Here is a 230,686-nt window from a genome sequence, read left to right as displayed (position 1 = left end):
CATCAGTCGCCTGTTAACCTTCTATCAATATTTGATTCGATCGCGGCAAACCATCATCGATGACATTGAAAACACCAGAAAAAATCGGACTCAAACCCAGGAAACCCTGCAAAAGGAATTCGCGGCACAACAGATATTGCAAGACCAGCTTCATGATCACCAGCAAAAACTGGAACAGGATAAACAGTATCATACCGCTGTGATCCGAACCTTGAATCAGGACATTCAGAGCAAGCAAAACAAGCTCGCCGAATATGAAAAAAACAAGGAAAATCTGGCAACGCTGTTAAAGACTCTGGCCGCTCAAAGCATTGCCCGCCCCAAAAAGCCCATGTCACAAATGCGACATAAATTGCCTCCTCCGGTGCAAGTGGCACGTAACGCCGTACAGCGTATGCACCAGGGTGTGACATTTTTTGCCGGCGAAGGCACCCCCGTACACGCCGTCTACCCCGGCAAGGTGGTTTTCAGTGATTGGCTCAAGGGATACGGATTATTACTGATTATTGATCATGGTCAGGGCTTTATGACACTCTATGCCCATAACCAATCCCTGTTTAAAAACAAGGGGAATCCTGTCATCCAGGGAGAAACTATCGCATCCGTCGGACATAGCGGTGGAATCAAACAAAACGGACTATACTTTGAGGTAAGGCAACACGGTAAAGCTGTTTCTCCACTTGATTGGCTCTCTTGATTGCTCACTGGCATTTAAATTGCTTGTTATTTGATTAAAGAGTGGACGAAGTGGGCGGTGAATGGGTGCCAAAACTATTCTTAGGAGAACAAAAAATGTTCAGAAAACAGTTATTTTCCAGCGTATTAATCGTTTTGTTCACAACAGCTTACATGATACCTCCCCAGGTTGTTGCCGCGGAAGAAACAACCAGTCGGATTCCGATGGAAGATGTTCAGCGTTTTTCCAATGCAATCAGTGAAATCAAGAAGTATTACGTCAAGCCCATTGAAGACAAGGAACTGTTTGATAATGCGATACGCGGCATGCTAAGCGGTCTTGATCCTCACTCCACTTATCTTGACGAAAATGCTTTCAAGGAATTACAAACCTCTACCAGCGGTGAATTCGGCGGTTTGGGTATTGAAGTCACCATGGAAGAAGGCGTCGTTAAAGTCGTGACTCCGCTTGTAGATACCCCTGCTTTTAAAGCAGGCATCAAAGCCGGTGATTACATCATCAAACTGGGTCCTAAATCCGTACAGGGATTAAGTTTGCAAAACGCCGTTCATTTAATGCGCGGCAAGGAAGGTACGACCATCAATTTGACCATTTTACGCAAAGGCGTCAATAAACCTTTGGAGTTTTCCCTGATCAGGGAAAAGATCGTCATCAAAAGTGTGAAAAGCAAACTGCTGGATAATAACTACGGGTATGTCCGTTTAACTCAGTTTCAGGCCATGACCGCCAAAGACATGCGCAAGGCCATAGAACAACTCAAACAACAGGCCGGTGGAAAATTAAACGGACTCATTCTGGATTTACGCAACAATCCCGGGGGATTGCTTGACTCGGCCATTCAGGTTGCGGATTCCTTTATCAACAATGACAAGAAAGGCAACGAGGAAATGATTGTTTACACCCAGGGCCGGCTGCCCGGTTCCAAATTCACCGCGCTGGCCAACCCGGGGGATATTCTGCATAACGCTCCCCTTGTTGTCTTAATCAATAATGGCTCGGCCTCTGCCTCGGAAATTGTAGCCGGTGCCCTGAAAGACAATAAGCGTGCGATTATCATCGGTACGAGGAGTTTTGGTAAAGGTTCCGTCCAGACCGTATTACCACTGGATGAAAAACGAGGTATAAAATTGACCACCGCGCTTTATTACACGCCGGCCGGTATTTCCATACAGGCAAAAGGAATTATACCGGATATCGTCGTTGAGGAAATGGAAATACCTAAAAACGCCAAAGCCAAAGCCGGTTTTGATTTTAGCGAAGCGGAACTGAACGGCCATTTACTTAATAAAAGCGAGGGCGAGGACGCTGCAAAACAAAGTGAAGAAATATCTTCCAAAAACGACAATACCTTGCTGCACGAGGACTATCAGTTATATACCGCCCTGACCATCCTGAAGGGACTGGCCATAGCGAAACGTTAGGTTCTGGGCACAAAATTTTATTTGCATCATTTTTTTGCAAATAACAATAACCCGCAAGGAGGCCAGCAGCCTTATTGCGGGTTTCATGTTCCAATACGGCACCACAAGAACAGGCGTGTACGCAGGAACGTTACCCCGCTTTTCGGCTTCACCTTCATGACGGGCTACAGGAAACCGGATACTGCGAACAAGTCGCGGTACGTTGGCGAAGAGGAGCAATGACCCCTCAAAATAAGGTTAAAAATGGTGATCCCCGACATTTTCTGGAATCCTGATACTCTTTATGCGATAATTGCACATTCAAAAAACTATATGGCATCAATTTAAGCATATGATTCGTAATGTTCTGCTTCTGGTACTACTCTTGCAGCAATCCTTGTGTATTGCCGATGTCAATCAATATTTCAATCGGATCAAACAGGATCCGAACGAACTCTACACATTTCTAAAAAACATGCCTAAAGGCGGCGAGCTCCATTTTCACCTCGCTGGAAGCGCCTATCCGGAATCCATGTTACAAATAGCCGCCCAACACCAGTACTGCCTCAATACGAACAATTGGTCCATGACACCAATCACCGAGCATTGTGACGGCATACCGGCTAAAAAACTGGAGCAATATCCCGATCTGTATGCCCAAACTATCAAAGCGTGGTCTATGAAAGATTTCATGCCGGGGCTGGAGTCCGGGCACGATCATTTTTTTGCTTCCTTTGAAAAATTCTTGCCTATTGTAGTCAATCAGGACGTGGAACTACTGGCTGAAGTGATGCAACGAGCGGCCAATCAACAGGAACAATATATGGAAATTATGATATTGCCTGATAACGCCAACTCCATGAACTTTCAAGTGCCAGAATTTACCATGAACCATTTGGCGCAAGCCCAAAAACAACTTTTGGCCGATCCCGCCTTCAGGAAGAATATTAATGACACAGCGAACAAAGTTGATCATACCCTTGAAAACGTACATCAATTTCTTGGCTGTAAAAAATCGCCACAGAAAGCCGCCTGTCAACTGACCGTGACATTTCAATTCTACGTACTAAGGGAGCAACCTTTAGAGAAAGTCTTTGCCCAGGCGTTAACCGCCTTCGAGACAGCAGCAAAATCCAGGGATTTGGTGGGCGTTAATCTCGTACAGCCGGAAGACGGCATCATCTCGTTACGGGATTATCATCAGCAAATGAAAATATTTGCATTTTTACATCAATCCTACCCGGACGTCGCCATTGCCCTGCACGCCGGAGAGCTGGCGCCGCAAGCGGTGTTGCCCGATGATCTTCGTTTCCATATCAGAGACGCCGTTATGACGGGGCATGCACAACGCATCGGCCACGGAGTGGATATCGCGCATGAAGAGGATGCCGAAAAATTGCTGCGCCTGATGAAAGACAAACACATCGCCGTTGAAATCAATTTAATCAGCAACAAGCACATCCTGAATATTACAGGCAAAAATCATCCGCTTCGTTATTATTTAAACCATAATGTACCGGTTGTTCTCTCCACCGATGATGAAGGTGTGTTGCGTACCGATCTGACCACACAATACGTCACTGCGGTAACGGAACATGATGTGGATTACCCGGCATTGAAACAGATAAACCGTAATGCCCTGACCTTCAGTTTTCTCCCGGGTAAAAGCATCTGGGCCGATGCCGGACAAGCCGTTTTAACAGACGCCTGCAAGGATTTAAACAGTAAACGTTGCCAGCGTTTTGCGGCTAGCAATGACAAGGCACGGCTGCAACGACAACTGGAAATCAAACTTGCATCGTTTGAAAATCAGTACAAAAATTCCCGATAAAGCGCGGTCAGTTCCGATTTCCTATCCTCCATAAGGTACCCTGTATTTTGCTATACTGACATGACGACAAGTCATTTATTCTATAACGTTGAAGACTATAAATTATGGCAAGAGCTCCAGCTACTGCAATCAAACTAGACTCCAGTACAGCATTAGGCCAAGCCTTTTCTGTTGTTAAAGACAGCTTACCTAACCCCGTTAGCCCTGATTATTTACATATCAGTACGACATTTGTTGAAAAACTGGCAGGAAACCAGGCTAATATGAGTCCTCAGCAAGAGGCTATTTACAAAAGCATTATCAATGAAGCGGCCCAGAAGATGAGAGATATCAAGTCCTTTAAAACCGGTAAAATAAATGTAACGGCTAATGGTTATGTGACATTAGAGATTGATTCTCCCGAGATGAAAAAAATTATTGAAACCATGCAATCAAAATTAAACAGCCATGGCTTTGTTACAAAAGACAAAGCCAATCCGATACACGTTACTCTCCAAAAAGGGACTTTTCCAGCCCCCAAACCAGAAGAGATTGCGGCACTGAAAAAAGCAATACAATCCCCTGAAATACAAGCACTTTCGCACCGTGACTATTCCGTATCAAATGCTAAATTTGGTGCTGTAGAATATAGCGGAAACAGAGTGGATATGAAGTCCGGATGGAACAAATAGTTACGGATGATGCAGCAAGCGAACTATATGTTAAAGCCGGACTTCTGGACAAGTGCACAAACCTGCAAAAAATATCCTAAATAAGCTCTCATCATAACAGGTGTTGACCATTCATCTTTGCGCGTTTTTTGATTAAAAAAACGTACAAATCTGAACGAAATTCAGGTGCCAACCCGTAAATTCAATCTTGACGAGGCACTAGAACTTTCTGAAATACCTAGATATATCCAGAAATTCGTATTTTTTTTAACCATATCTTAATGCTGGTTTGCTAGCATTGTTCAATCCTGACTATTTGTACGAGATATCTATTATGTCTGTTGAGAAATTTGAATTTTTTTCTAAGCTGCCAAAGGAACTGCAAATTAAAATCTTTATTGATGCCGGTATTTTAAAAAAACCCGTTCATGAAGTCTCACTTTTAGAAAAAAAATATCCGCAAGTGCTGGATAAAACGTTTTGGAAGCATTATTTTTATAATCTATTCCCATACATTCGAGTTAATTCGGTAGCTCCTGAAGACGCGAACGAAGAAAAAAAATTCTGGAAAAAAATCATTCAGGAGGTCGGGAAGACGTTGCTCGACTCCATTAAAAATGCTCCCCTGAAACAACTTTTTAGCGCGATTTTTCGAAATGATGTCGAGAAAGTGAAAGCGCTTTTAAACGACGTCCGGCATGAGAACAACAATTTGATTAACTTTGTTGACCACATTCGCACAGATGATTTTTTTCTCCCCGAATTATCCCCGACTTCCTTGGCAGGGTTTCTTGGCAGGCAGGAAATACTTGCCCTGTTTTTCGAGAAAACCAGGAATAAGTATAAAAATGAGAACTACTTTTGGGCGTGCGTATTCAATCAGGTCAATGAGTTAGAATTATACCATTCTAGCCACAGAAAATTGTCTTATCATGGATCATTCCTTAAAACAGCCTGTCAACAAGGTCATTTTGATACTGCCGAATGGCTCATTAACCATGGGGCGGGTGTCAATAATGAAAACGAAATTAATGGCTCAACCGCGATTTATATGGCCTGCCAGCATGGTCATATTGATATTGTCAGGCTGCTTATTAATAACGGGGCAAGTATCGATAAGGCAATCTATCGTACGGGAGTAACGCCATTTTATGCCGCTTGCCAACAAGGCCATCTTGATATCGCCAGGCTACTTATTATTCAAGGGGCAGATCCCAACCTTCATATAGGTAACAATGATGGCTTAACACCGTTTTACATCGCCTGCGAGCAAGGTCATTTTGATATCGTTAAGTTACTTATTGAAAACGGGGCGGATATCCATAAGGCAATCCATCGTACGGGAACAACGCCGTTTTACACCGCCTGCGAGCATGGCCATCTTGCTATTGTCAAGCTGCTTATTGGTTTAGGGGTGGATGTCCACCAGGCACGCACAGATGGCAAAACTCCGCTTGATATTGCCAAAAAGACAGGCCATTCCCAAATAGCACACCTGATAAAAGCTCGAGGCAAGCTGGCGGGCGAACTTACCGAAGAAAATCTCATCAAAGCGTTCAGGATGTACAGTAAGGAAATTATTTTACCTCAACAGACCAGTCAGGCTGCCCGTTTTTTTCACTTTCCCAAGGGGAACCATTACGCGGACATTGTGGCTCTTGCATTCAAGCGACTTGATAATGATACCAGTCTTTTACAATTTCTGGGTGTTGTAAAAGCTATTGCCCAGGAAAAAAATATTGATTTAAAAGAGTATAAAAATGATGAATTTTACAGCCTGGTTACCCTTTCTGAAATATTGTCAGAGCGTCCCATCAAAGATATCCCTGAAGTGCAAGCCATAAGTCACGGCGTTGCAAAAAAATGAGGGCTTTTTTATTTGGGATGATTATCCCAATACTCATAAGAAATCATGAATACAAGAATAATTTTATTTGCTCTATTATTATTTAATTCCTTGTCATCGGCTTTTCCTGCATATTGTAATATCACAGCTATGGAAGAAGAAAAACTCTTATCTATGGACTATGACCGTTTCGATCAATGCGAAAATGGGCTCAGTCAGGTTGTTATTTTGAAATGGGAGCTTTGATTGATAAATATCTCGATAAAAATAGAAATATCCTTTCAAATTGGCAAATGATTGGCGTAACCTGGCATGCAGGACAAATGTATACTTTTGATAATCGGTATGAAATGGCAAAAAGCCGGTTTATTCATTGCATAAATCCGAATGAACCAGAAAACGCGCCAATCCTCTGGAATGATTATGTTTATGCGACTCTTGCATTTCTGAATAATGATATGGCTAAATTAAAATTCCATCGTGATAAAATTGCTGATGGCCCCATTTTAAAGCGCCTCGGCAAAGCCGAGGCATGCTTTACAGATTTGGTAAATTCTTCCGTATCAAAGCCAGTGTTTGTGGATCTAAGCGTCCTGAAGATAACACATTGGAATGATTAATCGTTTCTGACTCTCTTGGTAAGGGCGTGTTTCCGGTTACGATCCAATCGCCTATCCAGTTTAGTGCTAAAGACAAATGCTCTACGTATGTGATGAGGTCATCTAAGTTTGAAATATCTGTATCTAATTTTAATGAGGCTAAGTCAACTTTTGGAAAAAAATATTCATGAACTTTTCCTGCCATTTGAAAATTTAGAGTAACATCATTGAATACATTAATCTTTCCAATAGAAATATGGTCCGGGTTAAAAAGAGTATTGAACATAAATGAACTAACTTGATAACCAAATGCATCGTGTAATTTATCCATCTCTTCATTACTATGCTTGCCGGAGGCTGCAATTTTTGCAAGATTAAGCATGGTATTTAAAGAATCAATTACATCGCCTTTTAATTCAACAAGTGATGTAAGAATGGTTTGACTATCTTCTGTATGGGTCATTGTTAAGCGACTAAAATCATTTGAGTCAATTTGTGGCGTAGCCTCTGGGTTGGTAAATTTAACCAGTGCTTCATAGGACGTATCAGAAGGTAACACCCCATCAATCTTAGTAATAAGATCGGTTAATACAGAGATAGTTGCATTGGCATTTTCTACAGTATCGATCTGACTCATAAACAAATCATCAAATTTTATTGTAGGTAAATGGAACATCAGATGATTACCATGACCATCATTAAGGATGTCAATTGTGATCTCTGTGAGAAAAAGCAATCCAATATTAAGTTTAGATTTCTGAAGTATTTTTTCCAACTTATACTTTTTGGCTTGAAATTTAGAATTACTTTCATGCAAACCAGCAGGAAACTCTCCTTTAGACAAGCATTCAAATATTGCCTCTTGTATCCCGATAATCGGTTTATCTATTCGGGTAATTAACTTATAAGCATTATGAGCAGCTGATTTTGCAAGGCTAGTATCACCGCTGCTTATAATTACCACAGGCATTGCATGATTATTATTTGAAGCAAAAGATGGTGCAAACAAGACAAGAAAAACACCCGTACTTATGTATTTTACTATTTTTGAGCATAACATTGGTTAATTTCCATATAAAAGTGAATAGAATGCTAACAAGCCTTAGATTTTTATCAATTGTATCCTTGCCGCCCATATAATAAGATAATTGATGTGGTCAAGCAAATTGCGACACACCAGTTGTCAGAGGGTCCAATCAAAGACATCCCTGCAGTGCAAGCCATAAGTCACGTCGTTGCAAAAAGGTGAGAGCTTTTTTATAAAAAATCATGGATACAGGAATGAAAAAATTTACTTATCCACAATCCGTGGAGTGACAGAGTGTGCTGGGTTGCTATTGGCAACCCAACTTGTAAAAAAATAAACTAATAATAATGAAATGGAAAAAGCCGTGCTTCGCTCAGGCAAAAGGATCTCGAAAAATAATTGTCGAATCCCTTTCCGGACCGGTAGACAAGATATCAATCGGCACCCCCAGCAACGATTCGATGCGTTGCATATAGGCTTTCGCATTGGCAGGCAACTGATCAACGGAGGTCACATCCACTGTTGATTCCTGCCAACCCGGCATGTCTTCATACACCGGTTCCAACCCCTCAAAATCATCAGCCGATTGCGGCGGTCTGGAAAGCATATTCCCATGACGATCCCGATATGCCACAGCGATACGCAATGTATCGAGTCCATCCAGAACATCCAGCTTGGTCAGGCATAAACCGCTGATGCTGTTCAATTCGATGGATCGACGCAGCAATACCGCGTCAAACCAGCCACAACGCCGGGGACGTCCGGTAACCGCACCAAACTCATTACCCCGCTCAGCAAGGCGATAACCCACCTCGTCATCCAGCTCGGTTGGGAAAGGACCACCCCCGACACGAGTGGTATAGGCTTTTGTAATACCGAGAATATAATCGAGATACCGGGGGCCGAATCCCGCGCCGTTAATCACACTGCCCACGCAGGTATTGGATGAGGTCACAAACGGATAAGTACCGTGATCAATATCAAGATAAACGCCCTGTGCTCCTTCAAACAGAATGGCATGCCCTTTCTCACGATGTTCATGCAGACAGGTTGTCACATCACACACCATATTTCGGAGTTGCTCCGCCCAAACTGCGGCGTCCTCAAGCAAGGGCTCCAATGCGACCTCCGGCTGCTGATAATAATGTTTTAATACAAAATTATGGTATTGCAGCAGTTCCGTCAGTTTGCTCGCGAAACGCTGGGGATGAAACAGATCGCTGACTTTCAAAGCCCGCCTGGCCACTTTGTCTTCATAGGCCGGCCCGATACCGCGACCGGTTGTTCCTATGGCCGTACTTCCGAGATGGGTTTCTCGCGCCTTATCCAGCGCGATATGGCAAGGCAGCAGCAATGGGCACGCCTGACTGATGTGCAACCGCTCCCGAACCTGTACGCCTTTTTTTTCCAGCTCCTCGATTTCCGCGAGCAATGCCGTGGGCGACAACACCACGCCATTACCGATATAACATTGCACATGCGGCCTCAGCATCCCGGACGGAATCAAGCGCAATACGGTTTTATCACCCTTGATTTTCAGGGTATGGCCCGCATTATGTCCGCCCTGATAACGAACAACCACCTCCGCGTTATGAGTTAACAGGTCAACAATTTTACCCTTGCCTTCGTCACCCCATTGCGTACCAACAACTACAACATTTTTACCCATAACCGACTCTTACCCTGCAAATTGATGAATAATAATGAGAAGTATCCAACGCTTAAGTGAAGCGCATGACATGATACCCTCAAACACACGTAACCTGACACTTTTTCCATGTCATTTTGGCAGATGGTATCCCTGATTTATTTTCAAATACACCCGCCAAAATAACATGGAAAAAGTACCGGGTTTTGTCAACAAAAAAGGGTTAAGCGCACTTAACCCGATTTCAGCAAAATTTGTAATTATAATCAGTTTTTCTTAACTGCACCATTACCTTTTAACAATGGATGTTTAAAATAATCAAAAAAACTGCTGCTCTGATCAAGTACCAGCAGATCACTTTTCTTGTTAAAACTGGCTTCATAAGCCTTTAAGCTGCGATAAAAATCAAAAAACACCTTGTTCTTGTCAAAGGCTTTGGCATATATACCCGCTGCTTCGGCTTCACCGCCGGCCCGAATTTCCTGACCCTTGCTTCGCGCTGTGGCCAGAAGAACCGTCACCTCCGCGTCGGCGCCGGCCTTGATAGCTTCTGCGATCGCATGCCCATCCGCGCGATGACGGTTGGCAATTTTCTGCATTTCAGCCCGCATCAACTGATACACGGAGTTACTGGTACTGGGCGGCAATTCAATCCCTTTGATGCGCACATCCACCACTGTGACACCCAGTTTACCGGCTTGCTGCTGCGCTTTGTTTATCATGATGTCCATGACTTCGTCTCGTTCATCTGAAACCAGATCGACAATTTGCCGTTTACCGAATTCGGCACGGATGGACGTGTTTAATTGCTGTTCCAGCAAGGTTTCAGCCGTTAGCTCGTTGCCGCCGGTCGCCTGAAAATAGCGAGGGATATTGACAATCCGCCATTTAACAAAGTAGTCGACGATCACGTCTTTCTTTTCCTTGGTGACGATAGGGGACGATTTGATATCCAGAGTCTGCAAACGAGTATCGAAAATGCGGACACTCTCAATAAACGGCGTTTTAACATGCAGCCCCGGACCGAGTATCCTCGCCTCACCGTTCTTGCTGTTTTCCACCAGTTTTCCCAGTCGCAACAAGAGCGCATGCTCACCCTGGGTCACGGTAAACACACTGGACAGAACAACTATTAATACGAAAAAAAATACGGCGCCAAGGGCCATTTTCACTGCGTTCATTTAGCCATTCCTCTCTTGTCGGTAAGTTGGGCGGGTAAGTGCTCTGTCCCTCAACAATTTATTGACCGCCGAGTTATTCCCCGAACCGATATCTTCATTGTCCCCGGAGTCGTCTTGTTGTGGCAAGGGAGTCGGCCTGGAAACACCCATTTTATCAAGCGGCAGATAAAGAAGATTACCAGCCTTGCTATCGACAATGATTTTAGTGCTTGCACTCAAGACCCGCTGCATGGTTTCGAGATACATGCGTTGCACCGTCACTTCCGGCGATTGAGTATAAAAGGGTAACAAGGCCAGAAACTCGGAAATATCACCTTTCGCACGTAAAACAACCTGTTTGGCATACGCCTGCGCTTCCTCGATAATACGTTTGGCGTTACCTTCCGCCGTAGGTACAACCTTGGCTTTATAAGCCAGGGCCTGCTCCTGAAAACGCTTCTCGTCCTCGCGAGCCTTTATAGCGTCGTCAAAGGCCGCCTGTACCACTTCCGGCGCTCGGGCAGGCTGGGGAGATACGTTAACAATATATATTCCCGTTTTATAACGGCTGAGCGTTTTTTCCAGGGTATCGTACACATTTCTGCCCCAGGTTTCCCGTCCTTCGGTGATAATCTGGTTCAAGGTTGTTGTACCTATAATCTGGCGCAGCGCACTGGAAGTGGTCTGCTGCAGCGATTCCGTAGGATCCGCCACATTAAACAAATAATCTTCCAAATTGCCGATTCGATACTGTACCACCACCGATACGTATACCAGATTTTCATCCTTGGTTAACATCTGGGCGGAATAGGAATAGTGAGAGATTCGTTCCACATTCTGAACAATCTTGCTGGAAATGATCCGCGGTATCCAGTGAGGCCCGGGACCTACGGTTTCCGTGTATTTACCAAACCTGAGGATAGCCGCCTGTTCGCCCTGGTTGACGATAAAAATTCCCGACAGCGCCCACAGAATAAAAATAATGAGTAGAATGACGATACCCAGAACCATACCGCCGCCGTTATTGTTCGATGAAGAACCGTCGTCCCGGCCTGAGCCGCCCAGCAAGGTTTTTTTCAATCGTGCCTGAAAACGCTTCAGGGCTTCGTCCAAATCCGGCGGCTGATCTTTACCGCCCCACGGGTCCTTACCCTTGTCCGGCTCATTCCATCCCATTGATCAATTCTCCCAGGCATTACACAGAAAGTAGGATTTTAGGGTTAATAAGCGGATTAGGCAAGCAATGAAAAAACAGGCATTGAGGTAATAAAGGAATTTTCGCTGGTTCACAGGCTGCGAAGAGCAGCCTGTTGTCGTATAGGGTACCGCTATCCAGAACAATCCGTCATTGTGGTATCATGGATGGGCTTTCATCTTCATGGAACTCCAGATCCGTATGGACAGGTTCAACAGGACGAAACATTTCCCCGACAATCCGGCCGGTGCGTGTGTTTTCACGTCGATGTTCATGCTGATAGTTTTCAACATCTCCCCAGTTTGTATATTCGCCCGCGCTGATTTTCCAACGCATAGCACTCCAGCGGTTGGCAAAAAACGCGCTTTTATAAGCAGTATCGTATCTGCTGGCAAAATCAGCAAACCGCAGTTCTTCTTCTGTAAATTCAGCACCGTTTTCATGTGCGTGAATAACCAGTTTTTCCAGTTCAAAGGCGATACCATCCGGTTTGCCAACAAAATGGCGTGCGGATTGGGAAACGGTATGGGCGTTATAAACAATGTTATGCAATGGATTATTTTTATCGTGGGCGGCGCGAATAAAATTCGGCGTTAACTGAGGAAATTTTTCAACATAAGCCGATACTTGCGAAACAAGCTCGCGTCGATGATCCCGTAGTAAATGACACCATTTTTCATCACGGGGAGGCATTGCGCCATGACACAATAACATGGCAATGCCGCGTATCATCTCCCTGGTATCTTTATTTTCCTGCAAGCGCTGGCAAAAATTATCAATCGGGCGATGTCCCTTCCTGTCTTCCTTGTCAAGGAGAGCAAACAACTCCTCCCCTCCAACCTCCAGTAACGTGTCCAAAGCATCCACACACCCCATTGCCGCGGCAATGTGTAAAACGGATTTTCTGCTTGTTCCAAACAGATTATCAACCTGCGCCCCGTTTTCAACCAAAACTCGAACACCCGGGCCAAAGTTCTCCAAAACCGCCAGATGCAAGGGTTGTGCGTCTCTTTTTGTATCACCCAGACTGACCGGACTTGCCAGATGAATATTCGCACCGATCTCTATAAACCTGTTCAAACAATCGATATCACCGGCCATAATGGCTCCGGCGAGAAGCGTCTGATTTTCCCTTCGACCATTCACACTGGGAAAAAGCACGTTGGCGGAAGGATGATAATGAACGGAGCTTTCGTCCCTGCGGGGCTGTACTCGCAGCAGCCACGCATCCAGGATTGCGTGCACCAGGACCAGCTTGTTCTCTTTTAAAGCCAGATGCAGCGGTTCGTCCAAACCCACATTTGCCCCTTTTGTAATGAGATAGGAAATGTGGGTAGTTAAATCCATATCCTGCACAGGATCATGTTTTAAAATAAGAAAATTCAGTAAAGTGCTATAGCTGCCGTTTTTCAGGCGGAATGACTTATGAAGCACATCCTCATCTTGATCCATCTGTTGCTCTATAAACCGGATAAATGCGGCATTACCTCCGGCAACGGCTTGTTCTACTTTCTTATAATATTCCATGCTACAACTTCCTTTATTAGATTTATATCGTCAGGCAATAAGCCTGCGAGCCATATTACACATTGGACAAATGAAGATCAAAATTTATTTGAATCCCGTTCATCCCTGCCGGATTTGATTGGCAACGTCCTGGTTAAAATGACTCGCGATCAAGGTCAGCAGCCGTACGGCATGATTGTAATCACGCTTGTCAAAAATACCGGCATGCTGATGAGCGTAACGAACCGGAACACCGATATTGATGGCAGGCACCCCTGGACCCGACGTCTGTACTTTAGAGCCGTCCTCGCCATAGCCAGGCTCCGCTTCCAGCTGAATGGGAATATGATGTTTCTCAGCCAGGGCGCGAACCCAGGCCACCAAAGCCTGATTCGGGATCATGCTCCTGTCGTAGACAAACACGGTCGGTCCCTTGCCGAGAAAAATGGTATTTTTTCGCTCCGCCGCCAGGGAGGGGTAGTCATCAGCTATGCCTATCTCCACATTGATCACCACATCAGGGTGCGTGGAATGATAAACCGTAGAGGCTCCGCGCATTCCGAGTTCTTCCTGCACCGTGGCCGCGGCAAACAGCTGGTAAGCCGGCTGATTCCGCTTGACGGTTTCCAGCACCTCACTGATGATCGCAAGGCCGATGCGATCATCCAGAGCCTTGGCCAGAAAACGGGTGTCACTCAATTGCGTGAATTTGCTGACGGGCGTCACCGCAAGACCGGGACGCATGCCAAAACGTTTTATCGCGTCGTCCTGATCTTCGGCACCGATATCCAGAAACAACGCCTTGATATCCGGTGATCCCTGCGTTTTTTTCTCACCCAGAAGATGGGGAGTATCCATGCCGGAATATCCGATGACCATGCTCTTCTCCGCGGCTATTTGCCAGCGTTGCGCGTAGATGACCGCATTGGCGATGCCTCCCAGAGGCACTACCTTGATAAAACCGTCCGGGGTCACGGACTCCACCATAAAACCGGTTTCATCCATATGTGCCATCAATAACAATTTCGGACCGCCGCCCTTGCCTTTATAATGGCTGATTAAATTACCCATCCCGTCGACGTGATTGACGCTCGTCTCCGATGTCCATAACGTCTCCAGCAATGTTCTGACCGGTTTTTCATAACCGGAAGCCGCCGGTGTATCGGTTAGTTTGGCTAATAAAGGCAACTGGGCCGCGGCTTGTGCCGTGACAGAAACCAGAACGCCCAGACATACCACAGCACTACGATATAACAATCCCTTGCTCATGCAATCCGCTCCCTAACGTTTTAAAAAAATCAAATCCCGCACACCATGGCCGAGACGAGTACCCCGTTGCTCAAATTTGGTAAGAGGCCTGGTTTCAGGCCGCGGTACAAAACAGCCTTCTCCGGCCTTGTTCACCAGACCTGTCTCATCGGAAAGCACAGCCATCATATGCTCCGCATAATCCTCCCAGTCCGTGGCACAATGTAAAAAACCGCCGACTTTAAGTTTTTGCACCAGCAAGCGGACTAACCCGGGCTGAATCAGACGACGTTTATGATGTTTTTTCTTGGGCCAGGGATCGGGGAAAAAAATCTGGATGCCGGCAAGGCTGTTGTCTGTCAAATGATGGTTAAACACCTCCACCGCATCATGCGCGGCGATACGCACATTCTGAATAGCATGATCATGCAAATCGGCCGCCAGACTTCCTATTCCCGCACGATGCACTTCAATCCCGATAAAATTGCATTGCGGATGCTCACTGGCCATAGCCAGCAGGGAGGCGCCCATGCCAAAACCGATTTCGACCACCGTGTCCGCGTTGCGGCCAAACACGCTGTCGAAATCCCAGACCGTCTCGGCCATGGGCATCTCGTAATCCTTAAGCCACTGCAATAGGCCTTGCTGTTGGCGAGTGCTGATACGCCCACCGCGCAGCACAAAACTTCTGATCGTTCGCTTCATGATATAGACATCTTTTTTGGAATGGGGCAAATTATACCTGTAACATTATGTTTTGTGATCATAACAGGAAAAAACAGATTATTTTTGGTAGAATAGACAAGAAATATTGCAACTATTCCCGTTTTTTGCTATAAAATCGCACTTGTATTTCACACCCGGATAATTCGAATAAAGAATTTCACAGGATGAGTCATCAGGGTATGTCGGTAATTCGCGGGTTCCAGTCGGTCAGATCGGTGTTACGGGATTATCTGCATATCCGGATAAATTCATTCCGCCGAACCAAACATTTTGGAGTAACAATAATGTCAAGAGTATGTCAGGTCACTGGCAAGCGGCCTACAACAGGTAATAACGTGTCGCACGCCAATAACAAAACCCGAAGACGCTTTCTGCCTAACATCAAACAACATCGCTTCTGGGTTGAAGAGGAAAATCGTTTCGTCAGTCTGAAAGTCAGCACCAAGGGTATGCGTATTATCGATAAACTGGGCATTAAAACCGTTCTCGACAAACTTCGCGCCCAAGGCGAAAAAATTTAATTAAAGAGGATTAACCATGGCAGCCGTCACAATCAAAATTAAACTGGAATCCACCGCGGGTACCGGCTATTTTTACACAACGACTAAAAATCCACGGAATCATCCCGATAAAAAAGAATTGAAAAAATATGATCCTGTGGCACGTAAGCACGTCATTTTTAAAGAGAAAAAAATCAAGTAATGCGCAGAGCCTGATGAAGGCCTCATAAAACGAGATTTTCATCAGGTTCCAGTTCTCAGGCTCCGCACACGTCTTTTTGACTGATAAATTTACAGCCAGTCTGCATTAAAAAACCTGCAACCTGTTATAAAACAAACAATACGGTCATTTTTATCTGGTACCTCATCCTGTAACTATCCTAATCGTTAGGCTAGGCGATATTGGTGTCTGACAAGGCGCGAGGAAGGCGAATATTGAGCATATTCAACGGACGAGCAACGCCGTTCAGATTCCTATAGCGTCAGGATAACGATTAGGATAGTTACAGGATCAGGTACCAAGGCATGTCTTCATTGCGTTCCTGCCGCTTGCTATTTATTCCATTAACCTACTGGATAATCCTTCCGGATCAGTTAAACTTATATTAAATGCAAAATGAATAATGAGGATTTGCATGAAACCAACGTTGCAACTCAGTATATCGCAACAGCTAACCCTTACACCGCAGCTTCAGCAAGCAATACGATTGTTACAACTTTCGACTCTTGACTTACAACAGGAAATTCAGCAGGCTGTCGAATCCAATCCCATGCTGGAGGCAACTCCCCAGGAACCCAAAGAGGAGACTTTGGAAAATACCCGGCCATCGGATGAGCCGGCTGATTTTCAATGGTCTGAACTGTATTCCGGATCAGGCAAACGAAGCAATTTTGAAGAACCGGATTTCAATTACGACAATCTTTATTGTACAACGACAAACCTGCAGGATCATTTGCATTGGCAACTGGGCCTGACGCCCATGAGCGATGTGGATAGAGCCATTGCCACTGCTATCATTGACGCGACTAACGACGATGGATTTCTCACGGTTCCACTAGACGAGCTGCACAGCAGCCTTGACAGCGAGACACACCCGATTGATCTGGATGAAATAGAGGCCGTGCGTCACCGCCTGCAGCAATTTGATCCGGTAGGATGCGCCTGTGCGTCCCTGGCTGAAACCTTGCTGGTGCAATTGCGTCAATTAACAACAGGTGAGGAACAATCCATAGAGCTCGCCAGACAAATCCTCGATTCGGATATTGAATTGCTGGCGCAACATAACTACAGACAATTGATGAAAAACTATCAGGTTAACGAAACCCGGCTGGATAAAGCGCTGCAGATTATTCAAGGACTGAATCCCAAACCCGGCAGCCTGATTCACCAGACGGTCACGGAATACATTATTCCGGATATCATCGTTAAAAAAATAAATGGTATCTGGCAAGCGAATCTGAATAATAATGTGCTACCTAAGCTAAGTATTAATCATCATTATGCGTCACTTGTCCAGCGAGCCGACAACAGCGCCGACAATCAATTCCTGAAAAACAACCTGCAGGAAGCCCGCTGGTTTTTAAAAAGCATACAAAGCCGCCAGGAAACACTGTTGAAAGTCGCGCGTTGCATCGTTGATTATCAACAGGATTTTCTTGAGTACGGTGAAGAAGCCATGAAGCCTTTGATACTTAACAACATCGCTCTCGCTCTGGATTTGCATGAATCAACCATTTCACGGGTCACGACACAGAAATTCATGCACACGCCAAGAGGTGTGTTTGAATTAAAATATTTCTTTTCCAGCCATGTTGCAACAGCCAGCGGAGGTGAATGTTCTTCAACCGCAATACGGGCTGTCATAAAAAAATTAATTGCTGCTGAAAACCGGAAAAAACCACTTAGCGACAGTAAAATTGCCCTGCTTATAGGAGAGCAAGGGATCCGGGTCGCACGACGTACTGTTGCAAAATACAGGGAAGCGATGGGTATCGCCCCCTCAAACGAACGTAAAACAATTGGTAGTTAGTATTAAATGATTGAAGGAGGATGTTATGGAAATTAACTTCACCGGCCGCAATGTCGAAGTCACACCCGCACTCAAAGCCCTGACACAGGATAAATTTGATAAGCTCGAACGCCACTATGATCAAATCACCGCAATCAAGGTCATTTTTGATATAGAAAAACTGCAGCAAATTGCAGAAGCCTCCATTCTGGTAGCCAAAGGTGAATTGTATGCCCGAGCCGAATCACAGGATATGTACGCTGCGATTGATGATTTGGTGGATAAGCTTGACAGGCAACTGATTAAGCACAAAGAGAAAACACGCGGCCATAGAGATTAGGTTCCGTGTGCTTCTCGCATCCAAAAATTGGTAGGTTGATCCCCTGACCCAACAAAAATGGTTGGTCAGCATAACGCGCCAACTTATTTCCTGACGTTGTTGGGTCAGGGGCTATGGCCTACACTGTGATCAATAGTTATACTAATAATCCTGTGAATCTCTTTGATTTTAAAACTTATTTGATCGAAACAGGATTTTGCCCGGAACCATTGAAAAGCATGCACTGAAAGGAGTAAAATCGTCTTAATTTTATTCATCATTTCAATCATGCATCTTCGAGATTATCTTTCCAGAAATTGTGTGCGTATTGATCGTACCTCTCACAGCAAAACAGGTGTACTCCTTAAAATCAGCCAGATGCTGGCTGAAGATAACGACGGTTTAAATGTTGATGAATTGTTTGAGGCTTACTGGCGGCGTGAAACGCTTGGAAGCACATCTATCGGTTGTGGCGTGATCCTTCCCCATGTGCGTTGTAGTAAAACAAAAACTGCCAAAACCTGTGTCATTCGTCTCATACATCCTGTTGATTTTGGCGCCGAGGATAAACAACCCGCCGATCTGGTTGTAGGCTTGCTCATTCCAGAAACTGCGCCGGAACAACACTTAAAAATTCTCTCGGCTATTCTCAAGCAGGTCAGTTGCCCTGTTTTCCGAAACGCCTGTCGTCAAGCCACCAGCCATGACGAGCTATACAGAATTCTGACCGAAGATATTACAGAACCTTCCGCGGCATGAATCACTGGCAGTGGACGTGGTGCCTGATTGCCTGAACTCCGCTTTTTTTGCATAACCGGATTGTGACAATGGAGTACACATGATACATTGTCGGCGCTATGATAAAAACTACATTAACAATTATTAACAAACTCGGTTTACATGCCAGAGCGTCTGCAAAGTTTGTGTCCACCGCCTCTAAATTTCAAAGCCATATTGATGTTACCAGGGACGGACAGACAGTAAACGGCAAGAGTATTATGGGAGTCATGATGCTTGCGGCCAGCAAGGGAAGCGAACTAACCTTGCAAATTGACGGACCCGACGAAGAGCCCATGGAAAAAGCCCTGGTTGAACTCATCAATAACCGCTTTGGAGAGCCGGAATAACGCCTTTTTCCATAACGGATCAAGCGGGTTATTGATCATTTTTGTAAAACCCTGATAAATTGCAAACGTTTGAAACTGTCCATCCGGGAAGCGTTTACGGTGATGATTTCTCCCTTGTCAGGCACTTAAATCCAACCGTTTTGCCGGAAGTCCGAACAATCTATCCGGCCTGTCAGCGTTTACGCAATTTACGCATACGATATAGCGCAAACGCCGTTTGCAGTGGTCCGGACAAAGCATAAACGACAAACCCGATAAATAATACCACCGACGGATTGGCCGCGATGGCGACAAACAAGACAATCATCAATAACAAATATAAAAAAGGTACCTTGCCTTTAAAATCAATCTCTTTAAAGCTGTAATAACGAATATTACTGACCATAAGAACGGCAGCCACAACTGCAATAACCGCGGTAATAATGGAAATAAAAAGATTATTCAGGTGGTTTTGATGACACAACCAGGTAAAGGAAGTGACTATTGCCGCGGCCGGAGGACAGGCCAGCCCCTGGAAATACCGTTTATCGGCAATGCCTATCTGGGTATTAAAGCGAGCCAGGCGCAAGGCGACGGCCGCCGTGTAGACAAACGCAACCAACCATCCTATTTTCCCCAGATGCTGCAAATTCCAGCTATAGAGCAGAAGCGAGGGAGCTACCCCGAAAGTGACCATATCCGATAAACTGTCATATTCCGCGCCAAAAGCCGTTTGGGTATTGGTCAAGCGTGCAATGCGTCCGTCCAGACCATCCGCCAGCATCCCGATGAATATCGCAATAATCGCAGTTTCATGCTGACCTTTCAGGGAGGCGACAATAGCATAAAACGCTGCAAACAGACTGGCTGTTGTAAACAGGTTAGGTAATAAATAAATTCCGGAATGACTTTCTTTCTGGTTCACAGCGCCCACTCTCGTGATATAAAAACGGTTATCATGCTAGCACAACAGCAAGCATGCCCGCCATAACTTCGTTGTTTGTTATTGATGATGCTATAATAGCCATACTGTACTTAAAATAATTCGCCGATGTCTAACTCCAAAGACAAAAAAATAGTTATCGAGGGCATTACCTCCCAGGGAAAACGGTTTCGGCCAAGCGACTGGGCCGAACGAATGAGCGGCGCCATGGCCAGCTTTAAAAACAGTCGAATACAATATTCCCCTCTTTTACAGCCCAGCGTAAACGTCGATGGCTACAAATGCGTGGTTCTTGACCCCAAATTGAAAGAATCCAGCCCCCAGATTTATCAGTCCATATTAGATTTTGCCAAAACCAATAATCTCAGAATTTGTAACGAAGACAATGAAGACACGGCCTAGTACTACAGTGGTAAGTTCTGTCATTCCCGAGAAATCGGGAATCCATTCACCTTAAAATAGATCTCCGCCTGCGCAGAGATAACAATCAATGAGCAAAAATGAGTACATAAATAGGGATCCTTTTCAAAATACCACTGTAGTACCAGGCTCTGTGCATTTATCTTTTATCGAAGCGAAAATTGAGGTAATTTACAGCCGATAAAAGATAAGTGCACAGAGCCTAAAATCCCTGAGAACTCTTGACTGTCAACGTAACGGCAATCATTTTCTCAATAATCGAGTTGGCTGTAGACAACGTCACCTTGAAATTCATAGCCAGTACACCGGCGCATAAAAAGGCCATACCTTTAGGCCCATGCTGAACCCCGGGCTCACTGGCGTGAACCAGCAACACGCATCCGCGAAAAAACCAAATCAAACCGACGGTCTGGATGATAAGCCCCATTGAATTGGTAATGTCATAGGGATTAAAGGACGTGTATTGCAGTATATTTCCCACTCCAAACGTCGTGTTGGATAAAACACCTACGGCTGACGGCAAAAAAAGCAGCGCGGCACCGCCCAGAAAATAGGCCAGGGGAACAAACATTTTCTCTTGCGAGGATGAGCGCGCTCGGGCATCCCCTATTTTACGCAATTTGGAGATTGCCGTTATAAAAAAAAGAATACCTACCAGATAAGCAGCCCCTGAAATAAGATGCTGCACCGGAAAAAGCGATCGGCTTAAATTGCCGATCATCATTACTAAATCGTCACTGGTCATATTAATAATTATACACTCATTTCCTTTACCGGGGTTTGTTGATAGTTTGCCTTACACGGGGAAAATAGTACCTATTCAAATGCCATTACAACTATAAAACGAAATATCAGCGGCCCATACCCTTGCAATGCTTGATTTTTCCCCTATATTAGATGTTTTTAAAGCCAGGCTGTAAAATTATGCAAGTCAAAACCTTTCCCATCGTACTGGAAGAAGCGTTCATGCTTTCTCCAAATGTGAAACATTTTATTTTTAAGCGCGAGTTATCCCCCGCTTTTAATTATACTCCGGGACAATTTATCACGATTCATTTTGAACGGGATAATAAAATACTGCGACGCAGCTACAGTATTGCCAATACCCCCCAACAAAACAATCGCATAGAGTTTGCAGCCGGCTATGTGGAAGGCGGCCCCGGCACCGACTTGCTGTTTCATTTATCCCCCGGCGATACCATCAACATTAATGGACCTTTCGGTCGGTTGATACTAAAAGACGATATGCCCAAACGCTACATTCTGGCTGCTACCAGCACCGGGATCACCCCTTACAGATCCATGATAACCGAACTGAAAACCCGCCTTGAGCGCAATCCTTCCTTACAGATTGTCATTTTACAAGGTGTCCAGAAACGGGAAGACCTTCTTTACCCCGAGGAATTCCGAGCCTTGGCCAAAGAGCACCCGCAAGTGACGTTTCGTGCTCATTTAAGCCGGGAAAACAAGGAAACCCTGCAGGAAAATGAATACACAGGCTATGTACAACACGCGTTTGCGGAACTGGAACCAAACCCCGAAAACGATGTGGTTTATTTGTGTGGAAATCCCGGTATGATCGATGACGCGTTTCGTGCGTTGCAAGAGAGAGGATTTGCCATGCAACAAATTATCCGGGAAAAATATATTTCAAAATAACTTTAGGGATACGCCCTAGTAATGACCAGGAGACAATAAATTATGTATTACGATGAATTATCAGCAACCATGGAGCATCTTCTCCAGGATGGCAAAGGCATTTTAGCCGCCGATGAAAGTACCGGGACTATTGGCAAACGTTTCGCCGGAATCGGCATTGAGAATACCGAAGACAATCGCCGTGATTACCGCCTCCTTCTGGCCAATACCGAGGGACTGGAGCAATACATTAACGGCGTTATTTTATTTGAAGAAACCTTCCACCATAATGATGAGAAAGGCACCCCCATCACCCAGATATTTGCCGAAAAAGGTATCTTGCCCGGTATCAAAGTGGATAAAGGACTGGTTGATCTGACCAATACCGACAATGAAAAGATCACCCAGGGTCTTGACGGATTAACGGAGCGTCTTCTGCAATTTAAGGAACAGGGCGCCAAATTCGCCAAATGGCGTAACGTATACAGCATAGGCGAATACACGCCAAGCATTACCGCCATCAAGGCAGGGGCCGAAGTTCTGGCCCGTTATGCGGCCGCCTGCCAATCCGTCGGGATTATACCTATTGTAGAACCGGAAGTATTAATGGATGGCGAACATACCATTGAACATTGTGCGGAAGCCTGTGAAATGGTGTTGCACGAATTGTTTCGCGCTCTTTTTATCCACCAGGTTGAATTGGAACATATTGTGTTAAAACCCAGCATGATCACATCCGGTAAAAGTTTTAATCCATTCAGTAGCCCGGAAGAAATAGCCGATTATACTATTGACGTGTTTCGTAATAATGTTCCGGCCGCCGTACCAACCATTAATTTCCTGTCAGGGGGTCAAACACCACAACAGGCTACAGCCAACCTTAATGCCATCAACAGTAGCGGCTATCAACCCTGGACATTGAGCTTTTCCTATGGACGCGCACTCCAGGAAGACTGCCTGAATACGTGGGGAGGTCATTCTTCCAAGGTTGAAGCAGCGCAACAAGCACTGTTAAAACGAGCTCGTCTCAACAGCGCCGCCTGTTTTGGCGAATATCAGCCCGATATGGAATAATCAGGGATTCCACTTTAATTACTTTCACGATTGCCGGAAGCAAGCTTTTGGCAATCGCCTGTTGTTCAACAAATTTCAATCCGGGCAAAAAGTGGAACATGATCAGATAATAACCGCCAGGGCTTGCCTTGCAGGCATTGAACCTCAACCACGTTTACGCCGCGAAAATAAATCCTGTCCACACACAATGCCGGTTTGATCGCCGGATAGGATCGTGCATACTGACCCTCCTTGCTATAAAACGCTTCCCTTATACCCAAATGATCCGCCAGAGGTTTTGATAAAACACGGCGCCAATCATTAAAATCTCCAGCCATAAGCAAGGGTTCATGGGCTGGAATTGTCTCGGAAATTCTCCGCATCAATTCTTCGCATTGCGAGGCACGCTCCGCTTTAAATAACCCTAAATGAACACATAACAAATGCAGTGTTGTCGGCAGAGAGCCTGCTATCTTGATTTGCCCATGTAAAATGCTGCGGGAAGCCCTGCGGCTTGAAGAAAGATTGGTATTCTCAAACGCGGCAAACGGATATTTGCTTAAAATGGCATTGCCATGATGTCCGGATTGATAGATAGCGTTTTTGGCATAAAGATAGTGAGGCCAGATTTTTTCCGCAATGTATTCAAATTGGGGGGAAATCGGCCAATCATCGATCCGTTTTTCTCGACGTGAATGCTGACCCTGCACTTCCTGTAAAAATACAAAATCGGGATTTAACTCGGAAATCGCCTCCCGCATTTCCGGTAACAGAAAACGACGTCGCCCCACTCCAAATCCTTTATGGATATTGTATGTCATCAAGGACAGGCTGTGGGACGACGATTGATACATATCTCATGAAATAAAATGAATAACCTATCTAAAGCATATCATCAACTCTTCATTTTGTATTCTTTGTATCCATCATCGCAGCTTATCAGCATTGTCCAGGCTAGTATCTCGTCAACATCCTGTCTTCCCGCCTGTTCATATCCTTAGTGTGTTAAGCTATTATTAATAAAACAATAACCTGTACCAAACCTATGAATGCCAAAACACTCATGCTTTCCATACCCGGTTTTACTATTGGGTATAAAATCTGGGGACACAAACAAAACCCCGCAATCCTTGCTTTACATGGCTGGCTCGATAACGCGAATTCCTTTGAACTGCTGGCACCTTGCCTGGAACAGGATTTTTACGTCATTGCCGTGGATTTACCGGGCCATGGATACTCGTCTCATCTGCCGGCAGGTTGTAATTATCATTTTATTGACGGTATTTTCATTCTGATTAACATTCTTAATGCCCTGCAATTGAAAAAAACTCATTTACTTGGCCATTCCATGGGCGCCTGCCTGGCCAGTCTGGCCGCAGGTGTTGCGCCTGAACGATTTCATTCCCTGGCTCTGATAGAAGCCATTGGACCCTTTTCTCATCCGGAACGCACCTGCCGAAGCCAGTTATCCAATTATCTCCTGCAACAATTAAATGAAATTACCAAACAGGAAAAACACTACGCTTCACGGGAAGATGCTGCCAAAGCAAGAGCAAAAACAGGCTATCTGTCTCTTGAACACGCCAGAATTTTATGCGAACGCGGTGTGCGTAAAGAAGGTGATGTCTATTATTGGCAGCATGATCGGAGATTATTAACTCCTAATCCATTACGCCTGACTGAAACCCAGATTATTTCCTGTCTGGAAAATATTGATGTAAAAACTTGTTTGCTACTGGCAGAGCAAGGCTTTAATTTTGATGAAGAGGATATGCAACGAAGAATTAATGCCGTAAGAGATATAGAAGTGGTTCAATATCGTGGCGGCCACCATTTACATATGGAGCAACCAGATACTGTTGGACAGTATCTGGTTGATTTTTTCAGGAATGCTTAGGTTCCGGAATATGTATAAAACAACCCTCATAATCAATCGCTACTTCATCCAGCGATTTTTTGACGTCCTCCGCGGAATATCCGAGGTCAAGAGCGGCGTTCAGTACGCCACAACCACCTTCCCTGAAGGTTGAATAAGGCGTCCAGTAGTCCATATTAGCCTTGACCATCACATCAAACGCCTTGCGTGCATCCCAGCCGGGTTGATTGGCAATCAGGTAATAGAGATGATTAAAGACACCACTGGAGTAATGGACGTCCAATCCTCCGTAGTATTGATCCGCACGATCAATGGAAATACCGTCACGGCTGGGCATGTCCATATATCGAAGCGCGTCATAACCACTGTCTTCCTTCATGATTTCAGGTCCAATCTGCCAACTGTTCACGCCGGTAGAATAAAATTCGGCAGCCTGGGCAGCCATATCGGAAAACGCTTCGTTCATACCACCGGATTGACCAAAATACTCCAGCTCAGAGTGCTGTTCCGTGAAACCATGACTGATTTCATGCGCACCAACACCCAAAGACACCAGAGGATACATCATGTCTTCGCCATCGCCGAAGGTCATTTGCTTGCCGTCCCAGTAGGCGTTTTCATAACCATAACCGTAATGAACCCGCATAACCAGTTGCATCGGGGAACCATCACTTTTCACTAACGCTTCCACACCATACCAGTCATGATACATATGCTTGATGACGTAACCGGCGTATAAGGCATCGTTTGTTGGAGAAAAGGCACCATTGTCTCTGTCGTATCCATCACTCTGATAACCTGTCCAGAACGTATCCTGTTCAGGCTCATCCTGTACGCATGCAAATTGCATGGGCTTGTTGCTGGAATAATAACGGTGTTCCATATCCACCACTTTTACATGGTCGTTTTCCATAAAACACATGTCTTCATCGGCTTCGCGAGTCAATTCAAGATAAGGGTAGTTACCACTGCCAAACTCATACTCCCCCATTTTTTGATTGCCACCGAATCCCCTTCCTTTTACCGGGGCTTTTTCCGTTTTTAAATCATTCCACTGGATGAACGGCTTGAAAGATTCTGCGTCAATAATGGCTGTGGGCCTCTCGGGAATTTTATCGTCGTGACGGACGAACACACTGACTTTATAGGCCCAGTGCGCCTGATGATTGTCATCGATATATACCATGGGCGTGACTTGCTGTTCGCTGATATCCTTGGATTTGTAGAGATCAATGAACTGCTCCAGGGCCTTGTTCCCGCGGCTGACAAAATCTGCGGCCGGTTTGCCTAATTCATTCTGTAAACCGGTGTATACAACGCCATTCATGCTCACATCGTTATGATTCTGCAATAAGGCTTGTCCGGAATGAGTACTGTGTACTATGGCATAGCCGCCAAAAACCTTAAATCCGGCATATTGCTGCTGTAAACGGGTATGGGTTACCAGATTCCTGTCAGAATGCTTTTTAACAAACTGCAGGCTATCCGCCGAGACACCTGTTACCTGCTTTACTCCCGGTACCGCAACATGAAATTGCTGCTTCAGACGTTGGAATGTCGTCGCTTGCAAATTGACCGGATCAGCAGCCTGAACACTGGAACTCATGGCAATAAGTACGCAGGCGGCAAGTGGTGATAAATGTAATTTTGAGTGCATTAATCATAACTCCTTTAAGACTAATCGATTTGAGGCAATCCTGATGAACAATATGCCCATTCTGTAAGCTATGCCGAACTTCGCGGTAACAAGACATCCCACTGTTACAAAAAAATACGGTCATAACCAGTTGGTGGTATAACCTGTCATAATGTCATTTCTGAAAATCGGATCCGATTGCTGCTTACAACACAAATCAGATCAAAAAATTCACAACAACGCATTACAGGCAAAGACCAAACTAACACAAATTTTTCATTTTTAAAATTATCAATTTTTAAACAAATTAATATCCTGAAACACTGACATTAAACAAGTTAACAAAATAGTTTAATACCCCAAAACAGAGGGACTGCGGGTTTTTATAGCGCCAAACCATGAAAATAAATTGCACAACTCATGTGGATTATTTACATTACGTGCTACCATACCCGTTCAGAAAAAAGAATCGGACGGTATTCCGGCAAATTCTTGTCGACGGCGTTTTGTCAGCAGACCACAGATATGGCTTGAAGGATATCCGTTTTATTTTAAGAACAGCCCCTATGAGTACTATTACCACCAACGTCGAATTAGCCGCAGACCGCTTGCGCGCGGGAGAAATCGTCGCAATCCCCACAGAAACGGTATACGGGCTGGCGGGAAATGCCGAAAATGAGTCCGCCATAAAAAAAATCTATGCCTTGAAAAACAGACCGCTTAACCATCCCCTGATTATGCACGTGGCCCATGGATGGGATATCTCGCAATGGGCGCGAGACATACCAGACTATGCGTCGGTTTTGATGGAACGTTTCTGGCCCGGGGCATTAACGCTGGTCATGAATTGCCGTACGAGTGTCAATCCTCTGGTAACGGGCGGTCAGACAACCGTGGCACTACGATGCCCAAGCCATCCCGTTGCCCAAGCGTTGCTCTCGCAACTGGGCAAACCTCTGGTTGCACCGTCAGCCAACCCATTTGGAAAAATCAGTCCCACCACCGCCGAGCATGTCCGTCAAAGTTTCGCCGGCAGCTCCCTGCTCATCCTGGATGGGGGACGATGTGACATAGGCATTGAATCAACTATTATTGCCGCAACCCACCCCGAGGAGTATCAGGTGTTACGCCCCGGTATGATTGACGAAGAGCAAATTCAGGCCGCAATCCCGATCAAGGAACAACAGGTACGCCAGACAATACGTGCCCCCGGCATGCTGGCAAATCATTACCAGCCGGAAAAACCTCTTTACTGTTTCAATGATCGCAAAGCAATGAAGCGTTTTTGTCAACAGAGCAAGCAAGCGTGTTATGTGCTGTCTTTTGTCAAAGACGCGGAGTTCAGCCGACACCAGGGTTACCAGTTGCCCTTAAATCCCCGGGATGCGGCTTTTGAACTTTATTTTCAACTACGCCGGGCTGATCAATCCTCAGCTACGATTATTGTTCTGGAATTACCGCCCGAGACTGCTGCCTGGCATGGAATACGAGAACGCGCCATCAAGGCGGGACAGATTCGCTAGATTCTGTGAACCTAATACTACAGTGGTATTTTGGAAAGGATCCCTATTTATGTACTCTTTTTTGCTCATTGATTGTCATCTTCGCGCAGGCGGAGATCTATTTTAACGTGAATGGATTCCCGATTTCTCGGGAATGACAGAACTTACCACTGTAGTACTAGGTTCTGCCCGCCAACTGCATCAATACCTGCTCCGGCGTCACTTTATCACCCTTGCTGCAATATACCTCTGTCACTTTGCCGTCAAACGGCGCCTGTATTTCCGTTTCCATTTTCATGGCTTCCAGCACAAATAAAACCTGCCCGATCTTGACCTTGTCTCCCGTCTTGACGAACACGTTCACAATCGTTCCCGGCATGGCGACCTTGATGTCCCCCGGCCCGGAAGTTTTTGTCACCGGTCTGGAATCCGTGAGTCCTTTATCCTGCTGCGGCAATTCGATAATGACTTCCTCAGGCACTTCATCCACCCATAAAAAACACGCTTGCCGCCCCCGCTCACGATCTCCGAAACCAGCGACCTTCACATGATAGCTTTCTCCATGCAAGGTAATGTCAAACTCCGATAATTTACTGCGCTCATCAGACAGTTGTTTGCCTAGCAAGGGCTCCGGAGCCAGTGTGTTACTCTGTCTTTCCCGTAAAAATTGCCGGGCTATTTCCGGAAACATGGCATAAGACAGCACATCTTCCTCGCTTTCAGCCAGATCACCGATTTCCTTGCGCAGCCTGTTTAATTCATTAGGCAGCAAATCAGCAGGCCGGACATCAATGACTTCGGTACGTCCAATCGCTTTCTTGCGCAGCCTTGCGTTTATTTTTCCCGGTGTCGCACCGTATTTGCCCTGACAGTACAATTTCACTTCGTTGGTAATGGTTTTATACCGCTCTCCCGTCAAGACATTCATAACAGCCTGGGTGCCAACCACCTGCGACGTGGGCGTCACTAGCGGCGGATAGCCCAAATCTTTACGAACATTCGGTATTTCCTCATGCACGGCGGCCATTTTATCAAGAGCCTGTTGCTCTTTCAGTTGATTATAGAGATTGGAGATCATGCCGCCCGGCACCTGATAGAGTTGCACACGAGGATCAATATCCCGTGCCTCGCTTTCAAATTGCTGGTATTTTTTGCGAATTTCGTGAAAATAATCACCAATTTCCAACAATAAATTCAAATCAAGACCTGTATCAAACTCGCTGCCGGCCAATGCGGCAACCAACGGTTCCGTGGCCGGATGAGACGCGCCGCCTGAAAATGACGAAATAGCCGTATCAATGTGCCGGCATCCTGCCAGTACGGCCTGATAGTGACAAATAGCAGCCAATCCCGAGGTAGCGTGGGTATGCAGATGAATCGGTAATTGCGTCGCCCTGGCGAGAGCCTGGTACAAGTTCACAGTATCCGAAGGGGTCAGCAAGCCAGCCATGTCTTTAATGGCGATGCTGTCGCAGCCCAGATCAGTGAGCGCTTTGCCCATGTCGACGAAATTTTCTATCGTATGGACAGGACTGGTTGTATAACAGATAGTACCCTGCGCGTGTTTCTTACAGGCTTTGACGCTTTCAATAGCAACCCGTAAATTACGCACATCATTCAAGGCATCGAACACACGAAACACATCGACACCATTATTGGCAGCCAGTTTGACAAATGCCTTGACAACATCATCGGCATAATGTCGATACCCCAGTAAATTCTGACCCCTTAACAGCATCGATAATCGGGTATTGGGTAGCGCTTGCCGTAACAAATGTAAACGCTGCCACGGATCTTCCTTTAAAAACCGCAGGCAGGAATCAAAAGTGGCACCTCCCCATACTTCCATAGCCCAGAAACCGACTTGATCCATTTTTTTACAAGCAGGCAGCATATCTTCCGTACGCAATCGGGTTGCAATCAGACATTGATGAGCGTCTCGCAGCGTCACATCAGTGATATGGGTAGCAGCCATTGCACAATTCCTTTTTGTTAACCATTCCTATAACCATATCATATATCCATAATCCATAAGACCTAAAGAGGAGGAGATGTTCTCCGTGTTATCCTGGTTTAATATTGGATCATGAAACCCGCAATACGGCCGCAGGCCTCCTTACGGGCTACTGCCCTTTCGCAAAAAAATGGTACCGGGAAAATTTTTGGCACAGAACCTGCTGACTATTTAGAAGGCATCATGCCGGTATCATGCCGATATCATCGTATATCTGGACATTATCGCCAAGATCAGGCAGAATCCTCCCATTTCGTCAGGACAGGCTCCAAATGAAAAAAATTCAGGTTCTTCACGGCCCAAATTTAAATCGCTTAGGTATGCGGGAACCGTCTATCTATGGCTTTTTAACTCTGGAAGAATTGGACAAGTCACTAAAAAAGCAAGCCCGGGAAGCAAGCGTTGAATTAATCTGTCTGCAAACCAACAGCGAATCGCGGTTTATTGACTATATTCATAAAGCCGCCGATGACAAAACGGATTACCTGATCGTGAACGCGGCGGCCTTCACCCACACCAGCATCGCCATTCGCGATGCCCTGGTAACGGCTGCCGTTCCCTTTATTGAAGTCCACATCAGTAACATCCACGCCCGTGAGAGTTTCAGGCGTTTCTCCTATCTCTCGGAAATCGCGCAAGGTGTGATATGCGGACTGGGCGTTCGAGGCTATAATCTGGCACTACAAGCCATTATAGAAGAATTAAGTTAATCAATAGAGAGTTAATGTTAATGGATATTCGAAAAATTAAAAAACTGATTGAATTGCTGGATGAAACCGGTATTTCAGAAATTGAAATCAAGGAAGGAGAAGAATCCGTCCGTCTGAGCCGACATGCCTCCTACACCATGGACGCACATTCTCCGATGCGCCACGCTCCTGCTCCGGTCTACCACCACACACCAAATACCCCGGCCGCACCGCCTGCCGCGGCTGAAAAGCCGGCCGAAGAGGCAAACACGGGACACAAAGTCCGTTCACCGATGGTGGGTACCATGTACACGTCCCCGTCTCCGGAAGCACCTCCTTTTGTAACAGTCGGCCAGTCCGTCAAGGTCGGCGATACGTTGTGTATTGTGGAAGCCATGAAAATGTTTAATGAAATTGAGGCCGATAAAGCCGGTAAAATCGTTGAGATTCTGGTTGCCAACGGGGATCCCGTTGAATACGACCAACCTCTCTTTGTCATAGCATGAGGGGTTTAGGATGCTCAGTAAAATTGTTATCGCAAACCGGGGCGAAATAGCCCTTCGTATTTTGCGTGCCTGCAAGGAATTGGGAATTCAAACGGTAGCCGTTCATTCCGATGTGGATAAAGACCTGCTGCACGTACGCCTTGCCGATGAAACGGTCTGTATTGGCCCGGCCAGTTCGCAGAAAAGCTACTTGAATATCCCGGCCATTATTTCCGCCGCTGAAATCACCGACGCGGTCGCCATTCATCCCGGCTATGGATTTCTGTCTGAAAATGCGGATTTTTCCGATATCGTGGAGCAAAGCGGTTTTCGTTTTATCGGGCCAAGGGGAGATACCATCCGCCTGATGGGCGATAAAGTATCAGCCATTGCCGCCATGAAAAAGGCGGGGGTTCCCTGCGTACCCGGTTCAGACGGGCCTTTGTCGGAGGATGAAGCGCGTAATATGGAGCTCGGGCGACAGATTGGCTATCCCGTTATTATCAAGGCGGCAGGTGGCGGCGGCGGACGCGGCATGCGTGTTGTACATAGCGAAGCCAATCTTTTAAACGCCATCGCCCTAACCCGCAGCGAAGCCAAGGCGGCCTTTAACAACGCAACCGTCTATATGGAAAAATTCCTGGAAAATCCGCGTCATATCGAATTTCAGGTACTGGGTGACGGCAAAGGTAACGCGGTTTACCTCGGTGAACGCGATTGCTCCATGCAGAGGCGTCACCAGAAAGTCGTCGAGGAAGCGCCTGCCCCCGGCATTTCACCCGAGTTACGCGCTGAAATTGGCGAACGCGTTGTCAAAGCCTGCCGTGATCTGGAATATCGCGGCGCGGGAACCTTTGAATTCCTGTATCAGGACGGCTGTTTTTATTTCATTGAAATGAATACCCGTATCCAGGTGGAACATCCCGTCACTGAAATGATTACCGGCATCGATCTGATTAAAGAGCAGATAAAAATTGCCAGTGATTTGCCTTTTACCTTGAAGCAGGAAGACATTCATTTGCATGGTCACGCCATTGAGTGCCGAATTAACGCGGAAGATCCGAGGACGTTTATGCCTTCTCCCGGAACCATCCGGCTGCTTCATCAGCCCGGCGGCCCTGGTATTCGTTTTGATTCCCATATCTACAGCAGCTACGTGGTGCCGCCCCATTACGATTCGATGATTGGCAAACTGATAAGCTATGGCGAAACCAGAGCGGAAGCCATTGCCAGAATGAGAAACGCGCTTGATGAAATTATCATAGACGGCATCAAGACCAATATTGAATTGCATCAGCGTATTATGAAAGACAAGGCGTTTGTGGCGGGGGGCGCCAATATCCATTATCTGGAAAAGATGTTGAAGGAATAAAGTCGTGTGGTATCAGTTGCAAATCGAAATCTGTCACGGTGATGACGTTGAACGTCTGAGTGACTATCTGGAAGAGGCCGGCGCGTTATCTGTCACTCTTACCGACAAAAACGATGATCCGGTTCTGGAACCGGAGCCCGGCACGACGCCACTGTGGCCTGACGTTATTATCCATGCGCTTTATACGGAAAAAGAAGCGGCTGATCAGTGCCTGCAAGCCCTGTCGCCGCAATATCCCCATCTGCACTTTACCGTCCACGCCTTACCGGATCAGGATTGGGAAAGGGCGTGGATGGATGATTTCAAACCCAGGCGTTTCGGCGAACGCTTCTGGATTTGTCCTTCCTGGATAGAGCCACCGGAGCCAAAAGCCGTCTATTTAATCCTTGATCCGGGATTGGCATTCGGCACCGGAACCCACCCTACTACCGCATTGTGTTTACAATGGCTTGATCAGGCGGATCTGGCGCATCGCACCATGATTGACTATGGCTGCGGCTCCGGCATCCTCGCATTAGCCGCCTTGAAGCTGGGGGCGAAACACCTGCAAGCCGTTGACATTGACGAACAGGCCTTGACCGCCACCAAAAACAACGCCGATATGAATGACCTGTCAACCGGGCAATTGCATATCGGTTTTCCCGATTCCTTGCAGGCCGGCGTCGATATCCTGATCGCCAATATTTTGCTCGCCCCGCTACTGACCTTGCAAAAACGGTTTAAAACCTTGCTCAATCCGGAGGGAACCCTGGTCGTATCCGGCCTCCTTTCCGAACAGGCAGCCACTTTGATAGAAACATACCGCGATGATTTCGAGCACCGGCAAACCCTTCATCAGGATGGCTGGGCTTTATTGATTTTTAACCGACGATAATCATCCCTTGATTTGTCAACCATGGAGTACGTATGATGACTGACCTTCCGGAAATTGCCTTTTCCCCTCGCCGGGCTTTGTTAAGTGTTTCCGACAAACGAGGCATCGTTGAACTGGGTCAGGTTCTCACGGATCTTGGGGTGGAAATCATTGCCACCGGCAACACGGCCGTTGTCTTGCGTGACAATGGGTTGACTGTCACCGAGGTCAGTGACTGTACCGGATTTCCGGAAATGATGGATGGGCGAGTCAAAACCCTGCATCCGGCTATTCACGGCGGATTACTGGCGCGCGGAAAACAGGATAAAAAGGCGCTTGCTGAACAAGGGATCCGGCCCATCGATTTACTGGTGGTCAACCTTTATCCGTTTCAACAGACCATTAGCCATCCGGACTGTGATTTTGACAAAGCCATTGCCAATATCGACATCGGCGGGCCGGCCATGGTGCGCGCCGCCGCTAAAAATCATGCCCACGTTACCGTTGTGGTTTCACCCAACGATTATGATAATCTGACGACACACCTAAAAAAACAGTCCATGCCGGCCAGCTGGCCATTCGAGATGGCCAAAAAAGCCTTTGCCCATACAGCGGCCTACGATACGGCCATCACCAATTATCTAGGCACACTCAATGACGAGAAAATACCAAGCGGTTTTCCCGATACCTTCGGTTGTCAGTTTCACAAGGGTTATGATTTACGCTATGGAGAAAATCCACATCAGCAAGCGGTTTTTTACGTTGAAAAAAATCCTGCCACCGATTCGCTGGCCAACACCAGGCTTCTGCAAGGCAAACAACTCTCCTATAACAACCTTCTCGATGCCGACGCAGCCCTGGATTGTGTCAAATCCTTTGCCCTGGACAAACCAGCCTGCGTGATTGTCAAACATGGCAATCCTTGCGGCATTGCAGTGTCTGATACCCCGGTCCAGGCTTATTTACGCGCCTATCAGACGGATCCCGCATCCAGCTTCGGCGGCATACTCGCCTTTAATCAAACGGTAGATGACGATCTTGCCACCACAATTATTGAGAAGCAATTTGCCGAAGTCATCATCGCTCCGGCCTTCAGCGAGGCTGCAAAAACCGCTTTCGCCGCCAAGCCTAACTTACGAATTCTGCAAACCGGACCATTGAACCGGGAAACGGAATTCGAGTTGAACATGCGCCATGTCAGCGGCGGCTTGCTGGTTCAGGAACACGATCGTTTTCCGGCCAATATCGAGGAATTTCAGGTCGTCACGGAACAACAACCCGACGACAGGCAATTTCGGGATTTGTTGTTTGCCTGGGCTGCCGTCAAACATGTGAAATCCAACGCCATCGTGTTTGCCAAAAATCAGGCCACCATCGGCATAGGCGCCGGCCAGACCAGCCGGGTGATGAGTACACGAATAGGCTTATGGCAAGCGGAGCAGGCCGGTTTTAAAACGGAAGGCGCCGTCATGGCTTCGGACGCTTTTTTTCCCTTTGCCGACAGCATCGAACTGGCGGTCAAAGCCGGCATCACCGCCATCATTCAACCGGGCGGCTCCCTGCGAGACCAGCTGGTCATCGACGCCGCCAATACCGCCGGCCTGGCTATGGTTTTTACCGGCATACGCCATTTCAGACATTAATTTTTGGGCAATTTGCAAGCGGTCAGGAAAATTTTTTTCAAAATAGGGCACAAAATGCTGCTAATTAATCCATTTTTTGGTATTAATGGGATGGCCTAGTTCAATACGGAGATTATTATGGGATTCAAGTTACCAAATTTAACAACTTTTCTTAAAGAGATTTGCTCATTAAATGAGCAATATACGACGGAGAGAGCCAAGAAGGACGAGCAGCGTTATTTCAGCTTTTTACGTGGTCCTACTGATAACCAGGAAAGGCAAGGTGATTCGAAATGTATTGCCGGCATTGCCGAATGGATTAAAAATAATAAATTTGGCTACGATAAAATAGATACGTTCTTTAAAGGAAAAAATTATGCAACCGAGACAGCGCCATTCCTGAAAGAAGCGCTTGCCGGTGTACTAATTGTGGAATTGTTCAAAATATATGGTGTAAAGGATAACTATCGCACCGACAGTGCCCTGGGGCAGATCATACTGAAAGAATTAAATGTAAGTCGTTTAAGCGAGATTCCTTCAGAAGACATCACAAAATGTCTGCAAGCCGGTCAGCACCTCCTCCTAGTTATGAAGCAACATATGAGTTCATCAGAATCGTTGACATGGTTCGAAGAAGACAAATTTAAAGCGATAGGTGATAATATTACAAAAGGCTATGATCATTATAAGGTGGAAACGGCTTCACCGTCCCTTAGCTAGTACCACTTCCATTTAGTTTCGACAGGCGCCTGCCATTCCCGCGCAGGCGGGAATCTATGGCTAAATTGGCTCTGTGCTATATCAGGCATAAATTCCCGCCTGCGCGGGAATGACAAGAAATGGTACACTTTGTGCAATGCTACCTGTCAAAACTAAATGGAAACAGTACTAGGCTCCGTGAACAAAAATTTTCACAGCTACAAATACGGCTAATTGGCGCCATTTTTTTGCGAAAAGGCGGTAGCCCGTAAGGAGGCCTGAGGCCGTATTGCGGGTTTGATGTGCCAATCAGGAACGTTTTCCCGCATTACGGCTTCGCCTTCATGACGGGCTACAAGCAATTATTATTTGGTGTGCAACAATAGTTGCTTTGTTTTCGATCGAAAAAATTTGTTCACGGAACCTGGATTTGCATATAACTGTCATGTATCCCTCGCTTTTTTACCTGGTTAAGCATGAGAAGGCTTGCAAATGGGCTCCAGCAACGATGCGTCAATTCATTGCAGCCCGTCTTTTCTTGTGGTTACACCCGCCACTCAATAATGCTTAAAAATAATACCCGAATTACTGCCTTGAATTTAATCAAAAAAACGACGCGCCCTGGCTTGTCTGTATTGCGGTTTGGTCATTCATCAACTACATATTAAGATAGATTAATAACAAGCAACAATGAATGGACAATATTAAATTTAACCTGGAAAATAACGCGCGCCTGTTAAAAAGCAAGGTCAGCGGTTATGCCATTCTTGGTCTGGTTATTGCCCTCATAGCCATTTTTTCAGCGACCCTTGCCGTCTCCTATCAAATGACCGGGGCTATTTCTCTCCAGGGGATAATACAAGCGCAAAAAAGTAATATTGCCCTCATCATTCTTGACTTAACCCCTATCCTGTTTATGTTCTGGGGACAGTCTTTAAGCTCGGTTATGTCTTACACCGCAAGTGCCATGGTGATGGATCAAACCAATGAATTGCGAATGCAGACATCGGAACTTACCTTAAAGGCGCAACATGAATCCAGCCATGATGCCTTGACTGATTTACCGAATCGCGTCCTGTTTACCGATCGCTTGAATCAGGCTTTAACCGCCATGCGCGGAAGTGAAGGTAAAATAGCGGTAATTTTAATTAACATCAATAATTTCAAAGAGTTAAATGCCGGATTTGGGAGTTACAACTCCGACAGGATCTTAAAACAGTTCGCGCAGCGATTAAAGTGCACGATTGAAGAGCCTATGACCCTGGCTCGTATGGGAGGTGATGAATTTGCCATCCTCTATCCGAACGTAGAAACGGAAAAGGACATTCGTACTCTTGTAAAAAAACTTCAGAAAGCCATCGCCATTAATTTTGCCCTGGAAGGCGTGACCATAGATGCTACGGCCACCATTGGTTTAACCATGTATCCTGAACACGGCAAGGATGATGATACCTTGATTCAACGAGCCAATATCGCCGTGTATCACGCCAAGCAACATCACAAGGATTTTGTCATCTATCAGTCCTTTATGGAGCGAGAGTGTCCTAACAAACTGATTCTGATGAGCGAGTTGAAAAAGGCCATTGACAGCGAACAGCTTCTCGTTCATTTTCAACCCAAAGTTGAATTAAGTACAGGAAAAATAAAAGGCTGTGAAGCCTTGCTGAGATGGAATCACCCTACTTTCGGCATGATGAGCGCCGAGAAATTTATTCCAGTGGCCGAGCGAACGGGTTTGATAAAAACACTGAGTCAGTATGTATTGAAACACGCGATTGAGAGCGCCAGCACATGGCGTAAAAGCGGGATTGATATTGAATTATCAATCAATCTTTCCACCATTGACATTATTGACATTGAGTTGCCCTATACCATAGAAAGTTTGCTCAGTATTTATGAATACCCCGCCAGTCTTTTGAAAGTGGAAATTATTGAAAGCGCTTATTTGACTGATCATGATCGCGCGGTAGAAGTTATTAATCGGCTAGCCGCTCTGGGCGTTAAAATTTCCATTGATGATTTCGGAACCGGTTACTCTTCATTTATTTATCTGACCGTATTGCCGATTACCGAATTAAAAATAGATAAATCCTTTATTACCAGCATTCATGAAGACTCTAAAAAGCACAGTATTGTTGATGCGATCATCAAACTGGCCGGAGCCTTGAATTTAAACGTGGTCGCCGAGGGCGTAGAAAGCGAGCAGCATTTTTCCATGCTCAGGAGTCTGGGCTGCCTCTATGGCCAGGGATTTTACTTCAGTGAGGCCATTGACAGGGCCGGGATACTGGAACTGGTAAAAAATGAGAGCTATCTGCCGCTCAAGACCACTGAAAATCAGAATACCGCAAAAGTTCATATTGTCGGCACTTAAAGGGCGTTACTTCTTGATATTGCATTGGATTCCTCGCTCGATTAATGCCATTATTGAGGACACGCATTGCACAATAGTCAGGATATATTTTTTACAGGATCGATAACCTATGGCTCACGAACACTCGCCCACCTCAAACCATCATCATTGTCATAGCCCGTCAAACAATAACCGACAAACGCCTCAGCCGGATGACGATGAAACACTCATCTATACCTGTCCCATGCATCCGGAAATCCGGGAAACAAGCCCGGGAACATGCCCGAAATGCGGCATGGCGCTTGAGCCGGAAATTATCCGGAACATTGATGCAAAAAATCCCGAGTATCTTGATATGAGACGGCGTTTCTGGCTGGCGGTGACAGGTACCATACCGGTATTTATCCTGGCCATGATGGCCGATACGCTTTCCACAGCCATCCCCGCCCGCTATTCCGTATGGATCCAACTCATCCTGAGCACCCCTGTTGTTTTATGGTGCGGCTGGCCTTTCTTTCAACGAGGATGGCAATCGGTTCTAAACGGTCACCTGAATATGTTTACCCTGGTGGCCGTCGGTACGGGTGTCGCATGGCTATATAGCGTGATAGCAACCTTGTTTCCAGGGATTTTCCCCACCGCCCTGCTAACCCCGGAAGGTATTGTACCGGTTTATTTTGAAGCGGCCGCGGTTATCATAACCCTGGTTTTGCTGGGACAGCTCCTGGAATTAAAAGCGCGGGAAAAAACCGGAGGCGCCATTCGCGCCCTGCTCAACCTCTCTCCCATGACGGCGCATCGTATCGATGGTTCGGGTGATGAAGAGGAAATACCACTGGACAACATTGTTATTGACGATCTGTTACGGGTCAGACCCGGTGAAAAAATACCCGTTGACGGCGTTATTACCGAGGGACAAACCTCCATTGATGAATCCATGCTGACCGGTGAACCTATGCCCGTCGTGAAGGAAAAGCACGATTCCGTCATTGGGGGAACGGTGAATCAAACCGGCAGTTTCGTTATGAAAGCACAGCAGGTAGGCAACGATACGTTGCTGTCTCGCATTGTCAAGATGGTCGGAGAGGCCCAACGCAGCCGTGCTCCCATTCAACGTCTGGCTGACGTGGTAGCCTCCTGGTTTGTACCCGCGGTCATTGTCATTGCGCTGCTGGCTTTCCTCACGTGGCTTCTGATTGGTCCGCAACCGGCGTTAAGTTATGCGCTTATTGCGGCTGTTTCGGTGTTAATCATCGCCTGCCCCTGCGCGCTCGGACTGGCTACCCCGATGTCTATTATGGTTGGAGTCGGTCAGGGCGCGCGCCATGGTGTTTTAATCAAAAACGCCCAGGCGCTGGAACAATTAGAAAAAATTACCACGCTGGTTATTGATAAAACAGGTACACTAACCGAAGGTCGCCCTTCCTACAGTAAAATGATCACCATGGATTCGTTCAGGGAAGACGAGCTGCTGCCTCTGGCCGCGTCCCTGGAAAACAGCAGCGAGCATCCTTTGGGCAGGGCCGTAGTTACCGCGGCCAAAGAACGGAGCCTATCCCTGCAATCCGTCGATCAATTTGAAGCACATCTGGGGCAGGGCATTACCGGACAAGTGGGACAGCATCAAATCGCTCTTGGTAATGAAAAATTAATGAATAAACAGTCGGTTTCCTGTGAACCCTTGCTATCTCAAGCCGAACAGTGGCGCACTCAGGGAGCAAATATTCTATTTATGGCGGTTGACAGGCAATTAGCGGCCATTCTAATTCTTCAGGATGCCATTAAATCCAGTACTCCGGAAGCCATTGAACAATTAAAATCCATGGGCATTGATATTGTCATGCTAACCGGCGACAACCCGCGCACTGCGCAAAATGTCGGAAAAACGCTGGGTATTGATAAAATCATTGCCGATGTCCTGCCGGAAGACAAACATCGTCATGTAGCCGAATTGCAAACCGATGGCCACGTCGTTGCCATGGCGGGCGATGGTGTAAATGATGCGCCGGCCCTGGCCAAAGCCAATATCGGGATTGCCATGGCCACAGGCAGCGACATTGCCATTGAAAGTGCTGGCATTACCCTGCTGCACGGTGATTTGCAAGGGATCCTTAAAGCACTGCGCCTTTCAAGGTTAACGATGAACAATATCCGTCAGAATCTGTTTTTTGCGTTTGTCTATAACGCAATGGGCGTACCCATTGCCGCCGGCCTGCTCTATCCGATCAGCGGTTTGTTACTCAATCCCATGATCGCGGCCGCAGCCATGTCACTCAGTTCTGTCTCGGTCATCAGCAACGCCCTGCGATTACGCTGGAAGCGTTTGTGACGCTATGGACTTGGCTTCATCAATATGTATATACTTTGCGACCATGGTTCACTAAATTGCAACTTGCTACAGGATTATAATGACTCGCGATAGTAATTACCCTACCACTCAAACCGTTTTTCACCGGCGTATGCTGTTTTCCACCCTGTTATTGACTTCATTGGCCGGCCCCGTCGCTATATCCCCTTCTTTTGCCGATAAAACCAGTCACAGCGGCTCAAAGCAAGTCGAAAGGACAGCAAACAGGCTGGAATTTTCAGTACAAAACATCGTTGATCAGGGCGATAAAAAACAGGTGTTTATTAAACTTCGCGATACGTATGCCAATAAACCGATCACGCTCGCCGACTTAAAAACCGTGCATACCCAAAAAATTCATTTGCTGATTATTGACGACAGTCTGAGCGACTACAGCCATATTCACCCGACACCAACCCAAACACCCGGGATCTATGAATTTTCCTGGCAACCCAAGGTAGCAAAGGGCAACTACAACATCTGGGCTGATATCGTAACCAACGATACCAATCAGCAAGCCTTGTTATTATGCTCCCTGGCTAAATACAGTCCGCATGCCGCTGCCATTGATCGTAAACCATACATGGCCAGTAATGTGGACGGATTACAGTTTAACCTCACATTCAATGAACCAACACTCTTTACCGGAAAAGCGGCTATGGGTGACATCGTCATTAAAGACGCCCAGGGGAAACCCGTTAAAAATCTTGAGCCGATTATGGGTGCGTTTGCGCACATTGTCGGGTTTAGCGAGGATTTAAAAACGGTTGTTCATATCCACCCCATGGGGAAAGAACCCACCAAATCTTCCGACAGGGGCGGGCCGGAACTGCAGTTTCACATACAGCCGGAACAAGCCGGGTTTATTAAATTATTTGCGCAAATCAAAATAAATGGCAAGGAACTGTTCGTGCCTTTTGGTTTAAATATTGAGAAAGCAACCGGATACGCCTGATTGCCTGTTACCGATAGCATTGTTTCGGGTCGGGTTGTCAACACAACCCAACCCGAAACTCTGTCAAACCACCAGAACCAGGTTCCTCAGTCTTTAAGCAAGCCCAGAGATTTAACCGTATCACGCTCCTGGCGCAACTCGTTCAAAGTGATGTCAAATCTGGATTGGCTGTAATCGTTGAAATGCAATCCCTCAACAACTTCTATATGCCCACGTACCCGGCGGCATGGGAATGAGAAAATAAGTCCCTCATCAACCCCATACTCCCCTTTTGAACTCAAACACGTAGAGAAGGATTCATGATCCGGCGTGTCGTTAACCAGATTATTAACGCCGTGAATAATGGCATTGGCCGCCGAAGCTGCCGAAGACAAGCCTCGCGCTTTCAGGATGGCCGCACCACGCTGTTGTACCGTAGATACAAAAGTATCCTTAAGCCAGGCTTCGTCATCAATCACATTCGCCGCCGGCAACCCATTGATTCTGGCATTATAAAAATCAGGGAACTGGGTGGCGGAGTGATTACCCCAAATGGTCATTTTTTTGACTGCCGTAATATCGACATTCGCTTTTTTAGCCAGTTGGGTACGGGCACGTAACTCATCTAACGTAGTCATGGCGTAAAAACGCTCGTTTGGAATATCTCTCGCATGATGCATGGCAATCAGGCAGTTGGTATTGCAGGGATTACCTACTACAAAAACACGCACATCATCGGCGGCGTTATCGTTAATAGCCTGTCCTTGCTTCGTAAAAATACCACCGTTAATTTCCAGCAAATCGGAACGTTCCATACCGGCCTTGCGAGGCACGGAGCCTACCAGAAGCGCCCAGTTAACACTTTGCATGGCCTGATTCACATCGGCGGTGCACACGATATTTTTTAGCAAGGGGAAAGCACAGTCGTCCAGTTCCATGGCGACGCCTTCCAGCGCAGGAAGCGCCTGTTCCAGTTCCAGCAAATGCAACTCGACATCCGTATGTGGTCCAAACATCTGTCCGGAGGCGATACGAAACAGCAAGGCATAACCAATATGGCCGGCAGCACCTGTTATTGCGACTTTTACTCTATTATTCATTTTTATTTTCCTCTTTTAACCATTGTTTGACTAACAAAAGCGCGGCGATACTCCGGGCTTCAGAAAAATCAGGTCTTGACAGCAATTCCTCACTGGCACTGAGGGGCCATTCCATCACCTCGGGAGGTTCCGGCTCATCCCCGGGTAATGTCGCGGGATATAAATCTCTGGCTAAAACCAAATCAATACGCGCGCCAAAATAACCTGGTGCCAAGGTCACTGAACGAAGCCAATCAATCCGTCCGGCCGCATACCCGACCTCTTCCTGCAACTCCCTGTTGGCCGCTTCAGCAACGGACTCTCCCTGCTCAATCAATCCTTTGGGGAAGGACCATTCATAGGCGTCAATGCCCGCGGCATATTCTCGAACCAGAAGTATAGACTCACTGGCCGTAAGTGCAACAACTAATACCGCACCATGACCATGACTGCGAATACGCTCAAAGACCCGCTGCGCTCCATTGGCAAAACTCAAATGAAGCTGTTCAATAGTAAACAGATTGGTTTTGGCAACTACTGTTTTTTGTCTGCATATCGGTTTTTTTCGCATCCGCATCGCTCACCTTGTCTGGCCATAATAACCATCGTTTTTGTGGCTAAAACGCTATCATGATACTATTGGCTCATTCAACAAGCCAACCTGTTTTTTGCAACGATGATTCCGACTTCCTTATATATCCACATTCCATGGTGTGTCCGCAAATGCCCTTATTGTGATTTCAACTCCCACAAACGGCCGGATACATTGCCGGAAGAACAGTACATCCAGGCTCTGCTTGAAGATTTCAGCAATGATTTACGCCAATACCAGCCGCAAGAGATACATACCATCTTTATTGGCGGTGGTACGCCCAGTTTGATGTCCGGAGAATCTTACGCCGAATTGCTGCACCGGCTGCAACAACTGGTCGCGTTTTCTCCCGACATTGAAATCACGATGGAAGCCAATCCGGGAACCATGGAGCAGCAGCGCTTTAAAGAATATCGGCAGGCAGGCATAAACAGGCTGTCTCTGGGCATTCAGAGTTTTAACGCCGGACATCTGAAAGCGCTGGGGCGAATTCATGATGATTTGCAAGCCCACCGCGCTATTGAAATGGCACGATGGGCCGGTTTTGACAATATAAATCTGGATATCATGCACGGCCTGCCCGGTCAATCGGTTCAGGGCGGCATAGACGACTTGCAAACAGCCCTTGCCCATCACCCCGAACATTTGTCATGGTATCAGCTAACCCTGGAACCCAATACCGTATTTTACCGGCAACGCCCTTCCCTGCCCTCGGAAGACATCACCTGCGACATGGAAGAAAAGGGGTTCGCCCTGCTGGCAAAACATGGATACGAGCGTTACGAAATTTCAGCGTTCTGCCAACCGGGCCGTGCGGCGCGCCACAACCTGAATTACTGGCTGTTCGGTGATTATTTCGGGATCGGAGCCGGCGCTCACGGAAAACTGTCCCCGGACAAAGACACCGTTTTTCGAACCCGTAAACACCGTCAGCCGCAAAAATACCTCGCACCGGAACAGCCGTTTCTTATTGAACGGGAAAAAATCGGGCAAGGCTCACTGGCCTTTGAATTCATGTTGAACACTACCCGCCTTGAGCAAGTCATACCTTATACGCTGTTTCCTGCGAGGACAGGACTGCCCTTGCAGGTTATACAGGCTCGTCTTGAACAGGCCGCGGCAACGGGATTGATCTCACTGCGGGAGAAAGGATGGCAAATTACCGAGCTTGGCCGCCGATACACCAACGATCTGCAAACCCTGTTTCTTCCGGAGTAAACCCGGCATAAATTATTTCCCCAGGTTCTGTGAACCACATTTTCGCAAAGCGAAAATGTGGTTCATTGAGTGCCATTATATCTTTGAATGAGGCGAATAGCGGATTCTATTTAACGAATTCAAAGACATAATGGCGCCAGTTAGCCGCATTTGCAGCTGGGAAAATGTTGGTTCACAGAATCTAGTCTCAACCCTTCACAATTTATCCTTAATATCTGATAATGATGATCGTTCCTAAGCTGGGAGGCATCATGGTTGATTTTTTATTATTTTTGCTGGTTGTAGCTATTGGTTATTTATTCGGCTCCTTCAGTTCCGCAATTATTGTCAGCCGCGTATTCTCCCTTCCTGATCCACGCGTTGGCGGTTCAAAAAATCCCGGCGCAACCAATGTACTCAGGCTGGCTGGAAAAAAATACGCGGTTCTCGTACTGATCGCCGATGTGTTAAAAGGCGTCATTCCCGTGGCCATCGCCCGATTATTTGACGTAAGCCCGTTAACGCTTGGCTTTGTCTGCTTTGCCGCGGTCATGGGTCATATCTATCCCGTATTCTTTGGTTTCAAGGGTGGAAAAGGAGTCGCCACGGCAATCGGAGCGCTTTTTTGCCTGAATCTCATCCTCGGGGGAATGGTCATTGCGACCTGGCTAGTCGTAGCCAATTACAGCCGTTACTCCTCCCTCGCCTCCATGACGGCCATAACACTCGCTCCCGTCTACTCGGCCTTTACCATTGGGCAAGTTGATATTATCGTTCCCCTGTTCTTTATCGCTGTTTTTATCCTCTTTCAGCACCGCAATAATATTACCCGACTTATTGACGGCGAAGAGCCCAAAATTCTCTTTCGCCAGGGCTCTGAAAACAGCATTGCCGACCAGTTAACCCAGCCTGAAACCAAAATATTGACCAGCGACGAAGTCCAGGAAGAAAACCCCGGGGAAAAACCGCAACCGCAACGCCATAAAAAAACCGTCAGGAAAAAAACAACCGGCAAAAAAACCGCCGAGCCGAAAAAACCGCAAACAGCAAAAGACGTAAACCCGAAAGAATAAAGTGAAGACACCTCAGGCGAGGGGCCAGCGAGCCTTGACATCTATGGCATGGCCGCTGTCCGCACGCCCGGCCTGGAAATGGAGAAATCCCGCAAAGGCGATCATCGCGCCATTATCCGTACAATATTCCGCCCTCGGGAAATAAACCTCCCCCCGTGTTTCCTCCATCATGGCAAACAACGAATCCCGTAATGCCCGATTCGCTCCAACTCCCCCGGCAACAACCAGCCGATCAATCGCCGTTTTTTCCACGGCTCGCCGGCATTTAATCAGCAGTGTATCAATAATGGCCTGTTGAAAGGCGTGGGCAATCGCCATTTTCGCCTCATGATCTCTGGTGCTGTTGTTCCAGGTGGTCATCGCATGTGTTTTAAGGCCGCTGAAACTAAAATCCAGGCCCGGCCTGTCCGTCATGGGTCGTGGAAACGGAGAAAAATGCCGCCGTACTGAAACGGGACATTGATCCGCGAGCTCGGCCAATCCGGCTCCGCCCGGGTATGGGATCCCCATCAATTTTGCCGTTTTATCGAACGCCTCACCCACCGCATCGTCGAGGGTATCACCCAGCAAACGATAGTCCCCGAGACCACGTGCCTCGATAAGCTGGGTATGGCCGCCTGACACCAAAAGAGCCAGAAAGGGAAAATCAAGCTCCGGGGTATCGAGCATGGCTGCCAGAATGTGCGCTTCCAGATGATGGATGGCCAGGGACGGACGGTCCAGGCTAAAAGCCAGACTTTTTGCCAAACAGGCCCCGGTCAGCAACGCGCCAATCAAACCCGGACCGGCCGTGTAAGCAATTCCGTCAATAGCGGACGTATGTAATCCGGCCTGTTCCAATACGTCATCCAGAAGAGGAATCAGATAATTGACGTGATCACGGGAAGCCAGTTCCGGAACCACCCCGCCATACAGCCGGTGAGTGGTAATCTGGGAATGCAGGGCATGTCCGACAAGACCGCGGTATGAATCATAGAGAGCTATCCCTGTTTCATCACAGGAGGACTCAATTCCTAAAACAAGCATCAGTACCTCAAGGTATCATGACTAAAAATAAGACACTATTGTATAACGATTTCAGGTAAAAAACAGAATAATCTTGACGATTGCGGCAACTGCCACTAGAATTGCCAACCTGTTGTGATTAATTATACCAGAGGACTATTTAATAATGCCTACCGTTCGTGTGAAAGAAGGCGAAAACCCTGAATACGCACTGCGACGCTTCAAGCGTTCCTGTGAAAAAGCCGGTGTTTTGACTGAATTACGCCGTCGCGAGTTTTATGAAAAGCCCACTGCGGAGCGTAAACGCAAGCAAGCAGCCGCTATCAAACGTCATTTGAAAAAACTGGCGCGTGACACATCATCCCGTCGTAACCTGAAACGTCGACGCAAATAATGACTATAAAAGACCGCATCAGTCACGATCTCAAAGAAGCCATGCGTGCCCGGGATAAAAAGAAGCTGGAGACGCTCAGGCTGATTACTGCTGCCGTCAAACAAGTCGAAGTCGATGAGCGTATTACTGTTGATGATGCACGTATGCTGGTCATTCTTGACAAGCTGGCCAAGCAACGCAAGGAATCCATCACCCAATTCAGTGCCGCCGAACGACAGGATCTGGTGGAACAGGAACAGTTTGAACTGGATATTATCAGTCTTTATCTGCCGGAGCCTCTTTCCGAAGCGGACATTGAAAATATGGTCTCTGCCGCTATTCTGGAACATGGCGCCGAAAAAATAAGCGATATGGGTAAAGTTATGGCGCACTTGAAACCTCAGTTGCAAGGACGGGCAGACATGAGCAAGGTCAGCGCGTTAATCAAGGCCAGATTGAGCTAGTATCACACATGACTGGTTTAATACCTCAGTCATTTATCAACGAGCTCCTGAGCCACACTGACCTCGTCGAATTAATTGACAGCTACCTTCCTTTAAAAAAACAGGGTAACAGCTACGTTGCCTGCTGCCCTTTTCACAATGAAAAAACCCCTTCCTTCAACGTAGTGGCAAAAAAACAGTTCTATCATTGTTTCGGTTGCGGCGCGAGCGGTAACTCCATCAGTTTTGTTATGAATTACCTGAGCCAGAACTTCATAGAGGCGGTTGAAACACTTGCTGCAAGAGCGGGTTTGCAGGTGCCGCGTGATGGCCATAGCGAAAAAAATCAACAATCATTAACCCTTTATCAACTTATGGACAACGTTTGCCGGTTTTATCAGCAGACCTTGAAATCCGATCACGAACAGGCGGTACCATACCTGCGGCAGCGTGGGTTAACCGGCGAGGTAGCTAAAAAATTTCAACTGGGCTTTGCGCCTCCCGGCTGGCATACTCTGGAAAACCGGTTCAGAGCCAACCACGCTGACTTGGTAACGACCGGCATGCTGGTTCGCAAAGACGATGGCCAAACCTATGATCGCTATCGCCAACGAATCATGTTTCCCATTCATGACCGTCATGGACGAATTATAGGTTTTGGCGGACGCGCTATTGATTCGTCGCAAAAACCGAAATATCTCAACTCCCCTGAAACCATCATTTTTCAGAAAAATCGGGAGTTGTATGGTTTGCATCAGGTTTTGCAAGCCAATCCCAACCCACAGGCCATTCTTGTTGTGGAAGGCTACATGGATGTCATTGCCCTGGCACAACACGGTTTTTCCAATGTAGTCGCAACCCTCGGGACCGCCACAAGCACTTACCATATTCAATTGCTCGGCAAACACACGCAGCGTTTGATTTTCTGTTTTGACGGCGATTTGGCCGGACGCCAGGCTGCCTGGCGCGCCCTTGAAAATACCCTTCCCCAGCTTAACTCAGGTCTTGACGCCAATTTTATTTTTCTTCCCGAAGGTTATGATCCGGACAGTCTGGTGCGTGAAGAAGGCACGGAGCAGTTTCAGACCCGTTTGCAGCAGGCCATTCCTTTAACCCAGTTCTTTTTTGATACTCTGGGCAAAGACATCGATACACGCCGTAGTGCCGGAAAAACCCAGTTAATTCACAGCGCCAAACCTTATATGCAAAACATCCCGGAAGGTCCCGGCAAACAAATACTGATTGATGAGTTATCACGGATGACCCTGATAGAAAGCCATCGCCTCTCCCGCATGCTGGCTGATAAAACCGAACCAGACGCCGACAATCGTCAAAAAACCATTAGCCGCTCGCCCATCCGGTTGGCCATCGCGCTGTTAATTCAACACCCGGACATTTACCGCAACTGTGAATTGCAAAACAAAAATATCACACTTGACGGGGACGGACAGGAAGTACTCCGACAATTGCTTCACCAGGTGCGCAGTCAACCTGACATCAATACCGCAACCCTCGTTGAATTATGGCGAAACACGGAGCTGTTCGAATCACTCAACAAGCTGGCGGGCTGGGATCATCAGGTTCCTGAAAAAGACCTTGCCGGGGAATTTATCGACATCCTTGAATTCCTCCAAAAGCAGAATCTGGAAAATAAAATTAACCAATACATTGCAAAATCAAGAAAACAAGGCTTAACTATTTCTGAAAGGATGTTATTACGAGACATGCTTAAACAAAGGATGATAAAAATTAAGCCATGATTTACTAGCATGTTTATTTTAGCGGGTTTATAATCAAAGCCTTTTTTTGGATTTTTAATCAATAAGTTTATAAGTACCTATGAGCACAAATGATCAAGAACAGCAGCTCTCGCAAATCACTAAAGTCATCAGATTAGGTAAAGAGCAAAATTATCTAACCTATGCCCAGATTAATGATTTGCTGCCCAACATTGTCGATACCGAACATTTTGATGACATCATCAGTATGCTGGAAAGCATGAACATCAAGGTATTCGAGTTACCTCCCAGTGAAGACGAACTGGCGTTGCTCGGTAATACCGAAGAGGCACCTGAGGACGTTGAGGAAGCGGCCGCCGTTCTTGCTTCCGTCGATAAGGAAACGGGACGCACTACCGATCCGGTTCGCATGTACATGCGCGAGATGGGCACGGTTGAGTTGCTGACCCGGGAAGGTGAAATACGCATCGCCAAGCGTATTGAGGAAGGTATTTATCAGGTACTGAAATCCCTGGCTCATTATCCTGAGACCGTGCAGCTTGTTCTGGAAGATTACCAACGGGTGCAGGACGAGGAAATGCGGCTTAGCGAAATCATCAGCGGATTTTCCGACTCCGATGATGATGAAGCGCCGGCAGCTAACATCGGTTCCATGCTGGACGAATCACAGCAAGAGCAAATACTGGAACGCGAAGAGATTGAATCGACGGACGAGGAAGGTGACGGTGATGGAGGCGGCCTGACTGAAACCGACGACGGTCCGAATCCGGAACAGGCAAAAGCTTATTTTGATGAGCTACAGACTACCTATGACAGTGCCATGGATGCCCTGCGCAACAAAGGTCGCACGGATAAGGTAACCGTCGAACTTATGGAAATCATGTCCGAGTCGTTTTTGAAACTGAAACTGACGTCAAGACAGGTGGACAAACTGACCCGTCATTTCAGGCAATTACGTAACCACATTCGTGAATTTGAACGCGGCATTATGCGTCTTTGTATCGAGAAAGCCCGTATCCCCCGTAAACTGTTTATTGACACCTTCCCCGGCCAGGAAACCGATCAAACGTGGCTGGATACGCTGACCGGCAAACAGGCTAAAAAGCTTGATTTGGAACGTATTGCCGAATACCGTGATGAAATTATACGGCTGCAAACACGACTGGCCGCTTTCGAGGAAGAATACGGATTGACCATCAGTGAAATCAAGGACATCAATAAAAAAATGTCTATTGGTGAAGCGAAAGCCCGCCGTGCTAAAAAGGAAATGGTGGAAGCCAACCTGCGTCTGGTTATATCCATTGCCAAAAAATACACGAATCGCGGCCTGCAATTCCTGGATTTGATTCAGGAGGGCAATATCGGCTTGATGAAAGCGGTCGATAAATTCGAATACCGCCGTGGTTACAAATTCTCAACCTACGCAACCTGGTGGATTCGACAAGCCATCACCCGTTCCATTGCGGATCAGGCAAGAACCATTCGTATTCCTGTCCATATGATTGAAACCATCAACAAACTAAACCGTATTTCCCGTCAGATTCTTCAGGAAACAGGCCGTGAAGCCACTCCTGAGGAACTGGCTGAAAAAATGGATCTGAGTGAAGATAAAATTCGCAAGGTTCTGAAAATTGCGAAAGAACCCATTTCCATGGAAACACCGGTCGGTGATGACGACGATTCGCATCTGGGTGATTTTATTGAGGATAACAATATTGAATCCCCTGTTGATCGGGCAACGGCAGAAGGTCTGCGTGAGGCCACCCTCGAAATTCTGGAAACATTGACGCCTCGTGAAGCGAAAGTACTTCGCATGCGTTTCGGTATCGAGATGAATACCGACCATACCCTGGAAGAAGTAGGCAAACAGTTTGACGTCACACGCGAACGCATACGCCAGATTGAAGCCAAGGCATTACGCAAACTTCGTCATCCGTCACGTTCCGAGAAATTACGCAGTTTCCTGGAAGGCGATGAAAGTTAATCGAAAATAGGCTGCTGTTGACCATGATATGGCCTTTTGGATGGTCAACAGCACGCAAAAACATGGATGTTTCATTCGTAATAATCAAACGCATGACCTCTGATCCGCAACATACTTCAAAATGGACATGGCGTTTTTGGCTTGAAAAATAGAGAATCTGATATGAAGCCTTTGCAAATCGTTACCCTGATCCTGTTGACCCCATGGTTATGGCACGGTGCTTACGCCTCATCCTCAAAAACCGATGAGTATTATATGCAAATGGCCATAGACATGGCGAAACAAAACCCGCAAGCACCGTTTGGTGCGGTTATTGTTGATAATGTCACCGGGAAAATACTCGCCACAGGAGTCAATGCCAGTCAAATAAACCCGACATTCCATGGCGAGATAGTAGCCATTAATAACTGTGCCAAGGCACATCCGGACGTGGATTGGTCAAAAGTCACGTTATACACGACCGCCGAACCCTGTGCCATGTGTCAAAGCGCCGTAGTCTGGGCCAATATTCCCAAAGTGGTCTATGCCACATCCATGGACTATCTGGTCTCTCACGGCTGGGATCAGATTGCTATTAAATCTTCGGAAATCAATAAAAAAGCGCCGTTTTATCAAGGAAGTATTGTCGCCGGAATACTGGCAGACAAAACCAATCCGTTATTTGATAAAAAAAATCGGGCAACGCGTCACTGATTTTATCCCATACATACCATCCTTCGCCGCATCCGGGTAACGTCTTATAGTCCGGAATGGCGTATGGTCTGTAAAAACAGGGCTATAATGTAACTGATAACACGCTCTAATAATAAAAATGGGCATATGAAAAGCTTTTTAAGGATGACAAAGTGACACTTTCGGCTTTTAAAGAATACATAGCAACCGGATATCCGCAAGATAAAAACAGCATCACTTTCGGATGTGCCATTTATGAACAAAAACCGGTTACCAACAGTTGGATTAACATTCCACTCAAATCTCTCAACAGGCACGGCTTGATTTGTGGCGCAACCGGTACGGGAAAAACCAAAACCATCCAAATGTTTGCCGAATTGTTATCTGAGAACGATATTCCAAGTTTACTCATGGACATCAAGGGAGATTTGAGTGGCATGGCGTTTGCCGGCACCTGCAATGAAGCCATCAAAAAACGTCAGGATGTCATCGGACTACCTTTTGAACCCCGCCCTTTTCCGGTGGAACTGCTGAAACTCAGTGACGATCAGGGTGTACAACTCAGAGCCACCGTTTCTGAATTTGGTCCGACGTTACTGGCCAAAATTCTCGAATTAAATGAGACCCAGGAAAGTATTATCAGCGTAGTATTCAAATATTGCGATGATCATCAACTGCCGTTGCTGGATATCAAGGATCTGAAAAAAATTTTAAGTTACCTCTCTGATGAGGAAAACAAGGATTTTGAAGAAAATTACGGTTACTTGTCCCCCACTTCCATCAACTCAATAGTAAGAAAAGTGATTGCTCTGGAACAGGAGGGTGCTGATCAGTTTTTTGGTGAGCCTTCCTTTGACGTTGCCGATCTGCTAACTCGCGCAAATGAAAAGGACGGCAAAATCTCCATTCTGGAATTAAGTCAGATCCAGGATAAATCGCGTTTATTTTCTTCTTTCATGCTGTGCCTGCTGGCTGAAATTTACCATACCTTCCCGGAGGTCGGGGATTTGGAAAAACCCAAACTGGTTATTTTTATCGACGAAGCCCACATGCTTTTTAAAAACTCCAGCAAAGCTCTGATTGGCCAATTAGAACAAATTATTAGATTAATACGCTCAAAAGGCGTCGGCATCTTTTTTTGTACACAGAACCCGACTGACATTTCAGACGCCGTATTAAGCCAGCTGGGGATGAAAATACAACACGCGCTACGAGCGTTCACCGCCAAGGATCGCAAGGAATTGCGGCTGGTAGCGCATAATTATCCGGATAGCCCCTACTATGACAATGAAACATTATTGACCAGCCTTGGCATTGGTGAAATTGCCATCAGTGTCTTGAGCAACAAAGGCTACCCAACACCATTGGCCGCCGTATTGTTGCGCGCTCCCCGTTCGAGAATGGGGCCTTTGACCATTGATGAAAAAAAGCAACTCGTCAGTCAATCTCTGTTAACCACGAAATACAATACCCGACTGGATAGAAAAAGCGCCTATGAAATTTTAAACGAAAACCTCGCAAAAGCGGCTGCCCGATCCCAACAATCCACCGACCAAACGACCTCGGAAACAGCGCCTGAAAAAAACAGGCAGGAACCCTCCACCTTCGACAAATTATCTAAAAATACCATGGTCAGACAAATGGGCCGCACGATAGTCAGGGAAATTACGCGCGGATTGCTTGGTATTCTGGGCATTAAACGCAAACGGCGCTAGGCTCTGTGAACAAATTTTTTCCGATCGAAAACAAAGCAACTATTGTTGCGCAACAAATAATAATGTCTTGTAGCCCGTCATGAAGGCGAAGCCGTAATGCGGGAAAACGTTCATAAGGGGCACATCAAACCCGCAATACGGCCGCAGGCCTCCTTACGGGCTACTGTTTTTTCGCAAAAAATGGTGCGAAGAAAATTTTGGTTCACAGAGCCTGGCAAACGGGAAGCGGCCGTATCGCGGGTTTCATGTTCCAATATTGTCCCGGGGAAACAGGTGAATACCCGGCGAACGTTATCCCGCATTACGGCTTCGCCTTCATGAAGGGCTACAAAAAACTGTTAGGCGACGTCCCTGAAGTTTATTTACCGGATGAGGCAATGTAGTAGGTATTCATGATGTCATGTTCCAGATAGTGCTTTTCAATCTGGCTGAAACCGGCGTCGGTTAACATCTCCAGAGCCAGTTCCTCTCCCCAGGCCGTTCCAAGACCTGCCCCATTTTGAGACAGGGATACGGTCATACAGTGCATACAGGAGATGGTATAAATAAAAGCCGCCAAGGGATGATCGAAGTTTCCGGCCACGTCACTGGATGTTTTTATGTCCTGCATCAGGAAAATCCCTCCGGGCTTCAACGCCTTAAATACGTTATCGAGCACCTGTTCGGGTTTGGCCTGGTCGTGAATCACATCAAAGCTGGTAATGAGATCGTATTTTTGATATTCATCCCATACCGACAAATCTTTTTTCTCAAAACGGATATTGTGTAAATCATTTGCCTTCGCCGCGTATCGGGCCTGGGCAATGGTTTCATCACACAAATCATAACCGGTAAACCGGCTTTCAGGAAACGTTCTAGCCATTAACATCAACGCCCTTCCATATCCACAACCGATGTCGAGCACCTGAATTCCCTGAGCCAGTTTTTCAACCAACCCATGAGCCAGAGGTAAAATGTTATCGATCAAAGACGATAGAATCGTTTGGCCGCTCTCTTCCGCCATCACCTCGTGAAAGCGGGGATAAGCTTCATAGGGTACACCGCCGCCGTGTTTAAAGGCATTGACGATACCATCTTCCACATAAGCCAGAACCGGAATAAACTGAGCGATAACTGCCATATTCTGGGGAGAAGATTTTCTTGTCAGCACAGAAGCGTGTTCCGGAGGTAATTGATACGTTTTGTCCCGCGCATTGAAATCTACAATACCTCCGACAGCCAAGGCGTTCAACCATTCCCGAACATAACGCTCGTTCAAACCGGCATGCCGCGCTATCGCTTCACTGCTGGAATAGTCCAGCGTGTCCATAATATCAAACAGTCCGGTTCGGTGACCCACGGATATCATCAAAGTCAACGCGGCATCATTCATGACAGATAATAATCGTTCAGCAAACGCGTCGGCCCTGGCCTGATCCAGACGTTTTGTTTTCATAATATTCTCCTGAAAAATATCCTGTATCCTACTTGTTATAGGCTATCACCCTGTCTTTGCCTGCCCTTTTCGCCGCGTAGAGGGCATGATCAGCCGCTTTTATTATATCGTCAATAGTGGCACCGTGCCGGGGTGCTTCCGACACGCCTATTGAAACGGTAATCGGGGACACGCAGGTACTTTTATAAAAAATCGGGGTGTTTTTTAACGTTTCACGAAATTCCTGCATTTTGTTCATGGCATGGTTTAATGTTGTATTCAGCAGTACAACAACAAACTCCTCGCCGCCAAAACGAAAGGAAATATCACTGTCGCGAAAACTTTTCCTTAATAACTGTCCTATCACCTTAAGCGCCTCATCACCGGCCAAATGACTATAGGTGTCATTAAATTTCTTGAAATTATCAATATCCAGCATCGCGACGCATAAGGTACTTTTTTCCCGTGCAATCCGAATCAGTTCTCGTGATAAAATATCATTCAGATAACGACGGTTATACAAATTGGTTAAGGGATCGTGTAAGGAAAGCTCGCTTAACGACGTGCGTAAATTAATATTGGCCAAGGCAAGCTTGACGATGTTTCCAAACGAAATAGACACATCCTGCTGATGTTGTGTCAGCTTCTCCCCCTTTGGCGCCAGCAAATGGATGACACCGATTAACGCGTTTTGCACCATAAGCGGCAATCCGATATAACCACCCTGTGGCGATGCAATATAATGATTACACGGTACCGTTTTTTTGGGATCATCAACAATATTCGTCGTCGCTTCACGAATCGCGAAGCAATCTACAGGAAAAAACCTTTTTTCCATCAATTGATCGTTACCCCACTGGATAACGGTTTCCAACTGGTTAAGCGACTCATTATAAACCGCAAGACCCCCGCTTAGATCGGGGAATAAATCCCGAGCTATTAAATCGATGCGCGGATAAGCTTCTTCCGGTGTAATGCACACCTGCAGAGAACGATTTAACTTGTTTAATAAACTCTCGTCATGTTCCAGTAACCGTAATTCATTTAGAGTAGCTATCGTTTTTTCATTGAGTTGCCGCATTTTTTCTTCATTCTGGACACGCTCGCTAACATCCTTCATTTGCGTAATAAAATTAAGCGGCTTCCCCTCTTCGTCTCGAATCAGTGACACACTGACCATTGCCCAGATAACACCACCATCCTTATGAATATACCGTTTTTCCAGATGGGAAATACGTAGCTCTCCCAGAAGCAGTTTCTTCATACTGTCCTTGGTCATGGCTATGTCATCGGGATGGGTAATGTCCAGTACGTTTTTGTGGTTTAACTCATCCGCACTGTAACCCAGCATCTCCAGCATCGTACGATTGGCATGCACACAATTTCCTTCCGGTGAAACAATAGCCATGCCTATGGGCGCGTATTCCAGGGTATTGCGAAAATTTTCTTCACTTCGCTTTAAATTTGCCAAAAGAGAAGTGCTATACAAATCCAGATAGATGGATTTTAATAACAACTGATGCGCTTCTGCCGTACTGAAGACCACGATAGCGAAATAAAGAACGGCGGCGCTAAAAAGCACAAATGATAAAGACGGGGTAACGGACAGGGATAAAACAAGCATGCTCAGCCAAATCGGCACTATAAAACCAAGATACGACCAATGAAATGTCAGCAACTTGGGCGCAGGAGCGCCCAGCAAGCCGGTAAGAAATACAAAAACGATAGCGCGATGCAGCGGGTCGTCTACATAGACAAACAACAACCCCCCCAAAGCCCACAAAATACCGGACTGGATATTACTTATTATGAAATAGTTTTTCCAGAAAGCCGGATGGCGCAAACCACCCGCACACTTCGCTTCCCTGAAATAATATAATAAAAATACACCTCTTACTATGTGATTTAAAACAACCATCAATACCAGCCATAGTATTAAAAGGCGGTGGTTATGAATCGGATTCCAGAGAAGTAACGCAAACAAGACTGCGGCAATAAAATCACCGAAAACCAGGACATAATATTTTTTATACGACTCGATAATGAGCTTATGTTCCAGTTCAAGTCTTGAAACACCCGGAAAGTCCATGAACAATTCATCCTTATGAATGTCTGATTTAACCGGAGTCTGTTGACCATTACCCTATAACCTTAACAGGTCACCACATACCAGTTCACTTACACTATTAAATATAGTACAAAGCCACACGGCTGAAAAAAGACAGAATGGTCATTATGCGGCGCGGCGAGAGGAACTATATCGGCTTTCCAGCCAGGGTCTGCGCACTTGTATTATCCCAAAAACCAGTACGTGCTGGGTTGCCCATTTGGCAACCCAGTTGAAAATTAAAGACATGGTGAAAATCAGCCTGTCAAAACGAAACGGATGGTGTACTATTTTTTGCCGTGCAAAACAAATGGTCGGCAAACCTTGAGATAACAACGAATGACAGCAATCAACAAGGGCACAACCCCGACGACGATAAAAATCACATCGCCGGGCGTGCGCAACCATTCAATAAGTCTTGCGGATTTCTGCCCGGTATAATCAAGACTGCGGGCATGCCAGTAACCGTTGTTTAAAACATCCAGTAATTGCATAACGCCACCGGGGAATAAACTGGCCGCCAACATTAAAAAAAGACCTGCATTCAGACCTATAAAAGAAACCTTGACGTATGTTTCCAGTTTTTCCCATTGGGAATCGCTGGAAACATGGCGCATTGTAAAAACAAGCAAGGCCATGGCTAACATGCCAAAAACACCCATCATGGCAGCATGGCCATGATTGGGGGTGAGCATGGTGCCGATTTCAAAATAACTGACAATGGGCAAATTGATCAGAAAACCCAGAATTCCCGCGCCTACGAAATTCCAGAAACCCACGGCCATGATAAAATAAAACGTCCATTTATGCGGCACATGAACACGTTCCCCGGATGGCAGGCGCTCCATTTCGGTAACCCGGACAAAATCCCAGGCATCCAGTGTCAGCAGCGTTAATGGAATCACTTCCATGGCCGAAAAAATAGCGCTTAAAGCCATATTGGCCTCGCTATGACCATTAAAGTACCAGTGATGGCCGGTTCCCACCAGTCCGCCGCCAAAATATAATATGGCGTCCAGATAAACGACCCTGATAGCGGTGGCGCGAGTCACGACACCAAGCCCCATCAGTATCAAGGCAACCAGTACCGTGACGAAAAATTCAAAAAAACCTTCCACCCATAAATGAATAATCCAGAATCGCCAGGTATCCACTATGGAAAAATGGGTCGAGCCATCAAAAAACATGGCCGGGAGATAAAACAATGGAATGGCAAGGGCGGCACAAAGAAACAGACGGGAAATCTCCGACAGGTCGGGATCCTTGAGTACCGGTGCGACATTGCGCACCAGCAAATACAGCCAGAATATCAATCCCGCTGCAAGACCTATCTGCCATACGCGGCCAAGCTCAAGATATTCCCAGCCTTGCTGGCCAAACCAGAACCAGGTTCTGGTTAACCACTGAAAGGTACCGGCCCACTCGCCAAGCAAACTACCGACAACGACGATAAACAACGCGGCAAACAGCAGATGAATAAACAACGTTTGATGTTTTGCTTCGCGTCCGCCCAATTCCCGCGATAATAGCAAAGCTCCTGCGACATAAGAGGTGGCTATCCAGAAAATAGCCAGTTGCAGATGCCAGGTACGTACGACATTACTTGGCAGCAGACCGGAGATATCAAACCCATAAAACCCGCCCGGCTCGGCACGGTAGTGCGCGGTCAGCCCCCCTACCAGGGTTTGTGCCAGAAAAAGAAACATAACGATAACGAAAAATTTTATAGTGGCTCTCTGGCTGGAAGTCGGCTGGCCGATCTTGAATCGGGGAAGAATTTTATGTTTGCTTCGCTTCCAGCCCAGATAATCAAATTTACCAAACGCAAGCAACACCAACGCGGTGCCGCCAAGCAAGGCGATCAGACTCATGGCGCTCCAGAATGTGGCAGCACCGCTGGGGAAATTACCCGCTTCGGGATCATAGGGAAAATTATTGGTATAGGTTCTTGACTCCCCGGGTCTGTTAGTGACGGAAGCCCAGGCTGTCCAGGCAAAAAACGCGACCAAATCGTTTAATTCACTACCCTTAACGATAAAGTTCGCCGGCAAACCGCCATTTCTATCGGCTTTTGTAAAATAACGCGCCCACCAGTCAATCTGCTGGTAATAGGATGCCGTTTCCCCTTCGGTATACGCCAATGTACCGGTTTCGGGATCAAAACGATTTTTTTTAAGCGCGCTTTGAGTAAGAGACCGTACCATGGTTTGCTCTTCCTCACCGAGCTTGTCGAAAGCGTTTTGATACCGCCTTGCGGCAATGGTGTCATCCATGGCCTGTGTCAGATTATGCAGGTATTGTGCTGAGAAATCCGGGCCAAGATAGGCGCCATGCCCCCAGATGCTGCCATTATTCATTAAGCCGTATTTCAGAAAGACGGATTGGCCGGCCAGGATATTGGCTTTAGTAAAAAGCACCTCACCCTGCGGAGTGACCACTTTTTCAGGAATGGGAGGCGCGTCCCGGTAGACTTTAGCCGTAAGCAGGATAAGGACAGTAAATCCAATGGCCATGACTATCAATACAGCCCTTCGCCACCACGGCGATATGTCTTCATTATTCTCGTTTGATTCCATTATGGTTCGCATACCAATTCCTTTTTCATTTATCCCTGCCCCTGGATCCCCATCCATCATAATGGTATCCGACTTCGTTATCACCCGCCAATCATTTCAAAAATACAATGGCCTTCCAATTTCATCCCGGAATAGTACTAAAATTAATTAGAACCCGTTGCTATTTTATAACAGGAAATGAAGTACAAGAGTCTGTGTCTCAAACTGAAATCCAATGGACAATAGATAAGATGAACAGAGTGAGGACAACAACAATACTACTGATTGCGAAATACATAACAATAATAATGTCGCTTGCCGTAATTGCCCTGGGACTGAGTGTTCTCATCGGATGGTATTGGCGTATCCCGTTTCTTATTCAATACCATCCTGACATGATTGCCATGGTATATAACACCGCTTTATCGTTCATTCTGGTTGGAACAGGTATATATTCCTTAATATATCGACAACCGCTTGTTGCCCGAATCATTAGTGCGGTAGTGTTTTTCGGTGCGACCATAATTTTACTGCAATATTTTCTGGGTATAAATTCCGGCATCGATGAACTATTTTTTAACCATTACAATAAAACCGCGAATACATTTCCAGGCCGCATGGCTCCCAACACAGCCGTTTGCTTTATGCTCACCGCCACCGCTTTGTTTTTTTTAGGATACCGGCGATTTCATAAGTATACTGTGGTCGTTGGCGGCATCATTGGTGTATTAACATTAAGCTTGTCCATTCTATTTATCAGCGGATATATGAGTAGCTTGCACCAAGGTTACCTGTGGGGTAGCGAGACACCAATGGCCGCCAATACGGCGATTGGATTTCTCCTGCTCGGTATCAGCATAATTACATTGACAGCCTATCAGGCCAAACAAAACGATCTCGGAATCAGTAAAAGCCTGCCTTTCCTTATCGCGTTTTGTATTTTTATTACAGTCATTCTTCTGGCTCTGGAAATAAAAGAAGGACAAGAGCAATATGGTCGTGTTTCAACGCTGCCGGAAACCGTCATTATATTAGGATTACTATTCGCACTCTTGTTTGGTCTGGTTCTTCGTTTCGCACTAACCGCCTCATCAGCCGCGGTAGCAGCCAGAAAATCGTGGTCCTTGTTACGCTCGACTATGGATTCGACCGAAGACGGGATCATGGTCACCGACACGCAAGGAAAACTTGCTGATTTTAATAAAAAATTTCTGGAAATGTGGCGCTTGGAAGGGCAGGAAATCAGAGAAATGAGTTACGCGAACATAACCCATGTCATCGCAAATCAATTGTCGGACAAGGAAAAATATCTACTAAAAATCGATACCATTTTCAAACATCCTGAGGAAATTTTTACTCATGAATTACGTCTTGCAAACGGCTGCGTGTTTGAATTATCATCCAGACCGCAATGGCTGGATGATAAAATTATCGGCCGGGTCTGGTGTTTTCATGATACGACATTGCAAAAACGATTACAGGATGAGCTGGCCAGACAAGCAACCCATGACTCGCTGACAGAACTTCCAAACAGAGCGTTGCTTCTTGATTTAATAAACTATTCGATACAACAGGCATCACGAGCACACAACAAAGTTGTGGCTCTCATTTTGCTGGATCTGGATCGCTTCTCCAAAATCAATGATCTTTTCGGGCGCAGCAAAGGCGATGAGCTTTTAAAGCTGGTGGGTAAACGACTCGCTGATTTTCTACCTGATGGAAACACATTAGGACGTATTGGTGGTGATGAGTTTCTTATGATTGCCGGCAATCTTCACCGAATAGAAGATGCGGCAGCCATGAGTAACCAACTCATAATGGCCTTGCAGGAGCCATTCCGGTTTTATGATAACGAAATCAACGTGACGTGCAGCATCGGTATTTCTTTATATCCCAAAGACGGTAAAGACGTTGATACCTTGCTTAGCAACGCTGATATTGCCTTGTCCAGGGTAAAAAAGGAAGGTCGCGACGGTTTTCAATTCTATACTACGGAAATGAACAGATATACCCAGGAGTATTTGCAGATTGAACAGGAGCTTCGTGGCGCGCTGGAAAAAGAAGAACTACTGCTTTACTATCAACCTGTCTTTGATTTCACAAAAGACTCGCCCGTTGGCGCGGAAGCATTGATTCGCTGGAACAATCCAAAGCGCGGCTTGATTTATCCTGTAGATTTTATACCACTGGCCGAAGAAATAGGCCTCATCCGGAAGATAGGAACCTGGGTTATTAAGGAAGCGTGTCGACAAATTCGACAATGGCAAGACAATGGACTGATCGATTTTAAACTGGCCATCAATATATCCGCCATGCAGTTTAAATTCGGAACACTTGGTCACGACCTGAAAAGGTCCTTGCAAAAAAACAAGTTACTGCCGGGAGCCCTGGAAATAGAACTCACCGAAAGTATTTTAATAGAACATTCGGACGATGTTGTTCATGCGCTGGATGAAATCAAAAAGATGGGTGTGACTATAACCATCGATGATTTCGGCACCGGGTATTCTTCGTTGAGTTATATTAAACGCTTTCATATAGACAAATTAAAAATTGACAAAAGCTTTATCGCCGATCTTCCGGCAAACCGTGAAGACGGTATACTGGTTAAAACCATCATTGGTATGGCTAAAAGCCTGGGCATTCAAGTCCTTGCCGAAGGCGTTGAAACCAGAGAACAGATGACATTGTTAAAAAACATGGGCTGCGATCTGGTACAGGGGTATTATTTCGCCAAACCATTACCTGCTTCCGAATTCATAACGTTTTTCAACAGACCGCAGGCTTCATGAACCTGGCAGGCATAACCCAATAATCCTTTATATAATGGCCATCAATTTATTCGTATTGAGCATCATAAGATATGCGTCAAACACATGCTCTATCCTATCTACCTTCGCACCAATAACGAAGGATTTTTCAGAAAGAAGAATCGGATTTTTTACGGTTTAACAGCAGTTTAAAGGCGCAATCGGTCGAATCTTCCGGTAAACGCAAAAAATGTGAAAAAACAATTTTGCTGGTATTCACCTTCCTGCCCGACAATTGTTTGATATCTTGAGAAGTGAGCGGTTGAACACCCAGTGACGCCAGATAAGCGGTCAGACGGCGTTCATTTTTCCTGAATAACCCGGTGTTATGTATTGGTCCGGCAATCAGAGCCAGGGCAGGCAGACCCTGTTGCATACGATAGTCGCATAACGCGTTCAAAAACGCGTTGGCCGCGGCATAAGCACCCTGGCCCAGATTGCCAAAAACACCGGTAATCGATGAAATACAGATAAATTCCTTAAGGGCATAGTCTCGTGTTGCCTGATGAAGATAAAGGGCTCCCATAGCTTTACCTGACAGGATATGATACAAATTTTGCCTGTCAGTGCGACGCCAGGGCTTATCGTCGGACACCCCTGCCGCATGGGTAATGCTAACAAGCGGCGGCAGTTGTTCTTTAATAACCGATATCAATTTTTTTACATCATCACCACTACTGACATCACTGGAGTAATAATAGATTTTTGCCCCGTTTTGCAAGTGCGCCTGAATAGACAAAGACCACAGAGGAGGTTCTTTTTTTCGCCCTGTGGCGGCAATGTTTTTTACACCGGAGTCCAGAAGGTTTTCAATAATTATTTGCCCGAGATCGCCGGAAGCTCCGGTTACCAGATAGGTATGTTGCGGATATACCAAACGCGCGCCATCTACGACACCCGGCTCAGCCGGATATATTGTTTGCGTGTACAAAATACCGGATTCAACACGAAACACCCAGTTTGGTGATTCCTGGGAGGCGTAAACGGATTTGATCAGGCGAACTCCGCGCTCATTTAATAAATCGCCTTCCATATAGTTTACAACCCATTGAGGACGTTCAAACTTGATGGATTTCAGTATGCCCAATAACGCAACACCGGTAAGGAAGCTTTGCAGATTCAAAAAGACAAAAGGCATCACAGACGTACGCGTCATGGCGGATTGTGTGACACGCCGCAAAAAATCTGCCTCTTCCAGTAGTTCGTTCCCGTCAGCCTGACAAAGGTAGATGACAACAGCCGTTTCCTGTTCAGTAATGGCCTTGTCGTCAATAGTTACTGCTTCAATAAAACGGATATTACTGTCGTTAAAATGCCGTTTACACCATGCCTTGCGCTCGGAAGATAGTGTTCTCGCCGCAATCAGGACAGGTATGTCGACAATATCCTTCGTGTCAGGCTGCCAATCGGAGCGTTGCCAGCGAAGAGCATACAAGTATGTTTTCCAGGCGTCTGTAGGCTCAAAAGAATCAAACTCTGCTATAGCCATGCCTTATCCTCCCTGGACCCAGTGTGCTTATCTCATCCCAAATATTCCGGCACATACCTACCTTGTTGCCGATTTGGCAGCCCAACCTGCAAAAAAACAAAGTATACACCGTTTGCAGACATGGAATAAAATGTCAACAAGCCCTGACCATGCGCCAGGCCCTATACATCGAACTTTACGAAAGATTCTTCCGCAACTTTTTCCGATGGCAGCTGGATGGAACGCTGTTCTTCCGTCAGGAAAGTATGGTCAAAGAAACCATACCGCCCGGTTATCAATTTGTTACCCATGGAAATAAGGGCCGGAAGTGCGCCAATCACGGATAAAAGAAGCAGGGCATTGGAGAAAAAGGGACTCCAGCTCTCGTGACTCTCGATGTGCGGCTCGTATTTTTTTATTAGCGCGTCTGAATCTTCCTTGAAATTACCCATAATTCCATGAAGTTCTTTGGTCGATCCACCCTTCCAGTCTTTATTTACCCGGTCTTTATAATTAGCAACCAAGATGTCCAGGTCGTCATGAAATTCTTTGAAGATCTTATTATCCGAATCAGGAACAGATTTCAATTTATCCCATATGCCCTTTTTACACCGGGCAACACCATAGGAGAAAATGGCATACTCGGATTGAACCATAATTGCTTCCCCGCACCCCGGTTCCTGATAATAATTTGAATATTGCTGCTCTGGAGCCGGATATTGCGGTCGTAGGCTGCCCGTAAACACATTGTAATCTTCATGTAATTCTTCAAACGTCTTCCAGCCGTTAAATTCTCTATCAGACATCGCTTTGCTTCCTAAAAAAAACCATATGAGACAATAATTTTACATTATTATTAATTAAAATACAGTTAATTATTGTTGCTGAATGGTTTATTTATTACAAAGAAATCGTAAACAGGAATAAATAATGGGTAAAAATATCTTGATAAACCGATTCATTACCCTTGGGTTCCTTTAATAAAAGCCCAGGCTCTGTGAACAAAAATTTTCACAGAGCCTAGAGAACAGGGGTGTCACTGTGTTTTTGCTCCTCTTTTTCCTTCAGTTCATCACCCGTTGGGCCGGGATTATGTATCTGATCAAATTTCTCACTTAGTTCGTCACCTTCCGGATCATTTTTGACTTGCTCGGAAATCTCATCACCCTCCGGATCCGAGGTAATATGAATCGTATCGTTCATCCGGGTCAGATTCACCGCTTTTCCATCTTTTTGTACCTTGACACTCATATACGAACTCTACTCAGGGAAATAATTTATAGTATAGACAATGGCATTTGCTGCATAAATTAAGGGCTTATTGACCTTGTTTTACAAAAATAGCAAACCATGGATGAAATGTTAAAATACAAATCAAATGAAATTAAAAATAACCAATTCTATTTAAATAGTACGCATTTTGCTTGATAATACCGGCCTGACATGGATAGTTAAGCGCCTTAAGACCTGTTTAACCAAGCCGGGGCATGACCGAAGGATCAACGCGATAACCCTGATCAACCGGAGCATTATTTATGAAAAAAACAACCATAATCAGCATGTTGTCAGTGCTGCTTTCAGGCATCGTTATAAACTCATTTGCGGCAACCAACGTTCAATTACGCAACCCAACTAACTACTGCGGCTTATTGACTGTAGACTATATCGGCCCACATTCCGGAAGCTATTCCAGCACCTTTTTATCGGCCTCCAGTTATCCGATTTTTTCAATGGGCGCGACAGAAGACAGCACCATCACCAAGGTAGTATTACAAGGAGGGCCAGGTTGCGGCGGTACGGAATTTACCGGTACTATCACCTGCTCTTTAAACAACACCAAGCCTTTAAAAAATAACATTGCCGTTAATCTGGCAATTAACTCCGTCAACAGCCTTTATTGTGTGTTAAATGATGCCTAGTACAGCGTTTCATTGATTCCGCCCTGTTGCAACGGAACAGAAGAGGTAGCAACTGTCTTGAATTAAAAATTCAGGGCAGTTGCTACATGACCTGGCCCGCTGTCGCGGCAATAACAAACAACGTACACACAGGACGAGCCACCGCTCTTTTGTAACAACATGTAGCCCGCCATGAAGGCGAAGCCGTAATGCGGGATAACGTCCACACAGGCCCTCATTGATGTAAAATGATTTTACCCCTGCTTTCACTGCTTTCAAGTAAATCATGAGCCTTGACAATGTTAGCGACATTGATTTTGCCAAGCGATTCGTTCATGGTTGAACAAATGACCCCTTTATCAATCAGATCAGCCAATTCATTCAATATCTCATGCTGTCTAATCATATCGGGTGTTTGGTACATGGAACGGGTAAACATAAATTCCATATGTACGGAAATACTTTTTTTCTTAAAAGCGAGTAAATCAAAATGCCGGGGCTCATCAATGAAAACCAGATCCCCCTGCGGCTCGATGATCTCTGCAAACTGGCTGACATATTGATCGGTATGAGTCAGACTGATAATAATATCAATGCCGTTAATACCCTGTTCTTGTAATTGTTCTGCCAGATCGTGTTTGTGGTTAATGCTCCGATCACTTCCTAACCGGTTTAACCATTCCCTGGACTGCGCCCTGCCGTATGTGGTGATGATTTGGCAACGGGTTTTATGTTTCAGCAGCTGAACAAGTATCGAGCCGACGCCGCCGGCAGCGCCTGTGATTAACACGTTCTGCCGGGATTCTTCGTGCAACTTGAGCCTGTCAAAAAGAATTTCCCAGGCGGTCAGGCTGGTCAGAGGCATAGCCGCCGCCTGTGTGAAATCAAGAGATTGCGGATGTTTTCCCGCTATGCGTTCATCAACCAGCTGGTACTCGGCATAGCTGCCATCGCGGGTTATATCACCGGCGTAATACACGAAATCACCTGGCTTAAATAAACGGACTTTCTCTCCCGCGGCTTTGACGACCCCGGCCGCATCAAATCCCAGCGTTTCAACCATAGGCTTCCCCTCTGCAATCATGTTTTTGACCTTGTAGTCAACGGGATTTACAGAGATAGCCTTAATTTCAACCAGTAAATCATGGCCACTCGGATCAGGCATTTTTTTTTCAATAGTTTCAAAACCATAGTGATTGTCGGGTTGGCGTCTGTATACGATAGCCTGCATAATAACTTCCTTTTTGAAGATGAAAAGGAATTATTCCATAATTTGATATTCAAAATATACATGGCAGGGTCAGGTTCCGTTGATATTTGATGCCATGGCATGAAATATCAACAAGTCCTGATTATTATTGTGACATTCTGTGGTAAACATTAATACCGTGGTTGACTACATCAGCCAGGTTCGCTGCACCTGGAATAGAGGAGTTACCGGAAAAAAAGGCCAGCCCTGCCTGTATTCCCCGCGCGATGTTAGCCGCTGCTCCCAAATTATTAAATGAATCAGGGGCAATCGCTTCAAAGGCATGAATAGCTATATCAGGAAGGTATTCCGCTGCCGCCGCTTCCGGGTTACTCCAATATTGAAACATCACAAGACTGGCAACAAGAGCATTATAACCACGATATGCCGTACCCCAGTTTAAAAGGTTATATATGGTTGGCCGCACTTAATTTCTCCTTTATTCATTGAATCAAGACCATCATTTTTGTAAAAATTCTGGTAAAAAATAACCAATTTTTCCGCACGGAATTGTACTGTTGTCATCCTTGTATATCAATATGCAATCAAATTAAAAATAAAAAGAGCAAATTTATGGTAGCATTCTGCTTTAGCAAGGGTTGTCCCATACAACAATAGAACGAGTACTACATGTTTATGTATAATAAAACTTTTTAAAGGGTTAATTTGAAAATCTGGATTGATGGGGACGCCTGCCCCAATAAAATTAAAGATATCCTGTTTAAAGCAGCCATTCGAACACGAGTTACGGTTACTGTTGTTGCGAATCATTTTGCGAGAATCCCCCACTCGCCTTTTATAAAACGTATCGTGGTTGACTCGGGATTTGATGTCGCTGATACAAAAATTCTTAATCAAATTGAAAAGGGGGATCTGGTTATCACCGCGGATATCCCTTTCGCGAATGAAGTCGTCATGAAAAAGGCAATCGCATTAAGCCCAAGAGGAAAAATTTACACTGAAAATAATATCAAACAAGCATTAGCCGTGAGAGATTTTCATACCTCTTTGAGAGATAGTGGCGTGCAACAAAGTGGCGAATCTAAAATCAGCCCGTTAGACATCCGGCAATTTGCCAATCAACTCGATCGCCTGTTATGCCAGCAGTGATATTGATTCGTAGGTAGCAATTCAAATATTTCCTCCGAAATAAACAGTTAATGGTAGATGCCATTGACATATCCTTTTTGAATCCGGAAAGCTTCTTTCTACTTGTTGCAGACAAGAACACCAGCTTGTTTTATACGATGCCAACACCTAAAATCAATGCTAGTGTTAAGGTATTATGAAATATATAAAAAGGATTTATAGGTTTCGTGAACAAAATTTTACCGGGCGAAAACAAGGCAACCAGTACTGTTTCTTGTAGCCCGTCATGAAGGCGAAGCCGAAATGCGGGATAACGTTCACTTAGGCACCCACCTGTTCTCCTGGCTCCATATTGGAACATGAAACCCGCAATACGGCCGCAGGACTCCTTACGGGCTACCGGTCTTTTGCAAAAAGATGGGTAAAAAACATGTTGTTCACGGAACCTGGGAGCGTTGAATTAATGTTAAGGATTAAACCATGTCAAATTTTCATAATATTTTGTTTGTCAGCCATGGATTAGGTGACGACGATGAAGGTTTACAGCAGGCGCTTCAACTGGCAAACGCCAATCAAGCCTCATTATCCATTTTAATAGTTTGCCCCCCGTTTCCAGACAGCCTTGGTGACTACAAAACCTCTTATGAGCAATCCATCATCGAGCGAATGGAAAAAGCGATTACAACTGCAAAATCGGCTTTAAACATCCGGCGAAAGAAGCTCCCTATTCATCTTGAGCTTGAGTGTGGCTTTGCACCGGATGTCCGTATTATTCGATATGTATTAAGACATGCTCATGACTTACTGATTAAACAGGCTCAAGCCAGCCCCAATCAAAAGGGGTTTAAAGCGGTTGATATGGAATTATTACGCAAATGCCCTTGCCCGATATTTATGGTTCGTCCTGCCAAGCATAAGAATCATGAAGCCCGAATAGCCGTTGCCATTGACCCAAAGGATGAGGAACCTGCCAGCAGGGAGCTTTCCCTGGCCCTTCTTAAATACGCATCTTCCCTGACCCGTCACTATTCAGGACAACTCGATATTATTTCATGCTGGAGTTTTCGCCTGGAAGAATATCTTCGTGACAGTATCTGGATTAAAGTTCCTGAAGAGGAATTAAACCAGATGGTGCTTGACGAAAAAACCGGGCATGACAGGGCATTGCGAACCATTATTGAGGACTCCAATATTAGTGGCGACTATCAGGTTTATTTACCAAAAGGTCTTCCTGAAGAAACCATCCCTTCTTTTGTTGAAAACCATGGCATTGATATTCTGGTCATGGGTACTGTGGCACGTACAGGAATTGCAAGTTTTATCATTGGCAACAGCGCTGAAAATATCCTGCAAAAAATCAACTGTTCCTTGCTGGCGTTAAAACCCCAGGGCTTTGTGTCCCCGGTAAAAGCCTATTAAGCGAGAGATGGCATGATAGAGCAACGCCTTAAAGATCACCGGGACAACTGGCATGCGCAGCCTGTTGACAACATATTGCCCTGGCTTGAAACCGACATCAATGGATTAAACCAGGAAGAGGTTACTAAAAGACAGGCGAGGCTGGGGTTAAACCACCTTCCCGAAAAAGCAAAAGAATCTATAATCGTTCGTTTTTTACGTCATTTTAATAATATCCTGATTTATGTGCTTTTGTTTGCTGCCTTGATTACAGCCCTGTTGAACCACTGGGTCGATACTTTGGTGATTCTTGCCGTGGTTATTGCCAATGCTTGCATTGGATTTATCCAGGAAGGGAAAGCGGAAAAGGCGCTTGACGCCATTCGACAAATGCTGTCGCCCGCAGCTACTGTCCTGCGCCGGAAAGAGCGGCAAACCATCCCCGCGAAAGAACTGGTGCCTGGAGATATCGTGTTGCTGGAATCCGGTGATAAAGTCCCGGCGGATATGCGCCTTATCAAAGTACACGGACTGATTGTAGATGAGTCCATTCTTACCGGTGAATCGGTGTCTGTAGAAAAACATTCCGAACCTGTTGCACAAGACGCGGTGCTTGGAGAGCGTACTTCGATGGCTTATAGTGGCACTCTGGTGACCAGTGGTCAGGCCAAGGGGGTGGTTATAGCTACCGGGCAATTCACTGAAATTGGCCAAATCAGCCATCTGTTATCAAAAGTAGAGATGCTGAAAACACCTTTGATCCAGCAAATAGATATCTTTGCCAAATGGTTAACCATTCTGATTTTAATGGTTGCCGGATTATTGCTGGTTCATGGCTATTTTGCACAACACCATGATTTTGGTGAATTGTTTATGGTGATTGTAGGATTATCGGTTTCCGCCATTCCTGAAGGGCTTCCCGCCGTACTCTCTATTACCCTGGCTATTGGTGTACAGGCCATGGCGCAAAGAAATGCAATTATTCGCAGACTTCCCGCCATTGAGACCCTGGGTTCCGTTTCCGTGATTTGTACGGATAAAACAGGAACACTTACCAAAAATGAAATGACAGTGGTGTCCATTTTAACTGCAAACAAGCAATTTAACGTGGAAGGCTCGGGTTATGCTCCCTCCGGATCGATTACTCTTGCTGACCAAATCATTGAGAAGGCGCAACATCCCTTGTTAGTGGATTTGGCACGTTCTTCCGTGCTTTGTAATGACGCCGTCCTGTACGAACGTAATGAAGACTGGACGATAGAGGGCGACCCGATGGAAGGAGCACTGCTGACAATGGCAGAAAAAACAGGGTTGTCTGTGACCTGGGAGCGCGAAATCTGGGCACGTACGGATACCATACCCTTTGATGCCAGCCATCGTTTTATGGCAACGCTTAATCACAATCATCAGGAGCATGCCTTTATTTTTGTTAAAGGTGCGCCTGAGCAGTTGCTGGCCATGTGCCAGAAACAACAAAATGAAACAGGCGGTTTGGAGCCGATAAATCCAACCTATTGGTTGAAAAAGATTGAAGCCATTGCTAAAAACGGCCAGCGGGTTTTGGCCCTGGCTTCAAAAGCCGTGCCTCCTGAACACACCATCCTGCAATTGTCCGATGTAGAAAACAATCTGGTTTTATTAGGCATGGTCGGGATGATTGATCCACCGAGGGAACAAGCCATAGCTGCCGTGGCACAATGCCTGAGCGCCGGCATTCAGGTGAAAATGATTACCGGTGACCACTCGGCAACCGCTGGAGCGATTGGCCGGCAAATCGGTTTAAAACACCCTGATAAAATCCTGACTGGTCTTGAGCTTGATAAAATGAGTGATGCAGAACTGGCAAGCATGGTATTGGAAAATGATATTTTTGCCCGCACCAGTCCGGAACATAAGCTGCGGCTTGTTATGGCACTGCAGTCTCATGGCATGATCGTTGCCATGACCGGCGACGGCGTCAATGACGCGTTAGCGTTAAAAAGAGCCGATGCCGGTATTGCCATGGGGAAAAAAGGCAATGAAGTATCCAAGGAGGCCGCGGAACTCGTGCTGGCAGACGATAATTTCGCATCCATAGCCGCTGCGGTACAGGAAGGACGTACTGTTTATGATAACTTAAAGAAAGTCATCAGCTGGACGTTGCCTACCAATGGCGGGGAATCCATGACCATCATTTTGGCACTGTTATTTGGTTTGAGCCTTCCTGTAACGCCGATTCAGATCCTATGGATTAATTTAATCACTGCCGTAACTCTCGGCCTTTCCCTGGCGTTTGAGCCAACGGAAGACAATACCATGCAACGGCCGCCAAGACCAAGGAATGAACCCATATTAACCGGCACGCTGGTCTGGCATATCCTTCTGGTATCCTTTTTGTTTGTATGTGCCGTATTTGGCATTTACTATTATGCCCTTGACAAAGGATATTCCATTGAGCTTTCCAGAACGATTGCCTTAAACACCCTGGTAGTGCTTGAGATTTTTCATTTGTTTTATATTCGTAATATTTATGGAACCTCCTTAACCTGGCAAGCGGTAAAAGGCACCGGGATGGTATGGATGAGCGTTATAGTCATAACCATTGCCCAATTCGCCATTACTTACCTGCCACCGCTACAACGCATTTTCACAACGCGCTCTATTCCTTTTTGGGATGGCGTTCTAATCATCGCGATTGGCGTTGTCTTTTTTGCCGTAATTGAGACGGAAAAACAACTCAGGCTGCGAATCGTAGCCCTTCGCCATCTTGATACACCGTCACATTACAAGGAAGGCGTATGATGGATTTTGCCTTTTTGCACGCCTCCCCTTTTTATGAGTTATCCGCACTTTTACTCTCTGCTATGGTCATTGGTTTTTTGAGCCTTTTATTGCGTCAACCGATGATAGTGAGTTTTATTATTGTAGGCATTCTGGTCAGTCCGAATTTTTTAGGCATTGTACAGTCTTATGAACACATTGAGCTTCTGGCGGAGCTTGGCATTGCGGTTTTGCTTTTTCTGGTAGGGTTGAAGCTTGACTTGCAGCTTATAAAAACGCTGGGGCTGGTATCACTGGCAACCGGAATCGGCCAGGTTGTTTTTACGGCAATCGTTGGCTTTTTTATAGCCATGGCACTCGGTATGAACATGACTAATGCCATTTATGTTGGAGTGGCATTGACGTTTTCCAGTACCATTATTATCGTCAAATTGCTCTCGGATAAACGGGAAGTGGATTCACTGTATGGACGAATAGCCATCGGTTTTTTGATTGTGCAGGATATCGTGGTTGTGTTTGCCATGATTGTCCTTTCCGCCTTCGGAGTGGGCGTTGGCAGTACTACAGCCCCCGATATGCTGGTTAACCTGGCAATGATGCTCATGTATGGTCTGGTTATATTCGCTTTCCTGTGGCTTTTTATTCGTTACCTTGCCAATCCATTGATGAGCAGTATCGCGCACTCTCCCGAGTTATTAATTATTTGCTCCATCGGCTGGGCAGCAATTTTAGCCAGCCTTGGTCACTACTTTGGCTTCAGCAAGGAACTGGGCGGATTGCTTGCCGGCATATCACTGGCGTCAACACCATTCCGGGATGCGATTGCATCAAGACTGTCTTCGGTGCGAGACTTTTTACTGTTGTTTTTCTTCATCTCTTTAGGTTCTCAGCTTAATTTAAATCATCTCGGCAATCAGATGATTCCTGCTACCGTTTTTTCTTTATTTGTCTTAATCGGCAATCCATTGATTGTCCTGATTATTATGGGCTATATGGGTTATCGTAAACGCACAGGATTTCTGGCAGGACTGACGGTTGCGCAAATCTCCGAATTCTCCCTGATTTTTATGGCCATGGGGCTCAAACTTGGCCATGTTTCCATGGAAACATTGGGGCTGGTTACTCTGGTTGGATTGATAACCATTGCCGCGTCGGTCTATATGATTACCTATTCCTACACATTGTACCGATGGCTTGAACCGCTGCTCACACCTTTCGAGCGCAAGACTCCTTATCGGGAAGCGGCCAATGCCTCTCAGGAATTTAAACACAAACAGTATGATGTGATTCTGTTTGGTCTGGGTCGTTATGGCCAGGCTATTGCCGAACATTTGTTTCAGAATAATTATAAAGTACTTGCTGTGGACTTTAACCCGGATGAAGTGAACCATTGGCGTCAAAAAGGTCATCATGCCATGTACGGCGATGCGTGTGATATCGAATTTATCGCGACACTCCCTTTAAAGCCCGCAAAATGGATTATTTGCGCAATACCACAACATGCGCCCGGTTTAACGCATGACGATCCTCGCATCACGTTGATTAAGGGCCTTAAAGAACATCACTATAAAGGAAAAATTGCCGTATCCACTCAACATGCCAGTCAAGTTGAGGCATTTAAGGAAAAAGGGGCGGATATCGTGTTTTTACCGTTTGATGACGCGGCGGATAGGGCGGTAGAGAGAATCATACAGGGCTAGTGCCTCGTCAAAACGAGGCGACTATTGTTCTGCAACAAATAATAGCTTCCTGTAGCCCGTCATGAAGGCAAAGCCGAAATGCGGGATAACGTTCACTTAGGTACCTATCTGCTCCCATGCCACGATATTGAACCATGAAACCCGCAATACGGCCGCAGGCCTCCTTACGGGCTACTACGGCAATGGTACCGCAAAAGCGGGTATAGTGATTTGATCAGGGACCAATAAAATCAATCGTTTGTACTTTAATATTTTTATATTTGGCGTTTTCTCGAAAATCCTGTATCAGTTCAACCACATCATACGCTATCGATTTAGAGTTTGAGCAATCTATGATGACTTTTGAGCCTGATGGAATGGTATCTAATGCCTGCATAATGTTTGCTTTATTAAAAAACGAAACCTCTTCCGCCAGCACCAGGTGGTGGACAATATCACCATTTTCTTTTTGCGTAATTTTTTTCATATAATAGGCATTGCGATAACTGTGCTTTAGTGTGAAGAAGATACCAAAAACAATACCGATGATAATTCCTTTCAACAAGTCAGCGGCTAATATACCTATCGCTGTGGCTACAAATGGAATAAATTGTTCCGTACCGAGCTGATACATTCGCACAAATAACGCTGGTTTTGCCAGCTTGTAACCGACAATAATTAAAATTGCCGCAAGACAGGACAATGGAATCATGTTGATAACAGGAGCAAGTATTGCCGCCGAAAACAAAAGAAAGATGCCATGAAGAATTGTGGACAATTTGGTTTTACCACCAAAATTAATGTTCGCCGAGCTACGGATAATAACCTGGGTGATAGGCAGCCCGCCCAATAGGCCTGAAATCAAATTACCCAGACCCTGGGCCTTAAGCTCACGGTTCACAGGCGTATTACGTTTGTGAGGATCCAGTTTATCCGTTGCCTCAACACATAATAACGTCTCAAGACTGGCCACAATAGCGAGTACTACCGCTACTTTCCATACCGCAAATTGCTTTAATGCCGAAAAGTCCGGGTGTGTCAGTTGCTTTAAAAAATCGATAACGCTTTCTGCCACCGGAATTTGAACCAGATTATCTTTAGCCAGCTTAAATTCCAAAAAGCCAAGCTGATAAAATTGATTCAATAAAATACCAACGATAACCACCACAATTGGAGCCTGGATCACCTGAAATAATTTGTTTTTCTTTATAAGAACGGTATCCCATAAAATCAGAATAGCCAGCGAAATAAAGGAAATTAACAGGGCACCATAATTTAGCGCCTTGAATGCGCTCAGAATATAATGGACGGTGATGTCACCGCTAAACTGAAATGAAGACATATCACCTATCGTATCCGGGTCAAAACCTAACGCATAAGGGATTTGCTTTAGAATAATTAACAGCCCTATTCCCGTTAACATCCCTTTAATTACCGATGACGGAAAAAAATAAGCGATAAAACCGGCCTTTGCATATCCCATAAGGAGTTGAAAACAGCCGGCCAGAACTACGGATACGAGAAACGCCGGCCATGAGCCAAGGTTTTCAATTGCCAGCAATACAATAACCACCAGGCCGGCTGCTGGTCCGCTTACCCCGAGATTTGAACCACTTGCCACTCCGACAACTATCCCGCCGATAACGCCTGCAATAATACCGGAAAACAATGGGGCACCTGAGGCGAGTGCGATACCAAGGCACAATGGCAGCGCCACAAAAAAAACAATGATGCTGGCCGGAAGGTCGTGTTCGATTCTTTTAAACGAAATTTCCCTGAAAATGTTTAACATGTTCTATCCATTATAAAGATGTATGAATGATTATTTTATTTAATAACATGGATTCCGCCCTGAATCGCGGACATTTTCTGACTATATATTAGCAAATATTTTTATATTCTGTTATTGAGACTTACCTTACAGGTCTATATCCCAAACATCAACCAGCTCCTCGTTTTCGATTAATACGTTCATTTTATCCCCGCTTCATTAAGATCGTTCATATTGTTCTCATTCATCCTTTTCCAGCCTGGCCAGGAGCCGCTTAACATAATAAAATGACTTGTTTATTCTTCTGTCAGGCCGTGTAAACATAATTTCAACAATCCTGAAAAAATAAAAAGAACAAAGAACCATGACCTTTCCATTTAATATTATAGATCTCACCCATACTCTGGCGGTTGATAGCCCTTGCTGGGATTTGGACTGCGGCTTTGCAATCCAAAATACCCTTGACTATCAGGATTGTGATTCTGAAGTCAAATTCAGGGTTCAACACCTTTCATTGCCTGCCGGTACAGGTACGCACATTGATTCGCCGGCCCACTGCAACGCCAATAAAGATATTACCATTGAGAAGCTCGGGATCAGGAGCCATCATTTATTGGCACAGGCGTTTGTAATTGATGTCAGCGCCAAAGCACACGAGCATTACCTGGCCACAGCTGAAGATATATCAGCCTTTGAAAAGCAACATGGAAAAATTGCTCAAGACAGTGTTGTAATTTTCCATACCGGTTGGGAAAAATATTGGCAAAACCCGGAGCGGTATCGCAACAATCTGCAGTTTCCATCCGTTCATTCCGATGCGGCTCAATTGCTACTTGAACGTAACATTGCCGCCTTAGGTATTGATACCCTTTCTCCCGACGTACCACTATCAGGATTTCCTGTGCATCATCTTTTTTTATCCAGAGGCAAATATCTCATTGAAAATGTTACAAATGCCAGGAAACTTCCAGTTACGGGCAGCTGGATTCTCACTCTGCCAATGAAAATACAAGACGCAACGGAAGCGCCCGCTCGTGTCATTGGGCTGGTTCCGATTATATAATAAAGATACTGACCGAAGAAATATCTTACATCATATTAAGCCATTCAGAACTTCCAAAGCCACCTGATTTTGCTATGATGAATCTACGAGGAGAAATTGAGACCCACCAGGGATGGTGACAAACCGAAAGGATAACGGCTCTCAATTCTACCTCGACCAATATCTTGCCTCTTTTTAACATCAGCCAATAAATTTATAAACCGGATCCCGGCCATTTTGGGATCTCAAAAAAACGAATCACTATATATTCTGGCCGACGGGACGCCTGCGAGAAACACGTTTGTTTTTAATTTATTTATTGTTTCTTTTGGTCCGCAGACATAAACCCGTATATTTTTAATGTCATGGCCCAGGTAGTATCGCGTTTTATCGAAAATATTGGCCTCCGGATACTTCCCGTTTGTTTTTAAAACACAGGGAACGTATTCAAAATGCTCATAGAGCGATGCCAACGTTTCCAATTCCCTGGCGTAATAGATGTCATTGTCATGACAACCGCCATGGATTAAGGTAATTTTTCCTTCATGCTGCTCGTCCAAAGCAGTTTTGACGATAGCCAATAAGGGAGCTAATCCGGTACCGGTGCCAACTAAAAGCATATCAAACGATAATTTTTCCGGGTTCATATAGCAACACTTGCCAAAAGGCCCTCGCATATGAACCGTTGTATCGACGGATGCTTTTTTCCGAATCCACTGACTCATCTCACCGCCCTCTTTCAGCTTGATATGAAGCTCAATATAACCTTCTTTAGCTGGAATGTTGGCGATGGAATAACTGCGCGACAGGCCGTCCGGATTCACGAGGTTTAAATATTGTCCCGGTATCCAGTCTTGCAGCTTCTCTGCTAATAGCCTTACTCTAATAACATTATGAGTCAGGCTGGTCATTTCAGTGATCACGGCTTGTTGATTACACTCTGCAACATCGGGATTTTTCAGATAAATGCCGGTGGCAGGTTTCGCCTGGCAGGCAAGAAAATATCCCTGAGACTTTAATATATCGGGTAATCCTTCCTGCCATGTTGATTCGACGGTGGCGTTTGTTGTTTTCATCAAACAAGCCTGGCAAATACCTGAGCGACAGGCGTGAGGGTAATCAATACCATGCCGCAATAGACAATCCAGCACCGATTCATCCTCCATGGAATGGAGGATTTGGTCATTGTAACGAAGCTCCGTCATAGTCTCACCTGTCTAACACGTCCTCGCGCACACTATTGGCAATGGCGGCCACTTTCTGAATATCGCCCTCGTTAGCGCCCAATTCCCGCAAGGTTTCCCCCAGGTGTTCAATCACAATATCCACATGGGTATCATTTAGTCCACGTTTGACCAAATGACGATGACCCTCCCGCATATCTTTGCCCTTGTAGTTATTTGGCCCTCCCAAAACCATGGTCAGGAAGCCTTTTTGTTTCAGGATTTGTTGCTCCATATCCACATCGTCAAAAAAATCACGGACTCTATCGTCCGTTAACATTTTGCGATAAAAGATATCAACAGCAGTATTGACGGCATTTTGACCACCCAAACGATCAAATAATGACTCAGGCATGGCATACTCCTTAAAGATATATTTGAAATACATCTTATAATGGGAAATAATACCCGTCAAGAAATGAATTTGAGAAATAACCCATGCAGTTAACCCAGTTTACCGATTATTCCCTTAGGGCGTTGATATATGTTGCGCTTCGCAAAGAGATATGCACCATTAACGATATTGCCAATGCTTATACTATTTCATCCAATCATTTGGTAAAAATTATTCATAATTTATCAAAGATGGGTATTATCAAAACAACTCGAGGCAAAAGCGGCGGTATTGCGATGGCGCAACACCCTTCAGAGATTAATCTGGGGGAACTGGTTATCAAGCTGGAACCGAATTTTGATTTGGTGCCCTGCTTCAATAAGGAGAAAGCAAATTGCCGTATCGCGCCTGTTTGCAAGTTAAAACGTATCTTATTTGAAGCAAAAGAAAAATTCATTGACGTTTTAAAAGAATACACTCTGGCCGACATTGTGGACAATCGAGTCGATCTAAAAAAGCTGCTTCTTATTGATGAGAAGACCCAGGCTCTGTGAACCCCGGTGATTTCGGCCAGGACTCAAGAACAGCCTTTAATATTTGCGCATGGTTGTATTGTTTATCTTTTGCGGCATAAAACAATACGATTTCCGAGCTATCTGCTTTCTTCAGTACGTCTTCAATTAATTCAGGCTTATTTTGAAGTTCATCGATATATCGACTTGCAAAATCCAGCCATTTATCAGGGTCATGATGAAACCATTTTCGTAGTTCCGGACTCGGTGCAATTTCCTTTAACCAGGCATCGAAAGGAAGTGCATCTTTCTTTAAGCCGCGCGGCCATAATCTGTCTACTAAAAACCATAATCCATCCCGGGATCCGGGAGGCTCATAGACTCTGCAAATTCTGATAATTTTTTTGCTGGAAGTCATAAGCCGTAGCCTTGTTTTTGAGCAAGAAGCAAACCAAAAACACCTTGTTTGGGCTTGCCGCTTTCATCCAATTTATGCAGTTGCCCCGGCTTTTCCCTGTATTCCAGAATAGACCAGCCGCTGTCTTGATAAAAATGATACAACTCATTTGTTTCTGCCAGATAGGTAAAACGTTCGGGATAGGTATATAACTCCGATTTGATGGGGAAAACCAGACAATGTATTCCTCCTGTTGACGTTAACGATTGCAGTTTTATCAATAGCGGCTGAATGCTGGACGGGTTTAAAAACTGCAGGGCAACAGTGGAATAAATAAAATCAAACGATATCTCTTTGATTGGAAGCGGTTGATTCAAATCATGAGCATGGATTGCAATATTCACCAAGTGCTCTTGTTCTGCGATATGGCGAATACTCTCAATAGCACCCTCATTCTTGTCCACGCCGATAATGTTGTGTCCTGTCAAGGCGAAATACAATGGGTTTCGTCCCGAGCCACAGCCAATATCCAGAATAGACATGTTCTCCCGTTCACGCAGATAGGTTTGATGGACGTACCATAAGTCATGGTGGAGAGGCGCCAGGCGATATTTTTTTTCAAGATAGCGATGTGCCTGACAGAAAAACTGCAAGGTGGCTTTGAATTCGGAGCTGGTTGACGCAATTTTGTGCCATGTTGCAGGGGGGATCACCAGTGACGGGGATTTCGGGTTTAATGTATGATAAAACAGCTCATTGCCATGCCCGTCCAGAAAAACAAACTCAATGGTACCTTCATGCACGGTCAAGTGCCCCCAGGTACCCTCTTTGGTGCTGTGTTTATCAAGAAAAAATTGAAGATTTTTTTCGCCATTCAGCTCGATTTGTTTGTAAGCTCGTAATCCGGTGATCGTCGGTTGATAATGATTCATCATTGTTTCCGTGTCAAAGTTGTTTTAGAGCTTCTACCCTTTCCTGATTTACCTTTATTTTCAGGGGGGGTCTCATACAACCAACAGTATTCCATGAAAAATTTTCGACAATCTTCCTGCAGAAGGATTGCTCAAACCATACGGCAAGTATAGCATGTCTGATTTTATTTATTTTTCTTCACAGTGGTGTCAATATTTTCAATATCCTCTTGAATTTGCTCAATATTTGTTTTTGACTGAGTGTTAAATTTAAAAAACAGGTTGCTATCAGAAGCATTCGAATATTTACTATATAATTTTACGGGAAGCGCGATAATCACGTTTAAAATTACTCTTCCAATTTTCTGACGCCAACTCATATCCAAGGCATTATTGTCTATTAAGTGGGTTTTGATAATTTTTGTCATTTCATCCTTACATTCCGACTTAATATTTTCCTGATTGCTTCCCCTGTTGTTTAAATAATCATTTTTACAATTTTCTTTAGCGGTGTCGGCTTGAATTTGCATAAGGCCATGCACTTTATTCAGGTGTGTCAGGCGATCATCATTGGGATTCTTAAGGTTAATTCTATTTATTTCACCTTCAATTTTTTCCTGAATACCACGTAAAGCTGTAAAGAATGGATCCTGTTCCACTTGAACATTTATCTCTTGCTTTCTTTTTTCTTGCCGTAATCTGGCTTCTTCTTCTCTTCGTTGCTGTTTTAGAATAATTGCTGCATTTACAGCTTTAGGAAATCTATCTTTAAACATTTCTACAGAAAGGGCAGACTTACCGTGAACTTTTGTTGATGCCTCAATCAGCTTTTCTTGCAAATTTCTCACCAGCGGTAAGTTTTTTTCTTCTGGTGGAACATCAAAAAACTTGCATGCCGATTGTAAAAATTCTCTGGCATCGAGAAAGAATATATCGCTTCCATGTATTTTTGCTGTTCCATTAAATAGGCCTATAGACAATTGTCTGAAACTGGACCAATCATCCATTAAATCCAGTAAATCCTCAGGCCTTGGTACTCTCAAAGAAAAGATATCTTCCCATTTTTTCTTGGTTTGCAACCATTTTTCCAATACTTCTCTAGTCATTTATTAAAACCACAACCAATATATTTATATAAATTATATAGCTTGATTATTAATTAAACATTACGTGGTAATTATAACTGGCGCTAACAAAGGGAGGTTTACAATAAAATTATTATCAATTCCGCTGTATGACCAAGAGGAAGCCCTCCCTGGATTCCGTGCACTTATATTTTTACAGACGCGGTTACATAAGGTCCGTCAACCGAAAAACTGTTGGTTGTCTTGATTAGGCTTTGCAGAAAAACCGAACCGGTAACGATTCCGAGAGAACCGGGAACATAGGTTGATGTCACATAATTTTGAACGGCGTTTACATAAATCGAGGCCATGTAACCCGCTTCTATTGCAAACAATTTATCTTTTGAATATTGCCGGGAATATTTAAGTCCCAATTTCGCATCCACCGCCGGAACCACTTGAGTGAAACTCTTATGTGATATCGATTGATGATTTTCAGGGATACCGGCAGCGGCCAAAACACTACCGGAACCGACGGTGTTTGTGGCGGGTTGTTGACTACCAACGAACAGATCCCCTGCTAACAATCCTACGACATTTATATTGAACCATCCATGATACTCCCCGTCCATACCGAGACGAAAACCTGCAGCGTTGTACTTCGAGCTAGTCGTTATCCCGAATCGATAGGGGCCGAGAATCGGATCTGTCCCGGAAAAATTGGCTATTATCTTGTTCTGCAGCCACAAACCACTAATCCCTGCGAAAAATCGGCTTTCCAGGTTTGGATCGAAATTTACATGTTTGCCTATTTCGACATGCAGTACGTCATAGCGGTTTTTCAATTGGCCATTTGCAGCACTGGTGGTGCCGGCATCCGGACCAATATTCCAGAAGGGACCCGTCATTTGTTGCGCGGGAGGCGCATTTCTGTTGACTGGAAATGTTTCTTTATCCGATGTGTTTAAATGTGCCCAGTAGACATTGACGTCACTCCCTGAATCAGGAAAAACATGGCGGAAATTCAGCAAAAAACCGGCGCTGAAATTGGGGTTAATTCCCTTTGGTTCCCAACTTGGCGATAAAATAGGTGCGGCCACATTCGGATTAAATGGATTTACTAAAACGGCATAATCATTGCTTTCGCCGGGACGCAAAAAAAGAGCGCCTGCGGTAAACGTATTTGAAGATGGTAAATCAGGAACATAAACTACAAATTTTTTTTCCTTGACGGCTCCCATTTCACCTGCCATTACAGGATAAAAAGGAATCATGATGCTACTAAAAATAGCAAAAGGAATTAGTTTTTTCATAAAGATACATACTCCCTGTAGATAGCAAAAGGGTAATCGATCCCTTAGCTAAAAAATCCCTCACTCCAACGAGGTATTAGTACTGTTTTCATTTCGTTTTGCATGGTTTTAATTCTTAAAAAACGCCTGCGTCCCGCAATTGATGCGCGGGAACCAGTGGTTCAAAGTTCCAAACTACACACGCCTGGATGCCGCGAACAAGTCGCGACACGTAGACAATTTTAAAACCATTTGTATATCACAACCGGTCAAAACGAAATGGATCAGGTACTAGGGCGTGTCCTCATTCTGTTTCGCGAGCTAAAAGTTGGGATAATTTAGCGCAAATTGCAGATTGAATGAGGAGAATAGCCAGTCCTATTTGACGAATTCAAACTGTAATTTGAGCAAATTAGTACAGGTTTTAGTCGTGAAACAGAATGAGGACACGCCCTAGCTATCATTAAGTCGCGGAATATTATCATATAATTTACATATAATTAACTACCGAGTGAATTTCCCTTTGTACATGACAAAAATACCGGGCAAGGTGGCCATGCCGAGAGTTCGCTTAAGCGCTTTGAGTCCTTTTATGTTATTCCTTTGGCTATTTTCTTTTCGATTGTACGCAGCTCAATATCAAACAATATACGTGAACCATAAACATTGAGGCCGAATAACTTGCCTGGTTGTTTTTCCCACCGTTGCGAATCGATTCCAGTCCCCTGAAGGCAACTACCAAATCGTATACGGTATAAAGCCGCAAGACCATCCAAAAACCAATAGATAAAAGATAGTGGTCGGAGATTGGCTTTTTGCAGTTGCTGCGAGCCTGCTCTTTGGGACATAATAACCGCAGCGTCAAGACTGGAAACGGTCCGTATAGGTAAAAGGATTTTTTGTGATGTCATATGTATCTCGCCTGGTAGCGATTTTTATCACCTTATTTGTTTATCAACTTTCATTTAGTAATTCCGGCTTACCTTCAGAGCAGTCCAAGGGTACTTTCTCACGAAACAACGTCATTACCTTATCGTTGGGATACGACCGCATAAAAGCAGGCGAGGCGCAATCCGTGGTCTTGTTACCCCCTTTCGCTAATTATTATACGGCCAGTTCATCACGACGTTCCGTAATCATGGGCGGGCTTTTTGTCGGCAAAGAGTACTGGAAAACGCCTTATTGGGGACTTCAAATAGGGCTTGGAGGTTATCTGGATGCCGCTACAAACGTGGGAGGAACCATTTGGCAATTCGGTCTTCCGGAGTTTGCCAACCTGAATTATAACTACCGTATTCAAAGCGAGCGCCTGGTCGTGGAAGGGAAGGTGCTAACCACTTTGAAACAGATCATTCATCCCTACCTTTCCGGCAGTCTGGGGATATCCCGCAATAAAGCGTACTCCTATGAAGAAAAACCCCTTTTTTCAGAAGCGATGCCTATGGTCGCCTTTGCCGATAACCGCCAGACGTCGTTTACCTATAGTGCAGGAGCCGGGCTGGAGGTGGCATTATGCCGTTTTCTGCGGCTTGGAGCGGGCTATCAATACGTACGTCTGGGAGATTTTTCTCTAAATCCAAGTCCGGTGCAGGAAACCGGTCAATCCTTGTCCCTGTCACAGGCTGACAGCCATGAAATACGAATTCAATTATCCTTTGTGGTCTAAATTATGAAACGAAACCTGCTCATTATTCTATCCTGTTGCAGCGGTCTGTATTTAAGCGCCTCCCTGTCGGCTGCCACATCAGTATTCAGCATTACACCCGTCGTGCTGCCGCCGGCAGTCGTTGTCAGTGGCCAAACTGCGACAGCGGTCTATCAAGTGAAAAATAATACGCCCTTTCCCCTGAATAATAATGGGGTGATCCAACTACCTAATGGCGTGCAACAAATCACTTCCGGGGGAGCGGGGATATGCCAGTCTCCTTTTAATCTGGGGGCTCAGGAAAGCTGTACGTTGCAGTTTGAAATCAATGCCGACAACATGACAGGATCGATTAAGGGGGGGCCGACCATATGTAACACGATAAATCATCCCGTATATTGCGCTACGCCGGCTCAGCAATGGGATATTGAAAAACGTACCATAGAGCCCCAAACGATAATTTTTATGCGTCACGCTGAAAAACCGCTGCCCCCCGCTTCGGGAAAAGGCCAGTTAACGTGTCAGGGATTAAATCGTGCTTTGGCTTTACCCCAGGTGCTCAATAACAAATTTGGAAAGCCCGATTATATTTTCGCACCTAATACTGCCGGCTCTATCGGAGATGGGGGCGATGCTCCCTATAGTTATGTTCGACCGCTGGCGACGATTGAACCCACGGCTATCCAATACGGTATGCCGGTTGACACGGCTTTGAATTTTGATGACGACGATTCTCTGGCCGCCGAACTGATTTCCTCTCCCTATCATACGTCACGAATTTTTGTGGCTTGGGAACATAATAATATTGTGGCCATCACACGGAAAATCATGACCCTTCTTGGAGCCAATCCCAATGTTATCCCAACCTGGGCGCAAAATGATTTTGACAGCTTATATGTATTAACCATTGTCTGGTATGATGGAAACGCTGCTGTGTCCTTTTCCCATCAATATGAGAATCTGTCATCCGGTTTAAGCACGACTTGTCCTGGTTCGGCTCCCCTGGCGTTTAAGAAATCCCGCGAAAAACCTCCGGCCGCTGACAGGAATATCGCAAACGAGACGGAAATTATCTATTTCATTCCCGCCGCGGAGCCACAAGCCAGTGCGCAATTAAGTTGCCAGGGTTTAAACCGTGCCCTGGGATTAATCAATACGTTAGACGCCGCGGCTCTCGGCGATAGCATTTACGCGTTTTTTGCCCCGGCCCCGGCGCTCAACCGTTTTGTCATGGGTAGTCAACTCTATGACTACCTCAGCGGGATGATGACGCTGGAACCGGCTGCTATCGCCCAAGACCATCCCTTGTATACCCTTTTTGGTTATGAAGATAATTTGTCCATGGCCACTTTCTTGCTCAGTTCACAATTTTTTGCTGACAGGACATTGGCTGTAGCCTGGGAACCTGGCCAGTTACCGGATTTGGCCAAACGGGTTTATGAAGCAGCAGGAGGTAATCCCAACGATATTCCGAGCCCGATACCCAATGTGGATACCATGTACAAAATTACGATTACCCGTAATGATGGTACTTTGGTTTCTGTCAATTATGACGCCGTACAGGAAAATCTGAGTCCCTCTAACGTATGCCCGCTTCCTATAAGTTAATAAGGCACTGGGGACATAAATATTGGAAAAAATTTGATTAGGTTCTGTGCACTTATCTTTTTCATTTAATCCCAACTCAAATCCCGGGGATTTATTTTGATAGTTACATTTGTGTAACTGTATGATATAGGTCGGGGCCGCATCAAATTTGTAACCCTGCAGCCAGGCTTTGTTTGATGTCTACAGGATTTTCAGCGATAGCTTGAATGGCAAATCTAATTGCTGATGCAGAAGTTTCCACAGACATACTGGGCATTCCCAGATTTTCTTGCAGAGCGGCCGTACCCGGCAGCATAGGCAAATGAGCCCACCCAGCTTTGATGGGCATATTATTGACCACAATCTCATGCAAAATGCCATAAAACAAGTGATTGCAGACAAAGGTTCCTGCCGTGTCTGAAATGTCCGCGGGTATGGCATTACGACGCAATGTCTCAACCATTGCTTTAAGTGGCAAATTGCTTTGGTATGCAACAGGGCCATCCTCTACCGTTTCCTGATTGTCAAAACTCACTCCTTCATTATCAGATAACTGGTAGCGGGATGAATCTATGATCCTGTGTGCAAACCGTTCAAACGTAACCATGGCTCGTCCTGTATATTCTCCCATCATAAGCACGTAATCGACGTTTTGCTCCCGTATTAGCTTTTTAACATGGTCTATTGATTTAAAGAACGTATTAGGCACAATCGTCGAAATAACTTCAATATTTGAAATCACCTCACCATGCAATGTTCTGGCAACCTGCTCTGCAGGATTAACAGGAGTGGTTCCGTAAGGTTCAAAACCAGTTAACAATAGTGTTGGCATAGATACATCCCTTGATAAGGTATCTTTTAAATTTAGCACAGGATGAGATACCGGGGTGTCTGGAAAAACAGCATGGCGAGGTTATGGCACATGATTTATTGGCTTATGGTATGGATTTAAGCGTACACCCCCGCATTTGATTTAATATTGATCATATGGTAACTTTTTGCTATTATTTGCCTATTTTTTCATATGGTGAAGCATGAGATATTTGGTTCTTCTGGCAATGTTGCCGGGTATTCTTTATGGGGAAATGGCTCATGCAAACAATGCAAGTTTGCGAGACAAGATCGGTCAAATGCTAATCATTGGATTTAATGGCAAGGAAATTGATAACCATTCTCCTGTTGTTAAAGCTATCAATAATGAAAATATCGGGGGTGTCATTTTATTCGATTACGACTATCAAACTCATAAATTTGATAGAAATATTGACAACCCGGTTCAGGTAAAAAAACTTAATGAAGACTTGCAACATGCGGCTCAAAAGGCCAATGCCAGTCATCATCGGCCAGAGCTACCGCTCCTTATCTCTATTGACTATGAAGGCGGACAAGTCACCCGTTTACGAGAAGACTACGGTTTCCCGGCCACAATACCTGCTGCAGAAATTGGTAAAAAATCATTGATCGAGGCCAGACATGCTGCTGAAACCATGGCTAATACATTACAGGATGCCGGATTTAATCTGGATTTTGCACCGATACTGGATGTGGATGTCAATCCGGAAAATCCGGTTATTGGCAAAAAGAAAAGAAGTTTTTCCGAAGATCCTGCAACAGTTGCCAATTATGCTGCCGTTTTTTCAACGTCCTTTTTAAACCATGGCATCCAATGTGCCTATAAACATTTCCCGGGCCACGGCAGCTCAACCACTGATTCTCATGTAAGTTTTGTTGATGTCAGTAATACCTGGGATAACAAGGAACTGTTCCCTTATCTATCTTTACTGGAAGATCAGCAACATTGTGGTATGGTCATGACCGCACACATTGTCAACCGTCAGCTGGATGACTCCGGTTTGCCGGCTACATTATCCTATAAAATGCTGACCGGTGTTTTACGTGAGCAATTATCATTTGAGGGTGTCATTATTACCGACGATATGCAAATGAAAGCCATCAGTGACCATTACAAGCTTGCACAGTCAGTCACCTTGGCAATCAATGCCGGTGTTGATATGCTTATTTTCGGTAATCAATTATCGGAAAAACCACAAGATCCCAAACAGGTGATTGATATCATCGAGTCTAAAGTTATGTCAGGCGAAATAAGCCAAAGCCGGATAGAGGATGCGTATCAACATATTGTAACCTTCAAACAAACGTTGAAGCGCTGATTTTTATGAAAAGAACCTCGACAAGGTTATTATCCATTGATGTTTTTCGTGGACTTACTGTGGCATTGATGATTCTGGTCAATAGCCTCGATGATAACCATGGTTATCGTTGGCTTGCCCATTCGTCATGGAATGGTTGCACACTGGCTGACGTTGTCTTTCCTTTCTTTATTTTTATCGTTGGCGTTTCCGTCGCGCTCTCAATTACGGCATTACGTGCCAAGGGTTTCAATACAAGCCGGTTAATCCATAAAACGGCCAAACGAACGGCGTTCCTTTTTATGATCGGTTTATTGCTTAATGCCTATCCTAATCATTTTGATCCGGATACTATTCGCATCTTTGGTGTATTACAACGTATCGCCATTTGTTATTTCTTTTCATCGCTATTATTCCTGACCACTCGTATAAGAACTCAGGCCATCATTATAGTTGCCTTATTGATTGTATACTGGTTGGCCATGACATTAATACCAGTCCCGGGGTTTGGTGCCGGCAATCTTGCTTATGAGGGTAATTTTGCGGCTTATATCGACGGATTACTTATTCCCGCAAAACATTTATATCATGGGGGGCTTGATCCTGAAGGAATAATTAGTACGTTTCCAGCTATTGCCACAGCATTACTTGGCAATCTTCTGGGTGCGTGGTTATTGTCAGGCCAGCATTACAAAACACATCTTATTGGTATGGGCAGCGCAGGTATCGCCGCTATGATCACTGGATGGGTTTGGGGCATGGCATTTCCAATCAATAAAATATTATGGACCAGTTCCTATGTATTGTGGACAGCAGGATTAGCACTGATTGTTTTTACCTTTTGTTATTGGCTGGTTGAAATCAAGCGTTGGCAAAAATGGTTTAAGCCATTTGAAATATTTGGCACTAACGCTATGACCGCGTTTATTATTCATGTTATTTTTTTAAAAACCCAAGCGCTTTTGTTTCTGAAAACATCTGCCGGGGATTTGATCAATTTAAGACAGTTTCTTACAGAACATTTGTTTGGTTGGACCACATTGCAGCAGGCATCGTTCTATTACGGTATCACCTTCACTTTATTTTGGCTGATGGTTATTGCTTTTTTGAACTACTGCAGATTTTCATATCAACAGCTTCGCGTAAACAACGCCAGATGCCATGAGATCTTAAAGGTATTGCAATAGTTACCCCCCTATTCATTTAGTATTTGACCTGCCCATTAAGTGTAAAAATCAGACAATCCATTTGCCCGTTCAAACACTTGAAACCGGGAGTCACCCTGAACGACTCGTGAACACTCCTGAAACTCCTAGACAAATCAACGGGTTTGACAGCGTATACACAAGGTTATCCACAGAATTTGTGGATAACCGATTTTTACCCCTGATTCAGAAAACAACCTTGAAGGCCAGGCCAGCTCTGGATTATCGCACTGAAACAAATAGAATCATTGAAAAAAAATCAGGGTGTTTAAAAAAAATATCCACAGATTGTGGATTGGAGAGGATTATGCTTTATGCCCTGTAAGATTATCAGAAAAGAAATAAAAAAACAGTCTTGACACTAATAAAAAATGTCCAGCCACCAAAACCCAGGCACACTTCCTTCAGGCACTATCTTCAATGTCTTTATATGGTTTTCGCTTTTTTTAAAATCAGCTACACTATGCGATTATTAACAGGGAACGAAACATCATGTCAGAAAAAATCCGGGGAACCGTCAAGTGGTTTAAAGACGATAAAGGCTTTGGCTTCATTGAGGCTGAAGGTCGCGATTACTTTGTTCATTTTAGCGCTATTCTCAGCCAGGGCTTTAAAACTTTACAGGAAGGTACACCGGTTCTGTTTAAAGCAACCCAGGGTGCTAAAGGCCTGCAGGCTGAAGAAGTGGAAGTGGTGTAACACCCTTTAACGACCGAGCAGCCCGACAAATCGGGCAAAATACCGGCATTCGGAATAATAAAACGTCGATTCTTTCTCGAAACAGGTTAGAGGTTGTCATCCTCAATTTACAGCCCAATCATCTCATGACGACGACCTCCAGGCTCTGTGAACCAATTTTTTTCCGATCGAAAACAAGGCAACTATTGTTGCGCAACAAATAATAATGTCTTGTAGCCCGTCATGAAGGCGAAGCCGTAATGCGGGAAAACGTTCATAAGTGGCACATCAAACCCGCAATACGGCCGCAGGCCTCCTTACGGGCTACTGTTTTTTCGCAAAAAATGGTGCGAAGAAAATTTTTGTTCACAGAACCTGGGTTACTTAAAAAAATCATGCCTGGTTAAATGCAAAGACAGCAAAATAGCTGCCTAATAAAACCCAAAAACCAATTTTAACATTAACTCCTCTGAAACCAGAGGTGTGTCCTCATTCTGTTTCGCGAGCTAAAAGTTGGGATAATTTAGCGCAAATTGCAGATTGAATGAGGAAAATAGCCAGCCCTGTTTGAGCAAATTAGCACAGGTTTTAGCCGTGAAAAAGAATGAGGACACACCCTAAGATCTGGCCTTATCCCCCTGGCGTTACCTGGACATAATGTTCATTTATAGCGCCCATCACGTTCAGGCCAATTCCTGCTGCTTTACCAATTATTTTTTCAAAAAGCCGCATTGAATTGCTGTCAGGCAGCAGTTGGTCTTTGTGCTTTTCAAAGAATACTTCAATGGCTTTTTGAAATTGTTCTTTACTATTATATTTATAAAAACAAACCTCATTAAGGAAACTTTCCAGCAGATTGGTTTCTGCTTCATCGGTTTTATTTATAGACTTGAAGAAAGTATAAGGTCGCTGAAGTTCACCTAGACGAGACTTGACCAGGTCGGTTATTTCTCGTTGGGTCATCCAATATCGGTTTTCATGCTTTAATTTTTTATACATATCTTCAAACACCTTTTTAACGATGGGTTCATCAATTTCATAGGATGAGGTGCGGAATTGAAAAATATGGTACAGAATATCCTTTATAAGATGCGGGTTATTGTTATTCTGAAAATGCCCCTGAAGTAAGATTTTAAATTCCTGGCAAATCTTAGCGAGACTTTGATTGCGTTCACAATAGTCCTGGACATCTTTACGTAAAAGTTCCGAGGCGTTCTCTGGCAAAGTGACTTCTGTAAGACTGAAATTCGTTTTCATGGCCTCAACCAGCATGTTAAAGACCAATTCCCCATCAATAGGGAGTATCAGTTGCTGGGGAGAATCAATTAAGCGCATGGCATAAGAAAATTGTTCAGGAACTCCGGATACAAGTGCTAGAATAGCAATGTTGCATCCAAGCTTGTCTGTTTGGTTTAGCAAATTTGGGTACTGAATCTTAACCCAATCGAGTGGCGCAGATTTGCCTGACTTTGCTGCGTAATGAGCAATGGATCGGAATCTGGTGTCTTTTTTCTTGATCAATGCGGGGTAATTACGCTTAACCCATTCCAGAGACTCAACACTAGCTGAAAATGCTGCGTAATGGGCAATGTTTTTTTCCCCATCGTCGTCCACTTCATTCAGCAGATCCGGGCAGTTGTCTTTTACCCATTCGAGTGCATCGGGGTTGCTCGACCATGCCGCGTAATGACCGATGTTACGGTTAAACAAATCTTTTCTCTCTAACAATTCGTTATAGTTAGATTTAACCCAATCCATTGCACGGGGGTTGCCCGACCATGCCGCGTAATGAGAGATGCAATTTTGAAAGAAGTCATTTTCCCCTAACAATTCCTTATAGTTTTTATTAAACCAAGCCATTGCATCGGGGTTGCTCGACCATGCCGCGTAATGACAGATGTTACGGCCAAAGTAATCTATTTCCTCTAACAATCCCTTACAGTTAGAATCAACCCAATCCAGTGCGTCGGGGTTGCCTGACCATGCCGCGTAATGAGCTGGATTTGCACCCCGGCCATCCTTTTTATTTATCGCATTTATATCCATGTCTCCAAGAAGACAACGGAGTTGCCATTCTTCCTCAATGACGATACCCGGTGGTATTTGGAGAACAGCCAGATAGAGTTTTGGGTACAGCCTCTTTTTTTGGTCTTCTGTTAGTTTTTTATATAAATCCGAAGGAATGTGGCGCAAAAAAAAGTCGCTGTAGTGATGGTCATTGGTGTTATGCGACATTGGATATCTCTATTAATTATCAATAAATTTTGTAAGAATATCTATATTCCTACCTATGAATATTTTTTTATTTTATCCTTTAAAATTTTGACGAGAAAAATGACAAAAAAATATTTTTCGTGCTTGTAGGAAATAGTAGCGAAAAATTATTAAGGTAAATTTAAAAAAAATCTCTATTTAGAGAGGAGGATAGGTATTTCCATGTTAACCATGCGGAATGGATTTAGGTGGCTTTGGTAGCTACTCGAAATATCCTGGGAATACCGTTGATATGAATTATTCATTGCTTTATTTTCGTGGACCAAAAGTTTTTTTTCGGCCAGATAGATCATTAACATCGCCCCGATTGGTTCGCCTTTTTGTGTATCCAGGATAAATTATTCTCATTCAAATATATGGATATCAAGACGGCAATGAAAAACCCTGTAAATAACAAGATCGTTAAGCTAAAGTCTGATTAAATGTAAAATTCCTTCTGTGTTGATTCATTGCCAATTAATTTTATTCCTGCCCATCAGAAATTTTTTGCAGCTGTCTCTGATATATCTCTAAATCCTTATCACTATGTAAAATGAACCATATACGCTTCACAGACGTCAGCGAGGCCATTTTTTTTGTAACAGCCGTCAGGGCAACCTTCGCAGCTTCCTCAACAGGGTAACTAAAAGCGCCTGTCGAAATTGAAGGAAATGCAATGGATTCAATTTTGTTATCTTCCGCGACCCCAAGGGCATTGCTATAGCAGTTTTCCAAAAGCTCTGCCTCCGGTTTGTCCCTTCCATAAACAGGCCCTAAACAGTGGATCACATATTGATTCGGTAGTTCAAAAGCGGCTGTTATCACTGCGTCACCGGGTTTAATGGGAGCCAGGGGTCTACAGGCAGCCTCCAGTTTGGGCCCCGCCCCACGATGGATTGCACCCGCTACTCCTCCGCCTGTTTTTAATTCAGCATTGGCCGCATTGACAATCGCATCAATATCATTTTGTTTTGTGATATCACCTTTTTTAAGCTCAATAATAGAGGTATTTTTTTTCAGTTCCATATAATCCCCGTCCAAAGACATTTGCTAGGCTCTGTGCACAAATTTTTTTCCGATCAAAAACAAGGCAACTATTGTTGCACACCAAATAATAATGTCTTGTAGCCCGTCATGAAGGCGCAGCCGTAATGCGGGATAACGTTCCTAATTGGCACATCAAACCCGCAATACGGCCGCAGGCCTCCTTACGGGCTACTACTTTTTCGCAAAAAATGGTGCGAAGAAAATTTTTGTTCACAGAACCTAGTACAGCGTTTCACTGATTCTGTCCTGTGATGCTTAGGACAGGGTACAAACGTTTTAATTTAATTCTGGCGTCCTCGGTTGTAAACTGCCAATCGATGGTCGCCTCCTCTGCATCCCTGTTCTTATTCCATTCAGCTACTTCGTGAATAAACGTCTCTTTATCTGCAATCCGCCTATTCAGACATTGTCTGCCCAGATGACTTAATTCAATTTCAGCCATATTCAACCAACTACCATGTTTTGGCGTGTAATGAATTTCCAATTTATCCAATATTCTCTTGGCTTCCGCTGGCTCGAATACCTCATATAATGAGGAACCTGTATGTGTATTTAAGTTATCCATGACCAATACAATCTTATCGACAGACGGATAATGGTTATCAACCAACTCTTTAATAAAAAGAGCCCAATCCGCCTTTTTTCGATGGTCAGTCACTTTTGTTGTACGTTTACCTATCAAAGGCTCACAACTTAAAAAAACATTACAAACACCATTTCTTTCATATTCAGCATCATAGCGCACACTTTCTCCAGGGCTTGCTGGAATAGGTGTCCTTGTTTCTTTGACCAACTGCTTATTCGTTTCATCCATACAAACAACTGGCCGTCTTGCATCATAAGGACGTTTGTAAATATCCAATACATCCTCCATTTTACAAACAAAATCAGCATTTGCTTCGGGTGGAATACACCATTCTCGTTTTTGCCATGGCTTTATTTCGTTTTTTTTAAAACCCTACTCACTGTTACAGGGGACACACTATCAACGATTTCCAGTTCTATCAGCTTGTTGGCTAACAGCTTTAATGTCCACCGATTCCTTCCTTCTGGAGGTGTTGAACAACATAGAGCAACTAGATGAGCTTCTCGTTCCCCATCAATTTTACGACCCTTGGGATTAGTATGTGCTCTACGTGATAATGCTGACTCCATTCCTTCCTCAACAAATCGTTGTCTTATTCGTGCCACCGTTTTAGTACATATATGCATTTCAGTGGCTATTTCTTCATCTGTTTTAGGCTTTACTTTTTTATCGTTTTCATCTGCTGATAATAAAACTCTCGCATGCATTAATTTATTTGCTGCTGTTTTTCCCACTCGAATCAACGTTAGTAATTCTGTGCGTTCTTCTAATGTGAGTTTTACTATATACTTGTCCATGTGTGCTTCTTCCCAATGCGCCTCAAGAACGCGGGAGGTTAGCACACGTCCCTATTGCAGGACAAAATCAGTGAAACGCTGTACTAGTACAACGTTTCACTTGTATTGTAGTAATTATATGGCAAGTTACCAGGTTGATTAAGAATAGCAGACTCAGTACGTCCTGCCGCAAGACAAATTAAAATGATGGTGGTGAAGCCATTATTTTGCCAGCGGTATCAGCCCGGGGAATTACTATCTTTCTTTAATGATTGAAAAGCGCTCAAGGCGGCGTCACGTGAAGTTTTTAAGTCGACAATGGGCAAGGGATAAGTGGTGCCAGGTTTTATACCAGCTTTTTTCAGGACGGGTTCAGGCGCATCCCACGGGTTGAAGAGATACTGGTTAGGCATGGCTGAAAGTTCGGGTACGAATTGCCTTACATAAACGCCGTCGGGATCAAATTTTTGCCCCTGGGTGACTGGGTTGAAAATTCTGAAATAAGGTGCGGGATCTGCGCCACAACCGGCTATCCATTGCCAGCTGGCACTATTATTGGCAAGGTCGGCATCAACGAGGGTATCCCAAAACCAGTGCTCACCGTGTTGCCAGTGGAGACGTAAATTTTTCACCAAAAAAGAGCCGACAATCATCCGTACGCGATTATGCATGTACCCTGTTCGCCACAACTCACGCATTCCCGCATCAACCATAGGTACACCGGTTTGTCCCTGTTGCCAGGCTTTAAGCGCGGCGTCATCCTCTTGCCAGGGGAAGTTGTCAAATTTCGGCTGCAGGTTTTTTATGGGCAAATCAGGGTGGTAGTAAAGTTGACTGTAGGAGAATTCGCGCCATCCTAATTCACTGCAAAAAACATCGATCGATTTATCATCGGCCAGGCCGCGCACCCAGTGCCATAACTGGTTAGGTGATAATTCACCGAAATGCAGATGCGGCGACATCCTGGAGACGCAGGGTTTGGCAGGAAAATTGCGCCCATCTTTATAGTGCGCTAACCCCTCATCAATGAACCGTTCGAAACGTGTATGTGCGCCCTGTTCTCCAATCGTCCAATGTGGTTCTAACGATTTGTCCCAGCGGATAGTTGGCAGTAGCTTAAGTTGGCCTATGCCAATGGATTTTTCCTTATCCTGATGATAGTGAGCATTTTCCGGAACCGGGAGTGGTTGGCGCGGTGCTTCTGCCTGCAAACACCCTTTTCGATAATAAGGCGTAAATACCTTGTAAGGGTTGCCATCTTTATTTTGAATTTTCCACGGCTCCCATAGCAGCGAACCATTATAACTTTCAACGTCCATGCCTTTGATTTGCAAGGACGCTTTGATAGCGGCATCCCGTTGTATACGCCAGGGTTCATAGCATCGATTCCAAAAGACCGCGTCTGCATTATAGCGAGCAATGATGTCCAGCAAAACATCGAGCGGGTTACCACGATAAACCGACAACGCCCCGCCCAACGATGTATTCAGGGATTCGAGAGAATGGTGTAACCACCACCTGCTTGCAGCACCCATAGCGTATTCACCGCAATTCTTGTCATCAAGAATATAAACGGGTAAAACCCTGCCGCGTCGAGAGGCTGCCGTGAGCGCCGGGTTATCCGCTAAACGCAAGTCCTGGCGAAACCAGTGAATGACAAAGGGCTTCGTCATAAGGGGTGTTCTCCTTGATGTTTTTCATGGTGTCTTTCAAATCCGCTAAACCACATAAGGTTTAAGGCTCAATTTCCTGGCCATCCCAGGCAAAGCATCGGCCGCTGTCTTTAGGGGTCAGGCGGTCTAATACTTCGAGCATCCTGGCTACTGAAAAATCAGGCGTGAAGAGTTTTTCATCCGCTATGTTCCCCTGGAAGGGTTGCGATAAGTTACTGTCAACAGTTCCCGGGTGTAACCCGACAACAATGGCCTGTTTGTTTCGTCTGCCAATCTCAAGTGCGGCGTTCCTGATAATCATATTGAGCGCGGCTTTGGAAGCGCGATACGCATACCAGCCCCCCAGTCTGTTATCAGATATACTCCCCACACGAGCCGAAAGAGCTGCGAATATCGAGCGATTATCATAGCTCAGTTTGGGAAGAAAATGCTTGGCAATAAGGGCTGGCAGAATGGTATTGACGGCAAATAATCGCTGGAATTTTTCCGCTGACAGCTCACGCAGGTTTTTTTCAGGCTTTATTGTATCATCATGCAATAGTCCTGTGGCAACGATCACGATATCAATGGGCGCTTCCTTGCTGGAAAGTAAGGCGGCCTCCGCAATGGAGACTTCGTTGCTATAATCGATAACATGGTAGTGCGTATGGTTCATTGGCGTTTCAGGCACGCTTCGAGAAAAAACATGAATCATGGCATTTTGGTGCAACGCGGCTAACCGCTTTGTAAACGCAAGGCCAATGGCACCCGAACCACCGATAATAGCAATATTATTAGGCATCCTGCTTTCCTGATTGAGGTGGTGTCATCATCATAAGAAAGTTTAGCAGGTTTCAGGTCGCTTGACGCCCGGCAAGATTATAACGTGACAGGAACAACGAGCGAACCTGAAAAAGGCGATAATTGTTCCCGACAGGACGCGAGGAATGATAATGCGTAAATGCGGCTGGATAACATTATTTCTTTGGATAATTACCTTTCAGATAATAGGATTTTTTCTAGGGCTCATTACCAAAGCTAATATGGGTGGTTGGTATGATGCGCTTCAGCAATCATGGTTAACTCCACCTCCCTTCGTATTTTCAATTGCCTGGTCTGTTTTGTACACCCTTCTTGCGATTGTGGGGTTTCTGTTTTGGCAAAATCAAAAACAGACAAATATGAAGCCGTTGTTTAATTTGTATCTATTGCAGCTCGTAATGAATTGGGCCTGGCCCATACTCTTTTTTCAATTGCGTTGGACTGGATTTTGTCTGGTGTGGCTTTTCCTGCTAACCTGTCTGGTTGGCTGGCTTATGGTTCGTGTAAAAAAAATAAAGAATGTTATCGCACTGTTACTGGTTCCCTATGTCATCTGGCTGCTGTTTGCAACATATCTTAATGGTGTAATATGGCTTTATAATTAAAGAGGCATGCGGCGCACCGCCTGATTTGAATGGCCTTGTTCCGATGATACAAACATGGTTTAGAAAAAAGGAGGAATCAGGAATTTCGGAAAAAACATGGGGGTATTTTTCTGGTATTGTAAATACAGTTCGCCTTTGGATTTAATGGAACCCTTTTCCGTCATCGGCCCTGTTACCTGCGTCATTATCCAGTAAAGAGTTAAAGGGGAAATGATTGCAAGCCAGCCGACAGGATGCGCCAAAGCAAACAGCACAAAGGCACACCAGGTTAACCAGTCAAAAAAATAATTTGGATGACGACATAACGACCATAAGCCTTGATTGCAGACTTGATTGATATGAATTTTTTTGAAACGGTGTAGTTGATAATCAGCCAGCGTTTCCATCGCGATCGAAAATAGAGCCAATGTGAATGCCAACCAGTCAAGACGATCAGGTGTACTGGTAGCTGCTTTAGAAGCAAACAACCAGGGGAGCGAAACGATAAGAATTAAAACTCCCTGCAGATGAAAGTTCAAAAAAAAGCCCAGTGGCTTAGCTATTTTCCAATCGTCACTTAACGATTGATAACGTTTATCCACTTTCCCATGCCTGATACGTGTAAACCATAAGTAAAAACCAAGCCGCATACCCCACAGGATGAGAATCAAGCTTAAGATGATTGAACGCAGGGAGATGGTCTGGCTGGTTAAATAGATTAATCCACTAAAGGTTAAACCGGATGCCCAACCAATATCCACCACCGATGGATTATGAGCGATGCGATACCAAACCCAAAAAACGCTCATGTGAAGAACGATAAATCCGGCAACCAGCAAAATAATCATCCCGAACCTCTTTTATACGATTAAAAACATACAAGCCAATAAGCCAAAGAAATCGAAATTAAAGTCGGGACGCTTATGGTCAAAACGCAATTTCTCTTGCCCCTGAAGTAACGTGCTTCAGGCTGATTCGAGTTGGCACCTTAACTCAATGCTGTTTAAAGTAATTATGCACCCAGACGGTTATAAAGGAGCCCCATCCGCATAACACCATGCCCCAAACCCAATCAACAAAAGCCATTCCAGGCGGCCAATTTTTAAAAAGGGCGAGACAGGTAAAATCATACACGCCATAAATAACTGCACCCAAAATAATTCCGTAAAATGCGGCATTTTGCAAAGATCCTGACGCTAGCGGCAATATAAAAACAACGATGCTCAGAGCGAAGAGTAAATAAACCAGAAAAGCCGCCCACCATATAGGCTGTAATTGTCCGTTGGTTAAACGAAGCCATGGCTTGTATTGCTCAATATAATAACTTTTTGCCAACCATCCAAGCCATACCATATCGGTAATAAAGAACACCAAAAGTGCGGCTATAAATGTTTTGATTGTAATCGCTGTCATATATCATCCTTCATGTTTTGAAACCTTGTACGGGACAAAAACAGATGGGTTAATATCAAATGTTTGGTCCACTGCCTATTCCTTGTTTTTCTTTTTACCACACAGCGATAATTTAATGGAGAATAACGTTTTTTAGTGGTGTCCTGAAGAATGAAGACTCCAATTTATCAAAACTACCCATCGAACTTTGCGACGAGATTTTGTCTCATGTATATCCTAGATTCTGTGAACAAAAAATTTCACAGCTGCAAATGCGGCCAATTGACACCATTTTTTTGCGAAAAGGTCGTAGCCCGTAAGGAGGCCTGCGGCCGTATTGCGGGTTTGATGTGCCACTTATGAACGTTTTCCCGCATTACGGCTTCGCCTTCATGACGGGCTACAAGACATTATTAGTTGTTGCGCAACTATAGTTGTCTTGTTTTCGAGCGGAAAAAATTGGTTCACAGAACCTAGGGAGCGCGGTATGTAAATAACCTGACAATCCATTTGCCCGTTCAAACACTTGAAACCGGGAGTCACCCTGAACGACTCGTGAACACTCCTGAAACTCCTAGACAAATCAACGGGTTTGACAGCGTATACACAAGGTTATCCACAGAATTTGTGGATAACCGATTTTTACCCCTGATTCAGAAAACAACCTTGCAGACCAGGCCAGCTCTGGATTGTCGCACTGAAACAAATAGAATCATTGAAAAAAACACGGGGTGTTTAAAAAAAATATCCACAGATTGTGGATTGGAGAGGATTATGCTTTATGCCCTGTAAGATTATCAGAAAAGAAATAAAAAAACAGTCTTGACACTAATAAAAAAGGTCCAGCCACCAAAACCCAGGCACACTTCCTTCAGGCACTACCTTCAATGTCTTTATATGGTTTTCGCTTTTTTTAAAATCAGCTACACTATGCGATTATTAACAGGGAACGAAACATCATGTCAGAAAAAATCCGGGGAACCGTCAAGTGGTTTAAAGACGATAAAGGCTTTGGCTTCATTGAGGCTGAAGGTCGCGATTACTTTGTTCATTTTAGCGCTATTCTCAGCCAGGGCTTTAAAACCTTACAGGAAGGCACGCCGGTCCTGTTTAAAGCGACCCAGGGTGCTAAAGGCCCGCAGGCTGAAGAAGTGGAAGTGGTGTAACACCCTTTAATGACCGAGCAGCCCGGCAAACCGGGCAAAATGCCGGTATTTAAAATAATAAAGCGCCGATTCCTTCTCGAAACTGGTGTTACGTTAATTAAAAAAATTTAATCGCTCGTACCTTTCCTCTAGAGGCTGTCGTCATGAGATTATTCAGCCTCAATTTACAGCCAAATAATCTCATGACGACAGCCTCCAGGCTCTGTGAACCAAAATTTTCACAGCTGCAAATGTGGCTAATTGGCGCCATTATCTCTTTGAATTCGTTAAATAGAGCCCGCTATTCGCCTCATTCAAAGACATAATGAAACTCAATCATGGGAACTGATGATGCCTGGAAAACTTTTCAATTTAAAGCGCCCCATTATTTTAGCACCCATGGCAGGAGTCGGAACCCCTGAACTTTGTGCGGCTGTCTCTAACTGCGGTGGGCTAGGCTCGCTGCCAACGGGCTATTTAACACGTAAGCAGGCAGAGAAAAATATCAGGAAAGTAAAAAAGCTTACCAGCAAACCCTTTGCCGTCAATTTATTTATACCTGAACCGATTCCCGACTTTGATCATAAACAAGCATCTTCAATGATTGATTATTTAAATGAAATTCGTCTCAAGTTGAGCCTGAAGCCAATGACTATCCATGATATTATCCGACAGGATGAAGATATTGATAGCTGGATTAGTCTTTTGATTAAAGAGCGGGTATCAGCCGTCAGCTTTACTTTCGGGAGTTTAACATCCGGCCAAATTAAGGAGTTAAAACGGCATAACATCGTTGTGATGGGAACAGCTACCCATGTAGCAGAAGCGTTTCATCTTAAACAAGTTGGATGCGATGCAATTATTGCCCAAGGCTATGAAGCTGGTGGCCACCAGGGGACTTTTCTTCATCACAAATCAAATCCGTTAGGCACCATGGCATTAGTCCCCCAAATAGTTGATGCCGTGTCAGATTTGCCAGTGATAGCTGCGGGAGGCATCAGTGACGGCCGAGGTGTGTTAGCAGCCATATCATTGGGTGCAGGCGCGGTACAATTAGGTACGGCTTTTATACCTGCTCAAGAGAGCTGCGCAAGTGATATGTATAAAAAAGCAATTTTAAATAGTCGAGATAAAGGGACAAGGCTAACTAGACATATTTCCGGTAAATTTGCGCGAGCCCTGGATAATGACTGGATTGATGAACTTGAAAAAAGACCCTCTTTGCCGTATCCATTACAACATTATCTAACCAGTGAAATTCGCACAGCATTCGCTAGCCAAAATCATAACGAAATGGCTGCGTTCTGGGCAGGACAAGGTGCTCCTTTGGTCCAGGGAGGTTATGTGGAAGATATTATGGAACGAATGGATGGACAACTTAGGCAGGCACAAGAAATGATGTTGTCTCGATTTAATCAATACAGGTAGTCAAGATTGCAGATGATTTATGACAGTGTTTCCTGTAGCCCGCCATGAAGGCGAAGCTGAAATGCGGGAAATCGTTCACTTAGGCGCTCGCCTGTTCTCATGAGATAATATTGAACCATGAAACCCGCAATACGGCCGCAGGCCTCCTTACGGCCACCTTATTTTTCTGTCTACATTTCAATTTAACCATGAGAAAAAAGCCAGTAAAAATCCGGGCAGTTAAAAAAGTGTGTTGGTTTGTATAAAAGTAAAATAATTCATGTTCAAAATTATACCGCTACTTTTCATCATCATACTTTATACGTGTCAAATTATCGTGTATAGTGTCCATTTTTTATTAATAATTTTAGTGACATTTTTAGATGACCCCGCCTTAGACAAATATCCATAAAACAAAACCAATACTATTCTTAATTAAATTGCAGACACATTTGCGTCCGATCAACGTCGTGTGAAATCAGGTTATCCCATTTTAACAGGAACACCCCAAATATGTTGTTACTTTCAAACCGTATCGACTGGTTCGGTACTATGCGTGCTGATATATTAGCGGGCATCGTAGTCGCTTTAGCTCTCATCCCTGAGGCCATCGCTTTTTCAATTATTGCAGGCGTTGATCCCAAAGTGGGCTTATATGCGTCCTTTGCCATAGCTACCGTTACGGCTTTTACAGGCGGGCGCACCGGAATGATTTCAGCCGCAACCGGCGCCATGGCGCTTTTGATGGTGACGTTAGTCAAAACACATGGCCTGCAGTATTTGCTTGCGGCAACCGTGCTGACTGGTCTTTTGCAAATGGTGGCCGGTTATTTAAACCTGGGCAACCTGATGCGTTTTGTATCTCGCTCGGTGGTCACAGGCTTTGTCAATGCGCTTGCTATTCTGATTTTTTTAGCCCAGTTACCCGAATTAATCCATGCAGGTTGGCAAGTATATGCTTTAACAGTTGGCGGACTTGCCATTATTTATTTATTCCCTTTCATTAATAAAAACATCCCGTCACCATTGATAGCCATTCTTGTTTTGACCGCATTAGCCGTATTTTTCCATTTGCCGGTGCGAACCGTGGGAGATATGGGGGATTTGCCTGACACGTTACCGGTTTTTCTTTGGCCAAATATTCCTTTTAACCTGGAGACGTTGCATATTATATTCCCCTATGCGTTTGGTCTGGCTGTAGTTGGTTTATTAGAATCAATGATGACGGCAACCATCGTTGATGATTTAACAGATAGCAAAAGCAACAAAAACAGGGAATGCAAAGCCCAAGGGCTTGCCAATATAGTTGCCGGATGCCTGGGTGGAATGGCAGGATGCGCCATGATAGGCCAATCCGTCATTAATGTTAAATCCGGGGGTCGCGGACGATTATCCACCTTGACGGCGGGAGTGATGCTGTTATTCATGGTGGTTTTTTTAAATGAATGGGTTTCTAAAATTCCAATGGCGGCTTTGGTTTCTGTGATGATTATGGTCTCCATAGGCACCTTTTCCTGGAAGTCATTAAAAAATTTAAAAACCCACCCGCTATCATCGAATATTGTTATGCTTTCCACGGTTATTGTTGTGGTTGCGACCCATAACCTTGCTTACGGTGTTTTTGTAGGCGTTGTGATTGCCGCATTATTTTTTGCCCATAAGGTTGGGCGTCTGGTGGTGGTTCAATCCAGTAAGGATGATGATGCGTCCTGCCGAGCTTACAAAGTTCGCGGACAGATATTTTTTGCCTCATCAGAACAGTTTTTCAATGCTTTTGATATGAAAGAAACACTTGAGAAAGTGATTATTGATGTCAGTGAAGCCCATTTTTGGGACATTACTGCCGTGTCGACTCTGGATAAGGTTGTGCTTAAATTCAGAGAGCGGGGCATGAAAGTTGCAATTATTGGCAAAAATGAAGCAAGTGCGACAATTATTGAGTTATTTGCTGTGCATGATAAACCAGAGAAAATTAAAAATGCACTTGGCGCCCATTAGCGCCTTGTGATGACCAATAGGCTGGAACAGGTTTTTATTCATTCACTTGACTCTATTTCATTGGCCTTTTAAGTAGTAACGATGAAAGCGGTGCCAAATTAGCCCCAGGGCAATCAACAGCAACCCGGACAGCCAAATGGAAAGCGGCACCCAGAAAGCTAGAAACAAACAGGAAATCAGGCCCGTCACCGCGATGAAATTTGGGTACAATCGCTGTTCTTTGGGTAGGTATAGAGCCGAGAGATTGGTAATCGAATAGTATATCAAGACCGTAAAAGCGCTAAAGGACCAGGTGGTTTCAACACTGCCAAACAAAGCAAGACCGGCAATAGCAAACCCAATACCAATGACCGCCGCGACAGGCGTGCGATGCTTATTGGAAACCACTGCAAATGGTTCCGGCAAATCCTGTTGACGCCCCATGGCCAATACTATCCTCGACAACCCTAAAATGAGATTCAGCAATACACCTAACATAGCGGTGCATGCACCGACCGCGATAAGAATAACCACTCCAGGCCGGTTCATGGTGCTGGCGGCTATTTCAAGTGGCGTTGCCCGACTTTCTGTGACGGTTGCCAGCTGGGTTGAACCGACAGAGCCAATGGCAACAACAGCCACTAAAATATAAATGACCGCACTTACAATCAAGGTCAGGATAATGGCTTTGGGGATGGTACTTGCCGGCTCTTTAACTTCCTCACCCATGGTGGCAATACGTCCATAACCGGTATAGGCGACAAACATCAAGGCAGTAGCATACAAAAAACGACTGAGTCCCTCATCAACTGTTTTGGGAAAAAAGGGAGAGAGATTTTGCCCGCCATTTTGCAGCAGGCTGGGGAAACCCGACACTACAAAGACGAGCAAGGATAATAGCGTTATCGATACAATAATCAGATTGGTTTTGTTGGAACGCTTGATGCCGCTTAACACAATCAGGGTTAAAACAATAACAATCGTTACAGCAACAGGAATAATGGAAACCGACCGGAATCCGAACAGGTGTAAAAAATACCCTGCGAAACCCAGAGCCGCGGTTGCGGCCGAAGCGGTTTTAGCGCATAAAAACATCCACCCGGCGGTGAATCCTATCGCCGGATGAAGATAACGATAGCCGTATTCATAAGTTCCACCACTCACCGGATGGCTGGCTGCAAGTTGTGCGCTCGATAAAGCATTGCAGGTTGCAACCAATGCGGCAAGCATAATAGCAAAAATAACTGATGATCCTGTCACACCGGATGCAACACCAATGCTGACAAACACACCTGTACCGAGAATAGAACCCAAACCCATCAATGTCGCACCTGACAAACCAAGATCACGGCGCAGTTTATGGTGAATAATTTTATTGTTCATACACAGTCCCTGTGTAATTTTGGTATCATTTCCATAAGTTTTTTAATATGTGACTCACATTTTTTCAAATTAACTATCTAAATTATAAATAAATTTTAGCGATCCCGATACGGGAGTGGCCAGGTTCACGGCTGATAAACCCGCTTGCTTTGTGATCAACCTTCCTTGAACAAGTGGTTTATCAATCTGATGTGAATTCTGTAGCCTATAAGAAGCAACCAATTGATTTTTAAATGAATAATTTGTCGCGGGATACCGCTGCATACGTCGTACAATATACAGCAGTACCGTACTCAAACACACAAATCTCACGCACTAATATTTTTGTTCTTATAACTGCATATTTACAGGATGTCATTCAGTTTTTATAGAAATGACTATACTTTTGTATGATTGTATCGTTTATCTTTGCGAGATAAAAATATGTCAAAAAAACATAAGACAAGTACAAAACCTCGAGCTCAACCTGTCTGGTTCAATCAAGCTTTAATCGATCCGACGTCCGTATTTTCAAGTCCTGAGCAAGTTGCTGAACATTCCAAGCTGACACTGGAAGAAAAGCTTAGAATTTTACGCTCATGGGAATATGACGCCACTGAAGTTTCAGTTTCTCTGGAAGAAGGAATGCCTGGAGCAGAAGTGGATTTATTGCCGATAATTATTTGTACAATTCTCAGGATAACACCTGATGGTTTTATAAAATACGAATCTCCTACAAAACATCACGTCTAGTCTTAATTCAAAGAAAGAGACTATGCTGCATCAGATATAGGAATGTGAAATGCATATAAAACGAACAGATGAAGAAGCTTTTGATAACCTTGCAGTACGCTATGACAGCTGGTTTGATCGGCATAAAGTAGCTTTTATGTCAGAAGTCGCCGCATTACAAAAAGTTATACCCGAGTCAGGAGAAGGTCTTGAAATAGGTGTTGGCTCAGGGCGTTTTGCATCGGCACTTGGAATAAAAAATGGTGTTGAGCCATCTGCTGCTTTGCGTAAGATGGCTGAGCAACGTGGAGTCAATGTAGTTGGTGGTGTTGCTGAATCCTTGCCTTTTTCTGATGAGTCATTTGATTATGCATTATTTGGCACAGTTCTTTGCTATCTGGATTTTCCCGAGCAAGGATTAGCCGAAGCGAGACGTGTTTTAAAGCCAGAGGGAGTTCTTGTTATTGCAATGATTGATCGAAACTCCGCATTAGGAAATGCCTATGAAACCAGAAAGCATGATAACCCCTTTTATAAAAAGGCCAATTTTTATTCAGTTGGGGAAGTTACTGAGCTATTGGAAGACACTCAATTTCGAATAAAAAAAATCTATCAAACGATTTTCTCTCCCTTGGAAAATATAAAATCCATGGAGCCTGTAAAAGAAGGTCATGGTTCAGGTGGTTTTGTTGTCATTGCAGCAGAAAAATAACGGATTAACAAGCAAAACCTCAAATAATGACTGGACATTATCAGATAAAATATTTATCAAAAAGAACTATAATTAAAAAAACCGCAGGCAAGGAAAGTGATTATGGCTAAAAAAAAATTTTTTAAGCGCGAGTGGAACGTTTTTAAAAAATTTTATAATAAATCCGCGGAAAACCGAATAGGATTTTATAATTTACTTGCATTTATAGTTGTTCCTATCATTGGTATGACCATCTTGTATATTCTTGTCCATATTTTCTGGATATAAATTTAATTCAGTCAAGAGGATGGATCAATGGATGATGACAACCACCTTCTTCGAGTCAGCGACTTAACCGTAAGATTGGATAATCGTCTTATTATTGACCACCTTTCATTTTCTCTTAACCAAAATGATATTATCAGCATACTGGGTCCAAATGGCTCAGGTAAAACCGTTTTACTCAAATGCCTTCTTGGCTTATTACCTTTTCATGGAACAATTACCTGGAAGAAAGGAATAAAAATCGGCTATGTCCCACAACGCTTACCCTTCATTAAAGAAATTCCATTAAGTGTTGGGGAATTTTTTTCCTTAAAAAATGTTTCAAAACAAGAAATTATAGATATATTAAATGCCGTAGGATTTGAAAAAGTCGTTTGTAATAGAAAAACGGGGGATTTGTCTTCTGGTCAATTTCAGAGATTACTGATTGCATGGAGTCTAATAGGAAATCCCGATGTTCTACTGTTTGATGAACCGACCACTGGCATTGATATTGGTGGAGAAGAAACAATTTACCATCTGCTGGAAGATTTAAAAAATAAAAATTGGTATCAGGCGATGTTGTTGGTCACGCATGATTTAAACGTTGTCTACCAGTTTTCGAACCAGGTTATTTGTTTAAATAAAAAAACCGTTTGTATTGGACCGCCACGGGAAGCGTTGACGCCAGATAATCTAAGAATTTTGTATGGCGGCGATGTTAAGTTTTATAAACATAATCATTAAGTAATGTGATGGATAAACAATTGATATTGAGCTTAATTGCAGCAATTTTTATAGGCGGCATATCCGGCTACCTTGGCTCATTGCTGTTGAGCAAAAGAATGGCTTTGGTTGCAGGTCCCCTTGGTCATTTATCTTTGCCAGGAATTGCCATAGCCATACTACTTGGCTTTAACGTTGCTTTGGGTGCGTTTCCTTTTGTGTTTCTGGGTGTTGTTTTGATTTGGCTTTTAGAGATAAAAACAAAGCTTCCGATGGAGGCTTTGACTGCTGTTGTTTTTGCTTCAGGGGTTGCTATAGCGTTTTTATTTTTACCCATAGAGCAAGCAGAATCAGCATTAGTAGGAGATATTACGCAAATAAATTATTTTGATACGGTGCTTTCCAGTCTTATAGCAATCGTACTTTTTTTAATTATTCAGTTTATTTATCCCAAGATGGTGCTTATCAACATTTCAGAGGATTTGGCTCGTTCAGAAGGGATAAGTGTTAAAAAATATAATTTTCTTTACTTGGTATTGATTGCAATCACCGTAGCAATGGGGATACAGATGGTCGGGGGATTATTAACGGCCGCCCTGGTTGCCATCCCTCCTGCATCAGCTCGCAATTTTAGCCGAAATTTAACTGAATATCGTAATATTTCACTTTTGATAGGGTCTGTGTCTTCTTGTATCGGTGTTTTATTTTTTAAATTAACGGCATTTCCTGCGGGTCCTTTGATTATTCTGACCAGTACCTTTATTTTTTTAGCCTCACTATTTTGCAAAAAATGTTAAAAATTTATCATATAGTGTTTATCATTATGAACCAACAAAGCATGTTTGCCCGAAAATGGGGACTACGTACAAACCGCGCCTAATCCTCCTTTTTTAGAGCGGTGTGAATACAACATTTTGAAAAGGTTGCCATGGCCCCACATTTAAGGGCGGGGATTCAACATACTTTCTCTGATAGTAATGCATAATGATCTGAGCCTGTTGCTCTCGATTGAATAATTCAAACACTTCAGCAGGAGTCAATCCAGGATTATTATTGATCGCTTGCGTCAGGTCTGGCCCTCCGCCGTCACCATTGAGATAACCAGTAGCGCCCGTACCCGTCGTGTATCCGTAATTGTATCCAGCCCCCAATGTTTGAGCATGAATAGCCTGTATCATATATATCGGACCAGCTTCCTGGTATTGCCAGACATGGGTTAGCTCATGGATCATCGTCCGATCAGTCATTGGGCCGTCATCCAGATCATGGTTGACAAGCCTGAAAGTAACAAATGGCCTGGAATTCTGGTTGTTTCTGAAAAAATCCTGGACGCCGAAAATAATCGCATTTGCCGCTCCCGCTTCAGAAAAATAAATCGTGTCATATTCCAGCGAGGAACCAAAAATCAACCGGGCGGTAGCGATCTCGGCAGCAGTCATTTTCCGGGCGACGAAACTGATCATATATTTGCATACTTCATCCAATGCCTCCTGATGAACGTCTTTTACCGCTTGTAAAAATTCGTTGACCGGCTTTCCTATTTCTATCCATTTCCTGACAAAAGCTTCCAGTAACTGGCGGGAGTGATCAATAATGAGCGATCTTAAAATGTCATCCAGGTTTTTTCCAGACTGGCCGGCGGCTTCCAGAAAATCATTGAGAAGGTTATTATTCAGGGCATTCTCCAGCATCTCAAAGAGAATCCGGCTTTCTTCAGATGGCTCATCAGCCATACCGATCGTATCCAGAAGTTTTTGCAGCAATTCCATCAATTCTGCAAATTGATTAGTGGCAACCATAATGTTCGATTATTCCTGTAAATAGGAGTATTGATATATTAATACGTTGTCCTTGTCCGTCAGGTACATTGTATCTCCTTCATTATTCCACACTGCTTTTTTCCTGCCCATGAAGAGCAACTTATTCTTACGGGTCTTGTTAATTTTATTAAGGTTACTATTGCCTCCGGTATAGATTCTCAAACGATCATCCGGGCGAAGAGTAAATTGAGGCAGGACATACCTGTGTCCGGCTTTATCCTGTAGCAACCACCCCTGCACTTCCAGATCTGAACTACCCCTGTAAATAAACTCCAAATACTCTGCCTCTACATCAGATCCCTCAGGATCACTTTCAATAAAAACGTCAAAATTTGACATCTTATAATCGAGTTCCGCATTAACGACAAATGGAATGGTTTCTCGTACGGTTCCGTCGTCACCTTCAGCTTTGATCCAGCTCACTTCCAGGATATTCAATCCGTCTTCCGTTCCATCCAGTAACGTCTCTAATACCATGTCATTACCCGATTGGGTCCAATTCGAAGCACTTAATGCGATTGGGATGGAGTTGATCGTGACCTGTATTCTCCTGGAGGACGGATCGGATACCATATCGTGGTTTCCATTTTTTAATCGCATACGCAGCGTGACCTCTTCAGGGTAAATAAATGGAAATCCTTTTTCTGGACCACTCACTTCAAGTATCACCAGGGGGTTAAAGTGATTTCGGTCGTATTTATCTTTGGTTCTGTTCTTTTCTGCTTCGAGAAAAGCCAGCTCTTGCTCCTGTTCCAGTTTCTGTCTTTCCAGTTCCTTTTTATCCCGGCGTGCGATTAGGTATTCCTCGATTTTGATCAACATCGAATCAGGAATCAATGCGTTTAGCAGCTCATTTGCTGTTTCCTCAATAGGCTTCAAAACAAAACCTGCGAGACCATCGATAATGGCATCTTCGACGTTTTGTTTTAAAGCTATCATTTCTTCTATGATATCTGTCGTCTCATCCACATGATCTACAATTGTATTGACTGACGTTTCTAACGTTGTATTTCCTGCCATAATAGCTGTGTCTAGAATGACAGATTCCACCGGCCAAGTCGTATTCTCGAAAATCAGGATGGCGCCATCCCTTGTAGCCCCCTCTGGAATGGTTTGTTTGATTGATTCGATACGCTGATAATGAATAGTGGCTTTGATCAAGTCCCCCCATGTGTCCAGGTGTTCCTTGAATTCGGTTTTAAAATGGGTAACCAGAGTATCAATTGCATTCAATATACCTATAATATGCTCATCTATGTAATCACTCAATTCATTGTATTCACTCAATGCCTTTTTTGCCGCGAAGGATAATTGTTTTATATAGGACAAGAGGTCGGATTTGAGTTTGGTCAGAGCAGGCAGACTCAGTGTTAGAAAAAAATCGCCAAGCGCTGGTATAATTTTTTCGACGAAAACGCTGAATGCCTCCACATTGATTTTGAGCAAAATATTGCCTAATTCCTTGACCAACTCAATGTTTGGAATAAAGCCGCAATCCAGCAGTCTTTCGATATAAGGATCAGGGGATTCTGAATAATCGATACTTCCCGCCATGGATAACAAAATATCCCTTTTTAATACCCGCATATCGTTCCTACGCTCTGAGGTAAAAATGGTCGGACCGCTTATTTCCTTGAAAGCGAGGGTTAGATCCAGCAACAATTGGCGTAATGCCTCTACATGATCATTGAGATTAGTTATGTGCGGAAAGTTTTGTGATAATAAATTCCTCGAATGGACAAAAAAGGGATCCTGAGGATTGTTCAAACGTGTTCCCATATAATCAAAACCCTGATAGGTATAATCCAGAATAAAATCGTTTATAATTTGATCAAAAAACGCAATATTCCTGGCAAGCACGGTATAAACAACTACGCCACAGCCTGATGATATGCCATCCACAAATTGTGGCAGGTTGGTTATACCATTCAGATCCTCGATGAGGAAGTTGTCCAGTTTTTTAAAAACAAATTCCGAACCCAGGTACATTGAAGGACGGATGACTTCCTCGGTATATTGATATAAATACTCATTGCCAATATCATTGGTCATTTGAGGAAGCAGCTCACCCATGATCAACTGTTCGACGAATTGGGTTTTGACCAAGCCCTTAATTGCCTGATAAGAATGATAAGTAGAAAGATGGCCTTCTCCTTTTAGGCCACGTAATGCATCTTCGAAAATTTCCCCAAAAGTAAGGTCGAAACTGGATTCGAAATACTGTTTGAAATCCTCCAGTTCAGGAAAGATTTGATTTGCTGTATTAGCTATCCCCACTTCCACCAAATAATCTACTGCGAGACTGATATCCACTTCGATAACGCTTTCATTGAGCGTCAAACTGATTTCTTCTTTTATGAACTCGGGGGCTGATGGAAGATTTGAGTACTGTATGGATGTTCTCGCTTCACCGGCCATCGTAGAGCCAATTCCGATTTCAGTTGAGTAAAGGCTCAGAAGTTGTTTGATCTCAAACCCGATAACATTACTTGCCCAAAATAGAGTCAGCGGTCTTTTGAAGTCATCCAATGCTCCACTGTCCAAAATATCTATAATATTGAACGCTTCAGTGATAAACACGTTTAAGTCTGTCAGTCGCAGGTCATCTTTGCGCAGGGTATCGATCAGGCGATTTACGGACTCTTCCAGATCCGCTTTCTCAGGATCGCCAAGCTCAATGTTAAAAGCTTTGTAATAGATCTTGGAAAATTCATTGGTAAGGCTGCTGACTGCCGATTCAATTATCTTATCAACCGCATAACGCTGAAGGTTAGCGATAAAATTGGTAAACACAACCCCGGCAACGTCTTCTTTACTGATAAACTCTCCGCGTTCCACGCTTTTGTGACCGAGATCGTAGGATATCAATACCAGTAAGGGAAAGCTGAAATCGAAACATTCTGCAAGCAGGTATTTATTGGAGATATCGGATTTGAGAATATATTTTTTAATTTCTGAACTGACCCGAATGGACGAGCGATTAACTGCTCTGCGCAAATCTTTAAAGCCCACATCACAATAGAAGTCATACCCACCTCCTGCCTTAAGCCCGTATTTATACCCGCCAGAGATCTCAAATCCAGCACTGAGTTTTTTAATATCACAAACGATGTTGACATTTCCCTCTGCCATTGCAGAAAAGGCAATTCGCCCCCACACACCCACTTCTGCTTTGACTTCCTCCAAAAATATGAGAAAAATATCTGCGGCAAAATCATCCAGGTGATTTTGAATCTGCTGTGAGAAAAACTCTGGGGTCAGGTAAATGGCAAGACTTCCAGACGCCATCGCCCTGGCGTAAGCTCCAAGGTAAATTGATAGTCCCAGCTTTTCCAGAAGATTGGGTTCCAACCGGATCAGAGCCCTTGCACCGGCAGCGGCAGAAACATTCCCTTTGGCCTGCGCTCCGATAAAAAGCACATCCATGTTGCCCAGGATTTGACCTATTATCTCTCCATCCAGGCCTAAATTGATGCCGTGACAGACATGGGCGCTAACTGTCACACCTGCTCTAATGGAGCCTTCAATATTTCCATTGATAATCCCTTCTCTATAGCCAGCATTTCCAGAAAGATTAACTATTTCTATAGGTAATTCAGGCATAGTGATTACTCTGTTATTTCAATCCCTGGTGTTTTTTTACAGACCACCCTGCTTAAATGAAAAAGTTAGTGCTATCAACATAAGATTATAATGAGCTTAGTATAGACTAATATTTAAAGCCAACTCACAAGATTATAATGTAAAAACGTTAATTAAATTGTCTATAATAAAGAAACTTTATTATGGAGATTATTATGGCTATGGTAGGCTGTCCTCAATGTAAAAAATCTATAGCATCAGATGCACTCGAATGCCCCCACTGTGGCCATCCCCTGAGAAAGCAAGACGTTGAAATTGAACAAAAACCTACTCCTGCCCGTAATTATGGTTGGGGAACTTTTATTTATTTACTTCTAATTGTAGCAGGTCTATTCATGCTTTTTGAAGGAAGGCTAACAGGCCTGATTCTATTAATTATAGGAGCTCTTTTAATTATTGGTCGATATAAATTGTGGGGCCAAACTGGTAAAAAAATCAGATAAAAAGCATCTTTTTTACATTTTAAAAATAAATTTAAATTGATTTCAGTTAATCAAAAAAATTTAATCGCTTGCATCGTTGATCTAGCAATTGGAGATATTTTTCCTGCATCGGTTGAGATAAAAAACTTAAACCAATCAGTTCTTGCCATTTTGGTATTACCTGATGAAACTCTTGTACGATCCCATCGATGACGTTCTGATTTAATCCTAATTTTTCAATGGCAAAATAGTTAAGAAAATCACTCTTTGTTAAATTATTTTTTTTTCCTCTCAGAGGTAAAGCCAGTTCTTCTTTGGTGTTTTTTTGAGCAATGGTTGAGTTCAGCAAATCGTATGCTGGTGATATGGAAATTTTTCTATCCTTAGTAATTAGGGAAAAATTCTTTAGATGCCTGTCTTCATTGCCGACCAGAAAGTTAAACAACGTCAACTTAAATAATTTCACGAATTCAATTTTTGGGAATGTACAAAACTGTTCTATAACTGCAATCACTTTTTCCATAGAACTTTTATATTTTGTATGTCGATCTTCGCCTGATAGCTGTGCAAAATCTTCTAAAGCTAATTTTTTATTATGGCCGATTCGATCAAATCGTTTAATGAAGTAGGTCAAACTGTTGTCTTTAGAATAAACTAAACCATGAACCGGCACTTCGAGGCCAATGGTCTTTGCAAGGGTCATAGTAATGGCTTCATTTTCCGGCAATTCCGGGTAAATATCACTTTGTGGTTTTAAAATATACTGACCATTTTGATCAACGATTTCAAAACATCCATCTTTAATCTTTAGTTTTGCGCTTAGTTTCTTTTGGACACCTTGAATAGACATCTTTCCTACTCGAGCAATAGCTTCCTGACGCTGCTCATCAGCACTTAAGTCTAATGGACCAAGGTTTTTTAATTGGGGGGAAAGCAAATGCAATCCACGATGCGAATAGTTTTCCTGGTTACTAATCTTTTCATAAGTAATAGGGCAGCGTTTCATCTCAGTTCCTCAATAGTCACTGCGCCTACGACATCCTGGCCAACTATTATCAATTGACTAAAATAGTCATTTCTATCGATTTTATATTTACGTAATAGTGCTTCAAGCATAATGCCTTCAGGAAGTAATCCTTCAAAAAAAGGGGGAAATACGTCAAAATCATAGACCTTTTTTGTTAACGGCATTGTGAGAGAAACAGGTGCGCCGCGATAATCATCAAAGTAGGTAAATTGATATGTTCCACCTTGTAGTTCTTCTAATGTTCCAGCCTTAACGCCATTCACTGATACACATGCTTTTCTCATGAATTATTATCCGTTGTTTGAGGAAAAGGCGTTTCAAATTTCATTTGGATATTTAAAACATCGAATACTTTTAGCAAGGTGTTCAAACGCACCGATTCTTTCCCTTTTTCAATATCATATATAACCGTCTTACCGACACCCGCTAACCGGGCTAATTCCTGTTGTGATAAGCCGCTTTGCTTACGGTAATAATGGACTAAATTGGCAATCTCGTGTGTGGCCATGGAACACCATGAATTAATCATATATTACTGTTATAGCAGTAAAAATGATAAAAATAAATTTATTATGGCATTTCTTTGCATTAATTCGCCATAAATTACTGTTATGGCGGTAAATTTGATTGATTTCCTGATTTCCCCTCTATTTATTTATTATAAATTCCTAAAAATTACTGTTACCGCGGTAAATTTTTTTGGGGAGGGGGTACCCCCCCCTGCGCTTAAGTTACGAGAAAATTCTACTTTTGACATCAATTATTTTTCGGGGAGATTACCATACTCAATGGAGTGGGTGCTGTCGTTTTATTAGGGTCTTGTGTTTCACTGTGCTTATCGGTATTTGATATTGCAGGATTTGAAAGCCCATCATCCATAGAGTCGGATTGATTCTGCTTTACAATATTTGTTATCGGTGTACGAAGACGGGGTAATAAATTGTCATGCATTAACTGCTTAACAAAAGAATTAAACAGCTTACTTGACGGCATTTGAATGACCATGTTCTCATTATCTGCAATAAAGTTGATGTTGCCAAGTTGTTTTGATTCATCCGGGTTGGCTTTCTTAAATTCCTCTAATGCATTTTCTAAAAGCTCCTTGAGCCTGTTAAAGGTTTCAATAGATACGCTGCCTCTTGTAAAACAAAGCCTATTATTGCCAGCATCTATTTCAATATCTAATAATGACCGAGAGCGAGTTGTAATGTCTATCCCTGGTCTATCTAAATCCGGGGAAGGTTTACTCAAAACTAAAGACATTATAATTTGGGACGTGCTATCAGCATTAATTTTTTTATCATCATGCTCTTCTTTTTCCTCTTTACTTCCACTACTTTTGCCACCACCATGTCCTTTACAAATTGGGAATCCAAGTGCCTCACAAATTGGGCAGATGTTTTTTGGGGTCTTACGTGTGTCTTGTAAGCCTGCATCATGCTTGGTATTCATACAGACATCCTCAAGTAAAAATATTAACGATGATATTATTATGCCGAGAATATTTTTTCGATATGTATATACTTTGTACGAAACCATCTCTATTGAAATCAGAGTCTTATGTATAATTAAGCTATAATTTAAAGAAAGCTGGTTGGGTAAAAATGAAGAAACCTTCCATTCTTATCGTCGAAGACAATAGAAAATTGGCAAGTTGCCTCCAGGACATGCTGGAAGATGAGGGCTATCAAGTATCAACTGAGAAACAAGGCGACAAAGCTGCATACCGCATTCTTCGTGAGCATCCTGACTTGGTCGTCTTAGATATTATGCTACCAGGCATGAATGGCGATCAAATATGTCATACGGTACGACTTGATTACCCTGGTAAAATTCTTATGCTCACAGCCATTGATGACTTACAAAGTGAAGTTGAGACCCTAAATCTAGGGGCTGATGATTATTTAAGCAAACCTGTTTCGGAGGAGCGTTTAAAAGCGAGAATTAAAGCGTTACTTAGACGTCCAGATTTAAAAACCCAGGATGACACTTACACTTTTGGGCAACTCACAATAAAGATAAGCCAACAAAGTATTCGGTTAGGTAATAAGCAAATCACTGTAGCACCAAGCGAGTTTGAATTGCTTGCTCTCCTGGTCAAAAATCAAGGTAGACCCTTAAGTAGAGATAATATCTGTTTTGCTCTTTATGGGCGCGAATATGATGGCGTGGATAGGGGAATTGACTTAAAAATTTCTCGCCTGCGCAAAGCCCTCGGGGATGAAAACTCGGAAAAAATAAAAACCATACACGGAAAAGGGTATGTTTTTATCGGGGAAGCCTGGGAATGAAATTTAATGTATATATCAAAGTAATGACGGCATTTTTTGTAATCGCGTTCGTTTTTATCCTGGCATTTTTCAAATACATGAAATCCGTTACGATAGAGATAGCGGTTAATTCGCAAAAAACCATTTCATATGGCGTTTTAAATAGTTTAGAAAGTGAATTAGTTAACATCCCAAAGTCAAATTGGGATACTGTTATGAAGGCAAAGAAAGACGAGGGAATTTATCTCTTATCAAGTCAAACACTGAAACTGAACTCGAATCAAATTAAGAAACTAAATGATGGAAAAATAGTTTTTACGATTGGTAAGGATCTGCAGTTTCTCAATTTGATATTCGCAAGAAAAACAGCGTATAAAAAAATTGGTAAGAGCCAATTCGTACTTGCATACGATTTTTCAGTTCCTGAGCAAATTATTTCTTATTATATGACCCCTGGATTGGAGCAAATCGTTGACACTTTATTATCAAGATCCAAAAATACATGGGATGAAGCGCTAGTAAAGCTGGAAAAAGAATATGGCTACCCAATTCATGTTTATAAAAAACAGAGCAAGAACTTGCCGAGTCATGTCAGTAAAGCTCTATCAACAAGTCGCCTGGCATTTGAAACAAATCCAAATACAACACAAATTGGTGTTATTTACTATTCTTTTAATGGAGGAATACTTAAAATAGGTCCACTCAAATACCTGTCTATTACCGCAAGAATTAGCGATCTCATATATTATTTTGTATTAGCCTTTTTTATCTTTGTTTTTTGTCTTATTACCTTTATTTCAATGCTATTTGTAAGGAACATGAAGAAAATATATCAAATAACAGAAAACTTCAGTCAAGGGAATTTTGACTTTCCCCAGAAGATAAGTACGACCTCTGTTTTGTATGGGCTATACAGTAACATTATCCATATGGGAGAAAGATTGAAAGAACTGATTGAATCACATAAAAAAATGTGCCGATTTGTCGCCCATGAGATTAGAACCCCTCTGTCAACCATCCAAATGACGACAGATAGTATCAAAAGGAAAAATACGGAAGATAAACAGCTCAATAAAAAAATGGAAAGCATACAAGAAGATGTAGCAGGCATGAATCGTATCGTCAGTACTTTTTTGATTTACTCGAAGATGTATTCAAGCGAGATTAAGTTGCGAAAATCTAATACGGATATAATCTTATGGTTAAGAACTTTATTAGAGCCGTTTTGTTCCTCAAGATTTGAAATTTCGCTTCATACTAGTGGTTTGGACACATTAAATGAGGACATTGACCCCAATATTTTAAAGCATGCTGTAACAAATTTAATTTCAAATGCTATGAAATTTGCAGAGCATCGTATCTCATTAACCGTTAATGTGGAAAATAATGATATCTTAATTCATATTGATGATGATGGCCCAGGCTTGCCAGAAGATGGTTTGGACGACATTTTTTCTGAATATACAACTGCTGCAAACATTGAAATTGGAGAAAAGCATATTGGGCTGGGGTTAGCTATCGTTGAGAAGATTGTTACACTTCATAATGGAAAGGTTGCGGCCACGCAATCACCGGTATTAAAAGGTGCCAGGTTCACAATTACTCTCCCATGGCACGCGCGTGAACATTAAATCACCCAATCAATATGTACAAAGTTCATACACGTCAAGCGGGTGTTCTCAGTAGAATAATATCATTGATAATATTTTTATTGAGAATGACCATATGAAAGCCAAACATGATACAAAATTACAAGACGCCCAAAAATCCCCAAAAAACACCTGCCCAATATGTGAAGGACTTGGGTTCCCGCCACCTTGTAATGGACATGGTGGTGGTAAAAGTGATGAAAATACTGAATCCAGTGAACCTTTTAACAGACCAAAAAAGGCATTAGAAAAAATAACAGGGCCGGCTCATATTCCGGCCATCGGCTATGCCTATGTTGATGCAAATAATAGCGCTAATAATACTTCAATCACTTTTGGTCAAAAAAATGCTCAATCTACTGATCATAAAAACAATGAAGCAGATGCTGAAACCTGTTTTCCAGCATCCTCACTTAGCAAAATTGTGTTTACTTATTTGGTGCTAAGATTGGTTCAGGAGGGATACATCAGTTTGGATGAAAAACTATATAAAGAGCTGCCCTATGACAGAGTGATGGTGGATGGTAAATATCCTGATGAAGCTACTCGTGAAAAGGCCGAAGAATTAACAGTTCGTCATGTGTTGTCACATACATCAGGCTTGCCAAACGTAGGCTCATCCCCCTCTTCTACCCTTAAATTTCATTCAAAACCGGGTGAGAAATACGAATATTCAGGTGAAGCCATTCTTTATTTACAAAAGTTCATCGAGAAAAAAATGGGCGAAGATTTACAAACGTTGGCTCAAAGGTATATTTTTGACCCAAAGCCAAAAGGCATAGATATGAACCATTCTACATTTTTGCCCCCATCCGAGGAAGACACCAATAATGTATTAGTTCATTCCGAATTAGGAAAATCAATGACAATCAATGAGAGCCTCGCGCCTTTTAAAGATGATACATCACCCCTTGCAAGTGCCGCCGGCTCACTACTTACAACAGCCAATGATTTTTCGAAATTCATGGCTGTTTGGTTAGAAATGATTGATGATGAAACTTTCAAACAAGCATTTGAGCCCCCGAAAGGCAAAGAAATCCCTACGTTTGATGATAATGACTCACCGGTATGTGGCTTAGGCTGGCATTTATACAAGGATGATGATGGTAAATTAATCGCATATCAATATGGTGAAAACACAAATACGAGATCCTTTGTCGCAATCAATGTGACTGATAGAAAAGGCGCTGTTTTTTTTACGAATTGTGAACATGGGATGAGTATTGCAAACCAAATATTTAGTTCTGTAAATGTAGCGCCCATTGGTAAAACAACAAAACTATTTAAAAGTATGCCTCGCCATGCTCAAAGTGATGAGCCCGGATGGAAAGAAACACTTGCTGGAAAACTTGCAGAAGATCAGGGCAATATTGAAAACGCCAGATACTACTTTACCAAAGCCTGTTTTGCATCAAACCAACAGGAATCCAAACTGTTGCGTTTAAAATGGTTTAAAGAAGCACACCCTTCCACTCATAAACAAAAAGCATTTGAAAAGCCATTGGAAACATTTCAAGGAGTGTATACGAACCCCTGGGGTGACAGGTGCGAGATGAGTGTCAAAGACGGGAGTTTGGTTTACGAGCAGCCTGGCCGTCAAACAAAGCTTTTGAGAATATCAGAGACCGACTTTTTACCTGAAAAGGACCAATCTTTCAAAATAAGTATTGAGGGAAAGCAGATGACAAGGACAACCGTCGAGGGAGACGTGTATAAATTATCTGATGAGTCTTTAACACAATCGCAAAAACAAATCTCTTCGGATTCTGAGGTGAAGGGACTTCAAGACGCAGCTGAGCATAGTCCCATGGAGCAAATGGAAGATAGCAGTGCAACTGCGTTAGAATCATTTGCTCCAAAATGGTAAGAGGTGGTCCCACATGCTTGGACAGTTTAAAAGGATTTGCTTTAAGAGTTACCTCAAGCGGCGTGAAAAGCTTCATCGTTGAAACCAGAATCAGTGGCAAGGTCAAAAGAGTGACTTTAGGCAAATACGGCAATTTGACGGTTGAAGAAGCAGAAAGCAAGCCAAAGCTCTTTTGGGTAGTATCGCCAGAGGAGATGATCCAATTGCTGAGAAGAAAACTAAAAAAATTCATGCCATGATCTTGCAGCAGGTTGCTAATTTTATACTTGTGCATATGATGGAGACAGCTGAGTTAAGTTAAAATCTGTAAAAGTATTATAATTTCAACGAGAAGAGGCTCTGATACATAATTTCGTCACTTATTTGAAAATAACGAAAAAAAGTATCAAAATGTAAGTATGAATGCAGAGAAAAATTATAAACAAACAGTTCTCAATATGGTTAGAGAAAAGGGAATTATTAAAATTTCTGAGCTAACCAAAAAGGGAATAACCAGAGCGACAGTTTCAAGGCTTGTAAGCGAAAACAAACTTGAAAAAATTGCAACAGGACTCTATTGTCTACCAGAAACTGAGTTCTCAGAAAAAGAAAGTCTAGTTATTCTAGCAAGCCGAGTACCGCAAGCAGTATTTTGTCTACTAACAGCCCTGCAAATTCATGAGCTAACAACGCAACTACCACGAAAGGTTTGGATTGCAATGCCTAGAGGTAGTCACACACCAAAGATTGATTATCCCCCTGTGAAAATGATTCAGTACTCAAAAGAAGTTTATGAAGAAGGTATTGAAACAATAGAATCAGATAATATTAAATTGAGAGTTTACAATTCTGCCAAAACAATAGCTGATTGCTTTAAGCACCGTACAACAATTGGTATTGATGTAGCTATTGAAGCACTAAAAGAAGCGTATTCAAAAAACAAAGTTTCAATGGATGAGCTATGGCATTATGCGAAAATATGTCGTGTTGCCAATATAATGCGTCCTTATCTAGAAGCTATCCAATGATGAAAGATATCAGTGCTTCTATCCGAGCACGACTAAAAAATATCGCGAAAGAAGAACAAACTGACTTCAATGCAGTATTAACCCGTTATGGTCTTGAGCGTTTGCTATACCGAATTGGTCAATCTGAATATGCCAATCAATATTTATTGAAAGGTGCTTTACTATTTAACTTATGGTACGACATGCCACATCGACCTACTTTGGATATTGACTTGTTAGGATTTGGTAATAACGAACTTGATTATTTGACAGGTGTTTTCAAAGAAATTTGCATAATTTCTGCTGCTGATGGAATCATTTTTGATGAGAAATCTGTTTCAGCAAATACTATAAAAAAAGAGGGTGGATATACAGGTGCCAGAATCGAGTTATTTGCTGAATTGTCAAAGGCACGTATTAAAATACAAATTGATATTGGTTATGGTGATGTTGTAACGCCCGGCCCAATTGATTTGAATTATCCTGTTTTGATAAGTGATCTACCTCCGCCAAAAATTCGAACCTATCCAATTTATACAGTGATTGCTGAAAAGCTGCATGCAATTGCCTTATTGGGTATGGCAAATAGTCGATTAAAAGATTATCTGGATCTATATGTATTATTGAAAAATGAAGAACTAGACGAAGAAACAGTGATAGATGCTATCATTTCTACCTTCACTCAAAGAGGGATGACTATTCCTAAAAATCTACCAATTGGTTTGACCTCAGAATATAGTCAGGATGGATCGAGACAAGCAATGTGGAATTCTTTCTTAAATAAAAATGAAGTTGAACTCAAACCGTTGCCAGAGGCCGTGTCTTCGATAGGAGATTATATCCAGCCAATTCTTGTTAAAGCTTCTACAAGATAATTTGACGATTTTTGTAGACTTATAAAAAATGAGAGGTCAATCAATGAATATTAAAGTCCCCTTTATAGAAAACAGCATATTTAGCACTGTTATTGAGGTTAGGATTGGTGACATCAATTACGGGAATCATTTGGGGCATGACTCAGTTGTTTCTTTTTTGCATGAGGCAAGAGTAAGGTTTTTAAAAAAGCTTGGCTATTCTGAGTTAGATATAGAGGGTTACGGTATATTGGTAACTAACCTTATAATTAATTATCTAAATGAAGCTTTTTACTTCGATAAAATTTTAATAAAGATAGGCCTTGGAGAGGTGAAAAGAACGAGTATTAATTTAATTTATAACGCTATGATTCGTGAGACCGATAAGGAGGTAGCGAATGCGATCACAACAATCACTTTTTACGATTTTACGGAGCAAAAGGTTACTAGAGTACCCAAAGGATTTTTAACCTCAGTAGGTTTATAGGCTAATTAATATCTTGGGTTTGAACCGGTTTTCCTTGTTTTCTCTGGTAAATAGGGTAATAAAAATGTTAGCAAATTTCTTTTTCTACGACGGTATTTTGTCTGAATGGAGTGACGAGGCCCTGTTAGATAAACAATCGAAACTCTTGTAATAACTCAATAAAATTCGAGGTTAATTTTATTTGGAACATTTTAAACCTTGCCAATTAGGTATCTATAAATATCTTTAGTAAGAGTATATCCTTTTAATTCAAAAAAACAGGTTATTATCCCGAATTATCCAATATGCTATTCCGAATTATCCGGATATATTAAGGCTGTTATCATGTTAACAAAATCACATTTTTTTAACATGAGATCTGCCTCATGTTAAGATTTTCCGATTTTCTTAACATGTATAAATTTAATTCAGATAAAATGCAAACTTATTTTTTAAACATACTTAAACAAATCCGTGGGACTTAGGGGACAACTGGGGTATAAGCGCGACACTATGAAAAATTAGGTTTTATACCAATGTTTGATTTAAAATCCGAAGGTTATGAATGGGGCATGGTTTATATGACTTTAGTTATTTAAACTTATGAAAATAAGTCTAAATATTTCTATTGGACCACATCGTTTTAAATTTTAAGGATAAAAAAATGATTAAAAAACTATTCTTTATTACTGTGCTTTCTTTGAGTTCCTGGGCTGTTGCTGCCTATTCTGATAATGCTTTTTCTATATTAAAACATAAGGAATGGCAGACAGGGGAGTTTGACATTCAGTTTTCGACTTCAAGCCCAAGCCAAGTTTTAAAAATAGATAATAAAAAGGAGGATGTTGAATGTGAATCTATGTTACTGATGCCTACCGTTGAGTCGATTCATACCGATTATCGTCAAACACAGTTCATTCATACTAATATAAAAACCAGATTTCAAATTCAACTCATGAACTACTATGCCGGAAGTGAAGAACAACAATTTGATATTTATAGGCAAATTTGCATCTATCCGCATAAAGACACACCAACCAATCAATTTAGTTGTGTTAATTCAAATGAGACTATTTCCGCCAAAGATGACATGACACAAATAGTGGATATAGATATGCAGGTGTATAATTTAATCCCTGGTAAGTATTTTGTTGAAATGGAACTGTCTGTGCTTCCATTGAAAGGTATAGCAGTAAAATATAGGGCTCATGTAGGAGGTCGGCACTTTACAGTGAAGCAGTAACAAAAGAGTATATGTAAATCAGCGTGCAAAAATGCCCCCCTATAAGGGGCTAATGTAAAAGACCAAATTGCAGGCTATTTTACTCTAAAATGGATATCACACTATGAACCCTTTTCTCATAAAGGAATTCCAGAAATCATGGACTTAAATGTATTGCCTTTTTTCGCAAAATTGGAATAGGAAGTGCTTTGCTGACAGCTGCTGAAGAAAAGGCATAAACCTCGTTTTTCTGATTAGTTGAAATTAATGGCCTTCCTTTCAATTATGCCAGGTTGACTAATTATAAAAATAATTAGTCCCAATATCCCGCATAAGCTCCAGATAAATTGTATGCCACAAGTCGATAGGATATTTGCTCCAATAAAAGACCCAACTAAAATACCTAATGCGAAAATGAATTTATGATTTCCCATTGCTACTAATTCCACATTTTGAAGTATAATGGGTACATATTTAGTTAATCTAGTCAAATAAAGTTGAATATAAGTCAAAGGGAATTGTATGAAAATTATATCCATGCCTAAATTAGGTCGGATTCTGGTGTTGAGTTTAACTTTATGCTGTCTGCCATATGCCAAAGCAAATAAATTGAACCCGGAGCCTGCTAATTTATCTCTACCACAACGCGGTTATTGGCTCCTGTTAAATAAACCGTTTGCTCCACCACTTTTAAATGAAGAGGATTATAATACCCTTTGGACTGTCTGGCCAGAACCGTTGCGATCACTGGCTAGAAAAGCGTCGCAAAGTGAGCGGCGGACAATGGCTCTAAAGCGCTATGGTTTTCAAGAAAGTCCTGACCGTTTAAAGGGTGATATACCACAACAGTTTACTCGGGATAGTAAAAATAACCTTTCAATAAACTGTCTGGCCTGCCATGGTGGTAAGGTTGCTGGAACAGTGATATTAGGACTTGGAAATAGCCATATTAATTTTGCCACATTTAATGAAGACCTGGCCCTTCTTTTTGTGAAATCGAATAAAAAGATAAAACCCGCACCAAAAATATTACCACCAGAAGCACCTGATCCTGTGCGAGGAGTAAACAATGCCTGGGCAGGTGCTGTTTTGTATATGCTTGTTCGGAACAATGATTTGCAGCTTACACCAGAAAAACTTCAGTTTCCTAAGCCATCTCATCAGGCATTGAATATACCTATGGATACGCCCGCATTCTGGAATGTCCACCATAAAAAAAACCTTTATTATGATGGCTTCGTACAGAAATCACATCGAGATATCATGCAGTTTGTATTTGATTTTTCTGTTCCTGCTGAGACTATCTATCATTGGGATAACGATTTTAAATCTATACTTGCCTGGATTGATTCATTACGATCTCCCAAGTATCCCTGGAAAATTGATATGGAGTTAGCGAAAAAGGGTCAAAAGATATTTCGTTCTCAATGTGCCTTCTGCCATGGGAAATATGGTGATAAACGATATTATCCTGAACGGTTGATTAATCTTGAAGATCTCGGAACAGATCCGGCAAGAACGCTTTTATCTATCGATTTTAAAAAACACCTGGTGAGCACATGGATAGGATACTATGGAAAGACGCCTTTAAATTTAACAAAAAATGCCTACGTTGCTATGCCACTGGATGGCATTTGGGCTACCGCACCATATTTACATAATGGCTCTGTTCCAACGTTATGGCATTTGTTAAACCCGGATAAACGTCCTTCAGTTTGGCTTAGAATGGAAGATGGATACGATCAAAATAGGGTAGGGCTGGAAATAAAGGAATTTTCTCGCCTTCCGGATACTATAAAATCTGCGCAAGAAAAGCGTCTTTATTATCAAACTAATATTTATGGTCTAAGTAACCAGGGACATCGATTTCCTAAGGAAGGATTATCCAAAGAAGATACAGATGCGCTTTTAGAATATCTTAAAACACTATAGAGAACATAGTCATGCAGATTCAAAATAATGAAGATCATTATGGTGTAATCAGTATATTTCTGCACTGGTTAATGGCCGTGCTTATGATTGCAGTTGTAATATTAGGGCTGGTGATGACCCGAATTCCTATGCGTTTTACTTTATATGAGTGGCATAAAGATATAGGTATATCAATATTAATTTGGGTATGTATTCGTTTCATCTGGAGACTTATCAATATTTCTCCATCTTTGGCAACGCTCCCATTTTGGGAACAGCTGGTTTCAAAGTGTGTGGTATATTTTTGTTACGCCTTCATGTTTATAATCCCCATGACTGGTTGGTTACTTCTTTCTGTTTCTGATTTACCCGTCACTTTTCTTGGGTTTAATTTACCAGAATTATTAGAGCCGAATGATACGCTGGAATCTTTATTTCTAAGTATACATAAATGGCTGAGTTATATTTTGATATTTTTAATGATTATCCATATTGCAGCAGCGTTAAAACATTTTTTTATTGATAAGGATAAAGTCCTGCAGAGAATAACAAGACTATAAGTCCACTAATTTCCCTTTTTAATACACGGTGGATGAAACACTAAAATTGCGCTTCGATGGTAGGCATGGATATAGTTACGGTTTTGTTTTTGGAAAAGATTAAGCATTGTTGACTTTAGCATGCCTAAAAATAACGCAGTTGAAGATAGCTTACCTAAAATTTATACAGCATGGCGAAATATATACCTGCGCGATATCTTGGATATGATTTTATAGAGGAATGTAAAAAGACAAATCCTAGAAGCATAAATGTCTACGCTTATATTTCATCATTAAATAAAGAAGTTAGGTTTAATTTTAATAAAGAGCTGTTAAAAGAAATTTTTAAGGACATTAATGATTAAGGAGTTCGCTAATCTAACTTATCCCTTAACTGCTACCATAATATTCCAATATTACTGAGCCATCGCTATGAATAAAGCGGATTGTTAGATTCATTTCAGCCAAGTATAAAATATCTTGTGAAGTTTTATTCTCTAAATCAATATTTTTCCAATAATCAAGATAGTTAAGAAGCTTCATATGTATTTTTTCATATGCAGTTGCCGTATATTTCCTAACTGGAACTATTATTTCTCCATAACGATCTCTAAAAAACTGCTCGGACCACATATTCATAGCTGGCCATTGTTCGCTGAGACCGAATATTTTTACAGGCTTTTGCGGTAAAAAATCAGTTAAAAAAACATCTAAACCCAAATCTGGCTTATCTTTTACATCTACTTTCAGACCCCCGTTCCAGTGCCAGCTCTTCAACGTCCCGGTAACTCAATGAATAGGCCAAGTACCATCTGATCAGCATCAAAATGATATCCTGCTTAAAATGTCGCCACTTGAAACTGAGCATCGTTTATACTCCCCAAGAAAAAATGAGGATACTATCCGCTCAGACAATTTTTTTCGGCAAAACCCGAGCTATTTACAGCCCCACATTATTGTCCATTTTTTAAATAACACATCATCGAACAAGTTGCTCTTATCTTATACTTTTCAGGCGATTGTAATAATATTATTGAACTGTTTTATGGACTCAATACATCGTTGCACCTAAAATATATCTCTCTTGAACCCATCAAAAAAGTTGCGAAAAAACCTGAAAGCATGAAATTCGATAAGACAATTGTTAATCGATAATACAGATTTAACCAGGGCTGCGCATACCTGAATTTTGATTTAACTACGAATGGTATAAAAAATGATTAAAAAGGTATTAAAATATCTTATTTGCAGTGGTTTATTCCTCGCAACCTTTCAGCTGCACGCGATCACAAGCAATACAGTTTCAAAACCAACATTTAGTGTCATTGCAATAAAGAAAGCTCCTGATGAACTACTTGCTAATGAGATTAGTTATGCACAATATCAGATTGTCAATAATACCAAAATATCCAGATTACTCACTATGTCCCCTATTGATGGAGTCAATCAATTAACAGGTTCAGGATTATGTAGCAATCCCTTTTTATTAGCGCCCAACCAGTCTTGCATACTAAATCTTCAATTAAACGCCAGTCTTATGAAATCAGTACATTCAGGACCTGTTATTTGTAAAACCAAAGGTGGAGGAGATAATAGTCCTAGCCCTTTTCTTTGTTCACAACCAAGTTTCCAAGATCAATTGAATGTCGAAATTACCCCTTGTTTACCAGGAAAATGCTTACCTAATACGACAACAGCCCAATTACGTGCCATTACCAACCAATTTAGACAACAGTATGGTATTCCCGGAATAGTATCTGGTATCTGGGTTGGTGGTTCAGGTCAATTAATTATAGAGGATGGTTTTGCTGATTTGTCTACGCCAAGACTGATAAGTCGTTCTGATCATTTTAGGATAGGGAGTATTACTAAATCATTTACTGTAACGGTCATGTTGCAATTGATTGAGCAGGAGTTGCTTCAATTAAACACACCTTTAAGTCAATTTTTACCAGGTCTTCAAAACGATAATGCAACCATGGAACAACTTGCTGACATGACCAGCGGCATTTTTAATTATACTGAAGATCCCGATTTTGTGAGTGAGTTTATCAGTGATTTAACACGTGTATGGTTACCTATGCAACTTGTTTCAATAGCTAATACTAACCTTCCCTATTTTCCTGCTGGAGCGAATTGGCATTACTCCAATACGAATACAGTAATTTTAGGAATCATTATTGAAATGATAACGCATAATCCTATTGCGAATGAAATCATTCAACGCATACTCACTCCACTTAAACTGTCTCAAACGTTTTATGTTAATACTGTTCCCATGCCTGAACCCTTTGCCCATGGTTATGGATTCGCTCCACTGGAAGATCTAACTAATACTAGTCCTACAAGTGCAGCAGCCTCAGGTGCTATGACTTCACGTTTGGAAGATTTACATGTATGGGCCATTGCGTTAGGAAAAGGTCAATTATTGTCTCCAGCAATACAAAATATACGTATAGCCAGTCTAATGCCTATAGTTTTTTCCCCATGTGCTGATACTGTTCCCGGAAGAGGGCCGGTTAATTGTCCCGAATATGATAAGTACGGAATGGGCATAGGAGAAATCCAAGGTTGGATTGGGCATACGGGCGAATTTGTCGGATATAGTTCATTGATAATGTATAATCCTCAAACTGATTCAACTATTGTTATTCTTATGAATATATTTGGCCAGGGCCGACACCTCCCTACAACGCTTTTTAAAGAGTACTTAACTGTTTTGTAGGGCAATGGGTTTTGTCGAATAAGACTTCTGGGAAATAGTAATTTTCTGTTTTTTTTCTCAGAGAACAATGAACAAACCAGGTACCAACATCAATATGATGTCTTTTTTAAAATGCCTCTATCTGAAACTTACCATCAAGATGCTCTGGCAAAAAAGATGGAAATTAACTGGTTCCAAAATGTTTTGCGACAAAACCGGAAAAAATATAGGGGGGATGAGCCGTTTTGTATTCTTGATTAGTGCCCCCGAAGTTGATGAGCCCGAAACCCTAAGAGCAGACAGGCCAGTCAAAATACTCAAGGGATTCAGCAAGTAAGTTTGTAAATACGTGATCTAGGTCACGCAAAGGCTTCTGAACTAAAATAGGTAATCAACGTAGATCGTTGATTTTAAAGGCTTAAATTGGTTAGCCCACAAGGACTTGAACCTTGGACCAACGGATTATGAGTCTGTAAAATACGGGTTTTAGCACGTTTTATCAAATTTTAAATTCTTTCAAAAACCTTTTAAAATCAACGCTTATAAGCCATAATTTGCCATATTGAAATTTATTTGGTTTTAAATAAAGTGTCTACATGGCGTCTACATGAGATTTTAAGGGTATATTATGGCAGCAAGCGGAAATGGTATTAAATTAACCAAAACCATCGTTGATAAACTCGAACACATTCCCGGAAAAACCCAAACGTTTTATCGTGATGACAGTTTGAAAGGATTCGCTTTAAGAGTTACCTCAAGTGGCGTGAAAAGCTTCATCGTTGAAACCAGAATCAGTGGCAAGGTCAAAAGAGTGACTTTGGGTAAATACGGCAACCTAACGGTTGAAGAAGCCAGAAAGCAAGCCAAAAGCCTGTTGGGTAGTGTCGCCAGAGGGGATGACCCCATTGCAGAGAAAAAAACCAAAAAAGTTCATGCCATGACTTTACAGCAAGTGTTGAATGACTACCTCAAGGCAAGGAAAGATTTAAAACCACGCACCTTAACTGATTATCAATGTGTGCTGCATGAAGTCGCACCAGACTGGCTTGATAAACCGCTGGTGAATATTACCCGGGAGATGATAGCCAAACGACATACCAAGCATGGCCAAACCAATAGCAAGGCACGAGCCAATAATGCCATGCGGGTATTACGGGCTATTTTTAATTATGCCATGTATGAATATCAGGATGGCAACGGCCATCCGATCATCACCATCAATCCGGTCAAATACCTGTCACACACCCGAGCCTGGTATCGGGTGGATCGCAAACAAACCGTCATTAAACCCCACCAGTTAGCAGACTGGTATAAAGCGGTGATTATCTTGGTCGAGACAGATAGCTACCGCAACGCCCTACTCTGGCACGACTATTTCCTGTTGCTGTTGTTTACCGGCATGCGCAAAATGGAAGCGGCTTCTCTGCGTTGGGACGATATTGATCTCAAATCCAAAACCATTACCCTGCAAGACACCAAAAACCACGAAGTCCATACCCTGCCCATGTCCGATTTTGTTTATGGCTTAATGGAACGCAGAAGCCGGTATAAAACCAGTGAGTATATTTTCCCGTCTGAGAGTAAAACCGGCTATATCTATGAGCCTAAAAAAGCCGTTTATAAAGTGGCCGAGTTATCCGGTGTGCCATTTACCCTGCACGATTTACGAAGAACCTTTGCCACCATCGCCGACAGTCTTGATTTACCAGCGTATGCCCTGAAACGATTGTTAAATCATAAGATGAATCATGATGTAACGGCCGGATATATCATGAAGGATGTGGAGCGATTGCGTAAACCTATGCAGCAGATTGCCAATTTCTTGCTTGAGCATATGGAAGGACAAAGCGTATGATGATATTTAAACCTAGGGGAATTTTCTTATGATTTCAAAAGATTCAATATCATCTTTATTCGAGTTGGATGATCTTGAAACCAAAGCTGTTTTAAAAGCAGCAGCTAAAGCCCATCAGGCATTGGGGGAGGTAAAAGGGGTTGCTGCGAATATTCCTAATCAATATATTTTGATTGGTACTTTATCCTTGCAAGAGGCCAAGGAAAGTTCTGCTATTGAGAATATAATCACCACGCATGATGATCTATATCGCAGTGATTATGAATCCAAAAATTTTGTATCCCATAGCGCAAAAGAAGTGCATAGCTATGCCCAAGCATTAAATCGTGGGTATAAGATAGTCAAAGAAATGGGATTGATCACCAATAATACGCTATTAACTATTCAGCAAACACTTGAAGAAAATGACGCTGGTTTTCGTACTCAAGCAGGTACGCAATTGAAGAATGATCAGACTGGTGAAGTCATTTACACACCACCCCAGGATAGGGATGAGATTATTCGATTGATGACTGATTTGGAGCGATTTATCAATGAAGATGAGCGCAGTGGCTATGATGATCTGGTAAAAATGGCATTAATTCATCATCAATTTGAAAGTATTCATCCTTTTTATGACGGCAATGGAAGAACAGGGCGGATTCTTAATATTCTGTATTTGGTAAAACAAGGTTTGCTGGATACACCAATTTTGTATTTGTCACGTTATATTAACCAGAATAAACAACAATACTATTCACTATTACAAAAAGTACGCGATGAAAAAGATTGGGAGTCATGGATACTTTTTATGCTAAAAGCAGTTGAAAGTACGGCAAAACAAACAACACTTATAATCAGTGAGATCAGGACATTAATGCAAAACTATAAAGTGGAAATGAAAGAAAAATTGCCTAAAGTTTATAGCCATGAATTACTCAATAATTTATTTAAGCATCCCTATACCAAAATAGAGTTTGTGGTGAACGATACCGGCAAATCTCGTCAAACAGCCTCAAAATACTTGGATGAGCTGGTTCAAATTAAATTGTTATCCAAACACAAGATAGCAAAAGACAATTTATATCTGAATGATAACCTTTATCGACTATTGATGAATATTCCTGCTGTAGATTAAATAGTCATGTTAAAGAAATCCAAAATTCTTAACATGACTTTATTCTCATGTTAAAAAAATGCGATTTCTTTAACATGAGACGTGACATAAGTTAAATTATCTGGATTTCTTTAACATGACTTTAAATAAAACCAAGTGAATTTGGATACACAGAATCCTATTAATCAGTGATAAGAGGAAATTTGGATATCATCAATCAACTGGTAGTTCAAACTAATGCCGATATGGTGATTCATGCCGGTAACTTTGGGTTTTATGAAGATCAGAACATTTATAGACTCAACCCAAGATAATTGCGCTTGTTAATATTCCAATGGGATTAAATTCAGCAATTGAAGGCTGTATTTGTAGACATATAAAAAATGCCTGGGACAAAAGGGACACACGGGACAACCACGTGATAACTGGCTTATAGCCGTCCCCCATAAATTCTCAGTAGTGGGACGCTGGGACAATTTATATTAGCTTTCTGGCTATAATTAACATCGTTGGTTATATAATTCGCAATTCGCGAATCACGAATTATATGTGTAATATCTGAATATAGACTTGTTTTAACAAAAAGCTCGGCAACTAAGACAATGCCCGTTTAGCGTCTTTTAATAACAAAACAAGTTGTTTTTCTCTTAGCGGCGATTCTTCAAAACCAAAATGCTTATAAAATGATTCGGCTTTATCGTCAATTGGGTGAGTAATGATAGCCCTAACGCCCACCTCATTAGCAACCATCAATGACCGTTTTATAGCATCTTGTAACATGCCACGACCTATTTGTTTACCCTGATAATCTTTACTAACCGCCATTCTGGCAAGAATAATCACAGGAATATGGTAGTTTCCCATTCCTTGAGCGACTCTTTTAGGGACCTCAGATTGCTCTACTTGCCCGACAGCCAAACTGTAGTAACCAACTGGTATATCATCATCAAAAACGACATAGGTTTTAGCTGAACCACTTCCGCCAGCTTGCTTTGCATGTTTTATCAACCATGTATCGAGGTTTGTGTTGCCACTATCAAAGTTGTCAATTTTTATTTTATTATCAAGAGGAACAGGTTTTTTTAGCATTATTCATCCCATGGTGACGGTTTGGAAAATAATTTTTTCAAACCTTCATTATCCATGGGTGGTCTGTCGAGCAGCTTTGAAAACTTTTCAAAGTTCTCATTGGACACCATAAAAAGTCTTTGGTCTAACAATGTTTGTTCGGCAGCTTGGCAAGCCGTATCTAAAATAAACTCAGAAGTTGATTTTCCCTTGATTTCAGAAGCCAACTTAATAGCTCTTTCTTGGGCAGGGGATATCCTTAACCCAATTCGGGATGATTTGCCTGATTGCGAACGTGCTCTAGCTGGTGCTCGCCCTTTTTTAGTATGACTTGTGTTATCGTTTTGTTTAATTGGTTCCATAGCAGCATACTCGTAAATGTGTATAATTAAATGTTAGCACAATGTACGTACAACTACAATCCTGCTTACTGTGAAATAAAAAATATTGTTGGTAATTTATATCTCATAGTAGAATTTTTTTCAGTATCAATCGATATCATTCCTTTGAATTCGATCTTTGACCCTTGACAATCTTTGATGATTGCCAAACGACATACCAAGCATGGCCAAACCAATAGCAAGGCACGAGCCAATAATGCCATGCGGGTATTACGGGCTATTTTTAATTATGCCATGTATGAATATCAGGATGGCAACGGCCATCCGATCATCACCATCAATCCGGTCAAATACCTGTCACACACCCGAGCCTGGTACCGAGTGGATCGCAAACAAACCGTCATTAAACCCCACCAGTTAGCAGACTGGTATAAAGCGGTGATTATCTTGGTCGAGACAGATAGCTACCGCAACGCCCTACTCTGGCACGACTATTTCCTGTTGCTGTTGTTTACCGGCATGCGCAAAATGGAGGCGGCTTCTCTGCGATGGGACGATATTGATCTCAAATCTAAAACAATCACCCTGCAAGACACCAAAAATCACGAAATCCATACCTTGCCAATGTCTGATTTTGTTTATGAATTAATGGAGCGAAGAAGTCGGAATAAAAGCAGTGAATTTGTGTTTCCGGCTGAAAGCAAAACCGGTTATATCTATGAGCCTAAAAAGGCAGTGAACAGGGTTGTGAAGTTATCTAATGTTCCATTTACCTTGCACGATTTGCGAAGAACCTTTGCTACGGTTGCTGATAGTTTGGACTTACCTGCTTATGCTTTAAAACGATTACTTAATCATAAAATGAATAATGATGTTACAGCAAGATATATCATGAAAGATGTTGAGCGTTTGCGTAAGCCAATGCAGCAGGTTACTAATTTTATACTTGAGCATATGATGGAAACTGCGGAGTTAAGTTGAATATATTTGACGTCGCTAACTATTATTATAAAGATTATTCTGCTGAAGTCTTCTGGAATCTTTGAAATAATTTGTCAGCACGTTGCAAAATGATGCTGGTAAATGGGCTAGCCGTTATGTTTTTTTGAATTTTGCTAATTAGATTCAAGACTTCTTTACGTACTAGGGCACCGGATAAAAGAGCCTCTTCTGCCATTTGTGTAAAGTGACGCGGGAAGAGGCCATCAAAATCATATTTACTACCAACTTTCATCGCCATTTTACTTGAAAGATTAGGGTAATATACGGTTGAAATCATATCGTAAAAAGGTGCTAAACGAGTTTTTGAACCATGATAGAGCAAAGAGAAGTTTTTGCTATGTGCATCATTGTTGCCAATAATCACATTAAACAGAATCCCTTGTAATAATTCTTTAATGTCAAAGACAGGGAGACCTGATATCTCTCTTATCAAACCAAAGCACTCACTAATTTGAGGGCCACCCTCTCGCTGATATTTCATCTCAGGGCTTATGCCCATTGCCTGACAAAAATCTTCTTGATGAAGGCGTTGGATTCCTTGCTCTGTCTCAACCCGATCATATCGTTTAACCAACAGATAAGGGGTATTATCAGCGTAATGGATAGCTGCGTCCACAGCATTTAATCCAATTTTTTTTGCCAAATTAAGGCAGAAACACTCATTTTCAATTAGGGTGGGAAAGTCTCGATTGATTGGTTTTAAAATGTGAGTACTGGGTGCACCGTTCATTGGTATTGCAAGATTTCCTTCAATAATAGCAACTGGGAGTTTATCCTGTGCGCCAGCAAGGGATAAACGGATTCCATCTTCACCGACTATCATAGGTCTTTGATGCATGGTTTGCAGAATTTCTAATACGTCTTTATTTTTGATAATTTTATAGTCTGGCTTTAACTGAACTATGGATGTATTTTGAGGCAATATCATCACAGCTCCGGCACACTCACCACCAATAGCAGCTAATAAGGCAAAATCATTTTTTTCACTGATACCCAATTGACGAGCAATAGCAGTACGCATATGGGCTTCAGGCAAGAGACCACTGAAAAACGGACGGCATTGCTGCATTGAATAAAGGTTTTTTTGAATGGGAAGGGAGTGTGACAACGGGAGATTTTTCTTGTTTTCCAGGTAGGCGTCATCATACACAAAAGACATATCGCCATGCGTATCAATACTTAATTGGCCTGCTAGTATTTGGTTAAGATAGACATCCAGTTTATGATTTTTCATTTTCGAAATCAGCATGAGACAAGTTGAGTTGAATCCCAAGTACTTGTAGCACTTGCAGTGTTTTTCCAATTTGGCAAGTGGGCTTCCCATTTTCCAAATCAATAATAAAACGTAATCCAGTTCCAGCACTTAAAGCCAAATCTTTTTGGGTAACATTAAGTTCTTTACGAACTTTGCGAATATAACGTCCTATATTTTCTGAGGATTGAATCATCATTTTTCTTCTAATGTTCCCGTACGGTAATTTTATACCCTATTTGAAGAAAATCCCAGAGAATGTTACCGATCGGTAATAATATGATGTTTATTTCATATTAAATAGAAATGTTACCGATCGGGAGCATTGAATTCAAATGGAATTCAATTGAGCGCCATAATATATTGAATGTTAGCCTTCATAGTAATTTCCATTCGACTTTTAAGTTGTCTTGGAAAATTATTGTTGTTCATTTTCAATGAGGTATCCTAAGTTTCGTCTAATATGGATTATGATTCCGTCCATTATGGATTAGAGGTTCGTCCAAAATGGATTATAAGTCCGTCTAATATGGATTAGAGGTTCGTCCAAAATGGATTGCAAATACATTTAGTTCAATAAAAAAATATTTGGGACGAAAGGGACAAGTGGGGCATCCGCGACATTATGCGCTTGTTAATATTCCAATGGAATTAAATTCAGCAATTGAAGGCTGCATTTGTAGACATATAAAAAATGCCTGGGACAAAAGGGACACACGGGACAACCACATGATAACTGGCTTTTTGCTGTCCCACTCGTCTTTGACGTGGTCTAATTGATTTGGACAGCCCAGTTAAGAGATAATTTGCTTAATTGGAGTTCAATATGTCTATGAGAAGAAAATATACAAAAGAATTTAAACTGGATGCAATTAGTCTGGTCGCTGAACAAGGATATACCTGTTCTGAAGCAGCGAGGAGCCTGGGTATTCATTCAACTATTCTGAGCCGCTGGATTCGAGAGTTGGCTGATAAAGATAATTTGGCTTTCCGGGGTAATGGGAAGTTAACTGCTGAACAGAGTGAAATTCGTCAATTACGAGAGGAAGTTCGTCGCCTGACAATGGAGAAAGAAATTTTAAAAAAGGCCACGGTCTTCTTTGCGAAAGAAGCGAAATAAAATATTCGTTTATCGCCCGGCATAAGAAGACCTGGCCAGTTGGCATGATGTGCCGGCTAATGGGCGTTACTCCATCCGAATACTATAGTTATCAAAAACGCAAACGGACAAGACCGGCAAATAAACCAGAACATCAGGGGTTATTGGATTGGGTTAAAAAAATATCAGAATCCAGCAAATTCTCGTATGGAAATCGCAGGATAAGAAAGGTGCTGAATGCTCTTGGCTACCCGGTTGGTCGAAGAAAAACCCGCAGTTTGATGCGTGAGGCTGGTGTTTTTGTTCGCTATAAAAAGAAATACAAGGTAACAACAAACAGTAATCATAATCAGCCTGTTTTTGATAATGTTTTAAACAGGCAATTTAATGTCAATGAACCCAATCGTGCTTATGTGTCTGATATTACCTATATCCCGACCCATGAGGGCTGGCTATACCTGACGGTGATGATTGACTTGTTTTCCCGAAAAGTGGTTGGCTGGAACATGAGTTCAAGAATGAAGGCCGACACGGTTTGTGATGCGTTAACCATGGCAATTTGGCAAAGAAAGCCCAAAGCAGGCCTTATCGTGCATTCCGATAGAGGCTCACAATATGCCAGCAAACAATATCGTGACTTGCTCAATCAGCATGGTCTTGTGGGCAGCATGAGTAAAAAAGGCGATTGCTGGGATAATAGTGTTGCTGAGAGCTTTTTCAGCTTCTGGAGGTTAATGAAAAACGTGGCTTAACTGGGGTGTACAAATTTGCTTGACCACATCACCCTCCCCTTCCCTAATATTGATGAACTAATTTCATTGCAGGGTTCTTTATCACGGGATCAAATTATTTTGGATAAAAAAGAGAGTTAACACCAGATATATCCCATATGCCCCATCTTAAATTTTCAGGCGGGGGACGTCTCCAGCCCAGTAAATAGGCTATGCGGTTGCCCAACAGCCCGAATTGCCCCCGTAGTTTTTAATCTTATTGCTGTAACATTAATTTTTTAGGGGGCGAGATGGTTAATAGATATAATAACAGAAGTAAAAATACGCATCGTTCGCCAAGTTATATAGGGCTGGTTCTTACCTTGTTGTATTATTTATTTATTGAAATGATTATATAGCTTTGCAAGCATTTCACTATGTAGCCAACCCCCAGTTTGCTTTAATTCCCAAAGTGCTACCGCTGGAAACTTAAAGAAAATCTCTATTCTTTTTATGGTGTTTGTGTCATGACTTGTACCTGTTTCTATTCGTGCCAGTGTGGCGATGCTAATATCCAAGATATTAGCTAAGTCATGTTGAGTAAGGCCTATTTCATTTCTGAATTTTTTTATATCTTCTTTTGTAAAGGAGCTATAATAGACTGGCTCAAAAATAAAACTTGATGGCCCCCTTTTACCAATTGAACCTAGTAAAATAATTGGGTTTTGTTCATCTGGTGAAATGCCTTGAGAGGCGCAATAATCCTTGTAGGCTGGATTTTCTTTTGATGGAATTCTATCCAGTAATGATTTAAATAGTTTTCCTTTTTCAGAACAGTGACGCAATTTAAATAAATCCAGCTCTGGCCCTAATGGAATGGCAGTATCCGAGTATGCGTAACTTTCATCATAGATTAACTCATAGACTTCCTGTTCTTTACTGTAAATCAGCTCACCAACAAAAATCCTTCTTTTTCTTCCCTCATGAAATATATTGAGTTTGTCTTGGCATAGTTTTAAATTATCTTGCATTTTCAAGCTCCTCAAATCTCTTTTCTATAAGACGCTTGATGGCTTGTTTCATTAAATCACTACAAAAACTATCATTTATTAATTGATTAATTTTGGATATTGAGAGCCGTTTGTAGAAATTATCGATTTCTGCTTGAAATCCCAATCTTTTAAATTCACGAACATAGTCAACCATACTTGGTTCAAACGAATCTTTTGTATTAATTCTACCCGTTGGGTTAAAGTCAGCTTGTAGCATTGGACCTGTTTCAAGACTTAAATAAGATACATTATCGTAAATGGGGGAAAGTTTAGTACTTGAAGATGTAACAATAAATGCAAGGTTTCTTCCATGACGATCATGATTGCCGATAAGTGCATCGAACAATAAGGTATTGATAAAAACTCTAGTATCTAAGGGTCTACCTGTTTCCTTGGATATTGCAGTGAGAAGTCCTTCACAACTATGATCTTCATCAGGTCGGAAGTGATAAATATGTTGAAGGTCAATTGGAGAATCTTGCTTGATAAAATTCTTAGTGACAAAGGTTTTGTCACCATAAAAATCAATGTAATAAAATTCTGCTACGGGAATATTCAATTCCTTTCCAATTTGATTGCACAAATACTCAACTTCGGGTAATTCCGGTGCATCATCTTGTCTCATTTTTAAGATGTATGAAAAACCCGCAAGGCTGGCAGAGTACTTTTTGAATTTGCCATGGAAAAAACTGTTATTTTGCCTTGAATGACTGTTGGGGTTTTCTAATGAAGAACTATGTCGCCTCTGTAATCCAGTAAACTTTTCAGTCTTAGCTACATTAAACCACTCTTGAAAGCATTCAGGATGCAACCCATAGTGCTCGGCTGTAGAGCTTTCGATTTCTTTTAGACACTTTAAACACTGCATTTTATTAACTATACCCAACAATTAGTTTTCTTAAGTATAGTTTTGACATCAAATGATATCAAGTTAAAGTTAATATCATTTGATGTCATGTTTGGCATAACATCAATTGATATTAATATTGGTGTGAAATTTTGATTCTTTCCTAATTAAGACAAACATTATCACATTACCGAAGCTTAGTATCCAGAGTTTTTGCGATTCTCCAATTCATAAAGCAATTATTTAGATTCGCAATTCGCGAATTTATGACATGTTATATTTCATTTTTAGTATCAATCAATATCCTTCGATAACACATCTTTGAATTTGATCTTTCGTGCTTGACATTCTTTGAGGGAATACGAGATACTTTTTCCAAGCTTAAGGAGTAAGCCCGATGTTCCAACAAAATATAAGCAGTTGGAAGTCAAAGGATTAGGAAAAAAGAATATCAATCAATTGTCCAGGGTGATACTGGATGATGCGTTGAGTTCTGTTCAAGGAAGGGACATCTCGGCATTTGGCTGAGAAGTAAACAACTGAGGAATTTCCTATGACTTTAAAAAAACCATCCCGTTTACATCTATTAAACGAATTTGAATCTGCGCCACAATCGGCACTTTTTAATCAACAAACGATTGCTGCGGTATTAAGCTGCTCCACCCATTTACTTGAACGTAACCGCTGGTCGGGTGGTGGTGTTCCCTATTTAAAAATTGGTCGCAAGGTTTTATACCGAAAAAGTGATGTGCTGATTTTTCTCCAACAACAAAAAGTTTATCACTCAACCAGTGACGAAGGTTAGTTACAACTCGTTGAGAACGCATAAATTTAAAATTTGTCAGAATGAATTTACTTCATTCCGATGGTTTGACTGTTGTTTGGAGAATAATGTATGTCACAAAATCATGTTATTGAATTACCCAATAAGCCAAAACAGCGACCGATTTTCTGTGATTATGCCGGTGGTCGGTTTCGGTTAACTGATGAGGAGTTAACCTTTATCGGTATCGATAAGGATGGCAATCCATTGCCACCTCGATGGATATCCTCACCATTGTATGTCGTTGCCAAAACCCGAGATGCCCAAAGTGGTGAATGGGGTCGTTTGCTGGAATGGAAGGATGATGATGGTATTACCCACCAGTGGGCGATGCCATTGTCCTTACTGCAAGGCGATTCCTCCGATGTAAGGCGAGAGCTGGCAAGACTTGGGTTGAGTATCTCACCCAATAGAGCAGCGCGCGATTTGCTCACGTCCTATTTACAGGTCTTTCCAGTTGAAGCGCGAGCACGTTGTGTTGATAAACTGGGCTGGTATGAGGATGTCTTTATTACCGCAGGCCTGTGTATTGGTCAGACAACAGAGAAGATTGTATTCCAGAATACCAATGCCATAGAACCGGCATTGTCCTCAAAAGGTAGCGTTGAAGAATGGCGAAATTCAATAGGCCGTCTTGCAGCAGGAAATTCAAGACTGGTATTTGTCATATCGACCGCACTTGCACCAGCCTTGGCAAAGCTGGTTGGGGAAGACTCTGGCGGTTTTCATTTCAGGGGTGCATCCTCATCGGGAAAAAGCACCGCATTGAAAGTCGCTGCTTCTGTTTGGGGAAATCCACAATCGTATTGTCGTTTATGGCGAAGCACTGCTAATGGCTTGGAAGGTCTCGCGGCATTACACAATGATGGGCTGCTCATCCTGGATGAACTGAGTCAAATGGATCCCAGAGTAGCTGGAGAGGCTGCTTATCTGCTGGCCAATGGTCAGGGAAAAACACGTGCTTCTCGTACTGGTACGGTTAAGCAATCTTCCCGATGGTCTTTGTTCTTCCTATCTGCCGGTGAAGAATCCTTGACGGCACTCATGACAAAATCAGGACAGCGCATTAACGCAGGTCAGGAAATCAGGCTTGCTGATATTGAGGCGGATGCAGGTTGCGGGATGGGGATCTTTGAAACAATTCATGATCAACTAAGCCCAGCCAGCATGGCATTATCGCTAAAGAAATACAGCAGCCGATATCATGGCACAATCGGTATGGCGTGGCTGAATCAAGTAGTTGCCAACCGGCAAACAATCAGCCGATATATTACCGACACTATTCGAACCTTTGCTGGTGCAGTTATTCAACCTGATGCAACCGGTCAAATAATCCGTGTTGCCAGACGCTTTGCATTGGTTGCAGCTGCTGGTGAATTGGCCAGTCGTTTTGGTTTGACTGGATGGGAAGAAGGCGAATCATTCGCTGCGGCAGAGAATTGTTTTGGTGCATGGCTGGAAGCATTCGGTTCAGATGGCAATCGTGAAGACCGCGCTATTATGGCGCAAGTACGCGCTTTCTTTGAATCCCATGGTGCCAGCCGTTTTGACAGCGTGAATCACCCCAACAATGAAAAAATTATTAACCGCGCAGGTTTTTTTCAAACCGATGGTGAAGGGCTTCGCATATTTATGGTGTTAACCGAAGTATATAAAAACGAACTCTGCAAAGGCTTCGATCAACGCACCGTGACAAAAACTTTATTACAAGCTGGTTGGCTGAAGCCAGCTCCTGACGGTAATGCCTCGCATAAGCCAAGAATCAAAGGGGTAGGAACGCCAAGGCTGTATGTTTTCACCAGTAAAATTTGGGGAGGGGAATAAGCATTGTTGATGTCATCAAAAACGTTGAGCACCGAAGGTGCGAATAAGACCCGTGAAGTTTGATGGCCAGCTTGCTGGTTAGCTAACTTCACCTATCTTGCCCTGTATTTTGAAATTTATTTTGGAACCCACTTTGGGTTATTTTAAGGTTCTTTTTAGAACTTAAACGATTATTAACGAAAATAATCAAAAATAAACGGGAATAAATAAAAAAGGGCTGATAAATAACCAAAAAGGACTTTGATGGGAAGCAAAAGAGACCAAAATAAATAAAAAAAATAGTAAACACCAAAGGATTGAGCAACCAATTTTACAGAGAGTAGATTATGAAAAAATCCTTGATAGAAGCTATGATGGCTGCCGATCAAAATCAGCGAAAAAAGCCAGCCAGAAAAAATAAAGTTGAATTTTTAGCCTTAAAAGATGACATATCCGAAGCCTTGGAAAAAGGCTGGCCAATGACCGCCATATGGGAAACACTTCAAGATGAGGGAAGCTTCACCGCCAGTTACAATACATTCCGGCTCTATGTATTGGAATATCTTAAAGGTCAAAAGCCAGGGTATTCGCAAAAGGAGAGCGTTGAACATCAACATAAAAAACTGGTTAAGAATCATTCCTCGAAGAAAACGTCCGACTCCATGCCATCATTTTCTTATAATCCTATCCCTAATATTGATGAGCTGCTTTGATTGCATGGATCTTTATCATCAAATATGTCCCATATGCCCCATCTTGAATTTTAAGGTGGGGGACGCCTTTAGACCAGCAATAACGCGGCTTCCCCAATAGTCCCATTTGTCCCTGTGGTTTTTGATGACATTGTAACGTCAGTATTTTTAGATGGGGAATTGCAATTTATTGTATATTTTTGCTCAAACGCGTTGAGCGCGCCTGAACATTAGTGCTGAATATGTTGATTTTACTGGATAAAATTAAGTGTTTTTTTCTGCGTCACTGCACATAAATTGCAGTGACGCAGTACATATACATGCTTGATCTTATGGGAAAAAAAGTAGAATATAGTGTTTTTATAATTGTCAAAATAAGGCCATGAAAGAACAATTTGAAGATATCTCTCGTGAGCGTTATGAGGATAAAGCAATAAACGAAAACCTATCTAATGAGAATTTTGAAAAAAATATCTTTGTTAGAGTAGTAGCCATGAAAAAGACGTTTAATAATGTGGACTTCAAATATTGTGTTTTTGATAGTGTCTATTTTAGAAGCTGTAAGTTTAACTCATGTGACTTCACCGGGAGTAAATTTATAAATTCAAACTTAAGAGGCTCAAGTTTTAGCAACTGTGATTTTAAGTATAGTAGTTTTGATAAAACAAAAGTTGACAATGATATTCTACATAACAGTGCTCCTAGTGAAGAAAACTGGAAATTAGATTTTGCTAGAACTTTAAGAACAAACTATCAGCAGCTAGGTGACTCCAAATCCGTAAATATGGCAATTCAGATTGAACTTGCCTCAACTGAGGAGCATTTAAGAAATGCTTGGAAATCAAAAAAACAGTATTACAGGGGGAAATACCAAGGAATTGACCGCTTGCAAATGTTTTTTGAGTGGCTAGCTCATAAATTTTTAGGTTATATCTGGGGAAATGGTGAAAGTGGGTGGAGGATCGTTAAGTCGTTGTTAATTATCTTTATTTTACTGGCATTAATCGATGCCTCTATATTTTCAACCAATTGTAACTTTTTAGATTCATTGATAAGAGCACCATCAATTTTTTTTGGAACAATTACTCCACAGTATCCTAGTTTTTATTTGACAACTATAACAGTAATAAGGCTTGTGATAATTGGATTATTTATATCTCTTATTGTAAAAAGGTTAAATAGGAGATAAAGATGTATATCTATGCTTTTGGTTCTATTTGCCGTGGTGAAATAGATGCTCATTCAGATATCGATTTATTGGCAATTACAGAAAATTTTAGTAAATTTGACCCATTAGTATTCTCTATCTATACTCCTAAACGGATTCAGGAGTTATGGAAACAGGGTAACCCTTTTGCATGGCATCTATATTATGAAGCAAAGATGCTTTATAGCCATGATGGCAATAATTATATCAGTGAATTAGGTATCCCTTCAAAGTACAATAATTGCATTGAAGATTGTTTTAAGTTTCACAATATTTTTCGAGAAGCAAAAGAATCTCTTGAGATTAATAGTATAGAAATATATGACATTTCATTGATTTTTCTATCGATTCGAAATATTGCTAGTTGTTATTCCCTCGGTGTATTAAAAAGTGCGAATTTTTCTAGAAATGCGGCTTATTTTTTAGGTGAGAAAAATATACCAATCCCCCATGAAGCGTATAGTATATTTGAAAGGGCTAGAATTTTAGCTACGCGTGGAAAAGGTTCTATCCTATCTCAAGAAGAAGTAGGACAGGCTAAAAAATATCTTGATATACTAGAAAATTGGATGCTGAAATTAATATCTCATGCTAAGAGGGAATTATAGATGACTGAATTAAATAATAGAGTTAATGCACAAAGACAAATTTTGAAAATTATTAATTCAAAACAATGGCAACATGAGCCACTAATCTCATTATCACATAAAGCAATAGAAAGATGGATTAACAAAAATAGCATACCTTATGAATCTGAGCTTGCAAGTATAATTTATAAAGCCTCTGAGGGTTTGTTTGCTCTCGCCAATAAAAGTCAAGAACACATTTCAGATGAGTACCTCAAATTATCAAAAAAAGTTAAAGATATGATGCGAGAAATAGAAATTGAACTAGAAAAACACCAATTAGGTGGCAGGGGATAACTTAAATAATTTTAGTTGAAAATTTCATATTGAGAGAATTGTGATTCTAATTCTGTAGGCTCTACCCCATTGCCTTAATAAGGCTGCAAGAAAAGAAAGCATTAATGATTTTTGTAAATTCAATTGAAGTTTTTTTAAAGAAATTTTTAAAAAATTTAATTACTGCAGCTTTATATCTATAAAAATTTGGATAAATATCTGGTCTATTTATAAATTGCTCTTTAAGTTTTTGATTTAAGTTATTAGTTAACCTAGTCATTTGGGAGTCATAACTATCAATTTCATTTTCAAGTTCATTCTTAGTAACTGAAATTTGTTGTTTATTACTCATTATTCTGAGCAAGTAATGATAGTGACTAACTATCATAGAGTTAAATTGCAAAAAGTCCTCATATAAGTTGCTAAAATTTTCAATAATCAAAATTTCCATTTTCTCAAGATCTTCTAATACCGTGTCAGGGCGATCTTGCTGAAGCGGTACGTAATTGTAATTTGGATCTGCTATTAGCTTTTTACAAATTACCTGTTGTACTACTAGAGCTTTTCGCAAGTGATTGCACAAAATATAGGTAGCTATGGCTCTCTGTTTCAATGAGTTTAAACGGGAGTTCTTGTGTTCTAGGTAATCCTTTAACCATATGCCACTTAAGGCTCCAGTTAAAGTAAATAAGCCTATTAGAAAGTTACCCATAATCTGTCTACATTGCGTCTACATGAAATTTTCTGGATTCAGTAAAATCGTCGTAACCTCTTGATTTTACTGGTGGGCCCACAAGGACTTGAACCTTGGACCAACGGATTATGAGTCCGCTGCTCTAACCAACTGAGCTATGGGCCCGGAAGTAGGCAATTGTAATAGCTAAGAATCCGAAACGCTAGAATAATTTTAATTTTTTTCTAAAAAATAGTCCTTTCATTATCGTGCTCACGAAGATATGGCATTTGCCGCCGTGAACATGCAATAATATTGTTTTTAATTTGCAATGAAAGTATCATTTAAATTCATTATGGAAGCAAATTTTTCTTGATTTGCTTTTCTGTCGGAGTCAGGCCATGCAACAACTTCGTTTCCTAACGGGCAATCTCTCAATCGAAGACCTCCTTAACACCATCAAAAGCAATATCCCTACTGATTTAATTAACCTCGATATGAGTGACAGTCGGCTTGACGCTCGTCAGGCTGAGGAATTAATAAGTATATTTAAAGCGCTGCCTCCCAATTTGAAAGATATGAACCTGCGCGCCAATAACCTTGCCCGATTCGGTTTTCAAACGCTGTGTCTGGTGCTATCCGCACTCTCCCCCAACTTATGTTCACTGAATCTTGGTAATAACGGCTTTAACCAGTTTACAGCAGATGAAATCATCATCCTTTTAAAGTCACTTCCCAAGAGTTTGTCTTCTCTTGATTTGGGAAGGAATACCCTTATGACCCTGGGCGTTGATGACGTTATTAAAATTATAAATAACCTGCCGCCTAACCTTGCCAGGCTGAACCTTGGTTTTAATGGCCTTGATCAATGGAGTAATGATGATAGAAACAAATTGGTATCCGCTATTTTGTACTCCGATCGCAAGCTCCCTGTGATCGCCATTGAGCAACTGTTTTTTATTAGTGCTATCAAGTTAACCGAGCAGGTAAACCATACTCCGTCAACTCTCAAAGTCATTAATTTTACAAGCTTTCCCCTTAAAGAGTACTCTACTGAAAAGCTTGTCATTTTAATGCGCTCCATTCCGGCAACGGTTGAAAAAATTGACCTGAGTCATCAGGAATTGGGATCACGAAGCACCTCGGAGCTTCAGCGCATCATAGCGGCTATACCAAACACGGTGAAGCAGATCAATCTGGAGCACAATGCGTTGTTCAACAAGAAAACCATGCAGGAAGAAAACACAGTGAGAGAGGCGTTGGGTGATTTTACAACCAGACACCGCTTTCAACTGGGTCATAATGGCAAATCCAGCGGGGTCGGACTTTTGATTGGCACCACAGAAATGGTTATGCAAAACGAATTGCCCCGGGACATAGGTCATCAAATACTATCGTTTTTAGTTGCATCCAAACCTGATGAGCACTACATCAAACTAGTGGAAAAACCCGACAACAGGCCGACCAGGATGATCTAGGACGTGTTTTTAAAGTTATCGCCGGGCTGCAAAAGGCGTATAATTTGTCCCTTATATGCAGCCGTCATGAAGGCGAAGCCGAAATGCGGGAAAACCGTTCACTTGGGCACTCACCTGTTCTCCCGGGATAATATTAAAATGAAGCCCGCAATACGGCCACAGGCCTCCTTACGGGCTACCGTTCTTTTATAAAAAAATGGTGCCAGGATATTTTTGTTCACAGAGCCTGGGAAGGAAAATCGGACGGAATTATCAGGAAATCAGGCAGGTTTCAATAAATATGCTAATATAATCAATTATAAGGCTCGCTAATTCCGACGTTCGAAATAGCCAGAGACTCTCCGGATAGCCTTCGGGACAGGATAGGAAACCTGATGAAACCTTTCAGATGCCTTCTGACACTTCTATTATGGTTTCTCTCCGTTCATCTTTTTGCTGCATCGGCGGAGAAACCTGCTCAAGGCTCCCTGCCTCTACCTGAAAAACCGACTTACGTCGAAATCGGCGTATACCTGAACAATATAATAAAGATTGATAAACAGGTTAATGAGCAACCCAAAATTTACTTAACCGTATCCCTGCAAACACAATGGCAGGACGCAAGAATTGCGCGAAAATATGCCACGCATAACAACCCTGTTAAAACAGTTTATGATAATGACGCCGATAAAATATTAAACGAGATCTGGACGCCGGATATTGTCGTGCCTCACGCAGAAACAACCATGAAACATACGAAACTAACCATTTTTCCCAGTGGTACGGTTTATTTATACCGGGAAATGGAATTAATTATCCCCCTGAAATTAAAATTACGCCTGTTCCCTTTTGATAGCCAGAAAATAAATATACGTTTTATACCGAAACAATGGACAACCCAGGACATTATTCTGGATGAAAATATGGTCATGACCGGTTATGATAAACATATTACTCTCGCCCAATGGCATGTTGATATGGTTTTCGCAACCGTAGGAACCTATAAGGATCCCCGTTATGGTTTATCACAACCATCCTTTGATCTGGTCATTTATTTAAAGCGTATTCCCTCTTTTTTCCTGTTCAGAATTATCGTTCCCCTCTTTTTTATCATCCTGGTCGCCTGCCTGAGTTTTTTAACGTTTGACGAACCAACAGGAACCAAACTATCGAGGGCGGTGGTGTTTCTTTTAATTACAGTCGCATTCCACTCCTTAGCCTCGAGTTTTTTACCGACAATCAGCTACTTGACATTTATTGAATCCATTATTCTGTTATGCTATTTACTGGTTTTGGCCGCCATTTTCCAAATCATCATTTTGCATCTGTTACGATTTTATAACAAATCGCATATTGCCACACGTTTTGAACACCGGTTTGCTTTATATGCGCCTATTACTTTTGTAGTTGTATTTATTGTAATCGTACTCTATTACTTTCTGAGCTATTAGTTATGAAACTGGAAAAAAAAGTCCTATTAACGTACATCATTTTTATCATAGCCTTTGGAATATGGGGGGGCTTGTCCATTTATACCTCCCGGGAATTATTTTCGTTAACCAGTGTCTTATACAAACGTCCGTTAGCCGTCACCCAGAACGCCTATCTCACGCAAAAAGGGATTTTAGAAACCAACACGTTGTTATTTCAGATCTTGTTGAAAGAGGGCGATGATTTTTATACGGAAGAGGCTGAAATAAAAAAACTGGATACTATTGTTAACAACAACATGAAAATTGTCAGGGAAAAAATCCGTTTTGCCGCGGGAAAACAGTTGGCCGACAAGGCCATTGGTGAAATTAACGGTTGGGAAAAATATCGGGACTCCCTGATAAAACAGCGTAAAGATGGAACGAAATTCACCGTGGACATGTTTGAAAATATTATGGCGAATAAAAATTATAAACATCTTAATAAAACCATGTCCCACATTCTGGCTTACGCCGCGGACAGAAGTGATGAATATTATTTTGACAGTCTGGATACCGTTCGAAAAATTTTTGTTCTCAATATTGCCTTAATCGTTTTGTTAATTCTAATCTGTATTATCACAGCATATGAGGTTTATCGAGCCATGAAAAAAACAGGCCGGAAAATTGATCCATTTTAAGTGAGGAAGCGTCACCTGGAATATAACCATGTGCCACCCAGACAACCGTTTTTAACGTCACAACCCGAGAGTACATCATGCCCTCTACCTTACAAGGCTTTATTCCCTGGATAACCTACGCTATTGTCGCGAGTTTCAAAAACCTCAATACCGAGTTAGCCCCTCTTGCGGCCATTGCGGCAACGCTCCTCTTTTGTCGGAGCAATCTGCGTAAGAAATTTATTCTCGACTGGAGCTCATTGGTTTATTTTATTCTTCTATCTCTCCTTTACCTGTCCCCTCTGAAAGCCTGGCTGGATCAATACGCCTATTTAATATCCAATATTGCCCTGGGGCTGATTATGTGGATTTCCATTGTGATCAGGCAACCATTCAGCATGCAATATGCCAAGGAGGAAGTGGATGAAATCTACTGGATCTCGCCTCTGTTTCGGCAAATCAATTACACCATATCCATAGTCTGGGCATCGGCGTTGACGCTCATGGCCCTGGACGGTTTGCTGCAGTCCTTGCACATCATCAAATCCAGTCTGGCGGCCGATGCGATTCTTGTTGCGTTAATGATAATCGCCATCGGATTCACCAAACGTTTTCCCGACTGGTATCAGGGATTTCTGTTCAGGCGTTTCAGTCGCAATAAGGAGGATCTCAGTAAAAACCCGTTCCTGCAAGGGAATTACGCCCCCGTCAAAGACGAATTATTCGTCGAGGATCTACCGGTTGATGGCGCGATACCTCCGAAACTTTGCGGTATTTATATGAGAAATGGACCCAACCCCGCCTTTGATCCGATTTCCTATACTTACCCCATAGATGGCGATGGCATGCTGCATGCCATATATATCCATGACGGCAAGGCCAGTTACCGCAACCGTTTTGTGGAAACCAAAGGATTGAACGCTGAAAAAAAAGCCGGACGGGCGTTGTATGGCGGAATTTCCAATCCCATACCCACCGATCCGAAGCTGGTTGGTAAAAACGGCGATCCCGGACCGGTCAAGGACGGCGCCTTTATTCACATCATTCGTCATGCCCGACAGTATCTTGCCATGTACGAATCCGGGCCAGCCTATGAAGTGTCCGCGCAATTACAGACTATCGGAGAGTGGTGTCCAGCGGGGGGAGAGCGTCCTTTCCCTGTCAATGCCCATACGCGCCTGGATCCGAATACCGGTGAGCTATTTGCGTTTACCTATAATTTTACCCCGCCCTATCTGCAATATTACGTCCTGGACAAAACCGGTCAGCTTACCCACAACATTCCCATTGAAAAACCGGCCTCTTCCATGGCTCACGATTTTATCCTGACCCAACATTATCTGGTTTTTTTTGATTGTCCGGCGATTTTTGATTTCAGCCGGTTGCAATCCGGAGGCCACCTGCTCAACTGGCAGCCGGAACTAGGCGTCACCATTATCGTGGTGGATAGAAAAACCAGCGAAGTATCGCGAATTGTTACGGAGCCTTTTTTTGTTTACCATTTCGCCAACGGCTTTGAAAAAGACGGGAAACTCGTCATTGATTACGTTCGTCATGAACAATTGGCGATTGGAGATACGCTTCTCAGCAAGACCCCTCCCCATCTATATCGCACAACCATTGATCCGGACAAAAAGACCGCAACCCATCAGCAGATGGACGACCGTATCGTTGAATTTCCACGCATTAATGACAACCTTACTTCCCTGCCCAACCGTTATGTTTACATGCCCACCAAAACCTCCGCGCAAAATGAAGCGTTTCATGCCCTGATCAAATATGATTTGGACAAACAAACCACCCTGGTGCACGATTTTGGCAAACACGCGGAGATCGGTGAGGCGGTTTTTGTCCCCGATTCTTCCGGAAAAAAGGAAGATGACGGCTGGTTAGCCCTGTTTCTTTACGACAATAAAAAACAGCAAAGTCAGTTTGTCTTGCTGGATGCCAAAACGTTAGATGACAAACCGGTGGCATCGGTCACTACGCCCCGCAGAGTACCTCATGGTTTGCATGGCTCCTGGTTTAACGGTTTATGGTGATCATTACCCTTGCATGATCTGAAAAAACCCGTTCAATCATGTTCCAGTTTGCGGATAAAATCCTTGGCCAGCCGATAACCCTCCGACAGTTTATGATGCACCTCCGGGTGCATATTCTGATCCTGGGCTTCCATTTCATTGTAACAATCCAGTGCCAAATCTTTTAAAAGCCGGATTTTTTTGTCCCTGTCGATGGTCAGTTGATAAATCCGCTCCGCTTCCTGTTTCATATCCATAACAATTATCCTGTCCAATGTCCGTTTATATACATTATAGTCATCCTTGAATTGAATCGTTTAACTGGATTGCCCATTGCAACTTAACCTACATAAAATGAACAAATCACACACCATTTACAACATAAAACGATAAGTACACCAAGCCTTCTATATTCTAAAATACCCATATTTAGCCAAAAATTGATATTTTTTTTAAAATTATCTTAATACCTTGTTGTTATCATTGTGTTACCAGTTATTAATTGAATTTTAGAAAAAATGCCCATAGATAAAGAATTATTTCCCTCCATAGATTCTAAAGCTGAGATATCTGAAGTAACAGAATTGTCAGAAGAAGAGAACGTATCCTATAAAAACGATGAATTAATCGAAGGAATGAAAGTCTGTGAAAACCCTCTTGAAATAAGGGTATTAGTAGATGTTAATGAGACACTTATCACTGGCGATTCAGTAACTATTCGCTACAATGATAATCTTATAAACTATCTTAAAGAAGCCGGTTTTAAGGAAATTTATCTTTTTAGTAGCCATTCCCTGGTTAGAGTTTCCAGCTATATTGAAACAGATAAACTCATTAAATATCTTGAAGCGAAGGACATTGTTGTCAAAGGTGTTTTTTCAACGGAAGACGTTTATTTTGATAATCTGGCTGAGGTCTGGACAAGATTCTGCTTGGCTGATGAATATTATACTCTGCAAAATGGTGGGCGACTTTCTGCTTATGCCGAAATATTAAAAGAAAATGAAACCGAATTTGAGAAGGAAAAAATCAAATTTGCCTCATCGCCTATTATTGTTAAAGGCAATAAAATTGTTGAGGATACTGCAAAGCAGATCAAGTTGAGTGGATCACAAAACAAGTATGATGGCAAAGGCAGGCTTTTTTATTTGTTATATAACACACTCTTGCACAATGGTATTGACTGGGGAAAAAATATCATCGTTTTTGATGATCAGGAATATCATTTAAATAATATCGCTAAAGCCAGTGAACAACTACTTGGACCCCATATCCATCAATTTTTAAGTGATGTAAAAGGACATGGGTTCGGTTCTTTTTTATCTCAGATTGATCTAAAAGAAATTATAAAAAATGAAACAATTTATCGCTTGCGGGAATATTTGGAAAATGCCTCCGAAAATGTGAGAAATGAATTTAAAAAAGCGCTCTTCTCATCAGATGGCCTGAAAGAGCATTATGAAGATTTCATTATACAGGCAATAAAAAATGATAAATCCATTTTACAATTAATAGGAAAGCCTAATATTCTTGAAGAAAAATACTTACTTATAACCCAAAATAATAGACAAAACCCACATCCATTTTTTAATCAAAAGAAACTCGATATATTTTCATATGCCCTTAATGTGGACGCTCAGATTGAAATCATAAAACAGCTTAATTTATTGCTGGGTTCCATTGATCCAAATGCGCACCCATACAATAAAACCGAGGAAGAAACAAAAAAGCCAGAACAAAGGATTGATGACTATCTTTTAAAAATAAAAGAAGCTTTATCTACCAATGAATTTATAGAATACGCCGAGCAGAATGGTCTTGATATCTCTCAGATGTTAAAAGCGATTACGGAAATTAGAAAAATGGCCGTTTATGATAAAAAAGAATTAAAATTTATTATCGAAAAAGAGATTCTTAATAACACCAATATTAACACCATAAAAATTATTGTAAATGGCTTTGCTGAGTTAAGTGACATATTTAAAGCCATTAAAAATAAAAAGGAAAAAAGCAATCAATCTCGACTGGATTGCGCCCCTCACATAGGTGTTACCAAGTCTCAAAGCATTAAAGAGGAAGTCAATGAATTATTGAAATCTGGATTGTCTAAAGCTAAATTTATTGTAACATCAGAAAATGAATCGAGTAGAATATCTGATTTGAATCCTTTTCAACAAGAATCTTATGAACTCGTAAAATATTTTAAACGCATTCAATTTACAGCTCCATTTATTAGATTCACCAGCGCCGAAGATAGATGGAATAGAGAAATAAAGAGTTTTTCAAAGAATTATCAAGAAGAAATTAGCAAACCTCTTTCTCCAAGAGAAACAATAATTGAATTGGCCAAATTAGAGAAACGATGCTCAAAATTAATTAATAAAGTTTTAAAATCACTTGATGTTAATAAAAAATTTTTCGATATTTCGTCTCACCTAAATACATTAAATTTACTTAATCAGATCATTAAGGATATCAATTTTTATTCTTCAAAATATGTTGATATTGTGATTGAAGACGGATTAAAAAACGATACAAATAATATTTGTTGGAAAAAACTTAATGATATAGCTGGTAATATTAAGAAAACAGATATATCCAACGAAATATTATTGAAGGGTAAAGAAGCTGTCGCCATCAACGGTTATGACAATATACAAGAATATGTCATCAAATTAGTATTGACAGTCATGATAAAGGACATGGCCACTCCAAAGGGACAGCAATTTATTAATGACATGCATGCGGCTCTTCAGAGAGGTGCAACTTTGATTGTCAAGCCGAACATTACTACCACTCAGCCAGGCATGTCCATTGCTCCCGAACAATATAATGGTCCATCTTTTGCCCAAATCCAAAAAGAGGAAATCCGGGTAGATACTTCTCTAAAGGAACGGCTCGAAATTGGCGTTAAACCTTCCAGTGGAGACTCTTCAATTTTAGATGTTCCAATAACCATTCCAAAAGACAAGTATGATAGTGAAAATATTGTAGAGCTTATGTCTAAACCTGATATGTTATATTCTTTTTTATCCATTATGATGTCAGGAACTATCACGTTTAATGACAATGAAATCAGTTATATGCCTTTTCAGCTGGAGTTATTACATGAATTAATTCATGCGTTGCATAATGCACAAGGAATAAATTATCGTAATATACCTTTATCTTCGACAGAGAAAAATCGTTGGAAAAACTATGAAGAGTACGTAACCATTTCAGGGGCTGAAATTTGTGAAGCTGATTTTTCACCATTGTATGGAGCTACACCACGAGATAACCATGCCGGCAAATCCGCCAGGGATCTATTTGATGAGAAATCCAGGGATCCGGAAAACTCGTTAAAAAAATTAATTGACAAATCCACGGATAAATTTAAAGAGGATAAAGTCCAGTCAAGGTCGCTGGAATCTACATTACCCTACTAACCGCGTTAAATTAAAAATTTGTAACTACTCCGGCTCCCTTCTCGTGCCATCGAGCGAAAGGAGCCTGGGTAGTAACCATTATCCAAATACCCATTTGTTAAAATTTTCAGTCATTTTATTTGGCAGAATTCCTGATTATTTACGAGCCTGGGCGCTAATGACAATCTGCTTGCCAGAACGCTGCGACACCCGTTCCCCGGGCAAAATAATACCCGCCAAATTTAACGGGTCGACGGCGGAAATAGTAATGTTCTCCGTTTTGGGTTGTTGCTTTCTAAAAGCGCGAAGCGAGTCCACCACGTAAGGCAACGCGTACTGTTCGCCGGTAAATCCGCGAACAAAACGGCCCCCACGAATGTCACCCCGGACTTCAAGCCTGCGAAAAACGGTTAACAACTCGGACCATGAGGGCGCCATTTTTTCCCGGCTTACCAGTTCACGAAAACAAACCCCGTATCGGCGCAATAAAACCCAGGCTATCGTCTCACACGCCATCCCTGCCGCCATGGGTTTTGACGTTTTAAGTAACGACCAGCGTCCCGTTGTTTGGCGAAACAGAACGGGACGACGTCCTCGTCTCGCTGCACGGCGGCGAGGATCAATTAACGCGCGTAAATTATCAAAACCATCGGCCGTAATAAGTCCGGCCGCAACCAGTTCCCATAAACCCATTTCGATTTCAGTTTTAAGATGCCCAAGATCCTGTACTATATCAATAAAAAATGAGGCGCCCTCCTCCTGTAAATAGCCGTAAATTCGGCGGGCGACATGACTTAACGCCTGCAAGCCATCCCTGGAAAAACGCTGTTTTCCGACCAACCAGGCGGTGTCTTCCCGCACAAAGAAGGTAACCGGTGTCGTACTGGTAGGCTGAATGGCGCGTCGGGAGATCGGCTCATGACCATCTCCGGCTTCCTCTTCCATGACCGATGTTATGGCTGGATGAAGCGCTAATCGTCCCCAGCCAATTGTCCCGCTAAAACAGAGACGATCCAGTAAATCAGGACTGTAATCGCTCACTCGTTTGGCAAAAATCTGCTTTTCCCAGGCGTTGGCGGGCATTTCATACCCCTGTAATTGTTTAATGACTTCGAGCAACCCCCGCTCTCCCCGTAGTTGCGTACCCGAAGCCAGATGCTGCCAGTTAGCCAGCCAGTGAATAAACTGTTCGACCGATATGGGTTCTATTTCCTGACGCAGCCTGTTTAAAGTCAAGGCATGAATTCTGGCCAGCAATCGCCGCTCACACCATTCGAGCGTACCATCGCCGGACGTTGTGAAATGCCCCCGCAAAATCAGCCCTGTCGCTTCCAGTTTCAACAGAGTCTGCTCAATATCCTTGCGCGGCAGCGCCAGCAAAGAAGCCAGTTCTTCGGCGTTAAATGGCCCAAGGTATTGGACCCAGCCACGCACCACGCTCAGCAAGGCGTCTTCAAATTCCGGCGTCTGTTCCTCAAACACCGCCAGGGTGTCCTGAAAAGACGTGTCGGGGTAAGCGGCGAGAAAAATTTTCTGTTTTTCCACAGCCAGCCTGAACTCCTGCTGATGCGCCAATGCCCGGCCCGCGCGTCCGGTTGCAGCCAGTTCATTAAAAAAAGAAGACCACTGCTCGGGACATTGAGCCGCTTGCCGGTTTAGCGGCAACGACACCGGTAACGCGATAACCGCTTGTAAAAAATCATGCAATTCGTCAGCACTTCTCAGATCCGGCCAGACTTGCTGTTGCACGTCCCTGATGGCCTGCTCATCGAGACGTCCTATCTCGTCAAGCCAGGAGTCCGGTAAAATACGCCGCATGCTGACCGCCCGGGTTCGCCGTTCTTCCAGAGGCGCGTCATCAAGGAACGCGTAAGGGTTGGCATTTAAAATTTCGTGAGAAAACACTGAAGGCGTTGGAGTATCGACAGCGACACAACGTATTTTTTCAGCCGCAATATCGGATAAAACGGCGCCTAGACCATCCACATCCAGCGCTTCCGTCAAACAGTCTTTCATGGTTTCAAAAATCAACGGATGATCAGGAAGCACAATATCCTGGCCGGCCAGATTATCCTGACAGGCCGCCGCATCAGGAAACACCGCGGCCAGCAAATCATCCGACAACATACGCACGATGTTGGGCGGCACTTTTTTACCATTGCGAAAACGCGCGATAGCCAGGGCTCTTGTTGCATCCCAGCGCCAGCGGGTTTTAAAAACAGGGGATTGCAGCACCGCCTGCGTTAACACATGCCTGACGGTGTTGGGATGCAGGAAATGAAAGACATCCCCCAGAGGAAAACTGTGTTGCTCCGCCAGGGAAATGGCAATGCCGTTATCCGTTGCCGCCGCCTGCAATTCAAAATTGAACGAACGACAAAATCGTTTTCTTAACGCCAGTCCCCACGCCTTGTTAATACGAGCGCCAAAAGGTGAATGAATGATCAGCTGCATACCGCCGGATTCGTCAAAAAACCGTTCGGCAATAATGGTTTCCCGGGTAGGAACCGTTCCTAATAAAGCCCGCCCCTCCAGAATATAATGAATCAGTTGCCGGGCAGCTGATTCATTGAGACGGCAATGTTTTTTTAGCCAGTCGATGGCTTTGACCGCTTGCAGGGCATCGGTTGTATCGAGAGGTAACCAGTCATTAAGCATCTGACGTAACTCGGAAACCTTGATAGACAATTCGCGGGTACGCTCCGGCGCCTCGCCTATCCAAAAGGGTACACTGGGAGGCGCACCACGCGCATCCTCCACCAAAACCCGGCCTTTGGCATTTTCAATACCTTTGATTTGCCAGGACGTATTGCCCAGCAAAATAATATCGCCGCGATTACTTTCCACCGCAAAATCTTCATCGAGCGTACCTACTACGGCACCATCCTCTTCGGCAACCACGGTGAACAGACTGTTATCCGGAATTGCTCCCCCGTTTACAATCGCATTCATACGTGCGCCTCGTCGCGCCTTGACCATCTCATGGACACGATCATAAAAAAGACAGGCGCCATAGCGTCCGCGAGAACCGGCCATACCCTCAGCAAGCATGTCCAGCACGTCGTTAAACGTTTCGCGAGACAGATGACGATAAGGAAAACTTTTTTTGACTAATTCAAACAAGTGAGCGGTTGATGAGTCTTCCGTCGCGCAGATGGCAACCATTTGTTGCGCCAGAATATCAAGCGGCTGCTCGGGAATAATCAATTGATCCAGATCCCCCTGGCCAATGGCATAAATCAAGGCGGCACATTCGAGTAATTCATCACGGGTCGTGGCGAAAAACCGTCCTTTTGAAATGGCACCGTGCCAATGACCGGCACGACCGACCCGTTGCAGAGCCACAGCGATGGCCCTGGGTGATCCTATCTGGCAGACAAGATCGACCGTGCCGATATCAATGCCTAACTCCAGGGAAGCGGTTGCCACCAGTAATTTTAACTGCCCGGTTTTCAAACTGGTTTCCGCACCAAGGCGTAATTTGCGGGACAAACTGCCATGATGCGCCGCCACCTGCTCCTTACCCAAACGTTGTGCCAGATGATGGGCGGCACGTTCGGCCAGTCTTCGGGTGTTGACAAAGACCAGTGTAGAGCGGTTTTGATTCGCCAGTTCGGCGATACGATCATAGATCTCATCCCACATCTCATTGGTGGTTACAGGACCCAGTTCGCTATCAGGGACCTCCACGTGTAGTTCCAGATGGCGGGCATGCCCGATATGGATAATTCCCGGCGGTGGGCGATTCATGCCGGTAAGAAAGTGACCGACCAGTTCAATCGGTTTTTGCGTCGCTGATAGTCCGATCCGCAGCGGCACATTCACGGTTAACGCCTCCAGACGTTCGAGCGACAAGGACAAATGAGAACCTCGTTTGTTATTAGCCAAGGCATGAATCTCATCGACGATCACGGTTGTCACGTCACGAAGCATGGCTCGGCTTTTTTCCGCGGTGAGCAACAAATAAAAGGATTCCGGAGTGGTCACCAGGATATGGGGAGGTTTTTTCAACATGGCCTGTCTTTCACGCGCCAGAGTGTCTCCGGTTCTTACCGCCACCTCAATCTCCGGAAGCGGCATGCCTTGCTCAACGGCTATAGCCTGAATTTGTTTAAGCGGTTCCAGGAGATTTTTTTGAATATCATTCGTCAGCGCTTTTAATGGGGAAATGTATACCACACGGGTCTGACGCGACAATTCGCCTGCGAAAGCCTGCCGTATCAAGCCGTCAATACAAACCAGAAACGCCGCGAGCGTTTTTCCCGAGCCGGTCGGCGCGGAGATAAGAGTGGACTTGCCGCTCAAGATAAAGGGCCATCCTTTTTCCTGCGGTTTTGTCGGTGATGTAAATCGGCTGTTAAACCAGGTGCGCACAATCGGATGCGCCCAGGCCAGGCTATCTTTGCGAGTATCATTCATCATTTAAATTATAGGCTTTGCGCACGGGGATATTTTTTAAATGTAATATTACAACAATTTCCTGAATTGGCTGAATGCGGATACAACCCCCAACTTGAACAATTGTTTGCCGAACTTGCGCACCAATCTTGCCTGACCGCTTTTCCAGGTGAGGATACACAAAGGGATCATGGCGGCCACAATCCATAGTTTATTATCATTAATGGTTGTTCTCAAATAACGCTGATGTTTTAGAAGCCTCATTTTTTCAACGTGAAGTTTTCGCGACAGGGCTTCAATATCTGCCATGATTTTTTTGCGTTGACTCATGATTGGTCTTGCCCCTTTGTTGCAAAATATTCCCTGGTTTTTGCAAAACTGATTTTTTTCAAATTAGACATCAAACAAGACAATGACAGAATAAAAAAAAGGATATTGACAGTTAAAACGCCAACAATCGACAGTAAAGTATCGTTTAAAAAATACATAAAGACATAACCCAGCAGCAACATCAGCAGCGACCAGGTCATGATAAGAATAACCATTAAAAAACAAAGGGTAAGTAACAGAGGAAATACACTAAGCCTCGCCAGTCTTGCCTCCAGCTTTATCAGCGCCAAAACATCCCTTATAACGGAATATCGGGTTGCGACAAGACCCTCTATATGCTCAATAATTTTCATTATTTTCGTAGCAAAGACGATAAAAGAAAGCCTATTCCTCCGGCAATTAACACCGATTTCAAAGGGTTTTTCTGTACTTTTTTCAACAGATCGTCTGAATAATCCTTCACATTATGCTGTGCGTCGCCCATTTTCTTTAACGTATCCTGATAGAGCTCATTGGCCAGCTTTTTAGTTTCTTCCAGCAATTGATTGGCCGCATCGCCTACTTGAGCTTTCTCATTGCCGGATTCCGGCTGTATGGATTCTCTTTTACGTGCTTGAGCCATTATTGTATCCTCCCTGATGAGTATGAATCGAGAAGTCCGCATTCATCGTACTACTAAGCTTAGTAGAGTTTTTTATAGAATGTAAAAAATTCAGATGATCGACGGTTGCACCGGGAACCATTGCCGCAATAATTTCCGTGACAACCTTGGTTTTTACCATAAGTTCTGTTCTAATCGAATTTTGCCGCTTGTATTCATGAAGAAAGCAATGACCGTAAAGAAAAACATCATCATTCCCGTTTTGTTTATCGCTATTCTTGCCGCTGTGTCAGCATGGTTTGTTAATGATTACCTGCGCCGGGAACGCCAGGAGAACTGGCTGATTTTATACGGTAACGTGGATATCCGTGATGTGGCACTTTCATTTCGGGTATCGGGAAGGCTTAAAACCATGAACGTGGAAGAAGGCGATCACGTGAATGAAGGGACTGTGATTGCCCTGCTGGACAAGGACACCTTCATCGCCGATCTGAATATGGCCAAAGCGGAACTGGCCCAGGCCAGTGCCAGCGAGCAAAATGCCAGGCGTACATTTCGACGACGCTCCAGACTGGTTAAGGATGGCGCGGTCTCCAAAGCGTTATACGATGACGCCATCGCCCAGCGAGACGAAGCGATAGCTCGCACGGCCACCGCGAAAGCCCGTGTAGCAAGAGCAGAAATCGCATTGAACGATACCGAAATCCATTCCCCCACCAACGGCACTATTCTAACGCGAGTACGGGAACCGGGGGCGGTGGTCACCGAAACCCAACCCGTCTATACCCTGGCCATTGATAGTCCTGTATGGGTCCGAACCTACGTTCCCGAACCCGATTTAGGCCGTATTTATCCGGGACAGGAAGCCCTGGTATTTACCGATTCAAATCCCGACAATCCCTATAAGGGGCATGTGGGATTCATCTCGCCGCAAGCGGAATTTACTCCGAAAACCGTGGAAACGACGGAGTTGCGCACCGACCTGGTCTATCGTTTACGAGTAGTTGTCAACAATCCCGATAACGGTTTGCGGCAAGGCATGCCCGTGACCGTTAAAATTCATCTTAATCAACACCAAGACCATGAACCGCAGTGAACCTCTGGTCATCATTGACTCGGTTATTAAACATTTTCCGGGCAATGATCAACCGGCCTTAAACGACATCTCCGCAGCCATCTACCCCGGCCAGATCACAGGCCTCGTCGGGCCGGATGGTGCGGGAAAAACAACCCTGATTCGGCTGATTTGCGGGTTGCTGGTTCTTAATCAAGGCAAGATTACAGTAGATGGCTTAAACAGTCAGACCGAACCGGAGCGAATTCATGACATCCTCGGCTATATGCCGCAAAAATTCGGCTTGTATGAGGATTTAAGCGTCATTGAAAATTTACGGCTTTACGCCGATTTAAGAGGGGTTGTCGGTGATGTTCGCAAACACAAATTTGCAAAACTGCTGCAATTCACCGATTTAACGTCTTTTCAATCACGTCTTGCAGGGAATCTGTCCGGCGGTATGAAACAGAAACTTGGCCTTGCCTGCTCCTTGATTGGTGAACCCCGTTTGCTGCTTTTAGATGAGCCCAGCGTCGGGGTCGATCCCATATCGCGCCGCGAATTATGGAAAATGGTTCAGGAATTGCTGCAAGGAGGCATGGCGGTCGTATGGTCAACCGCTTATCTGGATGAAGCCGAAAAATGCGATCAGATTCTGTTATTGAACGAGGGAGTTAATCTCTATCATGGTCCGCCGGCTTCCTTTCTGGATCGCGTCGATGGCCGTACCTTTCAAATCAGGGGGGTACCCTCTGAAAGCAGACGAAAAATGCTAACCCGAATACTGGATTGCGAGCAGGTCGTGGATGGGGTGATCCAGGGAAAAAATATCCGTGTGGTATTAGGTGAAAATCAGGACAAACCGGATCTCGCCGCCCTGACCGATGTACAGGGAATCAGCTGGTTGGACGTAGCACCCCGGTTTGAAGATGCTTTTGTTGATATTTTAGGAGGTGGCGGCGGCGGAACATCTCCCCTGGCAAAACAAATACCGATGAAACCGGAAAATAACAAACCGGTTATTGAAGCCAGAAAACTAACCAAGAAATTTGGGGATTTCACCGCGGTATCCAACAACGAATTCACCATTTACCGTGGGGAAATTTTTGGCTTGCTTGGCCCTAACGGAGCGGGTAAATCCACCACGTTTAAAATGCTGTGCGGCTTATTACAGCCAACAGAAGGCAGCGCTCAGGTGATGGAGCTTGATTTAAAAACCGCCTCCTCAAAAGCCCGCAGCCGAATTGGTTATATGGCTCAGAAATTTTCTCTTTACGGGCATTTAAACGCCATACAAAACCTGCGGCTTTTTTCCGGTTTATACGGATTATCCGGAAAAAAACAAAAACAGCAAATAGATGACATGATTGAAATTTTCGAGTTAAAAAAACATCTTAAGCAAAACTCCAGCAACCTGCCTTTGGGCTTCAAACAACGCCTTGCCCTGGCCTGCGCCGTGATGCATCAACCCGACGTATTGTTTCTGGATGAACCAACCTCCGGCGTTGATCCCATCACAAGACGTGAGTTCTGGACACATATCAATGGCATGGTCAACAAAGGGGTCACGGTCATGGTCACCACGCATTTTATGGATGAGGCGGAATATTGTGATCGCATTGCCCTGATTTATCGCGGTAAAAATATCGCGACAGGAACCCCCGACAATCTCAAGGATCAAGTCCGTAACCCCGAAAATCCCAACCCTTCCCTGGAAGACGCCTTCATCGCCCTCATTGAGGAGCATGACCACGAAAAACAACAACACGAAGATCCGGAGGCTTAAATCATGAATATCCGGATTTTAAAAGCATTGATTTATAAGGAAACCTTGCAGATATTACGCGACCCAAGCACCATTTTAATCGCCTTTGTTCTGCCTCTGATCTTGCTGTTTATTTTTGGTTATGGGGTCAATCTGGACAATAACCTGATTAAAACAGGACTGGTCATGGAAAACGACAATCCTACGGTCACCAGCCTGACCAGCTCGTTTGCCCATTCCCCTTTTCTGGATGTCCGAATCGGAACAGATCGCCGCAACTTCAATAATGAACTGGCTATCGAAGCCATACGCGGGATTATTGATATTCCACAACGCTTCACCGCCAGATATCTGACACAGGAGCAAAGTGCTCCCATCCAGGTCATCGCCGACGGCTCGCAACCCAACATAGCCTCGTTTGTGCAAAATTACGCGCTCGGTGTATTGCAGGTATGGCTTAACGAACAGGCTTTTATGAATGGCACGATAGAAACCGGACGACAAATCCGTATGGAACCCCGTTACTGGTACAACCTGGATCTGAAAAGCCGTGATTTCCTGATCCCTGGTTCGATAGCCATTATTATGACATTGATTGGCACTCTGCTTACCGCGCTGGTGATTGCCCGGGAATGGGAAAGAGGAACCATGGAAGCCATGATGGCTACTCCCGTGACCATTTATGAAATACTACTTGGCAAACTGATACCCTATTTTATTTTAGGGATGGGTTCCATGCTATTGTGTACGGTGATTGCCACGCTGTATTACCATGTTCCGTTTCGGGGATCCCTGCTGGTATTAAGTCTTGTCTCAGCCGTTTTTCTCATTGCGGCCCTGGGGCAAGGGTTATTGATTTCCTCCGCGGCCAAAGATCAATTCGTAGCATCCCAGATGGCTTTAATGTCCGCGTTTTTACCCGCTTTCATGCTCTCGGGTTTTATCTTTGAAATCACGGCCATGCCCAAACCCATCCAGTTGTTGACCTATGTTTTTGCAGCCCGTTATCTGGTCACCAGTCTGCAGACCATTTTCCTGACCGGGAATGTCTGGGCGCTGCTGGGTAAATCCTTGCTGGCCATCGCTGTGATAGCAATGATCTTCTTTTTAATAACGGCGCGAAAAACCAGAAAAAGGCTTGATTAATGACAAAATTTGTTATTTTTTCACCAAGAGTGCGTGCATTAATGATCAAGGAAGTATTGACGTTGTTCCGTGATCCCAAAGGCCGGATCGTGCTTATTGTGCCACCTATCCTGCAATTGCTGATTTTTTCGTTCGCCGCAACCCTGGAAGTAAAAAACGTCGCTCTGGCCATTTATAACCAGGATCACGGCAAACACGGTTATGAAGTGGTCCAGCGACTGGTCGGTTCGCCGACCTTTACCGATATTATTTTTATTAACCGGCAATCCGCCATCAAGCCCATAATAGATAATCAAAAAGCGATGGCAGCTCTGGTCATACCACAGGATTTTTCGCGTAAACTGGAAGCCAACTCCCCTGTTGGAGTGCAACTCATTCTGGATGGCAGGCGCTCTAACGCCACCCAAATTGTCAATGGCTACATCAGTACCATCATTGAAACGTACAATCAGGAGTTGAAACAACAGCAGGGCCTCGCTTCCTTGCCAGTTATTACGATTTCCCGTAACTGGTTTAACGAAAATCTTCTTTATCTCTGGTTTACGGTTCCTTCGCTGGTTTGTATTCTGTCGATGCTGATTTCTCTGGTGATCACCGCGCTGTCCGTAGCCCGCGAGCGAGAATTAGGCACCTTCGATCAAATATTGGTATCGCCCCTGACCTCTTATGAAATTTTACTGGGTAAAACCATTCCGGCCATTATCATTGGGCTGGCGGAAGGATGCCTGATTTGGGTTGCAGCCATCTGGGTATTTAAAATACCCTTTACCGGTTCGGCGTCTTTGATGTTTCTTGTTCTGTTTCTTTTTATCATGTCCACGGTCGGTATCGGGCTTTTTATTTCCGCCATGTCCAAAACCCAGCAACAAGCCATTTTAGGCGCGTTTATTTTTATGGTGCCGGCCGTGACCTTGTCGGGATATGCCGCCCCTATTGAAAACATGCCCTACTGGCTGCAAAAACTGACCTGGTTCAATCCATTGACCCACGCGCTCGTCGCAGTGCGGGGATTATTTCTGAAAAATTTGCCGCTGCATGATGTCATGAACAGTATCTGGCCGATGATTTTGATTGGCATTTTTACCCTTCCGGTGGCAGGATGGTATTTTAAGAAACGCGTGGAGTAGAACGCCTGATGAAAGGAAACACAATCCCCCTGTTCCTGCTTTTCGGCTCCTTGCTGACAGGATGCACGGTTGGACCCGATTATAAAAATCCGGAGTTAAAAACAAGCTCGAAATGGTCCGCCACGAAACGGGCACATCAGGCAACGTCCCCTGCTCCGGTGAATTTAAGCTGGTGGAAAGAGTTCAACGATCCATTGCTCAATGAGTATATCAGGCAAGCGGCAAACAACAATCTGGACATTAAAATCGCCAGAGCCCGTATCCTGGAAGCACGAGCCTTGCGGCAAATCGATGCGGCGAGCTTTTACCCGCAAATCAACGCCCAAACGCTGGTCAATTCCTTGCGAATCAGTAAACAGGGCCGGGAATTGGGCTTTTTCCCGAATTTTCCGGGGATCGATTTGATTAATCGGCAAAGACCTTTCTACAGTCTGGGCTTCGATTCACGATGGGAACTGGATCTGTTCGGCAAAACCAGACGCGCCATAGAAGCCCGTGAGGCGGAAATCGGCCAGGCCATTGAATCCGAACGGAATGTTTTGCTATCTGTCGTTGCTGAAGTGGCGCGTAACTATGTGGAACTGCGCGGGACGCAGCGTGAAATACGGATAAGAAATAAAAATCTTGCCTTGCAACGCAAAACATTGCGCATTGTACGACAACAATATGAAGTCGGTTCGGGTAATGAACTGGATGTCGCCCTGGCTGAAAGCCAGCTTAAAACGACCGAATCGTCCCTGCCCAATTTAACGGCGCAGATCTACGCCAACGCCTATCAAATCGCCGTCTTGCTGGGTAAGGAGCCTCAGGCTATTCTCAAACAAGTCCAGGCAACCCGCCCCCTGCAATTTCCTCGCAAACCGGTTCCCATCGGGCTGCGTTCCGATATTTTATGTCGCAGGCCTGATGTGCGTGAGGCAGAGCGTCAACTGGCCGCCGCCACAGCGGAAATAGGAGTAGCCACCGCCGAGCTATTCCCCCAGTTCAACCTGATAGGCGATATCAGCCTCGACAGTGTCTTTTTCGATAAGCTGTTTAATAAATCAAGCGGCGCATGGACACTTGGACCATCCATGAACTGGCCTGTTTTCCAGGGCGGTCGAATTCGTGCCAATATAAAACGTCAGAAAATACGCGCCGAGCAGGCCGGCCTGCACTACTGGCAAACCATTCTCAACGCATTGAAAGAAGCGGAAACGGCTCTGGTTCGTTACGGACAGGAGCTCGATACCAAAGATCGCCTCTTTGCGGCGGTTAAAGCCAACCGACATTCCTTTCATCTGGCACGCCAACGTTACAAATGGGGAGAGGATGATATTCTGGCTTTGATTGATACAGAACGGGCATTAAACAACAGCGAATCTGAAATGATAAGCTCTGAAACTCGTACGCTCACTAATTTGATCAGCCTTTATAAAACGTTAGGTGGCGGCTGGGAAACACTTTCTGGCCGAACTTGCGACAAAAAATGTGTCAAAAAGAATGTATTACATAAATCACGCGCGTAATACTACTGTTTCCATTTAATTTTGACAAGTAGCATTGCACAAAGTGTGCCATTTCATGTCATTCCCGCGCAGGCGGGAATCTATGCCTGATATAGCACAGAGCCAATTTAGCCATAGATTCCCGCCTGCGCGGGAATGACAGGCGCCTGTCAAAACTAAATGGAAGTGGTAATAGTTCTGGATGCAATTTTGTCAGGCCAGGAGCCCTGGCCTGGAAATGAACCGGTCAAAACGACATGGAAATGCTACCGGAAAGAATACTCGCGCACCGAGCCATATCGTGAAAAAACTATCCTGGTGAATAAGCGCTCCTTTGCTCAGAGGCTAACTCTTTTTCAGCCTTGCTTTTTTCTGCAAATACAGAAAGAACAATACGTAACTCCTGGACGCACGAATGTATTTCCTGTTGGATCGATCTGCAATTTTTTAAAATTTCCTGTCTTTGACGTTCCAGCTCATTTTTCTCACTATCAATAGAAATAAAGCCGTAATGCGCATCAAAATTTAGCGTTTGCATCATTAAATAACGCTCCGTCGGATCACTTGGCAAATTATCCAGATTATTTTGACGTTCCCGTTCTTTTCTCTCTCTATCTTCATCCTCGTTTAATGACAACGCGGAAATCCGGACATTCAATTCATTAATTAAATGCTCGTTCTCATCGAGTTGAACAGAATTTTTCTCAATACTGTCACCATATTGTTCCTTGAGTTTCTGAAGGCTTTCCAGGGATTGCCCCTGACAATAATCCCTTATTTGTTCCAGACATTTATTTTGAAAAAACCGCACAAACACCTCCCATATAAGATAAAAAATTCACGCTCTAAATTCGTCGCGCGGAATAAACCATTTTTGAATATCCTTGTCGGAAACCCGATGATACTGGCACCATTGCCTGATAATCGTATTATCCTGAATTAGCGATAAATCATACACACCAGGGCGCCTGTCGCCTTCCAGCAAATCCAGCGCAGCCAGGTTGTGGGCGTAAAACTCCGGATCCATGTATTGAATCGGTGTGGGATCCTCAAGGACAAAATTAAGAGGCGCTTTATGGTTTAATACACGCTCCTTGCAAAACCGGGCGCCGAATTCATCGTAAATGCCCATGTTAGCGAGAATCCTGTTCTCAAACCACTCCACGGGGTACTCGTCCATAATAGCCTTCTTGCCTGATGCGGTGATAACGATATCACTACGAGACACGGCCTCGGCAACAGCCTTTTTATCCAGCGGCGAAATACAGGCAATACCAAGCGCCGTTGCCGCACGACACGCGTTGGGGCACGGCTCGACAACCGTAAAGGAGACACCATATTTTTGGCAGTAACAGGCAAGACCACGTCCGATTTTACCAAACCCGAAAATCAGCCATGATTTTTCCGCGGGATTATAGCCCGTCAACTCCTCAATTGCCAACGCCGCGCTCACCGCCGTTCCAAACACGGTTTCCAGTTGTTTGGTCAAGGTTCTGTCAATACTGACAACGGGAAAATCAAGCGTCTGCCGCCGATAAAAATCATCCCCGGAGCCTGTCAATTCCACCGCCCCAATCGCCGGACGTCCCAGTTTTTGATAAAGCTCCGCACCGCAATCAAAATAGATATCAAACCGTTGTTGCCGTAAATCATAACAGTCCGCAACATACCGGACTCCGCTGGATTCGAGGCAGGCGACAGCCCGTTGACATGATGGCGTGTCGTTGCGTAAACATTCAGGATTGACCGCCGTTATCTCCATCCCCGCCGCGACCAGACAAGCGATTTTCAATAAGGTATTGGGTACCAGAGGCACACAATGCAGGCCAGTCAACCCCTTAAGAGGCTGAAGCTCGCGCCATTTGAGCCATTGCTCGTGCATAAATGGCGCATCCTTTGCACCATAGCAGGCAAAATAATCCTCGAAAGTCATCGTCATATCCGCTTGTTTTTCACATAATCTGTCAATATATCCTCTTTCATGGTAATTTTAAAATCGATGTTACAGGGAGAATGAATCATGAAAAGTTACGCGCTGGCCACGCAATTTAACGGGGAGTCTCTTCAATGGCATGTTCCAGGGAACACCTATAATCCCACGACCCTCTTTGCCAGAAAAGCGTTAGGGAAATGGAAAAAAGACATCGATGACTTCGTTCGCCAGATGCAACCCGGATTTTGTCATTGCCTCTACCTTGACGGATATTATATTTATGGCCAGAAACTGGGTGACAAGGCTTGCGTGATCGTATGTGATACCGAACTGACGATCGAGCAAATGCGTTATCTTGCCTATTACCTGCTCAACATAGGCGTTGATAGGGAAACCGTTGCCGCCCATATGGAAAAATACACGCGTGATGAAAAAGTGGAACAGGTAAAGCAGGAACTTGGCGAGGTAAAAAAGATCATGATAGACAACATCGATAAAGTTCTGGAGCGTGGCGAACGCATTGAGGATTTGATTAAACGAACGGAAGGTCTGGCTGACACGTCATTTCTATTCCATAAAAAAGCGAAAGAACTCAACAGTTGCTGGCCATGTACTATTTTCTAGCCTGCGGTCGTATTGCGGGTTTGATGTGCCAATTAGGAACGTTACCCGGCATTTCGGCTTCGCCTTCATGACGGGCTACAGGTTGACCGGAATGGTTGACCGGAATGTTTGACATGTTGTCATCCCCGCGAAGGCGGGGAACCATAGTGAATCAAGCTTGGAGCCAAATCAAGGATGGTTTCCCGCCTTCGCGGGAATGACAGACAACCTGTCAAAACGAAATGGAAACAGAATGAGGACACGCCCTAATATATATTTTGGTTTATCATGATGCCTATGAAAAAAATTATTCTAGCCACCGGCAACCCCGGTAAAATTGCGGAGCTCAGCACCCTGCTCGCGCCCATCACCTGCATTCCGCAAGCCATTCTCGGGATCAGGGACGTTGCGGAAACCGGTTTGAGCTTTGTCGAAAACGCCATTATCAAGGCTCGTCATGCCAGCCAAATCGCCGACCAACCGGCACTTGCCGACGATTCCGGCCTCGTGGTACCGGCGCTGCACGGCGAACCCGGGATTTTCTCCTCGCGTTTCGCCGGAGAACAAGCCAATGATAAGGACAATATGGCCCTGTTGCTCGACAAATTACGCGATATCCCCGAAAACGAACGCCAGGCATATTTTTACTGCGCCATTGTCGTGGTTCAACATGGCCACGATCCGACACCGCTTATTGCCTGTGGCCGCATTGACGGCAGGATAAACACCATTGCCGCGGGTGAGCATGGTTTTGGCTATGATCCGGTCTTTTATCTGAACAGCCACCGATGCACAATGGCGCAATTGCCTGCTAAAATTAAAAATAACATCAGTCACCGTGCCCGGGCACTTCGGCTTTTACAACAACAATTGACCACCTTACTATGATGAATATAACCATACTACCTTTTGAAGCCCTGGATCTGGATACGTTTTACGAGATTCTGGCGTTACGCAGCGACGTGTTTATCGTAGAACAGGCGTGTTTTTATCAGGATTTGGATTTCAAGGATCAACACGCCATGCACCTGCAGATCCGTGAAGACGATCGCCTGATTGGCTACGCCCGAATTCTGCCCTACGACGACCATGCCATGAGTTTCGGTCGTATCGTGACCGCCCCCTCGCATCGCGGACAGGGTCTTGGGAAACAATTGATGGAAATTATTTTAGGGTTTCTGGGCAACCATTATCCCGAACGCCCCATTACCATTACCGCCCAAAACTATCTACACGACTTCTATCAAGGGTATGGTTTTAACGCGCAGGGCGAACCGTTTGACATGGACGGCATCCCGCATATTACGATGGTAAAACAACCGTGACTTCCAGGCCTGATCGCTTTGCACAAGCCTGCCGACTGCAACAGCAGGGACAATTGCCGCAAGCCATTCACTTATTTGAAGAGATATTACAGGATCAGCCCGGGCATGAACCGGCGCTGCGCCATCTGGGATTAATTCATGTGCAACTGAACGATATGACTGGCGCCATTGATTGTTTCAAGCGGGCGCTTCAAGCCGCACCCAACGATGAAACCCTGCACAATAATCTCGCGAACGCCTGTCGCAAACTCAACCGCTTTGACGAAGCCATCCGGCATTATCAACAAGCTATTGCGATAAAGCCCGATTATGCCCAGGCTCACAGCAATCTGGCGGGTATTTATGCCATAAAAAACGATTACAAAAACGCCTTGCACCACTATCGTCTGGCCGTCCACGCCCAACCGGATTTCACTTCCGCCCATTACAACCTGGGCTTGTTGCTGTTAAAGCACAACGAATTACAGGCGGCCCGCACTCAATTCAATAACGTTCTGGAGTTAAACCCGGACAATATCGACGCACGCTTTTACCTTGGCGTGCTTTGCCTCGAAGCCAGCCAGCTTCACGACGCGGAACGTGCGTTTCAGGATGTGGTGATCCAGGATCCTGAGAATACACAAGCTCTGATTAACCTCGGCGTTATTGCCTTGAAGCGGCAACAAGGGCAGCTGGCCGTTGATTTTTTCAGCAAGGCGCTGGCTCTGGATAATTACAATCTCGATGCCCGCAACAATCTGGCCGCCACCTTCATGCATTATGATCGTTTTGAAAACGCATTGATGCATTATGACCTGTTGTTGCAGGACGCACCGGATAATACCGAATATTTATACAACGCCGGGGTCGCACAAATGGCATTGGGGCACCTGAACGAAGCCATCGGCCATTTTGAAACGCTGCTCGCCCTGGAACCCGAACATTTTGCGGCACTCAATAATCTGGCTGCCGTGTACCTACGGCTTGAGGATCGGCAACAGGCCAAAACGTTACTCCGACGCGCGGTTGCGGCAAATCCCGAGGATCCGGCCAGCCGGCATATGCTGCAAGCTCTGGAAGGCACAACAACTTCGGGGCAAACCTGTGAGAAATACGCGGCCAATTTATTTAATAACTATGCCCTGTATTACGATCAGCATATGCAAGGCCCTTTACACTACTCGCTTCCCCGGCATATACAACAAATCGGTGAGGCGTTGTCTCTTAACGACGTTGAGCGTACTCTGGATCTCGGTTGCGGTACCGGTCTTACCGGCGAAGTCCTGAGATCATTCAGCCGAGATCTGACCGGTGTTGATATTTCGTCCAAAATGCTGGCACAGGCCAAAGAAAAACGTCTCTATGACAGAACGGTCGAGTCGGAATTGCTGACGTTTCTGAACAAGGATCCCCACCATTACGGGCTGATTGTCGCCGCGGATGTTCTGCCTTATTTCGGGGAACTCGACTCTCTGTTTGCCGCCATCAGCCGCCGCCTGGTGCCTGAGGGTTATTTCCTGTTTTCAACGGAAATCAGTTCCTCACAATCCTGGCAATTGCAGGAAAGCGCCCGATTCAGCCACCACCCGGATTATCTTCGCCGTCTTTGTCAAAAACACCACCTGGATATTCTGGAGCAAAAACAGGTGATCGCCCGTCACCAAAACGAGCGGGGCCTGTCCGAACTGCTTTTTACCACCCGCCTAAAAAGTGTCTGACCATACACTATACTTTAGGTAGAGTCTTTCCGTCTCATCGCTTCCGTAATCGGGTTATGCTAGAATGTACTGCTTGTATGAATGGGGTTTTTCATGGGAGTCAATTACAACAGAAACGTAGAATGCTACTATAAAAGCGCGCGGGAATTGTTTTTACCCATTCAGGACGTATCCGAAATTGAAGGCTTTGTGATTCGATTAGGCAAGAAAACCTATCACTTTCGCGGCGGCCACACCCCATGGAACAACTATTGCAGCGTGATGCTCGCAGAAAACAAATACTGCACCAACAAACTCCTTCAACAAGCCGGCGTTCCGGTGCCGAAAGCCACGGCCATTCATATCGATGATTTCAAACAGGGTAAATTACGCAATATCATCGCTGATTTAACCTTCCCGCTGGTTATCAAACCCACCTCAGGCGCTTTTGGAGAAGATGTCTTGTGCAACATTCCCGACTATGAAGAATTACACCGCCTGACGGGCAAGGTGTTTGCCGGGAAAAAACACAACTTTATATCCATCGAGGAATTTCATGGCCGTTTAAAATCCTTTCGTATTCTGGTGTTTAACAACCGTATCATCGGGGTACTGGAACGCTATCCCGCCCGTGTTACCGGCGATGGCCAACATACCATTATCGAACTGGTGGCGCTGGCCAATCGGCAAAGAAAACAAATCAGTGATACCCTTGGCCCCATCGTTATAGACGAGGAATGTCACATCCGGCTCAGGGAGTTGAACATAACCCCTCAATACATACCAAAACAGGATGAGTGCATTGTCCTGTGCTATACCTGCAATGCGTCACGCGGCGGATCCTATGAAGCGATCAGCAACAAAATGTGCAGGAAAAACCGCAGGTTATTCATTAAGACCGCCGCAGTTATGAATTTAACTTTAGCCGGTATTGACGTGGAATGCGAGGATCTTGGCGTCCCTGTCGAACAGTCAAACGGCGTTATCATTGAAGTCAACGGCACACCAAGCGTCCGTATTCATGAGAGTCCCATGCACGGCAAGCCGACGCGAGTCAGCAAACCCATCGTACGGGCACTTCTTTACCGACATCCCATTTATTATCTCTATGTGCTATATACCAATAAAAGAACAGCATTTTATATTAGAAGTGTCATTTTACTGCCCATTTTAGCTGCAATATACCGTCTTCTGATCTGAATACTGACCCTATTAACACCGCAGGATAGTTGTATGAACGCATTAAAAGTACTGGATGTATCCCTGAGGGACGGAGGGCATCGGACGAATTTTCATTTCAGCCGGGAAGAGCTGAAACACATCATTGGCCTTCTCGACAAGGCGGGACTCGATTACATTGAAATCGGCTATCGTAACGGTTCGCTTCATCCCATACCGGACATCGGGTGCGCCGGACTCTGTGAGCAGGACTATCTTGCATATTGCCGATCTTTGATGAAGCAGTCGCAAATGGCCGTCATGGTTCACCCTGAAAAGGTTTCTGCATCCGACATTAGCGAACTGAAACAAAATGGCGTCGATCTGATTCGGATCTGCGTGATTCGCGGGGGAGTAGCAACGGCTTGCCCGGTGATTGATATGGTTCGCGAGTATGGTATGCGGGTTTCAGTGAATTTTATTCACGCCTCGCAATATCAGGAACAGGAGCTGGATCATGTGGTGGCGACGGCCATGAAACATCAGCCGGATCTGATTTATTTCGCTGATTCCAATGGCAGCCTGCAGCCTGGGAGAGTACAAAAAATATTTCAAATTTACACACAGCGCTATCCTGCGGCTTTTGGTTTCCACGCCCACGATAACCTGGGCCTGGCGCAGACCAACACGTTGGCAGCCATAGAGGCAGGCGCGCAATACGTGGACGCATCCCTGGCCGGTATGGGCAAGGGAACGGGCAATCTTAAAACGGAATTCTTCATCGCCTATCTGCACGCCTGCGGCCTGCCAAACTATGATCTCGATGAGGTTGTAGCCGCAGCCAACTATGTCCGGCGTGTGTTACATATTGGTCAGGAAGAGCTCGAAATGGATGAATTCATCCGGGGCATTGCCGATCTGTCCACCGCGGAGATGAAAACATACTATAAACGACAAACGGACTGAAACAACCCGACACGAGAAAACCATGAAAAAAAAAGCCGTATTAGTCATTGCCCCAATTATGCCGGACTCCTCTGAGATGGCCGGCATTGCCGCTTCGCTTTCCTTTCTGACACCTTTTTGTGATTTGGAACTTCTTGACCCACTGACCGTTATCGATCAATCGCTGCCTGACACCGCCTATTACGAAGCCTGGCAACAACAAATTGCCGATTATTCCGGCCAGTACGACGCGTTTATCGGTTTTGCGTTCGGCGGAGTCATTCTGCAGCAATGTTTTTCAGTACTGGAAAACTATTCGCGTCCCGTACTGTTATTGTCCGCACCCACCTTTGCCGATGAAACCCTTTCCCGGACCCTTCGGCAAGTCGTAACCTGTTGTGAAGCGGATCAATTGGAACAGGGCTTGAGTTTATTATACAGGCACGTTTATCATCCCAATCCACAACCCTTTAGCGACTGGTCATCACTCGATAGACCTGATGCCAAAAAACGCATGATCACCGGACTTCGGCGAGTATTGGCGACGGATTCCTCCGCTATTGTCAGGAGCACGACACATCCTCATTTGCATTTGATTGGCGCCTGTTCCGATTTGGTCAACGCCAACAATGTTATTCCTCCTGCAACAGGAAAACTCGTTATTGTCCCGAAAGCAAGCATGCGGGTTTTACAGGATAATCCCTCTTTCTGCAAACCGTTGATTCAGGAGGTTTTGTGTGGCGAAACGTAACGACCGACTCAACATCGCTGTTTTACCGGGTGACGGCATAGGCCGGGAGGTCACCGAAGCCGCCTTGCCTGTTTTTCACGCCTTGCGATTACCGGTTGCCATCCGGCAAGGCGACATAGGCTGGTCATGCTGGCAAAAAACCGGGCAACCCATTCCCGCAAGCACCTGGCAATTGATCCGGGACAGCGATGCCACCCTGATTGGCGCCATCACCAGCAAACCACAGCGTGAAGCCTTGCAGGAATTGCCTGCAAAACTGCAACAACAAGGTTTGTCTTATATTTCTCCCTTGATTCAGTTAAGACAACAGCTGGATTTATTTGCCAACGTCCGGCCCTGCTTCAATATCACTGATGAATCCAACCCTTTTCATTTTTGCGTCATTCGTGAAAATACCGAAGGTTTGTACTCAGGCTTTGATTTTCACCCGATCCCCGCCCCCATCCGGACATTGCTGCAGGAGCACCGGTTCTGGCAAGAGATCCCCAACGATGAGGTAAGTTGTACCCTGCGCTTGCAAAGCAGGCGCGGTTTGCTTCGCCTGTTTGAATTTGCCTTTCAATACGCCCATCAACGGAAAATGTCGCTGGTCACGTTTGCGGACAAACCCAACGTATTGAGACAAAGCAGTGCTTTTGCCCGGGAGCTGTTTGAGTCGGTTGCCCAACATTACCCGCATATTAAAGCAGAAATCCGAAACGTGGATGCGGTCGCGTTCTGGCTGGTAAAACGACCGCAGGAGTTTGGTGTCATCGTTGCGGAAAATATGTTTGGCGATCTGTTGTCCGATGTCGGTGCCGCCGTCATGGGAGGCCTGGGGTTTGCCCCCAGCGCCAATATTGGCCATCATAGCTGTTATTTCGAGCCGGTGCATGGCAGCGGCCCCCGAATCAAACCTCATAGCGCCAACCCCGGCGCCATGTTTCTGACTATAGGCCTGCTGCTTGAACATTTTGGCTATGACAAAGCGGCTCAAGCCATCCGGCAGGCGGTCACTCACGTGGCCAGGGAGACGGACGTGACAACTTATGACATCGGCGGTCATGGTTCAACAAACGACATGGCGCAAGCCATCATCGAACAGGCCGCCTCTCTTGTCGCGCCCTCCAAAACGGCCGGTAATCCCCAAGCCCTGCTGCAAAAACGAATTAACGGCTTGCAGCAATACAACTCGGCGGAAATTTCCGACGCCCTCGACGCCTGCGGTGTGGAAGGCGCTTTATTACACATCAAACCCCTGTCTCCGGGAAAAAAACTGATTGGCCCCGCTTATACCGTGCAATACCAGCCTTATAAGAAACCCGTCGCCTCCTTTAAACAAGCCGCCAACTACATCGATCACGTTCCGGAAAAAGCGGTTCTGGTGATAGACAATCAAGGGCGGGTAGATTGCACGGTATGGGGCGATATCCTGACCCGGGTTGCCTTAATGCGGAGATTGGCCGGAACCGTCATCAACGGCGCCGCTCGCGACATAAAACAGATTAGCAAGAGCGGTTACCCGCTGTTTTATCTCGACCCCTATATGCGTACCGGCAAAAACCGGGTGCAAAAATCCGGGGAACAATGCCCGGTTACCATTCAGGGCGTCACCATCCATCCGGGCGATTTTATTTTTGGCGATGATAATGGCGTGCTCGTGATTCCCGTATCCCTTGTCGATGACGTGCTCGACAAGGCACAAAACATTCAGGTGACCGAACAAAAAATAATAGAGGCCGTTGCCTCCGGCAGTACCCTTAAGCAGGCCAGAAAGGATTTTCACTATGATCAGCCGTGGTTATCCCATGAAAAACCACTTCCCGGGAAAGACTGACAGATTCTGATGATGTGAGCGCTGGATCAGTAAAAGCCAGCAATCATTAAAGAACCAGTATTTCCTTAAGAAACTGGCTGGTCGTTGTCCACGAGCGCGAATCAGCCGTTTTATTGTAATGCAACCCCATTTCATCGTCATTGGCCTTCGGATCAGTGAAGGAATGGGCGGTCAAACCGTATATATGCACTTGCCAGTCGGCCTTTTTCATGGTCATTTCAGCGGCAAATTGAGTCACTTGCTCCGGCGGCACCAACGGATCGTCGTAACCATGCAAAACCAGTAATTTAGCGCGAATCGCGGCTTGAGGCACACCCCGGGGTTCGGACAACAAGCCGTGAAAACTGACAGCGCCCCGTATATCCGCACCTGTTCTTGCCAAATCAAGAACACACAACCCGCCAAAACAATAGCCTATGGCCGCCGTTTTTTTCGCATCGATCAGGGAGGACTGTGAGGTGAGCGCCTCAAACGCCGCCTTCATACGAGCTGCCAGACGGGCGCGATCCTGGATAAAGGGGGTCATTAATGCCCGGCGTTGTACTTTATCATGGCCTAATTGAGCGTTCCCATACATATCGATAGCAAAACCGGCGTATCCCATTTCAGCAAGCTGTCTTGCCTTCGCACAGGCCGCCTCTCCCCGACCGCCCCAATCAGGCGCGACCATCACGCCGGGCATGGGTTGTTGATTCCGCTCATCATAAGCCAGATAACCACGGCAGCTTACCCCGTCATCCTGATACTCAATCTCTTTTGTCACTATCATGATTCACATACCCGAATGGCAAAAAAGATAACTGTAGCAGGACATGGAAAAAATCCAAAGTGCCAAATCATGCCGCATTACTCTGAAACCCGCAATCCGGCCGGCAGCCTCCTTACAGGCTGCGAATTTTTCAAAATGCCTTTTTAGTACGCCATGCAAAAGCGTGGCTAATCCCGGTATGGATGCTTTTTAAATGCTGTGAAAATGCTATATTAAAAATAGAAGCCTGATGGAAATAGCATTAAGAAGAAGGAAAAGGATTATGCCAGCTCATTATACCGTCACTCGCATGACACGGGATGAAATACAACTAGCCATGCAGTGGGCTACCAACGAAGGCTGGAATCCCGGTTTGCATGATGCGGAATGTTTTTATCAAGCCGATCCCAACGGTTTTTTTGCCGGCAAACTGAATGACCAGATTATCGCGGTGGGTTCTGCCGTAATCTACGATGAACAATTCGCTTTCTGCGGCCTGTATATCGTCGATCCTGTTTATCGCGGCAAAGGGTACGGCCTGGAACTGACCAAACAAAGGCTCGCTTATGTAGGTGATCGTAATGCCGGAATCGACGGCGTGCCCGCCATGCTATCCAAATACGAACGTCTTGGTTATAAGGTTGCCCACGCCAATGCCCGGTACAGCGGCCAGTCATTGCCGGTCGTAAGCCCGTTGCCTCAGGCCATCAAACCATTATTACCACAACATTTCGAGGCATTATCGCATTATGATCGCCGCCATTTTCCCGCTCCGAGAACCAATTTTTTACGTTGCTGGATCAGTCAACCGCAGTGCGCGGCCTTCGGATGGTTCCGTGACGATGAACTAAAGGGTTATGGCGTGATCCGATCCTGTCTGCACGGGTTTAAAATCGGGCCGCTCTTTGCCGACACGACCGCCATTGCCGACGATCTGTTTCTGGCCATGACAAGTTATGCCAAGTGGAAAAGGATATTTCTGGATATTCCCGAAACCAATCCTCACGCCGTGGCTATGGTCAACCGTTATCAAATGGAAAAAGTGTTTGAAACATCCCGTATGTATCTGAAAGAGCCGCCGGAGCTACCTATGGAAAACATTTATGGGATCACGACCTTTGAGCTCGGATAATCGCAAAACCCCAAGAAACATGGTTGGCTATGGTCGCCATCCTCCTGATATTCAGTGGCCCAATGGCGCAAGAATGGCCATTAATTTTGTTATCAACTATGAAGAAGGCGCCGAACGAACCCCCCTTAATAACGATGAGACGGCTGAAATGTACGGCGGTGAATTCCCATTGACAGCCAAACCGGCCGGCATGCGTCATTTGAGCATGGAATCATTGTTTGAGTACGGCAGTCGCGTCGGGATCTGGCGTTTGCTGCGCCTGTTTGAGCAAGAAAAAATTCCCCTTACCTTTTTTATCACCGGCCAGGCACTGCGCATGAATCCGGAATTATGCCAATATTTCAAGGATTCGGATCATGAACTCGCCGGACACGGCTGGCGCTGGATTGATCACGGCTTGATGTCGCGCAGTGAAGAAAAAAAACATATCCGGCTATGCGTTTCCACTATTAAAAAACTGACTGGTAAACAACCACAAGGCTGGTATAGCGGCAGACGCAGTGAACAAACTCGCGCCCTTCTGCTCGAACTCGGGGGCTTTGTTTACGATTCCGACAGCTATGCCGACGATCTGCCCTACTATGAAGGCCGGCATCTTATCATTCCCTACACGCTGGTCTGCAACGATTTTCGTTATTCCACCTCGCCTGGGTTTTGCGAAGCCAATGATTTTTATAATCTGCTTACCAACACCTTTGATTTTCTCTATCAGGAAAACCGAACAACCCTCATGTCCATAGGCTTGCATCCCCGATTCAGCGGTCATCCTGCACGGGCGATGGCGTTGCAACGATTCATCCGTCATCTGCGCCAATTTCCAGAGATCTGGATAGCTCGCCGCATTGATATCGCCCACCACTGGCTAGGGCTTGTTGAGCCATAACATGAAAGGACGTGACACCTTGCAGCCCGTCATGAAGGCTTCGCTGTATGCCGGATAACGTTCCTGATTGGCACATCAAACCCGCAATACGGCCGCAGGCCTCCTTACGGGCTACCGGGTTTTTATAAAAAACAGAACCTAAAATGGAAGGGGTAATGCCCCGTTTATTTTGTGCAACTGCGTTTTAAACAGATTTTTGATCAATTCCAGACTTTTTTTATCATCTGCTTCAAAACGCGCAACCAGACAAGGCGTGGTGTTGGAAGCACGCAGCAATCCCCAGCCGCAGGGAAATTCCACACGCAATCCGTCGATGCTAATCACCGTCGCATCGGGAAAATCGGCTTCCTCACTGAAACGTTGCATGAACACAAATTTTTCATCGTCTGCTATTGGTATTTTTATTTCAGGGGTATTAATGCCATTGGGGATCTGATGAAACTGTTCACTAACCGGTAAAGGCGATCGGCTGATAATTTCCAGAAGTCGACAGGCACTATACAGGGCATCATCAAAGCCATACCAGCGATCCTTGAAGAAAAGATGACCGCTCATTTCTCCTGCCAGGGCCGCATTTTCCTCTCTCATCACCGATTTGACAATGGAATGTCCCGTCGGACACATCCTTGCCACGCCGCCAGCCTCTTCAATAACACTGGCCAGATGGCTGGAACATTTGACGTCAAAAACAATGGTGGCTCCGGGCTTGCCCTGCAATAAATCACGCGCGTAAAACATCATCAAACGATCAGGCCAGATAACTTCGCCCAGTTCCGTTACAACCCCTAAACGATCGGCATCCCCGTCAAAAGCCAGGCCTATATCCGCCTGATGCCGCACGACTTCCTCTTTCAAATCCCTTAAATTGGCCTCGATAGTAGGATCGGGATGATGGTTTGGAAACCGGCCGTCAACCTCACAATACAGGGAAACGACGTCACATCCCAAACGCGTCATTACTTCGGGAATGACCGGGCCGGCTACACCGTTGCCGCAATCCACCACCACCTTCAAGGGACGGGCCAGGGAGATATCGGTCACAATACGCGCCATGTAATCGGCAATAATGTCCCTGGATTGCAGAGTACCTGCACCTTGTTGAAAATGACCGGGACGAACCCGCTCAAACAGGCCATCGATATCTTTTTGAACCAGCGTCTTGCCGGCCAATACAATCTTGATGCCGTTATATTCCGCCGGATTATGGCTGCCTGTCACTATCAAACCGCAATCGATGCCATGTACATGCGTGGCGTAATACAGAACCGGCGATGCGACCATGCCCAAATCCACCACATGGATGCCGCTGTCGACCAACCCTTGCGCCAGCGCCGCACACAAGGACTCGCTGGTTAATCGCCCGTCGCGGGCCACAAAAATATGATCCCGTTGCAAGTCCCGCAAACGGCAGCTAACCGCCTTGCCGATGGTATAAAAAGCATGGACGTCCAGTTGCTCTCCGATCACGCCGCGGATATCGTAAGCCCGGAAAACAGAACGATCGATCAGCCGTTCCCGATAATTCATCACCCTCTCCCGGAACTTCCGAAACCGCCTTCTCCGCGACTGGATTCGGCAAAACTGTCCACAATGGCAAATTCCGCGCGGGTGACAGGCAGAAACACCAGTTGCGCAATGCGATCACCGGGATGGACGGTAAAGTGTTCCTGGTTGCGGTTCCAGCAGGAAATTTTCAATTCGCCCTGATAATCGGAATCAATCAGTCCGACCAGATTACCCAATACAATGCCATGTTTATGTCCCAACCCCGAACGTGGCAGAATAACCGCCGCCAAATCAGGATCGGCGATATAAATGGCGATACCCGTCGGCAATAACACCGTTTCCTGAGGTGCTATCTGCATCGGCTCATCAATACAAACCCGCAGATCCAGACCGGCGGAGCCGGGCGTGGCGTAAGACGGCAACTCAATATCGCTGCCGACGCGGGGATCAAGAATTTTCAGTTGAATGGCTTGAGGCATGTGTCATATCCTTTCTTTTATGGATGCGCCATTTTGAATAGTTGCCGCCAAAATTGCAATAATCTGTCCGGCCAGACGGGTTTTGTGAGCCAGAGGGAGTTCGGTTTGTGATTCGGCGGTGAGAATTGTCACCTGATTGCCGTCCTTATCAAAACCCATACCCTCCCCTACCTGATTGGCGATGATCATATTCATTTTCTTGGCAGCCAGTTTTTCTTTCGCGTGCTTGAGCAAATCGGAAGTTTCCGCAGCAAAACCGACCACATAAGACGCTTTGCCGGAGGCAGCGATTTCGGCGATGATATCCGGATTCGCGGTCAGATTCAGGGTCAGGGACGGTTTGTCCTTTTTTTTGATTTTATGCTCACAAGCGGCTTTTACCGTAAAATCAGCTACGGCGGCACAGCCGATAAATATCATACCCGCCTTGAAATGGGTCATGACCTGCCGGTGCATGGCACTGGCTGATTGTACGGAATAGAAACTGACACCAGCCGGCGGAGCCAAGGCCGTTGGCCCGCTAATCAGAATCACCTCGGCACCCGCCATACGGGCGGCTTCAGCCAGGGCGTATCCCATTTTTCCGGAACTGTGATTGCTGATAAAGCGTACCGGATCTATCGCTTCACGGGTTGGTCCAGCCGTAATCATTATCCGCTGGCCTTTAAGCAGATGTTGCACCGAATGCAGGCGCATGGCCGCGATAATCGTTTCGACGTCACTCATACGGCCGAATCCTTCCTCACCACAAGCCTGGCTTCCTTCATCCGGCCCGACCAGCATGACCTCACGCTCGCGAAGAAGTTTGCTGTTATGAACGGTGGCCGGATGCGCCCACATGCTGCGATTCATGGCCGGGCAAACAACAACAGGCGCTTCCGTAACCAGGGCGATGGTACTTAATAAATCGTTGGCGATCCCATGCGCCAGTTTTGCCAGACAATTCGCCGATGCCGGTGCTATCAGCAGATAATCCGCCCACCTTGCCAGTTCAATATGCCCCATACCACGTTCCGCCTGGGTATCCAGCAGATCACAGCGTACTTCCCGTCCGCTCAACGCCTGCATGGTAAGCGGCGTAATAAATTCCTGTGCGGATCGAGTCATAACCACTTGCACCGTGGCACCCAGACGGGTCAGTTCCCGAACCAGGTAAGCCGATTTGTAAGCGGCAATACCTCCGCAGATCCCAAGAACAATTTTTTTATTAGCAAAATCCTGCATGACTCACCAAATTTGATAAGAATACCTGCGATCAAAACACAAACCTCGCCATAAAGGAATATCAATGACCGAACTGTCTTGCCGTATTCATCCGTTCGGGGGAACAGCGCCAAAACAGGCCGACGCAGTGATCTTATCAGCCTGTAGAAAAACAGGTGTTTCAATAATTCCCGGGTGTTCAGTCATCAGGTACACGAAGCCCGAATGGCTTCCACCCATTGGCGATTCTTGCCGAAATCATAATGCCCCATAGTCGCTGAAGCGCTGACCTGTCCTTGGCTGTCAATGACGATCCAGTCGGTGAAATGAAACACGGTACTTTGACGATAAGCGATAAGAGATGATTCATCCACCTTGACAAGTGTTGTATTTTTATCCTGTTTTAACAAACATTCGGCCAGGGAAGACAGATTTTTTATCGCGAGAGGCGCAATATAATGCGCGTTATTCCGGGCAACCAGGCTGCTGACCCAGTTAGGCTTTTGCTCATCCTGGCGTCCATTCACCAATCCCTCCGGCATGGCGCGAAAATTTATTTTTGGAAATAAATACATCATCAACACGGCTAATACCGCAAGGAGAATCATCACGGCCAATCCCGTCAAAATCATTTTCATACATTGACTTCCCATATTTTGTCAGTCCCCGGAGACTGCGTTCTTATTTTATACGGACACTGCCCGTCTTGTTCTATAATTACTATATATTTCACTGGATCCACTGTTATGACTAATATATCACGGGAAGAAATTTTAGTGTTATCCGACGACAAAACCGTTGGCCTCATTTATTCCCGCAGCGATTTACAACAATATCTGGTCGAGTTAATTCAGGGTAAAAAAACCGAATACCTCCATGACGGTCGTGAATTGGCCATCTACACCACCATGGACGCCGCGGTGCGTGACGCCAGGAAACACGGTGCGCAAAACTTTTTTCTGTGTCTTGACAATACTTATGAAGAATGTGGGCTGGAAAACACCGGTAACCATTTAAGCTATCTGCCCATACATCCTCGACAATAAACAAAACCGGCCATAAGAAACATTAAGCGGCACAGGTTTTGTACACCTGCTTTATCCAAAAAAGAGATTGGCAGCCGAACGTTTGCATATCAACAGCCCCTTCATCTTGATTCTTGTCGGCAAAATCAGTACAGTCTATAAGCCTTGCAATCGTTTATTATTTGTGCAAAATCGGACTTTCGGATCACAATACAGGACATACCATGCGCCTTTTAATCAGTTCATTCCTCTTCCTGGCGGCTGCACTCACTCATGCGGACACCATAGATCATTACATGAATATTTCTAATAATATTCCGCAAATGGAGATGAAGGCCGATCCTCAAGCCCAGGCCTGGGCCCGTTCCGCTCGCAACGTATTAACCATTACCACCGAGACTATTGCCGAAACACTGCTTCAGGCAAACGAACTGGCCAAAAGTCAGGGCCGGCCTCTTTTTTGTCTGCCAAAGGACGTTTCCTTAAATTCGGTGACCTTAAACGGCATTATTGTACAAACCTATCGTGAGATCTCCAGCCAGCAGAGTGACAAAAATAAAATGACGATATCCCAGGTAGCCTGGCTTGGTATCACCAAAGCCTATCCCTGCACATCCCAGCCCCAATCCAGCTTTAGCCAGCAAATGCAGCATGTCAACTCACTGCTCAAAAATTAGGGCGTGTTTTTAAAGTTTCGCCAGAAGCGAAAAAACACAAAAAAAATGTAAAATTGATAGGCAGTTCCTTGTAAATGCGGTAGATTGAAAATAATCGGTTAAAAACCGTACTACCTTGCGGGTATTACCATGAATCCCTTACTGGAACTGATGAAACAAGACACACCCCTGGCTCTGGATGATGTGCTACCCGGTAACGCCAGTGTTCAGGCTTGTCTTGGTGGTCTGTTCCTGCAATTAACCAAAGCGTTACAACCAACCACCATCTCCCGTTCCCCGGAGACATTCTTTAGCGTCGATTCCTTTGATACCCAGTTGGCCTCCATTATGAACCAACCCGATCTGTTTGCGGAATCACTCACGTCACACTTTGGAATACCCAACGCCCGATTCTCTCATTTGCGGTGTTATTCCAATGGTCAACGAGCCCACTGGCACGCCATTTATGCGGAACTTAACAACGACGGCACGGAGATAGCACGTATTGTTATGACCGATTCCAGGACAAATTCTTCCGGTCACGGCATAACCGCCGGCCAGGATCGCCGGCATAATGAGTTTTTAAAGAGCATCCCTAATCATAAAATAACATTTACAGCCGGCCCCGAGCAGCCTTCCGGCTCAAGCACCTGCTGGCTTCACGGACTGGCCAATTTAGCCTCTCTGGCGGCCACAGGTCAGGTGTACCAAAGAAAAACAAACCAACCTCTTGGCGACGAGTTGGCGGCTTTGTTGCCGCAACCCGTGGTTTCCCGTTCGGATGACAAACACAACGAAACACAAAGCAACGCGATACATCCATCAACCCCCGTCAATTATCCGGATAGGCTCTTTCAAACGAGAAAAAACCATACGGGTGAAAAAAACCGCTTGCTATCGTCTCCGATACAATCCTCTCATTCCACTTGTCTGCCGGCGACATTAAAAGTCACCGGGACGTCGGGATTATTCCTGGGCGCGGGACAGGCTCTCGCAGGCGCGCTTGCCGTCGCCGCCGTTTTTCCTTTAGGCACCACCTTGAGCATTGCGTTATTGGCCACCGGTATCGCCCTGCTCCTGAGCGGTGCGACGTTATTAATCGGTGGTTGTTATGCAACGAATGAGCAACTATCCGAACAGAAAACCATAAAATACGCTTGAAAAATCGGTTAACTTTTTAACGTAGCTAGTACTGTTTCCATTTAGTTTTGCATGGTTTTAATTCTTAAAAAACGTCTACATCCCGCGATTTATTCGCGGGAACCAGTGGTTCAAAGTTCAGAACTACGCACACCTGGATGCCGCGAACAAATCGCGGCATCCAGGCATTTTTGGAACAATTTGTATATCACAACCGGTCTTAAGGTTTTAAGCTGTCCGGTTGTGATTCTGTTGACTCACTATATTTTTTAATAAACGGCTCAAGAGCCTCTTTTTGTTTCTGAAATTCGGGTAATTTCTTGTTTATATCATTGAGTATTTCCGTACTGTCCTCTAAAAGTTTATCGCATTCAATCATACGATCGTCAATTTTACGGCTTTCAGGAAATTTCTTTTTTAACTGAGACAAAGAGCTAATTTCCTTTCTAAGCCGGAGCATGGTTTTAAGCGTTTCTTCCTTTAATTTTTCCGTTTTATTAATTACCTGATCCCATTCATTTTGCTGATCTTTCAGTTCATCAATGTCACCCATTCCCATTTTTTTCCTCATAATATATTTACCTTAAAATTGGAACTATTACCCCAAAATTCCCATAACATTCCGACTCATCATGTGCTATTTAAGTTTCTGTTGATTATCCGTTTCTTCCTCGTCCTTTATCTCATGAATAAATTCCTTGAATTTAGTTGAAGGATGCGGATGATGCTGAATGATTTTTTCGAGCCTTTGCTCAATCAACTTCATTTTTTCTTCCGTTTCCGTAGTAAGCTTCTGGCTGCCACTTTTAAGCTCTTTCCACTGTTGTACTATCGCTTCCAATTCTTTATCCAGTTTAAAAGCGCTTAGCTCCGGTTCCTGAGGAAGCGGCTCATTAAGTTTTTGCAACCCGTCATCATTACAATACATCTCCCCTGTCATCATATTGATATGGTAATCGATTTGCGCAGGAACACCGTCGATAATCATGTCGACAACCAACTTGAAACCCTCGTTATTCTGATAGTGCTTGCTGGTACCAAGAGTAACCGCTTTGAACTGAACCTGCGTATCATTAGGAGAGTTTTCAACAATGGCTTTTTCCAACGAGTGCAACAGCTCTCTATAAGTAGCAGCCTGATTAACTTTCAGGAATAACGGTGACTTGATCCCTTCATTGAGTAAAGCAGGATCCATTGTTTTGAAGAGGATATTTTTATCCCGATAAGTAAATGTATTTTTGGCCGGAAGATTCAACTGCGGTTTGACATCCCTGCCTGTCACGCGTTGAAAATGTGCCGCGGCAGCTGCCGAAGCCGCTTGATATACCTGTGCGGAACGTTGTTCATTGAACGAGCTATTTTTATCACATTGAGCAAAATAGCGTACCATTTGTAATTTTGTTTGCTGACAATAGTCCTGGAAAGCCTCCCAGTTATCGTCATGAACCCCTTTCGGTTTAGCCATCAATAAAGCGTTGTTAAAAAATACGGACAAAGCCTGGTATTTCTCTTGTAACGTTGCATTTTTGTTATCAAGAATATCATACAACTCCTTACTCTCAATACCCCGGGAACCGGCTTGCTGTAAAACGACCTTGACATTATCCAAGGCATTATCGGTATTGGCATCCAGCTCATCAGGAGCCATCGCCGCCTGAACTTTAAGTTCCAGTTCATTCAGATACTGGTACAAACGTCCCTGAACGCCGCTTTTCAAGGTTCGGGAATGTGTCTTGTCATTTTTCAGCAATTCTTGGCGTGCCTCGGCAATAGTGCGCAAGATATCTTCCGGATTTTGATCCTTCTTCTGTAAATTTTCAAGCAACGTCGCAACCACTTGTTTGCGATCACCACTGACCCACCCCCGAGTCCACCATTTGTCTTTATAAGCGGTTAACCACGCCTCTGCTTGCGCTTTTATGCCGGAAGAACCTTGTTGTTGCGCATTATCTCCGCTCCACCAGGCTGCAAAATTGCCTTTCTTCCATTGACTGGTCTGTTCAGGCAATAGTTGTCGTCCTTCCGACATAATAACATTCAAATACGTTCCTTTTTGCACTTCATGTTCGCCACGATGACTGGTCAAGACGTTAAAATGGGATTGTTGCGCCCGAACGACGGCATCAATCAATGGTTTATCCTCGCTCCATAGCATTTGCTTCTCGAAACGTCGACATTCCTGGCTTAGGCGCGCATACCCAACCGGATTGCCATCCCGGTAGGCCTTGTATCGTAAATAAAGTAACGCCCCCATGATTTGCTCGACTTGTTCAGCATCAGAAGCATTCCGGTCTATGGTAAATTTACCTCTTAATTTTTGGTGATGAGCCGGGGTACTTAACCATTCGACCTGCCTGGCGATATAGCCATTGGTTGCCTCGGCTCCCGCATGCTTCACCGCGTCTTTCATTATTCCGAATTGATAATCGGGGGAGTCCATAAAATCACTATACACAGCGGCTTCAGACACCGTGGGATCCACTTTGCCGTATTGCTGTATTCTCTTCACATAAAATTGTTCCAGGAGGGGCTTTCTGGCTTGGATGGTATCTATTACATCCTGCGGATCAAGCGACTTTATCTCAGGCATTGACACCGTCAGTTTATTGTAATCAGCCCAACCGGTTAAATCGGTTCTCAAAACGCCATCGTCTTTAGCAAACTCATTCCATTGCTCGCATGCGAATGTTGCAATCTCGCGCAACTGTCGAGCCATGTTTCCTTGCAATTCAGGATCATGCTGCAACTCTTCCCAGCGGTTATCAATGCGGCTTAACACCAGATTCCACTGTTTTGTCAATTTATCACGAATCACCCTTTTGGGTACCTGTTCGTCACTGGCATTAATGACTTGAATGTATTTGAAAAACTCCTGATAAACGATATCTTTCACATCATCGAACGATTCTCGCGACTCCCGCTCCACCACACGCTTTTCATTGCGCACGCGGTTTAACTCGGAAATGGCCTTATCAAGACCGTCCACCGTATCCGGAATTTTTCGCATTTGCCTGGGCGAATAGATATCCGAAAATTCGCTGCGACGAACAATCAAGCGGGTAAATCCTACCTGACCGGCGCGTCCGGCACGGCCAATTTTTTGTCGCTTGGATCGTTCCAGATCTTCGGAAGAATAAGGATCGGTATCAACATACGTATCTATCGTATACAAACCATTATTGTGTCCCGGCTTAATATCAGTTCCCCGACCAAATACCGTAGAAATGGTGATCATGCCATTTTGACCGGCCTTTTCCTTAATCTCCTGTTCTTCCTGATTTCGCGCTTTAGGGGTAGGTTTTTCACTGCTGTAAAAGCGCTGAATGCCATTATCCACGCCTTGAAATCTGGAGTTGTATTTCCCAGGATTTTTATTAATAGCGTCTTGCAAGGCCTGATAAATTTTCTCCCCTTGCTCTTTATCCGCACAATGAATCAATATCGGTCCGGCGTTTCCTCCTTTTTGCTGCCTCAGATAGTGGAGCGTTTCCTTAACGATGCGGTTAATATGATCGCGACTTTCCGCCTCCGGATCGTCCACGGTTTTCGGGTTCGTCAGAATCGGTTTTAAATCCTGACGTTTCGATTCCGTAAACGACGGTATATCCACAAATCGAAACCCATATTTCGCATACTGCTCTTTAATTTCTTCTCGTGAGCCGGCTGTGCCGCTCATACCCATGCGAAGTTTATAAATATTAAACAAAATTTTGCTGTTTAACGTCGTAATATAGGTTTTTTCCGGCTCAACCAGAAAATCAGGCATGGTACCTCTATCAATGTCACTACGGTATTTCTGACGCAGGCGCACATGTAAAAACTGCTGAATCGCATCACTGAATTCAGCCTGGATGTTGGGACGTCCGCCGGTTAGAATACAGGCTTTGGAAACCTGACCATATTTTTTATGTTCCAGAGAAACTACCCGAAATCGTACTTGCTCAAGCTCAATCAGCTGGCTGGTCTTGCCGGCAGCAACGAGCCAGGTTTCCAACCGTTTTTTGTAAACGTCCGGCTGACTCTCCAGCTCTTTAAGCTGTGCTTTCTCTTCCTTGCTTTTGGCTGAATTTCTTAACCAGATTCTTGCCTGCTCCAGAAACGCCTCATCACTTTTTGGCGCCTTCTGAGTATCAGCAAATTGCACCAGTGCTTCGTAAATCCATGTATACGGGCTTTTATAGGGATCAGTCACCGGATCCAGAGCCGCTGCATAGCGATAGCGGGTACTGTCATCCAGTGTTGAAAAATCCACTTCATCGGCAATTAAGGCACAATCTTCCGGGAACACTTTACCTTGTAACTGCATTTTGGAACGATGCAGTGCCAATTCCGACATGCTGGAATAATGGATCGCGCCTTCTTCATATTCTTCCCGGCCGGAAGTAGCATGAATGAGCCTGGCAGACATGCCCAGGTACTCAAAAAAGCCACGATTTTCGTTCAGTCCTTCTTCCGCCAGAAACAGATTGCTTGTACAAACGTCAACCGTTTTGCCTTCCATATTTATCATGGCTGCAGCAAGACCGGAGGTCAGGGACTTGCCTTGCCCCGTCTGAATCTGGGCGATAAAATCCTGACCACTCTGCATGGCCGTCAATAAATAAAGAATTTGCGTCGGTCTCGGGAATTTACCCGTACCTCGATACATCGCTTCCCGCAGCAAGGCAATGGTTTCCAGGCGCACCTTGAGGCGTTGTTCAGGCGAAAGTTTCGTATCTTTTAACTGATCACGGTAATACTTGAGCAAGCCCTGGATTTCCCCATGAGACATCTCTTTAAAGGGCTTGCATGAGCCGCCGTCTTCTGTCCACGGCAGGGTAGGAACGCCCCGATTGTTACCAATGGTGTTTACGTATAAAAACCATCGCTGCAATTCCTCTCGTTGCGAAAGCAGAAGCGGACGCTCATAATTTAAGTCCTGCAGATTATCGAGATATTTGGCGAGATGATCGGTACCAAAATCTCTATCTTGATTTTTTTTAACAAGCCAGTAATCACGGTCATAGTGTGCCTGCAACGTTTGCAGGGCTTCCATATCCAGGCGGTCTTCCGCAGAAAGCAACTCGTGCAAAATAGACAAACCAGGAGACCTGGGAGAGCGATACAACGCGTCCAGTTGTTGCAGCAGTTCCTTCGGTTCAAGCTTGTTCAGTTTGTCTATCACATCACGAAACAGTTCCCCTTGATAAGGCATCCCTTGTGCGGCTTTCAAAGCGACCGCCAATACCAACGATTGTTTAGGCACGTCCTCTATCGGGCCAAGTGTGGTCATGACGGCTATAAAATCGCTCGCCCGATTCCGGTCTTCGGTAAAAAAGTCAAAAGTAGTCGCTGTCAGCGCAGGATTATTGAGTTGGATAATGATCTGAAAAGCATCATCCATGTTTCTCAAGGTGTTGTCATCAACTCGTTCACAGCTGGAAAGAAGTTTCAGCCTGGCGGTAAACAAGGCACCATCCAATTCCCGTAATGGTAATAATTTCGCTATATACTCCGGAGCAGCTCGAGGGGTTTCGGCATTATCATGACAATAGCGCAGTGCCAGTTCACAAAGCAGCTTTTTCTCGGAATCGTTGAAAACATCTTCCCGCTCTTTATCAAACACAACATCAACAATACCTTTCAATGCTGCAATAGTATCATCAGTGACGTCCTCAAACGCCAGGAATTGCTGTAGAAGGTCGGTGGAAAGCGGCGCGTTTTTATTGAAATTATCCACCAGTGCGCCGGTTATATCTGCCAGCAGGGATAAAGGATAAGAGTCAAGGCAGGGACTTTTTTTATCCAGGACATCCAGGACTTTTCTGAAATCGGCAGGCCAGGTTTTATTGATGCGTTGCAAATTAGCCAGGAATTGACTAAGTGAATTCAGTTCGCCCGCATACAACCCGGCGAATTGATTAAAATCGGATTCTTCTTTAATGGGATGATGAACCTTGCTGTTAATAATTTTGGCTAACCAACTCCTGGTCGATTCATCCCTTATGCCAATACGCTCAAGACCATCCTTCGTCACACTGTCATAGACTCTAAGCATCACACTCTGAACTTTTCCCTTAACCACACCACCAATAAATCCGGAAAATGTAGCAATCTCCTCAAGGCCACCCAGTAACATTCTTGTCCCTTCAGGGGTGGCAAGACTATCAAAAAATCCCTCACCAAGCCGATCATCAATCAGAGATTTATTAGGAGCCAATTCACTCATGATCTCACCCATAAACTTGGTAATGATCGTATGTAAATTACCGGCAGACTCTACGGATGTGGCGGTCACCTTCTCCATTTGTATGGCGCAGCTTTCAGGCAATGCGCTTCTTACAGTCCGTTCAAGGCCGCTATAGTCCGGCTTGTCATTGGCGGCTATCGTTGTTACCAGGCCAATGAGGTCATCCAGCGAAGGCAGAGCCTCCGATTTCTCCACATCAATGTGGCCGAGCAGTTCAAGTAAATCACTGGTGGTTTGCGCCCCATGCTTCTCCAGGCAGTTACCTACTTCGGCATACAATGCTCTGGCCTTCTCCAGCGCACTAGACTCATCCACGCCTTCTGAACTGCAGACAGCCAGGAGTTTCGCTGCGGCCACTCTTATCCTGCGATCAAATTTAAACTCCGCTTCAGCCTCCTCAACTTTTCGGAATTGACCATTTAACCCTTCTATTTGAAAGAGAATCTTTTGAAAATTGTCGGCGCCCAGATTTTGCTTGTTTCTCGCCAGTGAAAGCAACGCTTCAATATAGCCTTCCGCATGATCACCATATCTGGAAACAAGCCCTGGTATGTTTGCTATAAAACTCGCTGGGTCATTCGAACCAAGAGCAACATTGGATATCTCCGTTATCTCCGCAATAGTGGGTCGAATAGGAAATCCTCTAATTCCCCGCCAATTGGCGAGTATTTTGCCAACAACCCGGTACTCTTTTGACTCCGGCGACTTATCGGATTGAATGGTCCATTCTATCAGACGATCGATGTCCTCTTGTGTAAAATGTTTACCTCGTTTTCCGGTACCGAAGACCGCGACCAGAAGCAGAAGATTATCGTTCCTGACTTCATAATCCGTATTTTTTACCTCTAATAGCTTGTCAAACGCTTTAAGATATTGACTCTGAGAAGCACGATGATTAAAAGTCGCGATGTAACGCATGAACAGGGATTTTCTTTTTTCTTCCGTATTGGTGCTTATATCGACAAGATTTGCCCCGATATTGATTTTATCGCAGCGAAAACTAAAGCCTTTTTGGGAATATTCTCGATTGGTTTTGGGATCTTTACTATAACTGTCTCCCAAATCAAGCATCATATCAGGCGTCACCAGCTTATACCCTTCATAACGTGATGCGTAAAAAGGGCCTAACGGATCGAGAGACAGTCCCCCTAATCCCTCGTAAAACTGCTCATCCACGTCATGCGCGTTCGGCAAAATCGTGGTTAACAACCGATCCAGAGCCACTCGCATGTCAGCGACATCGGTCAAAGGACAATATTCCGTCAGGTTCAGTCCAGGACCCACCTCTTCCAGCTGACCGCAAAAATAGAGAAACCCGTCCGTCAATTCCGCCAGATTCGCCCAACGTTGACCAGGGGCTTGCACCATGGCGAACTCACTATCGGAATCGGGTTGATAATAAAGATTACTGGTGTGTTGCTCCGTTAATGATACCCACCATGCCGTCTGCGCCGATGACAAGGTTAACAATTTTTGCATGGCGGCATGCGCGCTTTCAGTCGTCAATTCATTAAGATTCTGAGACGGGTCAATAAAACAGGTCTTGAAGCTTGCAAAAAACTTCTCTCCCTTTATCGTTTTAATCTGATTCAAAGTATCCAGCAGATCGGACAAACCCTGCGGCCCTTTCTCGTAAAACACCTCGCTTAACGCGTTGATATTAGACGACGACAGTTTATCGCCAAAAACGTCCCGGATTTGTTTCCGGATGGCGCTTGCCTCTTCCTTGCCGACCATCCCTTCAATAAAACTATTTAAAATGAAAACTCGTTGTGACTCGGTAAACGTGGTATCGCTTTTTAAAAAGAAGAACTGGCTGATGCAATCCTTCAAAGCAGGTCTTTGACTCTTGTTCATAGGCTTTATGACATGGTCATAGAGACTTTGAGCCTGTTCACGACTCATAAACTGCAAGGCATTACCTGACCATTGATTCGGAGCCCGTGGTTTGCTGAATCGAATGGTAAGCGGGGATTCATTCGGATTAATCGCCGGATTAAACGACGAATAGGCAAGCACGACGTCCCCGTCCTTATCTTGCTGAAGGGAAAATCCGCGAGGTAAATTATCCGGATGCAGTCCGTACTGGACATCCTGCAAATGCTCAAGTAGCATTTCGGCTGCGGAAACGGTCATTTTCTTAATGCCGTATTTAAAGAAATCGGCATGCGCTCCCGTAATCAGATCCCAACATTGTGACGGTTTCAAATGAGGATGACGGTTGGCACTAAAGGTAATAAAATGCCCGTTCTGCCCAATGCTCTCTCTGGTGAGCAACTTCTCATCACCCGTGTAGGGGGCAAACGCTTCCTCCTCGATCTCGTCTTCTTCCGGCAGTTCCTCATCATCCAGTGCGGTTTGTATTTGTTGTTGAACTTGTTGTTGCTGCTGCTCCTGAATCTGTACCTCGGTATCCAGTCCCTCCAGTCCTTCCGTTTGCAAAATGGCTTTACCTATTTTACCGAGTACAGCCGATTCTTTGATCCCGGACTTATGAGACAGACGGCCTGAAACCTCAGGAGAAGTCCGTTTTTGGCGTTGATTAGCCAATCCGGCGTTTTCCAGCTCCTTAAGCTTGAGCAGCAAATCAGGATGAACGGTTTCCTTTGAGGTAGAAAAAGAAAGAATCGTTGGATAGCCCTTCTCTTTTATAGTATCAATTAATGTTTGAACGGTTTCTTCAGACAAGGTTGCAAGCGAATCGGCTTCAATTTCCAGCTTTTCAAGACCGGGCATGGCTTCCATAATGCTGCCCAGCTCCCTAACCAGCTCCTTATTGTCGACGGCTGTCAAATCGGGTATGGTGAACTGAAATCGTTTGAACGGAGTAAAGGGTTCTTCGGATTGTACGTGGTCTCTTAAAGCAATCAACAGGCCGAGATCAGATACCGGTAGCGGCTCAATTTCATCTTGACGATGCGTCATATTGAATTCATCGAACGGGAATGTCGTATCAACAAAGCGATCTTCATGAGCCGCCATGTATTGCAACAATTTGATAAATCCTGTTACACCCAGTGCCGATACGGCTTCTGTATCCTCTTTGGCGTATTGGTTCATCCATTCAAAACGGTTTTTACTCGGGAAAACAGAGGGCGTAAACAACATGTGTTCAAACAAGGAATCCCACGGATCGACCCCTTCGGGCACGTTAATGTTTCGACTGTCTAACAGATTGTTGCGGGCATTGATAATCGCAAGATATTGCTGTAAGCCTGGCTCATCCGAAGTCAATTTAATATGGCGCGGTAAACCATCGATTTTTTCATGCAACAGTTGCTCATCTATTTTCCCGGTTCCAGCCAGCTTCAGTTCAGTCAATGCGCTGTTTTTACCTGTTTGTTCAAAAACAACCTGTAATACCAGAGCCGGGTCGCTTTCCTGCTCTGCTACCTTGTCAAGAATCTCTTGTACATTTAATTCCAGAGACTCTTCACTGGTTGAAGCGATCTCCTTGATCGCTGTCAATTCACGCAAAGCGGTCATTTTCTTATCCTGCATCACCAGCTTTTCCAGTAACTCGCTGTTGAATTGACCTTTTTTCCCCTCTTTTTTCATCGCGACAGGTTGAGAAAAGGCCAGCAATTGCCCTTCTACCAGCATCGGTTTTACAATAAACTCGTCGTGTTCTTCGCTGCTTGTTTCTTCAAAAACACGTGCGGGAAAAATTTTCTCAATCCCTTCTTTTATGTCGTTTGAAATACGTTGCTCCCCTAACAGGGAACGGTATACAAAGTTACGAAGGGCGGTGCTGTCCGGACAATCTAAAAATTTTCGATAGCTCTCTTTTTCCTCTATCACTCCTTTTTCGAGAAGATCGGCAAGAAGCCCTCTTAACGCGCGGTACCCGCAGGTGTATCCATCTTTCTGCTCACCGGAACCGGTTATATTAATAGTCGGTTCTTCACATTCCGGGAAAGCCGTATAAATTTTTAACGTCTCATCCTTGGCATACCCGCCAAGCTCCGTCCGGTACTTCAACGCATTACGAATGGTACTTTCAATGTCTTTTTTGCCACGTTCATGTAAAAACAATTCATCGGTGTAATCGACGGTAATCCGTGCGGGAGGATCCACGGGATCAACCGTAACCAGCATCCGTGTCCAGTGAACGCCCCGGGAATCAATTCGACTGTGACCGTCCTCACCCAAATTAACGATTAAAGGAATCACATAGGGTTTTTTCGGGTCGTCATGTTGATGTTTTTCACGCTCAAAATGCAAAACCAACCCGATATCATCCTCTTTGAAAGGAACAATATGAGTCTCATTTTGTAATCCCAGAATAGTCAACTCACGCTGAATATCAAGATCGGTGAGCCATTCGTCTTTTTTTAACTTACCGGCCAGAAATTTTTCAAAAAGACCTGGATAACTGGCCTTGGAAGGATCAAAACTAATGCGCGCCGGGCGAGTATGCTGCCACCGCAACCAATCTGTTCTGGCCGCCAGGATATCAAAATTGAGCGTATATTGATCACCTAACTCTCCCGCCTCCTTTTTGTAACTCATATGCCTGACAAACACGTTATAAAAGGTTGCAAAATCATTGAGGTTTACTGAAAGGGTCTGCTGATTGTCCACCGCAAGCGGCAACAGGGAGAGATATTCACCATGTTCACTGTCAAAACGTTTCAGGCCATCGATTAAAGGCGCGGCATGGTTAATAGCCAACTCATTGACGTTTTTTAAAATATCATATAATTTTTTTAACGAATCATTAGGTGAGGTACTGATATCAAGCCCACCTGACAGCAAATCTTCTGATTTGCTTTGCAAATCACCGGTGGACAGCCGGCCGATACTTGTAAGCTCTTCGGGAGTAATCACCTTGTTCTCGACCGCTTGATGAAGAGCAATCATACGGCTTATCAACGTCAAGACTTGAACTTCCGCGTCTGGATTGTCAAAAAAAGGCATGGGCATGTTTATCTCTAAAAATTATGTATTCCTTAATCATAAGAAATAGCACAATTACCTTATTATAATATTAAGGGACAATAAAAATGACCAAAATAAAAGCAATTTCATAAAAATTTTAAAATAAAATCACCTTTTTATCATAAAACTTAAATTTCTATCGGCATGGCCATGGTAAATGGGATGCCGCTCTTCATTCATTCCGACATCCCAATTTATAGCGCAAGCCATTTTCAATCTGCCCGTGATCTCGAAGAGTCTCTTTTATTTAAGTGGATTTGTTAATTTACATTAACGGGAGACTCTTCTCATTCTCTTTCCTGTTTTTATTCAACCATCGCAACTACAGGGTTGGATACCACAGACCAAGGCTTCGCGCTCTACTGGCTAAACTCATCAAACGCTTCCAGAGCCTCGGCCGCATACATCAAAGAAGGGCCGCCGCCCATATAAATAGCCATACCCAGCGTTTCCATCAACTCTTCACGCGTCGTCTGCAGTTTGACCAGAGTCTGGGAATGAAACCCGATACAACCCGGACAATGCCCGGCAACCGCCAGAGCGATGGCAACCAGTTCCTTGGTTTTTTTATCCAGAACACCGTCTTTGGTCGCCGCTTGCGCCAATGAGGAAAAACCGGCCATGACGTCCGGCATCTCTTTACGCATTTTGGCTAGTTGGGTGCTTATTCCTTTGGTGATTTCACTATATTTTTGTGACATTTACTGCTCTCCTCGCTGTTTGACATGGACACGAATGAATCCATGAAATGACCAAAGCCTGCGTTCAGGCTTTCCAGTTTACCTCGGTGAATTTTATACCACGCCTGAAGCATGCGAACAATGATGGGCCTGGGTCAGGACGCGTTTCATTTTTTATTCGTGATGGCTAACCCGCCATTTTCCCTGTTGCAAATCCTGCAAATCCTGCCAAAGTCTCCGGGCAATAGGGCCATGTGCCGGTTTTTGCAGACGGATTGCTCCCATGGTCACCAGACGCTCGTCAAAATGATCGCCATGTAATCGCTGCAATCGCCCTTCTGCCAGCTCCTGGGCAATCAAATGAAGCGGCAACCGTCCCCAGCCAAGTCCAGCGACAATGATGTCTTTTTTCGTAGTCACATCGCTAACTGTCCAATGGTGGCCATGCGCAATCACCCCAAATGAAAAATCCGATTTTGACGAGTCGCGAAGAATAACCTGCATACATTCGGTAAGTCTGTCCAAATCCTGCAACGGACTAAAAAATTCCTCGATAAACGATGGCGAGGCCACAGCTATCATGGGCTCCGAACGCAAAAGCACCACCTCAACCGCCTCCTTACTGATTAAATTCTCACTGATAACAAGATCGGCCTGATGGTTCAGCAAACGTTCACAAGCCCCTCCCAACGATTCGGAAAGAAAATGGAACTGGGTCAGGGGATACACGGTAATCCAGTGTTTCAGCAAGTCTCTCAGAGAGGCCAGCGGATAAAAAACATCAATGGCTATGGTGATATCGCTTTCCATATCGGCTTGTAACTGCTCGGCAAATTGATTGATGTGTTGCCAATGTCCCACCAAAGATTTGGCACGTTGATAAAATGTTTGCCCTTGCGGAGTTAAAGTCGGCCGGTATTGACTGCGATCCAGTAAAATAATACCGAGTTGTTCCTCCAGCTTTTTAACCGCCAATGTAATAGCCGGCTGGGTTTTAAACAAAACCTGTGCCGCTGCGTTAAATCCTCCGCTTTCCACCACAATCACAAAAACTCGTAACGCGTCAAAATCCAGGTTCATTAGTTTTACTTATTAAACTTATAAAAACTTAATATTATCAAATTATTAAAAATCCCTCTAATCTGGCTAAAAAAAATCAACAGGGAACCAGACAAGCCATGATAAATTTAAAATATCAGCAAAATACGACAGAACAGCTGCTTGCCATATTGATACAACATCGACGCGTGAGCGAACAGGTCAAAAGCCAGTGCCAGGGGACGCAATGCCAGGGCTGTACACAATCTCCCAGACAACATATTGAATATGCGGTTACTCGCCAATTGCCGTTAACCATGATCCTGCCCGCTTTCCCTGCCAAATCAGCCAACCGGGATAAAACCTTGTCCGAGAAACCTGATCTCGGTGAAATCATGGGGTTACAAAACCTCAACGTCCTTTGCGAAACCTTGCAGGACATTCATCAGCCTGGTGTGTGTTTAATTATCTGCTCCGATGGCCGTGTTTTTAATGATTTGGTCTCGGTCAGTGATCAAGATGTTGATATTTATCAACAAGGCATTAAAGACATTATTAAGGAACACCGGTTAAGGCATCTGAGTACGTTTTCGCTGGATGATATTTATCCTTACCGTGATTATAACAGCATGAGGGATTTGCTGATGCGCCAGTTTGGCGAGTCGTTACAGGAACTGACAGACCGTATTCAGACGGATGATCAGGCCCACCATCAGTTTAACGGCATTCATCGCTTTATTATGGAGGATCAGCTCGCGTTGTATCCTTCCCTGTCCAGGAATCAGGTTCGCAAACAAGCGAAACCGGTCGCGTATGAAGTCATTCGTCGCTCAAACGCCTGGTCACGCCTGTTAGCCGATTATTTTCCACATGGCCTGCGTTTATCCATCCATCCACAATTGTGCGGCTCGGAAAAACTGGGTATCAACTTTCTGCCCGCAACGAACCACTGGGCTACCCCCTGGCACAATGTCTTACTGAAAAACGAACAGGGATGGCAATTGATCAAGCGGCGCGATGCCGAACAACTGGGCGCCATATTACGTGATAATCACTACGTTCTGGAGACTCGCTAATGAATAGCCCAACCATGATCAGGGCATTTGAACCCTGGCTTATAGAAAACCGGTCGCAGGCCCCTGTCACCGGGTGGCCGCTGGAGACCCTTTTAAATCTCGCCACTCGGCATAAAATCGTGTTGTTGCGTGGATTCGCACCGTTGGAGCGAGAGGAATTGCTTGATTACTGTCAATCCCATGCCCGGTTGCTGCACTGGGATTTTGGCCCCGTCATGGAAATGAAGGTCGATAAAGAGACCAGAAATTATCTGTTTACCCAAGGTGATGTGCCGCTCCATTGGGATGGCGCTTTTTATGAGGAACCCCGTTTTCTTCTGTTTCATTGCCTGCAGGCACCAACGGCTGGAAGCGGTGGTGAAACCCTTTTCGTCAATACAGAATCCGTATGGCAGGAGGCCACTACCGGACAACGCCAGGAATGGCAGGCTTTGTCCCTGTCGTTTCAAACGGACAAGCTGGCACATTATGGTGGGTTTATCACCCGCAAACTGGTTAACCGTCATCCGGATACCAACCATACCATTATACGGTTCGCAGAGCCGGTCGGCGACGATTATTTAAATCCGGTACAGGTTAAGGTTATTGATAAAAGTGACCGGGAATCCGCTGCTTTTTTACAATCGTTAAGCACCATCATGCGTGCCCCGCAACACTGTTACTCCCATCAATGGCAAGAAGGGGATTTTCTAATAGCCGATAACTTTTCTCTCCTGCATGGACGCAACTCTTTTCATCACCACACGCCAAGACATTTAAGAAGGATCCAGATTTTATGAAACCGTTTACCTTAATGCAGCTCAAACAGGACTCCACTCCGGAAGAGTTCACTCGTCAGTTACGTGAAATGGGCGAATTATTCTGGTGGGAACCTGGAAAATTCTGGGTGATCACCTCTTATGACCTGGCAAAATCCGTCCTGACCAGTGAGGATTACACCTGTGACCGTACGCCGTTTTTTATTTCTCGCATGCCTGAGATGGATTTGTCTCTCATCGGCGATTTCTTTAAGGTGGTTAGTAAAATGATGGTCATGAGCGACGCCCCCGCACACACCCACAGGCGGCGAATTTGTTACCACGGCTTCAGTAACAGAACCCTGGAACAGTTAAAACCGCTGATTGAGCGCACCATTGACCGGCAGCTTGACGAGTTTGCCTGGGAAAAACCCATGGAGTTTGTCCAGCAACTGGCCCAAACGATTCCGTCAACAACGCTGGCGGAGTTATTTGCCATTCCGGACAGCGAACGACTGGATTTTTACAACTGGTCAAACAACATGACGCAGTTTTTCGGCGGCTCTACCAGTTATTTCAATGAGGACGGCATCAAGGTCAATCACAGCGCCAGGCAATTGTATGATTATTTTTCCGATCTGATCCTGCAACGCCGGCAAACACCGGCCCAGGATTTCTTAAGTATTTTACTGCATCATCAAAATCATTTCGGTTTGACCGACGAGGAAATCATTTCACAAGCGATTATGATGCTGGTTGCAGGTCAGGTCACCACAACCGATCAACTCTGCAATAATCTTTATACGATGCTCACCATGCCGGGGCTATGGTCTGAAATGGGGCAAAATCCCGCGCAACTGGACAGTTATATTGAAGAATGTAACCGTCTTGATCCGGCCGTCACCTTTATTTTCCGGGTCACCAAAAATGATACCATGCTCGGTAACCAGTTCATTGAAAAAGGAAAAGTGATATTTATCTCGGCGCATGCCGTCAATCGCGATCCGGCTTTTTTTACCAGTCCGGACAAGGTAACCCTGCAAAACAAAACCACCCCTCACTTCAGTTATGGCTACGGCAGCCATTTTTGTCTGGGCGCCAAACTGGCTCGCATTGAAATGCGCAGCGTGTTTAAGGCTTTATTGCAACGGTTTCCTTTACTTCGTATGGCGCAGGACTTGCCAGCCATCCGCAAACATCACAGTCTGTCCTTTTCAGGCTTTGAGCAGTTGCATCTGATGCCGTCCTGACCAGCAATCATTCCGATCCAAATCAACAATTTACCCCATCCCGTTACGCAACCGCGTCTTGCACAAGACGCGGGCCTGTCATGCCTGCCTTAATGAAAATATCTCGTGCAGGAAATTGATCATGGCCTGGAGCGACCTTTGCTCGGCAACCGGGTTGTAAATCGTACCCAGTGCCGTATCGTGCGCCTCGGGATTGGTAAACGCGTGCTGGGTATGGCCGTATTGATGTACTTGCCAGTCCACATTCGCCGTGGTCATTTCCTGACAGAACTCGTTTACTTGCTCCGGCCTTACCATAGGATCGTCGTAACCATGCAAGGCAAGCACTTTGGCCAGAATGGGATATTCAGGAACCCCTTCCGGTTTGGAAAGCAAGCCATGGAAACTGACAACCCCCTTAAGATCAGCGCCACTTCGCGCCAAATCCAGCACACACAATCCACCAAAACAAAAGCCCATGGCGGCAACACAATGGGAATCCACTTCCGGCATGGAAACAACCGCTTCAAACGCCGCGCGAATCCGTGCCCGTAAAAAACGACGATCGTTGATCAACGGTTCCATCAGGGATTTTTTCTCTTCAACGGTGGTACCGACACGACCTGCGCCATACATATCCAGGGCAAAACCAACATACCCCAATCGACTCAGCATCTCAGCCTTCTGGCAGGCAAATTCATTACGCCCGCTCCAGTCATGAGCCACAATCACCGCAGGCCGAGGTTGATTAAAGGCCCTGTCATAAGATAAAAAACCATGCAATTCCTGCTCGCCATGGTAATAAGGATAATTTGTGGTATACATATATTCTTCCTGTTGTAATAATCTGATATCAGTCTAATTTGTTCCTGACAAATGTCCAGCCAACCTTGAGACACGTCATCACGCCCAACGCTCTATCCGTTTCATCAGCAATCCGGCGCCATATAAAACTACGCCTGTTAACAATAAACACAATATCCGCACAACGGTCGGTGTCGACGCAGCGTCATACAAAAGCGCTTTACCTGCTGCAAAACCAAGGACAAACAAGGCGGATTTCGCCAGCACTTTATCTTTCAGATAACCGGCAAAACCCATTACCGCAATGGCATACAACAACCAGCAAACGGATACGGCAAAAGAACCATAGGGATCGGCCAAACGATAAAGACCGCTCACGGCAAGCACATGAGCCGCACCAAGAAACATAAAACCGTATTCCTCTTCCTTTACAATCTCCCGACGATGACGAATAAACAAGGACCAGATACCGGCAAAGGCGAACATACCAACCGGTAACCAGGAAGGCTGGCCAGTATTTAACAAATGAGCAACAATATTAACGTATTCCGTCATCACAATAATGGCCAGAAGCAGTATCGGGAAATAAAACGTCGATGTCTTGTTCCGCTTGAACCATTCAACGGGAAACAACACGCCGGCAAACAGGATCAAAACCAGTAACCAGGGCTTCAGGTTCGCGGGTAACAATTCCAGATAAAAAGAATGAAAAAAGACAACGGAGGCAAACGTCAGAATCATGGACTGGCTCTTTATACGCCCGCCCGGAAACCATTTTTTCGCAGAAAAATATAATGCGATTAACAATCCGGCAAACAGCAGGGACAGCCAGGGCGCCAATCCCGGATGGATACGATCGATAAAAAAGTATTCCATGGCATAAAACAGCATCAATACCGGAAAAAAGCTCCAGGCCTCCCCTTCGGTCAATTGTTGCCGATTATAAAGGGTATACCCGTATACACTGATTGAAAAAATCAGGAAATGAGCAGCCAGCACGATCGCTATCAACACATCCTGATGTAACCGTAACCCAATCATGGCATTAATGAATATAGCCAGATACGCGGCAATGACACACATGACGCGCGAGCTGACCCCCACGGATAATACTGCAAAAGCCAGTGAACAACACAAAAAGAAATACAGGGAGAATAATGAGGTGAGCGGAAAATCGAGAATCACTGGCGCCAGATAAGTACCCACCACCGCCGTAATGGCATAGATATCCTGCCTGAATTTGACATAAACGCCGACACAAAATACGGAAACCAAAACGGCCAGGGTCAATGCCGAGTGCAAGGTCAGCAACGTATAAATTCGATGGGCCGCAAATACGGACAGATAGAGAATAACGATACCTGCCGCAGGCAGGTAACTGGCATACCCGCCATAGGTTTTTCTCAAGACAAAACCCGCGCCTGTCAAAGTCAAGCCCAATAAAACCGCTATTCCAACCTGACGCTCCGGTGTCAACCACCCGGTTTCAATCGACAGTTTAATAATAAATCCCGCAGCCAGCACAAAACAAATCACAGCGATTATGGCTAACCAGTTACCCGACCCGGATAGGTTGTCTATCCGTGTTTTTTGGGGCTTGGTCTCAGGGTGAATGGCAGATGGCAAGGGATCCGAAGCCGGAATCCACGCCTTGTCGGCCACCGGTTGTCCGACCGGTTCGGATAAAGACAGTTTTTTTTCAATAATAGCCAGTCGATCCTCCATGGCTTCAAGACGTGCTTGCAGCGTCGCGAGATTCACAGCTTCTCCTTGCGGTGGTGATTTCTTCCCTATTATCGATGTGACCGGAAAAAAAGTATAGAGCAGTCATCCCATCCGAAAATTAGTCGGCTTGCCCATTTGGCCACTCAACACCAGGGCGTGTCCTCATTCTGTATTTTTTCCACTATTCTTATAAAATGGGGTCACTAAAAACAAGAGGCCATATCAATGATAGTCCATTCATTAAAAGAAATGCGCGACTTCTTTTATGCCAGGCTTTGCTATCAGATTTTTATTACACCCATCCCGTTTCCACTTGAAAAACAATATCGGGACTTTGCCGAGCGTGCCTGTGAGTTCGTTCTGAAAAATCGCTCGGAACTGATTATAAGGCAAACACCCCGTCATCATGTCATTCACCGCTTTGCCCAACCTCATACCACCAATGCCAGAAAAGTGCTGATTACACATGGCTGGATGTCCAGAGCGGCATATATGGTGAAGTTGATACGTGCCCTGCACAAACAGGGTTATGATGTGTATGCCCTTGATTTTCCTGCTCACGGGGAAGCCAAGGGACTCCAACTGCCATGGACGGACGCGGTGATGATTTTGCAAAACGTCATCAACACGCTCGGCCCTTTCTACGCTGTCATCGGTCATTCCTTCGGCGGCTCCATGCTGCTTAATACCTTGAATCTGGCCTGCCAGTTTCCGGAATGGAAACTGGATATCGAACCTGAACGTGTCGTGCTCATTGCATCACCCACCCGGATGCGCACCCCGGTCAGCAAACTGGCGCGGCGTTTTGGCTTAAGCGGCAAGGCATTTATGGAGTTACGCGAATTATTCCGGCAAAATACGTTCACCAAAATCGAACACTTGAATTTCAGACATTTTGCCCAACACGGCACTATGCCTGTTTTATGTATTCACGGGAAAAACGATCACACCATTCGCCCCATCGAGTCCGTATTGTTCTGCCAACGCTATCCCCACGCGTCCCTTAAATTAATTCCAGGTATTGATCATGTGGATGTGCTCATTGATACGCGGGTAGAACACGAGGTCAGCCAGTTTCTTGACCGCTAGACTGTAAATTTTCATTGACGCAAAACGCCTCGCTTAAGATACTCTAGGGCGTGTCCCCATTCTGTTTCACGGCTAAAACCTGTACTAATTTGCTCAAATTACAGATTGAATTCGTCAAATAGGGCTGCTATTCTCCTCATTCAATCTGCAATTTGCGCTAAATTATCCCAACTTTTAGCTCGCGAAACAGAATGGGGACACGCCCTAGGCATATCCAATAAAAAAACCGGAATAAAACAATGAACTATGACCTAATCGTTCTAGGTGGAGGAAGCGGGGGCATAGCCAGCGCCGTACGAGCCGCGAAACACGGCGCTCGGGTTGCCGTTGTCGAACAACGGCATCTGGGCGGCACCTGTGTCAATTTAGGCTGTGTCCCCAAAAAAGTCATGTACAACACGGCCATGATTGCCGAAACCCTGCACAAATCCAGGGATTACGGCTTTTCGCCGCTGGACTTTGAACTGGACTGGCCATTGCTGGTGGAAAAACGCGACCGCTACGTTGCCAATCTCCGCGATATTTACGCCAGGCGATTTGATCAACCGAACATGACCCTCATTCAGGGCAAAGGGGCATTTATTGACCCTCATACCGTGGAAGTGGACGGGAAACCGTATCAGGCTCCCCATATCATCATTGCCACAGGGGGAGAACCCACCATGCCGGACGATTTACCCGGTATACAGTATGCTATCAGTTCCGACGGTTTTTTCTCTCTCGATAAAAAACCCGCCAAAGCCGCGGTTATCGGCAGTGGCTACATCGGTGTGGAACTGGCCGGCATCCTGCATGGTCTGGGCACTGAAACCCATTTGCTGATTCGGGGAAACACCCCCCTTAGCCGCTTTGATCACACGCTTGGCGCGACCTTAATGGAGATTATGAAACAACAGGGACTTCATGTTCACGCAAACCATAAAGCCATGGAAATCCTGTGCGACGAAAAAACCAAAAAAACCATTACCTGCCAAAGCGGCAGCGTGATTGACCAAATTGATACCGTCATCGCCGCTGTCGGACGCTCGCCGCGAACCTATGATCTGAATCTGGAAAAAATTGGCGTGGCTATGGATGAGAAAGGCCGGATTACCGTCGATCCGTTTCAAAACACAAGCGTATCAGGCATTTACGCCATCGGCGATGTCATCAACGCTCCGGCATTGACCCCCGTCGCAATTGCAGCCGGGCGCCGATTATGTGATCGTTTATTCGGCGGTCAGACGAACGCACGTCTGGACTATGAAAATATTTGCTCCGTGGTCTTCAGTCATCCCCCGGCAGGCAGCGTGGGCTTAAGCGAACAGGAAGCCATCGCCAAATTTGGCCAGGATCAGATCAAAATCTACAGCACACGATTTAATCCCATGTACGACGCGTTAAGCGAGAGCAAAACACCGACGGTCATGAAACTGGTCACGCAAGGGCAGGATGAAAAAATTGTCGGACTGCACGTTATCGGCTATGGCGCGGATGAAATGCTGCAAGGATTCGGTGTCGCCGTCAAAATGGGCGCGTTAAAGCGTGATTTTGATAATACCGTGGCCATTCATCCGACCAGTGCCGAGGAATTTGTGACGATGGTGTAAGACTGGTTCTGTTGACAGGCCATTGCGCGGCTGCAAATGCGGCTGGCATGACAGGTCAACAGGGTATAAGCAGATAAGGAAACTCCTCTCGCAACAACTGACATACGTGCGCCACAGCATCCCGGCTTTTGACAATCAGCAGCACGGTGTCGTCGCCGGCGATGGTTCCCATGATCCCCGAGTGCGTAGAATCCTGAGGGCTGAACGCCACGTATTTCCTGTCCAGATAATAAGCCAGGCTGCTGGCGTTTCCCGGATGCGTTTGCAAAATAATCAACCCGAAATCGGAAACCTGAATATTCAGTACCAGCGGCAGGCCGGGCTGATTATAGTCAACGACTTTATATACGCCGCCTACCTTGGCAATTTTCAGTTTTTTTAAACGGCGAGACAAGGTCGCTTGCGCAATGTCATACCCTCGGTTTTTCAAGCTTTGCTGCAAATCGTTTTGCTCCAGAATGGGTTCCGTTTGCACAATATTTAAAATCAGATCATCGATCAGGCTGTCATGGGACACGGTGTTCTCCTGCTAAAAACCGGGACTTGCAACGCTTGTGAATATTTAATCAATTAACTGAAATTATATTCACTTGTTCTTGACAAGGCAAGCGCCGTTCGATATATTCAAAAAACGCATATATTTTGAATACAATGTCACGATGAAACGATTTTATTTTGGTTTACCTGTCTTGTTAATGGTTGCTCTTGCCGGATGTGGCAAGCCCGAAAACCCCGGGGAAATCCATTTTGCCACCTCCGCAGAATATCCACCTTTTGAATACATGACCCAGGGGGAAATAAAAGGGTTTGATATCGATCTGGCCCGTCTGATTGCCAGGGAACTTCATAAAAAAGCGGTGTTTGACAACAGGCAATTCAGCACCGTTCTACCGTCACTGACGTCAGGGCAGAGTGACGCCGCCATAGCTACCATCACCATTACCGAATCACGGAAAAAAAACGTTGATTTTAGCGATCCTTATTATTTTGAAGGCATGGCAGCCGTCTATAACAAACACAATCCGGTAAAAAACCAGGCGCAGTTAGCCGGTAAAAAAATGGCGGCTCAATTAGGCAGTGTCATGGAATACTGGTTACGAAAGCATTTTCCCGGCGAACAAATCATTGCTTTCGACAACAACAATCAAGCCATTGAAGCCCTGTTGTCCGGGCATGTTGATGTGGTTTTGATAGACGGCTCCCAGGGCGCCGTCTTCAGCAAAAAACACGCAACATTATCCTGCGCTATCGTGGCCCGGGCTGAGGAAGGCTATGGCATCGCGCTCAGGAAGGGCTCCCTCTTAACGGCACAGATTAACCAGGCCTTAAAGACCATCAAGGCTCGGGGTGATTTGGAAAAACTGCAACAGTTCTGGTTGCAGGGAGTATGACGATGGAATTAAGCCAGAGTCTCATTTTTATTGGCAAGGGACTGCTTTTGACCTTGCAATTGCTGACAGGCGGTATTCTCATTGGGTTACTCCTTGGTTTGCTATGGGCCATAGCCCGTTACCAGGGCGTTGCCGCCTTGCTGGTCAGGCGTGTCATTTCCATTATCCGGGGCACTCCGCTTATTTTGCAGTTAAGCCTCATTTATTTCGCAACACCTGCCATAGCCGGCATACAACCCGGTATTCTGGGCGCGGGACTCATAGCCTTTGGCTTGAACAGCTCCGCCTATTTTGCCGAGATTTTCCGGGCCGGCATTGAAAGCGTGCCGATTGGCCAGTTTGAAGCCGCGGCCACCTTGCGGATCCCAACGTTTTTTTTATGGAAAGACATTATCCTTCCTCAGGTATTGAAAAATATTTTTCCGGCGATGGTGAGTGAAGTTATTGCCCTGCTTAAGGAAACGGCTTTAATTTCAACCATAGGCGGTATGGATTTGATGAGAAACGCGCAATCACTGGCGGCGGAACAATTTACTTATTTTCTGCCGCTGTGTATCGCGGGCGGCTATTATTACGCTCTGGTCGTATTGATTGAAGCTCTGGGAAAATACATTGAGAAACGAGGTTTCCATGCTGCACATCCGTAACGCCTGTAAAAAATTTGACGATACCTTCGTTCTCAATCACGTGAATCTGGCGATCGAAGCCAACAGTGTCGTGGGACTGGCCGGCCCATCAGGAAGCGGCAAGTCCACTTTGTTGCGCTGTATACAACAACTGGACGATCTGGATACAGGACACATTGAGTTTGCCGGGCGAAGCGCCTTTATGTTTCAGGATTTTCAACTGTTTCCGCACATGACGGTTTTAAACAATTTAATTTATGCGCCCATGCGTCATAATAAACAGGGCAATCATCACGAGAACGCCATGGCGTTGTTAAACACCCTGGGCGTCGGGAAAAAAAGCCATGCCCTTCCCCACCAGTTATCCGGCGGGCAAAAGCAACGCGTGGCATTAGCGAGAAGTCTGATGATGCAACCGGACTTGCTGTTATGTGACGAACCGACCTCGGGTCTTGACCAGGCCACCATCACGGATGTCCTGGCATTATTGCATACCGTCAAAACCATGCACGTTACCATGGTCATAGCCTCTCACGATCTGGCGTTTCTAACCGGTATCGCAGACAGACTGGTGGTGCTGAAAGACGGTGATCTGGCCGTCGATGTCTTAACGGCGTCGCTGCCGGATCCCGTTTCCTACCTGCAACAATATTATAAAGGATCAATAGCATGAAAAAATCCATCAAGAAAATTGTTCTGGCGTATTCCGGGGGACTGGATACCTCCGTGATGATTCCCTGGCTTAAGGAGCATTACAACCAGGCCGACATCATCGCAGTCATTTGCGATGTCGGTCAGCAGGAAGACCTTACCGCTATTCGGGAAAAAGCGCTGAGAAGCGGCGCATCCGTGGCGCATGTGGTCGACGTCCGGGAAGAGTTTGTCACCGGCTACTTATGGCAACTGGTGAAATCGGGCGCCCTGTATGAAGATCAGTATATTCTAGGCACCATTTCAAGGCCTTTAATCGCGCAAAAACTGGTGGAAATCGCCCTTGCCGAACAGGCTGACGCCATCGCTCATGGCGCGACGGGAAAAGGCAATGATCAAGTGCGCTTTGAATATTCCATTCAGGCTCTGGCCCCGCATATTGGTGTTATCGCCCCCTGGCGAAGCTGGGAGATCCAATCCCGGCAACAGGCCATTGAGTATGCCAAGGCTCATGGGATTGATGTTCCCGTAACCCCGAAAGCGCCCTATTCCCGGGATCATAACCTCTGGTACATCTCCCACGAAGGCGGTGTATTGGAAGATCCGGGGACGTCGATGCCCGATGACGTACTGTTAATGACCAAACCGCTTGCCCGGACACCGGACGAGGAGGCAATCATCGAGATTGATTTCCAGCAGGGTATACCTGTTGCAATCAACGGCGCCATACTCAATCCGGTGCTTTTGCTGCAAACTCTGAATAATATTGCCGGGACTCATGGCATTGGCGTGGCCGATTTGATCGAAAACCGTCTGGTAGGCATGAAAATACGAGGGATCTATGAAGCCCCGGGCGCGGCAGTTCTCTATAAAGCGCACAAAATGCTTGAGAGTCTCTGCCTCGATCGGGCCACATTGCATCTGAAACAATCCCTGCAATCGACTTATGCCAATCTGGTCTACGAAGGCCGCTGGTTTTCCCAGACCAAAGAGGCGCTGGACGCGTTCATTGACGTCACCCAGCAACACATCACCGGCCGTGTCCGCCTGAAGCTGTACAAAGGCAATATCGTAGCCGACGGGGTGCGCTCCCCTTACAGCCTGCATGATCCGGCTTTGGCCACGTTTGAAGAAGACGATGTGTACAATCAGCAGGATGCCGAGGGATTTATCAATCTCTTTTCCTTATCGGCCAAAGTCTATGGCCTGGTTCACAGGGGGAAACAACATGACTAGCAAGACCTGGGGCGGACGATTCAAAAAAACGCTGGATCCGCTCATTGTGCAATTCAATGCGTCTTTGCCGTTTGATCATGTTCTTTTTGAGCACGATATCACCGGCAGTCAGATTCATGCCGCCATGTTGGGGCGGCAAGGGCTGCTGACCAACGAGGAAAGTCAAACCATTCAAGACGCGCTGGAAGAGATCCGGCAGGAGATCCGGCAGGGCTTGCATCCTCTGAATGACGATTATGAAGACATCCATATGTTTATAGAGCACCTGTTGACGCAAAAACTGGGTGATCCGGGGAAAAAACTGCACACAGGACGAAGCCGGAATGATCAGGTCGCTCTGGATTTACGATTGTACGCCCGTGAAACCGGTCAGCATATCAAACAATTACTTATCCAACTCTCGGAAGCACTCAACACTCTGGCGAACCGGCATGAGCAGGACTGGATGCCGGGTTATACCCATTTGCAGCAAGCGCAACCCATTCGTCTGGGCACCTGGTTTGGCGCCTATCACGCCATGTTCAACAGGGATATCAACCGGCTTGACGACTGGCATGGTCGTATGAATCTGTCGCCGCTTGGAGCCGGTGCCCTGGCAGGAAGCAGCCTGCCTCTGGATCGCGAATGGGCGGCCAAATCGCTGGGCTTTGACGGCGTCATCACCAACACCCTGGATGCGGTCAGTGACCGGGATTTTGTGATGGAATTCAATAGCGTTGCCGCCATTATCATGACCCATTTATCACGTTTGTGTGAGGATTTGATTTTATGGGCCACACAGGAATTCGGCTTTGTCACCCTGGATGACGCTTTTGCCACCGGTTCGTCCCTGATGCCTAACAAAAAAAATCCGGATGTGCCGGAATTAATCCGCGGCAAGTCCGGCCGGGTTTTCGGACACCTGACCGCGATTCTTACGATTATGAAAGGATTGCCGCTTGCCTACAACAAGGACATGCAGGAAGACAAGGAGGGTTTGTTTGATACCGTTCAAACCCTGAGATCCTGCCTTACGGTGATCACGCCTTTTCTGCACAGTATCCGGTTTAATACCGAACTGATGCACCAAAAAGCGCATGACGGTTATCTGGATGCCACCGCCGTGCTGGAGTCACTGGTACTGCGAGGTGTTCCATTTCGCGAAGCGCATCATCAGGTTGGCGTCTGGGTTGCCGAGGCCATGGCCAAAGGCTGTTCCCTGAAAGAACAGATTGCCGCGTCTGAAAACGATCGGTCACCCCCGGATTGAAGGCCGGATGAAAAGCTATTTGACGACATGGATTAACAACTTGCAACAGGCCATATTTAGCCAGGATCCCCACTCACCGGAGTTTAGCATTATGAAAACCCTGCCAGAACAACATCTGCGACCATCCTCCGCCACGCCTGTACGGCATGTGTTAACGGGCATGGAATTAAGCGTGTCCGAACTGACAGCGCTTCTCGATAAAGCCGCATACATCAAAAATAACCCCGCGAACTATCGCCAGAGCCTGTCTGGCAAAACACTGGCCATGATTTTCGAGAAACCCTCATTTCGCACCCGATTAAGCTTTTCCCTGGCCATTCAAACGATGGGAGGGATCGCTATCGAAAGCGTCAGCAATACGAGAAAATCGGAAGAACCGGCCGACATGGCTCGGGTTTTGAACGGTTATGTCGATGTCATCATGGTACGAACCCATGACGATCAACTGCTTCGGGAAATGGCGGCCTATGCCCGGATTCCGATCATCAATGGTTTGTCAGCGCTGCATCATCCCTGCCAGATTCTGGCCGATTTATTAACGCTTAAAGAGCATTACGGCAGGCTGGACGGCTTGACCCTGACCTATATAGGCGACGGCAACAATATTCTCCACAGCTTGATGTTACTCGCTCCGCAAACCGGCATGACCATTCATTATTGCTGCCCGACGAATCATCAACCGAATCAAGACATCGTTGCTCAAGCCCGTTCCCGTCATTATGAGGCCATCCGTTGCTTCACCACCCCTGAAGAAGCGGTGCACCATGCCCACGCAGTCTATACCGACGTCTGGACCAGCATGGGATTTGAAGCGAGCAACGGCGAGAGGGACTTCACCGGTTTTCAGGTCAACGAATCCTTAATGGCCAAAGCGCGACCGGAAGCGGTGTTCCTGCATTGCATGCCGATGGAACGCGGCCAGGAAGTGTCACGCTCCTTACCGGACAGCCCTTGTTCACTCATCTTTCAGCAAAGTGAAAACAGAATGCACGTTCAAAAAGCGCTGCTTTGTTTCTTGCAACATCCCGAAACAGGTTGACAAATGGACAACCCAACCTGCCAATTTTTGGGTAAGATAAGCACAAGAAACCCGGGCCATATTGGTAGATATTTTGTCCCGCCCGGCAAATAAGGTATGATCCTCGTTCTATCGTTAGTAAATATGGTTTTTTCTGCATGACTGGGGTCTATCAATTATTCCAGCAACACGTCTGGGTTTTTCATTTAAGCGGGTTGCTTCTCATAACGGCATTAATCCATGCCCTCGGATCACGCGTTCTCAATCGCCTGACTATCAAAGCGGAAAAAACGAGGATTATTTACGATGAAGCCCTGTTAAAAGCAATTAAAACGCCGGGGGCCATTCTGATCTGGCTTCTCGGAATATTCAGCGCCGCAGGCATACCCTTATCTATTTATCCCAATGCCACCGCGCTGCGTTATTTGTCGCAAGGCAAAAAACTGGGGATTGCCTTTGCCATCAGCTGGGCCGCCATTCGTTTCATTCGCAATCTGGAAACACTCTATATCCGCTCTTGCGTTGAGAACAGCAAGGAAGTGGACAAAACCATGATCCATGCCGTCAGCCAGCTTGCAACCATTGTGGTGGCTGTTATCAGTATATTGATCACTCTGCAGTGTTTCGGATTACCTATTTCAGGACTACTGGCTTTCGGCGGTATTGGCGGAGCCGCTGTAGCCTTTGCCTCCAGGGATTTACTGGCCAATTTCTTCGGAGGGCTGGTGATTTACATGGATCGCCCGTTTAAGGTTGGTGACTGGATCCGCTCCCCCGACAAGCAAATCGAGGGAACGGTGGAATACATCGGATGGCGTGTCACCCGGATCCGTACGTTTGATAAAAGGCCTTTGTACGTTCCCAATGGGCTTTTTTTAACCATCAGTGTGGAAAATGCGTCCCGTATGCTGAACCGGCGTATCAAAACCAATATCGCCATTCGTTATCAGGATGCCGATAAAATGGATGCTATCACCAATCAAGTGCGGCATATGTTGCAGGAGCATCCGGAAATAGACACCCGACAAACGCTTATCGTCAATTTTGTCGAGTTTGGCCCCTCGTCTTTAAATTTCATGGTTTACACGTTTACCAAAACAACCAACTGGGTCCATTTTCAGGCCGTACAACATGACGTGTTTATGAAAATCCTGCGAATTATCGCCGCCAACGAAGCCGAATGTGCCTTTCCGACCCAGACGTTGCATCTGCAAAACGAACAAATCAGGCAGATGACCGATGCCTGATCATTCGCTCGGAACTGATGTATTGTTCAATCATTCCTGTCTTTTGTCCTTGCTCGGCCCGTGTGGTCATAATATATAGAACATTACCTTCCACACCGCCCCAGACACAATCGAAAGGCAACGCATTGGTATGGACAACCGCTTGAATGTCACCGCCTTTAGCCACGCATACCACCTGTTGCCTCGCCGGCGAGGCTACCCAGAGACGACCCTGGTTATCAAGACACATGCCATCGGGGGTATGACGGCTTAAATCGCGGGGAACGCCTTGCTCGTCAAATTCCACCTTAAAACCGATGTCATCAAAAGAAGCCCAGTTACGGCGGTTATTCAGGCTGCCGTCCGAGTCGATATCAAAAGACAAAATATTGGCCGCAAAGGTTTCAGCAACCAGCAATTGCTGTTGGTCGTTGACGACAATACCGTTAGGATAACCGATGTCTCTCGCAGCAATATACGGTTTGTCCCCGGCGTTGAAGGCAATCACGTTCGATGTGACGGGAGTCACGCCGGGTGCGGGATAAAAACCGGAATTGCTAAGATAAATCGTATCGTTGCCGTTTACGGTCATGTCATGGCAATACCCGGGCCTTGCAAGGTCACTTAAATCACAAAACAAGTGCAACCGATCATGGGAAAGCGCCAGCAGCTGACGCTCAAACAAGGACGTCACCAGCATGGTGCCATCCTTTAGCCAGGCAAGGCCGGCCGGCTCCCCATCCGTATCCAAGCAACGCTTTACCTGACCATCGGGGGTTATCTGATATATTTTTTTTCCCCATATATCACAAAACCACAGCGCGGAATCATGCCAGCGTGCGGCTTCCGGGAAAGCGAACCCTCTAAGAAAGATTTCGGTATTATGAACGTCCATTTCCGAGCCTTGTAACCGGGAATTTATTTAAAAGTAACATTTCTTTTTTTGTAACTCCAATTAGGACGTGTCCTCATTCTGTTTGCGCACATCCGCCCAGCTCTTCAACGCAACCATCCGCGCGTTGCACGGCATTGCGTCCGGTAAGTCCTGGTGCGCCATCAAATTCCGGCCCGGCTCCCGCTCCGCCGCATATCGTTTCATAATACTGATAACGCTCATTACCAAACGTGATGTTATTGCACGTGCCCTGGAGCGCGGAAACCATGGGTTTGTTTGATGAAAGGATCCCCATGCTCTAAGCTTTAAAAAAACCTCTATCAAATTATATGAAATATTTCATTCTTATGGTGTTTGGCAGAAAAACTCTTACAATAAGCCCAGACCATCAAAGACGAGTTACACAGGTAAACTATGATTAATTTTACGGGCACTTATACCGATCAATACCAACTGACTATGGCTCAGGTTTATTTTTTGAACGGTTATCAAAACAGCAACGCTGTGTTTGATTATTTTTTCCGTGCCCTGCCTTTTAACGGAGGTTATGCCGTCTTTGCCGGGCTGGAAGACGTGCTGAGCATTCTGGAAACGCTTCGCTTTGATGACCGCGACCTCGCTTTTTTGCGGCAGCAAAACATGCACCCTGATTTTATTAATTATCTGCAACAGTTTAAATTCCAGGGCACTGTTTACGCCTCCCGGGAGGGCGACGTCATTTTTCCTACCCGACCGATTGTCACCATTGAGGCGAATATCATAGAAGCCCAGCTGATTGAGACTGTTTTGTTAAATGTTCTGAATTTTCAAACGCTTGTAGCAACCAAAGCCAGCCGAATACGGCAAGTGGCCGGAACGCGGAAACTCATTGATTTCGGGTTACGCAGGGCACAGGGTCCCGGGGGATACTACGCCAGCCGAGCCGCCATAATCGGCGGCTTCGATAGTACAAGTAACGTTCGTGCCGGTCGGGATTTTGCCATTCCTATCTCGGGCACCATGGCCCATTCCTTTGTACAAAGCTACGACAGCGAATTACAGGCTTTCCGTGATTTTGCAAAATGCTGGCCGGATAATTGCGTGTTACTGGTAGATACTTATAACACCCTGGCAAGCGGCGTACCTAACGCGATAAAAATAGCCCGGGAAATGCAAAGCCGCGGCCACAAGCTGAAAGGCATCCGTCTGGATAGCGGCGATCTGGCCTGGCTGGCCAAAAAAGCCCGATACATGCTGGACGAAGCCAATTTGCAGGACGTGACCATTACCGTCTCAAATCAGTTGGACGAATACGTCATCAAGAATCTGCTGGAGCAACAGGCGCCCATCGATTCATTCGGAGTGGGAACCAATCTGGCCATCGGCGCGCCTGACGCCGCGCTGGATGGTGTTTACAAACTGGCATTCGCCCATGGCAAACCACGCATCAAATTATCCGACACCGCAACCAAAATTACTATTCCCTATCAAAAACAGGTATACCGAATTCTCGATGGCGATGGAAATTTCCAGGGTGCCGACGCCATTACATTACGGACGGAAGACGACGTGGAACTGATGGCCCACCCTTTCGAAGCCTCAAAATCACTCACCATCAAACATTTTGCCAAAGAACCGTTGCTGCACAAAGTCATGGAGCATGGCAAGCGATTATCGTCTCCTCAAACCCTCGGTGAGATAGCACGCTACAGCCAGGAGCGTTTAGCGAAATTGCCTCTGGAATACCAGCGTTTTATTAATCCCCATCTCTATAAAGTCGGCATAAGCAGCAAGCTTAAAGCCCAACGCGACCAACTGATTGGTGAGCATCAGGGACAAAATCCATGAAGACTTTAATTATCGTCGATGTGCAAAATGATTTCATGCCGTCCGGTGCTCTGGAAGTACCGGATGGTAACACCATCATTCCGGTCATTAATGATATTCAATGCCAATTTGATCTGGTTGTCGCCACTCAGGACTGGCACCCGCAACATCATCTCAGCTTTGCCTCAAACCATCCCGGCACAAAACCCTTTGACAAAATCATGCTGGGTGGACAGGAACAAACACTCTGGCCTGATCACTGTGTGCAGGGCTCCGTGGGCGCTCAATTTCATCATCGCCTGAACACCCTGATGGTTGAAGCCATTTTCCGTAAGGGAACCAACCCTGAAATAGACAGTTACAGTGGTTTTTATGACAATCAGCATCAGAAAAATACCGGGCTGGCAGGCTATCTCCGTGACAAAGGCGCATCCGAACTTTATTTTTGTGGCTTGTGCGCGGATATTTGCGTTTATTTCACGATAAAAGACGCTGTGGCCGAAGGATTTACCTGTTATTTAATTGAAGACGCCACCCGTGCGCTTGTGGAAGAAAATTTCAACCGCATTAAAAAGGAATTGACGTCAAAAGGGGTTGGTATGATTAAAAGCCGGGAATTGTCCTTCCCGCAAAAGCGGGAACCCTTGTCAGAGATAACGCCGCGGTTTGATTAGAAATGGCTTCCCGCCTTCGCGGGAAGGACGAAATCATGGTTTGTCCCGTACAATAGTGCTATCCGATTATTTTTTTTCGGTTTTCTTGCAGGAACAACCGGCGAACACATTATAAAGCCAGGCAAGAATAACACCGCCTATAAACGCGTCGATAAAACCAATAATCCCGCCTATGATACTGCCCAATATCGTAGGTTCATAGCCAATGTACAAGACCCCGACCGCAGTTACAAATGCCCGACCATACGTGTAAAAAGATGCGATCACTCCCATCAGAAGAATGGATACACCCCATATCACTCCCAATGCCAATCCCAACGCCAGCGGGCTTAATCTGCTATTCGTCATCGCCTTCTCCCATATCATTGTCCTCTAATTTCATTATAGACCAGGCGCTTGCAATAAAATTCCATTACGATACACCCTGCGCGACATCGGATAGCGCATGAGAAAAAACGGTGTTACACAAAAAGCTATACTTAGTTATATCAGCTTGAAATGGAACATAAGCGAGGTGCCCCATGAACGTCAGCGAAAAAATACTCCGCTCTCATCTCGTGGAAGGCGACATGAAGGCCGGAACTGAAATTGCCCTGAGGATGGATCAGACCCTCTGTCAGGACGCGACTGGAACCATGGTCATGCTGGAGTTGGAAGCCATGGGGCTAAAGCGGACGCAAGCGGAAATTTCCGTACAATACGTTGATCATAATTTAATCCAGGAAGACAATAAAAACCCGGATGATCATTTGTTTCTGGAAAGTGCGGCCAAACGATTCGGCCTTTATTTCAGCCGTCCGGGCAACGGTATCAGTCACGCGGTTCATATGCAGAATTTCGGCAAACCGGGTAAAACACTGACCGGCTCAGACAGCCATACCTGCGCCGCCGGCTCCCTGGGGATGATTGCCATTGGTTCAGGCGGTCTGGAAGTGGCCATGGCCATCGCAGGCTACCCCCTGTATATAAAAATGCCCAAAATTCTGGGTGTGAAGCTAACGGGGAAACTACCCGACTGGGTCAGCGCCAAGGACGTCATTTTAGAAATGCTGCGCCGCTATGACGTGAAAGGAGGCGTCGGCTATATCATTGAGTACTATGGCGACGGTTTACAGAATTTATCGGCCATGGATCGCCACGTCATTGCCAATATGGGAACCGAGTTGGGCGCGACCACCACCGTGTTTCCTTCTGACGACATAACCCGTGAATTTTTAAAAAGCCTGGGACGGGAAAAAGACTGGATGGAATTAACCGCGGATAAAAATGCGACCTATGACCAATACGATGAAATTAACCTCGCCACTCTGGAACCCCTGATTGCCAAACCCACAAGCCCGGGGAATGTAGTACGCGTGGCAGACATTGCCGGAGAAGATATTTATCAATCTTATATCGGGTCTTCCGCCAATCCAGGTTATCGTGATTATGCGATTGCTGCGGAAATGGTCAAGGATCGCACGATTAAAGCCGGCGTGTCTTTTGATATCAACCCCAGTTCCCGCACTATTTTGGAAGAGTTGGTTCGGGACAAACATCTTGGCCATCTGATTCATGCCGGCGCCCGCTTGCATCAGGCCGGTTGTAATGGCTGTATCGGGATGGGACAAGCCCCCGCCACCCATAAAAACAGCTTGCGAACGGTACCCAGAAATTTTCCGGGGCGTTCCGGAACCAGGGAGGACAAGGTATTTCTTTGCAGTCCCGAAACAGCCGCAGCTTCCGCACTTACGGGCGTCATTACCGATCCGAGAACATTAAAAATGCCATATCCTCATATTACCTTGCCGCAAAAACGCATTGTCAATCCGGATTGTTTCGAGTCGCCTTTACCAGACGAGGAAGCCAAGGCGATTGAATTAAAAAAAGGCCCCAATATTGTCTCACTGCCAGAGTTTGAATCATTGCAGGAAACGCTGAATATTCCGGTATTACTTATTGTAGGCGACAATATTTCAACAGATGAGATATCTCCGGCAGGCGCCAAAGTTCTCCCTTTCCGCAGCAATATTCCAAAGCTCAGTGAGTTTACCTATAATCCGGTGGATGAGGATTACACCAAACGGGCCAGGAAGCATGAAAACGGTCACGTCATCATAGGCGGAGAGAATTACGGCCAGGGTTCCAGCCGGGAACACGCGGCACTGGCCCCAAGATACCTGGGATTACGTATGGTTATTGCCAAAAGTTTTGCCCGGATTCACTGGCAAAATCTCATTAATTTCGGAATATTGCCACTGACTTTTAAAAACCCGGATGATTACGACAGAATTCGATTAAACGATATGGTAATAATCAGCGGACTGCCGGATATTTTAGAAAAAGATGAACTGGAAGTCACCGTGAATGGAAACAAAATTACCGTATGTCAATCCCTGTCGAAACGTCAGAAAAAAGTAGTCGCCTGCGGTGGTTTGATTAACTGGATTAAAAACGACAATAATGCAATTTAGGAAGCTGGTTCATCCCATTAATTTTATTGCCGGGTTGTCTATAGACAGCCCGTTCCGCAAATTTAGAGGCAGGGACAATGCCCGGAGACTCATCCCAACGGGATATCATTATTTCCTTTTGATTTTTGATAAACATCAGACATGTCATTATATGTTTTCTTCAATTTATCAAACTGCAATTGAAACCGCTCCCTAGCGGAAGTAGTGCTTTCATTTATCATGTGCTGCACGCTATGGCATGTCCAATAATAGTTTTCATGGGCATACTTGCCTTTATCGCATTTAAAAACTTCCTTAAGGATATTCAAATCATGGGGAATATTAAACGAATCACGCGAGTCTTCATAACTGAATAGATAATAAAAATTATCATACCCGCCCCAGGTAATAGCGGACAAACATAATGGACAGGGTTCATGCGTTGCAAAAAAAATACAATCCCTGGGCGTTGCCCGTTGCGATGCCGGAAGCTCATAGAATTTTTTCAGGGTGTGCACTTCACCGTGCCATAGTGGATTTTCAATTTCATTATTTGTACCGGCTATTACCAGCGATAAATCGTCCTTTTTTAAAATAGCCGCACCAAATACTTTATTTCCATGTCTTACACCGTCCCGGGTTAGGGGCACTATGTCCTGCTGTGTTACTTCCAGCAATCGAGAGACTATAACTTCCGTATCATTCATAAATGCACTCCCTGTACTATTTTATTTATCCCGTAATCCCATGCTTATTACCCAACCGGCCACCAATACAATAAAAAGGGGACTCAGCGCCACTTGAAAATCATTAATCGTTGCAGCACGCAAGGGGAGTTGCACATCGCTTAGAATCCAGCCGATCACCAACTGTAATGCGGCACTGAGCAAATAAGCACACATGGCCATAAAACCAAACGCCATACCCTTTAAAGCGGCAGGTACATACTGACTGACAATGGGAAAACCAAGCACGGCACCGCCAAAAAAGAACCCCTGCACGAAAAGTAATATAAATGCCGTCGCAGTGGAAAAGTCCGGTCCATAAATCAAGAGTCCGGTCAGTACGATCATGCCTGTAATAAAAAACCGCGCTATTTTCGTCGGACGTTTCATCCAATCTGCCAACCAGCCGGACACCAAAGCCCCCGTACCGGCACCGAGAGGAAACATGGCATTTAACATGGCAGATGTTTCAGAGGAATGCCGATACGCGATTTGGGCAGGAATATTCCATAAATCCGACAAAGCCAACAAAACACCGAAGCCTGCAGTAAAATAACACAACCCGAGAATATATTGTTTTATTTTCAATAAACGCCGCAAAGCACTTAAAAAATCTATGGTCTCTTGCCTGGCAGGATTTTTGCTCGAGGGATCACGAACAACAAGCGTCATTAAAATGGCAACCAGGAGTATTATAAAAGCAAGAATAAACATTAAATACCTGAAATTCATAAATGAATTTTTCAGTGCCAAGATAATCACCAGGACCGCTGTTAAGAGATTTGCTGACATCTGGGTCACTCCGGAAAAGAATGCAAAGCGTTCGTTTGGAAACCACTTGTCTGCAAGATAAATTGCGCCAATATAAGAAGTGGAAAGCCCCATGCCCGCCAATGCCTTGGAGATCATCGCCAGTAAAAAGCTGTTACTTATCCCCATCAGTGCCAATCCCGAGGCAGCAAGCAATGCAGAAACCCCAAGAGTCCATCGGGAACCAAATACATCGAAGAAACGACCGGTAAATACCTGGGCGATTCCATAACAAAGGAAAAACACGGAACCCAGAAGTCCCAGTTGGACATTACTTAAGTGAAGCTGTGTTTTTATATCGGGAGACAACACCGCAAACAGCACTGAAATCATCACGGCAAGAATAAAATAAATATCACCAATTCCCCATATCAACAATGATCCTGCGGGGTTGTATCCATATGATTTCTGCACCAAAACAAATTCTCCTGTTTGTTTATGACAAAATAGCAAGTCCGCTGCCCTGCCAACACCTCCGGGTTCCGTGCACTCGTCTTATCCAAAAGTGATATTTTCAAGATATTCCCTGTCCACATTCCTTTTCTCTCATTTTTGCATGACATAGGTTCCCGGCGCATCAGGGAAAGACGATGAAAGCGTGGGCGGCTCAACAGATTTTTTCGCAGATTGTGCCACCAGCCAGCCATGCAAGGCATGCCACCAGGAGCCATTCTTTTTTTCCGCAATGTTCAACCAGTTATCCGGATGAATAAACGCATCATCCTTTTTATGAACATGGATCCGGTAAGAGCGGCCCTCATGGCCTGGCTCACTCAGGATACCGGCATTATGTCCGCCATTTGTCAAAACAAATGTGATAGCGCTGCTGTTCGTCATCAGATGGATCTTGTACACCGATTTCCAGGGCGCCACGTGATCTTTTTCGGTACCGACTACAAACACCGGTACTTTGATATTTTCCGCAACGACAGGTTTTCCCTCAACTTTATAATGCCCTTCCGCAAACTCGTTTCTCAAAAATAATTTTTCAAGATATTCGCTGTGCATTTTATAAGGCATACGGGTGGCATCCGCATTCCAGGCCAATAAATCAATCATACCGCGGCGAACCCCATGCAAATAGTCATGAACTATTTTTGACCAGATAAGATCGTAGGTACGCAGCATTTGAAAAGACCCCGCCATATGTTTGGTATCCAGATAACCTTTCTCCCACATCATGTTTTTAAGAAAGGCAATTTCACTCTCGGATGCGAACAACATCAACTCACCCGCCTCGGTAAAATCACCTTGTGCCGCCAGTAAACTAAGACTTTTCAAACGCTTGTCCCCATCTCTCGCCATGGTTGCGGCGGTAATTATTGCCAGGGTTCCTCCCAGACAATACCCCAATAAATGAATTTTTGTTTCAGGAAAAACATGAGAAACGGCATCTATAGCCGCCATCGCACCAAGACGATAATAATCATCCATACCCAAATCACGATCCTTGTTGTCAGGATTACGCCAGGAAATAATAAATACCGTATGCCCTTGCTCTACAAGCCACTTGACCAGTGAATTTTCAGGCGACAAATCAAGAATGTAATATTTCATGATCCAGGCGGGTACAATCAACACGGGTTCCTTGCATACGGTCGAAGTCCGCGCTTCATACTGTATTAACTCAATCAAATGATTACGATAAATAACCTTGCCGGGCGTCACCGCGACCTGTTTACCGGGAATAAAGTTTTCAGCGCCGGCCGGAGGCGTTCCTGTCCATCTTTCCAGTATATCCTCGACAGCGATTTCAGTACCCCGCACCAGATTCTGCCCCCCCGAACGGATGGTTTCATAGAAAAGCTCCGGATTGGTCATAACAAAATTGGACGGAGACAAGGCATCGAGTACCTGACGTGCCCAGAAGGAAACCGTTCGTTCAACATGGGCCGGCAATCCCGGAACACCATTGGTCGCGTGCTGCCACCAGTTTTCCACTTGCAGGAAACCTTCCGCATACCAGCGCCATGGGATGTATTGCCAGTCATCCTTGTGAAAACGAACGTCTTTATTCTCATCATCGGCGCAAATCGTTCCAAAAATGGTTTTGATGCACTCGTTGGGATGTATTGCGGGGAAAAAGGCCAGTTCGCACAACAGGCCGGGACACAAGGCTAACTGTGAAAGCCAGGAATAACAGGCCGTCCCCACCGCAGCCGGACTAATGCCATTGGTCAGTTTGGCAATATTAGCCTGATATAATTTATCAAGAAATCTCAAAGCCTCCTGCATTTCAGACTCGCCGCTATCCTCCGCGCAAGGCTTCATACTGCTGGCGGCAATGGATTTCGTTCGTGGCACCGCTGTAATTTTATCCGAAACGCTTTTATTGGCCGCTACATTCATATGGCTGATATCCTTGCTAAGATTATCCCGGGCTCCGTGCACGTTTCTTATCTAAAAAATTTGTTGGGTTGCCAATTTGGCAACCCAACCCGCACAAAAGGAACCAATCGAACACCTTTTACAGTCTGAAATAGATAAGTGTACAAGGCCTATACAAAGGATAGTGCAGAATTAAAAAAGAGAAAAACAACCGTGTTTTCAATCCGCTTTTACGTTTCGGCCTCATTGTTCCTCGTAAAATGATGTTTGGAAGTCCTGTTTAAGACGAAAAATCCGCTTACGCCGGCAATAAACGAACCGAACACAACGCCTATCCGGACCAGAGGCATTAATTCCTGGTGGCCATGCTGATAGGCCAGCGAGCCGATAAACAGACTCATGGTAAATCCAACGCCGCAAATCAAGGCCAAACCATAAACCTGCCCCAGAGTGATGTGATCCGCTTTCAAAAATTGCCGGAATCGTACAAAATAGCCCAAAGCAAGAAATATTCCGATTTGCTTGCCAAGAAATAACCCAAGCCCTATCCCCAACACCACGGGGTGAATGAACATGGAGACGTCACTACCGACCACAGTGACACCCGCGTTCGCAAACGCGAACAATGGTAGAATCAAAAAAACGATCCACGGATGCAATCCGTCTTCCAGACGGCTCAGCATGGAATCCTCTCCCTCATCCGGCACGGTCATGGCAATAATGATTCCTGCCAGAGTTGCATGGACACCGGATTCCAAAACCGCCACCCATAAGGCAATGCCCACTACGATAAAAACGGACGTGCGCCGACATTTAAAATAGTTCAAGGCAACCAATGCCATTGTCAGGAATAAAGCCAGCGACAAGGACAGGACCGATAATTCCCTGGTATAAAAGATGGCTATAATCACAATGGCCGCAATATCATCAAAAATCGCTATGGCCGTTAAGAGAATCTTCAGGGATATGGGTACGCGGGATCCAAGCAAAGACACGATCCCCAAGGTAAACGCAATATCGGTGGCTGTAGGGATAGCCCAACCCTTTAAATACACCGCATTATGCGCATTAAAAAGAAAAAAGATAAACGCCGGCACCAGCAATCCGCTCAAGGCGGTAATGGCGGGCACAATAATATTGGTTGCGTTGCTTAAAACACCACGCTTGATTTCCCGTTTTATTTCAAGACCGATGATCATGAAATAAATAGCCATTAATCCGTCATTAATCCATAACAGCAATGGCTTTTTAATGAGAAGCTGGCCAACTCCGACCGTCGCTTTGATATGCAATAATTGATTGTAGTAGTCCCGGTATGGGGAATTGGCGATGAAAATAGCTATCAGGGAGGCAATAAATAATAAAATGCCTCCTACTGTCTCCAAATTATAAAAGGAATCCGATTTGTTGCCCATAGATAGTTTTTAAACCTGGTATGAATTGGAGTTCTGTGAAAAATTTTGTTCACAAAACGCACGGTTTATCGACATATCGCCGCCATTTCTGTTCCACCAATAAGAGAATGGCTTAACCCCCGCCACATAGCAAGAGGAAATCGAAAGACTCTTGCAAAACCATCAACAATTGATTCATTATCAACTTGCTACTTTATTTTTTCAATGACCATCGTTTCGGATTTTGATCCGCAATGGTTGACATCCTCCCTCAGGTTATCCATCGTATGAAACAGATGGAAGTAACAGGTAATTTAATGTGATAAAGGATTTAACATGGCATCCTCGCACGCCTTACGTAAACTGATTTTCGGCACGTCCCCGAAAATCTCGTTTCCCTCCCATGTACAGGCTGCGATCAACCGGCAGCAAAACGATAGTGAAAAACTTATCAGCTGGGTTTTGCTTGCCATCGTAGTCATTTTCAGCGTTCTTTATATCGTGTCTCCCAAAACATTTTCTCCAACGGTCAAATTTGCACCGGTGCCCTGGGCCTTGTCCGCTTATTTTATATTTTCATTAATTCGTTTATACGCTGCCTATCGTGGCTATCTGGTGAACTGGTTTTTACTCTTGTCTATCATTGTTGATATTATGCTGTTAATGACGTTGATCTGGAGCTTTCATGTCCAATACGAGCAGCCGCCATCTTTTTATTTAAAAGCGCCTACCCTACAGTATCTTTTTATTTTTATTGCCCTGCGTACCTTGCGTTTTCAAGCCAAATACGTGTTAACCATAGGTATGGTCGCCGCCGTTGGCTGGTTTGCCCTGATTCTTTTTGCCGTCTTTTTCTCACCGCATGGAACCGTCACCCGGGATTACGTTTTGTATCTGACATCCAATCATATTCTAATCGGCGGTGAAATTGATAAAATTATTTCCATATTAATGGTAACAGCCATACTCACTATCGCTGTGTTACGCGGTCAGCATCTGTTATCCCAGGCTGTTGCGGAAACCATGGCAACAACCGAACTGTCCAAATTTTTTGTCCCCGAGATTGCCTCAACCATCATCGAGTCCGGAGCGAATCTTAAACCCGGTTACGGAGAATCCCGCGATGTGACCATTCTGCATTGCGACATACGAGGATTTACGAAAACCTCCAAACTATGCAGCCCCGCGGAAGTAATGAGCATGTTAACAGAATATCAGGCCAGGGTTGTCAAAATCATCCGCAAACATCAAGGCAGCGTGGATAAATTTTTAGGCGATGGTATTCTTACCTCCTTTAACGCACTTCCCAAAACGCCTGCTCATGCCGCCAAGGCATTGTCCGCCGCCGGTGATATTCTCACGACCATTCAGGAATGGAATGAACAGCGCGATAAAGAAGGCAAACAACCTGTCAAAATAGGAATCAGTATCACCACAGGTTCCGTGGTATTGGGTATTGTAGGAGATGCAACCCGCATGGAATACACCGTTATAGGCGATCCCGTAAACCTGGCTGCGAAACTTGATAAACATTGCCGCGTGGAAAAATGCAGTATTCTGGCTACGAAAGAAACACTTGATCTTGCCATTGCTCAAGGCTATGTCCAACCTCCAACTATCGAAATTTTACTGCAACGCACTGTGGAAGGCGTTGCCGAACCAGTGGATCTGGCCATACTGGCACGATGATTTGTATCTCAGGTTCTATGAAATTGTTCAGCAAAACCAGTAGTTTTCTGTAGCCTGTCATGAAGGCAAAGCCGTAATGCGTGAAAACGTCAAACCGGGTATTCACCTGCTTTCCCGTCACAACAGTGGAACATCAAACCCGCAATACCGCCAAAGCCTCCTTACGGGCTACGGCTCCTTTACAAAAAATTTTGTGCACAAAATCTGGAATTTAATCTCTAATTAATGATCATACATAAATCAATAAGAAAGAAATATTTACAAAGCCTTGTTGATTTAGTATTATTCATTACAATTCTTTACAATAAATTTACCTTTTTAACAGTGAGAGCTTATGACTTCCTATTTATATATCCCATTTAAAAAAGAGGAGTTTACACTGACAGGACGCTCACACCTAAATCAAGTGATACATCGTGAAACAAAAGAAAAAAAAAGGGAAATCATCTATCATGGCCAGAGAGGATTAACAAAAAGTGAACTGCTTGCAGAGGCTACCGTCATTCATGTATTGATACCCGGCCGTGCCGGTCACATGAGTACGATTGCCGGTGCAAAAGATTTATCTTTGGAAACCGTTCGTCACCATCCATCATTTGCCGGACATATAACTCTGTCAGACAGTAAAAATTCCATCATGATCCCGGATTTGGTTGATCAACTGGACGCCAATGGCCTGCTAAAACGTAATTCTGATGCCAAACTGCATATTAAACTGGTTTTCACAGACGAGACAGAACAAGCGGAATATTTAACCAAAGTATTTTTTAAGTTTCTCGAAAGGAATGCTGATCATTTGGATACTGACATTAAAGTCAGCTATTCCACACCCAAAAAACAACGATCACTCTACCGTGCTGGTCAAAGCACCGTCCAAACACCTGAACAGACCAAAATTACGGCCATCAAACAAAGCTTCTTTACTCACCCCGGGGATAACGGTCATCAATTGACACGTGATCAGGTAAGGGATATAGAAAGACAATATTATGATTATAAATCATCCCGCTGTCACGGTTTATCCGGCCTGCTTGGCTTAAATCGCTTATTTTCCAGCAGCGACAGCTTAGATACCCTGACCCTGCTTAATGACAGAACGATTTCTGATGATAAGCGTTATCAATACGCCTTACAATTTCTGAGAAGGCATCCTGACAATCATTTAGCCAAATATCTGTGTCCTACCGTTGAACAAGCCTATAAGGACAATAAAGAGCTTTGGCGTCCAATTCCCGAAGAGGAAGAAGAACGATTGGTGCTTTAACTCCATATCTTGCTGAATGTCGGATAATCATTGTCGGGCCAGGGGCCCGACCTACGGCAAATGGCTGTCAGTAAAAGAATAGGGTGTGTTGACAATTCATCTACGTCTACGTGCCGCGACTTGTCCGCGGCATCCGGTAGATGGTCAAATTAAAATCTATTCTAACTCAATTCGTTGAATAATAAGAGCAAACTCGTAAGACCTCATTAAACGGACTTGGGAACACAAAAATAAAGTCATTCCTGGGTTCACTGCCAGGCTCTGTGCACCAATTTTTTTCCGATCGAAAACAAGACAACTATTGTTGCCCAACAAATAATAATGTCTCGTAGCCCGTCATGAAGGCGAAGCCGTAAGCGGGAAAACGTTCCTGATTGGCACATCAAACCCGCAATACGGCCGCAGGCCTCCTTACGGGCTACTGCTTTTTCGCAAAAAATAGTGCGAAGAAATTTTGGTGCACAGAGCCTAGGGTGTGTCCTCATTCTGTTTCGCGAGCTAAAAGTTGGGATAATTTAGCGCAAATTGCAGATTGAATGAGGAGAATAGCCAGCCTTATTTGACGAATTCAAACTGTAATTTGAGCAAATTAGTACAGGTTTTAGTCGTGAAACAGAATGAGGACACGCCCTAGTACAACGTCTCACTGAAGTTGTCTTACTTGTTTGTTATTGCCGCAACAGCGGGCCAAGACACAACCCGGAATGTGTGTGACTTGTATGAAGAAATTTGCCAATGATTTAGATGTTACTGGATGCCGCGGCCAAGCCGCGGCACGCAGGCGGTAGATGAATGGTCAACAGACCTAACATGCAGAAATAAAAAAAGCGGCACAAAGGCCGCTTTCTGGTATAAAGCCCTGGCGATGACCTACTTTCACATGGGGAGACCCCACACTATCATCGGCGTACGTGCGTTTCACTTCTGAGTTCGAGATGGAATCAGGTGGTTCCACACGGCTATAATCGCCAGGAAAACGGTTATCCTGAGTCGTAACCCTGTTTCTTCTTCAGGGCACACCACAGGCTGGTAAAGAGATATTCGGTAACACAATCGTTCTTGTTTCTTTTCGTATCTTTCGTATCAATAACCCGAAGTCATTCAGGTTATATGGTCAAGACAATCAGCCAATTAGTACGAGTTAGCTTCACGCATTACTACGCTTCCACACCTCGCCTATCAACGTCGTAGTCTTCAACGGGCTTCATGGGAAAACTCATCTTGAGGGAGGCTTCCCGCTTAGATGCTTTCAGCGGTTATCCCGTCCGAACTTAGCTACCCGGCAATGCAACTGGCGTCACAACCGGTACACCAGAGGTTCGTCCACTCCGGTCCTCTCGTACTAGGAGCAGCTCCTCTCAATTTTCCTACGCCCACGGCAGATAGGGACCGAACTGTCTCACGACGTTCTAAACCCAGCTCGCGTACCACTTTAAATGGCGAACAGCCATACCCTTGGGACCTGCTTCAGCCCCAGGATGTGATGAGCCGACATCGAGGTGCCAAACACCGCCGTCGATATGAACTCTTGGGCGGTATCAGCCTGTTATCCCCGGAGTACCTTTTATCCGTTGAGCGATGGCCCTTCCATTCAGAACCACCGGATCACTAAGACCTACTTTCGTACCTGCTCGACCCGTCAGTCTCGCAGTCAAGCACCCTTTTGCCTTTACACTCTTGGTACGATGTCCGACCGTACCGAGGGTACCTTTGTGCTCCTCCGTTACTCTTTGGGAGGAGACCGCCCCAGTCAAACTACCCATCATACACTGTCCTCATCCGGGATTACCGGACCAAGTTAGAACCTCAATAATAACAGGGTGGTATTTCAAGGTCGGCTCCATACAAACTAGCGTTTATACTTCTTAGCCTCCCACCTATCCTACACAGTTATCATCAAAGTCCAGTGCAAAACTGTAGTAAAGGTTCACGGGGTCTTTCCGTCTAGCCGCGGGTACACTGCATCTTCACAGCGATTTCAATTTCACTGAGTCTCGGGTGGAGACAGTGTGGCCATCGTTACGCCATTCGTGCAGGTCGGAACTTACCCGACAAGGAATTTCGCTACCTTAGGACCGTTATAGTTACGGCCGCCGTTTACCGGGGCTTCGATCAAGAGCTTCTCCGAAGATAACCCCATCAATTAACCTTCCGGCACCGGGCAGGCGTCACACCCTATACGTCTTCTTACGAATTTGCAGAGTGCTGTGTTTTTAATAAACAGTCGCAGCCACCTGGTCTCTGCGGCCCTCACCAGCTTCATTATGTAAAACAACTAACCAGCAAGGGCGTACCTTCTCCCGAAGTTACGGTACCATTTTGCCTAGTTCCTTCACCCGAGTTCTCTCAAGCGCCTTAGTATTCTCTACCTGTCCACCTGTGTCGGTTTCCGGTACGGTTCTCTATAAGTTATGGCTAGCAGCTTTTCCTGGAAGCGGGGCATCAATGACTTCTTCGCACACCGTAGTGTCGAAACCACTTCGCACCTCAGCGTTAACAAGAAACCGGGTTTGCCTGGTCTCTCCGCCTATATGCAAGTACCGGGACAACCAACGCCCGGCTCACCTAGCCTTCTTCGTCCCCACATCACCACTTATAAAAAGTCCAGGAATATTAACCTGGTTCCCATCGACTACGCTCTTCAGCCTCGCCTTAGGGGCCGACTCACCCTGCTCCGATTAACGTCGTGCAGGAAACCTTGGACTTCCGGCGTGAGGGTTTTTCACCCTCATTATCGTTACTCATGTCAGCATTCGCACTTCTGATACCTCCAGCAACCTTCTCAAGTCACCTTCTTCAGCCTACAGAACGCTCCCCTACCACGTGCACATAAGTGCACATCCGCAGCTTCGGTGTATGGTTTTAGCCCCGTTACATCTTCCGCGCAGGCCGACTCGACCAGTGAGCTATTACGCTTTCTTTAAAGGATGGCTGCTTCTAAGCCAACCTCCTGGCTGTCTGGGCCTTCCCACATCGTTTCCCACTTAACCATTACTTCGGGACCTTAGCTGGCGGTCTGGGTTGTTTCCCTCTTCACGACGGAC

Annotated in this window: 194 protein-coding genes, 1 tRNA gene, 2 rRNA genes and 4 pseudogenes (2 of these 201 only partly in view); 117 read left to right on the top strand and 84 right to left on the bottom strand. The window is 44.6% G+C overall.

All coding sequences use genetic code 11. The annotated features are described in order from the left end of the window. The 6 genes from CKW05_RS03490 to CKW05_RS03465 form a co-directional block, all read left to right on the top strand. A protein-coding gene (locus CKW05_RS03490) for a murein hydrolase activator EnvC family protein (RefSeq protein ID WP_058482251.1) crosses the window boundary here: on the top strand, nt 1-697 show its 3' portion. It extends 440 nt beyond the left edge of the window; the window shows 697 of its 1,137 coding nt (coding positions 441-1,137); the start codon falls outside the window, past its left edge; its stop codon occupies nt 695-697. A 95-nt stretch (nt 698-792) separates the two neighbouring features. Further along, nucleotides 793-2,118, top strand: a complete 1,326-nt coding sequence (locus CKW05_RS03485; RefSeq protein ID WP_058482252.1) for a S41 family peptidase — start codon at nt 793-795, stop codon at nt 2,116-2,118. A gap of 331 nt (nt 2,119-2,449) precedes the next feature. Continuing rightward, the gene (locus CKW05_RS03480) at nt 2,450-3,928 is read left to right on the top strand and encodes an adenosine deaminase family protein (RefSeq protein ID WP_058482293.1); all 1,479 of its coding nucleotides are present in this window, start codon (nt 2,450-2,452) and stop codon (nt 3,926-3,928) included. Between the two features lie 104 nt (nt 3,929-4,032). Next, nucleotides 4,033-4,599 carry a hypothetical protein gene (locus CKW05_RS03475; protein WP_058482254.1) on the top strand — a complete coding sequence of 189 codons (567 nt, stop codon included), beginning with the start codon at nt 4,033-4,035 and terminating at the stop codon, nt 4,597-4,599. Between the two features lie 313 nt (nt 4,600-4,912). Further along, a complete protein-coding gene (locus tag CKW05_RS03470; RefSeq protein WP_058482255.1) occupies nt 4,913-6,445 on the top strand; it encodes an ankyrin repeat domain-containing protein in 1,533 nt (510 codons plus the stop codon). 176 nt (nt 6,446-6,621) lie between these two features. Beyond that, nucleotides 6,622-7,044, top strand: a complete 423-nt coding sequence (locus tag CKW05_RS03465) for a hypothetical protein (protein ID WP_231950683.1) — start codon at nt 6,622-6,624, stop codon at nt 7,042-7,044. Here CKW05_RS03465 and CKW05_RS03460 read toward each other — a convergent pair. From CKW05_RS03460 to trmB, 7 genes are all read right to left on the bottom strand, one after another. Further along, on the bottom strand, nt 6,962-8,083 hold the full coding sequence (locus tag CKW05_RS03460) for a hypothetical protein (RefSeq protein WP_058482256.1): 1,122 nt from the start codon (nt 8,081-8,083) through the stop codon (nt 6,962-6,964). The genes CKW05_RS03465 and CKW05_RS03460 overlap by 83 nt on opposite strands. 340 nt (nt 8,084-8,423) lie before the next feature. Continuing rightward, nucleotides 8,424-9,719 carry an adenylosuccinate synthase gene (locus CKW05_RS03455; RefSeq protein ID WP_058482257.1) on the bottom strand — a complete coding sequence of 432 codons (1,296 nt, stop codon included), beginning with the start codon at nt 9,717-9,719 and terminating at the stop codon, nt 8,424-8,426. A 245-nt stretch (nt 9,720-9,964) separates the two neighbouring features. Beyond that, nucleotides 9,965-10,879, bottom strand: coding sequence for a protease modulator HflC (gene hflC / locus CKW05_RS03450; protein ID WP_058482258.1), 915 nt, complete (start codon nt 10,877-10,879; stop codon nt 9,965-9,967). Beyond that, nucleotides 10,880-12,034: an FtsH protease activity modulator HflK gene (hflK, locus tag CKW05_RS03445; protein ID WP_058482259.1), complete on the bottom strand. Its 1,155-nt coding sequence runs from the start codon at nt 12,032-12,034 to the stop codon at nt 10,880-10,882. It lies immediately after the preceding gene. A 169-nt stretch (nt 12,035-12,203) separates the two neighbouring features. Continuing rightward, nucleotides 12,204-13,580: a Dot/Icm T4SS effector AnkC/LegA12 gene (gene ankC / locus CKW05_RS03440; protein ID WP_058482260.1), complete on the bottom strand. Its 1,377-nt coding sequence runs from the start codon at nt 13,578-13,580 to the stop codon at nt 12,204-12,206. Nucleotides 13,581-13,679: 99 nt separating this feature from the next. After that, the gene (locus tag CKW05_RS03435) at nt 13,680-14,828 is read right to left on the bottom strand and encodes a M42 family metallopeptidase (RefSeq protein ID WP_082642704.1); all 1,149 of its coding nucleotides are present in this window, start codon (nt 14,826-14,828) and stop codon (nt 13,680-13,682) included. A 12-nt stretch (nt 14,829-14,840) separates the two neighbouring features. Then, nucleotides 14,841-15,512: a tRNA (guanosine(46)-N7)-methyltransferase TrmB gene (gene trmB, locus CKW05_RS03430; RefSeq protein ID WP_058482295.1), complete on the bottom strand. Its 672-nt coding sequence runs from the start codon at nt 15,510-15,512 to the stop codon at nt 14,841-14,843. A gap of 305 nt (nt 15,513-15,817) precedes the next feature. Between trmB and rpmB the strand changes: the two genes are divergently transcribed. The 6 genes from rpmB to CKW05_RS03400 all read left to right on the top strand — a co-directional run bounded on the left by rpmB (nt 15,818) and on the right by CKW05_RS03400 (nt 19,488). Next, nucleotides 15,818-16,054: a 50S ribosomal protein L28 gene (rpmB, locus tag CKW05_RS03425; RefSeq protein ID WP_058482296.1), complete on the top strand. Its 237-nt coding sequence runs from the start codon at nt 15,818-15,820 to the stop codon at nt 16,052-16,054. Between the two features lie 16 nt (nt 16,055-16,070). Beyond that, complete coding sequence (rpmG, locus tag CKW05_RS03420; protein WP_058482261.1) at nt 16,071-16,235, top strand: 50S ribosomal protein L33; 165 nt, start codon at nt 16,071-16,073, stop codon at nt 16,233-16,235. A 433-nt stretch (nt 16,236-16,668) separates the two neighbouring features. Then, on the top strand, nt 16,669-18,063 hold the full coding sequence (locus CKW05_RS03415; RefSeq protein ID WP_058482262.1) for an RNA polymerase factor sigma-54: 1,395 nt from the start codon (nt 16,669-16,671) through the stop codon (nt 18,061-18,063). Nucleotides 18,064-18,088: 25 nt separating this feature from the next. After that, entirely contained in the window at nt 18,089-18,382 is a 294-nt protein-coding gene (gene hpf / locus CKW05_RS03410) for a ribosome hibernation-promoting factor, HPF/YfiA family (RefSeq protein WP_058482263.1), read from the top strand. Between the two features lie 267 nt (nt 18,383-18,649). Beyond that, nucleotides 18,650-19,120: a PTS sugar transporter subunit IIA gene (locus CKW05_RS03405; protein ID WP_058482264.1), complete on the top strand. Its 471-nt coding sequence runs from the start codon at nt 18,650-18,652 to the stop codon at nt 19,118-19,120. Nucleotides 19,121-19,218: 98 nt separating this feature from the next. Then, complete coding sequence (locus CKW05_RS03400; RefSeq protein ID WP_058482265.1) at nt 19,219-19,488, top strand: HPr family phosphocarrier protein; 270 nt, start codon at nt 19,219-19,221, stop codon at nt 19,486-19,488. Between the two features lie 172 nt (nt 19,489-19,660). Here the strand turns inward: CKW05_RS03400 and pssA are convergent, their stop codons facing one another. Further along, on the bottom strand, nt 19,661-20,392 hold the full coding sequence (gene pssA, locus CKW05_RS03395) for a CDP-diacylglycerol--serine O-phosphatidyltransferase (protein WP_058482297.1): 732 nt from the start codon (nt 20,390-20,392) through the stop codon (nt 19,661-19,663). A gap of 126 nt (nt 20,393-20,518) precedes the next feature. Between pssA and CKW05_RS03390 the strand changes: the two genes are divergently transcribed. Continuing rightward, complete coding sequence (locus CKW05_RS03390; RefSeq protein WP_058482266.1) at nt 20,519-20,812, top strand: DUF3579 domain-containing protein; 294 nt, start codon at nt 20,519-20,521, stop codon at nt 20,810-20,812. A gap of 220 nt (nt 20,813-21,032) precedes the next feature. Here CKW05_RS03390 and CKW05_RS03385 read toward each other — a convergent pair whose 3' ends face one another. Further along, a complete protein-coding gene (locus CKW05_RS03385) occupies nt 21,033-21,554 on the bottom strand; it encodes a type IV secretion protein IcmC (RefSeq protein ID WP_408606982.1) in 522 nt (173 codons plus the stop codon). 200 nt (nt 21,555-21,754) lie between these two features. On the opposite strand from CKW05_RS03385, the gene CKW05_RS03380 reads away from it, so the two are divergent. After that, nucleotides 21,755-22,489 (top strand): ferredoxin--NADP reductase, encoded by a 735-nt coding sequence (locus CKW05_RS03380; protein ID WP_058482268.1) that lies wholly within the window; start codon nt 21,755-21,757, stop codon nt 22,487-22,489. A 42-nt stretch (nt 22,490-22,531) separates the two neighbouring features. Then, nucleotides 22,532-23,542, top strand: coding sequence for a class I fructose-bisphosphate aldolase (locus CKW05_RS03375; protein WP_058482269.1), 1,011 nt, complete (start codon nt 22,532-22,534; stop codon nt 23,540-23,542). 65 nt (nt 23,543-23,607) lie between these two features. Here the strand turns inward: CKW05_RS03375 and CKW05_RS03370 are convergent, their stop codons facing one another. Further along, nucleotides 23,608-24,375: an endonuclease/exonuclease/phosphatase family protein gene (locus CKW05_RS03370; RefSeq protein WP_058482270.1), complete on the bottom strand. Its 768-nt coding sequence runs from the start codon at nt 24,373-24,375 to the stop codon at nt 23,608-23,610. A gap of 191 nt (nt 24,376-24,566) precedes the next feature. On the opposite strand from CKW05_RS03370, the gene CKW05_RS03365 reads away from it, so the two are divergent. Then, on the top strand, nt 24,567-25,418 hold the full coding sequence (locus CKW05_RS03365; protein WP_058482271.1) for an alpha/beta fold hydrolase: 852 nt from the start codon (nt 24,567-24,569) through the stop codon (nt 25,416-25,418). Here CKW05_RS03365 and proA read toward each other — a convergent pair. Next, nucleotides 25,405-27,054, bottom strand: coding sequence for a zinc metalloprotease ProA (proA, locus tag CKW05_RS03360; RefSeq protein ID WP_058482272.1), 1,650 nt, complete (start codon nt 27,052-27,054; stop codon nt 25,405-25,407). The genes CKW05_RS03365 and proA overlap by 14 nt on opposite strands. 545 nt (nt 27,055-27,599) lie before the next feature. On the opposite strand from proA, the gene CKW05_RS03355 reads away from it, so the two are divergent. Further along, complete coding sequence (locus CKW05_RS03355; protein WP_058482273.1) at nt 27,600-28,556, top strand: L-threonylcarbamoyladenylate synthase; 957 nt, start codon at nt 27,600-27,602, stop codon at nt 28,554-28,556. Nucleotides 28,557-28,713: 157 nt separating this feature from the next. Here the strand turns inward: CKW05_RS03355 and oadA are convergent, their stop codons facing one another. Further along, nucleotides 28,714-30,510 (bottom strand): sodium-extruding oxaloacetate decarboxylase subunit alpha, encoded by a 1,797-nt coding sequence (oadA, locus tag CKW05_RS03350; RefSeq protein ID WP_058482274.1) that lies wholly within the window; start codon nt 30,508-30,510, stop codon nt 28,714-28,716. 311 nt (nt 30,511-30,821) lie between these two features. Here oadA and aroQ point away from each other — a divergent pair, with 311 nt between their 5' ends. From aroQ to CKW05_RS03300, 9 genes are all read left to right on the top strand, one after another. Next, complete coding sequence (aroQ, locus tag CKW05_RS03340) at nt 30,822-31,259, top strand: type II 3-dehydroquinate dehydratase (RefSeq protein WP_058482276.1); 438 nt, start codon at nt 30,822-30,824, stop codon at nt 31,257-31,259. A gap of 20 nt (nt 31,260-31,279) precedes the next feature. Next, nucleotides 31,280-31,744 (top strand): acetyl-CoA carboxylase biotin carboxyl carrier protein, encoded by a 465-nt coding sequence (gene accB, locus CKW05_RS03335; protein ID WP_058482298.1) that lies wholly within the window; start codon nt 31,280-31,282, stop codon nt 31,742-31,744. A 10-nt stretch (nt 31,745-31,754) separates the two neighbouring features. After that, nucleotides 31,755-33,095 (top strand): acetyl-CoA carboxylase biotin carboxylase subunit, encoded by a 1,341-nt coding sequence (gene accC / locus CKW05_RS03330; protein WP_058482277.1) that lies wholly within the window; start codon nt 31,755-31,757, stop codon nt 33,093-33,095. A 4-nt stretch (nt 33,096-33,099) separates the two neighbouring features. After that, complete coding sequence (gene prmA / locus CKW05_RS03325) at nt 33,100-33,969, top strand: 50S ribosomal protein L11 methyltransferase (RefSeq protein WP_058482278.1); 870 nt, start codon at nt 33,100-33,102, stop codon at nt 33,967-33,969. 32 nt (nt 33,970-34,001) lie between these two features. Next, entirely contained in the window at nt 34,002-35,591 is a 1,590-nt protein-coding gene (purH, locus tag CKW05_RS03320; RefSeq protein WP_058482279.1) for a bifunctional phosphoribosylaminoimidazolecarboxamide formyltransferase/IMP cyclohydrolase, read from the top strand. A 117-nt stretch (nt 35,592-35,708) separates the two neighbouring features. Next, a complete protein-coding gene (locus tag CKW05_RS03315) occupies nt 35,709-36,290 on the top strand; it encodes a hypothetical protein (protein ID WP_058482280.1) in 582 nt (193 codons plus the stop codon). 673 nt (nt 36,291-36,963) lie between these two features. Continuing rightward, complete coding sequence (locus CKW05_RS03310; RefSeq protein ID WP_058482281.1) at nt 36,964-38,643, top strand: putative bifunctional diguanylate cyclase/phosphodiesterase; 1,680 nt, start codon at nt 36,964-36,966, stop codon at nt 38,641-38,643. A gap of 109 nt (nt 38,644-38,752) precedes the next feature. Continuing rightward, entirely contained in the window at nt 38,753-40,951 is a 2,199-nt protein-coding gene (locus CKW05_RS03305; protein ID WP_058482282.1) for a copper-transporting P-type ATPase, read from the top strand. Between the two features lie 79 nt (nt 40,952-41,030). Next, nucleotides 41,031-41,924: a hypothetical protein gene (locus tag CKW05_RS03300; protein WP_095140563.1), complete on the top strand. Its 894-nt coding sequence runs from the start codon at nt 41,031-41,033 to the stop codon at nt 41,922-41,924. An 86-nt stretch (nt 41,925-42,010) separates the two neighbouring features. Here CKW05_RS03300 and CKW05_RS03295 read toward each other — a convergent pair whose 3' ends face one another. Then, complete coding sequence (locus tag CKW05_RS03295) at nt 42,011-43,003, bottom strand: malate dehydrogenase (protein WP_058482283.1); 993 nt, start codon at nt 43,001-43,003, stop codon at nt 42,011-42,013. Continuing rightward, entirely contained in the window at nt 42,996-43,559 is a 564-nt protein-coding gene (gene nudE / locus CKW05_RS03290) for an ADP compounds hydrolase NudE (RefSeq protein WP_408606981.1), read from the bottom strand. The genes CKW05_RS03295 and nudE overlap by 8 nt, the downstream gene beginning before the upstream one ends. A 99-nt stretch (nt 43,560-43,658) precedes the next feature. On the opposite strand from nudE, the gene hemW reads away from it, so the two are divergent. Continuing rightward, nucleotides 43,659-44,792, top strand: a complete 1,134-nt coding sequence (gene hemW, locus CKW05_RS03285; RefSeq protein WP_058482285.1) for a radical SAM family heme chaperone HemW — start codon at nt 43,659-43,661, stop codon at nt 44,790-44,792. 251 nt (nt 44,793-45,043) lie between these two features. Next, nucleotides 45,044-45,844: a glycerol-3-phosphate 1-O-acyltransferase PlsY gene (gene plsY, locus CKW05_RS03280; RefSeq protein WP_065238358.1), complete on the top strand. Its 801-nt coding sequence runs from the start codon at nt 45,044-45,046 to the stop codon at nt 45,842-45,844. Between the two features lie 12 nt (nt 45,845-45,856). Here the strand turns inward: plsY and tsaD are convergent, their stop codons facing one another. After that, nucleotides 45,857-46,870, bottom strand: coding sequence for a tRNA (adenosine(37)-N6)-threonylcarbamoyltransferase complex transferase subunit TsaD (gene tsaD, locus CKW05_RS03275; RefSeq protein WP_058482286.1), 1,014 nt, complete (start codon nt 46,868-46,870; stop codon nt 45,857-45,859). A 145-nt stretch (nt 46,871-47,015) separates the two neighbouring features. On the opposite strand from tsaD, the gene rpsU reads away from it, so the two are divergent. From rpsU to CKW05_RS03245, 6 genes are all read left to right on the top strand, one after another. Beyond that, entirely contained in the window at nt 47,016-47,243 is a 228-nt protein-coding gene (gene rpsU, locus CKW05_RS03270; RefSeq protein ID WP_058482287.1) for a 30S ribosomal protein S21, read from the top strand. Then, entirely contained in the window at nt 47,243-47,686 is a 444-nt protein-coding gene (locus CKW05_RS03265; RefSeq protein ID WP_058482288.1) for a GatB/YqeY domain-containing protein, read from the top strand. Before rpsU ends, CKW05_RS03265 begins: the two co-directional genes overlap by 1 nt. A gap of 8 nt (nt 47,687-47,694) precedes the next feature. Further along, nucleotides 47,695-49,425, top strand: a complete 1,731-nt coding sequence (dnaG, locus tag CKW05_RS03260; protein ID WP_058482289.1) for a DNA primase — start codon at nt 47,695-47,697, stop codon at nt 49,423-49,425. Between the two features lie 79 nt (nt 49,426-49,504). Next, entirely contained in the window at nt 49,505-51,388 is a 1,884-nt protein-coding gene (rpoD, locus tag CKW05_RS03255; RefSeq protein ID WP_058482290.1) for an RNA polymerase sigma factor RpoD, read from the top strand. Between the two features lie 162 nt (nt 51,389-51,550). Beyond that, entirely contained in the window at nt 51,551-52,081 is a 531-nt protein-coding gene (locus CKW05_RS03250; protein ID WP_082642705.1) for a nucleoside deaminase, read from the top strand. A gap of 152 nt (nt 52,082-52,233) precedes the next feature. After that, nucleotides 52,234-53,775, top strand: coding sequence for a helicase HerA-like domain-containing protein (locus CKW05_RS03245; protein ID WP_058482291.1), 1,542 nt, complete (start codon nt 52,234-52,236; stop codon nt 53,773-53,775). Between the two features lie 358 nt (nt 53,776-54,133). Here the strand turns inward: CKW05_RS03245 and CKW05_RS03235 are convergent, their stop codons facing one another. The 3 genes from CKW05_RS03235 to CKW05_RS03225 all read right to left on the bottom strand — a co-directional run bounded on the left by CKW05_RS03235 (nt 54,134) and on the right by CKW05_RS03225 (nt 59,884). Beyond that, nucleotides 54,134-55,210, bottom strand: a complete 1,077-nt coding sequence (locus CKW05_RS03235; RefSeq protein ID WP_058484335.1) for a class I SAM-dependent methyltransferase — start codon at nt 55,208-55,210, stop codon at nt 54,134-54,136. A gap of 28 nt (nt 55,211-55,238) precedes the next feature. Further along, nucleotides 55,239-57,278: a GGDEF domain-containing protein gene (locus CKW05_RS03230; protein WP_058484336.1), complete on the bottom strand. Its 2,040-nt coding sequence runs from the start codon at nt 57,276-57,278 to the stop codon at nt 55,239-55,241. A 305-nt stretch (nt 57,279-57,583) separates the two neighbouring features. Next, complete coding sequence (locus CKW05_RS03225; protein ID WP_058484499.1) at nt 57,584-59,884, bottom strand: nitric-oxide reductase large subunit; 2,301 nt, start codon at nt 59,882-59,884, stop codon at nt 57,584-57,586. A 218-nt stretch (nt 59,885-60,102) separates the two neighbouring features. On the opposite strand from CKW05_RS03225, the gene CKW05_RS03220 reads away from it, so the two are divergent. After that, nucleotides 60,103-62,643, top strand: a complete 2,541-nt coding sequence (locus CKW05_RS03220; RefSeq protein WP_065238425.1) for a putative bifunctional diguanylate cyclase/phosphodiesterase — start codon at nt 60,103-60,105, stop codon at nt 62,641-62,643. Between the two features lie 127 nt (nt 62,644-62,770). Here CKW05_RS03220 and CKW05_RS03215 read toward each other — a convergent pair whose 3' ends face one another. From CKW05_RS03215 to CKW05_RS03205, 3 genes are all read right to left on the bottom strand, one after another. After that, complete coding sequence (locus CKW05_RS03215) at nt 62,771-64,150, bottom strand: SDR family NAD(P)-dependent oxidoreductase (RefSeq protein ID WP_058484338.1); 1,380 nt, start codon at nt 64,148-64,150, stop codon at nt 62,771-62,773. 161 nt (nt 64,151-64,311) lie between these two features. Continuing rightward, on the bottom strand, nt 64,312-64,935 hold the full coding sequence (locus CKW05_RS03210; RefSeq protein WP_058484339.1) for a hypothetical protein: 624 nt from the start codon (nt 64,933-64,935) through the stop codon (nt 64,312-64,314). A gap of 214 nt (nt 64,936-65,149) precedes the next feature. After that, nucleotides 65,150-65,380 (bottom strand): hypothetical protein, encoded by a 231-nt coding sequence (locus CKW05_RS03205; protein WP_058484340.1) that lies wholly within the window; start codon nt 65,378-65,380, stop codon nt 65,150-65,152. 284 nt (nt 65,381-65,664) lie between these two features. On the opposite strand from CKW05_RS03205, the gene CKW05_RS03200 reads away from it, so the two are divergent. After that, the gene (locus tag CKW05_RS03200) at nt 65,665-66,048 is read left to right on the top strand and encodes a hypothetical protein (RefSeq protein WP_058484341.1); all 384 of its coding nucleotides are present in this window, start codon (nt 65,665-65,667) and stop codon (nt 66,046-66,048) included. 214 nt (nt 66,049-66,262) lie between these two features. Here CKW05_RS03200 and CKW05_RS03195 read toward each other — a convergent pair whose 3' ends face one another. Then, nucleotides 66,263-67,258: a zinc-binding alcohol dehydrogenase family protein gene (locus tag CKW05_RS03195; protein WP_058484342.1), complete on the bottom strand. Its 996-nt coding sequence runs from the start codon at nt 67,256-67,258 to the stop codon at nt 66,263-66,265. Between the two features lie 124 nt (nt 67,259-67,382). After that, complete coding sequence (locus CKW05_RS03190) at nt 67,383-67,703, bottom strand: hypothetical protein (protein WP_058484343.1); 321 nt, start codon at nt 67,701-67,703, stop codon at nt 67,383-67,385. A 239-nt stretch (nt 67,704-67,942) separates the two neighbouring features. Between CKW05_RS03190 and CKW05_RS03185 the strand changes: the two genes are divergently transcribed. From CKW05_RS03185 to CKW05_RS03170, 4 genes are all read left to right on the top strand, one after another. After that, nucleotides 67,943-68,386: a YaiI/YqxD family protein gene (locus CKW05_RS03185; protein WP_058484344.1), complete on the top strand. Its 444-nt coding sequence runs from the start codon at nt 67,943-67,945 to the stop codon at nt 68,384-68,386. 459 nt (nt 68,387-68,845) lie between these two features. After that, the gene (locus CKW05_RS03180; RefSeq protein ID WP_058484345.1) at nt 68,846-69,784 is read left to right on the top strand and encodes a universal stress protein; all 939 of its coding nucleotides are present in this window, start codon (nt 68,846-68,848) and stop codon (nt 69,782-69,784) included. Between the two features lie 12 nt (nt 69,785-69,796). Continuing rightward, complete coding sequence (locus CKW05_RS03175) at nt 69,797-72,544, top strand: cation-transporting P-type ATPase (RefSeq protein WP_058484346.1); 2,748 nt, start codon at nt 69,797-69,799, stop codon at nt 72,542-72,544. Beyond that, on the top strand, nt 72,541-74,223 hold the full coding sequence (locus CKW05_RS03170; protein WP_058484347.1) for a cation:proton antiporter: 1,683 nt from the start codon (nt 72,541-72,543) through the stop codon (nt 74,221-74,223). Before CKW05_RS03175 ends, CKW05_RS03170 begins: the two co-directional genes overlap by 4 nt. A gap of 214 nt (nt 74,224-74,437) precedes the next feature. Here CKW05_RS03170 and CKW05_RS03165 read toward each other — a convergent pair whose 3' ends face one another. Continuing rightward, on the bottom strand, nt 74,438-75,994 hold the full coding sequence (locus CKW05_RS03165) for a SulP family inorganic anion transporter (RefSeq protein WP_058484348.1): 1,557 nt from the start codon (nt 75,992-75,994) through the stop codon (nt 74,438-74,440). A 343-nt stretch (nt 75,995-76,337) separates the two neighbouring features. Between CKW05_RS03165 and CKW05_RS03160 the strand changes: the two genes are divergently transcribed. Continuing rightward, a complete protein-coding gene (locus tag CKW05_RS03160) occupies nt 76,338-77,036 on the top strand; it encodes a cyclase family protein (RefSeq protein WP_058484349.1) in 699 nt (232 codons plus the stop codon). A gap of 224 nt (nt 77,037-77,260) precedes the next feature. Here the strand turns inward: CKW05_RS03160 and CKW05_RS03155 are convergent, their stop codons facing one another. Continuing rightward, entirely contained in the window at nt 77,261-78,220 is a 960-nt protein-coding gene (locus CKW05_RS03155) for an FAD-binding oxidoreductase (protein WP_058484350.1), read from the bottom strand. Between the two features lie 4 nt (nt 78,221-78,224). Beyond that, complete coding sequence (locus tag CKW05_RS03150; protein ID WP_058484351.1) at nt 78,225-78,593, bottom strand: group I truncated hemoglobin; 369 nt, start codon at nt 78,591-78,593, stop codon at nt 78,225-78,227. Between the two features lie 83 nt (nt 78,594-78,676). Between CKW05_RS03150 and CKW05_RS03145 the strand changes: the two genes are divergently transcribed. After that, a complete protein-coding gene (locus CKW05_RS03145) occupies nt 78,677-79,126 on the top strand; it encodes an Rrf2 family transcriptional regulator (RefSeq protein WP_058484352.1) in 450 nt (149 codons plus the stop codon). On the opposite strand, the gene CKW05_RS03140 is transcribed toward CKW05_RS03145, so the two are convergent. From CKW05_RS03140 to CKW05_RS03120, 5 genes are all read right to left on the bottom strand, one after another. Continuing rightward, nucleotides 79,098-79,502 carry a DUF488 domain-containing protein gene (locus CKW05_RS03140; RefSeq protein ID WP_058484353.1) on the bottom strand — a complete coding sequence of 135 codons (405 nt, stop codon included), beginning with the start codon at nt 79,500-79,502 and terminating at the stop codon, nt 79,098-79,100. The two genes, CKW05_RS03145 and CKW05_RS03140, sit on opposite strands and share 29 nt — an antisense overlap. After that, nucleotides 79,499-80,416 (bottom strand): methyltransferase domain-containing protein, encoded by a 918-nt coding sequence (locus CKW05_RS03135; protein WP_058484354.1) that lies wholly within the window; start codon nt 80,414-80,416, stop codon nt 79,499-79,501. The genes CKW05_RS03140 and CKW05_RS03135 overlap by 4 nt, the downstream gene beginning before the upstream one ends. 161 nt (nt 80,417-80,577) lie before the next feature. Beyond that, nucleotides 80,578-81,498, bottom strand: coding sequence for a hypothetical protein (locus tag CKW05_RS03130; protein WP_058484355.1), 921 nt, complete (start codon nt 81,496-81,498; stop codon nt 80,578-80,580). A gap of 164 nt (nt 81,499-81,662) precedes the next feature. Next, nucleotides 81,663-82,769: an Lpg1974 family pore-forming outer membrane protein gene (locus CKW05_RS03125; protein WP_058484356.1), complete on the bottom strand. Its 1,107-nt coding sequence runs from the start codon at nt 82,767-82,769 to the stop codon at nt 81,663-81,665. A gap of 569 nt (nt 82,770-83,338) precedes the next feature. Then, nucleotides 83,339-83,659: a hypothetical protein gene (locus tag CKW05_RS03120; protein ID WP_058484357.1), complete on the bottom strand. Its 321-nt coding sequence runs from the start codon at nt 83,657-83,659 to the stop codon at nt 83,339-83,341. On the opposite strand from CKW05_RS03120, the gene CKW05_RS03115 reads away from it, so the two are divergent. Next, complete coding sequence (locus CKW05_RS03115) at nt 83,653-84,414, top strand: outer membrane protein (RefSeq protein WP_095140552.1); 762 nt, start codon at nt 83,653-83,655, stop codon at nt 84,412-84,414. The genes CKW05_RS03120 and CKW05_RS03115 overlap by 7 nt on opposite strands. Nucleotides 84,415-84,417: 3 nt before the next feature. Then, nucleotides 84,418-86,001: a hypothetical protein gene (locus CKW05_RS03110; RefSeq protein ID WP_058484359.1), complete on the top strand. Its 1,584-nt coding sequence runs from the start codon at nt 84,418-84,420 to the stop codon at nt 85,999-86,001. 142 nt (nt 86,002-86,143) lie between these two features. On the opposite strand, the gene pcp is transcribed toward CKW05_RS03110, so the two are convergent. Further along, complete coding sequence (gene pcp, locus CKW05_RS03105) at nt 86,144-86,851, bottom strand: pyroglutamyl-peptidase I (RefSeq protein ID WP_197697350.1); 708 nt, start codon at nt 86,849-86,851, stop codon at nt 86,144-86,146. A 163-nt stretch (nt 86,852-87,014) separates the two neighbouring features. Between pcp and CKW05_RS03100 the strand changes: the two genes are divergently transcribed. The 3 genes from CKW05_RS03100 to CKW05_RS03085 all read left to right on the top strand — a co-directional run bounded on the left by CKW05_RS03100 (nt 87,015) and on the right by CKW05_RS03085 (nt 90,034). Next, nucleotides 87,015-88,151, top strand: coding sequence for a glycoside hydrolase family 3 N-terminal domain-containing protein (locus tag CKW05_RS03100; protein WP_058484361.1), 1,137 nt, complete (start codon nt 87,015-87,017; stop codon nt 88,149-88,151). A 5-nt stretch (nt 88,152-88,156) separates the two neighbouring features. After that, nucleotides 88,157-89,317, top strand: coding sequence for an acyltransferase family protein (locus tag CKW05_RS03095; RefSeq protein ID WP_058484362.1), 1,161 nt, complete (start codon nt 88,157-88,159; stop codon nt 89,315-89,317). A gap of 510 nt (nt 89,318-89,827) precedes the next feature. Next, on the top strand, nt 89,828-90,034 hold the full coding sequence (locus CKW05_RS03085; RefSeq protein ID WP_095140550.1) for a cold-shock protein: 207 nt from the start codon (nt 89,828-89,830) through the stop codon (nt 90,032-90,034). Between the two features lie 609 nt (nt 90,035-90,643). Here the strand turns inward: CKW05_RS03085 and CKW05_RS03080 are convergent. The 5 genes from CKW05_RS03080 to CKW05_RS03060 all read right to left on the bottom strand — a co-directional run bounded on the left by CKW05_RS03080 (nt 90,644) and on the right by CKW05_RS03060 (nt 97,129). Next, a complete protein-coding gene (locus CKW05_RS03080; RefSeq protein WP_058483630.1) occupies nt 90,644-92,248 on the bottom strand; it encodes a hypothetical protein in 1,605 nt (534 codons plus the stop codon). A 501-nt stretch (nt 92,249-92,749) separates the two neighbouring features. Continuing rightward, on the bottom strand, nt 92,750-93,292 hold the full coding sequence (locus CKW05_RS03075) for a macro domain-containing protein (RefSeq protein ID WP_058483631.1): 543 nt from the start codon (nt 93,290-93,292) through the stop codon (nt 92,750-92,752). Between the two features lie 253 nt (nt 93,293-93,545). Beyond that, nucleotides 93,546-94,696 (bottom strand): IS630 family transposase gene (locus CKW05_RS03070; protein ID WP_408606976.1). Its coding sequence is split into 2 segments (ribosomal slippage): nt 93,546-94,258 and nt 94,258-94,696, totalling 1,152 coding nucleotides; the frame shifts between segments, so codons are not numbered across the junction. 218 nt (nt 94,697-94,914) lie between these two features. Further along, entirely contained in the window at nt 94,915-96,348 is a 1,434-nt protein-coding gene (locus CKW05_RS03065; protein WP_058483641.1) for a cryptochrome/photolyase family protein, read from the bottom strand. A gap of 61 nt (nt 96,349-96,409) precedes the next feature. Then, a complete protein-coding gene (locus tag CKW05_RS03060; RefSeq protein WP_058483642.1) occupies nt 96,410-97,129 on the bottom strand; it encodes an SDR family NAD(P)-dependent oxidoreductase in 720 nt (239 codons plus the stop codon). Between the two features lie 145 nt (nt 97,130-97,274). On the opposite strand from CKW05_RS03060, the gene CKW05_RS03055 reads away from it, so the two are divergent. Next, the gene (locus CKW05_RS03055; protein WP_231950681.1) at nt 97,275-97,754 is read left to right on the top strand and encodes a TspO/MBR family protein; all 480 of its coding nucleotides are present in this window, start codon (nt 97,275-97,277) and stop codon (nt 97,752-97,754) included. 59 nt (nt 97,755-97,813) lie between these two features. On the opposite strand, the gene CKW05_RS03050 is transcribed toward CKW05_RS03055, so the two are convergent. Together CKW05_RS03050 and CKW05_RS03045 are read right to left on the bottom strand one after the other, a co-directional pair. Then, complete coding sequence (locus CKW05_RS03050; protein WP_058483644.1) at nt 97,814-98,581, bottom strand: DUF1295 domain-containing protein; 768 nt, start codon at nt 98,579-98,581, stop codon at nt 97,814-97,816. A 145-nt stretch (nt 98,582-98,726) separates the two neighbouring features. Continuing rightward, nucleotides 98,727-99,146: a DUF2177 family protein gene (locus tag CKW05_RS03045; protein WP_058483645.1), complete on the bottom strand. Its 420-nt coding sequence runs from the start codon at nt 99,144-99,146 to the stop codon at nt 98,727-98,729. A gap of 938 nt (nt 99,147-100,084) precedes the next feature. Between CKW05_RS03045 and CKW05_RS03040 the strand changes: the two genes are divergently transcribed. The 3 genes from CKW05_RS03040 (at nt 100,085) to CKW05_RS03030 (ending at nt 103,675) form a co-directional block, all read left to right on the top strand. Further along, nucleotides 100,085-100,291: a cold-shock protein gene (locus CKW05_RS03040; protein ID WP_058483859.1), complete on the top strand. Its 207-nt coding sequence runs from the start codon at nt 100,085-100,087 to the stop codon at nt 100,289-100,291. Between the two features lie 327 nt (nt 100,292-100,618). Then, nucleotides 100,619-101,698, top strand: coding sequence for an NAD(P)H-dependent flavin oxidoreductase (locus CKW05_RS03035; RefSeq protein ID WP_058484363.1), 1,080 nt, complete (start codon nt 100,619-100,621; stop codon nt 101,696-101,698). 492 nt (nt 101,699-102,190) lie between these two features. Then, nucleotides 102,191-103,675, top strand: coding sequence for a SulP family inorganic anion transporter (locus CKW05_RS03030; RefSeq protein WP_058484364.1), 1,485 nt, complete (start codon nt 102,191-102,193; stop codon nt 103,673-103,675). Between the two features lie 57 nt (nt 103,676-103,732). Here the strand turns inward: CKW05_RS03030 and CKW05_RS03025 are convergent, their stop codons facing one another. Beyond that, nucleotides 103,733-105,037, bottom strand: coding sequence for an APC family permease (locus CKW05_RS03025; protein WP_058484365.1), 1,305 nt, complete (start codon nt 105,035-105,037; stop codon nt 103,733-103,735). A gap of 423 nt (nt 105,038-105,460) precedes the next feature. Between CKW05_RS03025 and CKW05_RS03020 the strand changes: the two genes are divergently transcribed. The 4 genes from CKW05_RS03020 to CKW05_RS03005 all read left to right on the top strand — a co-directional run bounded on the left by CKW05_RS03020 (nt 105,461) and on the right by CKW05_RS03005 (nt 108,226). After that, nucleotides 105,461-105,769, top strand: a complete 309-nt coding sequence (locus CKW05_RS03020; protein WP_058484366.1) for a hypothetical protein — start codon at nt 105,461-105,463, stop codon at nt 105,767-105,769. Nucleotides 105,770-105,818: 49 nt separating this feature from the next. Beyond that, nucleotides 105,819-106,460 carry a class I SAM-dependent methyltransferase gene (locus tag CKW05_RS03015; RefSeq protein WP_058484367.1) on the top strand — a complete coding sequence of 214 codons (642 nt, stop codon included), beginning with the start codon at nt 105,819-105,821 and terminating at the stop codon, nt 106,458-106,460. Nucleotides 106,461-106,754: 294 nt separating this feature from the next. Continuing rightward, the gene (locus tag CKW05_RS03010; RefSeq protein WP_058484368.1) at nt 106,755-107,450 is read left to right on the top strand and encodes a metal ABC transporter ATP-binding protein; all 696 of its coding nucleotides are present in this window, start codon (nt 106,755-106,757) and stop codon (nt 107,448-107,450) included. 8 nt (nt 107,451-107,458) lie between these two features. Then, nucleotides 107,459-108,226, top strand: a complete 768-nt coding sequence (locus CKW05_RS03005) for a metal ABC transporter permease (RefSeq protein ID WP_058484369.1) — start codon at nt 107,459-107,461, stop codon at nt 108,224-108,226. Nucleotides 108,227-108,319: 93 nt separating this feature from the next. On the opposite strand, the gene CKW05_RS03000 is transcribed toward CKW05_RS03005, so the two are convergent. Next, entirely contained in the window at nt 108,320-109,228 is a 909-nt protein-coding gene (locus CKW05_RS03000) for a hypothetical protein (RefSeq protein ID WP_058484370.1), read from the bottom strand. Between the two features lie 9 nt (nt 109,229-109,237). Further along, the gene (locus CKW05_RS02995) at nt 109,238-112,852 is read right to left on the bottom strand and encodes a lamin tail domain-containing protein (RefSeq protein WP_058484371.1); all 3,615 of its coding nucleotides are present in this window, start codon (nt 112,850-112,852) and stop codon (nt 109,238-109,240) included. 194 nt (nt 112,853-113,046) lie between these two features. Between CKW05_RS02995 and CKW05_RS02990 the strand changes: the two genes are divergently transcribed. Beyond that, nucleotides 113,047-113,334 (top strand): zinc ribbon domain-containing protein, encoded by a 288-nt coding sequence (locus CKW05_RS02990; RefSeq protein WP_157737709.1) that lies wholly within the window; start codon nt 113,047-113,049, stop codon nt 113,332-113,334. Nucleotides 113,335-113,380: 46 nt separating this feature from the next. Here CKW05_RS02990 and CKW05_RS02985 read toward each other — a convergent pair whose 3' ends face one another. The 4 genes from CKW05_RS02985 to CKW05_RS02970 all read right to left on the bottom strand — a co-directional run bounded on the left by CKW05_RS02985 (nt 113,381) and on the right by CKW05_RS02970 (nt 115,792). Beyond that, nucleotides 113,381-114,319 carry a lpg2370 family Dot/Icm T4SS effector gene (locus tag CKW05_RS02985; RefSeq protein WP_058484373.1) on the bottom strand — a complete coding sequence of 313 codons (939 nt, stop codon included), beginning with the start codon at nt 114,317-114,319 and terminating at the stop codon, nt 113,381-113,383. Continuing rightward, nucleotides 114,316-114,624 carry a HipA N-terminal domain-containing protein gene (locus CKW05_RS02980; protein ID WP_058484374.1) on the bottom strand — a complete coding sequence of 103 codons (309 nt, stop codon included), beginning with the start codon at nt 114,622-114,624 and terminating at the stop codon, nt 114,316-114,318. The genes CKW05_RS02985 and CKW05_RS02980 overlap by 4 nt, the downstream gene beginning before the upstream one ends. Continuing rightward, complete coding sequence (locus CKW05_RS02975) at nt 114,621-114,848, bottom strand: helix-turn-helix transcriptional regulator (protein ID WP_058484375.1); 228 nt, start codon at nt 114,846-114,848, stop codon at nt 114,621-114,623. Before CKW05_RS02975 ends, CKW05_RS02980 begins: the two co-directional genes overlap by 4 nt. A gap of 248 nt (nt 114,849-115,096) precedes the next feature. After that, entirely contained in the window at nt 115,097-115,792 is a 696-nt protein-coding gene (locus tag CKW05_RS02970; protein WP_058484376.1) for a hypothetical protein, read from the bottom strand. Between the two features lie 152 nt (nt 115,793-115,944). Between CKW05_RS02970 and CKW05_RS02965 the strand changes: the two genes are divergently transcribed. The 10 genes and pseudogenes from CKW05_RS02965 (at nt 115,945) to CKW05_RS02910 (ending at nt 126,125) form a co-directional block, all read left to right on the top strand. Beyond that, nucleotides 115,945-116,631 carry a response regulator transcription factor gene (locus tag CKW05_RS02965; RefSeq protein ID WP_058484377.1) on the top strand — a complete coding sequence of 229 codons (687 nt, stop codon included), beginning with the start codon at nt 115,945-115,947 and terminating at the stop codon, nt 116,629-116,631. Then, nucleotides 116,628-118,241 carry a sensor histidine kinase gene (locus CKW05_RS02960; protein WP_058484378.1) on the top strand — a complete coding sequence of 538 codons (1,614 nt, stop codon included), beginning with the start codon at nt 116,628-116,630 and terminating at the stop codon, nt 118,239-118,241. The genes CKW05_RS02965 and CKW05_RS02960 overlap by 4 nt, the downstream gene beginning before the upstream one ends. Before the next feature lie 94 nt (nt 118,242-118,335). After that, nucleotides 118,336-120,126, top strand: coding sequence for a serine hydrolase domain-containing protein (locus CKW05_RS02955; protein WP_058484379.1), 1,791 nt, complete (start codon nt 118,336-118,338; stop codon nt 120,124-120,126). 20 nt (nt 120,127-120,146) lie between these two features. Continuing rightward, nucleotides 120,147-120,385, top strand: a pseudogene (locus tag CKW05_RS02950) (Arm DNA-binding domain-containing protein); the annotation flags it as partial. A 139-nt stretch (nt 120,386-120,524) separates the two neighbouring features. Continuing rightward, a complete protein-coding gene (locus CKW05_RS02945; protein WP_058484380.1) occupies nt 120,525-121,133 on the top strand; it encodes a type IV toxin-antitoxin system AbiEi family antitoxin domain-containing protein in 609 nt (202 codons plus the stop codon). Further along, nucleotides 121,130-121,987, top strand: a complete 858-nt coding sequence (locus CKW05_RS02940; protein ID WP_058484381.1) for a nucleotidyl transferase AbiEii/AbiGii toxin family protein — start codon at nt 121,130-121,132, stop codon at nt 121,985-121,987. The genes CKW05_RS02945 and CKW05_RS02940 overlap by 4 nt, the downstream gene beginning before the upstream one ends. A gap of 43 nt (nt 121,988-122,030) precedes the next feature. Continuing rightward, nucleotides 122,031-122,453, top strand: a complete 423-nt coding sequence (locus tag CKW05_RS02935; RefSeq protein WP_058484382.1) for an acyl-CoA thioesterase — start codon at nt 122,031-122,033, stop codon at nt 122,451-122,453. A 643-nt stretch (nt 122,454-123,096) separates the two neighbouring features. Next, a complete protein-coding gene (locus CKW05_RS02930; RefSeq protein ID WP_058484383.1) occupies nt 123,097-123,675 on the top strand; it encodes a hypothetical protein in 579 nt (192 codons plus the stop codon). A gap of 501 nt (nt 123,676-124,176) precedes the next feature. Continuing rightward, nucleotides 124,177-125,586: a c-type cytochrome gene (locus CKW05_RS02915; protein ID WP_058484385.1), complete on the top strand. Its 1,410-nt coding sequence runs from the start codon at nt 124,177-124,179 to the stop codon at nt 125,584-125,586. An 11-nt stretch (nt 125,587-125,597) separates the two neighbouring features. Next, nucleotides 125,598-126,125, top strand: a complete 528-nt coding sequence (locus tag CKW05_RS02910; protein WP_058484386.1) for a cytochrome b — start codon at nt 125,598-125,600, stop codon at nt 126,123-126,125. Between the two features lie 369 nt (nt 126,126-126,494). Here the strand turns inward: CKW05_RS02910 and CKW05_RS02905 are convergent, their stop codons facing one another. Then, entirely contained in the window at nt 126,495-126,881 is a 387-nt protein-coding gene (locus tag CKW05_RS02905) for a hypothetical protein (protein WP_058484387.1), read from the bottom strand. Continuing rightward, nucleotides 126,856-126,972 (bottom strand): annotated as a pseudogene (locus CKW05_RS15525) (IS6 family transposase); the annotation flags it as partial. The gene CKW05_RS02905 and the pseudogene CKW05_RS15525, both read right to left, overlap by 26 nt. Before the next feature lie 348 nt (nt 126,973-127,320). Here CKW05_RS15525 and CKW05_RS02895 point away from each other — a divergent pair. From CKW05_RS02895 to CKW05_RS02880, 3 genes are all read left to right on the top strand, one after another. Further along, nucleotides 127,321-128,829, top strand: a complete 1,509-nt coding sequence (locus CKW05_RS02895; RefSeq protein WP_058484388.1) for a serine hydrolase domain-containing protein — start codon at nt 127,321-127,323, stop codon at nt 128,827-128,829. A 607-nt stretch (nt 128,830-129,436) separates the two neighbouring features. Beyond that, nucleotides 129,437-130,663 (top strand): tyrosine-type recombinase/integrase, encoded by a 1,227-nt coding sequence (locus CKW05_RS02885; protein ID WP_095140546.1) that lies wholly within the window; start codon nt 129,437-129,439, stop codon nt 130,661-130,663. A 28-nt stretch (nt 130,664-130,691) separates the two neighbouring features. Continuing rightward, entirely contained in the window at nt 130,692-131,780 is a 1,089-nt protein-coding gene (locus CKW05_RS02880) for a Fic family protein (RefSeq protein ID WP_058482718.1), read from the top strand. A gap of 573 nt (nt 131,781-132,353) precedes the next feature. On the opposite strand, the gene CKW05_RS02875 is transcribed toward CKW05_RS02880, so the two are convergent. Together CKW05_RS02875 and CKW05_RS02870 are read right to left on the bottom strand one after the other, a co-directional pair. Then, entirely contained in the window at nt 132,354-132,848 is a 495-nt protein-coding gene (locus CKW05_RS02875; protein ID WP_231950679.1) for a GNAT family N-acetyltransferase, read from the bottom strand. Further along, nucleotides 132,848-133,189: a type II toxin-antitoxin system TacA family antitoxin gene (locus tag CKW05_RS02870; RefSeq protein ID WP_082642726.1), complete on the bottom strand. Its 342-nt coding sequence runs from the start codon at nt 133,187-133,189 to the stop codon at nt 132,848-132,850. The genes CKW05_RS02875 and CKW05_RS02870 overlap by 1 nt, the downstream gene beginning before the upstream one ends. Nucleotides 133,190-133,366: 177 nt before the next feature. On the opposite strand from CKW05_RS02870, the pseudogene CKW05_RS02865 reads away from it, so the two are divergent. Beyond that, nucleotides 133,367-134,149, top strand: a pseudogene (locus CKW05_RS02865) (tyrosine-type recombinase/integrase); the annotation flags it as partial. Nucleotides 134,150-134,183: 34 nt separating this feature from the next. Here CKW05_RS02865 and CKW05_RS02860 read toward each other — a convergent pair. Together CKW05_RS02860 and CKW05_RS02855 are read right to left on the bottom strand one after the other, a co-directional pair. Then, nucleotides 134,184-135,404 (bottom strand): type II toxin-antitoxin system HipA family toxin, encoded by a 1,221-nt coding sequence (locus tag CKW05_RS02860; RefSeq protein ID WP_058484391.1) that lies wholly within the window; start codon nt 135,402-135,404, stop codon nt 134,184-134,186. Beyond that, entirely contained in the window at nt 135,391-135,621 is a 231-nt protein-coding gene (locus tag CKW05_RS02855) for a helix-turn-helix transcriptional regulator (RefSeq protein ID WP_231950677.1), read from the bottom strand. Before CKW05_RS02855 ends, CKW05_RS02860 begins: the two co-directional genes overlap by 14 nt. 627 nt (nt 135,622-136,248) lie before the next feature. On the opposite strand from CKW05_RS02855, the pseudogene CKW05_RS02850 reads away from it, so the two are divergent. Next, nucleotides 136,249-137,240 (top strand): annotated as a pseudogene (locus tag CKW05_RS02850) (IS3 family transposase); the annotation flags it as partial. Between the two features lie 386 nt (nt 137,241-137,626). Here the strand turns inward: CKW05_RS02850 and CKW05_RS02845 are convergent. Together CKW05_RS02845 and CKW05_RS02840 are read right to left on the bottom strand one after the other, a co-directional pair. Then, on the bottom strand, nt 137,627-138,262 hold the full coding sequence (locus tag CKW05_RS02845) for a helix-turn-helix transcriptional regulator (RefSeq protein ID WP_058484399.1): 636 nt from the start codon (nt 138,260-138,262) through the stop codon (nt 137,627-137,629). Then, nucleotides 138,252-139,172 carry a HipA domain-containing protein gene (locus CKW05_RS02840; protein WP_133141177.1) on the bottom strand — a complete coding sequence of 307 codons (921 nt, stop codon included), beginning with the start codon at nt 139,170-139,172 and terminating at the stop codon, nt 138,252-138,254. Before CKW05_RS02840 ends, CKW05_RS02845 begins: the two co-directional genes overlap by 11 nt. Nucleotides 139,173-139,683: 511 nt before the next feature. On the opposite strand from CKW05_RS02840, the gene CKW05_RS02835 reads away from it, so the two are divergent. The 6 genes from CKW05_RS02835 (at nt 139,684) to CKW05_RS02810 (ending at nt 144,578) form a co-directional block, all read left to right on the top strand. Continuing rightward, nucleotides 139,684-139,935, top strand: coding sequence for a hypothetical protein (locus CKW05_RS02835; RefSeq protein WP_058484401.1), 252 nt, complete (start codon nt 139,684-139,686; stop codon nt 139,933-139,935). A gap of 90 nt (nt 139,936-140,025) precedes the next feature. After that, the gene (locus CKW05_RS02830; protein WP_058484402.1) at nt 140,026-141,777 is read left to right on the top strand and encodes a DUF927 domain-containing protein; all 1,752 of its coding nucleotides are present in this window, start codon (nt 140,026-140,028) and stop codon (nt 141,775-141,777) included. A gap of 326 nt (nt 141,778-142,103) precedes the next feature. After that, entirely contained in the window at nt 142,104-142,469 is a 366-nt protein-coding gene (locus tag CKW05_RS02825) for a TraK family protein (protein WP_058484403.1), read from the top strand. A 361-nt stretch (nt 142,470-142,830) separates the two neighbouring features. After that, the gene (locus CKW05_RS02820; protein ID WP_058484404.1) at nt 142,831-143,637 is read left to right on the top strand and encodes a pentapeptide repeat-containing protein; all 807 of its coding nucleotides are present in this window, start codon (nt 142,831-142,833) and stop codon (nt 143,635-143,637) included. A 2-nt stretch (nt 143,638-143,639) separates the two neighbouring features. Then, the gene (locus CKW05_RS02815; protein WP_058484405.1) at nt 143,640-144,263 is read left to right on the top strand and encodes a nucleotidyltransferase domain-containing protein; all 624 of its coding nucleotides are present in this window, start codon (nt 143,640-143,642) and stop codon (nt 144,261-144,263) included. Continuing rightward, entirely contained in the window at nt 144,264-144,578 is a 315-nt protein-coding gene (locus CKW05_RS02810) for a hypothetical protein (RefSeq protein ID WP_058484406.1), read from the top strand. It begins immediately after the preceding gene. A 61-nt stretch (nt 144,579-144,639) separates the two neighbouring features. On the opposite strand, the gene CKW05_RS02805 is transcribed toward CKW05_RS02810, so the two are convergent. Together CKW05_RS02805 and CKW05_RS02800 are read right to left on the bottom strand one after the other, a co-directional pair. Beyond that, nucleotides 144,640-145,269, bottom strand: coding sequence for a hypothetical protein (locus CKW05_RS02805; RefSeq protein WP_095140544.1), 630 nt, complete (start codon nt 145,267-145,269; stop codon nt 144,640-144,642). Between the two features lie 70 nt (nt 145,270-145,339). Continuing rightward, a tRNA-Ile gene (locus CKW05_RS02800) sits at nt 145,340-145,416 on the bottom strand. Between the two features lie 215 nt (nt 145,417-145,631). On the opposite strand from CKW05_RS02800, the gene CKW05_RS02795 reads away from it, so the two are divergent. The 4 genes from CKW05_RS02795 to CKW05_RS02780 all read left to right on the top strand — a co-directional run bounded on the left by CKW05_RS02795 (nt 145,632) and on the right by CKW05_RS02780 (nt 150,818). Then, a complete protein-coding gene (locus CKW05_RS02795) occupies nt 145,632-146,708 on the top strand; it encodes a leucine-rich repeat domain-containing protein (protein ID WP_058484408.1) in 1,077 nt (358 codons plus the stop codon). 374 nt (nt 146,709-147,082) lie between these two features. Beyond that, nucleotides 147,083-148,138, top strand: a complete 1,056-nt coding sequence (locus CKW05_RS02790) for a ligand-gated ion channel (RefSeq protein ID WP_058484409.1) — start codon at nt 147,083-147,085, stop codon at nt 148,136-148,138. 2 nt (nt 148,139-148,140) lie between these two features. Further along, the gene (locus CKW05_RS02785) at nt 148,141-148,797 is read left to right on the top strand and encodes an MCP four helix bundle domain-containing protein (protein WP_058484410.1); all 657 of its coding nucleotides are present in this window, start codon (nt 148,141-148,143) and stop codon (nt 148,795-148,797) included. Nucleotides 148,798-148,874: 77 nt separating this feature from the next. Beyond that, nucleotides 148,875-150,818, top strand: a complete 1,944-nt coding sequence (locus tag CKW05_RS02780) for a carotenoid oxygenase family protein (protein ID WP_058484411.1) — start codon at nt 148,875-148,877, stop codon at nt 150,816-150,818. 32 nt (nt 150,819-150,850) lie between these two features. Here CKW05_RS02780 and CKW05_RS02775 read toward each other — a convergent pair whose 3' ends face one another. Then, nucleotides 150,851-151,054, bottom strand: coding sequence for a hypothetical protein (locus CKW05_RS02775; RefSeq protein WP_058484412.1), 204 nt, complete (start codon nt 151,052-151,054; stop codon nt 150,851-150,853). Between the two features lie 261 nt (nt 151,055-151,315). On the opposite strand from CKW05_RS02775, the gene CKW05_RS02770 reads away from it, so the two are divergent. Next, nucleotides 151,316-154,225, top strand: coding sequence for a hypothetical protein (locus CKW05_RS02770; protein WP_058484413.1), 2,910 nt, complete (start codon nt 151,316-151,318; stop codon nt 154,223-154,225). A 135-nt stretch (nt 154,226-154,360) separates the two neighbouring features. On the opposite strand, the gene CKW05_RS02765 is transcribed toward CKW05_RS02770, so the two are convergent. From CKW05_RS02765 to CKW05_RS02750, 4 genes are read right to left on the bottom strand one after another with little or no spacing between them, the layout of a single operon-like run. Then, nucleotides 154,361-158,623 carry a DEAD/DEAH box helicase gene (locus tag CKW05_RS02765; RefSeq protein ID WP_058484501.1) on the bottom strand — a complete coding sequence of 1,421 codons (4,263 nt, stop codon included), beginning with the start codon at nt 158,621-158,623 and terminating at the stop codon, nt 154,361-154,363. A 48-nt stretch (nt 158,624-158,671) separates the two neighbouring features. After that, complete coding sequence (locus tag CKW05_RS02760; RefSeq protein WP_058484414.1) at nt 158,672-158,932, bottom strand: hypothetical protein; 261 nt, start codon at nt 158,930-158,932, stop codon at nt 158,672-158,674. Beyond that, the gene (locus CKW05_RS02755) at nt 158,929-159,285 is read right to left on the bottom strand and encodes a hypothetical protein (protein WP_058484415.1); all 357 of its coding nucleotides are present in this window, start codon (nt 159,283-159,285) and stop codon (nt 158,929-158,931) included. The genes CKW05_RS02760 and CKW05_RS02755 overlap by 4 nt, the downstream gene beginning before the upstream one ends. Next, nucleotides 159,285-159,554 (bottom strand): DUF883 C-terminal domain-containing protein, encoded by a 270-nt coding sequence (locus CKW05_RS02750; protein WP_065238426.1) that lies wholly within the window; start codon nt 159,552-159,554, stop codon nt 159,285-159,287. Before CKW05_RS02750 ends, CKW05_RS02755 begins: the two co-directional genes overlap by 1 nt. A gap of 208 nt (nt 159,555-159,762) precedes the next feature. On the opposite strand from CKW05_RS02750, the gene CKW05_RS02745 reads away from it, so the two are divergent. The 5 genes from CKW05_RS02745 to CKW05_RS02725 are packed head-to-tail and all read left to right on the top strand — an operon-like array spanning nt 159,763 to nt 166,133. Next, nucleotides 159,763-160,629 (top strand): efflux RND transporter periplasmic adaptor subunit, encoded by an 867-nt coding sequence (locus CKW05_RS02745; RefSeq protein ID WP_231950673.1) that lies wholly within the window; start codon nt 159,763-159,765, stop codon nt 160,627-160,629. Next, nucleotides 160,616-162,373 (top strand): ATP-binding cassette domain-containing protein, encoded by a 1,758-nt coding sequence (locus tag CKW05_RS02740; protein ID WP_058484416.1) that lies wholly within the window; start codon nt 160,616-160,618, stop codon nt 162,371-162,373. The genes CKW05_RS02745 and CKW05_RS02740 overlap by 14 nt, the downstream gene beginning before the upstream one ends. Nucleotides 162,374-162,376: 3 nt before the next feature. Next, entirely contained in the window at nt 162,377-163,498 is a 1,122-nt protein-coding gene (locus tag CKW05_RS02735; RefSeq protein ID WP_058484417.1) for an ABC transporter permease, read from the top strand. Beyond that, the gene (locus CKW05_RS02730) at nt 163,498-164,625 is read left to right on the top strand and encodes an ABC transporter permease (protein ID WP_058484418.1); all 1,128 of its coding nucleotides are present in this window, start codon (nt 163,498-163,500) and stop codon (nt 164,623-164,625) included. The genes CKW05_RS02735 and CKW05_RS02730 overlap by 1 nt, the downstream gene beginning before the upstream one ends. A gap of 8 nt (nt 164,626-164,633) precedes the next feature. After that, nucleotides 164,634-166,133 carry an efflux transporter outer membrane subunit gene (locus tag CKW05_RS02725; RefSeq protein WP_065238427.1) on the top strand — a complete coding sequence of 500 codons (1,500 nt, stop codon included), beginning with the start codon at nt 164,634-164,636 and terminating at the stop codon, nt 166,131-166,133. A gap of 289 nt (nt 166,134-166,422) precedes the next feature. On the opposite strand, the gene CKW05_RS02720 is transcribed toward CKW05_RS02725, so the two are convergent. After that, nucleotides 166,423-166,923: a hypothetical protein gene (locus CKW05_RS02720; protein ID WP_058484419.1), complete on the bottom strand. Its 501-nt coding sequence runs from the start codon at nt 166,921-166,923 to the stop codon at nt 166,423-166,425. A gap of 27 nt (nt 166,924-166,950) precedes the next feature. Continuing rightward, complete coding sequence (locus tag CKW05_RS02715) at nt 166,951-168,045, bottom strand: Rossmann-fold NAD(P)-binding domain-containing protein (protein WP_231950671.1); 1,095 nt, start codon at nt 168,043-168,045, stop codon at nt 166,951-166,953. An 87-nt stretch (nt 168,046-168,132) separates the two neighbouring features. Here CKW05_RS02715 and CKW05_RS02710 point away from each other — a divergent pair, with 87 nt between their 5' ends. The 8 genes from CKW05_RS02710 (at nt 168,133) to CKW05_RS02675 (ending at nt 176,319) form a co-directional block, all read left to right on the top strand. After that, nucleotides 168,133-168,669 carry a hypothetical protein gene (locus CKW05_RS02710; protein ID WP_058484421.1) on the top strand — a complete coding sequence of 179 codons (537 nt, stop codon included), beginning with the start codon at nt 168,133-168,135 and terminating at the stop codon, nt 168,667-168,669. A 276-nt stretch (nt 168,670-168,945) separates the two neighbouring features. Beyond that, nucleotides 168,946-169,536, top strand: a complete 591-nt coding sequence (rdgB, locus tag CKW05_RS02705; RefSeq protein WP_058484422.1) for an RdgB/HAM1 family non-canonical purine NTP pyrophosphatase — start codon at nt 168,946-168,948, stop codon at nt 169,534-169,536. Next, complete coding sequence (locus tag CKW05_RS02700) at nt 169,533-169,973, top strand: GNAT family N-acetyltransferase (RefSeq protein WP_058484423.1); 441 nt, start codon at nt 169,533-169,535, stop codon at nt 169,971-169,973. The genes rdgB and CKW05_RS02700 overlap by 4 nt, the downstream gene beginning before the upstream one ends. After that, nucleotides 169,970-171,670 (top strand): tetratricopeptide repeat protein, encoded by a 1,701-nt coding sequence (locus CKW05_RS02695; protein WP_058484424.1) that lies wholly within the window; start codon nt 169,970-169,972, stop codon nt 171,668-171,670. The genes CKW05_RS02700 and CKW05_RS02695 overlap by 4 nt, the downstream gene beginning before the upstream one ends. A gap of 93 nt (nt 171,671-171,763) precedes the next feature. Next, nucleotides 171,764-172,849 carry a UDP-N-acetylmuramyl peptide synthase gene (locus tag CKW05_RS02690; RefSeq protein WP_058484425.1) on the top strand — a complete coding sequence of 362 codons (1,086 nt, stop codon included), beginning with the start codon at nt 171,764-171,766 and terminating at the stop codon, nt 172,847-172,849. A gap of 33 nt (nt 172,850-172,882) precedes the next feature. Further along, entirely contained in the window at nt 172,883-173,773 is an 891-nt protein-coding gene (locus CKW05_RS02685; RefSeq protein WP_058484426.1) for a beta/alpha barrel domain-containing protein, read from the top strand. Nucleotides 173,774-173,795: 22 nt separating this feature from the next. Beyond that, the gene (locus CKW05_RS02680) at nt 173,796-174,503 is read left to right on the top strand and encodes a hypothetical protein (protein ID WP_058484427.1); all 708 of its coding nucleotides are present in this window, start codon (nt 173,796-173,798) and stop codon (nt 174,501-174,503) included. Further along, entirely contained in the window at nt 174,490-176,319 is a 1,830-nt protein-coding gene (locus CKW05_RS02675) for an isocitrate/isopropylmalate family dehydrogenase (protein ID WP_058484428.1), read from the top strand. Before CKW05_RS02680 ends, CKW05_RS02675 begins: the two co-directional genes overlap by 14 nt. Nucleotides 176,320-176,365: 46 nt before the next feature. On the opposite strand, the gene CKW05_RS02670 is transcribed toward CKW05_RS02675, so the two are convergent. Further along, nucleotides 176,366-177,088, bottom strand: coding sequence for a dienelactone hydrolase family protein (locus CKW05_RS02670; RefSeq protein WP_058484429.1), 723 nt, complete (start codon nt 177,086-177,088; stop codon nt 176,366-176,368). A 262-nt stretch (nt 177,089-177,350) separates the two neighbouring features. Here CKW05_RS02670 and CKW05_RS02665 point away from each other — a divergent pair, with 262 nt between their 5' ends. Then, a complete protein-coding gene (locus CKW05_RS02665) occupies nt 177,351-178,199 on the top strand; it encodes a GNAT family N-acetyltransferase (protein ID WP_058484430.1) in 849 nt (282 codons plus the stop codon). Beyond that, nucleotides 178,171-179,082, top strand: coding sequence for a polysaccharide deacetylase family protein (locus CKW05_RS02660; RefSeq protein WP_058484431.1), 912 nt, complete (start codon nt 178,171-178,173; stop codon nt 179,080-179,082). Before CKW05_RS02665 ends, CKW05_RS02660 begins: the two co-directional genes overlap by 29 nt. Before the next feature lie 138 nt (nt 179,083-179,220). Here the strand turns inward: CKW05_RS02660 and CKW05_RS02655 are convergent, their stop codons facing one another. From CKW05_RS02655 to CKW05_RS02640, 4 genes are all read right to left on the bottom strand, one after another. Beyond that, nucleotides 179,221-180,609, bottom strand: coding sequence for a phosphomannomutase/phosphoglucomutase (locus CKW05_RS02655; RefSeq protein ID WP_058484432.1), 1,389 nt, complete (start codon nt 180,607-180,609; stop codon nt 179,221-179,223). After that, nucleotides 180,609-181,067 (bottom strand): dUTP diphosphatase, encoded by a 459-nt coding sequence (gene dut, locus CKW05_RS02650; protein WP_058484433.1) that lies wholly within the window; start codon nt 181,065-181,067, stop codon nt 180,609-180,611. Before dut ends, CKW05_RS02655 begins: the two co-directional genes overlap by 1 nt. 3 nt (nt 181,068-181,070) lie before the next feature. Further along, on the bottom strand, nt 181,071-182,291 hold the full coding sequence (gene coaBC, locus CKW05_RS02645) for a bifunctional phosphopantothenoylcysteine decarboxylase/phosphopantothenate--cysteine ligase CoaBC (RefSeq protein WP_058484434.1): 1,221 nt from the start codon (nt 182,289-182,291) through the stop codon (nt 181,071-181,073). Between the two features lie 185 nt (nt 182,292-182,476). Continuing rightward, nucleotides 182,477-182,908, bottom strand: a complete 432-nt coding sequence (locus CKW05_RS02640; protein WP_058484435.1) for a DUF1499 domain-containing protein — start codon at nt 182,906-182,908, stop codon at nt 182,477-182,479. A 108-nt stretch (nt 182,909-183,016) separates the two neighbouring features. Here CKW05_RS02640 and CKW05_RS02635 point away from each other — a divergent pair, with 108 nt between their 5' ends. The 3 genes from CKW05_RS02635 to CKW05_RS02625 all read left to right on the top strand — a co-directional run bounded on the left by CKW05_RS02635 (nt 183,017) and on the right by CKW05_RS02625 (nt 185,112). Then, nucleotides 183,017-183,316 (top strand): hypothetical protein, encoded by a 300-nt coding sequence (locus CKW05_RS02635; protein WP_058484436.1) that lies wholly within the window; start codon nt 183,017-183,019, stop codon nt 183,314-183,316. A gap of 203 nt (nt 183,317-183,519) precedes the next feature. Continuing rightward, nucleotides 183,520-183,972: a hypothetical protein gene (locus tag CKW05_RS02630; RefSeq protein WP_058484437.1), complete on the top strand. Its 453-nt coding sequence runs from the start codon at nt 183,520-183,522 to the stop codon at nt 183,970-183,972. Between the two features lie 129 nt (nt 183,973-184,101). Further along, nucleotides 184,102-185,112 carry a hypothetical protein gene (locus CKW05_RS02625; protein ID WP_058484438.1) on the top strand — a complete coding sequence of 337 codons (1,011 nt, stop codon included), beginning with the start codon at nt 184,102-184,104 and terminating at the stop codon, nt 185,110-185,112. A 199-nt stretch (nt 185,113-185,311) separates the two neighbouring features. Here the strand turns inward: CKW05_RS02625 and CKW05_RS02620 are convergent, their stop codons facing one another. The 4 genes from CKW05_RS02620 to CKW05_RS02605 form a co-directional block, all read right to left on the bottom strand. Then, nucleotides 185,312-185,662, bottom strand: coding sequence for a hypothetical protein (locus CKW05_RS02620; protein WP_058484439.1), 351 nt, complete (start codon nt 185,660-185,662; stop codon nt 185,312-185,314). Between the two features lie 66 nt (nt 185,663-185,728). Next, a complete protein-coding gene (locus CKW05_RS02615; RefSeq protein WP_157737708.1) occupies nt 185,729-196,240 on the bottom strand; it encodes a hypothetical protein in 10,512 nt (3,503 codons plus the stop codon). A gap of 380 nt (nt 196,241-196,620) precedes the next feature. Then, on the bottom strand, nt 196,621-196,962 hold the full coding sequence (locus CKW05_RS02610; RefSeq protein ID WP_058484441.1) for a carboxymuconolactone decarboxylase family protein: 342 nt from the start codon (nt 196,960-196,962) through the stop codon (nt 196,621-196,623). A 153-nt stretch (nt 196,963-197,115) separates the two neighbouring features. Beyond that, nucleotides 197,116-198,021, bottom strand: coding sequence for a LysR family transcriptional regulator (locus CKW05_RS02605; RefSeq protein ID WP_058484442.1), 906 nt, complete (start codon nt 198,019-198,021; stop codon nt 197,116-197,118). Between the two features lie 98 nt (nt 198,022-198,119). Here CKW05_RS02605 and CKW05_RS02600 point away from each other — a divergent pair, with 98 nt between their 5' ends. Genes CKW05_RS02600 through CKW05_RS02590 form a run of 3 tightly spaced genes read left to right on the top strand, consistent with a single transcriptional unit; the run spans nt 198,120 to nt 201,042 of the window. Beyond that, on the top strand, nt 198,120-199,055 hold the full coding sequence (locus CKW05_RS02600; RefSeq protein WP_058484443.1) for an isocyanide synthase family protein: 936 nt from the start codon (nt 198,120-198,122) through the stop codon (nt 199,053-199,055). Further along, nucleotides 199,055-199,834, top strand: a complete 780-nt coding sequence (locus CKW05_RS02595; RefSeq protein WP_058484444.1) for a TauD/TfdA family dioxygenase — start codon at nt 199,055-199,057, stop codon at nt 199,832-199,834. Before CKW05_RS02600 ends, CKW05_RS02595 begins: the two co-directional genes overlap by 1 nt. Continuing rightward, nucleotides 199,831-201,042, top strand: coding sequence for a cytochrome P450 (locus tag CKW05_RS02590; RefSeq protein ID WP_058484445.1), 1,212 nt, complete (start codon nt 199,831-199,833; stop codon nt 201,040-201,042). Before CKW05_RS02595 ends, CKW05_RS02590 begins: the two co-directional genes overlap by 4 nt. Nucleotides 201,043-201,120: 78 nt before the next feature. On the opposite strand, the gene CKW05_RS02585 is transcribed toward CKW05_RS02590, so the two are convergent. Together CKW05_RS02585 and CKW05_RS02580 are read right to left on the bottom strand one after the other, a co-directional pair. Further along, the gene (locus CKW05_RS02585; protein ID WP_058484446.1) at nt 201,121-201,846 is read right to left on the bottom strand and encodes a dienelactone hydrolase family protein; all 726 of its coding nucleotides are present in this window, start codon (nt 201,844-201,846) and stop codon (nt 201,121-201,123) included. A gap of 78 nt (nt 201,847-201,924) precedes the next feature. Further along, a complete protein-coding gene (locus CKW05_RS02580; protein WP_058484447.1) occupies nt 201,925-203,586 on the bottom strand; it encodes a DUF2339 domain-containing protein in 1,662 nt (553 codons plus the stop codon). 189 nt (nt 203,587-203,775) lie between these two features. Here CKW05_RS02580 and CKW05_RS02575 point away from each other — a divergent pair, with 189 nt between their 5' ends. Beyond that, nucleotides 203,776-204,639, top strand: a complete 864-nt coding sequence (locus CKW05_RS02575; RefSeq protein WP_058484448.1) for an alpha/beta hydrolase — start codon at nt 203,776-203,778, stop codon at nt 204,637-204,639. 239 nt (nt 204,640-204,878) lie between these two features. Continuing rightward, entirely contained in the window at nt 204,879-206,228 is a 1,350-nt protein-coding gene (gene gor / locus CKW05_RS02570) for a glutathione-disulfide reductase (RefSeq protein WP_058484449.1), read from the top strand. A gap of 55 nt (nt 206,229-206,283) precedes the next feature. Here the strand turns inward: gor and CKW05_RS02565 are convergent, their stop codons facing one another. Beyond that, nucleotides 206,284-206,745 carry an arginine repressor gene (locus CKW05_RS02565; protein WP_058484450.1) on the bottom strand — a complete coding sequence of 154 codons (462 nt, stop codon included), beginning with the start codon at nt 206,743-206,745 and terminating at the stop codon, nt 206,284-206,286. Between the two features lie 142 nt (nt 206,746-206,887). Between CKW05_RS02565 and CKW05_RS02560 the strand changes: the two genes are divergently transcribed. The 7 genes from CKW05_RS02560 (at nt 206,888) to CKW05_RS02530 (ending at nt 213,646) form a co-directional block, all read left to right on the top strand. After that, nucleotides 206,888-207,619 (top strand): ABC transporter substrate-binding protein, encoded by a 732-nt coding sequence (locus CKW05_RS02560; RefSeq protein WP_058484504.1) that lies wholly within the window; start codon nt 206,888-206,890, stop codon nt 207,617-207,619. A 2-nt stretch (nt 207,620-207,621) separates the two neighbouring features. Then, nucleotides 207,622-208,266: an amino acid ABC transporter permease gene (locus tag CKW05_RS02555; protein ID WP_408606980.1), complete on the top strand. Its 645-nt coding sequence runs from the start codon at nt 207,622-207,624 to the stop codon at nt 208,264-208,266. Beyond that, nucleotides 208,250-208,918: an amino acid ABC transporter ATP-binding protein gene (locus tag CKW05_RS02550; protein WP_058484452.1), complete on the top strand. Its 669-nt coding sequence runs from the start codon at nt 208,250-208,252 to the stop codon at nt 208,916-208,918. Before CKW05_RS02555 ends, CKW05_RS02550 begins: the two co-directional genes overlap by 17 nt. Next, nucleotides 208,915-210,132 carry an argininosuccinate synthase gene (locus tag CKW05_RS02545; RefSeq protein ID WP_058484453.1) on the top strand — a complete coding sequence of 406 codons (1,218 nt, stop codon included), beginning with the start codon at nt 208,915-208,917 and terminating at the stop codon, nt 210,130-210,132. The genes CKW05_RS02550 and CKW05_RS02545 overlap by 4 nt, the downstream gene beginning before the upstream one ends. Then, nucleotides 210,125-211,381, top strand: a complete 1,257-nt coding sequence (argH, locus tag CKW05_RS02540; protein WP_058484454.1) for an argininosuccinate lyase — start codon at nt 210,125-210,127, stop codon at nt 211,379-211,381. The genes CKW05_RS02545 and argH overlap by 8 nt, the downstream gene beginning before the upstream one ends. Nucleotides 211,382-211,388: 7 nt before the next feature. Further along, nucleotides 211,389-212,420 carry an ornithine carbamoyltransferase gene (gene argF, locus CKW05_RS02535; RefSeq protein ID WP_082642831.1) on the top strand — a complete coding sequence of 344 codons (1,032 nt, stop codon included), beginning with the start codon at nt 211,389-211,391 and terminating at the stop codon, nt 212,418-212,420. Between the two features lie 137 nt (nt 212,421-212,557). Continuing rightward, nucleotides 212,558-213,646, top strand: coding sequence for a mechanosensitive ion channel family protein (locus tag CKW05_RS02530; protein ID WP_058484456.1), 1,089 nt, complete (start codon nt 212,558-212,560; stop codon nt 213,644-213,646). On the opposite strand, the gene CKW05_RS02525 is transcribed toward CKW05_RS02530, so the two are convergent. Together CKW05_RS02525 and CKW05_RS15470 are read right to left on the bottom strand one after the other, a co-directional pair. Then, nucleotides 213,624-214,520 (bottom strand): SMP-30/gluconolactonase/LRE family protein, encoded by an 897-nt coding sequence (locus CKW05_RS02525; RefSeq protein WP_058484457.1) that lies wholly within the window; start codon nt 214,518-214,520, stop codon nt 213,624-213,626. The two genes, CKW05_RS02530 and CKW05_RS02525, sit on opposite strands and share 23 nt — an antisense overlap. Before the next feature lie 73 nt (nt 214,521-214,593). Next, complete coding sequence (locus CKW05_RS15470) at nt 214,594-214,815, bottom strand: hydantoinase B/oxoprolinase family protein (protein WP_058484458.1); 222 nt, start codon at nt 214,813-214,815, stop codon at nt 214,594-214,596. A 119-nt stretch (nt 214,816-214,934) separates the two neighbouring features. On the opposite strand from CKW05_RS15470, the gene CKW05_RS02515 reads away from it, so the two are divergent. Both CKW05_RS02515 and pncA read left to right on the top strand, forming a co-directional pair. Further along, nucleotides 214,935-216,347, top strand: coding sequence for a nicotinate phosphoribosyltransferase (locus CKW05_RS02515; RefSeq protein WP_058484459.1), 1,413 nt, complete (start codon nt 214,935-214,937; stop codon nt 216,345-216,347). Then, nucleotides 216,344-217,000: a bifunctional nicotinamidase/pyrazinamidase gene (gene pncA / locus CKW05_RS02510; RefSeq protein WP_058484460.1), complete on the top strand. Its 657-nt coding sequence runs from the start codon at nt 216,344-216,346 to the stop codon at nt 216,998-217,000. Before CKW05_RS02515 ends, pncA begins: the two co-directional genes overlap by 4 nt. Before the next feature lie 66 nt (nt 217,001-217,066). On the opposite strand, the gene CKW05_RS02505 is transcribed toward pncA, so the two are convergent. Next, the gene (locus tag CKW05_RS02505) at nt 217,067-217,348 is read right to left on the bottom strand and encodes a bacteriophage holin (protein ID WP_058484461.1); all 282 of its coding nucleotides are present in this window, start codon (nt 217,346-217,348) and stop codon (nt 217,067-217,069) included. 173 nt (nt 217,349-217,521) lie between these two features. On the opposite strand from CKW05_RS02505, the gene CKW05_RS02500 reads away from it, so the two are divergent. Beyond that, nucleotides 217,522-219,453 (top strand): aconitate hydratase, encoded by a 1,932-nt coding sequence (locus tag CKW05_RS02500; protein WP_058484462.1) that lies wholly within the window; start codon nt 217,522-217,524, stop codon nt 219,451-219,453. 89 nt (nt 219,454-219,542) lie between these two features. Here the strand turns inward: CKW05_RS02500 and CKW05_RS02495 are convergent, their stop codons facing one another. From CKW05_RS02495 to nhaA, 4 genes are all read right to left on the bottom strand, one after another. Next, on the bottom strand, nt 219,543-220,139 hold the full coding sequence (locus CKW05_RS02495) for a nucleoside deaminase (RefSeq protein WP_058484463.1): 597 nt from the start codon (nt 220,137-220,139) through the stop codon (nt 219,543-219,545). A gap of 21 nt (nt 220,140-220,160) precedes the next feature. Continuing rightward, the gene (locus tag CKW05_RS02490; protein WP_095140542.1) at nt 220,161-221,381 is read right to left on the bottom strand and encodes an MFS transporter; all 1,221 of its coding nucleotides are present in this window, start codon (nt 221,379-221,381) and stop codon (nt 220,161-220,163) included. Between the two features lie 132 nt (nt 221,382-221,513). Next, the gene (locus CKW05_RS02485; protein ID WP_058484465.1) at nt 221,514-223,316 is read right to left on the bottom strand and encodes an alpha/beta fold hydrolase; all 1,803 of its coding nucleotides are present in this window, start codon (nt 223,314-223,316) and stop codon (nt 221,514-221,516) included. 209 nt (nt 223,317-223,525) lie between these two features. Further along, complete coding sequence (gene nhaA / locus CKW05_RS02480) at nt 223,526-224,710, bottom strand: Na+/H+ antiporter NhaA (protein WP_058484466.1); 1,185 nt, start codon at nt 224,708-224,710, stop codon at nt 223,526-223,528. A 315-nt stretch (nt 224,711-225,025) separates the two neighbouring features. Here nhaA and CKW05_RS02475 point away from each other — a divergent pair, with 315 nt between their 5' ends. Then, entirely contained in the window at nt 225,026-226,378 is a 1,353-nt protein-coding gene (locus CKW05_RS02475; RefSeq protein ID WP_058484467.1) for an adenylate/guanylate cyclase domain-containing protein, read from the top strand. A gap of 334 nt (nt 226,379-226,712) precedes the next feature. Next, nucleotides 226,713-227,642, top strand: coding sequence for a hypothetical protein (locus tag CKW05_RS02470; RefSeq protein WP_058484468.1), 930 nt, complete (start codon nt 226,713-226,715; stop codon nt 227,640-227,642). 857 nt (nt 227,643-228,499) lie between these two features. Here CKW05_RS02470 and rrf read toward each other — a convergent pair. Next, nucleotides 228,500-228,615 (bottom strand): 5S ribosomal RNA (gene rrf, locus CKW05_RS02465). A 137-nt stretch (nt 228,616-228,752) separates the two neighbouring features. Beyond that, a 23S ribosomal RNA gene (locus CKW05_RS02460) occupies nt 228,753-230,686 on the bottom strand (it continues 959 nt past the right edge of the window).

It is taken from the genome of Legionella spiritensis (assembly GCF_900186965.1).
Taxonomy (GTDB): domain Bacteria; phylum Pseudomonadota; class Gammaproteobacteria; order Legionellales; family Legionellaceae; genus Legionella_C; species Legionella_C spiritensis.
This window is presented reverse-complemented; position numbering and strand designations above follow the sequence as displayed.

Coding starts and splice junctions, on each gene's coding strand:
- CKW05_RS03485 (WP_058482252.1), top strand. CDS start 793: ATGTTCAGAAAACAGTTATTTTCCAGCGTATTAATCGTTTTGTTCACA.
- CKW05_RS03480 (WP_058482293.1), top strand. CDS start 2,450: ATGATTCGTAATGTTCTGCTTCTGGTACTACTCTTGCAGCAATCCTTG.
- CKW05_RS03475 (WP_058482254.1), top strand. CDS start 4,033: ATGGCAAGAGCTCCAGCTACTGCAATCAAACTAGACTCCAGTACAGCA.
- CKW05_RS03470 (WP_058482255.1), top strand. CDS start 4,913: ATGTCTGTTGAGAAATTTGAATTTTTTTCTAAGCTGCCAAAGGAACTG.
- CKW05_RS03465 (WP_231950683.1), top strand. CDS start 6,622: ATGCGAAAATGGGCTCAGTCAGGTTGTTATTTTGAAATGGGAGCTTTG.
- CKW05_RS03460 (WP_058482256.1), bottom strand. CDS start 8,083: ATGTTATGCTCAAAAATAGTAAAATACATAAGTACGGGTGTTTTTCTT.
- CKW05_RS03455 (WP_058482257.1), bottom strand. CDS start 9,719: ATGGGTAAAAATGTTGTAGTTGTTGGTACGCAATGGGGTGACGAAGGC.
- hflC (WP_058482258.1), bottom strand. CDS start 10,879: ATGAACGCAGTGAAAATGGCCCTTGGCGCCGTATTTTTTTTCGTATTA.
- hflK (WP_058482259.1), bottom strand. CDS start 12,034: ATGGGATGGAATGAGCCGGACAAGGGTAAGGACCCGTGGGGCGGTAAA.
- ankC (WP_058482260.1), bottom strand. CDS start 13,580: ATGGAATATTATAAGAAAGTAGAACAAGCCGTTGCCGGAGGTAATGCC.
- CKW05_RS03435 (WP_082642704.1), bottom strand. CDS start 14,828: ATGAGCAAGGGATTGTTATATCGTAGTGCTGTGGTATGTCTGGGCGTT.
- trmB (WP_058482295.1), bottom strand. CDS start 15,512: ATGAAGCGAACGATCAGAAGTTTTGTGCTGCGCGGTGGGCGTATCAGC.
- rpmB (WP_058482296.1), top strand. CDS start 15,818: ATGTCAAGAGTATGTCAGGTCACTGGCAAGCGGCCTACAACAGGTAAT.
- rpmG (WP_058482261.1), top strand. CDS start 16,071: ATGGCAGCCGTCACAATCAAAATTAAACTGGAATCCACCGCGGGTACC.
- CKW05_RS03415 (WP_058482262.1), top strand. CDS start 16,669: ATGAAACCAACGTTGCAACTCAGTATATCGCAACAGCTAACCCTTACA.
- hpf (WP_058482263.1), top strand. CDS start 18,089: ATGGAAATTAACTTCACCGGCCGCAATGTCGAAGTCACACCCGCACTC.
- CKW05_RS03405 (WP_058482264.1), top strand. CDS start 18,650: ATGCATCTTCGAGATTATCTTTCCAGAAATTGTGTGCGTATTGATCGT.
- CKW05_RS03400 (WP_058482265.1), top strand. CDS start 19,219: ATGATAAAAACTACATTAACAATTATTAACAAACTCGGTTTACATGCC.
- CKW05_RS03390 (WP_058482266.1), top strand. CDS start 20,519: ATGTCTAACTCCAAAGACAAAAAAATAGTTATCGAGGGCATTACCTCC.
- CKW05_RS03385 (WP_408606982.1), bottom strand. CDS start 21,554: ATGATGATCGGCAATTTAAGCCGATCGCTTTTTCCGGTGCAGCATCTT.
- CKW05_RS03380 (WP_058482268.1), top strand. CDS start 21,755: ATGCAAGTCAAAACCTTTCCCATCGTACTGGAAGAAGCGTTCATGCTT.
- CKW05_RS03375 (WP_058482269.1), top strand. CDS start 22,532: ATGTATTACGATGAATTATCAGCAACCATGGAGCATCTTCTCCAGGAT.
- CKW05_RS03370 (WP_058482270.1), bottom strand. CDS start 24,375: ATGTATCAATCGTCGTCCCACAGCCTGTCCTTGATGACATACAATATC.
- CKW05_RS03365 (WP_058482271.1), top strand. CDS start 24,567: ATGAATGCCAAAACACTCATGCTTTCCATACCCGGTTTTACTATTGGG.
- proA (WP_058482272.1), bottom strand. CDS start 27,054: ATGCACTCAAAATTACATTTATCACCACTTGCCGCCTGCGTACTTATT.
- CKW05_RS03355 (WP_058482273.1), top strand. CDS start 27,600: ATGAGTACTATTACCACCAACGTCGAATTAGCCGCAGACCGCTTGCGC.
- oadA (WP_058482274.1), bottom strand. CDS start 30,510: ATGGCTGCTACCCATATCACTGATGTGACGCTGCGAGACGCTCATCAA.
- aroQ (WP_058482276.1), top strand. CDS start 30,822: ATGAAAAAAATTCAGGTTCTTCACGGCCCAAATTTAAATCGCTTAGGT.
- accB (WP_058482298.1), top strand. CDS start 31,280: ATGGATATTCGAAAAATTAAAAAACTGATTGAATTGCTGGATGAAACC.
- accC (WP_058482277.1), top strand. CDS start 31,755: ATGCTCAGTAAAATTGTTATCGCAAACCGGGGCGAAATAGCCCTTCGT.
- purH (WP_058482279.1), top strand. CDS start 34,002: ATGATGACTGACCTTCCGGAAATTGCCTTTTCCCCTCGCCGGGCTTTG.
- CKW05_RS03315 (WP_058482280.1), top strand. CDS start 35,709: ATGGGATTCAAGTTACCAAATTTAACAACTTTTCTTAAAGAGATTTGC.
- CKW05_RS03310 (WP_058482281.1), top strand. CDS start 36,964: ATGGACAATATTAAATTTAACCTGGAAAATAACGCGCGCCTGTTAAAA.
- CKW05_RS03305 (WP_058482282.1), top strand. CDS start 38,753: ATGGCTCACGAACACTCGCCCACCTCAAACCATCATCATTGTCATAGC.
- CKW05_RS03300 (WP_095140563.1), top strand. CDS start 41,031: ATGACTCGCGATAGTAATTACCCTACCACTCAAACCGTTTTTCACCGG.
- CKW05_RS03295 (WP_058482283.1), bottom strand. CDS start 43,003: ATGAATAATAGAGTAAAAGTCGCAATAACAGGTGCTGCCGGCCATATT.
- nudE (WP_408606981.1), bottom strand. CDS start 43,559: ATGCGGATGCGAAAAAAACCGATATGCAGACAAAAAACAGTAGTTGCC.
- hemW (WP_058482285.1), top strand. CDS start 43,659: ATGATTCCGACTTCCTTATATATCCACATTCCATGGTGTGTCCGCAAA.
- plsY (WP_065238358.1), top strand. CDS start 45,044: ATGGTTGATTTTTTATTATTTTTGCTGGTTGTAGCTATTGGTTATTTA.
- tsaD (WP_058482286.1), bottom strand. CDS start 46,870: ATGCTTGTTTTAGGAATTGAGTCCTCCTGTGATGAAACAGGGATAGCT.
- rpsU (WP_058482287.1), top strand. CDS start 47,016: ATGCCTACCGTTCGTGTGAAAGAAGGCGAAAACCCTGAATACGCACTG.
- CKW05_RS03265 (WP_058482288.1), top strand. CDS start 47,243: ATGACTATAAAAGACCGCATCAGTCACGATCTCAAAGAAGCCATGCGT.
- dnaG (WP_058482289.1), top strand. CDS start 47,695: ATGACTGGTTTAATACCTCAGTCATTTATCAACGAGCTCCTGAGCCAC.
- rpoD (WP_058482290.1), top strand. CDS start 49,505: ATGAGCACAAATGATCAAGAACAGCAGCTCTCGCAAATCACTAAAGTC.
- CKW05_RS03250 (WP_082642705.1), top strand. CDS start 51,551: ATGAAGCCTTTGCAAATCGTTACCCTGATCCTGTTGACCCCATGGTTA.
- CKW05_RS03235 (WP_058484335.1), bottom strand. CDS start 55,210: ATGAAAACAAAACGTCTGGATCAGGCCAGGGCCGACGCGTTTGCTGAA.
- CKW05_RS03230 (WP_058484336.1), bottom strand. CDS start 57,278: ATGGACTTTCCGGGTGTTTCAAGACTTGAACTGGAACATAAGCTCATT.
- CKW05_RS03225 (WP_058484499.1), bottom strand. CDS start 59,884: ATGCGAACCATAATGGAATCAAACGAGAATAATGAAGACATATCGCCG.
- CKW05_RS03220 (WP_065238425.1), top strand. CDS start 60,103: ATGAACAGAGTGAGGACAACAACAATACTACTGATTGCGAAATACATA.
- CKW05_RS03215 (WP_058484338.1), bottom strand. CDS start 64,150: ATGGCTATAGCAGAGTTTGATTCTTTTGAGCCTACAGACGCCTGGAAA.
- CKW05_RS03210 (WP_058484339.1), bottom strand. CDS start 64,935: ATGTCTGATAGAGAATTTAACGGCTGGAAGACGTTTGAAGAATTACAT.
- CKW05_RS03205 (WP_058484340.1), bottom strand. CDS start 65,380: ATGAGTGTCAAGGTACAAAAAGATGGAAAAGCGGTGAATCTGACCCGG.
- CKW05_RS03200 (WP_058484341.1), top strand. CDS start 65,665: ATGAAAAAAACAACCATAATCAGCATGTTGTCAGTGCTGCTTTCAGGC.
- CKW05_RS03195 (WP_058484342.1), bottom strand. CDS start 67,258: ATGCAGGCTATCGTATACAGACGCCAACCCGACAATCACTATGGTTTT.
- CKW05_RS03180 (WP_058484345.1), top strand. CDS start 68,846: ATGTCAAATTTTCATAATATTTTGTTTGTCAGCCATGGATTAGGTGAC.
- CKW05_RS03175 (WP_058484346.1), top strand. CDS start 69,797: ATGATAGAGCAACGCCTTAAAGATCACCGGGACAACTGGCATGCGCAG.
- CKW05_RS03170 (WP_058484347.1), top strand. CDS start 72,541: ATGATGGATTTTGCCTTTTTGCACGCCTCCCCTTTTTATGAGTTATCC.
- CKW05_RS03165 (WP_058484348.1), bottom strand. CDS start 75,994: ATGTTAAACATTTTCAGGGAAATTTCGTTTAAAAGAATCGAACACGAC.
- CKW05_RS03160 (WP_058484349.1), top strand. CDS start 76,338: ATGACCTTTCCATTTAATATTATAGATCTCACCCATACTCTGGCGGTT.
- CKW05_RS03155 (WP_058484350.1), bottom strand. CDS start 78,220: ATGACGGAGCTTCGTTACAATGACCAAATCCTCCATTCCATGGAGGAT.
- CKW05_RS03150 (WP_058484351.1), bottom strand. CDS start 78,593: ATGCCTGAGTCATTATTTGATCGTTTGGGTGGTCAAAATGCCGTCAAT.
- CKW05_RS03145 (WP_058484352.1), top strand. CDS start 78,677: ATGCAGTTAACCCAGTTTACCGATTATTCCCTTAGGGCGTTGATATAT.
- CKW05_RS03140 (WP_058484353.1), bottom strand. CDS start 79,502: ATGACTTCCAGCAAAAAAATTATCAGAATTTGCAGAGTCTATGAGCCT.
- CKW05_RS03135 (WP_058484354.1), bottom strand. CDS start 80,416: ATGATGAATCATTATCAACCGACGATCACCGGATTACGAGCTTACAAA.
- CKW05_RS03130 (WP_058484355.1), bottom strand. CDS start 81,498: ATGACTAGAGAAGTATTGGAAAAATGGTTGCAAACCAAGAAAAAATGG.
- CKW05_RS03125 (WP_058484356.1), bottom strand. CDS start 82,769: ATGAAAAAACTAATTCCTTTTGCTATTTTTAGTAGCATCATGATTCCT.
- CKW05_RS03115 (WP_095140552.1), top strand. CDS start 83,653: ATGTCATATGTATCTCGCCTGGTAGCGATTTTTATCACCTTATTTGTT.
- CKW05_RS03120 (WP_058484357.1), bottom strand. CDS start 83,659: ATGACATCACAAAAAATCCTTTTACCTATACGGACCGTTTCCAGTCTT.
- CKW05_RS03110 (WP_058484359.1), top strand. CDS start 84,418: ATGAAACGAAACCTGCTCATTATTCTATCCTGTTGCAGCGGTCTGTAT.
- CKW05_RS03100 (WP_058484361.1), top strand. CDS start 87,015: ATGAGATATTTGGTTCTTCTGGCAATGTTGCCGGGTATTCTTTATGGG.
- CKW05_RS03095 (WP_058484362.1), top strand. CDS start 88,157: ATGAAAAGAACCTCGACAAGGTTATTATCCATTGATGTTTTTCGTGGA.
- CKW05_RS03085 (WP_095140550.1), top strand. CDS start 89,828: ATGTCAGAAAAAATCCGGGGAACCGTCAAGTGGTTTAAAGACGATAAA.
- CKW05_RS03080 (WP_058483630.1), bottom strand. CDS start 92,248: ATGTCGCATAACACCAATGACCATCACTACAGCGACTTTTTTTTGCGC.
- CKW05_RS03075 (WP_058483631.1), bottom strand. CDS start 93,292: ATGGAACTGAAAAAAAATACCTCTATTATTGAGCTTAAAAAAGGTGAT.
- CKW05_RS03065 (WP_058483641.1), bottom strand. CDS start 96,348: ATGACGAAGCCCTTTGTCATTCACTGGTTTCGCCAGGACTTGCGTTTA.
- CKW05_RS03060 (WP_058483642.1), bottom strand. CDS start 97,129: ATGCCTAATAATATTGCTATTATCGGTGGTTCGGGTGCCATTGGCCTT.
- CKW05_RS03055 (WP_231950681.1), top strand. CDS start 97,275: ATGATAATGCGTAAATGCGGCTGGATAACATTATTTCTTTGGATAATT.
- CKW05_RS03050 (WP_058483644.1), bottom strand. CDS start 98,581: ATGATTATTTTGCTGGTTGCCGGATTTATCGTTCTTCACATGAGCGTT.
- CKW05_RS03045 (WP_058483645.1), bottom strand. CDS start 99,146: ATGACAGCGATTACAATCAAAACATTTATAGCCGCACTTTTGGTGTTC.
- CKW05_RS03040 (WP_058483859.1), top strand. CDS start 100,085: ATGTCAGAAAAAATCCGGGGAACCGTCAAGTGGTTTAAAGACGATAAA.
- CKW05_RS03035 (WP_058484363.1), top strand. CDS start 100,619: ATGATGCCTGGAAAACTTTTCAATTTAAAGCGCCCCATTATTTTAGCA.
- CKW05_RS03030 (WP_058484364.1), top strand. CDS start 102,191: ATGTTGTTACTTTCAAACCGTATCGACTGGTTCGGTACTATGCGTGCT.
- CKW05_RS03025 (WP_058484365.1), bottom strand. CDS start 105,037: ATGAACAATAAAATTATTCACCATAAACTGCGCCGTGATCTTGGTTTG.
- CKW05_RS03020 (WP_058484366.1), top strand. CDS start 105,461: ATGTCAAAAAAACATAAGACAAGTACAAAACCTCGAGCTCAACCTGTC.
- CKW05_RS03015 (WP_058484367.1), top strand. CDS start 105,819: ATGCATATAAAACGAACAGATGAAGAAGCTTTTGATAACCTTGCAGTA.
- CKW05_RS03010 (WP_058484368.1), top strand. CDS start 106,755: ATGGATGATGACAACCACCTTCTTCGAGTCAGCGACTTAACCGTAAGA.
- CKW05_RS03005 (WP_058484369.1), top strand. CDS start 107,459: ATGGATAAACAATTGATATTGAGCTTAATTGCAGCAATTTTTATAGGC.
- CKW05_RS03000 (WP_058484370.1), bottom strand. CDS start 109,228: ATGGTTGCCACTAATCAATTTGCAGAATTGATGGAATTGCTGCAAAAA.
- CKW05_RS02995 (WP_058484371.1), bottom strand. CDS start 112,852: ATGCCTGAATTACCTATAGAAATAGTTAATCTTTCTGGAAATGCTGGC.
- CKW05_RS02990 (WP_157737709.1), top strand. CDS start 113,047: ATGGCTATGGTAGGCTGTCCTCAATGTAAAAAATCTATAGCATCAGAT.
- CKW05_RS02985 (WP_058484373.1), bottom strand. CDS start 114,319: ATGAAACGCTGCCCTATTACTTATGAAAAGATTAGTAACCAGGAAAAC.
- CKW05_RS02980 (WP_058484374.1), bottom strand. CDS start 114,624: ATGAGAAAAGCATGTGTATCAGTGAATGGCGTTAAGGCTGGAACATTA.
- CKW05_RS02975 (WP_058484375.1), bottom strand. CDS start 114,848: ATGGCCACACACGAGATTGCCAATTTAGTCCATTATTACCGTAAGCAA.
- CKW05_RS02970 (WP_058484376.1), bottom strand. CDS start 115,792: ATGAATACCAAGCATGATGCAGGCTTACAAGACACACGTAAGACCCCA.
- CKW05_RS02965 (WP_058484377.1), top strand. CDS start 115,945: ATGAAGAAACCTTCCATTCTTATCGTCGAAGACAATAGAAAATTGGCA.
- CKW05_RS02960 (WP_058484378.1), top strand. CDS start 116,628: ATGAAATTTAATGTATATATCAAAGTAATGACGGCATTTTTTGTAATC.
- CKW05_RS02955 (WP_058484379.1), top strand. CDS start 118,336: ATGAAAGCCAAACATGATACAAAATTACAAGACGCCCAAAAATCCCCA.
- CKW05_RS02945 (WP_058484380.1), top strand. CDS start 120,525: ATGAATGCAGAGAAAAATTATAAACAAACAGTTCTCAATATGGTTAGA.
- CKW05_RS02940 (WP_058484381.1), top strand. CDS start 121,130: ATGATGAAAGATATCAGTGCTTCTATCCGAGCACGACTAAAAAATATC.
- CKW05_RS02935 (WP_058484382.1), top strand. CDS start 122,031: ATGAATATTAAAGTCCCCTTTATAGAAAACAGCATATTTAGCACTGTT.
- CKW05_RS02930 (WP_058484383.1), top strand. CDS start 123,097: ATGATTAAAAAACTATTCTTTATTACTGTGCTTTCTTTGAGTTCCTGG.
- CKW05_RS02915 (WP_058484385.1), top strand. CDS start 124,177: ATGAAAATTATATCCATGCCTAAATTAGGTCGGATTCTGGTGTTGAGT.
- CKW05_RS02910 (WP_058484386.1), top strand. CDS start 125,598: ATGCAGATTCAAAATAATGAAGATCATTATGGTGTAATCAGTATATTT.
- CKW05_RS02895 (WP_058484388.1), top strand. CDS start 127,321: ATGATTAAAAAGGTATTAAAATATCTTATTTGCAGTGGTTTATTCCTC.
- CKW05_RS02885 (WP_095140546.1), top strand. CDS start 129,437: ATGGCAGCAAGCGGAAATGGTATTAAATTAACCAAAACCATCGTTGAT.
- CKW05_RS02880 (WP_058482718.1), top strand. CDS start 130,692: ATGATTTCAAAAGATTCAATATCATCTTTATTCGAGTTGGATGATCTT.
- CKW05_RS02875 (WP_231950679.1), bottom strand. CDS start 132,848: ATGCTAAAAAAACCTGTTCCTCTTGATAATAAAATAAAAATTGACAAC.
- CKW05_RS02870 (WP_082642726.1), bottom strand. CDS start 133,189: ATGGAACCAATTAAACAAAACGATAACACAAGTCATACTAAAAAAGGG.
- CKW05_RS02860 (WP_058484391.1), bottom strand. CDS start 135,404: ATGAAAAATCATAAACTGGATGTCTATCTTAACCAAATACTAGCAGGC.
- CKW05_RS02855 (WP_231950677.1), bottom strand. CDS start 135,621: ATGATGATTCAATCCTCAGAAAATATAGGACGTTATATTCGCAAAGTT.
- CKW05_RS02845 (WP_058484399.1), bottom strand. CDS start 138,262: ATGCAAGATAATTTAAAACTATGCCAAGACAAACTCAATATATTTCAT.
- CKW05_RS02835 (WP_058484401.1), top strand. CDS start 139,684: ATGACTTTAAAAAAACCATCCCGTTTACATCTATTAAACGAATTTGAA.
- CKW05_RS02830 (WP_058484402.1), top strand. CDS start 140,026: ATGTCACAAAATCATGTTATTGAATTACCCAATAAGCCAAAACAGCGA.
- CKW05_RS02825 (WP_058484403.1), top strand. CDS start 142,104: ATGAAAAAATCCTTGATAGAAGCTATGATGGCTGCCGATCAAAATCAG.
- CKW05_RS02820 (WP_058484404.1), top strand. CDS start 142,831: ATGAAAGAACAATTTGAAGATATCTCTCGTGAGCGTTATGAGGATAAA.
- CKW05_RS02815 (WP_058484405.1), top strand. CDS start 143,640: ATGTATATCTATGCTTTTGGTTCTATTTGCCGTGGTGAAATAGATGCT.
- CKW05_RS02810 (WP_058484406.1), top strand. CDS start 144,264: ATGACTGAATTAAATAATAGAGTTAATGCACAAAGACAAATTTTGAAA.
- CKW05_RS02805 (WP_095140544.1), bottom strand. CDS start 145,269: ATGGGTAACTTTCTAATAGGCTTATTTACTTTAACTGGAGCCTTAAGT.
- CKW05_RS02795 (WP_058484408.1), top strand. CDS start 145,632: ATGCAACAACTTCGTTTCCTAACGGGCAATCTCTCAATCGAAGACCTC.
- CKW05_RS02790 (WP_058484409.1), top strand. CDS start 147,083: ATGAAACCTTTCAGATGCCTTCTGACACTTCTATTATGGTTTCTCTCC.
- CKW05_RS02785 (WP_058484410.1), top strand. CDS start 148,141: ATGAAACTGGAAAAAAAAGTCCTATTAACGTACATCATTTTTATCATA.
- CKW05_RS02780 (WP_058484411.1), top strand. CDS start 148,875: ATGCCCTCTACCTTACAAGGCTTTATTCCCTGGATAACCTACGCTATT.
- CKW05_RS02775 (WP_058484412.1), bottom strand. CDS start 151,054: ATGGATATGAAACAGGAAGCGGAGCGGATTTATCAACTGACCATCGAC.
- CKW05_RS02770 (WP_058484413.1), top strand. CDS start 151,316: ATGCCCATAGATAAAGAATTATTTCCCTCCATAGATTCTAAAGCTGAG.
- CKW05_RS02765 (WP_058484501.1), bottom strand. CDS start 158,623: ATGAATGATACTCGCAAAGATAGCCTGGCCTGGGCGCATCCGATTGTG.
- CKW05_RS02760 (WP_058484414.1), bottom strand. CDS start 158,932: ATGAGTCAACGCAAAAAAATCATGGCAGATATTGAAGCCCTGTCGCGA.
- CKW05_RS02755 (WP_058484415.1), bottom strand. CDS start 159,285: ATGAAAATTATTGAGCATATAGAGGGTCTTGTCGCAACCCGATATTCC.
- CKW05_RS02750 (WP_065238426.1), bottom strand. CDS start 159,554: ATGGCTCAAGCACGTAAAAGAGAATCCATACAGCCGGAATCCGGCAAT.
- CKW05_RS02745 (WP_231950673.1), top strand. CDS start 159,763: ATGACCGTAAAGAAAAACATCATCATTCCCGTTTTGTTTATCGCTATT.
- CKW05_RS02740 (WP_058484416.1), top strand. CDS start 160,616: ATGAACCGCAGTGAACCTCTGGTCATCATTGACTCGGTTATTAAACAT.
- CKW05_RS02735 (WP_058484417.1), top strand. CDS start 162,377: ATGAATATCCGGATTTTAAAAGCATTGATTTATAAGGAAACCTTGCAG.
- CKW05_RS02730 (WP_058484418.1), top strand. CDS start 163,498: ATGACAAAATTTGTTATTTTTTCACCAAGAGTGCGTGCATTAATGATC.
- CKW05_RS02725 (WP_065238427.1), top strand. CDS start 164,634: ATGAAAGGAAACACAATCCCCCTGTTCCTGCTTTTCGGCTCCTTGCTG.
- CKW05_RS02715 (WP_231950671.1), bottom strand. CDS start 168,045: ATGACTTTCGAGGATTATTTTGCCTGCTATGGTGCAAAGGATGCGCCA.
- CKW05_RS02710 (WP_058484421.1), top strand. CDS start 168,133: ATGAAAAGTTACGCGCTGGCCACGCAATTTAACGGGGAGTCTCTTCAA.
- rdgB (WP_058484422.1), top strand. CDS start 168,946: ATGAAAAAAATTATTCTAGCCACCGGCAACCCCGGTAAAATTGCGGAG.
- CKW05_RS02700 (WP_058484423.1), top strand. CDS start 169,533: ATGATGAATATAACCATACTACCTTTTGAAGCCCTGGATCTGGATACG.
- CKW05_RS02690 (WP_058484425.1), top strand. CDS start 171,764: ATGGGAGTCAATTACAACAGAAACGTAGAATGCTACTATAAAAGCGCG.
- CKW05_RS02685 (WP_058484426.1), top strand. CDS start 172,883: ATGAACGCATTAAAAGTACTGGATGTATCCCTGAGGGACGGAGGGCAT.
- CKW05_RS02680 (WP_058484427.1), top strand. CDS start 173,796: ATGAAAAAAAAAGCCGTATTAGTCATTGCCCCAATTATGCCGGACTCC.
- CKW05_RS02670 (WP_058484429.1), bottom strand. CDS start 177,088: ATGATAGTGACAAAAGAGATTGAGTATCAGGATGACGGGGTAAGCTGC.
- CKW05_RS02665 (WP_058484430.1), top strand. CDS start 177,351: ATGCCAGCTCATTATACCGTCACTCGCATGACACGGGATGAAATACAA.
- CKW05_RS02660 (WP_058484431.1), top strand. CDS start 178,171: ATGGGATCACGACCTTTGAGCTCGGATAATCGCAAAACCCCAAGAAAC.
- CKW05_RS02655 (WP_058484432.1), bottom strand. CDS start 180,609: ATGAATTATCGGGAACGGCTGATCGATCGTTCTGTTTTCCGGGCTTAC.
- dut (WP_058484433.1), bottom strand. CDS start 181,067: ATGCCTCAAGCCATTCAACTGAAAATTCTTGATCCCCGCGTCGGCAGC.
- coaBC (WP_058484434.1), bottom strand. CDS start 182,291: ATGCAGGATTTTGCTAATAAAAAAATTGTTCTTGGGATCTGCGGAGGT.
- CKW05_RS02640 (WP_058484435.1), bottom strand. CDS start 182,908: ATGAAAATGATTTTGACGGGATTGGCCGTGATGATTCTCCTTGCGGTA.
- CKW05_RS02635 (WP_058484436.1), top strand. CDS start 183,017: ATGACTAATATATCACGGGAAGAAATTTTAGTGTTATCCGACGACAAA.
- CKW05_RS02630 (WP_058484437.1), top strand. CDS start 183,520: ATGCGCCTTTTAATCAGTTCATTCCTCTTCCTGGCGGCTGCACTCACT.
- CKW05_RS02625 (WP_058484438.1), top strand. CDS start 184,102: ATGAATCCCTTACTGGAACTGATGAAACAAGACACACCCCTGGCTCTG.
- CKW05_RS02620 (WP_058484439.1), bottom strand. CDS start 185,662: ATGAGGAAAAAAATGGGAATGGGTGACATTGATGAACTGAAAGATCAG.
- CKW05_RS02615 (WP_157737708.1), bottom strand. CDS start 196,240: ATGCCTTTTTTTGACAATCCAGACGCGGAAGTTCAAGTCTTGACGTTG.
- CKW05_RS02610 (WP_058484441.1), bottom strand. CDS start 196,962: ATGTCACAAAAATATAGTGAAATCACCAAAGGAATAAGCACCCAACTA.
- CKW05_RS02605 (WP_058484442.1), bottom strand. CDS start 198,021: ATGAACCTGGATTTTGACGCGTTACGAGTTTTTGTGATTGTGGTGGAA.
- CKW05_RS02600 (WP_058484443.1), top strand. CDS start 198,120: ATGATAAATTTAAAATATCAGCAAAATACGACAGAACAGCTGCTTGCC.
- CKW05_RS02595 (WP_058484444.1), top strand. CDS start 199,055: ATGAATAGCCCAACCATGATCAGGGCATTTGAACCCTGGCTTATAGAA.
- CKW05_RS02590 (WP_058484445.1), top strand. CDS start 199,831: ATGAAACCGTTTACCTTAATGCAGCTCAAACAGGACTCCACTCCGGAA.
- CKW05_RS02585 (WP_058484446.1), bottom strand. CDS start 201,846: ATGTATACCACAAATTATCCTTATTACCATGGCGAGCAGGAATTGCAT.
- CKW05_RS02575 (WP_058484448.1), top strand. CDS start 203,776: ATGATAGTCCATTCATTAAAAGAAATGCGCGACTTCTTTTATGCCAGG.
- gor (WP_058484449.1), top strand. CDS start 204,879: ATGAACTATGACCTAATCGTTCTAGGTGGAGGAAGCGGGGGCATAGCC.
- CKW05_RS02560 (WP_058484504.1), top strand. CDS start 206,888: ATGAAACGATTTTATTTTGGTTTACCTGTCTTGTTAATGGTTGCTCTT.
- CKW05_RS02555 (WP_408606980.1), top strand. CDS start 207,622: ATGGAATTAAGCCAGAGTCTCATTTTTATTGGCAAGGGACTGCTTTTG.
- CKW05_RS02550 (WP_058484452.1), top strand. CDS start 208,250: ATGCTGCACATCCGTAACGCCTGTAAAAAATTTGACGATACCTTCGTT.
- CKW05_RS02545 (WP_058484453.1), top strand. CDS start 208,915: ATGAAAAAATCCATCAAGAAAATTGTTCTGGCGTATTCCGGGGGACTG.
- argH (WP_058484454.1), top strand. CDS start 210,125: ATGACTAGCAAGACCTGGGGCGGACGATTCAAAAAAACGCTGGATCCG.
- argF (WP_082642831.1), top strand. CDS start 211,389: ATGAAAAGCTATTTGACGACATGGATTAACAACTTGCAACAGGCCATA.
- CKW05_RS02530 (WP_058484456.1), top strand. CDS start 212,558: ATGACTGGGGTCTATCAATTATTCCAGCAACACGTCTGGGTTTTTCAT.
- CKW05_RS02525 (WP_058484457.1), bottom strand. CDS start 214,520: ATGGACGTTCATAATACCGAAATCTTTCTTAGAGGGTTCGCTTTCCCG.
- CKW05_RS15470 (WP_058484458.1), bottom strand. CDS start 214,815: ATGGGGATCCTTTCATCAAACAAACCCATGGTTTCCGCGCTCCAGGGC.
- CKW05_RS02515 (WP_058484459.1), top strand. CDS start 214,935: ATGATTAATTTTACGGGCACTTATACCGATCAATACCAACTGACTATG.
- pncA (WP_058484460.1), top strand. CDS start 216,344: ATGAAGACTTTAATTATCGTCGATGTGCAAAATGATTTCATGCCGTCC.
- CKW05_RS02505 (WP_058484461.1), bottom strand. CDS start 217,348: ATGACGAATAGCAGATTAAGCCCGCTGGCGTTGGGATTGGCATTGGGA.
- CKW05_RS02500 (WP_058484462.1), top strand. CDS start 217,522: ATGAACGTCAGCGAAAAAATACTCCGCTCTCATCTCGTGGAAGGCGAC.
- CKW05_RS02495 (WP_058484463.1), bottom strand. CDS start 220,139: ATGAATGATACGGAAGTTATAGTCTCTCGATTGCTGGAAGTAACACAG.
- CKW05_RS02485 (WP_058484465.1), bottom strand. CDS start 223,316: ATGAATGTAGCGGCCAATAAAAGCGTTTCGGATAAAATTACAGCGGTG.
- nhaA (WP_058484466.1), bottom strand. CDS start 224,710: ATGGGCAACAAATCGGATTCCTTTTATAATTTGGAGACAGTAGGAGGC.
- CKW05_RS02475 (WP_058484467.1), top strand. CDS start 225,026: ATGGCATCCTCGCACGCCTTACGTAAACTGATTTTCGGCACGTCCCCG.
- CKW05_RS02470 (WP_058484468.1), top strand. CDS start 226,713: ATGACTTCCTATTTATATATCCCATTTAAAAAAGAGGAGTTTACACTG.